General features: G+C 56.3%; 225 protein-coding genes, 3 tRNA genes, 1 other RNA gene and 3 pseudogenes (2 of these 232 only partly in view). 137 read left to right on the forward strand and 95 right to left on the reverse strand.

Going from position 1 to position 226496, the window contains the following annotated elements:
* Both PHA01_RS15230 and PHA01_RS15235 read left to right on the forward strand, forming a co-directional pair.
* Positions 1 to 28, forward strand: partial view of a M24 family metallopeptidase gene (locus PHA01_RS15230; protein WP_271896856.1) — the final stretch only. The gene continues 1151 nt to the left of window position 1, outside the view; the window shows 28 of its 1179 coding nt (coding positions 1152–1179); the start codon falls outside the window, past its left edge; the stop codon is at positions 26 to 28.
* Between the two features lie 19 nt (positions 29 to 47).
* Positions 48 to 971, forward strand: a complete 924-nt coding sequence (locus PHA01_RS15235) for a dihydrodipicolinate synthase family protein (protein ID WP_271896858.1) — start codon at positions 48 to 50, stop codon at positions 969 to 971.
* 75 nt (positions 972 to 1046) lie between these two features.
* On the opposite strand, the gene PHA01_RS15240 is transcribed toward PHA01_RS15235, so the two are convergent.
* Positions 1047 to 2264 carry a pyridoxal phosphate-dependent aminotransferase gene (locus tag PHA01_RS15240; protein ID WP_271896860.1) on the reverse strand — a complete coding sequence of 406 codons (1218 nt, stop codon included), beginning with the start codon at positions 2262 to 2264 and terminating at the stop codon, positions 1047 to 1049.
* Positions 2265 to 2428: 164 nt separating this feature from the next.
* Here PHA01_RS15240 and PHA01_RS15245 point away from each other — a divergent pair, with 164 nt between their 5' ends.
* Both PHA01_RS15245 and PHA01_RS15250 read left to right on the forward strand, forming a co-directional pair.
* Entirely contained in the window at positions 2429 to 3655 is a 1227-nt protein-coding gene (locus tag PHA01_RS15245; protein ID WP_271896862.1) for a glutamine amidotransferase-related protein, read from the forward strand.
* A gap of 18 nt (positions 3656 to 3673) precedes the next feature.
* Entirely contained in the window at positions 3674 to 4456 is a 783-nt protein-coding gene (locus PHA01_RS15250; protein WP_271896864.1) for an SDR family oxidoreductase, read from the forward strand.
* A 133-nt stretch (positions 4457 to 4589) separates the two neighbouring features.
* On the opposite strand, the gene PHA01_RS15255 is transcribed toward PHA01_RS15250, so the two are convergent.
* A complete protein-coding gene (locus PHA01_RS15255) occupies positions 4590 to 4910 on the reverse strand; it encodes a serine hydrolase domain-containing protein (RefSeq protein ID WP_271896866.1) in 321 nt (106 codons plus the stop codon).
* Between the two features lie 111 nt (positions 4911 to 5021).
* On the opposite strand from PHA01_RS15255, the pseudogene PHA01_RS15260 reads away from it, so the two are divergent.
* Positions 5022 to 5735: pseudogene (locus PHA01_RS15260) on the forward strand (FAD-binding oxidoreductase); the annotation flags it as partial.
* Positions 5736 to 5946: 211 nt separating this feature from the next.
* Here the strand turns inward: PHA01_RS15260 and PHA01_RS15265 are convergent.
* Positions 5947 to 6560: pseudogene (locus tag PHA01_RS15265) on the reverse strand (3'-5' exonuclease).
* 128 nt (positions 6561 to 6688) lie between these two features.
* A complete protein-coding gene (locus PHA01_RS15270; RefSeq protein ID WP_271896868.1) occupies positions 6689 to 7771 on the reverse strand; it encodes an ABC transporter ATP-binding protein in 1083 nt (360 codons plus the stop codon).
* Positions 7772 to 7870: 99 nt separating this feature from the next.
* Between PHA01_RS15270 and PHA01_RS15275 the strand changes: the two genes are divergently transcribed.
* From PHA01_RS15275 to PHA01_RS15305, 7 genes are read left to right on the forward strand one after another with little or no spacing between them, the layout of a single operon-like run.
* Positions 7871 to 8566 (forward strand): GntR family transcriptional regulator, encoded by a 696-nt coding sequence (locus PHA01_RS15275; RefSeq protein WP_271896871.1) that lies wholly within the window; start codon positions 7871 to 7873, stop codon positions 8564 to 8566.
* Positions 8563 to 9543, forward strand: a complete 981-nt coding sequence (locus PHA01_RS15280; RefSeq protein ID WP_271896873.1) for an alpha/beta hydrolase — start codon at positions 8563 to 8565, stop codon at positions 9541 to 9543. Before PHA01_RS15275 ends, PHA01_RS15280 begins: the two co-directional genes overlap by 4 nt.
* 27 nt (positions 9544 to 9570) lie before the next feature.
* On the forward strand, positions 9571 to 10773 hold the full coding sequence (locus PHA01_RS15285) for an ABC transporter substrate-binding protein (protein WP_271896875.1): 1203 nt from the start codon (positions 9571 to 9573) through the stop codon (positions 10771 to 10773).
* A gap of 51 nt (positions 10774 to 10824) precedes the next feature.
* Positions 10825 to 11748 (forward strand): carbohydrate ABC transporter permease, encoded by a 924-nt coding sequence (locus tag PHA01_RS15290; protein WP_114429363.1) that lies wholly within the window; start codon positions 10825 to 10827, stop codon positions 11746 to 11748.
* Positions 11745 to 12578: a carbohydrate ABC transporter permease gene (locus PHA01_RS15295; protein WP_271896877.1), complete on the forward strand. Its 834-nt coding sequence runs from the start codon at positions 11745 to 11747 to the stop codon at positions 12576 to 12578. The genes PHA01_RS15290 and PHA01_RS15295 overlap by 4 nt, the downstream gene beginning before the upstream one ends.
* 29 nt (positions 12579 to 12607) lie before the next feature.
* Positions 12608 to 13489 (forward strand): sugar phosphate isomerase/epimerase family protein, encoded by an 882-nt coding sequence (locus PHA01_RS15300; protein ID WP_271896879.1) that lies wholly within the window; start codon positions 12608 to 12610, stop codon positions 13487 to 13489.
* A complete protein-coding gene (locus PHA01_RS15305) occupies positions 13486 to 14481 on the forward strand; it encodes a Gfo/Idh/MocA family protein (RefSeq protein ID WP_271896881.1) in 996 nt (331 codons plus the stop codon). The genes PHA01_RS15300 and PHA01_RS15305 overlap by 4 nt, the downstream gene beginning before the upstream one ends.
* Before the next feature lie 19 nt (positions 14482 to 14500).
* On the opposite strand, the gene PHA01_RS15310 is transcribed toward PHA01_RS15305, so the two are convergent.
* Together PHA01_RS15310 and PHA01_RS15315 are read right to left on the reverse strand one after the other, a co-directional pair.
* On the reverse strand, positions 14501 to 14881 hold the full coding sequence (locus PHA01_RS15310; protein WP_271896884.1) for a hypothetical protein: 381 nt from the start codon (positions 14879 to 14881) through the stop codon (positions 14501 to 14503).
* A 210-nt stretch (positions 14882 to 15091) separates the two neighbouring features.
* On the reverse strand, positions 15092 to 16102 hold the full coding sequence (locus PHA01_RS15315) for a LacI family DNA-binding transcriptional regulator (RefSeq protein WP_271897383.1): 1011 nt from the start codon (positions 16100 to 16102) through the stop codon (positions 15092 to 15094).
* 182 nt (positions 16103 to 16284) lie between these two features.
* Between PHA01_RS15315 and PHA01_RS15320 the strand changes: the two genes are divergently transcribed.
* The 8 genes from PHA01_RS15320 (at position 16285) to PHA01_RS15355 (ending at position 25439) form a co-directional block, all read left to right on the forward strand.
* Positions 16285 to 17313 (forward strand): ABC transporter substrate-binding protein, encoded by a 1029-nt coding sequence (locus PHA01_RS15320; RefSeq protein WP_271896886.1) that lies wholly within the window; start codon positions 16285 to 16287, stop codon positions 17311 to 17313.
* Between the two features lie 92 nt (positions 17314 to 17405).
* The gene (locus PHA01_RS15325) at positions 17406 to 19634 is read left to right on the forward strand and encodes an ABC transporter permease (protein WP_271896888.1); all 2229 of its coding nucleotides are present in this window, start codon (positions 17406 to 17408) and stop codon (positions 19632 to 19634) included.
* Positions 19631 to 20692, forward strand: a complete 1062-nt coding sequence (locus tag PHA01_RS15330) for an ABC transporter ATP-binding protein (RefSeq protein WP_271896890.1) — start codon at positions 19631 to 19633, stop codon at positions 20690 to 20692. Before PHA01_RS15325 ends, PHA01_RS15330 begins: the two co-directional genes overlap by 4 nt.
* A gap of 28 nt (positions 20693 to 20720) precedes the next feature.
* Positions 20721 to 21521 carry an inositol monophosphatase family protein gene (locus PHA01_RS15335; RefSeq protein WP_271896892.1) on the forward strand — a complete coding sequence of 267 codons (801 nt, stop codon included), beginning with the start codon at positions 20721 to 20723 and terminating at the stop codon, positions 21519 to 21521.
* A 187-nt stretch (positions 21522 to 21708) separates the two neighbouring features.
* Positions 21709 to 22629: a polyphosphate kinase 2 gene (gene ppk2, locus PHA01_RS15340; RefSeq protein ID WP_271896895.1), complete on the forward strand. Its 921-nt coding sequence runs from the start codon at positions 21709 to 21711 to the stop codon at positions 22627 to 22629.
* 116 nt (positions 22630 to 22745) lie between these two features.
* Positions 22746 to 23633: an alpha/beta hydrolase gene (locus PHA01_RS15345; RefSeq protein ID WP_271896897.1), complete on the forward strand. Its 888-nt coding sequence runs from the start codon at positions 22746 to 22748 to the stop codon at positions 23631 to 23633.
* Between the two features lie 70 nt (positions 23634 to 23703).
* Positions 23704 to 24678 (forward strand): DMT family transporter, encoded by a 975-nt coding sequence (locus tag PHA01_RS15350; RefSeq protein WP_271896899.1) that lies wholly within the window; start codon positions 23704 to 23706, stop codon positions 24676 to 24678.
* Between the two features lie 86 nt (positions 24679 to 24764).
* A complete protein-coding gene (locus tag PHA01_RS15355; protein WP_271896901.1) occupies positions 24765 to 25439 on the forward strand; it encodes a methyltransferase family protein in 675 nt (224 codons plus the stop codon).
* A gap of 28 nt (positions 25440 to 25467) precedes the next feature.
* On the opposite strand, the gene PHA01_RS15360 is transcribed toward PHA01_RS15355, so the two are convergent.
* The 4 genes from PHA01_RS15360 to PHA01_RS15375 form a co-directional block, all read right to left on the reverse strand.
* The gene (locus PHA01_RS15360; RefSeq protein ID WP_271896903.1) at positions 25468 to 26238 is read right to left on the reverse strand and encodes an SDR family oxidoreductase; all 771 of its coding nucleotides are present in this window, start codon (positions 26236 to 26238) and stop codon (positions 25468 to 25470) included.
* Between the two features lie 18 nt (positions 26239 to 26256).
* Positions 26257 to 27114: an alpha/beta fold hydrolase gene (locus PHA01_RS15365; RefSeq protein WP_271896905.1), complete on the reverse strand. Its 858-nt coding sequence runs from the start codon at positions 27112 to 27114 to the stop codon at positions 26257 to 26259.
* 167 nt (positions 27115 to 27281) lie between these two features.
* Complete coding sequence (locus PHA01_RS15370; protein WP_271896907.1) at positions 27282 to 27860, reverse strand: TMEM175 family protein; 579 nt, start codon at positions 27858 to 27860, stop codon at positions 27282 to 27284.
* 28 nt (positions 27861 to 27888) lie between these two features.
* Positions 27889 to 28578 (reverse strand): alpha/beta fold hydrolase, encoded by a 690-nt coding sequence (locus PHA01_RS15375; protein ID WP_271896910.1) that lies wholly within the window; start codon positions 28576 to 28578, stop codon positions 27889 to 27891.
* A gap of 145 nt (positions 28579 to 28723) precedes the next feature.
* Here PHA01_RS15375 and PHA01_RS15380 point away from each other — a divergent pair, with 145 nt between their 5' ends.
* On the forward strand, positions 28724 to 29347 hold the full coding sequence (locus PHA01_RS15380; protein ID WP_271896912.1) for a CGNR zinc finger domain-containing protein: 624 nt from the start codon (positions 28724 to 28726) through the stop codon (positions 29345 to 29347).
* 24 nt (positions 29348 to 29371) lie between these two features.
* Here PHA01_RS15380 and PHA01_RS15385 read toward each other — a convergent pair whose 3' ends face one another.
* Positions 29372 to 30292 (reverse strand): LysR substrate-binding domain-containing protein, encoded by a 921-nt coding sequence (locus PHA01_RS15385; protein ID WP_271896914.1) that lies wholly within the window; start codon positions 30290 to 30292, stop codon positions 29372 to 29374.
* Positions 30293 to 30427: 135 nt separating this feature from the next.
* Here PHA01_RS15385 and PHA01_RS15390 point away from each other — a divergent pair, with 135 nt between their 5' ends.
* The 3 genes from PHA01_RS15390 to PHA01_RS15400 all read left to right on the forward strand — a co-directional run bounded on the left by PHA01_RS15390 (position 30428) and on the right by PHA01_RS15400 (position 33100).
* Positions 30428 to 31681, forward strand: a complete 1254-nt coding sequence (locus tag PHA01_RS15390) for an aromatic ring-hydroxylating oxygenase subunit alpha (protein WP_271896916.1) — start codon at positions 30428 to 30430, stop codon at positions 31679 to 31681.
* Positions 31671 to 32753 (forward strand): FAD-binding oxidoreductase, encoded by a 1083-nt coding sequence (locus tag PHA01_RS15395; RefSeq protein WP_271896917.1) that lies wholly within the window; start codon positions 31671 to 31673, stop codon positions 32751 to 32753. The genes PHA01_RS15390 and PHA01_RS15395 overlap by 11 nt, the downstream gene beginning before the upstream one ends.
* Before the next feature lie 89 nt (positions 32754 to 32842).
* The gene (locus PHA01_RS15400; protein WP_271896919.1) at positions 32843 to 33100 is read left to right on the forward strand and encodes a DUF982 domain-containing protein; all 258 of its coding nucleotides are present in this window, start codon (positions 32843 to 32845) and stop codon (positions 33098 to 33100) included.
* A 1-nt stretch (position 33101) separates the two neighbouring features.
* Here PHA01_RS15400 and PHA01_RS15405 read toward each other — a convergent pair whose 3' ends face one another.
* On the reverse strand, positions 33102 to 33731 hold the full coding sequence (locus PHA01_RS15405; RefSeq protein WP_271896920.1) for a glutathione S-transferase family protein: 630 nt from the start codon (positions 33729 to 33731) through the stop codon (positions 33102 to 33104).
* Between the two features lie 18 nt (positions 33732 to 33749).
* Positions 33750 to 33998, reverse strand: coding sequence for a DUF2188 domain-containing protein (locus PHA01_RS15410; RefSeq protein WP_112523979.1), 249 nt, complete (start codon positions 33996 to 33998; stop codon positions 33750 to 33752).
* 201 nt (positions 33999 to 34199) lie between these two features.
* Here PHA01_RS15410 and PHA01_RS15415 point away from each other — a divergent pair, with 201 nt between their 5' ends.
* Positions 34200 to 35075, forward strand: a complete 876-nt coding sequence (locus tag PHA01_RS15415; RefSeq protein ID WP_271896924.1) for an aldo/keto reductase — start codon at positions 34200 to 34202, stop codon at positions 35073 to 35075.
* Here PHA01_RS15415 and PHA01_RS15420 read toward each other — a convergent pair.
* Complete coding sequence (locus tag PHA01_RS15420; RefSeq protein WP_271896926.1) at positions 35072 to 35542, reverse strand: NUDIX hydrolase; 471 nt, start codon at positions 35540 to 35542, stop codon at positions 35072 to 35074. The two genes, PHA01_RS15415 and PHA01_RS15420, sit on opposite strands and share 4 nt — an antisense overlap.
* Before the next feature lie 293 nt (positions 35543 to 35835).
* Between PHA01_RS15420 and PHA01_RS15425 the strand changes: the two genes are divergently transcribed.
* From PHA01_RS15425 to PHA01_RS15460, 8 genes are all read left to right on the forward strand, one after another.
* Entirely contained in the window at positions 35836 to 36093 is a 258-nt protein-coding gene (locus tag PHA01_RS15425; RefSeq protein ID WP_112524224.1) for a DUF982 domain-containing protein, read from the forward strand.
* Positions 36094 to 36480: 387 nt separating this feature from the next.
* The gene (locus PHA01_RS15430; protein ID WP_271896928.1) at positions 36481 to 37521 is read left to right on the forward strand and encodes a substrate-binding domain-containing protein; all 1041 of its coding nucleotides are present in this window, start codon (positions 36481 to 36483) and stop codon (positions 37519 to 37521) included.
* 85 nt (positions 37522 to 37606) lie between these two features.
* Positions 37607 to 39073 carry a phosphate ABC transporter permease subunit PstC gene (gene pstC / locus PHA01_RS15435; protein WP_271896930.1) on the forward strand — a complete coding sequence of 489 codons (1467 nt, stop codon included), beginning with the start codon at positions 37607 to 37609 and terminating at the stop codon, positions 39071 to 39073.
* A complete protein-coding gene (pstA, locus tag PHA01_RS15440) occupies positions 39070 to 40389 on the forward strand; it encodes a phosphate ABC transporter permease PstA (RefSeq protein ID WP_271896932.1) in 1320 nt (439 codons plus the stop codon). Before pstC ends, pstA begins: the two co-directional genes overlap by 4 nt.
* Positions 40390 to 40459: 70 nt before the next feature.
* The gene (pstB, locus tag PHA01_RS15445; RefSeq protein WP_245426403.1) at positions 40460 to 41233 is read left to right on the forward strand and encodes a phosphate ABC transporter ATP-binding protein PstB; all 774 of its coding nucleotides are present in this window, start codon (positions 40460 to 40462) and stop codon (positions 41231 to 41233) included.
* A gap of 22 nt (positions 41234 to 41255) precedes the next feature.
* Positions 41256 to 41987, forward strand: a complete 732-nt coding sequence (phoU, locus tag PHA01_RS15450) for a phosphate signaling complex protein PhoU (RefSeq protein WP_112523958.1) — start codon at positions 41256 to 41258, stop codon at positions 41985 to 41987.
* Between the two features lie 16 nt (positions 41988 to 42003).
* The gene (gene phoB / locus PHA01_RS15455) at positions 42004 to 42690 is read left to right on the forward strand and encodes a phosphate regulon transcriptional regulator PhoB (protein WP_162701772.1); all 687 of its coding nucleotides are present in this window, start codon (positions 42004 to 42006) and stop codon (positions 42688 to 42690) included.
* A gap of 140 nt (positions 42691 to 42830) precedes the next feature.
* Complete coding sequence (locus PHA01_RS15460; RefSeq protein ID WP_112523954.1) at positions 42831 to 43322, forward strand: YciE/YciF ferroxidase family protein; 492 nt, start codon at positions 42831 to 42833, stop codon at positions 43320 to 43322.
* 71 nt (positions 43323 to 43393) lie between these two features.
* On the opposite strand, the gene PHA01_RS15465 is transcribed toward PHA01_RS15460, so the two are convergent.
* Positions 43394 to 43804 carry a gamma-glutamylcyclotransferase family protein gene (locus PHA01_RS15465; protein WP_271896935.1) on the reverse strand — a complete coding sequence of 137 codons (411 nt, stop codon included), beginning with the start codon at positions 43802 to 43804 and terminating at the stop codon, positions 43394 to 43396.
* Positions 43801 to 44154 (reverse strand): antibiotic biosynthesis monooxygenase family protein, encoded by a 354-nt coding sequence (locus PHA01_RS15470; RefSeq protein ID WP_271896937.1) that lies wholly within the window; start codon positions 44152 to 44154, stop codon positions 43801 to 43803. Before PHA01_RS15470 ends, PHA01_RS15465 begins: the two co-directional genes overlap by 4 nt.
* A gap of 122 nt (positions 44155 to 44276) precedes the next feature.
* Between PHA01_RS15470 and PHA01_RS15475 the strand changes: the two genes are divergently transcribed.
* Complete coding sequence (locus tag PHA01_RS15475; RefSeq protein WP_271896939.1) at positions 44277 to 45266, forward strand: SDR family oxidoreductase; 990 nt, start codon at positions 44277 to 44279, stop codon at positions 45264 to 45266.
* Positions 45267 to 45689: 423 nt separating this feature from the next.
* Here PHA01_RS15475 and PHA01_RS15480 read toward each other — a convergent pair whose 3' ends face one another.
* Both PHA01_RS15480 and PHA01_RS15485 read right to left on the reverse strand, forming a co-directional pair.
* On the reverse strand, positions 45690 to 45974 hold the full coding sequence (locus PHA01_RS15480) for a DUF3175 domain-containing protein (protein ID WP_271896941.1): 285 nt from the start codon (positions 45972 to 45974) through the stop codon (positions 45690 to 45692).
* A 21-nt stretch (positions 45975 to 45995) separates the two neighbouring features.
* Positions 45996 to 46331 (reverse strand): DUF427 domain-containing protein, encoded by a 336-nt coding sequence (locus PHA01_RS15485; protein WP_112523936.1) that lies wholly within the window; start codon positions 46329 to 46331, stop codon positions 45996 to 45998.
* A gap of 167 nt (positions 46332 to 46498) precedes the next feature.
* On the opposite strand from PHA01_RS15485, the gene PHA01_RS15490 reads away from it, so the two are divergent.
* A complete protein-coding gene (locus tag PHA01_RS15490; protein ID WP_271896944.1) occupies positions 46499 to 46813 on the forward strand; it encodes a hypothetical protein in 315 nt (104 codons plus the stop codon).
* A gap of 15 nt (positions 46814 to 46828) precedes the next feature.
* Positions 46829 to 47455 carry a UdgX family uracil-DNA binding protein gene (locus PHA01_RS15495; protein ID WP_271896946.1) on the forward strand — a complete coding sequence of 209 codons (627 nt, stop codon included), beginning with the start codon at positions 46829 to 46831 and terminating at the stop codon, positions 47453 to 47455.
* 6 nt (positions 47456 to 47461) lie between these two features.
* On the opposite strand, the gene PHA01_RS15500 is transcribed toward PHA01_RS15495, so the two are convergent.
* Both PHA01_RS15500 and PHA01_RS15505 read right to left on the reverse strand, forming a co-directional pair.
* The gene (locus tag PHA01_RS15500) at positions 47462 to 47611 is read right to left on the reverse strand and encodes a hypothetical protein (RefSeq protein WP_271896948.1); all 150 of its coding nucleotides are present in this window, start codon (positions 47609 to 47611) and stop codon (positions 47462 to 47464) included.
* 52 nt (positions 47612 to 47663) lie between these two features.
* Positions 47664 to 48998 (reverse strand): PQQ-dependent sugar dehydrogenase, encoded by a 1335-nt coding sequence (locus PHA01_RS15505; protein ID WP_271896950.1) that lies wholly within the window; start codon positions 48996 to 48998, stop codon positions 47664 to 47666.
* On the opposite strand from PHA01_RS15505, the gene PHA01_RS15510 reads away from it, so the two are divergent.
* The 10 genes from PHA01_RS15510 (at position 48986) to PHA01_RS15555 (ending at position 58960) form a co-directional block, all read left to right on the forward strand.
* Positions 48986 to 49426: a hypothetical protein gene (locus PHA01_RS15510; protein WP_271896952.1), complete on the forward strand. Its 441-nt coding sequence runs from the start codon at positions 48986 to 48988 to the stop codon at positions 49424 to 49426. The two genes, PHA01_RS15505 and PHA01_RS15510, sit on opposite strands and share 13 nt — an antisense overlap.
* A gap of 456 nt (positions 49427 to 49882) precedes the next feature.
* Positions 49883 to 49972, forward strand: coding sequence for a K(+)-transporting ATPase subunit F (locus tag PHA01_RS15515; protein WP_100003438.1), 90 nt, complete (start codon positions 49883 to 49885; stop codon positions 49970 to 49972).
* Positions 49973 to 50150: 178 nt separating this feature from the next.
* On the forward strand, positions 50151 to 51854 hold the full coding sequence (gene kdpA / locus PHA01_RS15520; RefSeq protein WP_271896957.1) for a potassium-transporting ATPase subunit KdpA: 1704 nt from the start codon (positions 50151 to 50153) through the stop codon (positions 51852 to 51854).
* Positions 51855 to 51865: 11 nt separating this feature from the next.
* Positions 51866 to 52039: a hypothetical protein gene (locus PHA01_RS15525; protein WP_271896959.1), complete on the forward strand. Its 174-nt coding sequence runs from the start codon at positions 51866 to 51868 to the stop codon at positions 52037 to 52039.
* Positions 52036 to 54129: a potassium-transporting ATPase subunit KdpB gene (kdpB, locus tag PHA01_RS15530; RefSeq protein ID WP_271896961.1), complete on the forward strand. Its 2094-nt coding sequence runs from the start codon at positions 52036 to 52038 to the stop codon at positions 54127 to 54129. The genes PHA01_RS15525 and kdpB overlap by 4 nt, the downstream gene beginning before the upstream one ends.
* A 12-nt stretch (positions 54130 to 54141) precedes the next feature.
* Entirely contained in the window at positions 54142 to 54711 is a 570-nt protein-coding gene (kdpC, locus tag PHA01_RS15535) for a potassium-transporting ATPase subunit KdpC (protein WP_271896964.1), read from the forward strand.
* Between the two features lie 59 nt (positions 54712 to 54770).
* Positions 54771 to 57476: a sensor histidine kinase gene (locus tag PHA01_RS15540; protein ID WP_271896966.1), complete on the forward strand. Its 2706-nt coding sequence runs from the start codon at positions 54771 to 54773 to the stop codon at positions 57474 to 57476.
* Positions 57473 to 58165: a response regulator transcription factor gene (locus tag PHA01_RS15545; RefSeq protein WP_271896968.1), complete on the forward strand. Its 693-nt coding sequence runs from the start codon at positions 57473 to 57475 to the stop codon at positions 58163 to 58165. The genes PHA01_RS15540 and PHA01_RS15545 overlap by 4 nt, the downstream gene beginning before the upstream one ends.
* Positions 58166 to 58198: 33 nt before the next feature.
* Positions 58199 to 58648, forward strand: coding sequence for a PTS sugar transporter subunit IIA (locus tag PHA01_RS15550; RefSeq protein ID WP_271896970.1), 450 nt, complete (start codon positions 58199 to 58201; stop codon positions 58646 to 58648).
* 15 nt (positions 58649 to 58663) lie between these two features.
* Complete coding sequence (locus tag PHA01_RS15555; RefSeq protein ID WP_271896972.1) at positions 58664 to 58960, forward strand: hypothetical protein; 297 nt, start codon at positions 58664 to 58666, stop codon at positions 58958 to 58960.
* A gap of 32 nt (positions 58961 to 58992) precedes the next feature.
* Here PHA01_RS15555 and dapA read toward each other — a convergent pair whose 3' ends face one another.
* From dapA to PHA01_RS15570, 3 genes are all read right to left on the reverse strand, one after another.
* Positions 58993 to 59973: a 4-hydroxy-tetrahydrodipicolinate synthase gene (gene dapA / locus PHA01_RS15560; RefSeq protein ID WP_271896974.1), complete on the reverse strand. Its 981-nt coding sequence runs from the start codon at positions 59971 to 59973 to the stop codon at positions 58993 to 58995.
* 379 nt (positions 59974 to 60352) lie between these two features.
* A complete protein-coding gene (locus PHA01_RS15565; protein WP_271896976.1) occupies positions 60353 to 61795 on the reverse strand; it encodes a TRAP transporter large permease in 1443 nt (480 codons plus the stop codon).
* Positions 61792 to 62400 (reverse strand): TRAP transporter small permease subunit, encoded by a 609-nt coding sequence (locus tag PHA01_RS15570; protein WP_271896978.1) that lies wholly within the window; start codon positions 62398 to 62400, stop codon positions 61792 to 61794. Before PHA01_RS15570 ends, PHA01_RS15565 begins: the two co-directional genes overlap by 4 nt.
* 216 nt (positions 62401 to 62616) lie before the next feature.
* Here PHA01_RS15570 and PHA01_RS15575 point away from each other — a divergent pair, with 216 nt between their 5' ends.
* Both PHA01_RS15575 and PHA01_RS15580 read left to right on the forward strand, forming a co-directional pair.
* Positions 62617 to 63117 carry a GFA family protein gene (locus PHA01_RS15575; protein ID WP_271896980.1) on the forward strand — a complete coding sequence of 167 codons (501 nt, stop codon included), beginning with the start codon at positions 62617 to 62619 and terminating at the stop codon, positions 63115 to 63117.
* On the forward strand, positions 63114 to 63950 hold the full coding sequence (locus tag PHA01_RS15580) for an aldo/keto reductase (protein ID WP_271896981.1): 837 nt from the start codon (positions 63114 to 63116) through the stop codon (positions 63948 to 63950). The genes PHA01_RS15575 and PHA01_RS15580 overlap by 4 nt, the downstream gene beginning before the upstream one ends.
* Here the strand turns inward: PHA01_RS15580 and PHA01_RS15585 are convergent.
* Positions 63947 to 65740: a chloride channel protein gene (locus tag PHA01_RS15585; RefSeq protein ID WP_271896982.1), complete on the reverse strand. Its 1794-nt coding sequence runs from the start codon at positions 65738 to 65740 to the stop codon at positions 63947 to 63949. The genes PHA01_RS15580 and PHA01_RS15585 overlap by 4 nt on opposite strands.
* Positions 65741 to 65878: 138 nt before the next feature.
* The gene (locus PHA01_RS15590; protein ID WP_271896984.1) at positions 65879 to 66679 is read right to left on the reverse strand and encodes an SDR family NAD(P)-dependent oxidoreductase; all 801 of its coding nucleotides are present in this window, start codon (positions 66677 to 66679) and stop codon (positions 65879 to 65881) included.
* A gap of 103 nt (positions 66680 to 66782) precedes the next feature.
* On the opposite strand from PHA01_RS15590, the gene PHA01_RS15595 reads away from it, so the two are divergent.
* The gene (locus tag PHA01_RS15595; protein WP_271896986.1) at positions 66783 to 67727 is read left to right on the forward strand and encodes a GlxA family transcriptional regulator; all 945 of its coding nucleotides are present in this window, start codon (positions 66783 to 66785) and stop codon (positions 67725 to 67727) included.
* Here the strand turns inward: PHA01_RS15595 and PHA01_RS15600 are convergent.
* The 9 genes from PHA01_RS15600 to PHA01_RS15640 all read right to left on the reverse strand — a co-directional run bounded on the left by PHA01_RS15600 (position 67717) and on the right by PHA01_RS15640 (position 76457).
* Positions 67717 to 68970, reverse strand: a complete 1254-nt coding sequence (locus PHA01_RS15600; protein ID WP_271897386.1) for a Zn-dependent hydrolase — start codon at positions 68968 to 68970, stop codon at positions 67717 to 67719. The two genes, PHA01_RS15595 and PHA01_RS15600, sit on opposite strands and share 11 nt — an antisense overlap.
* Before the next feature lie 11 nt (positions 68971 to 68981).
* Positions 68982 to 69752, reverse strand: coding sequence for a glutamine amidotransferase (locus PHA01_RS15605; protein WP_271896988.1), 771 nt, complete (start codon positions 69750 to 69752; stop codon positions 68982 to 68984).
* 30 nt (positions 69753 to 69782) lie between these two features.
* Positions 69783 to 70874, reverse strand: coding sequence for a phosphotriesterase family protein (locus PHA01_RS15610; protein ID WP_271896990.1), 1092 nt, complete (start codon positions 70872 to 70874; stop codon positions 69783 to 69785).
* Positions 70875 to 71813, reverse strand: coding sequence for an ABC transporter permease (locus tag PHA01_RS15615; RefSeq protein ID WP_271897388.1), 939 nt, complete (start codon positions 71811 to 71813; stop codon positions 70875 to 70877). It abuts the gene before it with no gap.
* Between the two features lie 86 nt (positions 71814 to 71899).
* On the reverse strand, positions 71900 to 72703 hold the full coding sequence (locus PHA01_RS15620) for an ATP-binding cassette domain-containing protein (RefSeq protein ID WP_271896992.1): 804 nt from the start codon (positions 72701 to 72703) through the stop codon (positions 71900 to 71902).
* 73 nt (positions 72704 to 72776) lie between these two features.
* On the reverse strand, positions 72777 to 73715 hold the full coding sequence (locus PHA01_RS15625; RefSeq protein WP_114431105.1) for an ABC transporter substrate-binding protein: 939 nt from the start codon (positions 73713 to 73715) through the stop codon (positions 72777 to 72779).
* A 155-nt stretch (positions 73716 to 73870) separates the two neighbouring features.
* On the reverse strand, positions 73871 to 74479 hold the full coding sequence (locus tag PHA01_RS15630) for a cupin domain-containing protein (protein ID WP_271896995.1): 609 nt from the start codon (positions 74477 to 74479) through the stop codon (positions 73871 to 73873).
* A 113-nt stretch (positions 74480 to 74592) separates the two neighbouring features.
* Entirely contained in the window at positions 74593 to 75483 is an 891-nt protein-coding gene (locus PHA01_RS15635; RefSeq protein ID WP_271896997.1) for an MBL fold metallo-hydrolase, read from the reverse strand.
* An 80-nt stretch (positions 75484 to 75563) separates the two neighbouring features.
* On the reverse strand, positions 75564 to 76457 hold the full coding sequence (locus PHA01_RS15640; RefSeq protein ID WP_271896999.1) for a DMT family transporter: 894 nt from the start codon (positions 76455 to 76457) through the stop codon (positions 75564 to 75566).
* A gap of 302 nt (positions 76458 to 76759) precedes the next feature.
* Here PHA01_RS15640 and PHA01_RS15645 point away from each other — a divergent pair, with 302 nt between their 5' ends.
* From PHA01_RS15645 to PHA01_RS15660, 4 genes are all read left to right on the forward strand, one after another.
* On the forward strand, positions 76760 to 78136 hold the full coding sequence (locus PHA01_RS15645) for a c-type cytochrome (RefSeq protein ID WP_271897002.1): 1377 nt from the start codon (positions 76760 to 76762) through the stop codon (positions 78134 to 78136).
* The gene (locus PHA01_RS15650; RefSeq protein ID WP_271897004.1) at positions 78133 to 78630 is read left to right on the forward strand and encodes a (2Fe-2S)-binding protein; all 498 of its coding nucleotides are present in this window, start codon (positions 78133 to 78135) and stop codon (positions 78628 to 78630) included. The genes PHA01_RS15645 and PHA01_RS15650 overlap by 4 nt, the downstream gene beginning before the upstream one ends.
* Positions 78630 to 80891, forward strand: coding sequence for a xanthine dehydrogenase family protein molybdopterin-binding subunit (locus PHA01_RS15655; RefSeq protein ID WP_271897006.1), 2262 nt, complete (start codon positions 78630 to 78632; stop codon positions 80889 to 80891). The genes PHA01_RS15650 and PHA01_RS15655 overlap by 1 nt, the downstream gene beginning before the upstream one ends.
* A gap of 156 nt (positions 80892 to 81047) precedes the next feature.
* Entirely contained in the window at positions 81048 to 82202 is a 1155-nt protein-coding gene (locus PHA01_RS15660; RefSeq protein ID WP_271897008.1) for a fumarylacetoacetate hydrolase family protein, read from the forward strand.
* Here PHA01_RS15660 and PHA01_RS15665 read toward each other — a convergent pair.
* The 4 genes from PHA01_RS15665 to PHA01_RS15680 all read right to left on the reverse strand — a co-directional run bounded on the left by PHA01_RS15665 (position 82199) and on the right by PHA01_RS15680 (position 85876).
* A complete protein-coding gene (locus PHA01_RS15665) occupies positions 82199 to 83137 on the reverse strand; it encodes a phosphatidate cytidylyltransferase (RefSeq protein WP_271897010.1) in 939 nt (312 codons plus the stop codon). The two genes, PHA01_RS15660 and PHA01_RS15665, sit on opposite strands and share 4 nt — an antisense overlap.
* Complete coding sequence (locus PHA01_RS15670) at positions 83130 to 83789, reverse strand: lysophospholipid acyltransferase family protein (RefSeq protein ID WP_271897013.1); 660 nt, start codon at positions 83787 to 83789, stop codon at positions 83130 to 83132. The genes PHA01_RS15665 and PHA01_RS15670 overlap by 8 nt, the downstream gene beginning before the upstream one ends.
* Positions 83790 to 83808: 19 nt before the next feature.
* Positions 83809 to 84231: a hypothetical protein gene (locus PHA01_RS15675; RefSeq protein ID WP_271897015.1), complete on the reverse strand. Its 423-nt coding sequence runs from the start codon at positions 84229 to 84231 to the stop codon at positions 83809 to 83811.
* Positions 84232 to 84325: 94 nt separating this feature from the next.
* On the reverse strand, positions 84326 to 85876 hold the full coding sequence (locus PHA01_RS15680) for an EAL domain-containing protein (protein WP_271897019.1): 1551 nt from the start codon (positions 85874 to 85876) through the stop codon (positions 84326 to 84328).
* A 356-nt stretch (positions 85877 to 86232) separates the two neighbouring features.
* On the opposite strand from PHA01_RS15680, the gene PHA01_RS15685 reads away from it, so the two are divergent.
* Complete coding sequence (locus PHA01_RS15685; RefSeq protein ID WP_271897020.1) at positions 86233 to 86619, forward strand: hypothetical protein; 387 nt, start codon at positions 86233 to 86235, stop codon at positions 86617 to 86619.
* 118 nt (positions 86620 to 86737) lie between these two features.
* Here PHA01_RS15685 and PHA01_RS15690 read toward each other — a convergent pair whose 3' ends face one another.
* Positions 86738 to 87838 carry a porin gene (locus PHA01_RS15690; RefSeq protein ID WP_271897022.1) on the reverse strand — a complete coding sequence of 367 codons (1101 nt, stop codon included), beginning with the start codon at positions 87836 to 87838 and terminating at the stop codon, positions 86738 to 86740.
* Between the two features lie 589 nt (positions 87839 to 88427).
* Entirely contained in the window at positions 88428 to 89351 is a 924-nt protein-coding gene (locus PHA01_RS15695; protein WP_271897024.1) for a hypothetical protein, read from the reverse strand.
* Positions 89352 to 89786: 435 nt separating this feature from the next.
* On the opposite strand from PHA01_RS15695, the gene PHA01_RS15700 reads away from it, so the two are divergent.
* On the forward strand, positions 89787 to 90851 hold the full coding sequence (locus tag PHA01_RS15700; RefSeq protein WP_271897026.1) for a glycosyltransferase family 2 protein: 1065 nt from the start codon (positions 89787 to 89789) through the stop codon (positions 90849 to 90851).
* 8 nt (positions 90852 to 90859) lie between these two features.
* Here PHA01_RS15700 and PHA01_RS15705 read toward each other — a convergent pair whose 3' ends face one another.
* Complete coding sequence (locus tag PHA01_RS15705) at positions 90860 to 92470, reverse strand: S10 family peptidase (RefSeq protein WP_271897028.1); 1611 nt, start codon at positions 92468 to 92470, stop codon at positions 90860 to 90862.
* A 291-nt stretch (positions 92471 to 92761) separates the two neighbouring features.
* Here PHA01_RS15705 and PHA01_RS15710 point away from each other — a divergent pair, with 291 nt between their 5' ends.
* Both PHA01_RS15710 and PHA01_RS15715 read left to right on the forward strand, forming a co-directional pair.
* Complete coding sequence (locus PHA01_RS15710; protein ID WP_417020978.1) at positions 92762 to 93256, forward strand: (2Fe-2S)-binding protein; 495 nt, start codon at positions 92762 to 92764, stop codon at positions 93254 to 93256.
* 10 nt (positions 93257 to 93266) lie between these two features.
* Positions 93267 to 95531 carry a xanthine dehydrogenase family protein molybdopterin-binding subunit gene (locus PHA01_RS15715; RefSeq protein WP_271897032.1) on the forward strand — a complete coding sequence of 755 codons (2265 nt, stop codon included), beginning with the start codon at positions 93267 to 93269 and terminating at the stop codon, positions 95529 to 95531.
* Positions 95532 to 95589: 58 nt separating this feature from the next.
* On the opposite strand, the gene PHA01_RS15720 is transcribed toward PHA01_RS15715, so the two are convergent.
* Together PHA01_RS15720 and PHA01_RS15725 are read right to left on the reverse strand one after the other, a co-directional pair.
* Positions 95590 to 95886 (reverse strand): hypothetical protein, encoded by a 297-nt coding sequence (locus PHA01_RS15720; protein ID WP_271897034.1) that lies wholly within the window; start codon positions 95884 to 95886, stop codon positions 95590 to 95592.
* Between the two features lie 249 nt (positions 95887 to 96135).
* A complete protein-coding gene (locus PHA01_RS15725) occupies positions 96136 to 97146 on the reverse strand; it encodes a DNA topoisomerase IB (RefSeq protein ID WP_271897036.1) in 1011 nt (336 codons plus the stop codon).
* A gap of 116 nt (positions 97147 to 97262) precedes the next feature.
* On the opposite strand from PHA01_RS15725, the gene PHA01_RS15730 reads away from it, so the two are divergent.
* Together PHA01_RS15730 and ku (PHA01_RS15735) are read left to right on the forward strand one after the other, a co-directional pair.
* Positions 97263 to 97562, forward strand: a complete 300-nt coding sequence (locus PHA01_RS15730) for a putative quinol monooxygenase (RefSeq protein ID WP_271897038.1) — start codon at positions 97263 to 97265, stop codon at positions 97560 to 97562.
* Between the two features lie 75 nt (positions 97563 to 97637).
* Complete coding sequence (ku, locus tag PHA01_RS15735) at positions 97638 to 98444, forward strand: non-homologous end joining protein Ku (RefSeq protein WP_271897040.1); 807 nt, start codon at positions 97638 to 97640, stop codon at positions 98442 to 98444.
* Here the strand turns inward: ku (PHA01_RS15735) and ligD are convergent.
* The 3 genes from ligD to PHA01_RS15750 all read right to left on the reverse strand — a co-directional run bounded on the left by ligD (position 98441) and on the right by PHA01_RS15750 (position 102492).
* A complete protein-coding gene (gene ligD / locus PHA01_RS15740) occupies positions 98441 to 100999 on the reverse strand; it encodes a DNA ligase D (protein WP_271897042.1) in 2559 nt (852 codons plus the stop codon). The genes ku (PHA01_RS15735) and ligD overlap by 4 nt on opposite strands.
* Before the next feature lie 3 nt (positions 101000 to 101002).
* Complete coding sequence (gene ku / locus PHA01_RS15745) at positions 101003 to 101851, reverse strand: non-homologous end joining protein Ku (protein ID WP_271897044.1); 849 nt, start codon at positions 101849 to 101851, stop codon at positions 101003 to 101005.
* 194 nt (positions 101852 to 102045) lie between these two features.
* The gene (locus PHA01_RS15750; RefSeq protein WP_271897046.1) at positions 102046 to 102492 is read right to left on the reverse strand and encodes a GNAT family N-acetyltransferase; all 447 of its coding nucleotides are present in this window, start codon (positions 102490 to 102492) and stop codon (positions 102046 to 102048) included.
* 119 nt (positions 102493 to 102611) lie between these two features.
* Between PHA01_RS15750 and ssrS the strand changes: the two genes are divergently transcribed.
* The 7 genes from ssrS to PHA01_RS15785 all read left to right on the forward strand — a co-directional run bounded on the left by ssrS (position 102612) and on the right by PHA01_RS15785 (position 107076).
* A non-coding RNA gene (ssrS, locus tag PHA01_RS15755) (6S RNA) lies at positions 102612 to 102768 on the forward strand.
* A 63-nt stretch (positions 102769 to 102831) separates the two neighbouring features.
* The gene (locus PHA01_RS15760; protein WP_271897048.1) at positions 102832 to 103419 is read left to right on the forward strand and encodes a 5-formyltetrahydrofolate cyclo-ligase; all 588 of its coding nucleotides are present in this window, start codon (positions 102832 to 102834) and stop codon (positions 103417 to 103419) included.
* A gap of 65 nt (positions 103420 to 103484) precedes the next feature.
* Positions 103485 to 104309, forward strand: coding sequence for a TIGR00282 family metallophosphoesterase (locus PHA01_RS15765; protein ID WP_271897049.1), 825 nt, complete (start codon positions 103485 to 103487; stop codon positions 104307 to 104309).
* 81 nt (positions 104310 to 104390) lie between these two features.
* Positions 104391 to 105128 carry a TerC family protein gene (locus PHA01_RS15770; protein WP_271897051.1) on the forward strand — a complete coding sequence of 246 codons (738 nt, stop codon included), beginning with the start codon at positions 104391 to 104393 and terminating at the stop codon, positions 105126 to 105128.
* Between the two features lie 49 nt (positions 105129 to 105177).
* Positions 105178 to 105753, forward strand: coding sequence for a biotin transporter BioY (locus tag PHA01_RS15775; protein ID WP_271897053.1), 576 nt, complete (start codon positions 105178 to 105180; stop codon positions 105751 to 105753).
* Between the two features lie 32 nt (positions 105754 to 105785).
* Positions 105786 to 106175 (forward strand): DUF1284 domain-containing protein, encoded by a 390-nt coding sequence (locus PHA01_RS15780; protein ID WP_334312029.1) that lies wholly within the window; start codon positions 105786 to 105788, stop codon positions 106173 to 106175.
* Positions 106176 to 106326: 151 nt separating this feature from the next.
* Complete coding sequence (locus PHA01_RS15785) at positions 106327 to 107076, forward strand: YebC/PmpR family DNA-binding transcriptional regulator (protein WP_112523780.1); 750 nt, start codon at positions 106327 to 106329, stop codon at positions 107074 to 107076.
* Between the two features lie 54 nt (positions 107077 to 107130).
* Here the strand turns inward: PHA01_RS15785 and PHA01_RS15790 are convergent, their stop codons facing one another.
* Positions 107131 to 108552: an APC family permease gene (locus tag PHA01_RS15790; protein WP_271897058.1), complete on the reverse strand. Its 1422-nt coding sequence runs from the start codon at positions 108550 to 108552 to the stop codon at positions 107131 to 107133.
* A gap of 143 nt (positions 108553 to 108695) precedes the next feature.
* Positions 108696 to 108917 (reverse strand): 50S ribosomal protein L31, encoded by a 222-nt coding sequence (gene rpmE / locus PHA01_RS15795; protein WP_112523777.1) that lies wholly within the window; start codon positions 108915 to 108917, stop codon positions 108696 to 108698.
* Between the two features lie 203 nt (positions 108918 to 109120).
* Between rpmE and PHA01_RS15800 the strand changes: the two genes are divergently transcribed.
* Complete coding sequence (locus PHA01_RS15800) at positions 109121 to 110935, forward strand: ABC transporter transmembrane domain-containing protein (protein ID WP_271897061.1); 1815 nt, start codon at positions 109121 to 109123, stop codon at positions 110933 to 110935.
* Positions 110936 to 111666: 731 nt separating this feature from the next.
* Here PHA01_RS15800 and PHA01_RS15805 read toward each other — a convergent pair.
* The 7 genes from PHA01_RS15805 to PHA01_RS15835 form a co-directional block, all read right to left on the reverse strand.
* Positions 111667 to 112698: a peptidoglycan -binding protein gene (locus tag PHA01_RS15805; RefSeq protein WP_271897063.1), complete on the reverse strand. Its 1032-nt coding sequence runs from the start codon at positions 112696 to 112698 to the stop codon at positions 111667 to 111669.
* Positions 112698 to 113720: a MotA/TolQ/ExbB proton channel family protein gene (locus PHA01_RS15810; RefSeq protein WP_112523768.1), complete on the reverse strand. Its 1023-nt coding sequence runs from the start codon at positions 113718 to 113720 to the stop codon at positions 112698 to 112700. The genes PHA01_RS15805 and PHA01_RS15810 overlap by 1 nt, the downstream gene beginning before the upstream one ends.
* A gap of 208 nt (positions 113721 to 113928) precedes the next feature.
* Positions 113929 to 114720 carry an inositol monophosphatase family protein gene (locus PHA01_RS15815; RefSeq protein WP_271897067.1) on the reverse strand — a complete coding sequence of 264 codons (792 nt, stop codon included), beginning with the start codon at positions 114718 to 114720 and terminating at the stop codon, positions 113929 to 113931.
* 34 nt (positions 114721 to 114754) lie between these two features.
* The gene (efp, locus tag PHA01_RS15820) at positions 114755 to 115318 is read right to left on the reverse strand and encodes an elongation factor P (RefSeq protein ID WP_106719145.1); all 564 of its coding nucleotides are present in this window, start codon (positions 115316 to 115318) and stop codon (positions 114755 to 114757) included.
* 145 nt (positions 115319 to 115463) lie between these two features.
* The gene (locus tag PHA01_RS15825; RefSeq protein WP_271897071.1) at positions 115464 to 116627 is read right to left on the reverse strand and encodes a M20 aminoacylase family protein; all 1164 of its coding nucleotides are present in this window, start codon (positions 116625 to 116627) and stop codon (positions 115464 to 115466) included.
* Between the two features lie 93 nt (positions 116628 to 116720).
* A complete protein-coding gene (locus PHA01_RS15830) occupies positions 116721 to 117779 on the reverse strand; it encodes a tetratricopeptide repeat protein (protein ID WP_271897073.1) in 1059 nt (352 codons plus the stop codon).
* A gap of 4 nt (positions 117780 to 117783) precedes the next feature.
* Positions 117784 to 118440: a thiamine phosphate synthase gene (locus PHA01_RS15835; RefSeq protein ID WP_271897075.1), complete on the reverse strand. Its 657-nt coding sequence runs from the start codon at positions 118438 to 118440 to the stop codon at positions 117784 to 117786.
* A 219-nt stretch (positions 118441 to 118659) separates the two neighbouring features.
* Here PHA01_RS15835 and PHA01_RS15840 point away from each other — a divergent pair, with 219 nt between their 5' ends.
* From PHA01_RS15840 to ruvB, 6 genes are all read left to right on the forward strand, one after another.
* A complete protein-coding gene (locus tag PHA01_RS15840; protein WP_271897077.1) occupies positions 118660 to 119433 on the forward strand; it encodes a sulfite exporter TauE/SafE family protein in 774 nt (257 codons plus the stop codon).
* 130 nt (positions 119434 to 119563) lie between these two features.
* On the forward strand, positions 119564 to 120760 hold the full coding sequence (locus PHA01_RS15845) for an OpgC family protein (protein WP_271897080.1): 1197 nt from the start codon (positions 119564 to 119566) through the stop codon (positions 120758 to 120760).
* 351 nt (positions 120761 to 121111) lie between these two features.
* A complete protein-coding gene (gene rcdA, locus PHA01_RS15850) occupies positions 121112 to 121645 on the forward strand; it encodes a protease adaptor protein RcdA (RefSeq protein WP_271897082.1) in 534 nt (177 codons plus the stop codon).
* 74 nt (positions 121646 to 121719) lie between these two features.
* On the forward strand, positions 121720 to 122247 hold the full coding sequence (ruvC, locus tag PHA01_RS15855; protein WP_271897084.1) for a crossover junction endodeoxyribonuclease RuvC: 528 nt from the start codon (positions 121720 to 121722) through the stop codon (positions 122245 to 122247).
* The gene (ruvA, locus tag PHA01_RS15860) at positions 122244 to 122861 is read left to right on the forward strand and encodes a Holliday junction branch migration protein RuvA (protein ID WP_271897086.1); all 618 of its coding nucleotides are present in this window, start codon (positions 122244 to 122246) and stop codon (positions 122859 to 122861) included. The genes ruvC and ruvA overlap by 4 nt, the downstream gene beginning before the upstream one ends.
* A gap of 40 nt (positions 122862 to 122901) precedes the next feature.
* On the forward strand, positions 122902 to 123942 hold the full coding sequence (ruvB, locus tag PHA01_RS15865) for a Holliday junction branch migration DNA helicase RuvB (protein WP_224510913.1): 1041 nt from the start codon (positions 122902 to 122904) through the stop codon (positions 123940 to 123942).
* Here the strand turns inward: ruvB and PHA01_RS15870 are convergent, their stop codons facing one another.
* Complete coding sequence (locus tag PHA01_RS15870) at positions 123943 to 125100, reverse strand: glycoside hydrolase family 5 protein (RefSeq protein WP_271897089.1); 1158 nt, start codon at positions 125098 to 125100, stop codon at positions 123943 to 123945. It abuts the gene before it with no gap.
* Between the two features lie 151 nt (positions 125101 to 125251).
* On the opposite strand from PHA01_RS15870, the gene ybgC reads away from it, so the two are divergent.
* The 14 genes from ybgC to PHA01_RS15940 all read left to right on the forward strand — a co-directional run bounded on the left by ybgC (position 125252) and on the right by PHA01_RS15940 (position 141060).
* Positions 125252 to 125725 carry a tol-pal system-associated acyl-CoA thioesterase gene (gene ybgC, locus PHA01_RS15875; RefSeq protein ID WP_271897390.1) on the forward strand — a complete coding sequence of 158 codons (474 nt, stop codon included), beginning with the start codon at positions 125252 to 125254 and terminating at the stop codon, positions 125723 to 125725.
* Positions 125726 to 125960: 235 nt separating this feature from the next.
* Positions 125961 to 126668, forward strand: coding sequence for a protein TolQ (gene tolQ / locus PHA01_RS15880; RefSeq protein ID WP_106719136.1), 708 nt, complete (start codon positions 125961 to 125963; stop codon positions 126666 to 126668).
* A 45-nt stretch (positions 126669 to 126713) separates the two neighbouring features.
* A complete protein-coding gene (tolR, locus tag PHA01_RS15885; protein ID WP_271897092.1) occupies positions 126714 to 127163 on the forward strand; it encodes a protein TolR in 450 nt (149 codons plus the stop codon).
* Between the two features lie 6 nt (positions 127164 to 127169).
* Entirely contained in the window at positions 127170 to 128279 is a 1110-nt protein-coding gene (locus PHA01_RS15890; RefSeq protein WP_271897093.1) for a hypothetical protein, read from the forward strand.
* A 38-nt stretch (positions 128280 to 128317) separates the two neighbouring features.
* Positions 128318 to 129634, forward strand: a complete 1317-nt coding sequence (tolB, locus tag PHA01_RS15895; protein WP_271897094.1) for a Tol-Pal system beta propeller repeat protein TolB — start codon at positions 128318 to 128320, stop codon at positions 129632 to 129634.
* 229 nt (positions 129635 to 129863) lie between these two features.
* Positions 129864 to 130367, forward strand: a complete 504-nt coding sequence (pal, locus tag PHA01_RS15900; protein ID WP_112523733.1) for a peptidoglycan-associated lipoprotein Pal — start codon at positions 129864 to 129866, stop codon at positions 130365 to 130367.
* Positions 130368 to 130527: 160 nt separating this feature from the next.
* Positions 130528 to 131535 (forward strand): tol-pal system protein YbgF, encoded by a 1008-nt coding sequence (ybgF, locus tag PHA01_RS15905; protein ID WP_271897095.1) that lies wholly within the window; start codon positions 130528 to 130530, stop codon positions 131533 to 131535.
* Positions 131510 to 132889 (forward strand): tRNA lysidine(34) synthetase TilS, encoded by a 1380-nt coding sequence (gene tilS, locus PHA01_RS15910; RefSeq protein ID WP_271897096.1) that lies wholly within the window; start codon positions 131510 to 131512, stop codon positions 132887 to 132889. Before ybgF ends, tilS begins: the two co-directional genes overlap by 26 nt.
* A gap of 96 nt (positions 132890 to 132985) precedes the next feature.
* Positions 132986 to 134917: an ATP-dependent zinc metalloprotease FtsH gene (gene ftsH / locus PHA01_RS15915; protein ID WP_271897097.1), complete on the forward strand. Its 1932-nt coding sequence runs from the start codon at positions 132986 to 132988 to the stop codon at positions 134915 to 134917.
* A 207-nt stretch (positions 134918 to 135124) separates the two neighbouring features.
* The gene (glmM, locus tag PHA01_RS15920) at positions 135125 to 136468 is read left to right on the forward strand and encodes a phosphoglucosamine mutase (protein WP_271897126.1); all 1344 of its coding nucleotides are present in this window, start codon (positions 135125 to 135127) and stop codon (positions 136466 to 136468) included.
* 211 nt (positions 136469 to 136679) lie between these two features.
* Positions 136680 to 137462, forward strand: a complete 783-nt coding sequence (locus PHA01_RS15925; RefSeq protein ID WP_271897128.1) for an outer membrane protein — start codon at positions 136680 to 136682, stop codon at positions 137460 to 137462.
* A 206-nt stretch (positions 137463 to 137668) separates the two neighbouring features.
* Positions 137669 to 138847 carry a phosphoserine transaminase gene (locus PHA01_RS15930; protein ID WP_271897130.1) on the forward strand — a complete coding sequence of 393 codons (1179 nt, stop codon included), beginning with the start codon at positions 137669 to 137671 and terminating at the stop codon, positions 138845 to 138847.
* An 86-nt stretch (positions 138848 to 138933) separates the two neighbouring features.
* The gene (serA, locus tag PHA01_RS15935) at positions 138934 to 140529 is read left to right on the forward strand and encodes a phosphoglycerate dehydrogenase (RefSeq protein WP_271897132.1); all 1596 of its coding nucleotides are present in this window, start codon (positions 138934 to 138936) and stop codon (positions 140527 to 140529) included.
* Between the two features lie 18 nt (positions 140530 to 140547).
* Positions 140548 to 141060, forward strand: a complete 513-nt coding sequence (locus tag PHA01_RS15940) for a GNAT family N-acetyltransferase (protein WP_271897134.1) — start codon at positions 140548 to 140550, stop codon at positions 141058 to 141060.
* Here the strand turns inward: PHA01_RS15940 and PHA01_RS15945 are convergent.
* The gene (locus PHA01_RS15945; protein ID WP_271897136.1) at positions 141038 to 141949 is read right to left on the reverse strand and encodes a DMT family transporter; all 912 of its coding nucleotides are present in this window, start codon (positions 141947 to 141949) and stop codon (positions 141038 to 141040) included. The two genes, PHA01_RS15940 and PHA01_RS15945, sit on opposite strands and share 23 nt — an antisense overlap.
* 263 nt (positions 141950 to 142212) lie before the next feature.
* Between PHA01_RS15945 and PHA01_RS15950 the strand changes: the two genes are divergently transcribed.
* Positions 142213 to 143505, forward strand: coding sequence for an adenylosuccinate synthase (locus PHA01_RS15950; RefSeq protein WP_271897138.1), 1293 nt, complete (start codon positions 142213 to 142215; stop codon positions 143503 to 143505).
* A 54-nt stretch (positions 143506 to 143559) separates the two neighbouring features.
* Complete coding sequence (locus PHA01_RS15955) at positions 143560 to 145125, forward strand: transcriptional regulator (RefSeq protein ID WP_271897140.1); 1566 nt, start codon at positions 143560 to 143562, stop codon at positions 145123 to 145125.
* A gap of 56 nt (positions 145126 to 145181) precedes the next feature.
* On the opposite strand, the gene rpoH is transcribed toward PHA01_RS15955, so the two are convergent.
* On the reverse strand, positions 145182 to 146093 hold the full coding sequence (gene rpoH / locus PHA01_RS15960) for an RNA polymerase sigma factor RpoH (RefSeq protein WP_112523703.1): 912 nt from the start codon (positions 146091 to 146093) through the stop codon (positions 145182 to 145184).
* 238 nt (positions 146094 to 146331) lie between these two features.
* A complete protein-coding gene (locus tag PHA01_RS15965) occupies positions 146332 to 147333 on the reverse strand; it encodes an RluA family pseudouridine synthase (protein WP_271897143.1) in 1002 nt (333 codons plus the stop codon).
* A 56-nt stretch (positions 147334 to 147389) separates the two neighbouring features.
* On the opposite strand from PHA01_RS15965, the gene PHA01_RS15970 reads away from it, so the two are divergent.
* The 3 genes from PHA01_RS15970 to PHA01_RS15980 all read left to right on the forward strand — a co-directional run bounded on the left by PHA01_RS15970 (position 147390) and on the right by PHA01_RS15980 (position 148789).
* A complete protein-coding gene (locus PHA01_RS15970; protein ID WP_271897145.1) occupies positions 147390 to 147788 on the forward strand; it encodes a fimbrial protein in 399 nt (132 codons plus the stop codon).
* 88 nt (positions 147789 to 147876) lie between these two features.
* Positions 147877 to 147951 (forward strand) — tRNA-Glu (locus PHA01_RS15975).
* A gap of 235 nt (positions 147952 to 148186) precedes the next feature.
* Positions 148187 to 148789, forward strand: coding sequence for a membrane-anchored protein (locus PHA01_RS15980; RefSeq protein WP_271897148.1), 603 nt, complete (start codon positions 148187 to 148189; stop codon positions 148787 to 148789).
* A gap of 65 nt (positions 148790 to 148854) precedes the next feature.
* Here PHA01_RS15980 and PHA01_RS15985 read toward each other — a convergent pair whose 3' ends face one another.
* Positions 148855 to 149556, reverse strand: coding sequence for a glycosyltransferase (locus PHA01_RS15985; RefSeq protein WP_271897150.1), 702 nt, complete (start codon positions 149554 to 149556; stop codon positions 148855 to 148857).
* A gap of 450 nt (positions 149557 to 150006) precedes the next feature.
* Between PHA01_RS15985 and PHA01_RS15990 the strand changes: the two genes are divergently transcribed.
* On the forward strand, positions 150007 to 150852 hold the full coding sequence (locus tag PHA01_RS15990; protein ID WP_271897152.1) for a glycosyltransferase family 2 protein: 846 nt from the start codon (positions 150007 to 150009) through the stop codon (positions 150850 to 150852).
* A gap of 3 nt (positions 150853 to 150855) precedes the next feature.
* On the opposite strand, the gene PHA01_RS15995 is transcribed toward PHA01_RS15990, so the two are convergent.
* A complete protein-coding gene (locus PHA01_RS15995; protein ID WP_271897153.1) occupies positions 150856 to 152058 on the reverse strand; it encodes an alpha-hydroxy acid oxidase in 1203 nt (400 codons plus the stop codon).
* A 179-nt stretch (positions 152059 to 152237) separates the two neighbouring features.
* Here PHA01_RS15995 and PHA01_RS16000 point away from each other — a divergent pair, with 179 nt between their 5' ends.
* Complete coding sequence (locus tag PHA01_RS16000; RefSeq protein WP_271897155.1) at positions 152238 to 153161, forward strand: 2-hydroxyacid dehydrogenase; 924 nt, start codon at positions 152238 to 152240, stop codon at positions 153159 to 153161.
* Between the two features lie 12 nt (positions 153162 to 153173).
* Here the strand turns inward: PHA01_RS16000 and purU are convergent, their stop codons facing one another.
* From purU to cobG, 5 genes are all read right to left on the reverse strand, one after another.
* Positions 153174 to 154028 (reverse strand): formyltetrahydrofolate deformylase, encoded by an 855-nt coding sequence (purU, locus tag PHA01_RS16005; protein ID WP_209999356.1) that lies wholly within the window; start codon positions 154026 to 154028, stop codon positions 153174 to 153176.
* A 111-nt stretch (positions 154029 to 154139) separates the two neighbouring features.
* A complete protein-coding gene (cobJ, locus tag PHA01_RS16010; protein ID WP_417020974.1) occupies positions 154140 to 155585 on the reverse strand; it encodes a precorrin-3B C(17)-methyltransferase in 1446 nt (481 codons plus the stop codon).
* The gene (locus tag PHA01_RS16015; protein ID WP_271897158.1) at positions 155582 to 156322 is read right to left on the reverse strand and encodes a precorrin-2 C(20)-methyltransferase; all 741 of its coding nucleotides are present in this window, start codon (positions 156320 to 156322) and stop codon (positions 155582 to 155584) included. The genes cobJ and PHA01_RS16015 overlap by 4 nt, the downstream gene beginning before the upstream one ends.
* Complete coding sequence (locus PHA01_RS16020) at positions 156322 to 156948, reverse strand: precorrin-8X methylmutase (protein ID WP_271897160.1); 627 nt, start codon at positions 156946 to 156948, stop codon at positions 156322 to 156324. The genes PHA01_RS16015 and PHA01_RS16020 overlap by 1 nt, the downstream gene beginning before the upstream one ends.
* A complete protein-coding gene (gene cobG, locus PHA01_RS16025) occupies positions 156941 to 158323 on the reverse strand; it encodes a precorrin-3B synthase (protein WP_271897162.1) in 1383 nt (460 codons plus the stop codon). The genes PHA01_RS16020 and cobG overlap by 8 nt, the downstream gene beginning before the upstream one ends.
* A 120-nt stretch (positions 158324 to 158443) precedes the next feature.
* Between cobG and cbiE the strand changes: the two genes are divergently transcribed.
* The gene (gene cbiE, locus PHA01_RS16030) at positions 158444 to 159658 is read left to right on the forward strand and encodes a precorrin-6y C5,15-methyltransferase (decarboxylating) subunit CbiE (RefSeq protein ID WP_271897394.1); all 1215 of its coding nucleotides are present in this window, start codon (positions 158444 to 158446) and stop codon (positions 159656 to 159658) included.
* Positions 159659 to 159767: 109 nt separating this feature from the next.
* On the forward strand, positions 159768 to 160565 hold the full coding sequence (locus PHA01_RS16035; RefSeq protein WP_271897164.1) for a mechanosensitive ion channel family protein: 798 nt from the start codon (positions 159768 to 159770) through the stop codon (positions 160563 to 160565).
* A gap of 223 nt (positions 160566 to 160788) precedes the next feature.
* Here PHA01_RS16035 and PHA01_RS16040 read toward each other — a convergent pair.
* Positions 160789 to 160865, reverse strand: a tRNA-Arg gene (locus PHA01_RS16040).
* Positions 160866 to 160943: 78 nt separating this feature from the next.
* Positions 160944 to 162113: a M20 aminoacylase family protein gene (locus PHA01_RS16045; RefSeq protein WP_271897166.1), complete on the reverse strand. Its 1170-nt coding sequence runs from the start codon at positions 162111 to 162113 to the stop codon at positions 160944 to 160946.
* A gap of 162 nt (positions 162114 to 162275) precedes the next feature.
* Here PHA01_RS16045 and PHA01_RS16050 point away from each other — a divergent pair, with 162 nt between their 5' ends.
* Both PHA01_RS16050 and PHA01_RS16055 read left to right on the forward strand, forming a co-directional pair.
* Complete coding sequence (locus PHA01_RS16050) at positions 162276 to 163388, forward strand: D-alanyl-D-alanine carboxypeptidase family protein (RefSeq protein ID WP_271897168.1); 1113 nt, start codon at positions 162276 to 162278, stop codon at positions 163386 to 163388.
* The gene (locus PHA01_RS16055) at positions 163388 to 164527 is read left to right on the forward strand and encodes a CobW family GTP-binding protein (RefSeq protein ID WP_271897170.1); all 1140 of its coding nucleotides are present in this window, start codon (positions 163388 to 163390) and stop codon (positions 164525 to 164527) included. The genes PHA01_RS16050 and PHA01_RS16055 overlap by 1 nt, the downstream gene beginning before the upstream one ends.
* Here the strand turns inward: PHA01_RS16055 and PHA01_RS16060 are convergent, their stop codons facing one another.
* The 4 genes from PHA01_RS16060 to PHA01_RS16075 form a co-directional block, all read right to left on the reverse strand.
* A complete protein-coding gene (locus PHA01_RS16060; protein ID WP_417020979.1) occupies positions 164528 to 164812 on the reverse strand; it encodes a sulfurtransferase TusA family protein in 285 nt (94 codons plus the stop codon).
* Positions 164788 to 166059 carry a hypothetical protein gene (locus PHA01_RS16065; RefSeq protein ID WP_271897175.1) on the reverse strand — a complete coding sequence of 424 codons (1272 nt, stop codon included), beginning with the start codon at positions 166057 to 166059 and terminating at the stop codon, positions 164788 to 164790. Before PHA01_RS16065 ends, PHA01_RS16060 begins: the two co-directional genes overlap by 25 nt.
* Positions 166060 to 166335: 276 nt before the next feature.
* Entirely contained in the window at positions 166336 to 166611 is a 276-nt protein-coding gene (locus PHA01_RS16070) for an HU family DNA-binding protein (protein WP_099997835.1), read from the reverse strand.
* Between the two features lie 204 nt (positions 166612 to 166815).
* A complete protein-coding gene (locus PHA01_RS16075) occupies positions 166816 to 167757 on the reverse strand; it encodes a LysR family transcriptional regulator (RefSeq protein ID WP_271897180.1) in 942 nt (313 codons plus the stop codon).
* A gap of 167 nt (positions 167758 to 167924) precedes the next feature.
* Between PHA01_RS16075 and PHA01_RS16080 the strand changes: the two genes are divergently transcribed.
* A complete protein-coding gene (locus PHA01_RS16080) occupies positions 167925 to 168878 on the forward strand; it encodes a ring-cleaving dioxygenase (protein ID WP_271897181.1) in 954 nt (317 codons plus the stop codon).
* A gap of 38 nt (positions 168879 to 168916) precedes the next feature.
* Here the strand turns inward: PHA01_RS16080 and PHA01_RS16085 are convergent, their stop codons facing one another.
* From PHA01_RS16085 to PHA01_RS16095, 3 genes are all read right to left on the reverse strand, one after another.
* Positions 168917 to 170464, reverse strand: coding sequence for a VOC family protein (locus PHA01_RS16085; protein WP_271897183.1), 1548 nt, complete (start codon positions 170462 to 170464; stop codon positions 168917 to 168919).
* 198 nt (positions 170465 to 170662) lie between these two features.
* Positions 170663 to 170812, reverse strand: a complete 150-nt coding sequence (locus PHA01_RS16090) for a DUF1127 domain-containing protein (RefSeq protein WP_112524174.1) — start codon at positions 170810 to 170812, stop codon at positions 170663 to 170665.
* A 179-nt stretch (positions 170813 to 170991) separates the two neighbouring features.
* On the reverse strand, positions 170992 to 171432 hold the full coding sequence (locus PHA01_RS16095) for a low affinity iron permease family protein (protein WP_271897185.1): 441 nt from the start codon (positions 171430 to 171432) through the stop codon (positions 170992 to 170994).
* A 436-nt stretch (positions 171433 to 171868) separates the two neighbouring features.
* On the opposite strand from PHA01_RS16095, the gene PHA01_RS16100 reads away from it, so the two are divergent.
* The 10 genes and pseudogenes from PHA01_RS16100 (at position 171869) to PHA01_RS16145 (ending at position 183476) form a co-directional block, all read left to right on the forward strand.
* Positions 171869 to 172897, forward strand: a complete 1029-nt coding sequence (locus PHA01_RS16100; protein ID WP_224510994.1) for a substrate-binding domain-containing protein — start codon at positions 171869 to 171871, stop codon at positions 172895 to 172897.
* A 68-nt stretch (positions 172898 to 172965) separates the two neighbouring features.
* Positions 172966 to 174507, forward strand: coding sequence for a sugar ABC transporter ATP-binding protein (locus PHA01_RS16105; protein WP_271897188.1), 1542 nt, complete (start codon positions 172966 to 172968; stop codon positions 174505 to 174507).
* Positions 174508 to 174529: 22 nt separating this feature from the next.
* A complete protein-coding gene (locus PHA01_RS16110) occupies positions 174530 to 175519 on the forward strand; it encodes an ABC transporter permease (RefSeq protein ID WP_271897190.1) in 990 nt (329 codons plus the stop codon).
* 1 nt (position 175520) lies between these two features.
* The gene (locus PHA01_RS16115; protein WP_271897192.1) at positions 175521 to 176531 is read left to right on the forward strand and encodes a sugar-binding transcriptional regulator; all 1011 of its coding nucleotides are present in this window, start codon (positions 175521 to 175523) and stop codon (positions 176529 to 176531) included.
* Entirely contained in the window at positions 176528 to 177523 is a 996-nt protein-coding gene (locus tag PHA01_RS16120; RefSeq protein ID WP_271897193.1) for an aldo/keto reductase, read from the forward strand. Before PHA01_RS16115 ends, PHA01_RS16120 begins: the two co-directional genes overlap by 4 nt.
* Before the next feature lie 11 nt (positions 177524 to 177534).
* Positions 177535 to 179279 (forward strand): annotated as a pseudogene (locus PHA01_RS16125) (glycerol-3-phosphate dehydrogenase/oxidase).
* The gene (locus PHA01_RS16130) at positions 179252 to 180094 is read left to right on the forward strand and encodes a class I fructose-bisphosphate aldolase (RefSeq protein WP_271897195.1); all 843 of its coding nucleotides are present in this window, start codon (positions 179252 to 179254) and stop codon (positions 180092 to 180094) included. The pseudogene PHA01_RS16125 and the gene PHA01_RS16130 overlap by 28 nt, the downstream one beginning before the upstream one ends.
* A 31-nt stretch (positions 180095 to 180125) precedes the next feature.
* The gene (locus PHA01_RS16135; protein WP_271897196.1) at positions 180126 to 181655 is read left to right on the forward strand and encodes an FGGY-family carbohydrate kinase; all 1530 of its coding nucleotides are present in this window, start codon (positions 180126 to 180128) and stop codon (positions 181653 to 181655) included.
* Positions 181652 to 183277: a GMC family oxidoreductase gene (locus tag PHA01_RS16140; RefSeq protein WP_271897198.1), complete on the forward strand. Its 1626-nt coding sequence runs from the start codon at positions 181652 to 181654 to the stop codon at positions 183275 to 183277. Before PHA01_RS16135 ends, PHA01_RS16140 begins: the two co-directional genes overlap by 4 nt.
* A 22-nt stretch (positions 183278 to 183299) precedes the next feature.
* Complete coding sequence (locus PHA01_RS16145; RefSeq protein ID WP_271897200.1) at positions 183300 to 183476, forward strand: hypothetical protein; 177 nt, start codon at positions 183300 to 183302, stop codon at positions 183474 to 183476.
* Between the two features lie 137 nt (positions 183477 to 183613).
* Here PHA01_RS16145 and PHA01_RS16150 read toward each other — a convergent pair whose 3' ends face one another.
* From PHA01_RS16150 to PHA01_RS16165, 4 genes are all read right to left on the reverse strand, one after another.
* A complete protein-coding gene (locus tag PHA01_RS16150) occupies positions 183614 to 183919 on the reverse strand; it encodes a hypothetical protein (RefSeq protein WP_271897202.1) in 306 nt (101 codons plus the stop codon).
* Between the two features lie 212 nt (positions 183920 to 184131).
* Entirely contained in the window at positions 184132 to 184953 is an 822-nt protein-coding gene (locus PHA01_RS16155; RefSeq protein WP_271897204.1) for an alpha/beta hydrolase, read from the reverse strand.
* A 16-nt stretch (positions 184954 to 184969) separates the two neighbouring features.
* Positions 184970 to 186457, reverse strand: coding sequence for an NAD-dependent succinate-semialdehyde dehydrogenase (locus PHA01_RS16160; protein WP_271897206.1), 1488 nt, complete (start codon positions 186455 to 186457; stop codon positions 184970 to 184972).
* A 15-nt stretch (positions 186458 to 186472) separates the two neighbouring features.
* Positions 186473 to 187699 (reverse strand): iron-containing alcohol dehydrogenase, encoded by a 1227-nt coding sequence (locus PHA01_RS16165; RefSeq protein ID WP_271897208.1) that lies wholly within the window; start codon positions 187697 to 187699, stop codon positions 186473 to 186475.
* 366 nt (positions 187700 to 188065) lie between these two features.
* On the opposite strand from PHA01_RS16165, the gene PHA01_RS16170 reads away from it, so the two are divergent.
* From PHA01_RS16170 to PHA01_RS16195, 6 genes are all read left to right on the forward strand, one after another.
* Positions 188066 to 188749, forward strand: coding sequence for a GntR family transcriptional regulator (locus PHA01_RS16170; protein ID WP_271897210.1), 684 nt, complete (start codon positions 188066 to 188068; stop codon positions 188747 to 188749).
* Positions 188750 to 188759: 10 nt separating this feature from the next.
* Positions 188760 to 190340: a sugar ABC transporter ATP-binding protein gene (locus PHA01_RS16175; protein WP_271897212.1), complete on the forward strand. Its 1581-nt coding sequence runs from the start codon at positions 188760 to 188762 to the stop codon at positions 190338 to 190340.
* Positions 190337 to 191329: an ABC transporter permease gene (locus PHA01_RS16180; RefSeq protein ID WP_271897214.1), complete on the forward strand. Its 993-nt coding sequence runs from the start codon at positions 190337 to 190339 to the stop codon at positions 191327 to 191329. Before PHA01_RS16175 ends, PHA01_RS16180 begins: the two co-directional genes overlap by 4 nt.
* A gap of 57 nt (positions 191330 to 191386) precedes the next feature.
* Positions 191387 to 192337, forward strand: coding sequence for a substrate-binding domain-containing protein (locus PHA01_RS16185; RefSeq protein WP_183664061.1), 951 nt, complete (start codon positions 191387 to 191389; stop codon positions 192335 to 192337).
* A gap of 55 nt (positions 192338 to 192392) precedes the next feature.
* Positions 192393 to 193007: a DJ-1/PfpI family protein gene (locus PHA01_RS16190; RefSeq protein ID WP_271897217.1), complete on the forward strand. Its 615-nt coding sequence runs from the start codon at positions 192393 to 192395 to the stop codon at positions 193005 to 193007.
* Positions 193008 to 193255: 248 nt separating this feature from the next.
* The gene (locus tag PHA01_RS16195; protein WP_271897219.1) at positions 193256 to 193525 is read left to right on the forward strand and encodes a hypothetical protein; all 270 of its coding nucleotides are present in this window, start codon (positions 193256 to 193258) and stop codon (positions 193523 to 193525) included.
* A gap of 130 nt (positions 193526 to 193655) precedes the next feature.
* On the opposite strand, the gene PHA01_RS16200 is transcribed toward PHA01_RS16195, so the two are convergent.
* The 5 genes from PHA01_RS16200 to PHA01_RS16220 form a co-directional block, all read right to left on the reverse strand.
* Positions 193656 to 193732, reverse strand: a tRNA-Arg gene (locus tag PHA01_RS16200).
* A gap of 126 nt (positions 193733 to 193858) precedes the next feature.
* Positions 193859 to 194812: an acetyl-CoA carboxylase carboxyltransferase subunit alpha gene (locus PHA01_RS16205; protein WP_271897221.1), complete on the reverse strand. Its 954-nt coding sequence runs from the start codon at positions 194810 to 194812 to the stop codon at positions 193859 to 193861.
* A gap of 140 nt (positions 194813 to 194952) precedes the next feature.
* On the reverse strand, positions 194953 to 195459 hold the full coding sequence (locus tag PHA01_RS16210) for a hypothetical protein (protein WP_271897223.1): 507 nt from the start codon (positions 195457 to 195459) through the stop codon (positions 194953 to 194955).
* 41 nt (positions 195460 to 195500) lie between these two features.
* Positions 195501 to 196427 (reverse strand): site-specific tyrosine recombinase XerD, encoded by a 927-nt coding sequence (xerD, locus tag PHA01_RS16215; RefSeq protein ID WP_271897225.1) that lies wholly within the window; start codon positions 196425 to 196427, stop codon positions 195501 to 195503.
* A gap of 4 nt (positions 196428 to 196431) precedes the next feature.
* On the reverse strand, positions 196432 to 196593 hold the full coding sequence (locus PHA01_RS16220; protein ID WP_271897227.1) for a histidine kinase: 162 nt from the start codon (positions 196591 to 196593) through the stop codon (positions 196432 to 196434).
* A gap of 143 nt (positions 196594 to 196736) precedes the next feature.
* On the opposite strand from PHA01_RS16220, the gene PHA01_RS16225 reads away from it, so the two are divergent.
* Genes PHA01_RS16225 through PHA01_RS16235 form a run of 3 tightly spaced genes read left to right on the forward strand, consistent with a single transcriptional unit; the run spans position 196737 to position 199761 of the window.
* Positions 196737 to 197360, forward strand: a complete 624-nt coding sequence (locus PHA01_RS16225) for a shikimate kinase (protein ID WP_417020975.1) — start codon at positions 196737 to 196739, stop codon at positions 197358 to 197360.
* Entirely contained in the window at positions 197357 to 198481 is a 1125-nt protein-coding gene (gene aroB / locus PHA01_RS16230) for a 3-dehydroquinate synthase (RefSeq protein WP_271897231.1), read from the forward strand. Before PHA01_RS16225 ends, aroB begins: the two co-directional genes overlap by 4 nt.
* A complete protein-coding gene (locus tag PHA01_RS16235; RefSeq protein ID WP_271897233.1) occupies positions 198478 to 199761 on the forward strand; it encodes an HlyC/CorC family transporter in 1284 nt (427 codons plus the stop codon). The genes aroB and PHA01_RS16235 overlap by 4 nt, the downstream gene beginning before the upstream one ends.
* A 4-nt stretch (positions 199762 to 199765) precedes the next feature.
* On the opposite strand, the gene PHA01_RS16240 is transcribed toward PHA01_RS16235, so the two are convergent.
* Entirely contained in the window at positions 199766 to 200068 is a 303-nt protein-coding gene (locus PHA01_RS16240) for a BolA family protein (protein ID WP_271897235.1), read from the reverse strand.
* A gap of 144 nt (positions 200069 to 200212) precedes the next feature.
* Here PHA01_RS16240 and PHA01_RS16245 point away from each other — a divergent pair, with 144 nt between their 5' ends.
* The 4 genes from PHA01_RS16245 (at position 200213) to PHA01_RS16260 (ending at position 204858) form a co-directional block, all read left to right on the forward strand.
* Positions 200213 to 200866, forward strand: a complete 654-nt coding sequence (locus tag PHA01_RS16245; RefSeq protein WP_112523565.1) for a J domain-containing protein — start codon at positions 200213 to 200215, stop codon at positions 200864 to 200866.
* An 86-nt stretch (positions 200867 to 200952) separates the two neighbouring features.
* Positions 200953 to 201939 carry a cobaltochelatase subunit CobS gene (gene cobS, locus PHA01_RS16250; RefSeq protein WP_112523562.1) on the forward strand — a complete coding sequence of 329 codons (987 nt, stop codon included), beginning with the start codon at positions 200953 to 200955 and terminating at the stop codon, positions 201937 to 201939.
* A gap of 14 nt (positions 201940 to 201953) precedes the next feature.
* The gene (gene cobT / locus PHA01_RS16255) at positions 201954 to 203843 is read left to right on the forward strand and encodes a cobaltochelatase subunit CobT (RefSeq protein ID WP_271897239.1); all 1890 of its coding nucleotides are present in this window, start codon (positions 201954 to 201956) and stop codon (positions 203841 to 203843) included.
* Position 203844: 1 nt separating this feature from the next.
* A complete protein-coding gene (locus PHA01_RS16260; RefSeq protein ID WP_271897241.1) occupies positions 203845 to 204858 on the forward strand; it encodes an esterase-like activity of phytase family protein in 1014 nt (337 codons plus the stop codon).
* Here PHA01_RS16260 and PHA01_RS16265 read toward each other — a convergent pair.
* Complete coding sequence (locus tag PHA01_RS16265; protein ID WP_271897243.1) at positions 204831 to 205481, reverse strand: queuosine precursor transporter; 651 nt, start codon at positions 205479 to 205481, stop codon at positions 204831 to 204833. The genes PHA01_RS16260 and PHA01_RS16265 overlap by 28 nt on opposite strands.
* A gap of 80 nt (positions 205482 to 205561) precedes the next feature.
* The gene (rpmB, locus tag PHA01_RS16270; protein WP_112523551.1) at positions 205562 to 205861 is read right to left on the reverse strand and encodes a 50S ribosomal protein L28; all 300 of its coding nucleotides are present in this window, start codon (positions 205859 to 205861) and stop codon (positions 205562 to 205564) included.
* A gap of 273 nt (positions 205862 to 206134) precedes the next feature.
* Between rpmB and PHA01_RS16275 the strand changes: the two genes are divergently transcribed.
* Both PHA01_RS16275 and yddG read left to right on the forward strand, forming a co-directional pair.
* Positions 206135 to 206941, forward strand: coding sequence for a DUF3108 domain-containing protein (locus PHA01_RS16275; RefSeq protein WP_271897245.1), 807 nt, complete (start codon positions 206135 to 206137; stop codon positions 206939 to 206941).
* Positions 206942 to 206978: 37 nt separating this feature from the next.
* The gene (gene yddG / locus PHA01_RS16280) at positions 206979 to 207872 is read left to right on the forward strand and encodes an aromatic amino acid exporter YddG (protein ID WP_271897247.1); all 894 of its coding nucleotides are present in this window, start codon (positions 206979 to 206981) and stop codon (positions 207870 to 207872) included.
* Here the strand turns inward: yddG and PHA01_RS16285 are convergent.
* Together PHA01_RS16285 and gloB are read right to left on the reverse strand one after the other, a co-directional pair.
* Positions 207836 to 208270: a cupin domain-containing protein gene (locus tag PHA01_RS16285; protein ID WP_417020976.1), complete on the reverse strand. Its 435-nt coding sequence runs from the start codon at positions 208268 to 208270 to the stop codon at positions 207836 to 207838. The two genes, yddG and PHA01_RS16285, sit on opposite strands and share 37 nt — an antisense overlap.
* Positions 208270 to 209040, reverse strand: coding sequence for a hydroxyacylglutathione hydrolase (gene gloB, locus PHA01_RS16290; RefSeq protein WP_271897249.1), 771 nt, complete (start codon positions 209038 to 209040; stop codon positions 208270 to 208272). Before gloB ends, PHA01_RS16285 begins: the two co-directional genes overlap by 1 nt.
* 104 nt (positions 209041 to 209144) lie before the next feature.
* On the opposite strand from gloB, the gene PHA01_RS16295 reads away from it, so the two are divergent.
* Positions 209145 to 209912, forward strand: a complete 768-nt coding sequence (locus PHA01_RS16295; protein ID WP_271897251.1) for a class I SAM-dependent methyltransferase — start codon at positions 209145 to 209147, stop codon at positions 209910 to 209912.
* A 93-nt stretch (positions 209913 to 210005) separates the two neighbouring features.
* Here the strand turns inward: PHA01_RS16295 and metW are convergent, their stop codons facing one another.
* Positions 210006 to 210620, reverse strand: coding sequence for a methionine biosynthesis protein MetW (gene metW / locus PHA01_RS16300; RefSeq protein ID WP_209999420.1), 615 nt, complete (start codon positions 210618 to 210620; stop codon positions 210006 to 210008).
* The gene (metX, locus tag PHA01_RS16305) at positions 210617 to 211804 is read right to left on the reverse strand and encodes a homoserine O-acetyltransferase MetX (RefSeq protein ID WP_271897253.1); all 1188 of its coding nucleotides are present in this window, start codon (positions 211802 to 211804) and stop codon (positions 210617 to 210619) included. The genes metW and metX overlap by 4 nt, the downstream gene beginning before the upstream one ends.
* A gap of 132 nt (positions 211805 to 211936) precedes the next feature.
* Here metX and hisC point away from each other — a divergent pair, with 132 nt between their 5' ends.
* From hisC to PHA01_RS16325, 4 genes are all read left to right on the forward strand, one after another.
* Positions 211937 to 213043: a histidinol-phosphate transaminase gene (hisC, locus tag PHA01_RS16310; protein ID WP_271897255.1), complete on the forward strand. Its 1107-nt coding sequence runs from the start codon at positions 211937 to 211939 to the stop codon at positions 213041 to 213043.
* 145 nt (positions 213044 to 213188) lie between these two features.
* Complete coding sequence (locus PHA01_RS16315) at positions 213189 to 214121, forward strand: prephenate/arogenate dehydrogenase family protein (protein WP_271897257.1); 933 nt, start codon at positions 213189 to 213191, stop codon at positions 214119 to 214121.
* Positions 214122 to 214214: 93 nt separating this feature from the next.
* Complete coding sequence (locus PHA01_RS16320) at positions 214215 to 214475, forward strand: type II toxin-antitoxin system ParD family antitoxin (RefSeq protein ID WP_271897259.1); 261 nt, start codon at positions 214215 to 214217, stop codon at positions 214473 to 214475.
* Positions 214472 to 214771: a type II toxin-antitoxin system RelE/ParE family toxin gene (locus PHA01_RS16325; protein WP_271897261.1), complete on the forward strand. Its 300-nt coding sequence runs from the start codon at positions 214472 to 214474 to the stop codon at positions 214769 to 214771. Before PHA01_RS16320 ends, PHA01_RS16325 begins: the two co-directional genes overlap by 4 nt.
* A 15-nt stretch (positions 214772 to 214786) precedes the next feature.
* Here the strand turns inward: PHA01_RS16325 and PHA01_RS16330 are convergent, their stop codons facing one another.
* Positions 214787 to 215896 carry a DUF2125 domain-containing protein gene (locus PHA01_RS16330; RefSeq protein ID WP_271897262.1) on the reverse strand — a complete coding sequence of 370 codons (1110 nt, stop codon included), beginning with the start codon at positions 215894 to 215896 and terminating at the stop codon, positions 214787 to 214789.
* Positions 215897 to 216010: 114 nt separating this feature from the next.
* On the opposite strand from PHA01_RS16330, the gene PHA01_RS16335 reads away from it, so the two are divergent.
* Positions 216011 to 216529 (forward strand): gamma-glutamylcyclotransferase, encoded by a 519-nt coding sequence (locus PHA01_RS16335; RefSeq protein WP_271897264.1) that lies wholly within the window; start codon positions 216011 to 216013, stop codon positions 216527 to 216529.
* Between the two features lie 21 nt (positions 216530 to 216550).
* On the opposite strand, the gene tlpA is transcribed toward PHA01_RS16335, so the two are convergent.
* The gene (gene tlpA, locus PHA01_RS16340) at positions 216551 to 217231 is read right to left on the reverse strand and encodes a thiol:disulfide interchange protein TlpA (protein WP_271897267.1); all 681 of its coding nucleotides are present in this window, start codon (positions 217229 to 217231) and stop codon (positions 216551 to 216553) included.
* A gap of 35 nt (positions 217232 to 217266) precedes the next feature.
* Between tlpA and argH the strand changes: the two genes are divergently transcribed.
* From argH to PHA01_RS16360, 4 genes are all read left to right on the forward strand, one after another.
* Entirely contained in the window at positions 217267 to 218667 is a 1401-nt protein-coding gene (gene argH / locus PHA01_RS16345; RefSeq protein ID WP_271897268.1) for an argininosuccinate lyase, read from the forward strand.
* 79 nt (positions 218668 to 218746) lie between these two features.
* Positions 218747 to 218932, forward strand: a complete 186-nt coding sequence (gene lptM, locus PHA01_RS16350; RefSeq protein WP_112523509.1) for an LPS translocon maturation chaperone LptM — start codon at positions 218747 to 218749, stop codon at positions 218930 to 218932.
* 9 nt (positions 218933 to 218941) lie between these two features.
* Positions 218942 to 220207 carry a diaminopimelate decarboxylase gene (lysA, locus tag PHA01_RS16355; RefSeq protein WP_271897271.1) on the forward strand — a complete coding sequence of 422 codons (1266 nt, stop codon included), beginning with the start codon at positions 218942 to 218944 and terminating at the stop codon, positions 220205 to 220207.
* Positions 220208 to 220496: 289 nt separating this feature from the next.
* Complete coding sequence (locus PHA01_RS16360) at positions 220497 to 223067, forward strand: TIGR02302 family protein (RefSeq protein ID WP_271897273.1); 2571 nt, start codon at positions 220497 to 220499, stop codon at positions 223065 to 223067.
* A 160-nt stretch (positions 223068 to 223227) separates the two neighbouring features.
* Here PHA01_RS16360 and hpt read toward each other — a convergent pair whose 3' ends face one another.
* Both hpt and PHA01_RS16370 read right to left on the reverse strand, forming a co-directional pair.
* Positions 223228 to 223764, reverse strand: coding sequence for a hypoxanthine phosphoribosyltransferase (hpt, locus tag PHA01_RS16365; RefSeq protein ID WP_271897275.1), 537 nt, complete (start codon positions 223762 to 223764; stop codon positions 223228 to 223230).
* A gap of 58 nt (positions 223765 to 223822) precedes the next feature.
* Positions 223823 to 224176 carry a hypothetical protein gene (locus PHA01_RS16370; RefSeq protein ID WP_271897277.1) on the reverse strand — a complete coding sequence of 118 codons (354 nt, stop codon included), beginning with the start codon at positions 224174 to 224176 and terminating at the stop codon, positions 223823 to 223825.
* Positions 224177 to 224399: 223 nt separating this feature from the next.
* On the opposite strand from PHA01_RS16370, the gene ftsE reads away from it, so the two are divergent.
* The 3 genes from ftsE to PHA01_RS16385 form a co-directional block, all read left to right on the forward strand.
* A complete protein-coding gene (gene ftsE / locus PHA01_RS16375) occupies positions 224400 to 225023 on the forward strand; it encodes a cell division ATP-binding protein FtsE (RefSeq protein WP_245426436.1) in 624 nt (207 codons plus the stop codon).
* Positions 225016 to 226014, forward strand: a complete 999-nt coding sequence (locus tag PHA01_RS16380) for a cell division protein FtsX (protein WP_417020977.1) — start codon at positions 225016 to 225018, stop codon at positions 226012 to 226014. The genes ftsE and PHA01_RS16380 overlap by 8 nt, the downstream gene beginning before the upstream one ends.
* A 105-nt stretch (positions 226015 to 226119) precedes the next feature.
* A protein-coding gene (locus PHA01_RS16385; protein ID WP_271897279.1) for a YdcF family protein crosses the window boundary here: on the forward strand, positions 226120 to 226496 show its 5' portion. Its footprint extends 322 nt past the window's final position; 377 of the gene's 699 nt are visible here — the first part of the coding sequence; the start codon lies at positions 226120 to 226122; its stop codon lies off the right edge, out of view.

The following is a 226496-nucleotide window of genomic DNA, read 5'->3' on the forward strand; positions in this document are numbered from 1 at the left end:
CGAACTGCTTGAAGTTGCAGATCACTGAACACTAAAGGGAAAGAAAAATGAAAGACATCAGCGAAACGCGAGCCCGGCTCAAGGGCATTTTCAACATCACCGTTACGCCCTTCAGCAAGGACGGGGCGATCGACCGCGCGGGGCTTTCCCGCAGCATCGAGCGAGTCATCGGGCTGGGGTTCGACGGCGTTCTCATTGGTGGGACATATGGTGAGTTTCCGGCGATGTCGACGGAGGAACGGGCCGATGTTTTCCGCCACGTCATGGATGTCATTGGCGACCGCGTCCCTGTGATGCTGTGCAGCGCCCACTCCGATGTCCGGGTTGTGCGCGATCTGACGAAACTCGCCGGTGATCTCGGCGGCCTGCCTATGGTGACCCCGCCTTACGTTTCGGAAGTCACGGACGGACAGATCGTCTCATTCTTCCGCGATATGGCACCCCTGTCGAAGACGGGTATTCTCGTCTACAACGCACCAGGCATCGGCATCACCCTGTCGCCAACCCTGCTCGAACAACTCGCCGACATCGACAATGTCGCCGGTATCAAACAGGGGGATCTGAACCCGACCGCGATAGATCAGATTGCCAATCGGCTTGGCGGTCGCCTTCGGCTTTTCTGCGCCTCGGATCTCGCTTTTCTCGGACCGGTCATGGCCGGGTTTGATGGCATCAGCTCCACGAACAGCTGCGCATTGCCGGAACTTATTCTCGCGACGTACCGCGCACTGGAGAAAGGCGACGCTGCCGCGGCTCGCGACCTTCATCAGCTCTGGTATCCGTTCCGTGCGCTCGCACGCAAGCACGGCCAGCCGCAGACAACGAAGGCTGCAATGAACCTTCGCGGGTTCGATGGTGGCTCCGTCAGGCAGCCGCTACGGGACCTCGACGAAGCTGTCCATAATGAGATTTCCGCTGTTCTCGATAGCCTTGCCGGTGATACCCGGACAAAGGTGACGCTCGCCGCCTAAGTTCGTTTTCTTCCAACGCATACGAAAAACGCCCGGCATTCCCATGCGGGGCGCTTTTTATTGCTGCGTGCTGGTTCACGCGACCTTGCGGTCGCGAAGTTTACCGCAGGCCTCCACAATGCGATCGCAGGCAGTGCGCAATGTTTCGGTGTCGATCGCGTAGGCAATGCGAATGTGTCCGGGCGCGCCGAAGGCTGAGCCGTGGACGACACCCACATGAGCTTCCTCGATCAGATAGGCCGCAAAATCCAGGTCACTCGAAATCATCCGGCCATCCGGGCGGTATTTCCCGATGAGGCCCGAACAATCGGCAAAGACATAAAAAGCGCCCTCGGGAACGTCTGCATCAAGGCAAGTCAGGCCTTGAAGCGAATCAAGGACGATGTTGCGGCGTTCCAGCAGCACCTTCATCCATTCGGTCATGAAGCTGGTGCCACCGTCGAGTGCCGCGATGGCCGCCTGCTGGCTGATCGAACTTGGGTTGGACGTACTTTGGGATTGAAGTATCTGCATGGCATCGATCAGCCATTCCGGGCCTCCGGCATAGCCGACACGCCACCCCGTCATCGAGTAACCTTTCGACAATCCGTTGACCGTTAGAACGCGTGGCCTCAGCTGTGGCTCCACGGCTGCCGGAGTCGCGAAATCGCAGTCGTACCGGACGTGTTCGTAAATGTCGTCGGCGAGAATGAGGACGGTATCATGAGGTAGCAGCACATCCGTCAGAGCTTTCATTTCTGCCGGACTGTAGACCGCTCCGGTCGGGTTGTTGGGAGAGTTGAGAACAACCCAGCGGGTTCGCTCCGTGAGAGCGTTCTGCAGCGCCTGTGCTGTCAGTTTCCACCCGTCTTCCCTTGGGCAAGAAACGACTACAGGTTCGCCGCCGGCGAGCCGGATCATGTCGGGATACGAGACCCAATAGGGCGCTGGCACGATGACCTCATCGCCATCAGAGAGCGTGGCGAGAAAAGCGTTGAAGATGAGCTGCTTGGCTCCGGCTCCGGCAATGACTTCCGACGGCCCGTAGGACAGGCCGTTTTCAGTTGCGAACTTTCTACTTATTGCTGCCCGAAGTTCCCTCGTACCGGCTACCGCGGTATATTTCGTTTCACCGTTGCGGATTGCCGCGATGCCTGCCTCGCAGACAGCAGCCGGTGTCGCAAAATCGAGTTCGCCTTCGCCGAGATTGATGACGCTGTGTCCAGCGGCGGCAAGCGCACGTACCTTATTGGAGATCTCCGCGGTTGGAGACGAGCCGACGAGACTCATTCGGGGGGCAAGCAGTGGGTGCATTGACAAATTCCTGTGTTGCGTCGTTCTTTACATTGTATCAATTGATATATATTGTGCAATTATAAATCACCAAATATTGGCGGAATTTGTGGTGCAGTAGGTCATGAAGATCTCGTAATTGCTCACATTGATGAAGCAAAGACGATTCTGGTTTGGAGCGATGAATGGGTCTTCTCCTGGTCGAGCACAATATTGCGGAGCCCGCTCTCTACGGGGCCGCCGCCGCAGCTGTGGCATCGGCGAGGCAGTGCCGAATGATGCATCTGCCCGCACGTTTCGATACCGGTCAGCATGCCGACGCGGTCCAGCACGTTGTCGCAACAGGCGGGCTGGCGGCCAGCGGTCTTTGCTGGTTCGAACGCCTGAACGGGCAACCCGTTTCCTCTGCGGCCACCGTCGACGACATCGTGGCGGCCGCCAAGCAGGCAGAGGTGGTTGTTCCAGTTCATCCGCGATTTGTCCACACTCCAGAGCTTGTCCGTCTGCTCACACGATCGGCTGCCGATTCCGGAATCGGAGTCGAGGCTATCCATATCGAAAGGGACGGGAATGCTCTGCGCGAGCGCGGGACGGGGTTGCCAGTCGCCTGGCGGGATGCGTTCGGGCGCATTACCGCCTTCGATCGCTCCTCCGTCGGCGGCCAGACATCGCTGCAGATAGGACTGATTGGCTCTGAGAGCGATCACCGCAATGTCTATCCCGCTGCCCTGGCCAGTCTTGCAGATGCGGCCGACGCACTCTCGGTGGATCTGGATATCCGGTTCGTCGATCCGATGTCGCTTGCCGTGCCTGACGATTGTGAGGAACTGCAAACCCTTTCCGGCATCCTTTTGCCCGGCGGGGCGGCGATGAAGAACGTTCCCGGTCAGATCGAGGCTGCCACTGCAAGTCTCGCCTCCGGCCTACCTACAGTCGGTCTTTGTCTTGGAATGCAGACCATGGCGACCGCGATTGCATGGCGCGCCTTTGGCAGGGGAACCGCCAACCTCGCTGAGGCTGACCCCGATGCGGCGATCAAGACGTTTGTTCCCCTGGAGGGGCAAAGTGGCCCAGACGGCGAATCCCTGCCGGACCACAGAACTGGGGAGTGGATGACACGGGTTGTTGACGGAACGCAGCTGTCGCTCATTCTGCCGATGACAACTCCGGTTCGTTACAACCACCGCTTCCGGCTCGATCCGCAGTTGCTTCCGGCCCTCCGGCTGGCGGGGATGCAGGTGTCAGCCGAGGGCTTCGGCGGGGCGATCGTCGATGCGATCGAGGATCGCGACCACCCGTTTTTTATCGGTATGCAGGGTCATCCAGAGCTGAGTTCAAGCGATCGCAAGCCCCACCCGCTGTTGACGGCATTTCTTGTGGCAGCGCGAGAACACAAACCACGAACGGAATGAAGACAAGGAAATCTTGACATGGATCTCAATATCAAGGGCCGCACGGCGCTTGTGCTCGGCTCCAGCCAGGGGCTGGGCCTCGCTGTCGCACGCAATCTCGCGGGTGAGGGGGCGTCGGTCATTCTCGTTGGGCGATCTGGCGAGCGCCTTGAGGCAGCTGCCGCAATCGTCCGGGCTCAAACCAGCGAAGAGGTGAGAACCGAGGTTGTCGATCTTTCGAATTCTGATGCTCTCGACACGTGGTTGACGCGGATCACTGATTACAGGGTCGACATCCTTGTCAACAACGGAGGCGGACCACCGCCCGGACCGGTTGCTGGCGTGACAGCCGATGTCTGGCGCAAGCAATTCGATACCATGGTCAATGCCCCGTTTCGCGTCACGACGGCCATCCTGCCGGGCATGCGCGATAGAACGTGGGGGCGTATCATCAACATTGTCTCATCCGGGGTCGTTCAGCCGATCGCGAATCTTGGCATCTCGAACACACTCCGTCTCTCGATTATTGGCTGGGCAAAAACACTAGCTGCCGAGGTTGCGTCGGACGGGGTCACCGTCAATTCCGTCATCCCCGGCCGAATCCATACCTCTCGGGTTGACCAGCTTGACAAGGCGGCGGCGGACAGAACCGGAACGACGCAGGATGCGATCGCCGAGTCGTCCCGCGCAGCGATACCAATCGGGCGGTACGGAAGACCCGAGGAGTTCGCAGATGCCGTTGCGTTTCTTGCCAGCGAGCGAGCCAGTTACATCACCGGCACGACCTTGCGTGTCGACGGCGGCATGATTCGGAGCGTGTGATCCCCGCAGAATCGATCCATGCCGACGTTGCACACGCATGAAGCGGGTATGAATTTGGGCTTCATGCACTTGACAGGACAGTCGGTCGCATATTGCCTTCCCGAGGCATCACGCGGGCTTGTGATTTAGATTTTCACGCTCGTACCACTTCGATGATGGATCTGAGAACTTCATCTCTCGAAGCAGCTTCGATCCAGCGAAGCACGACAACAAGCTCGTGTTCCGGATCTGCCAACAGGAGATTTCCACCGATGCCAGCTGCCCAGAAGGTCCGCGTTGAAAATCCTGAAAACGCTTCGTTCGTATTAAGCCACCACAGAAAGCCGTACTCAGGTTTTAGTGACGACGGCCGCAAGCTGATATCGACCCAACGATCGGGCAGGATCTGCTCGCCGTTCCAAATGCCGCGCCGAAGGTAGAGCTGCCCGATCAAGGCAAGGTCAATCGCGCTCACCTGAATCCCGCCACCCCAATGCGAGCCACCAGGAACAAACTGTATTTTGTGACCGTGCCAATCGATATCGGTTTCGCGGAAGCCGTTCCACGTCCATGTTTGCGAGGCCCAGCCCTATGCTCCTTTCCCGAAGTCTCAAGCGCCGTGAACACCGCGATCGCCATCATTCAGATGGGCATTCCGGTTGCCCGCATGGAATTGATGGACCGCGGTTTGATTGAAGCTGTCAACGCGTATTCGGCACTCGATCTCCCGATTAGGGACACGCTTGCGTTCGAGTTTCATGGTTCACCAGCATCTGTCGAAGAGCAGGTGGCACTCGTGCGGGAAATTGCGACCGAGAACGGCGCGGACAATTTCGAGGCGGCGACGTCGCTCGAAGAACGTAACCGCTTGTGGAAAGCGCGGCATAACGCCTTCTATGCTGTCGTGGCGCAGCGCCCTGGAGCAAAAGGTTGGTCATCCGATGTCTGCGTACCGGTTTCGGAACTGGGAAACTGCATTCTTCACGCCCGCGAGCTTTTGGCTGGTTGCAACATTCCGGCGGCCATACTCGGCCACGTTGGGGACGGTAACTATCATGTCGTTTTTGCTGTCGATCCCGACAACGAACAAGAGATCGAGGAAGTTGCCCACATCAACAAGCTCATGGTCAAGAAAGCAATTTCCGTCGATGGAACCTGCACAGGCGAACACGGTGTCGGCACAGGTAAGATAGCTTATCTTCGCGAAGAGCACGGGGCCGCGCTTGATGTAATGGCACTTCTAAAAGATGCGCTTGATCCACACGGAGTTATGAACCCAGGAAAGATTTTTCTGCGATAGCAATCGGCTTGCGTCATGTTGACTGCGACGACTTCTATTGGTTCCCGACCAATCCACCGTTCACGACGAAGCGCCGCCTGCCGAGTTGCTTGCGGTGTGACCTTAATCTTGATGTCGCACTACAAGCCCGACCCATGCGGTCGGGTCCCTCGGAGCTTGACGTCGTCCCGTCTTCGCGGGGCGAGCATTGGCTTCAAAGCGGTGGAGAAGGTCAAGTGCGGTCGAAGACCTCGGGCTGCATTTTCCGGTCTTCATCAGATGTTGCAGTGTGTACGATATAGACAGGGCGTCGTCCAACGCATCATGTCCCTTCAACGGTGGATGTTCGACGCGATAGTAGTCCGCCAACTTGTTGCTGCGTGTCTTCGCTAGATCCTCGATAGGCATTCCCGCCGCGAGTAGAAGCTTGACTGCGTTATCGAACCGATGAGCCGGGATGGAAGGCTGAATCCCTGCGATATAGCAGCTGATGGCAACCATATTCAGCTCATCCTTACCCCACGACCAGAACCGGGCACCATCCGAGAAGCTGTCAAGGCCAGAAAGGACCTCCTGCAAGGTCAGGCCGTTGGTGGCGATGTTCTCTTCGGTGATGCCGGTGAGATTGGTGAAATAGGGATCGAGCGGATATTGTTCGCCAAACCGATCAATCGGTCGAACATAAGCCTTGTAGCTATCCAGGAGAGGAAACGCGCCCTCGAGGCCCAGTCTAACGGCTCCGATTTGGGCAATGACCGGATCGGGATCAACAGCAGCACACCAAAATCGACGTTGCGACCCCTCGATGCAAAGGAACTCGCAGTCAAATATAATAGCCGTTTTCATAGTCGACCTCCCGCAACAGCATTGCCCCATCGGTGCGACATTAACGATAAGAAAGTCGTTGGCAGCCTGACTCAGATGCACGGTGATTGCCAGTCACCGCAAGCCGTCAGTTAAAACATAAAGATATTTCAATTGATCCGTTGGGCTCCATCGGTTTCGAAGAGGTGAACGTTGGCAATATCACCCTTTACCGAGAGCCGCTCGCCGACCCGGATTTCAGCTGATCTTGGGAATTCGATGGTGACAAGTTTTTCGGCGCCGGCATCGAGATAACCGAAGGTCTGACTGCCAAGCCGTTCGACCACCGCCAATTCGCCGCTGAACCAACCCTGGGCGGCGTCGCAGACGGTCAGGTCTTCTGGACGGATGCCGAAGGTAACCGTCTTGGCTGCCACGGCTGGTCCATCCCCAGCATCTATAACGGCTTTGCCTGCCGGCAATTGCAGGACGAAATTGTTCCGGGTGGATTCAACGACATTCACCTGCAAGGTATTCATGGTCGGACTGCCGATGAAACGTGCCACGAAGAGACTTGCCGGCTTGCGGTAGAGGTCAAGCGGATGCCCGATCTGTTCGACGTTACCCGCGTTCATAACGACAATTCGATCGGCGAGCGTCATAGCCTCAACTTGATCGTGCGTGACGTAGACGGTGGTCGCCTGCATGCGGCGGTGCAGCTTGGCGATTTCAAGCCGCATCTCGACGCGAAGTGCGGCATCGAGATTTGACAGCGGTTCGTCGAACAGGAATGCCTTCGGCCGGCGAACGATGGCGCGGCCCATCGCAACCCGCTGGCGCTGGCCGCCCGAAAGTTGTGCCGGCCGACGCTCAAGATAATCCTGAAGTTTGAGGATATCGGCGGCGCCTGTCACGCGCGTGTCAATTTCATTGGTGGTCTCGCCGCGCATTTTCAGGCCAAACGCCATATTTTCTTCAACGCTCATATGGGGGTAGAGCGCGTAATCCTGGAAGACCATGGCAATATCGCGGTCGGAGGGCGGCAGGGCATTGACGACCTTGTCGCCAATCCTCAGTTCACCCGCGCTGATTTCCTCCAGCCCGGCGATCATTCGGAGCAGGGTGGATTTCCCGCAACCGGACGGACCAACAAGAACGAGAAACTCGCCGCTCGCGACATCGATATTCACCCCATGGATGACGGGAACGGTCCCGTAGAGCTTTCGGATCTGCTTCAGACTGATCGCTGTCATTCGATTGTTCCTCCGCCCGATACGTTATTGACTTTCATTATCGATATCAATATCAATAATGATAATTAGCGTCATCTGCAATCAAGAGGAGAGCTTGCAGTGCCCGACGACTCCATCACCCGCAGATCAAATCGCCCATCCTATAGCCCGCTTCCAGCAAAGGCGGCCGTGGCGTTCGATCAATTGAAGCGGGATATCATGCTTGGAGAGTTGCGCGCCGGCGAGCCATTGACGGAGCTTGATCTGGCGGCGCGGTTCCAATGCAGTCAGGGTACCATTCGCGAGGCCCTGCTGCAGCTGCAGGAAGAAGGGTTGGTGCGACGCCAGGGGCACCGGGGCACCCAGGTATCTGCCTGCACGGTCGATGAAGCCGTTGAAATGTTCCGCGTGCGCCAGCAGATCGAATGCAATGGCATCGTTCGTGCGCTGCGCCACAAGAGCCGGACACTCGTTTCCGATCTTCAAGAACTTGCGGACGATATGGCAGAGTCTGCAAACAACGACGACGAGCTCCAGCTCGCGGCGCTCGACCGGGATTTCCATCGGCGGATTTTTCGCGATGCCGACCTGCCGGCGCTCGATCCGATCCTGCACCGGTGTCTCGTTCACAACCATCGATTCAAGATTTCAAGAAGTATCGGTTCCCGCGATCTCATGGCGACAGCACTACGGCACCGCGTCATAATTGAAGCTATAGAGCAGGGCGATGTGGTCGCTGCAACGCAAGCCTTGCATCATCATATCGCGACGATCGTCGACTTCGGGCCGACTGTGTTTCCGGACGCTGATCAATGAACGGCGCCGAGTTTTCCAATGAACTTTCAGCGGAGATGCGCGCGTTGTTGCTGCGCGTCGAAGAGGAGTTGGGGCCGCTACCTGATCCCACATTGCTGCCGGCGGACGAAGGCAGAGCGCAATCCGAACGTTCAAACCAGCGCAATAATGTAAACCTTCCGGCGCTTGCTCAGACGCGAGACATCGTTGTTGCCGCCAACACAGAACTTGGTTCCCAGGATTGCCGCATGCGGGTGCTTGTGCCGCATGATGCGGGCATTGGCGCGGTGCTTTTCGTTCACGGCGGAGGGTTCGCGTTCTGCAGTCCTGAAACGCATGAGCGTTGTGCCCGGGTTCTCGCCAACGAGATCAGATTGCCCGTGCTCGTTCCCGATTATCGACTAGCCCCGGAAAATCCATTTCCAGCGGGCCTCCACGACGTTGTCGCCTGCCTGCGTGCAGCATTCGCGGCGACTGCAGAAGCAGGCGTATCCACGGGACCGCTCATCATCGCAGGAGATTCGGCTGGGGCCAATCTCGCGCTTGCAGCCGTCATGCACGAAGAGAGAGCTGGACGTTCACTGCCGTCAGGCATGCTTCTGTTCTACGGTGCGTTTGGTGCCGACTTCACCACGGAGTCGTATGGCCAGTTTGCCGAGGGCCCCGGTCTGACGCGCGGCAAGATGCAACGATACTGGAACTGGTATTGCGCGGATGAGGATGCGCGTCGCAATCCGCTGGTGGCGCCGCTTCTCGCCGATGACGATGTGTTGCGCGCATTGCCGCCGCTCTATGTGCTGGCCGCTGGCGTCGATCCCCTCTTGTCCGACACGCTTTTATTCGCTGACAGGCTGAAGGCTGTTGGCCGCAACGATCCCCTCACTGTTGTGCCGGGGGTAACGCATGGATTTCTGCAAAACACGAATGAACTGGCTGCTGCGCGGGAGGCGCTTGTGGCGGCCGGGGAGGCTGCTCGAGGAATGATCCGCGGCAGTTGACGACCCATAACAAAGGTGGAGGAAACAATGAGCATTCTCAAGAAACTGGGTATCAGTTGCGCATTCATGGCCGGCCTGGCGATGAGTGCCGCCAATGCGGCTGAAACGGTGCGGTTCTGGTATCATTTCGACAATCCGGAAAATCCGATGTCGGATCTCGTGGCGAAGTTCGAGGCGAAAAACCCCGATATCAAAATTGAAGCGGAAAACGTTCCGTGGAACAGTTACTACGACAATCTGTATACCTCCCTGGTTGGCGGCAATGCGCCGGACGCCGGGATGGTCAAGCTCTTTGCACAGCCGCGGCTGGCGGAAATGGGTGCGCTGGAGCCGATTGGCGACCGCATCAACGCCTGGCCGGGCAAAGCCGATCTTCTCGATAATCTGCTGGAATTGAACAAGGGGCCGGATGGCCAGCAGTACTACCTGCCGATCCAGTACGTCGTTCTGTATCTTTATTACCGCGCCGATCTCTTCAAGGAGGCGGGCCTCAATCCACCGGTGACATGCGAAGACTTCCGCACGGCGGCACAGAAATTGACCAAAGCGCCCGACACCTATGGTTTTGGCCTGCGCGGTGGCAAGGGCGGCTGGGACCAGTGGGGGACATTCGTCTTTTCGCAAGGCGCGGAACTCAAGCCGGGCGGCCTGACCAACCCTGAAGCCGTCGCGGCCAATCAGTGGGTTATCGATCTGTTCCAAAAAGACAAGGTTATCCCGCCATCGGCTCCAAACGACGGCTTCCAGGAAATTATTGCAGCGTTCAAGGCTGGCAAGACGGCCATGACCATTCATCATATTGGCTCATCCAATGATTTGGTCAAAGCGTTGGGAGATAAGGTTTCCGCCGTTCCTGCCCCCAAATGCGGCGGCAAGCAATGGACCTCCTATGGCGATGAATCCCTGGCGATTTTCTCGTCGTCACAGGTGAAGGATGCTGCCTGGAAGTGGATATCCTTTCTCGCCGAGGGTGAAAACAACGTTGCCTTCAACAAGGCGACGGGCCAGATGACTGTAACCAAGAGCGGCTCCGAGCATTGGACCCTGCATGAACGCCGCTTCGTTGACGCTACGGTCCAGTCTCTGCCGTTCGCTCACGTGCTGCCGCAAAGCACCGCGACAGCGGAGTTCGTCAATACTGCGTGGCAGACGTCGATGCAGCAAGCGCTCACCGGCCAGATCACCTCGCAACAGATGATGCAACAGCTTGAAAGCCTCTTCGCGCAGTAGCGCGAAGGGGTTTCCTATTACTGGTAGACGTCCGCCGAAAGTAGATTGTCCATGTCAACGCTTGCGCCATCAGCACCTCACGATCTCACGCAGGTCCGTCCGCTTCGCAGCCGGTTGATGCCGTATGCCCTGCTGGCGCCGGCAGTGCTCGTGACATTGTTCATCGTTTTCTTCCCGATGGTTCAGGCGGTCGTCACCAGCTTCTACGACCTGGTCCTGTGGAAGCCCAATGCCAGCCGGTTCGTGGGCTTCGGCAACTACATCAAGCTCTTGCATGACCCGGTATTCTGGACTTCGCTCGGCCATACGGCCATATGGATCGGCTTGACGGTGCCCTTGCAGATGGGTCTTGGCCTGGTCGCGGCGCTCCTGCTCAATCGCGAGTTCCCATGGCGCGGCCTTGCACGTGCCCTCGTCATTATTCCGTGGGCCTTGCCGAGCGTCGTCATTGCGCTGATGTGGCGCTGGATTTATGATCCAACCACCGGGGTGCTCAATGACATCCTGCTTTACCTGTCGATAATCCATTCAACCGTGCCCTGGCTCGCCGATCCGCATCTCGCGCTCTATGCGGTGATTGCAACCTTGACCTGGCAGGGCTTTCCGTTTTTCGCGGTGATGATCCTTGCCGGTTTGCAAGGGATACCCCAAAGCCAGTATGAAGCCGCCTCTATCGACGGGGCCAGCACGTGGCGCCAGTTCGTCCATATTACACTTCCGGGCATCGCACCCGTGCTGGCAACGGCGGGCCTGCTGCGTATTATCTGGGTAGCAAATTCCATGGACGTCATCTTCGTTATGACAGGTGGCGGCCCGGGTTATGCCACACACACACTGCCGCTCTATGCATTTATCAAGGCCCGGCAAAATCTCGATTTCGGCTATGGCACCGCCATTGCCGTTACGTTCACGATCCTTCTGGGAGCCATCGTGGCGGTCTATATCGTCCGGACCATGCGCGAGGTGGAACGATGAACAAGCCCTCGACGCTCCGCCGGATTCTCACGACGGATATTCCTGTCGTCTTCATCATAATGCTCGCCATGGGGCCATTCGTCTGGATGATCCTGACGTCCCTGACACCGACCGCGCAATTATCAGCGACTGGCGTATCCCTGTCGCCGGCGGGGTGGAGCATGGACAACTATATTCGCCTGCTGGAACAGACCTCGTTTCTCGGCAATATGCTGGACAGTCTGATCATTGCTGCTGGTACTGTCGTCTTGGGCCTCGCAGTTTCAGTCACTGCCGCCTACGCGCTGTCGCGTTTCCGCTTCCCCGGCCGCCAGCTGGTCATGCTGCAGTTTCTGCTGGTCAACATGTTTCCGATCGTGCTCCTGATCCTGCCGCTCTTTATCCTCATGCGGAAGATCGGCCTTCTCGATACGCATCTTGCGATGATCCTCGCCAATTCAACGGTCGCCATTCCGTTCGCGGTCTGGATGCTCCGGAGTTACATCGGTGCTATTCCCCGCAGCCTCGACGAAGCGGCGATGATCGATGGCTGTTCCCGGCTGCATGCGTTGCGTCGCGTCGTTCTGCCGCTGGCCATGCCCGGCATCATTTCGACAGGCATCTATATCTTCATTACCGCGTGGAACGAATATCTCTACGCCCTGACACTTGGCGGCCGGAACGTCCGCCCCGTTACCGTGGCGATCCAGACGCTGATAGGTGAATACCAGATCGAATGGGGTCTGCTCGCCGCCGGCGGTGTCGTTGGTGCGCTTCCCGCCACTCTGCTTTTCCTGCTCGTTCAACGCCGGCTTATCGGCGGCCTCACCCAAGGCGCAGTGAAGGGATGACTCTTATTAATATCAAAGAAGGACCCAAGATGAATCCCATCGGATTGATCTCCATGCAATATGCAAGGCCATTCACCGCCGAGCATTTCCATCTCTTCAAGAAAATGCGCGAGCTTGGCTTTGACTTCGTCGAACTGCTGGTACCCGAGCCCGGCGAAATCGATCTTGCCGAAGCCCGGCGCGCTTTGGACGACGCGGGACTTGGCGTCGTCCTCGCCGCGCGGGTCAATATGCAACGCAATCTTTCATCGCAGGAGAAAGATGCCCACCGTGCCGGCATCGACTACCTGCGCTATACAGCGGACTGCGCGGCGGAACTCGGTGCGACCGTTGTTGGCGGCCCTCTCACCGGCAATCCACTGGTGTTTGCCGGGCGTGCACCAGTACCGGTAACCGAAGAGGAACGGCTGGCGCGCAAGGACCGCTGCGTCGCGGGACTGAAGGAAGCGGGCGATCACGCTGCGAAGGCCGGTATTCTGCTCGCCGTCGAACCGCTCAATCGCTTCGAAAGCGATGTGTTGTGCACGACACAACAGGCCGTCGAGCTGCTTGATGCAGTGGACCATCCGGCGGTCAAGTTGATGCTGGACACATTTCACATGCACATGGAGGAAGCGTCGATCCCCGAGGCCATCCGGCTTGGCGGGGATCACCTCGTGCATTTCCAGGCCAACGAAAATCATCGCGGCTTCCCCGGTACCGGTTCAACCGACTGGGTTGCAGTTTGTCGTGCGCTGCACGAGGTGAACTACAAAGGGCCGGTATCGCTTGAGCCTTTCCGCCGCAATGATGATCGTTTTGGCGTTCCCTTCGCGCAGTGGCGTCCACCGCACGAGGACGAAAGCGAGCGCCTTACCGCGAGCGCGGCCTTTATCAAATCCCATCTCACACTGACGGAATATCGGCGATGACATTGAAAATCGGCTGGATCGGTTGCGGCATTCACGCAACCCAGATGCTACTTCCCCAATTGGTCCGCCATGACGTCGAAATCGTCGGGCTCTGCGATATCGATGGCAAGCGTCTTGGCGATGCCGGCCGGCAGTTTGGCGTTGCGCGCATGACCAGCGACGCTGAGGAGCTGATCCGTATGCCCGGCATCGACGCCATCGGCATGGCCGTGGGGCCGGATCAGCATCTGCATTTCGGCAAACTTGCGCTCGATCGAGGTTTGCCTGTGTTTATGGAAAAACCGCCGTCGGGAACAGCGGCTGGCGCGCGCGAACTTCGCGCGGCGTCGGAGCGCGCTGGCAAACCGTTGCTCGTCGGTTTCATGAAACGTTATTCGGTCGGTAACAAGATTGCCCACAACATCATCAAGTCCGGGCGGTTCGGGCCGGTGCTTGGCCTTACCGGATACTATATGACTGCGCCGGGCTACTTTACCGGCAATGTCGATTACACCGGCTTCTTCCTGCATCACTGCGTGCACTATATGGACCTGGTGTCATTTTTCGTATCGCCGGTGCGAACCATTTCGGCGCGAAAGGTGGAAAAAACACCGGGCAGGGTTCTTTTCCACGTCGGGTTCGAGTTCGAGTGCGGCGCCATTGGAAATATCGCGATGGGTACGATCCAGTCGCGGGGCACGCCAGTCGAGCGCATCGAGTTGATGAGTGACCACCAGCGTCTCGAGGTGGATGACGTGATTGAAGTGCGTTGGAACCGCAATCCGCCTTTCAAAGTAGACGATCCCGAAGCAACACTCGCCGACGATGTCGACACTCTGACATGGAAGCCGAATTTTACGGCAGCGGCAAATGAAGATCCGAAGGGTTATTATTCACTCTTGGCCGATGTGGTTCCGGCCCTTGGCGGTGCGTCGACTGCTGCCCCGACAATTCATGATGGGGTGATAGCCATGGAACGGCTGGAGACTTTGCGACGGGAGCTTGATTTGTAATTTCCGTGGGCTGCCGCGGTCACTCGACGTTGGAGTCCATGCAGCGATACGTAAATTTGTATTCTCCTTCGGGCTTTCCCGGGTTCCTGTCGTCTCTTGGGTTGTGATAACAGGCACCCCACCTGATCCCGGCACGCCCAGCAACACTCAAAAGCTGTAGTCCCCCTTTTGCGGCGATCACCGTGGCCGGATATAATTGGTCACCTTGGTGTTGTACTACGCGGGCACAATTCAATGGTTCTTCGGATGCCTCCTCAAAGCAGATTTCGATGACCACGTCGCGATCGCAATTGTTGACGAAAAGCCAACCTTTTTCGTTTTCGGTCCCGATGACGCAACTCTTGGCATCGTCGCTAAAAGAAGGAGTAACCTGGCCGGAAAACAGGATGAGGCCGATCACGGCAAGCGTCTTGCATTTCTTCAAAAGCCTCATGTGATTCAAGCTGATGCGTCCCCGATTCGTCAAACTTGATTTTGAAGCAGCCTACGACGACTATTTCATCTTTGCCACTGTCAGCCCGATACAAACTCTTGTCTGCGAAGACAGGTGCGGCGCGCTCGATCGGCAACGCCATGAGGTGGGGTTGCCGGCCGACGCAACCAAACGATCCTATAGTTTGTTCCGGATTGTTTTTCTCCAGATCAGCGGTGCGTGCAGGTTGGCAGGCCGCACCCGACCGGCGGTCGCATCGCTTTGGAGCCAGGCGACACTGCTCTTTACGATTTCATCCACTGGCTGCGAAAACGTCGTCAAGTTATAGGACGTCCACGAGGACTGCTCGATATCGTCGAAGCCGACGATGCAGAGATCTTCCGGAATGTTCAGCCCAAAGTCGTACCGTGCACCGTCCATCAACCCGAATGCCATCAGATCGTTGACGCAGAAGACTGCGTCCGGCTGCACTGCCTCGGTGAACAATGTCTGCGCAATCTTGCGGCCGCTCTCATAGACGGTGTTACCATGGCGTACGACCCTGACCTCAAGTCCGAATTCGGCGGCCGCTGCGATGAAGCCGCGTTCGCGCGCCATCAGGCTTGGTGTTCCAACGTCGGAGTTGGCGAATGCGAGGTGTCGGCAGCCTGCACGCAGGAATGCACTCACGGCCACCCGAGCCGCTTGACCATCGTCGAGATTGATACGGAACGGGCCCTCGATATCATCATCGCGATTGATCAGCACGATGCGCTGGCCGCTGTTGAGGCAAAGCCTGGTAATCGCCTTGTCCGGAAGCCCGGACAACAGGATGGACGCGTCGGCACGATAGTGCAGGGTTTGCCGGAGCGCCGTGTCCACACTGCCATCCGAGCGATCGGTGTTGATGAGCATGGCAATCTTTCCGGCCGTTTGCAATTCGTGGGTGAGCGCGCGTACCAGACGGGCTCGGTAGGGCGTATCCATCTCGGATACGACCAGGCAGACGATACCGCTTTCACTGCGCATCAGGCCGCGTGCAAGCTGATTGACGTGATAGCCAAGCGCTTGCGCAGCCTCCATGACCCGCTGGCGTGTTTCCTCCGAAACACTCGCGCCTGGCGTAAACGTGCGGGATACAGCCGAGCGCGAAACGCCCGCCCGCTTTGCTACATCATCAGCGCTGACGAATGATTTGTTCAACTGCATGAATCCATAGTTGTTCACGGTATCTTGCACGCGCTTGCGCGCCGCTGCAACCACCAGACTGCTAATTTTATTGAAGGAACGCAATAGTCCGCTTGACAGGAAGACATGACGTGTGAAACTTTTGCACGCGCTTGCAAAAAAGCGTGCGGCATGGAGGTGCCGCTTTTTCAGGGAGGAAAATCATGCGTTCTGTATTCGCAATTGTCGCCGCTTTTGCTGTTGGTCTTCAAATGATGCCAACCGAGGCGCGCGCTGCGGACAATCTCAATCTGATCTGTTCGGCCGATGTCGTCATCTGTGAATTGATGAAGGGCATGTTCGAGAAGGAGACGGGTATCCAGGTCAATATGGTCCGTCTGTCGTCTGGCGAGACCTATGCCAAGATCCGCGCCGAGGCACGCAATCCGAAAACCGATATCTGGTGGGCGGGTACTGGTGATCCGCATTTGCAGGCGGCTTCCGAAGGGCTAACCCAGGAATATAAATCGCCCATGCTCGACCAGTTGCAGGATTGGGCGAAGAAGCAGGCCGAGAGCGCAGATTATAAGACCGTTGGCGTTTATGCGGGTGCGCTTGGCTGGGGTTATAACACCGAGATCGTCAAGAAAAAGGGCCTCAAGGAGGCCAAGTGCTGGGCTGACCTCATCGATCCATCCTTCAAGGGCGAAATCCAGATCGCCAACCCGAATTCGTCCGGCACTGCCTATACCGCGCTGGCTTCCCTGGTTCAGATCATGGGTGAGGACAAGGCCTTCGACTACCTGAAACAGCTGAACGCGAATGTATCGCAATATACAAAATCAGGTTCGGCGCCGGTTAAGGCAGCGGCGCGGGGTGAAACCGCGCTGGGCATCGTCTTCATGCATGATGCTGTCGCCCAGATCGCTGAAGGCTTCCCCGTCAAGGCTGTGGCTCCTTGCGAAGGTACCGGCTACGAAATCGGCTCGATGTCAATCATCAAGGGTGCGCGCAATCTCGACGCGGCCAAGAAATGGTATGACTGGGCTCTTTCCGCCGAAGTGCAGTCGCATATGAAGGACGCGAAGTCCTTCCAATTGCCATCGAACAAGTCTGCCACCGTTCCGCCTGAAGCTCCGAAATTCGAGGATATCAAGCTCATCGATTATGACTTCAAGACCTATGGCGACCCTGCCAAACGCAAGGAACTGCTTGATCGCTGGGACAAGGAGATTGGTGCAAGCGCCAACTGAACTTGCTTTTGACTGACGCGATATGTCCGGATCGTCCCGGACATATCTCCAGCGCAAGTAACTTTCTATGATCAGCGAAGGCGGGTGGCGTTATGGAACGTAGCGACCGGAGATTGAATATTGCGCTTGGCATCGGGCTCGCCGGGTTGAGCCTCGTGCCGTGGTACAGGATCGAAAGCGGCTTTTTCGGCCTCGATTGGCTCGGCAATTTTCCGAACGGTTCCAACGAAGCGCCTGCTCTTTTGCAGATATTCGCACACGGCCGCTGGACACTTGCCGTCATCGCGTTGCTCTTCGCCGTGGGCCTATGCGCGCGGGCTTTCAAAGTCTCGTCGCTTCGTTCAAATCTGCTGATCGCGGCCGGCGCCGCTGGAGTTGTTTTCCTTGTGCTGCAGGGGCTCGCTGTCGGGTTTACGGGCTGGACCTGGACGATGACGGAAGCGCTGTTCGGACCGCTTGCCGATGGCCAGCCTTCGATGGGTGCAGGCGCCGGGCTCGTGGCGCTTTCCTTCGTCCTGATGTTTTCCTTCGGACTTGCAGAGCGCGGTGTAATGCGGGGCGATGCGTTCGTGGTGGCTTCAATCGCGCTACTCGTCTTCCTTGTCAGCATCTTTGTGTTCTACCCCGTGGGCAGCATGTTCATCGGTGCTTTCCAGAGCTTTGATGGCTCCTTCGATCCCTCCGGGTTTGTCCGCAATATTCAGGACCCATCGATATGGAGCCTGGATTGTCTTGTTGGGGGCAATCGCTGTGGCGTCGCCTGGCGTACCCTGCTCCTGGCAATCCTTTCTGCTTTTGCCTCCACACTGCTCGGGCTCTGCTTCGCTCTGGTTGCTACCCGTACTCGTTTTCCATTCAAGAAGGGCTTGCGGCTCCTAACGATCCTGCCGATCATCACGCCTCCCTTCGTCATCGGCCTTGCGCTTATCCTTCTTTTTGGCCGTGCCGGGGTCGTGACCCATCAGCTTTCCAACCTCTTCGGGATTGAGCCGGGCCGTTGGCTCTATGGCCTGACCGGCATCTGGATTGCACAGGTTCTGTCTTTCACGCCGATCTCGTTTCTCGTGCTCATCGGCGTTGTCGAGGGTGTCAGCCCGTCGATGGAGGAAGCATCGCAAACCCTGCGGGCGGATCGCTGGCGCACGTTCTGGAGAGTTTCGTTGCCTCTGATGAAGCCCGGTCTCGCCAACGCGTTTCTGATCGGCTTCATCGAGAGCATGGCGGATTTCGGTAACCCTCTGGTGCTGGGCGGTAGCCATGGGGTGCTCTCGACGGAAATCTTCTTTGCCGTTGTCGGTTCGCAGAACGATCCTTCGCGTGCCGCGGTACTTGCGATCATCCTTTTGTTCTTCACGCTCTCGGCCTTCCTTGCGCAGCGACTATGGCTGGCAGGCAAGAGCTTCGCGACGGTGACGGGCAAGGGCGATTCGGGTGCGCATATCGCCTTGCCGCGATCGCTGTCCATTGGCGTCCATGCCATCGTGATTCCCTGGATACTGTTCACGCTGGTCATCTACGGCATGATCCTGTTCGGCGGCTTTGTCCGCACGTGGGGACTCGACAATACGCTGACCTTCGAGCACTACCAGCGCGCGTTCTCTTTCAGCTTCGAGAACGGCGCCATTGCATGGACCGGCGTTGCCTGGAACTCATTCTGGACGACGATCAAGATCGCGTTGATTTCGGCACCACTCACCGCTGCGGTCGGGTTGCTGACGGCTTACCTGATCGTCAGGCAACGATTCGTCGGACGCAACGTATTTGAATTCGCGCTGATGATGAGTTTTGCTATCCCAGGCACTGTCATCGGCATCAGTTACATCATGGCGTTCAATCTCCCGCCGCTGGAAATGACCGGCACGGCACTGATTCTCGTAGCCTGCTTTGTCTTCCGCAACATGCCGGTCGGCGTGCGCGGCGGCGTGGCGGCGATGAGCCAGCTCGACAAGAGTCTGGATGAGGCATCGCTGACCTTGCGGGCAACAAGCTTCCGGACAATCCGCAAGGTCATCCTGCCCTTGCTTCGTCCGGCGATCGTTGCTGCGCTGGTCTACTCGTTCGTCCGCGCCATCACATCGATCAGCGCTGTCATATTCCTTGTCAGCGCCGAGTATAATATGGCGACTTCCTACATTGTCGGGCTCGTCGAGAACGGCGAATACGGCGTTGCCGTCGCCTACTCGTCAATGCTCATCGTTGTCATGATCGTTATCATTACCTGTTTCCAGCTGCTGGTGGGTGAACGGAGATTGCGCCGCGAAAATCGCGTTGCAGCGGCCTTTATCCCGTCTGCTGCACCACAAGAGAAGGCCGCATCATGACCACACATCACACCGGCTCTGTTGTTTTCACCAATGTCAAAAAGCAGTTCGGCACGTTTACGGCCATCCACGATCTGTCTCTGGACATCGAACCGGGCACACTTGTAACGCTGCTGGGCCCATCAGGCTGTGGCAAGACGACGACCCTGCGCATGCTCGCCGGGCTCGAGCATCCAACTGCAGGACGCATTCTCATCGGCGGCAAGGATGTCACCATGCTTCCCGCCAACGAACGCGATGTCTCGATGGTGTTCCAGTCCTACGCACTGTTCCCGCATATGTCAGTGCTGGAAAACGTCGCATATGGACTTGAATCATCGAAGATGAAAAAGAATGAAGCGCGGGAACGGGCGGAAGAGGGCCTGAAGCAGGTCGGTCTTGCCGGGTACGGCCAGAGGCTGCCTGCTGAACTCTCCGGCGGGCAGCAGCAGCGAGTTGCGGTCGCCAGAGCTCTGGTGCTCGAACCGCAGGTGCTCTTGCTGGATGAACCTCTTTCCAATCTCGATGCGCGCCTGCGGCGCCGTGTGCGCACGGAAATCCGTGAACTACAGCAGCGCCTAGGGTTTACTGCAGTCTATGTCACCCATGACCAGGAAGAGGCGCTTGCAGTCTCGGACAGGATCATTGTCATGCAGGATGGCCTGATCGCCCAGCAGGGTTCGCCGCGAGATCTTTACGAAGCTCCGGCCTCGTCGTTCATTGCCGACTTCATCGGCGAAGCGAACGTCCTGCCTTGCGAGGTCCTGCGTAGCGATGGGGGACAGGCGATCATTCGAGTCGGAAAGCTGGAACATTCTGTACCAGGCCGGAGCGCCCGCCCGGGGCCAGCAACGATCGCCGTCAGACCCAATGCGATCGCGCTCGAGGCGGCAGAGAGGGGGGCGTTTCCTGGCAGCATACGGCATGCGGCCTATCTCGGGGATCATGTGGAATATGAAGTCGAGACGGAGGCGGGCACACTATTCGTCGTAGATCCGGCCATCGACAGAACGCTTCCACCGGCGACCAATGTCAGCATCGGTTTTCACCATCGCGGCATCGCCATCATCAACAATTGAAATCTGCATTCATATCTAAGGAAAGAACATGACATCCGATGCCATCGTTGATCTTCAGGATCGCTTTGCCCTGGCCCAGAAGATGGCGATTGAGGCGGGGGCCGTGGCTCTTGCGCATTTCAACGCGCGCGAAAGGCTGGTTATTGAAACCAAGGCCGATCCACACGACGTCGTCTCGATTGCCGACCGCGAAGTTGAGGATCTTATTCGGACCCGGATTGCCGCAGCTTTTCCGGCCGATGCGATCCTTGGCGAGGAGTACGGTGTCAGCTCCGGCACATCCGATTACACCTGGGTCGTCGATCCGATCGACGGCACCAGCCCATTCGTCAATGGCATGCCGACGTGGTGCATTTCAATTGCTGCCATGCATGGGGAGGAAATAGCCATCGGTGTTATCTACGTGCCGTGCAATGACGAACTTTACGCCGCCGCCGATGGCATGGGTGCCACATTGAATGGCAAAACTTTACGGCTCGATGCAAGCCGGACGATTCGCAACGCCGTGACCGGCATCGGTGCGAACAATCATGTGGCGCCAGCTACTGTCGCGTTGATCGTCGAAAAACTGCTTGATGCAGGAGGCAACTTCATTCGTAACGGCTCTGGAGCGCTAATGCTTGCCTATGTCGCCGCGGGGCGCCTTGTTGGCTATTACGAGCCTTATATGCATGCCTGGGACTGTATGGCGGGCTATTGTCTCGTCAAGGAAGCCGGCGGTTGGCATCTTCCCTTTCCGGTCGAAGGCGATGCCCTCACAAAAGGCTCACCTGTGCTTGCAGCCGCCGCAGGTGCCGTTGACGACCTGCGGACAATCGCGGGGCTTTAGGTTTCGCATCGCCTGGGTGTGAAATAGCGTTGACGCGGCATGCCAATTGCAGGTGCTCGCCTGATCGGGAGTCTACGGTCAAAACGCAACTTCAAAATTGGTTCATGGAGTTATGGCATAAGTGCCCGCAGAATTGCATGATACGCGCCGTGGCGGCGCGGCGCGAACGAATATCAGAGGGGCTGAAATGAACGATCCAAAGCATGAGGCGGCAAACCAGGATTGGCTTGAAGCCAAACTCGCCGATACGCTCGATGAGGATTATGAGCTCGAACTTTCCGAGCCGGCACTGTCCGAAGAGATCCGCAAGATCTACCGCAAGACTCATCCGCCAACCATCCCGCGTATGGAGTATTTTCGAGCCTTGCTTTCGCTGCAGGCTGAGTTGATCAAGCTGCAGGACTGGGTCGCCTATCACAAAGAGAAGGTCGTCGTCGTATTTGAGGGACGCGACTCTGCCGGCAAGGGAGGTGTCATCAAGCGCATTACCCAGCGGCTCAACCCGCGCACAGCGCGCGTTGTAGCGCTTCCGGCTCCTTCAGACCGGGAAAAATCCCAATGGTACTTCCAGCGTTACGTGCCGCATTTGCCCGCCGGCGGTGAAATCGTACTGTTCGATCGATCCTGGTACAATCGTTCCGGCGTCGAACGGGTGATGGGATTCGCAAATGAAGACCAGGTTCAGCAATTCTTCCACGATGTGCCGGAATTCGAACGCATGCTTGTCCGATCCGGCATCAGGGTTATCAAGTACTGGTTCTCCATAACCGACGAGGAGCAACAGTTGCGCTTCCTCATGCGCATTCATGACCCGCTAAAGCAGTGGAAACTGTCCCCCATGGATCTGCAATCGCGCGTGCGCTGGGAAAGCTACACCAAAGCCAAGGAAGAAACCTTCGCCCGTACAAACATACCTGAAGCGCCCTGGTATATTGTCGAAGGGAACGACAAGAAGCGCGCGCGCCTCAACTGTATTGCGCACCTTCTTTCACACGTTCCCTATGAGCCTGTGCCGCACGAGGAGATCACGTTGCCTAATCGCGTGTTCAACCCGGACTACGAGCGCAAGGTATTGCCGCCGGAACTTTACGTTCCGTCAAAATACTAGTTTGATGTAATCCCGGCTGCGCGTTGGTCTGTGATATCTTCTCCATTGCCTTCCCAGAGCGATCAGTGAGAGGGCGATCGTTTTGATCATCTTCAAACGCTGGGGGGATAGCCACAATGGATGAACACGAGATCGATGTGGTCAGGGCCTTGCTGCAGTCCCATCCGCGACCCGCGAGCCTTGCCGAGCGTCGCCAGCGCCTTGATCTCGTGGCGGCCGACGATCCAATCGCCCCCGATATCCAGTTCAAGCGTCAGATGGTGGGCAGGCTTGAGGCGGAATGGTCGCTGGCACCAGGAAGCGACACTACAAAGACGCTGCTGTTCTTCCACGGCGGCGGCTATTGCTCCGGATCGATCCAGAGTCATCGCAGGATGGTCGCCGAGACGGGTCGCGCCGCCCGCGTCCGCACACTTGCACTCGGTTACCGGCTCGCGCCCGAGAACCCGTTTCCGGCTGCGCTGGACGATGCACTTGCCGCATTCGAGTTCCTGCTCGCACAAGGCGTTCCCGCGGCGTCGATTGCGATTGGCGGCGACAGCGCTGGCGGCGGGCTGACGCTGGCGACCATGATACGTCTGCGTGACGCTGGCAGACCGCTGCCCGGTTGCGCCTGGTTGGTGTCGCCATGGGTCGATCTCGAAATGACCGGTGCGAGCATGGACGAGAAGGCCACGGTCGATCCGCTGATTCACCGCGACTATCTCGAAGAGCTTGCGCGTGCATATCTTAATGGGGCCGGCGCTCGCGAACCGCTCGTTTCGCCGCTCCATGCCGATCTAGCAGGGCTCCCGCCGGTTCTCGTCCAGGTTGGCTCGGCCGAGACACTCCTCGACGATGCAGTACGGATCGCCCGCAGGCTTGGGGCTACCGACGTAGCGACGAACCTGGAGATCTGGCCGCACATGATTCACGCCTGGCCTCTGTGGGCGGCGCGGCTGACTTCGGGGCGCGAGGCGATCGCCTCGGCGGGCGCGTTCATCAACAGACACCTCGCGACTTAAGCGGCGAAACCGCCAGTCGAGGCGCGCCCGCCACCTGTGCAGGCCTAAGAAATTGTGGCATAGATGAGCGATGGCGATAAGTCTCTTGGCAGTCCACAATAGCGGCGGCGAGACGGAGCAGGCAGCGGGCAATTCGCTGGCCGTTGGCTACACCGTGGCTGTGCTGTGCTGGCTGCTGTCCGCCGGCGTCTATATCTCAGCAAAATGGGTCTCTCCCGAAATGCCGCCGTGGGCCTTGTGCTTCTGGCGCGTCCTCATTGCGTGGGCGATCCTGCTGCCGATCGTGCGCGGTCATTTCGGCTCAATGGCTGCGCTCGTGCGGGCGCGACCGCTGGAGCTGGTTCTCGTCGGCGGCATCGGGCTCGCGATATGTCAGGGCATGGTCTTTATGGGGCTCGAGAAAGCCGACGCCACCACGGCCGGCATCATCATGGCGCTCATCCCGATCATTACCATGATCCTGGCCCGTTTGATCCTGGGTGAGCCGATGGGGAGGTGGCAGGTGATCGGATCGATCATTGCCTTCCTCGGGATCGTGGTCATCATCGTCAAAGGCAGTCCGGCGGTGCTGATGCGTCTCGACGTCAATCCCGGCGAACTGTGGCTCGTTGCCGGCGCTTTCTGTTTCGGCCTCTATGCTGTTCTGCTTCGCCGCGCGAAATTCGACTCAGAGCGTCTTCCGCTTCTGGTCCTTTTGCTCGGGGCTGCAGCACTGACAGCGCTTCCCTTCTATCTTTGGGAGCTTGCTTCCGACGAACGCTCGGCGCTCGACAGCAATGGGCTTCTGGCCTTGGCCTATGTGGCGGTGCCCGGCGGAGCGGTGATGTACTATCTGTTCAATTGGAGTGTCGAAGCGTTGGGGGCAGGTCGGGCGGGCGTGCTTCTCTACATCCAAACGATATTCGTCGCCATACTCGCCTATTTTATCCTCGGCGAGCGCCTGCAAACCTATCATCTCGAAGGCGCGGCACTCATAGTCGTCGGCGTGCTGTTTGTCCTCCTGTTCAAGCCTCGGACCAAGCCGGCGGCGACCAAATCCCTCTAAGTTGAACTGATTGTGAACTACTCCAATCCATTTGGCGTTTATGCTGGATTCGCGATTCCAAATGAAATGGGGCGGAGCCCTGTGTGATGAATCTCATTGTTCGGACTGCGAGAAGTGCCATTCTGGGCCTGCTTGCCCTCGGCGCTATCGTCTTCGGATCGGCCGGGACGCTGGACTACTGGCAGGGCTGGGCCTTCATCGTCGTCTTTACACTCTCGACGAACCTTATTGGCGTCTATCTCGCAATCAAGGATCCTGCTCTGCTGGAGCGCCGCCTGAAGGCCGGGCCTGGCGCTGAAACACGTCCGTTGCAAAAGGCGCTGATAACAGTTGCCTTTGCCGGTGCCATTGCCTTGCCGGCTGTCTCTGCGCTTGACTATCGTTTCGGCTGGTCACACGTGCCGACTTCAGTCTCGGTGCTGGGAAACGCCCTGGTGGCGCTGGGCCTGATGATCGATCTTCGGGTCTTCGGAGAGAACAGCTATGGCGCTTCAACGATCGAAAAGATGGAGGATCAAAAGGTCATCTCCACCGGACCATATGCGTGGGTCAGGCACCCGATGTATGTCGGGGTGTTCGTCCTCGTTGTTGGGACGCCGCTCGCATTGGGTTCGTATTGGGGCCTGTTGTTCCTGCTCCTCAATGTGCCGATCCTGATATTACGCATCCGCGACGAGGAAAAGATGTTGCAACAGGAGTTGGAAGGCTATCCGGACTATATGAATGTCGTGCGATACAGGCTGGTGCCCGGTCTGTGGTGAACGGGCCGGCAACGCCGGCCGCTTGATGCTAGATCGACTTGACCTCGCCGCCGTCCATACGGAGTGTCGAACCAGTCATCCATCGAGCGCCGGGCGAGACAAGAAAAGCCATCAGTTCCGCGATCTCTTCCGGTTCACCATAACGAGCGATGCCTGCATCCTGCGGGAACTTTGTCGTTGCCGCTTCTACACTCATATTATGGATCGATGCCCAATGTTCGAGATAGGATCGACGACGGCCTGTCATCACCGGGCCGGGAAGAACGCTGTTCACCTGAACGCCATCCGTAATTCCCCGGTCTGAAAATGCCTTGGCCAGTGCCACGATCGCCGCGTTGATCGTGCCAACTGCGGCATAGGGTGCTTTTGGAAAAAGCGCGGAGTTGCCCGACATCAGCACGACCGAACCTTTAGCCTCTTTTAGCGCCGGCCAAGCGGCGATCGTTAGTCGGCGCGCCCCATGAAGCTTGAGGGCCAATCCACCCTCCCATTGCGCGTCGGTCATTTCAAAGAGATCGATCTGCGGCACCGCACCGGCAATATTCAGCAGGGCATCGATACGGCCATAGCTCGAAAGGGTCTGGTCGACGACTACTCTTGCCGCGTCAGGACTTGCCAAGTCGAGGTCAAGCACCAGAGCTTCGGCGCCCGCTGCCCGCACAATTTCCGCGGTGGCCTCAAGCTTGGCCCGATTGCGCGACACAAGCACGATCGAGGAGAAATCGCGGGCGAGCCGGATCGCCGTGGAATGACCGATCCCCTGGCTCGCGCCGGTGACGATTGCAACAGACTTTTGCATGCCAAAATCTCCAACGATTCAAGAGCGAGAAAGAAATTCGCGAATGGCTGCGGCGATTTCCCCGGCGTGCGTTTCGAGCGCGAAATGCCCGGTGTCAAAGAACCGTACATCGGCATCGGGGATATCGCGTTTGAACGCCTCGGCGCCCGGTGGCAGGAAGAACGGATCATTCTTGCCCCATACCGCAAGAAATGGCGGCTTGTGCGTGCGGAAATAGCTCTGGAAGGCTGGATAAAGGGCAATGTTGTTTTTGTAATCGCCGAAGAGGTCAAGCTGGATGTCGGCCGCACCAGGACGCGCGAGATAGAAATTATCGAGCGACTGACCGTCTGGCGAAACCATCGCCACATCGCTGACGCCGTGGGTATATTGCCAGTGGGTCGTTTCGGGGGTGAGCATAGCGCGCAACGCGTCCCGATTTTCCTTTGAAGAGTCTTGCCAATAGGCGCGGATCGGGTTCCACCCGTCGCTCAAGCCCTCTTCATAGGCGTTGCCGTTTTGCGAGATGATACCGGTGATACGTTCTGGATGGCGCATGGCAAGTCGAAAGCCGGTTGGTGCACCATAGTCGAATACATAGACGGCAAAACGCTCGAGATGAAGGACCTCGGTGAAGCGTTCGATGACGCCGGCAACATTGTCGAAGCTGTACGTGAATTTATCGCGAGAAGGCATGTCCGATTGACCAAAGCCCGGAAGATCCGGAGCGATGACCCGAAACCGGTCGCTGAGGAGCGGGATCAAATCGCGAAACATATGACCTGCGCTCGGGAAGCCGTGTAGCAACAGCAGGATCGGAGCGTCTGCAGGACCAGCCTCTCGATAGAAGACATTGAAGCCGTCGACATTGGCGGTGAGATATTTGGTGGTGGTCATTGGAGTTCTCCTGTCTCTGTGCCGTAACCGTTATGCCACTTGCACGACCGTTATGGCTTATCGAATAGTAACCTGTCAAGATGCTATGAGTAGGTTACTTCGTATTTGCGACCATCCCTCTTTCGGCTAAACGACAGGGATGTCGCGAAATCAGGACTTCAGGCAATCTACCCGCTGATCGCCTCAGGTCTTACGTAGAGAACCAGGGCGGCGCAGATCAGCCCAAAACCCAGTAGAGGAACGAACGGCGATATCAGGGTTGCCAGCGCAAAGATTCCAAGCGCAGCAAACGTTCGGCGGCGAGCGAGCCGGCGCGCCTTGTCAGGCATCAGGGTGGAATCCGCCTGGGCCAATACTTCCCGTTCGAAGGCCAGATAAGCCAGTTCGACCAGGACGAAAATAGCTGCATAGATGGTCATTGGCGCCGCCGCCAGATGCGAACGCGCCATCCATGCAGTCGCAAACGGGAGCAGCGATACGACAAAAAGATGCGCGAAATTGAGCCAGATCAATCGGGGTGTTGCATGCCGCACAAAGCGCAGGAGGTGATGGTGGTTTACCCAGATGATCGCGATGAAAAGGTAACTTACGGCATACCCTACAACTGTGGGCCAAAGCGGCAGCAATGCTTCAAAGCTTGAATCTTCTGGAGCTTCCAACTCCAGAACCATGATCGTTATGATAACCGCGATCACCGCATCCGAGAAAGCTGCTAACCGATCCGCTGTTGTCCGTTGCTCTTCCATCTTCGATCTCCCCCGATAAAAACCAACATCAGGTTGCGGCGCGGATTGCTTCTTCAATGATGTCCACGACAACAGAAGGCGCTGTGACACTTGGCGTATGATCCACGGAATGCATCCTCACATGGGCCTTCATGCGTTCTGCCATGAAGCGCTGTGTGCCAGCGATGATCATACGATCGTCCTCAGCCAGAAGATACCAGCTTGGCAGGCTGCGCCACGCAGGAACGCCGACGGGGACAGTGATGCAGGCAATCGCAATCGGACGCTGAACAGCCGCCAGCATGCCCTGCGTTTCGGGATCGGCGTTCGGTGCGAAAGCCTTTGCGAAGGCGTCGTCCGGAAGCCAGATCAAGGAGTTTTCGTCCGGTGCAAGCTTTGGCGCTTGCGGATGCGGCTCGGCGCGATAAAAGACGTCGGCCACCGTTTCTCCTGCATCGGGAGCAAGTGCAGCCACATAGACCAGTGACTTGACTTTGTCGGAGTGTGTCTCGCCAACCACCGCACCGGCATAGGCATGACCGACGAGCACCACCGGACCGTCAATCCGCGCAAGCGTTCGGCCAACTGCCGCTACGTCGTCTGCCAGAGAGGTCAAGGGCAATGGTGCAGCCACCACCTTGACACCATGCGACTTGAGAGAAGCAATCACGCTTGCCCAGCTCAATCCGTCAGCCCATGCGCCGTGTACAAGCACGACCGTCGTGTCTTTGAAATCCATCGTCCAACTCTTTGATGTCGGCGTTAAGTAACCGTGTTGTCGTTCGTTTGGAGGTTACCCAAGAAAAACATAACTTGTCAACAGGCCTCAGAGTGGTTACATCACTCACAACCAAATCGCGGATCGCGAAGAGAAGGAACAGCACATGGGGCACGCATACCCGCCTGCAATTTTCGTTGCCGATAGTCCCGGACTTGATTTTTTGAACTCGGTTGCAACGCCCGTGGATTCGGTCGTGGACTGGATTGATGGCGGTGACGGCCTTGTTGATTGGCTTTCACAAGCCAACCTTGTGCCCGAGGCGGTGCTTGCCGAAATCAAGGCCTGCGCGATGCCAGGTGAATTGGACAAGGTCGCCGATCAGGCACGAAGCCTCCGCGAGTGGTTTCGGGGCTTTGTCCATGAGCACAAAGGAAACACTTTGTCGGCTAACCACCTGAAGGAGCTGCAGCCGCTCAACAAACTTCTCCAGAGAGACGAGGCTTTTACCGAGATTGTGGCAGCGGAGGAAGGAGGCATCAAGACAACGATGTCGCGCCGTTGGCGTTCACCTGAGTCACTGCTTTTGCCAATCGGGGAGTCGTTGGCGAAATTCGTCTGCGAGGAAGACTTCTCAGAAGTGAAAGCATGCGAGGGCCAGGCGTGTACTCTCATGTTCGTTGATCACACCCGGCGGAAGTCGCGACGGTGGTGCAGCATGGCGCTCTGCGGAAACAGGGCAAAACAGGCGGCGCATCGAACACGTTCAAAACACATCGCGTTACGGTGAAAGTCCAATAGGACGGGTCATCGTCTAGAGGTGCGCTTCCGGTTCCTGTGCTGCTATCTGCAGCCAATTGACGAAGAGGCTGGCAGCTTCATTGTTATGTTGCCTCGTCGGGACCACGACGAAATAAGCCCCTCTGGGTTTGATCGCGGCATCAGTCAGACGAACCAGTCGTCCCTGCTGCAACAGGTCTTCCACGAGATGTGTCCAGCCCAGCGCGATCCCCTGACCGTTGAGTGCGGCATAGATCGCTTCGGTGTAAAAGCTGCAACGCAATCCCAGAGTTTTCTTCGGAACCACGACGGAAAATGACGAAAGCCACTCATTCCAGCCTGTCCATGTTGGATCGTCGGTTTCATTGGAAATGAGGGAATATGAGGTCAAGTCCGCCGGAGTTTTGATGCGCCCGTCTGCCCCGGTATATCCCGGGCTGCAGACCGGGAAGACTTCGTCCTCGAACAGCAATTCAGCATGACCATCCGGCCACATGCCATTGCCGAATCTGATTGCAACGTCCACCTCGTCCAGTCGGAGATTTGGCATGTTGTCTTGAGAGAGGATGCGGAGGTTGGTGTAAGGATATTGGCGCGAGAACTCTGAAATCCTGGGCATCAACCAGAAATGCGAGAATGCGACCGTCGCAGAGATCGTCAGCTCATCGCTGGAAGCGTCCTTGCGAAGGTCGGTAACAGCTTCCGCGATGAGATTGAAGGCGTCGCTGGTGGCCGCCGAAAGCGCTTTGCCCTTGTCAGTCAAAACCACCTTGCGGTGCAGCCGCGTAAAAAGGGGAAAGCCAAAGTCCTTCTCTAGAAGATGTATCTGGCGGCTGACCGCAGCCTGGGTGACGCCGAGTTCTTCTGCGGCCCTCGTAAAGCTCGACAGCCGTGACGCCGCTTCGAATACGGTCAATGCCGTCAATGGCGGCAGCTGTTTCCTCAAGCTTCTCACAGTTCACCCCCGAATTCGCTGAGCGGCGGTCAGAGTTTCCCATTACTTCAGGTAATGTCAATGGCGCACATTTGTGCAGTTGAAATGTCGCGATTTGCTGCGATTCTGGAGACAATTGATCCATAAGGAAACATCATGCTCAATACGTTCCCATCGCCGATCTCCTCTTTGCTCGACGCGCGTATCGACGGGCACTCTCTTCCTGCTGGACTTTACACCCGTGAGGACGTCTTCCAGGCGGACCTGGACGTGTTCTTTTCCAGGCACTGGATTCACGTTGGTCTCGAGTGCGATGTTCCGGAAGCTGGCGACGCCGTGGTCATCGACATCGGATCGACGAGCCTGATCCTGCTGAGGGATGACGACAACGACATCCGGGTGGTCCGCAACGTTTGCCGCCATCGCGGCGCGCGACTGCTGGACGCTGGGTCAACAGTCATTTCCAAGTTGGTGTGCCCCTACCACCAATGGACTTACGAGCTTTCGGGTGAGCTCAGCTATGCCCCGCATATGGGGAAGAATTTCGACAAGAGTTGCAAGAGCCTCAAGGCGGTCAACTTCAAATCGATAGGCGGCCTGATCTATGTTTGTCTTTCCGACAATCCTCCGGAAGACATCAAGCGGCTGGAGGAAGTCATGGATGGGCGGCTAGCGCCCTATGATATCCGGAACGCCAAGGTGGCACACCAGCTGGATGTCATCGAGAAGGGCAACTGGAAACTCACCATGGAGAATAACCGGGAGTGCTATCACTGCTCGGCCAACCATCCCGAACTGTGTGTCTCGTTTGTCGATCTTGACTTCGGATATGATCCCGACAGCCTGAGCTCGGAGGACCGGGAGGAGGCGGAGGCGCATTTCGCCATGTATAGCGAGCGCACGACAGGCTGGGAGGCAGACGGATTTCCATCATCAACGGTCGAACAGGTGAGAAACTGTGAAACCAATTTTCGCACCCAGCGCCTGATCATCGCCGGGGCCGGCGAATCGCAGACGGAAGATTCGACCGCCGCCTCGTCGAAACTTCTTGGGACAATGACCCGCAAGGATCTCGGCGACACGCATCTGTGGGGACACAGCAGCTGGTGTCATTTCATGGGCGACCATGCCGTGATCTCCATCGCAATCCCGCTCTCTGCCGACTCGACCCTCATCCGAACGAAATGGCTTGTTCACAAGGACGCGATCGAGGGCGTCGACTATGATCTCGCTAAACTTACCCACGTATGGACCGAGACAACCAATCAGGACGCCGAGCTCGTCGCCCGCGCCCAGGCGGGCGTTCAGGACCCGGGCTATGAGCCTGGCCCTTATTCCAGGTTCACCGAAGTCGCTCTCGATGACTTCGCGACCTGGTACATTGAACGAATGCGCGCTCATGGCTACTGATCTCCTCCTCAAGGCCGTGGGTCCGGCAAGCGGCGGATATTGGGACCCGGAGATCGACGACGAACTCGTTTGCATCGACGTTCATGACGAAACGCATGATGTAAAAAGTTTTACGTTCGTGTCGCCCGAGCGGAAACAATTCGAGTTCAGCGCCGGGCAATATTTCAAGTTCGAGCTCGGCCTCGACAACGAGGACGACGGGCGCTGCTACAGTGTCTCGTCTTCTCCACTCCGCAAGAACGCCATTACTGTCACGGTGAAGCGTGTGCCGCGTGGAAAGGTATCGAACTGGCTGCACGACAATCTGATCCCGAACACGACAGTCCGCGTGTCGGGGCCACTCGGCCGTTTCATCCGGCCCTCAGCCAAGAAGTACCTTTTCCTGTCGGGTGGGTCCGGGATCACGCCACTCATGTCGATGGCAAGGGAGCTTGCTGACACGGCGGAGACGACCGATGTCATCTTTTTGCACGCGGGCAGAAGTCCAAGAGATCTTATCTTCCGCGAAGAGATTGCAAACATCGCCCGACGTGTCAAAGGGTTCAGAATTCTGCTGCTTCCCGAAGACGTCGGAACCGAACGAGGTTGGCCGGGCATTTCCGGCCGGATTTCCAGGGAATTCCTTTCTCTCGCAGCACCTGATATCGCCGACCGCGTCGTCATGTGCTGCGGACCCGCACCATTCATGGCAGCTGCGAGAAAGATCAGCGCCGAACTGGGTGTTCCCGAATCCAGCTACCTTGAAGAAAGCTTTGACGCCGTTGTCATCGAGGAAGCGCCTGCGCCGGCTGGCGCGGCCGTCGAAACGAAATCGTTCAGCGTACAGTTTTCGAAGCAAGGCAAGTCTATCGAAGTCCATGCTGATCAGACGGTTCTCTCCTGCGCCAAAAAATCCGGTGTCAGGATTCCATCCTCATGTGCCAGCGGTATTTGCGGGACCTGCAAATCCAAGCTCGTGAGCGGAACCGTCGACATGAAACACGACGGAGGGATCAGGCAAAGGGAGATCGACGCCGGTTTCTTCCTGCCGTGCTGTTCCAGACCGCTAAGCGACCTCGTCATCGAACGCTAGTCGCTCCAAAACAGGACGAGTCTCGGCGAATTTTCAGCGGGCGAAAATCTTCATGGAACAACTGTCATATTGAAACGTTAGGTTGCGCTATGACCACACCGTTTCCCTCTGTGACCATCGAAATCCAGCCGGCCGGGAAGTCCCGGAACATCGCATCTGTCCCAGAAGCGGCCGAAGTCCTGTTGATGAACTGGCCAATCCACGACGGCGTCAAACTGAAGGCGGCAAGGCAGAAATGTCTTGATGCGCTCGATGGTAAGGTAACGATTACGGAGTGCCGCTCGGCGTTCATCGAAGCAGCCAAAGAGGCTCGCATATTTGTAGATTATCCGGTGAAGAGACTTTAGGTCACTTATCAAAGTTGCGCTTGAGAACGCCGGAGAACAGCGGGTTACCTGCTATATTGTCGGCTATTTCGGTCAGCTTCGGAAAAGATTTCGTGAATTCTTTCCTTCCCGGCCGCCAGTTGCGCATGACTGTAATATAGAGGTCGATCGCACTGAAATCGTTGCCGAGGAAACACGGCGTATCGGCGACATCCTCCACGTGGCCCCACAATGTCTTGCGATATTGATCGACGGTCCGTTTGTATTCTTCCTGCCTATCTTTCGGCAATTGCCAGCGAGCCGGATCATCACTGAAGGTCGACGTCGGGTAGATTTCGCTGACGATGTAAATGAGCCATCGCAGGAAGGCCGGCCGTTGCCGGTCGCTGGTTGAAGGCGCGAGTTGTGCATCAGGAAATGTGTCGGCCAGATGAAGAATAATTGCCGCGCTTTCTGTCATGATATCACCGTCCGGCATGATCAGCGTCGGAACCTGCCCGAGTGGATTCAATTCCAGCAAACGGTTACGGTCGGGGCCCGGTTCGAGATAGGGGATCTCCTCGAGTTCGAATTCAGCGCCGGCTTTGAGCAATGCCATTTCGACGATGACCGACCCGCAACCTTCCGATCCGATGAGAACGTATTTGCTCATTGCCGCTTCTTCACTCCATCAAGTCTTGGCGTCATCCTCGACATCGACTTCAGGCCGGTCACTTCCCCTGACCGATTCCTGATGCCATGTGCCATCGGACGTTTCATAGCTGATCTGCGCATCCTCGCCGCCAATCTGCTGGCGTTTGGCTGCCTCCCTGGCAGCTCTCAATGCGGCGTCGTGGGAGGGAAATTTCTCAGACCAGACGTCTCCGAGCTTGTAGGCCCAACCGCCGTCATGGGCATGGACATGATAGGTGAGATGCATGAAAGTTCTCCGTTTGGACCGACTGATCTGATTGCATGGTGCAGCATACCAAGCGAAAAGAAAATGAACCGCCGAAGATTTTGTTCCAGTCAAAATCCCGATCAATGGCCAAAGTAAATCTTCAGTGATTTGTCGAACGAATGGCCGCGGAGTTTAATGTAGCCTATCTCACGATCAATCAACCAAGCGAAAGGATGGGACATGTCCAAATCCAATGCAGCGCTTTCGGGCACATTCAGAATTGGCGGAGACATCGAGATCAATCGCCTAGGCTTCGGCGCCATGCGAATTACGGGTCCAGGGATATGGGGCGAACCGGCCGATCGTGCGGAAGCGATCCGGACATTGAAGCGCCTTCCCGAACTCGGCGTCAATTTCATCGACACTGCCGATTCCTACGGTCCCAATGTCTCCGAGGAGTTGATCAGGGAAGCGTTGCATCCTTATCGCGGTATGTTGATCGCAACGAAAGCCGGGCTTGCGCGTACCGGCCCGAACCTGTGGACCCCGCTCGGGAGACCGGAATATTTGATCCAGCAGGCTTATACGAGTTGCCGCAGGCTTGGTGTGGAACAGATCGGGCTGTGGCAATTGCACCGGATCGATCCGAAGGTGCCGGGAGACGAGCAGTTTTCGGCGGTAAGAAAGCTCCTTGATGATGGCGTCATCCGTCATGCCGGCCTTAGCGAGGTGTCGGTGGCTGATATCAAGGCTGCATCGAAGCATTTTAAAGTGGCGACGGTCCAGAACCGCTATAATCTTGTCGATCGAACCAGCGAGGACGTGCTCGACTACTGCAGCGAAAACAATATCGGTTTCATTCCGTGGTTCCCGCTTGCAGCGGGCGATCTGGCCAAGCCTGGATCTCTCCTCGACAAGATGGCTTCGGCGCACGGGGCCGGTCCGAGCCAGATCGCGCTGGCCTGGGTCCTGAAGCGCAGTCCCGTGATGCTGCCGATCCCGGGTACATCCAGGGCAGCGCATCTGGAGGAAAACATCGCAGCCGCGGCAATCGAACTTTCCAACGAGGAATTCGCCGCGCTCGATGCGGAAGGGAAGGCTTGGAAATCCAGCTAATCAATTCGGGGCGCAAGCATTTCCCGAAGGCGGTCAAGGAGCGGGCGCTGGCCCGTTATGATTTTGCGGTGCGCATCATCGAATGAAAACCACTCCGCGCGGTCGACTTCCGGGAAGATTTCCTTGCGGCCGGTTCGAGGCGGCCATTCGATTTCAAAGGTATTGCTGACGAGCCCGGCCACGTCGAAATCGCCTTCGAGCGCAAATCCGGTCACAACCTTGCCGCCCGCTTGGCGGATGGAGCCCAGAGACTGGAGTTCTCCATCAAGAATCATGCCTGTCTCCTCGGCAAATTCGCGTCGCGCGGTCAGTTCCGGATCATCGCCTTCGCTATACTCGCCTTTCGGAATAGACCAGGCTGAGAGATCCTTGTTGCGCCAGAAGGGGCCGCCGGGATGCACCAGCAATACCTCATGATCGTTGCCGTTCGCGCGATACATGAGAATGCCGGCGCTCTGCTTTGTCATGTGTCTCTCCTCGGGTCACTTGATCTGACCCGTTTTGGCAAGCCGGAACAAGAACAAGGCGAGAATCGGTAATCCGGCGGGACTATGGAACGATTGAAATAGGTGTATCGTCCGAATTGGGGTATTGCAGGGTAAATGCAAATCTGAGATCATCGCTCATCCTAGAAGTCCAAATAAAAAGACCGGGGAACAGGAGGAAACATAGTTCGTAATTCTCGATGGAGTACAACTATGATTTCGAATTCAAGCTACGCGAATATCGCTGTTTCGTACAAAACGGGAGGCAGCGGGTCATGAACGACAAGTCTTTCTCATCTCCAGTACTCATCAGCCTCGGTGCCATGGGGCTTCGCCTCGTCTCTTCGGCGTGGGAGGCATTGGAGTGTTTGAAGAACCAATGGCCACAGCAGGATGGGGTCGAATACCGGCGTGCAACGCGAATGTGCCGGGATGCCCTCGAAGGCTGGATGCCACCAGCAAAGGCGAGGCAAGCATTCGTCATTGCCGCGCAGCGCGCGGGTGTGTTGATAGGCAAGCCCACGTTGAAATGAGCTGAAGTGGCGTGAGGTTGCTGCAGCGGATACGCCTGTCTCGCGCCGTCCGCATGGGCGCGAGAATTAGAGTCCTGACCGCCTTTTGCACTAGCGCAGAGATGACGCAGCTGTGCAAAGCGGCTTTCGTCGCTTGCGGTCGTAAAAGCTGTCGCAATTCTCCCGAAGGATGTTATTGAAATCGTTGAATCTTTGACGGTCATCGCCCTCGGGTGCGATGGGCACAGCCGGCTTACAATTCATTTAATTGAACAATTTCAATTCGTTAAGGCGCGTATTTCCGCGACCCTCCCCTTGTGACCAAACTGTAATATATCTGTCACATGACTGTTATAAACCTTCTGTAGACAGCGCTTACTTCAACAGATTTCTAACGGGAGTAAAACGATGAACAAGCTTCTAACTACAGCCGCAGTGCTTGCGATCGCCGTAGGCGCGTCCACGGTTGCAGCGTCTGCACGCGACCAGGTCCAGGTGTCGGGCTCTTCGACGGTCCTGCCATACGCCAAGATCGTTGCCGAGACCTTTGGTGAAACATATCCTAATTTCAAGACGCCAGTCGTTGAATCCGGTGGCTCCGGCGCAGGCATCAAGGAATTCTGCAAGGGCGTTGGCGAAGACACGGTCGACATTGCCAATTCATCCCGCCCAATCAAGGAAAGTGAATTGAAGTCTTGCGCCGATGCAGGCGTCAAGGACGTCGAGGAAATCCGCATCGGCTACGATGGCATCGTTTTCGCCACCGACATCAAGGGTCCAGATTGGGCTTTGGTACCGAAGGACATTTACACTGCGCTTGCCGCCCAGATCGTTGTTGACGGCAAGCTCGTCGACAATCCAAACACCAAGTGGAACCAGGTGAACCCAGCCCTCCCGGACTGGGATATCGCCGCTTACATTCCTGGCGAAAAGCACGGCACGCGCGAAGTTTTCGAAGAGAAGCTGATGACCGGTGGCTGCAAGGCTACAGGGGCTGCCGATGCGATCAAGAAACTCGGCCTTGACGAAAAGGCCGCTGCCGCTGCCTGCGTCAAGATCCGCAAGGATGGCAAGGCAATCGATATCGATGGCGATTATCCGGAAACGCTGGCTCGTATCGATGCCAACAAGACCGGCGTTGGCGTATTCGGCCTCGCATTCTACGAAAACAATGCCGACAAGCTGAAGGTTGCTACGGTTGAAGGTGTTGTTCCGAGCACGGAAACCATTTCTTCCGGCAAATATCCGGTTTCGCGCCCGCTGTTCTTCTACGTCAAGAAGGCCCATCTCGGTGTCATTCCTGGTCTGAAGGAATATGTCGACTTCTTCCTTAACGATCAGATGATCGGCCCGGACAGCCCGCTCGTCGAGTACGGCCTAGTTGCTGCCCCGGATGCAGAACGCAAAGCCCAGCGCGATGCATTTGCTGCCGGCACAACAATGAAGTAAGCTTCGGCTTACGTAAACGGGCGGCTTCGGCTGCCCGTTTATCTTTTTAATTGACGTGAATTTTGCGGGACGGGGAAGATCCTAGATGTCCACTTTAATGGTGCTTGTGATTGTCATAGCGATTGCCGCGGCAGGATACTTCATCGGTCGCCAGCGCGCTGTCAGCAAAGAGGGCGGAAACGTCAAGCCGCATTCCCTGCCGCATTATCATGGATGGTGGGTTTTCCTGGCTTCTGCGCTCCCGGCTATCCTTTTTGTCGCGGTTTGGGCCGCCGGGACAGGGGTTTACCTGGAGCGGTCAGCCATTGCCGAGCTGCCAACGCGCACAGCCGACACTGTCATTGCCAGCCAAAGCCTTGAGCTAGGCATGGTCAGCGGGATTGCTCGCGGCCTGGACAGGCTTAGCGATGCAGAACGGGCCAATCTTCCGCAAACCTTTGCAGAGTTGCAGCCGCTTCTCGCCAGCAAGGGTGTGGCGCTTGCGACCGAGGGTCAGGACTATATGATTCCCATCGCCACCGAGTGGAACAGGAACACCGCCTGGGCAAGCCGGATTGGAGGAATTGTCGCGATAGTGCTGGCACTTGCCGGCGCGGTCTTCGGCCTCTCCGGCGTCCATGTCCGGGCGCGGGCCCGCAACAATGTGGAACGTGTTATACTTGGAGCGCTCATCGCGGCGTCGGGTATCGCCATTCTCACCACCATCGGCATCATCCTCTCGATGCTGTTCCAGACGATTACCTTCTTCCAATCGGTATCGCCTTCGACGTTCTTCTTCGGCACGGTCTGGGATCCGCGCTTTGCAGCGGCGGGTTCCGGTGGTTCGCAAGGGCAATTCGGCCTGATCCCTCTGCTCGCCGGCACGCTTTATATAGCGTTCGTGGCTATGCTGTTCGCTGTGCCGGTCGGCCTTTTTGCCGCTATCTACATGGCGGAATATGCCAGCCGCAGCGTGCGTTCCGTCGTCAAGCCGCTCCTTGAGGTTCTCGCCGGTATACCGACGATCGTCTATGGCTTCTTCGCGCTCGTTACAGTCGGTCCGTTCCTGCGCGATCTCAGCGCGGCGCTTTCCGGTGGGTATGCCTTTATCCAGGCGCAGAGCGTTTTGACTGCAGGCATCGTCATGGGCGTCATGCTGATCCCCTTCGTCTCGTCGCTTTCCGATGACATCATCACCGCGGTTCCTGGTTCGCTGCGCGATGGATCGCTGGGTCTCGGTTCGACGAAGTCGGAAACAATCCGCCGCGTGGTTCTTCCGGCCGCATTGCCGGGCATCGTTGGCGCGCTGCTTTTGACCGCGTCGCGCGCCATCGGCGAAACCATGATCGTTGTGCTGGCTGCCGGCGTTGCCGCCAACCTCAACATCAACCCTTTCGAAGCGATGACCACGATCACCGTCAAGATTGTCAATCAGCTGACGGGCGATCTGGAATTCAACTCACCGCAAACGCTGGTGGCGTTCGCCTTGGGCCTCACCCTCTTTTTCATCACTCTGGCGATGAACATCTTTGCGCTCTACATCGTGCGTAAGTATCGGGAGCAGTACGAATGACCGACATAGCCCTCAATCCCGCTGCACCAGCATCTGCACGTCCGGCGCGCCGTGACATTGGGCTGAAGCGCCGTTATGCCGCCGAACGCCGTTTCAAGCTCTACGGTATCGCCGCGATTGCCATCGGTCTCTTCTTCCTGGTCGCCTTGATGTATTCGGTGTTTTCCAACGGTTACACGGCCTTCTGGCAGACCGAGGTCAATCTTGCGATCAATCTCGACCCGAAGATCATCGATCCCGACAACAAGCGTGCGACTGATCCGAACGTTTTGCTGACAGCCAATTATCCGATCCTGGCGCGCAATGCACTGGCGGAAAAACTGGGCGTGCCAGCGACGAACAAGCCTGCGATGCGTGAACTCGGCAAGCTGTTTTCAGAAGGCGTGCGCGGACAATTGCGCGACCTCGTCGTCGCCAATCCTTCGCTTATTGGCACCACGCAAAATGTCTGGGTGCTGACCGGTGCGGATATCGATTCTGCCTTCAAGGGCCAGATCGATCTCACTGTCGATCAGACCCGCCGCAAGGTTTCAGACCAGCAGGTCGGGTGGATGAACAAGCTGAAGGGTGAGGGCGCGATGTCCCAGCGCTTCAATACCGGCCTTTTCACCTATGGCGCGTCGAGCCGCCCAGAGACATCCGGTCTCGGCGTTGCTCTCATCGGCTCGCTTTACATGATGCTGATCGTCCTGTGTCTCTCGTTGCCAATTGGTGTCGCAGCGTCCATCTATCTTGAGGAATACGCCAAGAAGAGCCGGCTGACGGACATCATCGAGGTTAACATCAATAATCTCGCGGCTGTTCCGTCGATCGTGTTCGGCCTACTCGGATTGGCCGTCTTCATCAACTTCTTCCACATGCCGCGCTCGGCTTCGCTGGTCGGCGGCATGGTGCTGACGCTGATGACCTTGCCGACGATTATCATCGCGACACGCGCAGCGCTGCGGGCAGTTCCACCGTCGATCCGCGCGGCGGCTCTGGGCGTCGGAGCGTCGAAGACCCAGATGGTTTTCCACCACGTCCTGCCACTGGCCGCCCCCGGCATCCTGACCGGCACGATCATCGGTCTTGCGCATGCGCTCGGTGAAACGGCGCCACTGCTTCTGATCGGCATGGTCGCTTTCGTCGCCAACAGTCCGGTAACGCCGCTCGATCCCTCCACGGCGCTGCCAGTGCAGATCTACATGTGGGCCAACGAGGCGGAGCGCGCCTTTGTCGAGCGTACATCTGGCGCTATCATCGTGTTGTTGATTTTCCTCGCGGTCATGAACATCACAGCTATCATTCTGCGTCGCCGCTTCGAGCGGCGGTGGTAACGGGTCGGGAAAGGCTCTAATTATGAACCTGATGACGGAACGAAATCTCGAAAAAGCGGTAAACGACAAAATGAGCGCCCAGGGAAATGCGATCAAGATGCAGGGCAAGGACGTCACCGTCCACTATGGTGACAAGCAAGCCCTGTTCGGTGTCAGCCTCGATGTGCCGGAGAAGATGGTAACGGCACTGATCGGCCCCTCTGGCTGCGGCAAGTCCACTTTCCTGCGCAGCCTGAACCGCATGAACGACACGATCGAAGGCTGTAAGGTTGGCGGCCTTCTTACGCTCGATGATGAGGACATCTACAATCCGAAGATCGACGTTGTGGAACTCAGAGCCCGGGTCGGCATGGTATTCCAGAAGCCCAACCCCTTCCCGAAGTCGATCTTCGAGAACGTGGCTTATGGCCCGCGTATTCATGGTCTTGCCAAGAACCGCCAGCAACTCGATGAAATCGTCGAGAAGAGCCTGCGCCGAGCCAGCCTGTTCGAAGAGGTGAAGGATCGCCTGCACGAAGCGGGCACAGGTCTTTCCGGCGGCCAGCAGCAGCGCCTGTGCATTGCGCGCGCCATCGCTGTCAGCCCGGAAGTCATCCTGATGGATGAGCCTTGCTCGGCGCTCGATCCCATCGCCACCGCCAAGGTGGAGGAACTGATCGACGAATTGCGCGAGAATTATACGATCGTCATCGTGACGCACTCGATGCAGCAAGCGGCACGCGTATCGCAGCGTACGGCGATGTTCCATCTGGGCAATCTTGTCGAGGTAGGTGATACGGAAATGATGTTCACCAGCCCGACGGAAAAGCGCACGCAAGACTACATCACCGGACGCTTCGGCTGATCATGGGAAAGAGGTTGATATCATGACCGAACAGACAGCACAGCACACCGTCCGTTCCTACGACGAAGAACTGAAATTCCTGACGCACAAGATCGCCGAGATGGGCGGGCATGCGGAGCGCATGGTTGAACAGGCCGTCGCTGCCATGGTCAATTCGGACAATGCGTTGGCACAGCGGGTGATCTCGGATGATTTGATCCTCGATGCCGGGCAGCGCGAGATCGACGAAAAGGCGATTACCATCATCGGCAAGCGCCAGCCCATGGCGATCGACCTGCGTGAAGTCATCGGCACGATCCGCATTTCATCGGATCTGGAACGCATCGGCGATCTCGGCAAGAACATTGCCAAGCGGGTGGTTGCGGTTACCGATACAAGGCAGACACTTTCGGTCTATCGCGGGTTGCAGACGATCGCCGAACTGGCCTTGACACAGCTCAAGGACGTTCTCGACGCCTACGCCACACGTTCGGTCGCGCAGGTCAATATCGTGCGCGAGCGCGACGACGAGATCGATGCGCTCTATACCTCATTGTTCCGCGAACTTCTGACCTACATGATGGAAGATCCGCGCAATATCTCTGCCTGCACGCATCTACTTTTCTGTGCAAAGAATATCGAACGCATCGGCGATCATGCGACGAATATAGCAGAGACAGTTTATTATATTGTGACGGGAACGCAGCTTCCGGCAGAGCGCCCGAAGGAAGACCAATCCCACACCATCGTGGTGGACGAACCTCTCGCATCCTAGTTTTCAAAGGTAGAAAATGGCTATAGCTCCCAAAATCACCGTTGTGGAAGACGAGGAAGCCTTGAGCGTCCTCCTCAGGTACAATCTTGAAGCTGAAGGCTATGCAGTCGAGACGATCGCGCGCGGCGACGAAGCGGAAATAGCTTTGCGGGAGAAAGTGCCGGATCTGTTGATCCTGGACTGGATGCTGCCGGGCCTTTCCGGTATCGAACTCTGCCGGCGGCTGAGAGCCAGGCGCGAAACGGAAATCCTGCCGATCATCATGCTGACAGCACGCGGCGAGGAAAGCGAGCGGGTGCGCGGCCTTGCAACCGGCGCGGACGACTACATGGTCAAGCCGTTCTCGACGCCGGAGCTGCTTGCACGCATCAAATCCATGCTGCGGCGGGTCAATCCGAGCCTTCTGTCGCATGTGTTGAGCTTTGGCGACCTCAAGCTCGACCGCGAGCAACATCGCGTCTACCGCAAGGAACGCGAACTCAAACTCGGTCCGACGGAATTCCGTCTCCTGGAATTCCTGATGCAATCTCCCGGCCGTGTCTTCTCGCGCGGTCAGCTGCTCGACAATGTCTGGGGCGCCGACATCTATGTGGATGACCGCACCGTCGACGTGCATGTCGGGCGCTTGCGCAAGGCCATCAATATTGGCCGCTCCATCGATCCCATTCGCACGGTGCGCGGCGCAGGATATTCATTCGGCTAATTTATTTCAGGCAACAGGGTTATCTTTCCAGTCAGACCAAGGAACCATTGTCCAGCACCTTCGTTACTCCCGCGGTCGATTACTTGCGCAACGTCAGATTGCGTTAATCGCGAAACCGCCAAACGAATGGGAGTCGTACAATGGCCGAGAAGACACTGGACAAACTCTTTCATGAAACCCTGAAGGATATCTACTACGCCGAGCGCAAGATTTTAAAAGCCCTGCCGAAAATGGCCAAGGGCGCGGCATCTCCGCAATTGAAGGCTGCGTTCGAGAAGCATCGGGACGAGACGGAGGTTCATGTCGAGCGTCTGCAACAGGTTTTCGAAATTTTCGGCAAGCGTGCACAGGGCAAGACCTGCGAGGCCATAGAGGGTATTATCGCCGAAGGCGAGGAAATCCTGGACGAATTCAAGGATCAACCCGCTCTGGATGCGGGACTGGCATCCGCAGCTCAAGCCGTTGAACATTATGAGATCGCGCGATACGGAACCTTGGCGCGCTGGGCCGGGGATTTGAATATGCCCGACGCGAAGAAACTGCTGGGAGCAACCTTGCAGGAGGAAATCGCCACCGACGCCGCGCTGTCGAAACTGGCCGAAGGTTCACTCAACCGGGCAGCGGCTGCCTGACTATCTGCAAAACGCTCCGTCCCAAAAGAAAAATGATCCAGAAAGCCCGTCATCCAGTGGCGGGCTTTTCTCTATTTCTGTCGTTCCCATGGAGGGATGAACCTTCCATCCAGATATTCATCCAGGTAGCCGGAATGAACCGGGATGGCGAGATCCGGCGATTTGAGGAATGCAAACGCCCAGCCTGCGAGATTGCCGTCTTCATCGCAGATTTTGATCGACTTGCGAAAATTGCCTGGCAAGCCAATGGATTCGAGTGCGTCGAGCAGAGGTAATTGGCTTTCGGCAATGTCGTAAAGTTCGCCTTTAACGCGAAAACCGGTGCCTGGCAAATCCAGCATCATCGGAGTGAACCAGGATCCGGCAATGAGCATGGGAAACCGCTCGACCGTGCGGCAATTTCCAAGAAACACGGCATCATTCAGGCCGTGGGCATGCAGCGGGAAACCTTTCTTTAAAGTGCCGAAGGCGAAAATTCTCATCGGAAGTCTGCAACGAACTTGCCAAATCCAGTCAGGCCGTGAGCCGAACGGATTTCGAGAACCTGTACGTGGGTAGGCAGCTCGATCAGGAATTCACTATCCCGGGCGAGATGATGGATGCTGTTGGGGTCGCCTCCGGTGAAGTGTGCCATCGACTCCACGTCCTCCCAATAAGAGATCGTCATGAATTCGGTCTCGTCCTCCCGGTCCTCCCGTAAGGTCTGCACCCCGAGCGCCTTTTCGATAAGCGGCTTGATGCCGGCTTCGTAATTATACGCCTCGTATTCATCAGCGTGTTCCGGCCGGGTTCGGCCACGCCAAATGCGGGCAATCGTCGGTTGTTTGGCCATCTGTCGTCCCTCGGTTGTGCTGTTGGTCGAAAACGCCAGATCAAAGCAGATAGTTCCTCCATTGCGGCAGGAACAATTCGGGTGCTTGAGGGTTAGCATCAGATGCGACGAGGGAGACTCAGATGACACAGGCAAATCTTTCACGGCATGAACTGGCAGGAGACAAGACTGCGAAACGGCACCGTGAAATTCAAGCCAAGATTGATAAGATCGATAAACGTGAGGGCAGCTCTGCAAGTAAGAAAGCGCCGCAAACAGGTGCCCGCGCCTATCCGGTTCCGCCATTTCCGAAGCAGCATTTAAGGAAACCCGGCATCGAGGCCAAGCTTGTGCCGGCACCGATGTACGATGCGCCCTATTACGAGGGTTCGAAGAAACTTGATGGCAAAGTCGCATTGATCACGGGTGGCGATTCCGGCATAGGACGAGCGGTGGCGGTTCTCTATGCGCGTGAAGGTGCCAATGTGGTGATCGTGCATCTCGACGAAGAGCGTGATGCGGACAAAACAAAGAAACTGGTCGAGAAGGAAGGAAGACGTTGTCTCGTCATCGCGGGGGACGTCCGCAAGCAAGAGTTTTGCCAGGACGCGGTCGAACAGACGATCAAAGCCTTCGGTAAAATCGACGTCCTCGTTAACAATGCAGCATTCCAGCTGCACACAGACGATTTCGAGGATTTGACCGAGGAGCACTTTGACGAAACGATCAAGACCAATCTTTACGGTTATTTCTTTCTTGCTCAGGCGGCGGCCCGCAAGATGAAACCCGGATCGGCGATCGTTAACACCGGCTCCGTTACCGGATTGAGGGGCAGCAAGAATCTCATCGATTATTCCATGACCAAGGGTGGCATCCATGCCTTTACCCGGGCGCTATCTGGAAACCTGCTCCCTCGTGGTATCCGCGTCAACGCTGTTGCACCCGGTCCCGTCTGGACGCCGCTCAATCCAGCCGACAAAGAGGCCGAAAACGTCTCGAAATTTGGTTCGGATACCCCGATGAAGCGACCCGCCCAGCCTGAGGAGCTGGCTCCCGCCTATGTATTCCTGGCGTCGTCCCACTGTTCAAGCTACATCACTGGGGAGATTCTGCCCGTGGTTGGCGGCTATTGAGGAGGGCGGCACGAAACTCAAGGCGCTCTAGCCTACCTCATCGGGTTTCAGGGGCTTGGGTGCGTTTTCGTTGGCTGCACCGTGAAGAACTTGTGCAGGTTCGTCGAGCCGGGTAATCATCCCTTTTTCCATGCGGAAAACACCGTGTTGCCCACCTTGGCGGGCAAAATCGGTCTCTAGATCGCCCCATGAGCCAAGAAAATTGCCGCAGGAACTACAGTGTATCGGCGAGTTTGAATCTACGTCTGCCGGTATGTCCAGATAGATTGTACCACAGTTTGCGCATTCCAATTTGTGGTCCAGTCGTTGGCCCATCCGAGTACCCTTCTGCTATAGTCAAACAAAACAGTACGCCGTTTGCGGACAAGTGCAATTGTATGTCCGCCAGTAGACATAGAAGCAATAAAGTCTCTGGACGGCCCTTCAGGTGCGGCCGAATTCCTTCCTCAGTTCGTCCTTGGCGCGCTCCAATACATTCTTTTGTTTGTCGGGCAAATTGTGGCCTGCACGGTTGATATAGAACGTCAGCATCGACATCGCGGACCGGTAAGGGCTTGATTTGCGTCGTTCCGACTGCTCTGCCGACCGCTTCAGCGAGATAGCGATCTTGTGCGGGTCGTGCTGTTCGAAAACATGGGCTTCAAGGTCGAGCGCGTCACTATTCTCGGTGACATCCTTTGACCATTTCTCTTTTGGCTTGCCGGCCATTTTGAAACCTCCAATGATCGTTCACTCGAATGTTACTTTCTTTGGATCGAATGCTGCATGATCCCGGATTGCAGCGACGTCCGGTATGGGGTCTTCATAAGCCCACATGGCATCGCTGGCCGACTCGCCCTGACCTGTGACCCGCCAGTAGGAGGCGTTGCCCTTCCAAGGGCATTTCGTGCTGGTTTCGGTCTTTTCGAGATGGGCGAAATAGATATCGTCGAAGGGGATATAGAGAACTGGATTGTGTCCGGGTTCCAGTAATTCCAATGCCCGTTCCGTCGAAGCTATTACGACATTGTGAAATCGTACGGTCACGGGGTGAGAATATGGTTTGATCGTGATGCCGCTATCCATGGTCTATTCCTCTTTGCAATTGACTGACCGGAGCTTCGTTGAGTTTTAAGCCGCAAGGAAGCAAAATGTTCCCGGCGAATGAAAAAGTGAACGAACCATACCGAGTCTATTCTTCACGGAACCCCGGTACTTTTGACGCGTTAAAAAAGCATAGGAGAAATACCCCCATGACAGAGACCAGATTGCTCACGGATCATCAGGAGATACGAGACTGGGCTGCGGCGCGATCTGGCATACCTGCCATTCGCGACGCGGAAGAGCTGATTGGCAGCAATGAGCCTGTAATCTCCATCCAGTTCGGTCAACATGCCTATGAGGATGATGATCACGAGGGCGCGGACCGTCCTGATGATTTCGGCAGACCGCGTCTCGTAGAATGGGATGAATGGTTCGCCCTGTTCGATCAGGAAGGCCTCGGCCTCGTGGTTGCGGAGGATGTGCCAGGCCAACGCGACGAGTTTCATGAAATCATTCGCAGATAGGCCGGATGGATCGTTATGGACAAGATTTTGGAGGGCGAACGCTTCACCGCAAATTCCTTGAGCGAACTCAGATCCGAGGCAGAGCACTGCAAGCGGTGCGATCTTTATAAAAACGCCACCCAGACGGTGTTCGGCGAGGGTTCGAGAGATGCGGAAACCGTCCTCGTCGGCGAACAGCCGGGTGACAAGGAGGATCTTGCCGGCCATCCATTTGTGGGTCCGGCCGGTATTGTGCTCGATAAAGCCCTGGTCGAAGCGGGTATCGAGCGCGACAGCTGTTATGTCACCAATACCGTCAAGCATTTCAAATTCGAGCCGCGCGGCAAACGCCGGCTGCACTCCAAGCCGAATGCCGGCGAAATCCGGATTTGCTCGTGGTGGCTGAGAGGCGAGCTAGAGCTAATCAAGCCGAAAATAGTCGTTGCGTTGGGAGCTACGGCTGCCAACTGTCTGGTCGGCAACGCGGTTCGCATAACGAAGGACCGACGAAGAATATTTCATCCCGACGGACTGCCGCCGGTGCTGGTCACCATACATCCCTCATACATTCTGAGAATACGCGACAGGGATAAAGCAGATATCGAAACGCGCGAATTCGTCCGCGATCTGGCGGAAATAAGGAGGTTTCTCTCGATCCACTAACTGGTACTACTCTTCGCGATAGATGCGGTCTGTGGCCTGATCGCGAGCTTCCCGTTCATAACGGCTCAAACGGCGCTGTCTCATTCCGAGTGCCAGCAACAGGCCCAATATGAAGGGTCCACCAATCAGTATCAGAAGCCATGAATACTCAGCCATGATTGCACTCCCGTTTCGGCTCTAACCGACGAGCGTACAATAGGTTCCGGATTCACGGTGCGGAGGGTGTGACGCGCCATATGGTGTTGCCAACATCGTCCGCCACCAGAAGAGCGCCGGCCTTGTCGACCGCAACGCCCACGGGACGGCCGAGGGCCTTATCGCCATCGACGAAACCCGTCAGTACATCTTGTGGGGGTCCATTCGGCTTGCCGTTACTGAAAGGAACGAAGATGACCTTGTATCCGCTGCGGGGCTGGCGGTTCCACGAGCCATGCTGGCCGACAAACGCGCCGTTTTTGTATTCAGGGCCAAACAGGGAACCGGTATAGAAGGTCAAACCCAGCGAAGCGGTATGTGGACCGAGTGCATAGTCTGGCTTGATGGCCGAGGCGACAAGCTCCGGGTTTTGCGGGCTGACCCGCACATCGACGTTCTGGCCGTAGTAGCTGTATGGCCAGCCATAAAACCCGCCATCCTTGACCGATGTCATATAGTCCGGGACAAGATCGCTGCCGATCTCGTCGCGCTCATTGACCGCGACCCAGAGTGCGCCACTGTTGGGATTCCAGGATAGTCCGTTCGGGTTTCGCAGACCCCAGGCAAATAGCCTAGTTTTTTTCGTGTTCAGATCTATCTCGAGGACGGCGGCCCGGTTGGCTTCCGCGTCGATGCCGTTCTCGCCCACATTGCTGTTCGATCCGACCGTTGCATAGAGCTTTGTCCCGTCGGCGCTGGCGATCACATCTTTCGTCCAGTGGTGATTGATCGGGCCGCCTGGGAGGTTCGCGATCTTTTCGGGCGCCGCGGTTATTTTCGTCTCGCCATCGCCATAGGGATAAGCGACGATCGCATCGGTATTGGCGACGTAGAGCTTGCCGCCAGAAAGGGCCATCCCAAAGGGCGAATTCAGGTTCTCAAGAAACGTCTCCTTTATCTCGGCCACGCCGTCATTGTCGGCGTCGCGCAGCAGCGTGATGCGGTTCGGGCTTGTCACCCCCGCACCGGCCCTGCCCATAACGAGGCCTTCGACCCAACTACGGATGCTGAAGGACTGGTTCTGCCGCGCGGGCGCATTGGTTTCGGCTACCAGCACATCGCCATTGGGCAGGACATGCAGCCAGCGCGGATGGTCAAGGTCCTTGGCGAAGACGTTGACTTTCATCCCCAGAGCAACTGTCGGCGTTTTGCCTTCCGGCCAAGAGGAAGCCTCGGCGATGTTGACCGTGGTGATGGGTTTGGGATTGGGCGGAGGCAAGGTCGGGTCGGGGCCGTATCCCTGTTCAACGGGAATTGTCGCGGACTCCCGCGAATAGAAGTAGACGCCGGCCGCCGCGAGCAGTGCGAGCACCAGCAACGCACCGATGATGAGAAATGCAGTTTTCATGGCTGACCCTTGAATGGAGACCCTGGAGTTGTGCAACGCACGAAAATAAACAAAGTTGCCGCGAGCGCTGCGGCAAACTGGCGTGTTCGTTTCGTCGTTTGCTCACTACGCCGTTTTTATATCTTTGCCCTTGCAGTCCAATCGAAAAAATATTCATCCCCTTCTATCCTCGCGCTGTGGATTTGTCCGACCGTCAAACCACGGCAATCAGAAGGATGAATACGATGCTTCCGCGTTCAGGAATCTATTATGCAGCCCAGCATATGCACCATGCACAGCGGGTCACCTTGCCCCCGCATAAAATCCAAGACTCTGAAATCACCTCCGCAGGCTACCGGGAGGAACTCGGTGTTTTCCTGCGCCTTTGGTTGGTCATCCTTGCGGGCGTGGCCGTCATCCTGCTGAGCAGCTGGCTGGCGGCAAGCTGATGCGCGAAATGTCACGAAATGCGGCTTCAGAACGGTCTGAAGCCGAGGTTAAAGAACAAGGCGGTCCGGCGGAAGATATAAGATCCATCAGATCGCTCATTCCGCTTGCGCTCGGGATGCTTGTCTTTATGGCAGCTCTTGCCTCTCTGATGAAACTCTTGCCCTGACCAGCACGGAACCATCGATTCAGGCCTTAGTAGATTTCAAATCCTTATAGTTTTTTTATTTCTTCTCGCTGTGTCCCGTCTCGAACTTTTATGGTGTTTCGAGCCATATTCTGCCGCGATCAGCGAGCTTGGCAGTGTTGCCCACGCCCCATCTGATTGGACCATTTATGCAATCAATAAGGAGTTCTATCGATGGACATTGTTGTTCTCGCGATAGGTATTTTGTTCTTAGTCCTCTCGCTGGCTTACACCAAAGCCTGCGATAATCTGTGACTGGAGGGAACGGCAAATGACTATCGACTATATTCTCGGCGGCGCTGTGACCTTGTTTCTCCTCGCCTACCTCACCTACGCCCTCGTTCGTCCGGAGCGCTTCTGAGAGGCCGTTGATTATTCCAGCTTGACGGGCATCCGACGCGATTTTCTGCGCTTCCGGTGCTCATGGACGAAAATGTCCACTGCGCTCCGGTTCTCGAAAACCGCACCGGCTCTCTCGACAAGCTGAATTCTCAAACGGTCTCCAGCGCATTACCGGCCAAGGCCCGGAAAGCTACACCATGACTCTCAACGGTTGGATACAGATCCTCGTCTTCTGCGGGATCATCATTTTGCTCGTGAAACCGCTCGGCGGCTACATGACGCGCGTCTTCAACGGCGATCGCACATTCCTTTCGCCCATCTTCGTTCCCGTGGAGCGAGGTCTCTACCGCATAGCCGGAACCAGCGAACAGGAAGAACAGCATTGGACGACGTATACAGCGGCGCTGCTGTTCTTCAGCTTGGCCGGCTTTATCGTTCTCTATTTCCTGCAGCGGTTCCAGGGAGCACTTCCTTATAACCCTGCCGCGATGGGCGCAACGGAGCCCGGGCTCGCGTTCAATACGGCTGTCAGCTTCGTAACCAATACGAACTGGCAGAATTACGGCGGCGAAAGCACCATGTCGTATCTCGTGCAGATGGCGGGCTTTACAGTTCAGAACTTCGTCTCGGCGGCTACGGGTATTGCCATCGCGGTTGCGTTGATCCGGGGTTTCACCAGAGCTTCCGGCCGGTCGATCGGCAATTTCTGGGTCGATCTGACCAGATGCACGCTCTATATTCTCCTGCCGATCTGCATCGTGCTGACGTTGGTCTACGTCTATCTTGGCGTTCCGCAGACGCTCGGAACCTATGTTGATGCGACGACGCTGGAAGGCGCCAAGCAAACGATCGCCGTCGGGCCGGTTGCTTCGCAGCTTGCGATCAAGATGCTCGGCACCAATGGCGGCGGCTTCTTCAACGTGAATTCGGCGCATCCTTTCGAAAATCCCGATGCCATCTCGAACCTCATCCAGATGGTCACGATCTTTGCGATCGGCGCGGCATTGACCAACGTGTTCGGCCGCATGGCTGGTAACCAGCGCCAGGGCTGGGCGATCTTTGCTGCCATGGGCGTCATGTTCCTGGCGGGTGTAATCGTCTGCTACTGGGGTGAGGCTGCCGGTAATCCGCTCGTCCATGCGCTCGGGATCGACGGCGGCAACATGGAAGGCAAGGAGACACGCTTCGGCATAGCCTTGTCCGCATTGTTTGCGGTTGTCACAACGGCCGCCTCCTGCGGTGCGGTCAATGCGATGCATGACAGCTTCATGGCCATCAGTGGCATGATACCCCTCATCAACATGATGCTGGGAGAGGTGATTGTCGGCGGCGTCGGTGCCGGTCTTTATGGCATCCTGCTTTACGTCATCATTGCAGTCTTCGTGGCTGGCCTGATGGTTGGCCGTACGCCGGAATATCTTGGCAAGAAGATCGAGGCCAAGGAAGTCAAGATGGCCATGCTGGCCGTTCTGGTACTGCCGTTAGCAATGCTCGGCTTTACGGCAATAGCCTCGGTACTGCCGTCGGCAGTCGCTTCCATTGCGAACGCCGGTCCGCATGGCTTCTCGGAGATACTGTACGCCTATACCTCCGCAGCGGCGAACAACGGTTCGGCCTTTGGCGGTCTGACGGGCAATACGGCCTGGTACAACATTACGCTCGGTATCGGGATGTGGATGGGGCGGTTCTTCGTCATCATCCCTGCACTAGCGATCGCCGGTTCGCTGGTTGCCAAGAAAACCGTTCCGGAATCCGCAGGCACCTTTCCGACCCACGGCGGCCTGTTCGTTGGTCTGCTCGTCGGTGTCATCCTGATTGTCGGCGGTCTCACCTTCTTCCCGGCGCTGGCCGTTGGACCGATCGTCGAGCACCTCGCCATCGGCCTCGGGCAGACATTCTGATGGGTCCCGTCATGCGTCACAGTTACCTGCAATTCAACCTCAAGCCTCGCGCCGGAAATTTGGCGCGGGGAGCAAAAAAGCGTGCGCGCGCTTCCGACATCATTCTCGGCATGACGCTGATGATGTTGTTCGTCTGGCTCGCCGCATACGGGTTTATTCACCTTCACAACTGGAGTCTCAAATGAGCCAGTCCAAATCAGCGAGTCTTATGGACTCATCCATTTTGATACCTGCCATCGGGGGTGCTTTCAAAAAGCTCAACCCGCGCAGCCTCATCCGGAACCCCGTTATGTTCGTCGTCGCCGTGGTTTCAGCCCTGACGACCGTGCTGTTCGTCAAGGACATTGCAACAGGCGGACAGAGCCTCGGTTTCTCCTTCCAGATCATCATCTGGCTGTGGTTTACCGTGCTCTTTGCCAACTTCGCCGAAGCGGTGGCCGAGGGACGCGGCAAGGCCCAGGCAGATTCGTTGCGCAAGGCCCGGACCGAAACCCAGGCGAAACTCCTTTCGGGCGATGACCGCAGCAATTTCAAGCTGGTGCCTGGTGCAAGCCTGAAGGTTGGCGATATCGTCCTTGTCGATGCCGGTGACATCATCCCGTCTGACGGCGAGGTTGTCGAAGGTATCGCTTCGGTCAATGAATCGGCAATCACTGGCGAGTCCGCCCCGGTCATTCGCGAGTCCGGTGGTGACCGTTCTGCTGTGACCGGCGGAACGCAGGTTCTGTCCGACTGGCTCCGCGTCCGCATCACAGCGGCGGCCGGTTCGACCTTCATCGACCGGATGATCGCACTCGTCGAAGGTGCCGAGCGCCAGAAGACACCAAATGAAATCGCGCTCAACATCCTCCTCGCAGGCATGACGCTGATCTTCGTTCTTGCCACGGCGACAATTCCGAGCTTTGCCTCCTATGCGGGCGGCGCCATTCCGGTCGTCGTCCTGGTTGCCCTGTTCGTGACGCTGATCCCGACAACGATCGGCGCATTGCTTTCGGCGATCGGTATTGCCGGCATGGACCGTCTTATTCAGTTCAACGTGCTGGCAATGTCCGGGCGTGCCGTCGAAGCTGCGGGTGACGTCGATACGCTGCTCCTCGACAAGACCGGCACGATCACCTTCGGTAATCGTCAGGCGACCGAGTTCTTGCCCGTCAAGGGCGTATCGGAACAGGAACTTGCGGATGCCGCACAGCTTGCTTCGCTGGCGGATGAGACTCCCGAGGGCCGCTCGATCGTGGTTCTGGCCAAGGAAAAATACGGCATACGGGCCCGGGATATGCAGACGCTGCATGCGACCTTCGTGCCCTTCACCGCACAGAGCCGCATGAGCGGTGTCGATATCGATGGATCATCGATCCGCAAGGGCGCTGTCGACGCTGTTCTGACCTATGCCAATCAGATGTCACTTGCGACGCCCGGAGCTGGTGGAACGACTGTTGCGACACGGGCCACGGCCGAGACGATTCGTGATCTGCAAGCTATCGCCGACCAGATCGCCAAGGGCGGTGGCACACCGCTTGCAGTTGTCCGCGATGGCAAGCTGCTCGGCATCATATACTTGAAGGATATCGTCAAGGGCGGCATTCGCGAACGTTTCGCTGAACTACGCCGCATGGGCATCCGCACAGTGATGATCACCGGCGACAACCCGCTTACCGCTGCCGCCATTGCGGCGGAAGCCGGCGTCGACGACTTCCTCGCCCAGGCAACCCCCGAGAACAAGCTCACGCTGATCAGAGACGAGCAGTCGAAGGGCAAGCTTGTCGCCATGTGCGGTGACGGTACCAATGATGCTCCGGCACTCGCCCAAGCAGATGTGGGCGTCGCCATGAACACCGGTACTGTTGCAGCCCGCGAGGCCGGCAACATGGTCGATCTGGACAGCGATCCTACCAAGCTGATCGAGATCGTCGGTATCGGCAAGCAGTTGCTGATGACGCGCGGTGCGTTGACGACCTTCTCGATTGCCAATGATATCGCCAAGTACTTCGCCATTATCCCGGCGATGTTCCTGGCGTTCTATCCGCAGCTCGGCGCACTCAATATCATGGGGCTGCAGACACCCCAGAGCGCCATCCTGTCAGCGATCATCTTCAACGCGCTCATCATCGTCGCGCTGATCCCGTTGTCGCTGAAGGGCGTCAAATACCGGGCTGTCGGTGCAGGCGCGCTGTTGAGGCGCAACCTTCTCATCTATGGCCTCGGCGGCGTCATTGTCCCCTTCGTCGGCATCAAAGCTATCGATATGGTCATCACAAGCCTCGGCTTGGCGTAAAGGATTATTCCAATGTTAAAACAACTCAAACCCGCGATTATCATGATAATTGCATTTACGGTCATAACCGGCCTTATCTATCCTTTGGGCATGACCGGCATTGCTCAGGTTCTGTTCCCGCGGCAGGCCAATGGCAGCCTCATCGAGAAGAACGGTACTGTCATAGGTTCCGAGCTGATCGGCCAGGCCTTTGCCGCCGACAAGTACTTCCATGGCAGGCCGTCTGCTGCGGGTGACGGGTACAATGCTGCTGCGTCCAGTGGATCCAATCTTGGACCGACAAATCCGAAATTGATCGATCGTATCAAGACGGATCTGGCCGCCTTACAGGCAACCAATCCGAATACTCCGGTGCCGATGGACCTCGTTACCACCTCGGGCAGCGGCCTGGATCCTCACGTCTCGCCGGAAGGCGCTTACTTCCAGGTGCCGCGCGTCGCCAAGGCGCGTGGTATCGATGAAACCCGCATCCGTCAGTTGGTCGATCAGAACGTCCAGGGCCGCGAGCTCGGTTTCATGGGAGAGCCGGTGGTGAATGTGCTGGCGCTGAACCAGGCACTTGATGGCCTGACGGCACAGTAGTTGAATGGGAGCCGGGGATCTGCAACCGCAAACCCCGGCTCTGGCATGAGAGGCCCACAATGCCCACTGACAGCCGCGACACCGACAGGAGACCATCACCCGATGCACTCCTTGAAAATGCGGAGCGCGAGACGCGGGGACGGCTGAAGATTTTTCTCGGGGCGGCACCCGGTGTGGGCAAAACCTATGAAATGCTGATGGCTGGCCGAGCGGCACTTGCAGATGGCAAGGATGTGGTGATCGGCGTCGTCGAGACGCATGGCCGCAAGGAAACGCAGGCTCTGGTCAACGGTTTCGAAGTGATCGCGCGCACACATGTCAACTACAAGGATCATCATCTCCAGGAGATGGACCTCGATGCGATCCTCGCACGCCGGCCAGGCCTCGTTCTGGTCGATGAACTCGCACATACGAACGCTCCAGGCACGCGACATCCGAAGCGGTACATGGATGTGCAGGAGATCCTGGCACACGACATCGATGTCTATTCGACGATGAACATCCAGCATGTCGAAAGCCTGAATGATGTCGTGGCGCAGATCACCAAGGTGCGGGTGCGCGAAACAGTGCCGGATTCGGTCATCGACCAGGCCGATGAGGTCGAGATCATCGATCTGACGCCCGCTGATCTGATCAAGCGTCTGCTGGAGGGCAAGGTCTACGTTCCCGCCAACGCCAAGCGCGCCATGGAAAACTATTTTTCGCCAGGCAATTTGACTGCCCTGCGCGAGCTTGCACTCCGGCGTACCGCGCAACGTGTCGATGATCAGCTGCTTACCCATATGCAGGCGAATGCGATATCCGGGCCTTGGGCGGCTGGCGACCGGGTTCTCGTCTGTATCGACGAACATCCGGGCGGTGCTTCACTTGTCAGATATGCCCGCCGTCTTGCGGATCGGCTTCGGGCGCCGTGGACAGCTGTTAACGTGGAGACACATCGGTCGACGCGTTTTTCAGAAGCGGACCGGAATCGGATCGCATCTACGCTGCGCCTTGCGGGCCAGCTAGGTGGTGATGCGATCACGCTCCCGGGCCGGGATGCAGCCGAGGAAATTGCACGTCACGCACGGGAAAACAATGTTACACACATTGTCATCGGCAAGCCGCACAAGGCGCAATGGCGCGAACTCTTTGAAGGGTCGGTATCCCATGATCTGATCCGCCGGGCCGGCAATATCAGCGTGCATGTCATCTCGGGAAGCGAAGAGCATGCGGGTGCTACGGTGCGGACCGCCGAGCAGGCGCCAATGGCGAGCGTCCGGATCAGAGCCTATCTCTTGAGCACCGCCTATGTGATCGGTGCACTCGCATTCGGCCTTTTACTCTCTAGCGTGGTTGACGTGCGCAACATCGCGCTTGTCTTCCTCATGGCGGTGCTTGCTTCCGCCGTTTCGGTTGGGCTCTGGCCGGCTTTGTTCGCATCCGTCCTTAGCGCCCTGATGCTCAATTTCTTCTTTCTCCAGCCGCTCTACACGCTCGATATTAGCGATCCTGAAAGCGTCATCGCGCTAGCCTTCTTCTTCGGTGTCGCAGTCATTGCCAGCAATCTGACCGCACGGGTCCAGCGTCAGGCCTCGGCAGCACGTCAGCGCGCCCGAACGACCGAAGATCTCTATCTCTTCAGCAAGAAGCTCGCTGGGACCGGCACGCTTGATGATGTGTTGTGGGCAACGGCGTTCCAGATCGCATCCATGTTGAAGGTGCGTGTGGTTCTGCTTCTGCCAGATCATGGGACCATCGAGGTGAAGGCCGGCTATCCACCTGACGATACGCTGGATGATGCGGACATCGCGGCGGCCCGCTGGGCTTGGGAAAACAACCGTGCAGCAGGTCGAGGAGCTGACACGCTGCCGGGTGCGAAGCGGCTTTATCTGCCATTGCGGACGGGCCGCATGGCGGTCGGTGTCATAGGGCTGGATAGTGACAAGCAGGGGCCGCTGCTCACGCCGGAGCAACAACGTCTGCTCGATGCACTGGCTGATCAGGCGGCTGTCGCCATAGAGCGCACGCAGCTTGTGGCCGACGTCGACCGTGCCAGGCTCGCAGCGGAGGCCGACCGCCTTCGTTCGGCGCTGCTGACGTCGATCTCGCACGATCTGAAGACCCCGCTTGCCGCCATCATGGGTGCTGCAGGTACCTTGAAGGAGTTTGCGCAGGCCTTGCCGATCGAGGCGCGGGTGGAACTGCTTGGGACTGTCATCGACGAGTCCGAGCGACTCAACCGGTTCATCGCCAATCTGCTCGACATGACCAGGATCGAATCCGGCGCAATGGAGCCGAATTTCGCGTTCCACTACGTCGGCGACATTGTCGGCACCGCGCTGAGCCGGGCCAGAAAGATCATTGGGCAGCACAAGACGGAGGTCAATATACCGCCCGACCTGCCGATGCTGAGGGTGGATCCGGTGCTGTTTGAGCAAGTACTGTTCAACCTTCTCGACAATGCCTCCAAATATGCACCGGAAGGTTCCTCGCTGCGAATTCAGGCCTGGACCGATGAGGGCTGGGTAATCCTGCAGGTCATCGATGAAGGGCCAGGCATCCCCGCCGATGATCTGGAGCGAGTTTTCGATACATTCTATCGCGTACGCAAGGGCGATCAGGTCACAGCCGGTACTGGGCTTGGCCTGTCGATATCACGCGGCTTCATAGAAGCCATGGGCGGCACCATTAAAGCGGAAAGGCGTATCGACGGGTCGGGCACGATCTTCACGATCAGGATGCCCGTTCCGAAGGAGACGCCAAACCTGGAAGAACTCATATGACAAATTCAAGCGTAAAGATCCTGGTTGTGGATGACGAGCCACCCATCCGCAAGTTGCTCCGGCTTGGCCTAAGCACGCAGGGCTACAGTGTTGTCGAGGCTATGAACGCCACCGCCGCGATCGAGCAAATAGCTCTGTCTCAGCCGGATCTCGTCGTGCTTGATCTCGGACTGCCGGACCTTTCCGGTTACGAACTGCTGCGTCGCTGGCGCGATGAGGGTTCGGATCTGCCGGTGGTCATTCTTTCAAGCCGGACGGACGAAGGCGGTATCGTGCAGGCGCTGGAGCTCGGCGCAGACGATTATATCACCAAGCCGTTCGGCATGAATGAACTCGTCGCTCGTATACGTGTCGCGTTGCGGCACAGGTTGCAGCAGCAGGGAGAGAGGCCGATTTTCGAGACGGGCGGGCTTTCGGTCGATCTGGTCAAGCGCATCGTCAAGGTCGATGGCAAAGAGGTCAAGCTGTCGCCAAAGGAGTATGAGATCCTGCGTGTCCTCGTACAGCATGCGGGCAAGGCTCTGACGCACCGGTTCCTGCTGGCGCAGGTGTGGGGAGGTTCGACGGATGTGCAATATCTGCGCGTTCACGTGCGGCAACTCCGGCAGAAGATCGAGCGGCTGCCCGACCAACCGCAATATATCACGACCGAGACCGGCGTCGGCTATCGCCTCAGAGAAGTAGAGTGAACACTCGCGACTGAAAATAGAATGAGAATCGTCATGAAATTAGCCGACTATATAAAGCCGGAGAATGTAATCTGGAATCTTGATGTGTCATCCAAGACGCAGGCACTGCAGGCGATGTCTGCCAGTGCAAGTAAACTTGCGGCAATTCCAGCCGACGCGATTCTGGGTTCTCTGCTAAAACGGGAAAAGCTGGGGTCGACCGGCGTCGGACAGGGTGTTGCCCTTCCGCATACGCGCATCGCTGGCATTGGCCGGCCTGTCGCGATGGTTGCTCGATTGAAGCAACCCATCGACTTCGAATCGATCGATGGCCAGCCGGTGGATATTGTCTTCCTGTTACTGACGCCGGACGAGGAGCCCGACAAGCATCTCAATGTGTTGGCTTGTTTTTCCAGAAAGCTGCGCTCACCCGGTGTTCTTGATCAAATGAGAGCGGCGAAAGACGCGGCGTCGCTCTATTCGTGTTTCGTAGAGGAACTTTAGCGCTCAGGCGCGTCTATGATAAGACCGGTCGGACCGATCGGACAGGTCCTGCCAGGGATCGGCGAGCAGGCAATCGTCGTCCTCGGCGCACCAGACCGCACCCGGCTGGTGCTCGCTTTGCGCAGCGGCAAAATGTACGGCCGATTGCTTGTCCGCAAAAAGACCGCCGACCAGACGCTGCCTGTCACAAACGATCCAGCAACCGTCAATGCTGCGACCGACAAGAAAGCGACAGCAATCGTTCGAGTTATCGTGATTTTTTACAGCATGTGCCATGATTTCTCACTTTCAGCTTCAGGCTTGCCGGCCTGAAGCGATAGATGTTGTTGAATTGCGTTTTGGTACTAGACGCGCCAAGCGAGTGGCGCGGTCTGAGCGTCGGAAGTTGTCTCGACTTGCTTGAAGATCGCGTTGGCGCCGTCATCTGTCCCACCCAGATGATCCAGAGCCGATCCAATCTCGCCAGCTGTCTCCACAGAGACGCGTACAAGCGGCAGGCGAACTTCGTCACTCATGCCACGGCGATGCTTGAGTGCATACTTTATCGGGCATGGATTTGTATCGAGGTCAAAAGCCTTGAAAACTGGCTGCATTCTTTGCTGAATGTATCTGGCGGTCGCCCAGTCACCGGCTTTGCACGCATCGCGCAAGGCGACGAAAACGTGCGGCAGCACGTTGGCGACGACCGAGATCATCCCGTCACCACCGAGCAGATTAAATGCATATGCCGTCTCGTCGTGACCGGACAGCAGAATGAAGCGGTCATGGAAGATCGTGCGAATATATTCGACGCGCTTGACCTCTCCAGTCGCGTCCTTGATGCCCACGATCGCAGGAATTTGGGCAAGCCGGTCGAGGGTGTGCATGGTAAGATCAACACCTGTTCGCGACGGCACGTTGTAGATGATGATCGGCAGGTTGGTGCTTTGCGCGATCGCCTCGAAGTGACGCACAATGCCCTCCTGGCTCGGCCTGTTGTAGTAGGGAGTGACAATGAGGGCAGCGTCGGCGCCGCAGGACTGGGCCGCGGACGTATGGGCAATCGTCAGTTCAGTGCTGTTGGTTCCTGTACCGGCAATGACCGGCACGCGTCCGCGTGAAGTTCGTACGCAGATTCTGATGATTTTCAGCCGCTCATCCCACGCAAGGGTAGGAGTTTCGCCAGTGGTGCCGCAAGGGACAAGGGCATCGATGCCGCATTGTATGTGCCACTCCGATAAAGTGGCGAGAGCGTCACAATCGATGACACCGTTCTGGAAGGGCGTGACAAGCGCGGTCATCACGCCCTTCAATCGTGAAGGGTCGTCTTTGCTAGTCGTAGTCATGGATTTCCTCTTATTACGATCTATCTGCAGACCCCGAACGCCGGAGAACTGCCGGCGAGGGGTCCCGTCGTACTCAGAGAGAGACACTGAGTGCGACGGCGAGTCTCAAACCGGCGGCCCCGGCCAATAGAGCAGTGAGCACCAGCAGCATTATTAACCTCTGGCTGTGCTTCGCGGTAAGGTTCGTTTGTTCAGTCTGATTTAATTCTACAGTATTCATCGATATGGTCATTTCCGTGCACTCCAATGGTTTGGGTACACGCAAGAAATACCATGCCCGCCGATATAAATTCCATTGCGGGTTCAGAGTAAAGATATCAAGAATTCATAAAGCGCCATGGCTCAGCCGGCTGATGCCGGCCGCGGTCTTCGCGGCCGGTCACTTGAACGACGGCGGCTGCCCAAGATCGAACGATGGCGGATTGCCAAGGTCGTTGCCCGGAGCGGATGGCAAATTCAGCTGGATATTCTGCAGGTCGACCGCGGGCGTCGAATCAAGGAAGTAGGTAACCATCCCCGGAAAGGCGATGAGCAGACCTACAAGGATCAGCTGCAGAACCAGCCATGGGATTGCACCCATGTAGATATCGCTGGTCTTGATCGATTTTGGTGCGATGCCCCTGAGATAAAACAGTGCAAAGCCGAAGGGCGGGTGCATGAAACTCGTCTGCATATTGGCGCAGATCATGACGCCGAACCAGATGAGATCGATTCCGAGTGCGCTTGCGGCGGGCGCAAGCAGTGGAATGACGATGAAGGCGATTTCGAAGAAATCGAGGAAGAAGGCGAGGATAAATATGAAGATATTGACGAAGATCAGAAATCCGACGACGCCGCCCGGCAGCGCGGTCAGCATGGTTTCGATCCAGTGACCGCCACCGACGCCTTGAAACACCAGACTGAACACGCGTGCGCCGAGCAGAATGAATACGACCATGGCGGTGAGGCGCATCGTCATATCCATCGCCTGATAGACGAGCTTCCAGGTCAGGCGCCGGTTCAGCCAGGCAATGAACATGGCACCGACAACCCCCATCGCTCCGGCTTCCGTGGGTGTGGCAAGGCCCATGAAGATCGTGCCGAGCACGATGAAGATGAGCGCAAGCGACGGGATCATGCCGCGTGCGCAGCGTGCCAGCAGCGGCCAGCCTCGGAGGGTACGCGCTTCAGGCGGAAGCGCAGGAACGTGATCCGGCCTGATGATGCTGAGAACGAACACCCAGCCCGCGAACAGCAGGACCTGAACAATGCTCGCTCCGGTCGCGCCGATATACATATCACCCGGCGACTTGCCGAGCTGATCGGCAAGGACGATGAGCACAAGCGACGGCGGAATAAGTTGGGTGATCGTGCCGGAAGCCGCGATGACGCCGGTGGCGTGCCGGATGTTGTAGCCGTATTTCGCCATCACGGGCAGCGAGATCAGGCCCATCGCGATCACGGATGCGGCAACTGTACCAGTTATCGCGCCGAGAATGGCGCCGACAAGGATGACAGCATAGGAAAGGCCGCCGCGAACGCCACCGAACAGCTGGCCGAACCCTTCAAGCAGGTCCTCGGCGAGGCCGCATCGTTCAAGGATGACGCCCATGAACGTAAAAAACGGGATCGCCAACAGCAGTTCGTTGGAAAGCACCGAAAACATCTGGTAGGTGAGATTACCCAGGAAGTCCGGGCCGATTTCACCCATTTCGATGCCGATGAAGCCGAAGAAGAGGCCGACCGCAGCGAGGGAAAACGCCGCCGGATAGCCGATCACCATAAAGATGATCAGCCCGAAGAACATCAACGGGGCAAGATTGTCAGCAAAAAATGTCATCATTGAACGGGTTTCTCGTAGGCAAATTCGCGAACATAATCAGTAGTGAGGGCGAGATAGCATTTGATGAGTTCTGAAATGCCCTGCAGACCCACTAGTGCGAAGCCCACGGGAAGGCTTAACTTGACGGGCCAGAGCGGAAGGCCACCTGAGTTGGACGATCCTTCATTGGTTACCCATGACAGGACGAACCAGGGCCACGTGAAATAAATCATCAGGCAACATATCGGCAGCAGGAAAAACAGGCCGCCAAGCAAATCGATCCACGTCCTCGTTCTTTCGCTGACGGAGCCGTAAACGAGGTCGACGCGCACATGTTCGTTCAATTTCAACGTCCAGGCGCCGCCGAGCATGACCATGCCGGCGAAGAGATACCACTGCAGTTCGGAAAGGGAATTGGAATTACGGCCATACACAGCCAGAATACTGCGGAACAAGCCACCAAACCCGAGGTTGTGGTCCAGCCAGATCATCGTGCTGATGCTGTAACGCAAAAGGGCGTTAAAGGCGCAAACCAGTGATGCAAACAGGACAAAATAGATCGCGACAATCGCTATGCGACGATTGAATTCATCGATCCAACCCGTGATGGCCAGCCATCGTGACATGCAGTGTCCCCTCCCATTCACACCTTTCTGGCAAGTCGGCACCTCTTGTTCGAGTGTTTTGCCGGTCTTGCGGGCTGACAGAGTTAACCCAAGGAATCGAACGTTGCAATGGCGCAGCTTTCATCAATTTCACCGAATGAAAGCAGGTGCAGGCGATCCGGAGCCTTCACTTCCTGATGCAATTGCGCAATCATCGGGAGGCAAGGAGGAACATCGATGGCGACAGATTCGGATGTCTCGGGCGGCCTGACCGGCGGTTGCGTTTGCGGCCATGTGCGCTACCGCATGGAAACTGCGCCGATCATTGTCCACGGCTGCCACTGCCGTTACTGCCAGCGGATGTCGGGTTCGGCTTTCGCGGTCAACGCCATGATCGAGTCTGACCGCGTCATCCTCACCGGTGAGGGCAAGCCCGATGCGATTCATACGGCGTCAGCATTGCCTGCCGGCCAGATGATCCATCGCTGCCCGCGCTGTTCCGTACCGCTATGGGCCAATCATTCCCAGCTTGGTGAGACTTTCGCGCTCGTCTACGTTGGCACGCTGGACGATGCTTCAAAGCTATCTCCCGATATTCATTGTTTCACGACGACCAAGCATTCATGGGTCGCGCTGCCAGCGGGTGTCCCAGCCTTCGAAGGCAACTACGATGCGGAACAGGTCTGGAGCGCTGAGGCCAAAGCGCGTTTCACAACGGCGATGCAAGGTGAAGCATGATGAAGCAGACGGCTCTTCCCTCAGGTGAGATGGTTCCGGTGCTCGGTCAGGGAACATGGTTCATGGGCGAGGACAGGCGGCAGTTCTATCAGGAAGCGGATGCACTCCGGCTTGGCCTCGATCTCGGCATGAGCCTGATCGATACGGCGGAAATGTATGGCAATGGCGGGGCAGAGGAAGTGGTCGCCGAAGCCATCGAACACAGGCGCGACGAGGTGTTTCTAGTAAGCAAGGTCTTACCATCTAATGCATCACGAAGGGGTACCAGGCTCGCCTGCGAACGCAGCCTCAAGCGGCTGAAATGCGAAACGATCGACCTTTATCTCCTTCACTGGCGCGGTGGCTACGCACTTGAAGAAACGGTGGCTGGATTCGAAGACCTGATCAAGGCCGGGAAGATCCGTCATTGGGGTGTCAGCAATTTCGACACAGACGATATGGAAGAGCTTCAGGCGGTCGACGGCGGCAAGGCTGTCTCGACCAACCAGGTGCTCTATAATCTCAGCCGGCGCGGCGTCGAATTTGAGCTATTGCCTTGGTGCCAGGCGCACAAGATGCCAATAATGGCCTATTCGCCGATCGAGCAGGGTCGTATGCTCAATCATCCGGCACTCGTGCGTATTGCCAAGGAGTGCGGGGCAACTCCCGCCGCGGTGGCATTAGCCTTCGTTCTTAGCCGCGACGGTGTCATCGCCATTCCAAAGTCGAGTACTTCCAAGCACATACGGGAGAATCGCCGCGCGGTCGATGTAAAATTGACGGCCGACCAGCTCGATGCGCTCGATCAAGCCTTTCGGCCGCCGACCGGCAAACGACCACTTGAAATGCTCTAGATTTCTCCAGAAACATCGCGCCGCTGCCTGTCCAGTTCTTCGCTATAGCGGCGGAGTGTATGGCTTTCGGTGAGCAGACCGATGACGCGGCGCTCGACCAGATCATTGACGACAGCCAGTTCTTCGCTTTCCGCCTTGTCAAAAATAGCGGCGGCCTGTTTGGCGTTCATCTGTGGTTGCAGGAAGTCGTTCTTGTACTTGATCAGGCCGACGATCGATTGGCCCTCGTCCGAGCTTTCGGTCACGCCCGAATGCGCTTCGGGTACAAGAACCATGCCGGCATATTTGTGGTTCTCGTCGACAATGATCACCCGCTGGGTCGAGCCAAGCGGGAAATCGCGGCGGAACTCATCGATGCTCAGGTTGGACGGCGCTGTACGGACATCGACACGCATGAGCTTGGCCACGGTCAGATTGCGGATCCAGCCGACGTCATGCGCACTTCTGATACTTTCGCCTCTCAGGTGGAAACGCCAGGTAGCGAAGGAATAGCCGAACAGATTGCGTACAGTAAGCGAGGCGGTAATCACGGCCGCAAGGACCAGCACCGTGATCGGAAAATCACCTGTGATCTCGAGGGCAAGGAACGTCATGGTCATGGGTCCGCCGATGACCGATACGGCCAGCGCACTCATGCCCACAACGGCATATATTACCGGTGTCAACGTGGCATGAGCGAAGACGTAGGGTGCCGAATAAGCAAATAGCTTGCCCAGTAAGGCGCCCATGAACAGCGAGCCGAAAAACAGGCCGCCGCGGAAACCCGAACCGATGGAAATAGCCGAGGCAAATGACTTGAGCAGGAGGACGCCAATCAAAGCCGCAACTGGTGTTGTGTTATCGAGATTGAGGTGCAGCGCGCCATGGCCGCCGGAAAGAACCTGAGGTGAGATAAGCGCCAAAAGGCCGATGAGTGCACCGCCAAACAATGGCCGGATCGGTCCGGGAATAAAGCTCTTTCGCGCAATCTGCTCGATAAACGCTACGCCCTTCATGAGGAGGATCCCGGCCAGCGCGCAGAAGACACCGAGAAGCAGAGCCGGGATATAATCTGCCGGGACCACCGTTCCGAAACTGCCGATATCGATGATGAAATTATTGCCGGCGAGCATCCGCGCGATAATTGTTGCAGCGAGTGCTGAAACGACGACGGGCGCCAGACTAAGGATCGTATAAGAGCCGATGATCAATTCGAACGCGTAGAATGAACCCGTCAGCGGGGCATTGAATGCAGCCGCAATTGCGCCGGCTGCGCCACAACCGACGAGGATGCGCAGGTCCGACCGACGCAATTGCAGGGAGAGGCCAATCTTCGAAGCTAGGCCCGATGCGAGCTGGGTGTAGCCGGCTTCGAGACCAACCGATGCCCCGAACCCGTTGGAGATAAGGTTTTGAGCAGCAATGATGAGACTGTCATTGAGTGAAAGACGTCCGCCATGCAGCGCGTTTGCCTCGATGGGGTCGACCATGGGTCTTTTCCGATAACGGTTGAGAATGAGCAGCACCAATCCCAAAATGGCGCCGCCCGTCACAGGTGCGACGAGCAAGAGGACGTGGTCATTCGCCATGATCGACGAGAGCCGTTCGCCTTCGTTCAACCCGAAAATCAACTCGTGCATCTGCTGCGCGATGAAGCTCATGGCGGTGACGATGAAGCCCGACACGATGCCGACAGCAGCTGCCGCAAGAACGAGACCGAGTTCGGTGCTGCGGGCAAATGCCCGTAGACGACTTGGTGCAAGAAATATGGAGAATACGCCTAATCGGCGCAGTGCCAGTTTGCGAGACATTGTCGGCCCGGAGGGGTTTGATGATCAGAATGGACAGGTCGACAGCCGAATATACGTCTATTGTGTCAATGCGTTGGCACGATTCGTAGCTTTTTTCAGATTGTGGCGCGCGCAAGTCCCGCGCGCGCCATAAGTTCCTTAGTGGCTTAGCAGACGGGCAGCGGGCCTGCTGTGTGACAGGTTCGGCCCGAGTGCCTGACGCGCTGCCTCAAAGGTATTCCAGTCGGCCGCATCCGGAAGAGCAGGGATGGTGACAAGCTCCCCCTGGTCGAGGCCAGCAAGAGAGGCGTCGACCATGTCTTCCGCCGACATGACGATGCTCGCGGGAAGATTGCTGATGGGTACACCTGCGACATCCCAGAACTCCGTGCTGGTAGCGCCCGGAAGAACGGCCTGAACGCGAATGCCTTTGTCAGCAAGTTCATGATGTAGCGATTGACTGAACGCCAGCACGAAAGCTTTGGTACCACCGTACACCCCGTTCAGGAGTTCAGGGGAAATGGCCACGATCGAGGAGATATTGATGATTGTGCCGCCACCGCGCTCGACAAGCTGCTGTGCGACAGCCTTGGTAAGTCGGCTCAGCGACACGACGTTCAGCATGATCATGGCATCCATCTTGGCAGTGTCGGACTCAAGTAGGGGCGCGGCTGCGCCTACGCCGGCATTGTTGACAAGCGTGGTTATGCTTGCGTCGGTAAGCAGAATGTTTTCGATGCGCGCAATGCCTTCTTCGCTGCCCAGATCGGCAGCAACAACTTCAACTGTCCGGCCGGTTTTCGTGGTCAGGCGGGATGCCAGAGCGTCAAGTCTTTCACGGTTGCGCGCAACCAGAATGAGGTCATAGCCGCGCTTGGCAAGCCGGTCCGCATAGACAGCGCCGATGCCAGAGGATGCGCCGGTGATAAGGGCAGTGCCCTTGGATAATGTGCTAGTCATGTATCTGCTCCATGTTCGGGGATAATTCCCGTCGATGGATAGACTTTACATTTCGGGCGTTATGTCTTAAATGTCGTATATACCACCTTTTAGGACATTCGTGATGCATCACGTTGGAATCATCCTGTTCCCTGGGTTTCAGGTTCTCAATCTCGCCGCTACAACAGTGTTCGAGTTTGCCAATCTGGCTCTCGATGAGCCTTACTATGAAATAAGCCTGTTGTCGGAAAGCGGTGGGCTCATCGCTTCGTCTGCAGGATTTTCTATCGGTACTGTGCCTTTCAGCGACACTTCATTCGATACGCTGCTGGTGGTGGGTAACAATGACATCGAGCCGGTGTCATCAGGCCTGATCGATTTCTTGCGCGAAGTCGCGCCGCGATCACGCCGCATCGGCTCGACCTGTACCGGCGCGTTCATCCTTGCCGAGGCTGGGCTTCTGGACCGGCGGCGCGCGACAACGCACTGGTTCCATGCACGTGAATTTCAGCGGACTTTTCCTAACGTCAAGATGGAGGAAGATCGTATCTTCATCATAGACGGGCCGATCTGGACGTCTGCCGGCATGACCTCCTGTATCGATCTGGCTTTGGCCCTGGTGGAAAAGGATCTGGGGACCGATATAGCCAAGTCAGTTGCCCGAAAGCTCGTCGTCTATCATCGCCGTGCGGGTGGGCAATCGCAGTACTCGGCGCTGCTCGAACTCGATCCGAAGTCTGACCGGATTCAAAAAAGTCTCATCTATGCCAGGGAAAATCTGCACAAGGAGCTATCCGTAGAGCAACTCGCAGAAGTCGTGCATCTGAGCCCGCGCCAGTTCAGCAGGGCGTTTCAAGCGGAAACCGGTCAATCACCCGCCAAGGCCATCGAGAACCTACGCGTGGAGGCGGCGCGGTTGATGATTGAAAACGGGCGCATCCCGATCGAAACAATCGCCCGCGATGTTGGCTTCGGCGATCGGGAACGCATGCGCCGCGCATTTCTGCGAGCTTTCGGGCAGCCGCCGCGATACATGCAGCGGAACGCTCGGACAGAGGCTATTTCATAGCCATCTGAAGCGCGGCCAGAGTCGATTCCAGCAAAACCTGTGCGCCCAATATGGAGTGCTCGGGCTCGACGAATTCCGCTTCATTGTGGCTGAGACCATCGCGGCAAGGCACGAAGATCATGGCGGCATCGGTGACCCGTGCGAGAAAAAGCGCATCGTGGAACGCGCCCGATAGCATTGGCTTCGAGGCGACACCGAGACGCGTTGCCGCCCGATCGACAGCTTGTAACAGCAGCGGAGAAAATTGCGCCGGCGGCATGTCGAATGTTCGGCGGATGGTTACTGCACAGCCGAACGCCGCCGCCTTTTCTTCGCAGGTGACGCGAACATGGTCCTCCAGCCGCGCCAGTTCGGCAGCGTCCGGATGGCGCAGGTCGACGCTGAAGGACACCTTGCCGGGAATGGCGTTGATGGACGCCGGCTCTAACGATATGCGGCCGATGGTCAACCGGGCTCGCTCGTCATTGGGCATGACGGAATTGTAAAGCTCCTGTAGCGCTTCGGTGACTGCTACCAGCGGATCGCGGCGGAACGAGAGTTGTGTCGTTCCGGCATGGGCGGTCTGGCCCGTAACCACGACCTCAAGCCAGCGTGTACCTTGAATCGCATGGACAATACCGATCGGGATGTTCTCGCGCTCAAGCGACGGTCCCTGTTCGATATGCAATTCAAGGTAGCCCGAAAGCGGGTTTCCCAGCGGGCGCATGATTGCTTGCGGAAGAGCGTCGAGGGTCGCCGCAAGTTCCTGACCCAATACCTTGCCGTCAGGAGAATGGGCGGAATACCATTCGGTCGGAATTGCACCCGAGGCAAACGCCATCGAACCCATACAGCCCGGCGCGTATTGGCTGCCTTCCTCGTTGGTCCAGGCGACCACCTCCACGGCTCTAGGTGTCTGGATACTGGCATCCTCCAGGGATTCGAGTACTTCGAAGGCTGACAACGTACCGAGCGCGCCGTCAAATCGTCCGCCCATAGGCTGGCTGTCGAGATGACTGCCGATCAGGAAGGGCGGAAGGTCGTTGGAAAGCCCAGGCCGGTGGATGAACAAATTGGCCATCGGATCCTGGAAAACGCTAAAACCGCGCTCCAAAGCCAGATTTGCAAGTTTAGCCCGAGCGCTGCGATCTTCGGGAGACAGCGCCTGGCGATTGACGCCGCCAGCCGGGGTTGCGCCAATAGCGGCGAAGTCATCCAGTCTCTGAAGGAGACGCTCTCCGTTGATCTTGCCCCCCGTGTTCATTGCGGTTTGGGTCAATCTTTTGCAATCGCCCAGGCGAGCATCTGCTCGAACAAGGTCTTATATCCTTTCCAGGCGATGAAATCCGACGGCAGCCAGTGCGGCCCGACATCGGAGGTCCAGGCGAGCGTGCGGCCTTTGCCGTAGGTGCCGATGACCAGAAGGGGCTGTGATCCATACCCGGTCGATACCGTTGCAAGAACTTCTGCTCCGTCCTTGACCGTGACCTCGTTATAGCCGAGCAGGATCGGCCAGTCCTTGCCCAGTCCCTGCAAAATGGGATGGTCGCCGGAACCGGTGACGACAGGGGTGAACCCTTCGGGCACCTCAACGCGATCATCGACAGAAAGGCAAGTGACCGGCAGGACCTCTTCAACTGCCGTTTTGTGATAGCGCGCACCGCCATTGATGCCCTGGAAACTGTAGTAACCTCCAAACATCAGCAGCGCACCACCATTGCGAACATAGTCGCGCAACAGGCGAAGGCGATTCGGCGTAGTCTTCGAATGAATCCATGTATCGGGATGCAGGAGCAACGTATTGGCGCCGATATCGGAGAGAATGATCGCCTCATATTCGGACAGCGCTTCAATCGTCTGAGGGAAATCGCGCTGCGCTTCGTGCGCCGGCATGAATTTCACATCGAAGTCGCTGGTCTTCAGCGCCTTCAGCAATTCATCGGCGCCGGTGTGGTAAGTAACAGTCGGGAACTGGTCGAAACCCTTGATATGGGTTGCGGTGGAAACCCACGATTCGCCCGCGAGAAGAACTTTGTGTTTGGACATGAAAACTCCTTGAATACCAAAACGCAGCGATCATGCCGCCGCAGAAAATACGGATTTGGGGTTGTCTGTGAGCATGCGCTCGATGGTTCCGGCGTCGATGCCGTGGCGCTTGAGGCGTGGCACAAAGTGCTTGAGAATATAGCCGTATCCGAAGCCGCCAAAACGGGTCAGCATCATCTTCAGGAATACGTCCTGAGAAAGCAGAACGCGGTCGCCAAAACCCATATCGACGAGTGAGCGAATGGCACGGGCGTTCTGTTCGTCGGATGGTGATTGAGCATCTTGATCGGCGTAGTAATAATCCATGCCGATCATATCGTATTCGAGGAACGCCCCGCGCTTGGCGAGCCCGACCTGGTAGGGCAGATCCTCGTGACTGGGGTTCATATGGCAGAGTATCGTGTGGCAAAGGTCGGCGCCTTCTCCTTCGACGATGTCCAGCACTTCATTGGCGAGACGCTCCCAACCCGGCAGATGGATCGATAGAGGTACGCCGGTGAGACGGGACGCACGCGCTGAGGCGCGCAACGACTTGCGCTCTTCGGATGTGAAGTCCTTGCTGACACCAACTTCACCGATGATACCCGCCATGATCTCGGGTTGCGTATCGCCGCCACCCACATCGTTGACGAGAAATTCGGTGACCGCATCGACATCCATGTCCTTCAACCATTCAGGATGAGTGTGTTGCAGATAAAAGCCGGAGCCCATGACAATCTTCAGACTGGCCATGCGGGAGATGCGCCGCAACTTCACCGGATCGCGGCCGATGCCGATGTTGGTGGGATCGACGACGGTGTGGCCACCGAGCGCCTGAAAGCGCTTGAGTTCGGAAAGGGCGAGATCCGTATCGTCCAAAGAAACGTTGTCGCGATTCATGTATGGATTCATGCGCAATTCGCCGATGATCTCGATCGATACCGGTTGATCTGCGATTGCCAATTCGTCGGGATGGCACGGGCATTTCCACGTTGTCGCTCCATCCAGCAGAATATGCTCATGCATCAGGGTAACGCCCATTTCACCAACAGCCAGAGGCCCCTGAACGGTCATCACCGTTCCAGACTTGATCCCGATCGGTGCCCGTTCACGTTCATTACTCTGAAAGTCGAGACCAGTCATTCATCTGCTCCGGATCGCGCCGCGAAACAGCCGGAAGTTAAGCCAGATCGCAACCAAAATGATCGTGCCGGTAACGATGGGCGTGAGAAATGGTGACATATGCGCAAGGATAAGGCCGTTGCCGATGACAGCGACGGTCAAGGCTCCAAGCACGGTGCCAATCAGCGTGCCCCGGCCACCGAAGAGACTGGTGCCGCCAAGCACGACGGCGGCAATCACTTCCAGCTCAAAGCCTTGTCCGGCATTGGACGAACCAGAACCGAGGCGGGCGGCGAGGATGATACCAGCCGCTGCCGCTGCCGTGCTCGAGAGCAAATAAACCATCAATGTTGTCAGCCGCGTATCGACACCGGCGCGGCGTACTGCTTCGGCGTTGGCACCGATGCCGGTAACGTAGCGGCCGAAGCGGGTTTCATTGAAGACGAGGTACGCGACGACAAGCACGACGAGGGCAATCAGCGCGGGGACCGGCACACCGAGAAACCAGGCGCGGCCGATGACCGTGAACGGGCTTGTTGCTTCGACCGGGATGGAATAACCGCCAGTGATAAGCAGGGCTATGCCGCGGATGACGGACAGCCCGGCCAGCGTAACGATGAAGGCGGGTATACGCTCATAGGCGATGAAAAACCCCTGAATTGCACCAATGGCAGCACCGAGCAGCAGCATGGCGATGACAACCAGTGGCCAAGGAAGGCCGGCCTGCAATGTTACCGCCGACAGGGTGGCGACGAGTGCGAGTACGGAACCGACCGAAAGGTCGATACCCCCTGTGGTGATCACGAATGTCATGGCGGCAGCCACGATTAGTAGCGGCGCCGACTGCCTGACGATGTTGAGTAGGTTGGGCGCAGTCAGAAAGGCTTCGGTGATGCCGGAGAACAAAAGACACACGACCAAGAAGAAAATGGCGATGGAAACGACGCTGCCGTTGGCCATGAAACGATCGTACAGCGTGCTTTTCCGGACGCGCGTTTGAGCGGCGGCCGGATGCAGGGCATCGTTGCTTGAAGTCGATGGATTGCTCACGGCCGTGCTCCATTTTCTTCGCTGCGGCGTGCCGAACGTGCCTGGAATTTGCGGCCAACGATGAGGTTCACGACGTCTTCGATGCTTGTGTCTTCAATGCGCCTTTCGGCGACATTACGGCCCTCATACATGACCTGGATGCGGTCGCAGACCAGGAACAGATCCTGCAGCCGGTGGGTGATCAGGATCACGCTGACGCCGCGGGCGCTGACTGCACGAATAAGATCAAGAACTGCCTCAACCTCCGCCACAGCGAGGGCTGCGGTTGGTTCGTCCATGATGAGAACGGAAGGTTCGAAGGAAGCCGCGCGGCCAATGGCGATGGATTGACGCTGGCCACCGGAGAGATTTTCAACCTTCAAACCCGTATCCGCAATGACGATGCCAAGCCGGTCGAGCATGGTGCGGGCCTCATCGTGCATCCGCCTTTTATCGAGAAAAGGCACACCCAAGATCCGGCGTCTCGGTTCCCTTCCAAGGAATATGTTGCCCGCCACGTCAACGGTATCGCACAGGGAAAGGTCCTGATAAACCATCTCCACATGTTCCGATCTTGCGTCGGCGGGCGAGGAAAAAGATACGGTCTTGCCGTCGATCTCGATAGTTCCTGCGTCCGGTATGACTGCTCCGGACAAGACCTTGCTCAGGGTCGATTTGCCTGCACCATTGTCACCGACGAGACCGAGCACTTCACCGGGCTTTAGGCTCAACGATACATTGTCGAGTGTCTGGATCGTATTGTACCGCTTGGATATGCCGGTCATGCGGACCCGGTAGGTTTCATTGCCAATATCGTTCATCGCAATACCATTGGGTTAAAATGACGATAGGATTGGGCGCGGCATGTGCGGCCGCGCCCTTGCAGCACTTGTTCTACTTGAACATGCCACGGAACTGATCGACGTTATCCTTCGTAACAATTGTTACCGGCACATTGATGATGGGCTCGATTTTTTCGCCCTTCTTCAGCTTGGTCAATGCCTCGATGGCAGCCTTGCCCTCACCGGCAGGATCCTGCTGAACAACAGCTGTAACCCAGCCGGCGTCGATGCCTTCAACGGCCTGCTTGGTCAGGTCCCAACCGAATACCTTGACGTCTCCCGTGCGGCCCTGGCTCGTGACGGCCGAAACGGCACCGACCAGCGCAGGCTCACCCGTCGCATAAAGCGTCGTCATGTCAGGATTGGCGGTCATCAGGTTTTCGGCGGCGGTCAGAGCCACGTCCTGTACGTTCTGGCCATCGACGGTATCGAGGAAAGTGATCTTCTGGCCACTGTCCGCAACAGCCTTCTTGAAACCGTCCAGACGCTGGTTCTGAATGAACGAATTGAGCGCGCCAATCACGCCGATCTTGGCAGTTCCCGACAAGTTGGACTTGACGTAGTCAGCATAGAACTTGCCGATGTCTTCGCCCGCCTTGGTGTTGTCGACACCGACAAAGGCGATGTTGTCACCGTCGGGAATCTGCGCATCGATGGCAATGACCGGGATGCCGGCAGCTTTGGCAGCAGTGATTGCGGGTTTGACGCCGTTCACATCGATCGCAACCAGGATGATGCCGTCGACCTTCTGGGTGATGTAATTCTCCATGGCGTCATTCTGGGCGCTTGGAACATTGTTGGCGTTGAAGATAACCAGTTTGGCGCCGGCCGCGTCGGCGGCTTTCTGTGCACCTTCGTTGATCTGGTTGAAGAAAAGCGCCTGCTGGTTGATCGTGACCAGCGCAAAGGTATCGGCCCAGGCGGACGAGCCAACAACAAGAGACATGGCAATGGCCGCAGCGCAGCCCGAAAGTATTTTGGTAAGACGCATCCCGATTCCCCTTTTATTTGATGGAACGCCCATGTGAGGGCTTGCTTAAAAACTGAACGCGAGGGCATAATTCAAGAGACTTGAATGCATGTCAAGTAGTTTGAACCGACATTGGAACAAGTTCAAATCTAATGCCAAACGGACGGCCGCCGCGCTTAGAACGTCGGTGGTGTATTGACCCAGAAGATACTTGCACGCTTGTTGCCCGTGTTCCGGTAGGAATGGGGCAGATCGGAGTTGAAGACGAATGCGTCGCCTTCCGTCAGCTGAAAGTGTTTTTCGCCGACGGTGAGTTCGACTTCGCCCGCCAGGATATAGCCCACTTCTTCGCCTGCGTGCTGGATCGGCCCGGCGCTGGCTCCGTCCTTTTCGATATGATGGATGTTGCACTGGAGAAGGTGTCCAGGTGAATAGGGTATGATGCGCTCCAGCGAGATGCCTTCACCGCGCCGCAAAGGATCGAGTGCAATCAGGGGCCTGGCGCCGGCGCGAAAGACGATGCCTTCCTCGCCGTCCGACTCTTCGAACATCCAGCCAATATTGGTTTCGAGGACCTGGACCAATCGGTGTAGCATAGGCAGGGAAGGCGATGCCTTGCCGTTCTCGATCTTGGACAGGAGGCTTTCTGAACAGTTGGCGGCTTCGGAGAGGGCCTTCAGTGTGAGGCCGCGTGTCTGCCGTGCCAGTTTCAGCCGGATGCCAAGCCGGGCCGGATTGGTCTCAGTGATACCGTTGGGCTGTTTTTCGAGTTCAATCTTGTTCATGCCTTGCCTGACCTGTCATGCTGGTCATTGGGTTGTGAATTCGTAAATCTGGTCAGCAGATTTAGAGTAGACGACCTCGCATACCTTGGCGCTCATGACCTGACAATGCAAGGTCAATCCCATTTCGTGTCGCCGAGTGCATTCAGGGGTATTTTCAGAAAGCGTTCGCCGTTCGCTTCTGGTTCAGGCAGCCGTCCACCATTGATGTTGACCTGCAGGGCTGCCAGAATAAGTCTGGGCATGGGCAGGGTCTTGTCGCGGGCTTGTCTCATTGCCACGAACTCTGCTTGAGAATTGCATTGGGAGATGTGGATATTCTGGCGCTTCTGGTCGCCTACAGTGCTTTCCCATCGAGGTTCGCGCCCCCCGGGCTGATAGTCGTGGCCGACAAAGACCTTGGTCTCGTCCGGGAGCGCTAGAATGGATTCAATGGATTGCCATAGCTGACCGGCGCTCCCCCCGGGAAAGTCACAGCGGGCGGTCCCGCCATCCGGCATAAACATTGTATCGTGAATGAAGGCGGAATCGCCAATGACATAGGTGATCGACGCAAGCGTATGGCCTGGAGAGAACATCACTGTGCCGGTCAGCTGCCCGATATTGAAGCGGTCTCCGGCGTTAAACAGGTGGTCCCATTGCGATCCGTTTGCGGGAAAATCCGGCCAGTTGTAAAATTGCTTCCATAAGGCCTGAACCTCGATGACATGGCCGCCGATTGCGGTCGTTGCGCCCGTTCTAGTTCGCAGGTAATCGGCTGCTGAAAAATGGTCGGCGTGCGGATGGGTCTCCAGTATCCACTCGACCTTCAAGCTATTGGCGTCAACGAACTCCAATATTCGGTCGGCGTTGACGGTTGCAGTCGCGCCTGACTTTTCGTCGAAATCCAGAACCGAATCGATGATTGCACAATGCCGGGTCACGGGATCAGCAACGACGTATTGGACGGAATTCGTTCGTTTGTCGAAGAATGCTTGAACATCCGGTTTTATGGCGGCTTCCAACATTTTCGCGCGTCCCCCGAACTCGAACCAGACATGATTCTCGCCGCTTTCGGTTCCGCTTGTCAATCAGCGTAAAGATTGGGTCACGATACATTATTCTGCTGAACCAGGCGCCGCGCTTTGGCTTTTCGCGATGCACCGGAAATGACATGCACGATCACCGCCGCGAAAACGATCGATCCACCAAACACTGTACTCATGCTTGGCACCTCGTTGAACACGAGCCAGACCCAGAATGGCGCCAAGGGGGCATCGAGGGAACCGATCAGCGCAGTTTCGATCGGCGGAAGGAGCTTGGCTCCAAGGGTGAAGAGGGCAAGGCCCACGGCTGAAACCAATATGCCGAAAAGCGCGATCAGCATCAGATCATTGGCGGTCACGCCAAGCGGATTGCCAAGCGGCCAGCAGACGAGAGAACTGAAGAGAGCCGACAGGCAGGCCGCCGGCATGACAGAAACATCCGGCGAACGGCGGACAATGATCATCAGCACCGCCATGCACAGTGTCATGCCAAAAGCGAGAACATCACCAAAGACAGTGCCTTCGACGCTGAAACCAACCATGAGTGACACCCCGATCGCAGCAGCGATGCTGGCGAGAACGGCGCTCCACGTCGATCTTTCACCCAGAACGAACCAGCCAAGAATTGCGGCCACAAAAGGGATCGTGGCATAGATGACAGCAACATGGGCCACCGTGGTCTCCTTCAAGGCACTGATGAAAAACACCATGCCGAGCGCGGAAATTCCAACGAAAAGCCAGCCAGCCCGACCCATGTCGCGGAAGCTTGCCCAGAACCGACCATGCTCGGTAAAGGCCATCACCGTTGCAATGCCGAGCGAACCGAAAATCCCGCGCCATGCTAGAATGGTCCAATTGTCCTGCGGGATGACGCGCGTGAACAAACCCGCAAGGCTCCATGCAATTGCCGAGCCGGTCACGAAAATCAGTCCCAGTTGATAAGCCGATGGCCGCATGATCGCCTTGACGGTTCGAGGATCGGATGCACGCGTGATCTAGCGCCGCTGTTGCGCGAGATGGCAAGGCTACGAAGGCCAAAATTGAGATGCTACTGACATGGTGATGTCAGTTGTTGCGTAAGAAACGGCTTATGTAGTTTGTATAACGATCACACAAACTTGATTGCATTGCGCTCCGGCTTAATTGACCCAAGTTGTTGATATATCTAACATTGGATTCGTTCTAAGTTCTCGCCAACTTTTGCACGCGCCAAGTATGCCGGCCCCGATGGTTGGACGTTTGATTCCAAGGATTGCCTGTGAAATTCGGACGTTTTCTTACCGGTCTTGGAGCCCTGATCGTTGTCGGTGTAGCGGGCGCTTTTGTTTACGCGTGGAAGCCGGAAATTGCTCCAATCAAACCACCAGAACGTGCATCCTTCGATCAGACCTTGATTGAGCATGGGGCGAAACTGGCCGCCGTCGGCAATTGCACGGCTTGCCATACCAATCCCGGCGGAAAATCCTTTGCCGGCGGGCTGACCATTCCAACACCGTTTGGGACGATCTATTCCAGCAACATCACGCCCGACGCTGAGACGGGTATAGGAACATGGTCGGAAGCGGCTTTTCAGCGGGCCATGCGCGACGGCGTCGGACGCAAGGGCGTGCATCTCTACCCTGCGTTTCCCTATGACCATTTCACCAATGTCTCGGATGACGACAACCGTGCCTTGTATGCCTTCCTGATGACACGTCAGCCGGTGACAGCCACGCCACCGCCGAACGAGCTGCCTTTCCCCTTGAACGTGCGTCTGGTTCTGGCTGGCTGGAAGATGCTGTTCTTCAGGGATGGCGCCTATCAGGCCGATGCAGGCCAAAACGAGGAATGGAACCGTGGTGCCTATCTCGTCAATGGCCTGGGCCATTGTGGTGCGTGCCACACACCGCGCAACTCACTCGGTGCCGAAAAAGCTTCACTGCACCTTGCCGGCGGCGAAGCCGAGGGTTGGAGTGCTTTCGCGCTCGATGGCTCGTCATCCGCACCCGTTGTTTGGGACAAGGATAGCCTCTACACCTATCTACGGCAGGGCTGGCATCCGGATCACGGCGTCGCTAACGGCCCTATGGGTGAAGTTACCGGAAATCTCGGACTGCTGCCGGACAGCGATATTCGTGCGATGGCGACTTACATCGCATCGATCATGGGCGAACCTTCGGCGGAACGTCGCGCTAACTCAGACAAACTCCTAGAAGAGATAAAATCGGGCCCGATCACATCTGCGATAAGCAACGATCAATCGGCATCAGGCGGAAAAGGGGCTGCGATCTATCAAGCTGCTTGCGCAGTTTGCCATGAAAACGGTCGGCCGCAACCGTTTGGCGGGCTTGATCTGCGGCTCAGCTCGACGGTGAATGCACCAGACGCGCAGAACGCCATCAACATGGTGCTCTATGGCCTTCCGGCTGCAAGTGGCCGGACGAGCGCTATCATGCCGGGTTTCGCCGATGTGCTGACCAATAATCAACTGAACGATCTGCTTGGCTATCTGCGCCAGCATTTTACTGACCAGGCCGCGTGGACCGATGTAGTCCAGCGTGCGGCCGATACCAGAACCGGTAAATACCATGTCAGCGTCCGGCCCTCCGACGGGATCGAGCGCGGCCCCAGCAATATAGGAGCGGAGGATCAGTGATGAAACTCAACGTCAATGGCAGCACGCACGAAGTGGATGCCGATCCCGCGACGCCGCTGCTCTATGTCTTGCGCAACGACCTCGAACTCAACGCTGCCAAGTTCGGTTGTGGACTGGGGCAGTGCGGCGCCTGCACGGTGATGGTGGACGGGAAGGCAATTTTTTCCTGCCTGACACCGATCCTCTTGCTTGAGGGGCGCGAGATCAAGACTGTGGAGGGTCTTGGAACCATCGATAGTCCTGGCCCGATGCAACAGGCATTCATCGAAGAGCAGGCTGCGCAATGCGGCTATTGCATTCCCGGGATGATGATGCGGGCCCAGGCATTGTTGCAATCCAAGCCGGACGCGAGCGATGCGGAAATCCAAGTGACGCTTGAACCCAATCTGTGCCGTTGCGGAACGCATATGCGTATTCTCAAAGCCGTGAAACGCGCTCGCGAGCTGATGAAAACAGCGGCCATGGCACCTGCAAGCGGCGAAAGGAAAGTCTGATGACCGCTCCTCGCTTCCCGAATGTTACGCGCCGCAATCTGTTGCTGGGTACCGGGGCGCTGGTCGTCAGTTTTTCGCTGAAAGACCATGCCTTCGCCCAGGAGGGCGAACTCAATGTACCGGCGAAACCACCAGAACCGGTAGCGGCCGGTCCCAAACTGCCCGGTAGTCTGGCCGATACGCCTTCACTGGACGCATGGATCCGGATCGATGCGGATAGCTCGGTCACGGTCTACACCGGCAAGGCAGAACTCGGGCAGGGAACCAAGACGTCGCTGCGTCAGATCGCGGCGGAAGAACTCGAAGTTCCCCCTGCGTCGATCAATCTGATTACTGCTGATACGGCAATTACCCCGGACGAGGGTTTTACTGCGGGGAGCCAGACAGTCCAGAACAGTGGCACGGCAATCCGCAATGCCGCGGCGCAGGTACGCGAGATTCTGATCCAGCAGGCGAGCGGCAAGCTGCAAGTTCCTGCCGATCGGCTCAAAGCGCAAAATGGTCGCATTGTCGGACCTGACGGCAATTCGATCGGATATGGCGAAGTGGTCATGACCGATATGCTGCATGTGGACGCGCAGCCGAAGTCGAAGCTCAAGTCCCCGGACGCCTATGAATATATTGGCAAGCCTTTCGCGCGTGTGGATATCCCGGCTAAGGTTACCGGCGGTGCCGCATATGTACAGGATATGCGGCTGCCGGGGATGTTGCATGCTCGCGTTGTCCGCCCGCCAAGTTGGTTCGCGACGCTGAAGGATATCGATACAGCCACCATCAAGGCGATGCCGGGTGTGGTTGCTGTTATTCGTGATGGCAACTTTCTCGCAGTGGCTGCGGAGAAGGAGTTTCAGGCCGTACAGGCCATGCGGGCTCTGACGGGCCTTGCCGAGTGGGAGGAAAAACCCCGCCTGCCGAACGAGCAGGATCTTCCCGCCGTTCTGCAAAAGAGTGAAAGCGAGCAGGGCGTCGTCGCTGAGGCCGGCGGCGATTTTACTGGTGGCGTAAAGACATTCAGTGCTCAATTCATGCGACCATACCAGATGCACGCATCGATCGGACCCTCGTGCTCCGTGGCTCATCTCGACAACGGCACGATGACGGTGTGGACCCATACCCAGGGTGTTTATCCGGACCGCAAGGCTATCGCGCAAATGCTCGGCATGCCGCTGGACAAGGTACGCTGCATCCATACGGAGGGATCAGGCTGCTATGGACACAATGGCGCCGACGATGCAGCCGGCGACGCGGCATTGATTGCGCGAGCGCTTCCAGGCCGTCCTATCAAAGTACAGTGGATGCGCGACCAGGAGCATCTATGGGAGCCCTATGGTCCGGCAATGCTGACCAAGGTCAGCGCATCGCTGGATGCATCAGGCAAGGTCGTCAATTGGAAATATGACCTTTGGAGCAACACCCACTCGGCAAGGCCGGGCAGTGCGGGCGCACTGTTACCCGGGCAACTGATGGCATCGGGGTATCCACCAGACAAACCCGTCATGAGCATCACGCCGCTTGGCAATGGCGATCGCAACGCCATACCGCTTTATTCCATCCCCAATATGCGGGTGCTTTGGCACTTCGTTGCCGATATGCCAGTGCGGGTTTCTTCGCTACGCGGGCTGGGCGCCTATGCAAACGTCTTTTCGATTGAAAGTTTCATGGATCAACTGGCGAAGGAAGCAGGAGCCGATCCGGTTGAGTTCCGCCTCAGGCACATGGAGGATCCAAGGGCACGCAAGGTGATCACGACGGCGGCCGAGGCTTCTAACTGGTCGAACGAGCCCATGCCGGAGGGACGTGGCCGGGGATTTGCTTTTGCCAAATACAAGAACCATGCAGCCTATCTGGCACTGGCGATGGAGATCGATGTCGACAAGGAAACGGGCAAGATTCGCATACCGCGCATTGTTTCTGCTGTCGATTGCGGCGAGGCCGTGGCCCCCGACAGCATCCGCAACCAGACGGAGGGCGGCATCATCCAGTCCTTGAGCTGGACAATGTACGAAGAGGTCAACTTCGACAATACCCGGATCACGAGTTCGGATTGGTCAACCTATCCGATCCTGCGTTTTAGTGCGGTACCGGGTAGTCTCGACGTTCACATCGTTGACAATCCCGGTTCGCCCTATCTCGGCGTCGCCGAAGCTGCGCAGGGACCAACCTCCGCTGCACTTGCCAATGCGATCGCCAATGCGACAGGCAAGCGTCTCTACAATCTGCCTTTTTCGCCGGCGCGGGTGAAAGCAACGCTCGGAGTTTGACACGACTTCAGCGTAAGGTGATTTGGCTGGAGCCTTTGCAGCATGCGGTCTTGATTGGTGGGGTGCCCTGTCGCATAACTGCGGCGCATTCATCCGCAGTCGGCATTCGCAGCTGGGCTGGAAGCGCGCCATGCCACAGATATCAGGAATCAGACTATGCCAAATACAATCGTGCCCAGCTCCGGTGTTCTTCTCGGCCGCGCCAAAATTCCCGGTCATACCACCCCGCGGATTGTTGCGGTTCGTGATGGTGCGGTTTTCGATATCACTGCCAAAGCCGCGCCAACCGTGCGTGATATTGCCGAACTCGACAATCCAGCCAGTTATGTTTCCGGAACTGCGGGGACCAAGCTTTGTGATGCAGACGCCATCATTGAGAACAGCTGGACGGAGAAATACGACCCGGCACTTCCTGCGCTGCTTTCCCCGATCGATCTGCAGGCTGTAAAAGCGTCAGGCGTGACCTTCGTCGCTTCCCTGCTCGAGCGGGTTATCGAGGAACAGGCGAAGGGCGACAAGGCCAAGGCCGACTCGCTGCGCGACGACGTTCTCAAGCTTATCGGCGCGGACCTCTCAAAGATCGTGCCCGGTTCCCCGGCGGCGATGCAGGTCAAGGAGGCGCTGATCGCCCGTGGCGTCTGGAGTCAGTACCTCGAAGTCGGGATCGGTCCCGATGCGGAGATCTTCACCAAGGGTCAGCCCATGTCGACCGTTGGTTTCGGAGCCGATGTCGGGCTGCACCCGATTTCGAGCTGGAACAATCCGGAACCGGAAATTGTGCTGGTCGTATCCTCGGCCGGGCGCATCGTCGGTGCAACACTCGGTAACGACGTCAATCTGCGCGATGTTGAAGGACGCTCGGCGTTGCTGCTGGGCAAGGCGAAAGACAACAATGCCTCGGGCTCCGTCGGGCCGTTTATTCGCCTGTTCGATGGCGATTTCACAATCGAGACCGTCAAGGCGGCGGAACTCAGCATGCGCGTCGAGGGAGAGGACGGGTTTGTGCTTGATGGCCATTCCAGCATGGCGAAAATATCACGCACGCCGGAATCGCTCGTTGAAGCTACGATCGGAAAGCACCATCAGTATCCGGACGGTCTTGTGCTCTACCTCGGCACCATGTTCGCGCCGGTCAAGGATCGCGATGGGCCGGGCAAGGGCTTCACCCACAAGATGAACGATGTCGTTTCGATCTCGACACCATCATTGGGAACATTGTCAAACCGTGTACGGCTTTCAACCGAATGCGCCCCATGGACCTATGGTGCGAGCCATCTGCTGCGTGATCTCGCGCGGGCGGATTTGCTCTAAGTCCAGAAATAACGGACGATGTGAAAGAAGATCGGGGCGGCAAAGACCAGACTGTCGGCCCGGTCAAGCATGCCGCCATGGCCCTCGATCATGTGGCCCCAATCCTTGACGCCGCGATCGCGTTTTATCGCCGAGGCGACCAATCCGCCGAAGAACCCCATGATGCAGGCGAGCGCGGCCATCAGGCCGGCTTGTGCCGGTGTGAAAGGCGTCAGCCAATAAAGCGCGGCTCCGAGGAGTGATGCGCTGATGACACCGCCTATCAGACCTTCCCAGGTTTTCGAGGGAGATATTTTTGGCGCTACCTTGTTTCTGCCAAAGAGCTTGCCGAACACGTACTGCAACACATCGCTGCCCTGCACCGTGGCGATCAGAAATGCGATAAGCAGGAGGCCTTTGCCCTCGAAACCAGGTATCGGAAGCGTCAGCAGCGCCGGTACGTGGCTGAGGCAATAGACCGAGAGCATGATACCCCATTGCTGCTCGCTGACGCGCTCGAGGAACCGCTCCGTGTCGCCGGAGATCGCTGTCAAAGCGGGCATCGCAAGGAAGCAATAGACCGGCACGAAGATCGAGAACATACCGTACCATTCGATCCAGAGCAGATAGTACTGAACCGGAATAATGACCAAAAACATACCGAGCAGTATCCAGTGGTCACCGCGGCGGGTGTGTGTCAACGTCACGTATTCGCGCAAGGCCGCAAAAGAAACAAAGGCGAACAGTAGGATGACGCCTCCCTTGCCGAAAAGGAATGCAATGGAGATGGTGGCGATCATGATCCACCACGCCTTGATCCGTGAGTTCAAATTGGCGAGTGTTGAAGGCAGAACATCGCCTTTGCGTGTGCTCTTCCAGCTCAGTGCGGTCGCGACGGCGCTAGCGGTCGTCAAAGTGCCAAGGAGGCCAAGGAACAGCCAGATCGTTTCAGCCATGGTTGAGTGACCTCTGGTACTCAGGATTTAGCTCAAGCAGAGCCTGCCGTGCCCTATCGAGAAAAGCATGACGATCTTCGGCGGGCGTAAGCTCGACAGGCGCGCCGAAGATGACGCGGCAAAGCAACGGCACCGGTAGAAACGCACCCTTGGGGAGAACGCGCGACATGTTTTCGATCCAGCACGGGACAAGTTCGACATCGGGCCGGGCGAAGGCCAGGTTGTACAGGCCTGAGCGGAAACGTAGCAGTGGCTCGTCGGTCATGTTGCGCGTGCCTTCGGGGAAGATGATTAGCGAGTGACCATCTTCGAGTGCGTCCAGCATGATGACCATCGGATCTTGCTCGCGCTGCACCCAGTTGCGTTCGACAAGCACCGTATTGAGCAAGTCACGGGCCAAGACGTGCCGGATCCTGTTTTTCCTCCAGTAGTCAGCTCCGGCGACTGCCCGGGTGCGTTCGCGCTCTTCCGGGAGCAGGCATGTGGAAAGCAGAATGAAATCGCCGTGACTGGCGTGATTGGCGAAATAGATTCGCTGGCGCCTCGATGGCGCACAGCCCTGCCAAATCGGCCGCACGCCGGTTATTGCGCGCGCGACGCCGGCAAGCACCATGGCAGCCGCTCGCCGCAATATCGGTTTGTTTTCGATCATATGCCCCCTCCGGTTGTTTTTAACCGGTCCACAACCCATAGGCTGTTATCGCAGCGAATAAAGCAAGAAAAGCTGCAAAAGCAAGATGCAGTTTCATCAAGAGGCTGTTGGTTCGTGTCATGCGCGCTTGCAAGGGTCGGGTCCTGTCCGGCCGCTTTCGCAAATGCATGCGCGCGAGAATGTCGTCCACCGCGCGGCAGCCTTCGGTCTCGTCCTCATGGGAGGCTATAAAGCGAAACAGTGCGGCATCGAAACGAAGATAGACGGCCAAAAAAAGGGTCAACAACCCGCCGATGATCAATAGCGGCCACAGCCAGCTGAAAAGCGGACCTCCCGCGTCGCCAATGATCGACGATACGACCAGAAGGACACATGTAAAAAATCCATAAGTATGCGCCCGGTGCTTCAATCGGGCGGCGAAAGTTGCGGCGTCTTCCTCCATGGAAATCACCCTATTTGATTGTGCCGTATGGCTAGTTGTTACATATGATCCAGGACGGAACGGATTTCAAATCAGTTCGGAACGCACGAGACGCTCACGTGAGCGAATTCAGGCGTTCCCTGATTGTTGCTGCACTCGTAGGGCGGCCAAAGAGCCACCCCTGTCCGTCAACCTTGGGAACAAGAGCCGCAAAATAGTCCCGCTGGGCGGGCGTCTCGATGCCTTCGACGACGATATCCAGATGGTGGACATGGGCCATGCCGATGATCTGCGGTACGATTGAGACCGAGACGGAACCGGTTCCGATCGTCTGGGTAAAAGACCGGTCGATCTTTATCCCGTCGACATTGAGTTCACCGAGATAGGCTAGGCTCGAATATCCCGTACCGAAATCATCGATGAATATCCGGTGTCCGCGGGATCGCAGGCGCTTGATCGCTTCTATGGCATCGGCAGCGTTGGCGGTGGAACGTTCTGTGATCTCAAGCACGATCTGGCTGCTGGTGACGTTCGCCTCCTCGAGACGTGACGCGAGCTGGGCACTGAAATCGCGGTTGAAAAGATCCGCAGCGGTTATGTTGATGCTGATGTGAAAATCGGGATTGGCATCGAGAACCGGCGCCATATCCTTAAGCACATTTTCGATTACACAGATAGTAAGCCGGTTAATTAACCCGGCTTTTTCAGCAACAGGGATAAATACGTCCGGGGGTATCGTCTCTCCATTTTCCTTCCAGCGCACAAGCGCCTCGGCTGCTACCGTGCGACCTGTCGCTATGTCGACGATAGGTTGATACTCCATCGTCAGCCTGTTATGCCCAAGCGCCTGTTGCAACCTCGTTTTCATGCTCAGATTGTTACGCCGAAGCAGGATGATAATCGTGGCAAGAGCACCACCGAGCGTAGCACCAAAAATGGAAATTATCGTCGTGATCGGTTGCGCTGATGCTTCAAGTTGACTGACCTCGGCGTGAACTGTCACGCATGCCATGTCCCGGCAAATATTACGATAGACAGTATCCCCGATCCTGCCAACGCCATCGGGCGGCTTCACGTCGAGCTTGCCGATATTCAATGACCCGAACATCCCGACAGTGGAGGACGTCCCTTGCGGATTGTACATGACGACGTAGGCATAGGCGGAATTCTTGAGCGTTTCGAAAGAAGCTGGATCCAATACAACGTTTGCCTTGCCAATACCTATTATTGGGGCGCTGGAATTCGATATGGCCAAGCGCGAATTCGCATAGATCAGTTTCCCCGCGGGCGTTTCGAGATCATGCGCGACCAGGGGCATCGGCTTTTTTCCGTTACCGAACACGGCGGAGCAATGAAAAAAGCCGTCGCTCACTCTGCCCATGTCCTTGAGATATCTGGTGCCGAACAGCACGTCTCGTAAATACGATATTTCCTTGTCCGAACAAAAAGGATAGGGCGACGTATTGATGACCGTCAGCATCAGGTCGGCTTCGGTAAAGACATCGACCGCGCGATCAAGAAGTCGGTCAGAGAAGATTCGCATCTGCCCGCGGTCACTTGAGATGACTACAAGCCTGCTGAGCCACATGCCGCACAGGGCGCCGGCGGCAATCAACACAGCAATTAATATTGCCCTGTACCACAGCCGATCAAAATAGCGCGACATTCGGAGAATCCACCAAGCCTTCCACCACGGATCGACACGCCAGTATGTTGACTCAAGCGCAGGCTTATCAATGACACTACGACCGTTAATATTTCTCTGATTTTTCCGGAGTTCTACAGAGAAACTAAGTAGTTTGATTTAATTCCGGCCGTCGGAACGAACGCGATGACTTCGACTATTGCGACAATATAGTTTTGGTTCCCGCAGGCGTGACAAAAATATGAGCGATATCACGGGCGCTATCTATACTGACATGAATGCGTCGACCCTCGTGCTACGATGGCACGCAGCCGGTCAGTGTTTACTACACCGATCTGGCTGACTGCGATGAAGTGAATAAGAGAGGAGAATTCACCATGTCCAGGATTGATCGTCGAGCCTTGCTTCTCAGTTGCGGCAGTGCCGTAATCGCTGCGCCCGTTGCGGCAGCGGCTTTTGCTGTAGAGCCGCTACACCGGGACAGGGATCCATCCTTCGATCTGCTGGCGCTAATCAAGGCGCACGAGACAACGTACGAAGCGTTTGGCAAGGCAATCCAGGCAATGGATGGTAATAATCGCGATCATGACAAAGCCAGCCGGGCCGAGGAAAAAGCCCTTCTGGCGGTATGCGCCTATTCTGCGATCAGTGAAGGGGATCGCCGGACCAAGGCCCAATATCTTTTGAAGATTGCGGCGCGAGGCGAGCTCGACCTGGCCGAACAGATGCAGGCGCTTCTCCACTCGGCGTTGCCGATAGAATAGGATCGATCGGTTGTCGCGAAAAGCAGGGTACGAGCGGAGCCGATCGTTCAGCCTGCAAATAGAAACAGTCAAGGCGGCGAGTTAGAACCCGCCGCCCCGATTTCATCTGGAAGCCTGATTAGAAGTTGCGCTGGAAGCGAACGATGCCGCCGAAAGCATCATCGTCACCACCATTGGCGATCGAGTCATCCTTACGTGCGCCATCGAACTTGGTGTAGTTGATTTCAGGCGTGATGGTGAAGCCCGGCACCAGCTCATAGGCTACATTGAGAGCGAGAGCGTATGTGCCTTCGTCTTCGTATGCAGCCTGTGCATTGATGGTCGCCTTATCTGTAACCTTTGCAGCAACACCACCCCACGCAGCCCAGTCACCCTGGAACTGGGCGAACCAGTTGGTTTCACCGGTGTAGAAGGAATTCGCGTCGAAGTCGGACTGGTACGCGCCCAAAACCCAAACCGAGACCTTGTCGGTGACGTTAAAGTCAACACGCAGATTGGCGGCCATGTCTTCCTGCTTTGCATCGTAAGCGACGGTACCGGCAATCTTGCCCCAGGCCTGTTCCCATTTCGCGCCGGCCAGGACGTGCGGCATATAATCGTCGATTACGTTATCGCCGAAATCATCGGAGCCCTGTTCGGCAGCGACGATAGCCGAAAAACCGTTGCCGCCTACAAAGGTATAACTGATCTGGTTCGACTGGCCGGACTGGTAGTTGATCACATCGTCCTGAATGATGTCACCGGCATACCCGACCCAAGCACCGAAGATTTCGTCGTCCGTACCAATCTTGAAGCCGCCAAGCTCGATGTAGGCTGTTGGGACGGACCCGCCGCTGTCTTCACCGTCATCATACTGGAAACGGCCGACGATGTAGGAACGCAATGTGCCAAGTTCGGTCTCCGAACGGGCATCCATACGGATTTCCGCACGTGTGCGCTTGTGGTAGGTCTCGTCACGGGTGCCATCTGCCTTGAGACGGCCGAGGTTTGAACCATCATACGGATCGTCACCAGCCTGTGCATCGTAACGGACCATGCCCCCGACCCTGAGACAGGTTTCGGTGCCTGGAATGTAGAAAAAGCCTGCGCCGTATGCGTCGCAAACGCGAACGTATTCGACGGGCTCCGGTTCAGCAACAACGACTGCATCCGCAGCGCGGGCTCCCGTTACTGCAACAAGTGCAGCAGCGGAGCCGAAGAGAAGACTTTTGATATTCATGCCGATCTCCAGTTATGGACGATGAGTTAAGTGAGAGCATACGAATGAATCCGGATGCCTGGGGCCTATGTCTTCCTGCAGGGTGGGCTAGGTCAAAGGACATATCCAATGGCATTTTGCGGCCCGTTGTGGTGTTGCTAGAATGTAACATTTGGATTTGTGGACACGAGCTTCGCAGAGGCTTTCTAGCCTGTTATCGAACCGCCGCAACCGACGGCAACGCCGGCGCTCCGAGCAACTTCACGCAGTGCTAGGTGGTATGACGTGCATGTGATTGATCTTGCGGCAGAACACTATCTTTGCGGTTGGCTTTTGGCGAAACCAGTTAGAGGCTGGCCTTCACAGCCAAATTTCGAGCGGAATCTGATGCCGGAAAGCACCTGATTATGTCCTTTGACTGCCGAGGAGATCGGATGCAACCTCAATATGCGCCAACCCGTCGATGCGAAATTGGCATCGAAAGGAGGGTGTGTTGATCTCCAGTCAATAGCCAAGACCCTGCCCCTCGGGGCGGGGTTATGGCTTGAGGTCAGAGAGCTTGAGGGCGCAACGCTGATTTTCACCGCCCTGCAAACAAACGCAGAATTGCCTATGCACAACGCCCCATGGGAAGGAGATCATAATCCTTGTTTGCAAGATGCATTCCGAATTGCGTTTTCGCCACATGGGCTGCGACCATATTCTCAAAGACATCAACAAGAGGAGGAAGGATCTTGACCTTTCGACCGCCCGCCTCTAGCAGGCGTACCAGCCCTTCAGCCTCCGCTCTTCTCATGAGCCGGCGAATATGTGTTCGAGATACGCCGTAGAGGCTTCCAATCTCATCAAACGGAAAGCTCACAACGGTGTCTCCCGGCGAATTCTTTAACGACATCAGTTTGCAAAGAAGTATCTCGCCGCTGCCGCTAGAAGCAAACAACCGCGAACCCGGCTGATCGGATATCCACGCGCTGATATCAAGCAGCGACTGCAGGCTGGAGGCAAAGTATCGCTCCATGAAACCACCGGTATCGTCCAACAAATCCCGGTAATGCCTTAGCGGAAACAATCTATCGGCAGCCGCCACCGCCACTGCCACGATTTTCTTCGCACAGCCCAACAAGTGATCGGTTGGCTGAATGAGATGAATTCTATGATCAGTTTGATCCTGTACACGTTTGACAAGGCCAATCTTCTCGAGGAGATCGATGCTCGCCGCCGTGGCACTGAGGCTGCACAATTTCGCGTCAGTGGTAATGCGTTGGATGCCCGATATGGTTGCTCCATTGCTGCCGTTGGTGCTGTCGAAATGCAACGCAAGAACCGCCATGCAAATCACCTGTCTGGCCATGGTCGCCATCACTTTGTTGGCCATGTAATGACCCTCGAACAAGTTGACGACGCCTTGCGAAAATATCATCGCGGCGGGGGCAAAATGCGGATTGTTTCGAAGAATTGCTACCCGCTGTACCAACCATCGCGACCTGGTCTCATCGGCAATGCAAGGAAGAAAATCAACTACGTTGCCGTCCATGTGCATGATTCCTGTCGAACAAATATGCGGTCAGCGGCCGTGCAAAAAAGCCGGCCATGTGCTGCCGCCCACCCGTACTAGTCCGCCTGATTGACAACTTCGGTGATTCTGGCGCTGACATTTTATATGGTGGTTATAATGAATAAACAAGTAATAATGATGGTCATTATATATGACGGTACTACGAATCTTTGGAAAACGATGGCTTCAGTTCGTTCTTTGTCTGCAACGAGCTGCGTAAAATCCGAAACGGACATTCCTTCAAGAAAGCAGTCCGATTCGACGCATCGCCAAGGGCTATTCAGCCCTCGTCACAACTAGGACACAACCAGATGCAGACTAGCGGTAAGGGCCGTCTGCGCCTTATCAGCTTGATTCAGTGAACCCGAATCGCAGTTCGCCGCAAACCGAAACAGAACGCTGAGGCTCAATTCCATGTATTCCGACGTTGACCGCACTCCGGTATCGATCATTATTTCAAACTACAACTATGCACGCTTTCTGCGGCCGTGCATCGATAGCGCACTGGAGCAGGATTACAAAGACGTCGAGGTCATCATTGTCGACGACGAATCGACCGACAACTCCGTGGAGATCATCGAATCATATGGCGGCAAGGTGCGCCCGTGCCTCAGAGCACGAAATGGTGGGCATGCGGCGGCATTCAACACGGGGTTCGCGGCGTCCTCGGGAGAAATCGTTCTTTTTCTGGACGCTGACGATTACCTTTACCCAAATGCGGTATCGGAGGCGGTCAGCGCCTGGGAGGCGACAATCGCCCAGATGCAATTCAGACTCCACATCGTTGATGAAGACGAACAAATCAAGGATATCTTTCCTCCGCCCGAACTACCGTTCGATTCCGGTGATGTTGTTCCGAAACTCTTGCGCAAGGGCCGCTACCAAACCACGGTGACAAGCGGTCTTGCCTTTGACCGGTCGACGCTGGAAACGATCATGCCGATTCCTGAACCGGACTTCAGGCAAGGGGCTGACGGATATCTGGTTACGCTGGCACCCCTCTATGGGAAAGTGACTTCGATAGAGAGGTGTCTCGGAGCTTACCGGATCCATGGGAGCAACCACTCGGTCTTTGCAGAGAAATTTGGCCAGCGAGCACGCTGGCGGGTAGAGCATGATTTCCGTCGCCTGGAGGCCCTGTCGGATCAAGCGGCGGAGATCGGTTTGACAGTGCCACCGGATGCCAATCTGCACGATCCGGTTCATTTGGAAGAGCGCTTGGCATCCTTGTGCGTGGACGAACACCAGCACCCTGTGGCCGATGATTCCAAGCTGGCTTTGGCCGTCGCAGGTGTAACGGCCAGTCTGGAAATGAATGCATCCTTGCGCCGTCGGGCGGTCCTTGCGGCGTGGTTTTTATCCATTGGAGTGCTGCCGCGGCAGATGGCAAAGACGGTCTTGTCATGGAAGCTTGTTGCATCGTCCAGGCCGGCATTCCTTTCACGGATGTCAAAGATTATCCGGCATACGATGGAATAAATCCTCCACTATTCCCCTTGGGGTTTTCCAGTCTGTCCAGAAAAGAAGGTTCTTGCATCTGCGGTCAGGTCACGCCGGGAGCTTGACCGCGTGTAGAACATATGGCCACCACGATAAAGCTTGAGGTCGACCCGGCCCGCTGCAAGCGACGACGGCAGATGGTCAATGACATATTTGCTGATCCCGTAGGGCGTTATGGCATCGCTGTAGCCCTGCGCGACCAACAAACGGAAAGACGGTATGACCGAGAGCAGATCGCGAATATCGCCGGTCGCGCTAGCCTGGGCTCGCAAACCGCCGTTTTTTCCGCGACGGCCCCATTCCCATCGCTCGTTAACGTCGTTCGCGAGCAGTCTGTAGGTCAATTCAGTGCGAAAACCCAGTTCATTGCGGGCGTAGCTGGCAAAGGCCGCCCCATATGAGCGCGTGAACCCATCAAGGATAGGGTCATTGCTTCGGTCAGCGTCGGACTCAGGATAGGGGTCTGAGACGGCAAAGGACGCATCGTAAGGACTGACAACCTCGAATTCATTGCCCTTCGAATGCTTGACATAGGTGTCGTCGAGAAAACCGCGCGTCCGACCCACAACTGCTTCGGGTATGCCCGTCAATTGTGAAATCCGCGCGTAGAAAGCTTCTGCCTTGTTCCCTGACGGTTCAGGTCCCGCAAGCGTCACAAGATAATCGGTCATGGCAAATTGCTCTGCGTCGCGGACCGCGATCGGATCGAAGGCGTCTCGGCGCTCCAACTCTGCAGCAGCAAGCGAAGGAAGTTGAAGGGCCGCTCCCAACGGATACTGCCTCTCCCCAAACAAAAGCTGTCCGTCGATGAGTGGAGACAGCATGATGATTCCCGAAACAAGAATGCCTTGATCATCCTTGAGTGCAGAGGCAACTTTTGCAGCACGAAAACCACCGTAGCTCTCGCCAAGCAGATATTTCGGCGAAGCCATGCGCTCATTGTGATTGACGTAGAGCGCGATCGCCTTGGCAATGCTCTCCGCATCTTGGCCAACCCCATAGAAATTCGAAGCAACGCTGTCGCTCGCCGCACGACTCCAACCGGTACCGACAGGATCGATTAGCACAAGGTCAGTGAACTCCAGCCAACTATCCGGATTGTCCACAAGCGTCGGGCTGGTGCCATCCTGGCCGTTCGGGCCGAAATCGAGAATGCGTGGCCCGACCAGTCCAAGGTGGAGATAAGCCGACGCGGCTCCCGGTCCGCCGTTGAAAGCAAAGGTGAGCGGTCGGCCCGGTTGACGGTTGCGGGCGACATAGGCGGTATAGAAAACCTTGGCGGTACGCTCTCCATTTTGCCCAAAGAGGCTGAGTGTGCCCGCAGTTGCGGTATAGGCGAGGTCCTGCGTTCTGGTTTTCAAGACGTGATCGGTAACTGAATCCGCGGCCAAAAGGCCCAGAATGCCGGTCGAAGTGTCGCCCTCCGTCTTCGAAGAGTCGGCCTTATCTTCACCACTCGACGGTGGCCGCGATTGCGTGACGTTCCCACTATGATCATCTGTGCCAACGTCTTGCTGCGCATTGTCTTGCGGAAACGCTGGCGAAGTTAGCAGTGCAAAGGCGACGGCGAGACGCAGAATGGTGCGATGGAAATACAAACTCTCTTCCTCCTTCGATGCGGTGGCGTCCGCACAGAGTGTATCCCTTCGCCCGGGAGAGGGAACTCAACACATATTGATATGCACCCAGATGGCGACGATTGGCCGGTAAATGGCATTGCGACGCCGTAAAAATTGCAAGCCTCGCTCCAAAGTATTTCCGGAGATCAACTTCACGCGACAAGCACATGTTCGTGATCGTGCATCTATACGAGCGTATCACACAGTTTCCACAAGCATTCAACCTTGCCCGGTCTGCCTGTCCTGCCTATCGTAAAGAATAGGGCAATGATGTTTACCGATTCACGGGAGGAAGATGTGGCTACAAAAGAAATCCAGCTTAATGTTGATGGTAACAATCATGTAATTACAGCGGATCCAGAGATGCCGCTGCTCTACGCTCTGCGTGACGATCTCGGCCTGCGGAACCCTCGTTTTGGTTGTGGCTTGGCACAATGCGGTGCATGCACGGTGCAAATTGACGGACAAGCCGTCCGTTCATGCGTGACTCCGGTCGACTCAGTCGGCGTCGGTAAGGTTGTTACTTTGGCCAATCTCGGCGGGGGAAATGGCAAGGCTCACAAGATCCAGACGGCATTTATCGAAGAGCAGGTTCCGCAGTGCGGCTATTGCCTCAACGGTTGGCTGATGACGGCGGCCGCATTCCTTGAGACAAATCCCAATCCCAGCGATGGTGAAATTCGTGATGCGTTGAGCGGACTGAAATGCCGCTGCGGCACACATTACAGTATCATGCGTGCCGTCAAGCGCGCTGCACAGGCGTGAGGAGGCAATCATGACGACCAATGTCAACCGGCGCACGGTTCTCGGGGCCTTCGGCGCACTCACCATTTCCGTCGTGCTGCCTGGCCACAAGGCGCGCGCGGACGTCTTCGGCGCTACGACACAGCCTCCGCTGAAACCCGAAAATCTGTCCTCCTATATCCAGGTTAATGCAGACGGTACCGTTGTCGCCTTCTGGGGCAAGATGGACATGGGCCAGGGCACTGATCTTGGTGTTGCCCAGATGGTGGCTGAGGAGCTCGACCTCCCAATATCCAAAGTCTTCGTTCAGCAAGGCGATACGGCGACCAGCATCAACCAGGGCGGAGCTTCGGGCTCCACGGGCATTCAGCAGGGCGGCACAGCGCTGCAGAGCGCCGCTGCGGAAGCGCGCTATCAGCTTGTCGACATGGCATCGAAACAACTCGGTGTACCCGTCTCGGGCTTAAAAGTGGACGATGGTGTCATCAGCTCCCTTGCTGATCCGGCTAAGACAGTGACCTATGCCGAACTGATTGGCGGCCGCTTCTTCGATACGCAGCTTGAGTGGAATCAAAAAATTGGCAACAGCCTTTTCGTCAAAGGCAAAGGCACGATAAAGCCTGTTGCCGACCACAAGGTTATCGGCAGTTCGCCGATGCGCCGTGACGTGCCATGGAAGGTCATGGGAACCGGCGACTATGTCGTGGACATCAAGGTGCCGGGCATGTTGCACGCACGAGTGATCCGGCCCGAAGTGGCAGGTGCCGTGCCTGTCGAGGTCGATGCAAATTCGGTCAAGGACATACCGGATGTGCAGATTATACGCGATAAAGGCTTCCTGGCTATCGTGGCGCCGCGGGAGTGGGATGCGATCAGGGCTGCCGATCAGCTCAAGGTGACATGGTCAGATTCGACACCCAATTTCCCGACACAGACCGGCATTTTCGATCACCTTCGGAATGCAAAATCGGTTCATCGTGAACCGGGCGAAGATGTCGGCGATGTTGATGCTGCTTTCGCAGGCGCCGCCAAAGTTATCGAGGCGGCCTATGAGTGGCCGTTCCAGAGCCATGCGAGCATGGGCCCGGCCTGCGCCGTGGTCGAGATCAAAGGTGACAGCGCAACGTTGTGGACTGGGTCGCAGAAGCCGCATTTTGCCGCCGCGGGCGTTGCGGATATTCTGGGTATGCCATCGGAGAAAGTGCACGGCATCTGGGTTCCCGGCCCCGGCAGCTACGGCCGCAACGATGCCGGCGATGCTGCTGCCGATGCAGCGCTGATCGCCAAGCTGACTGGCAAACCGATCAGGGTTCAGGGTATGCGGAAGGACGGCACAGGGTGGGACCCCAAGGGCCCAGCCTCTATCCACACGGCACGAGCCGCGCTCGACAAGGATAACAATATCCTTGCCTGGCACTTCGAGTCCAAGGGCTTCTCCCGGGTTGACGTCAACTCCAATGAGAGCGCGACGCGCGATACACTGGCTGGTCAGCTTATCGATACACCGTTAAAGCCCGGCGTCGGCTTTGGCGTGCCGGAGGAGTCTTACGGTTTTCCGGCGAAGCGAAAGGCATGGGAAACAGTCGCCCCGCTGCTGGACCGGGCATCGCCGCTTCGGACGACGCATCTGCGCGATCCCGTCGGGCCGCAAATCCACTTCGCCTCTGAATCATTCATGGATGAGGTGGCCTATGCCATCCTCGTGGACCCGTTAGAATTCCGCCTCAAATACATTACCGACCCTCGTGACATCGCCGTCGTCAAGGCCGCAACGGAAAAGGCCGGCTGGCAAGCCCGCACTGCCGCGCGCCGGCAAAGCGCAGGTGACGGCAAGTTCAAGGGGCAGGGGATGTCCTATGCGCAGCGCAGTGGCACAAGGGTCGCGGTGGTCTGCGAGGTCGAAATCGAGAGCAAGACAGGCCGTATATGGGCGCGGAAATTCACTGTGGCCCACGACTGTGGCATGATCGTCAATCCACGGCAGCTGACGCATACAATCGAAGGCAATATCGTCCAGGCAATCAGCCGTTCAGTGCATGAGGAAGTGCAGTTCGACGACAAGAACGTCACCAGTATCGATTGGGAGACCTATCCGATCCTCGACATTACGGAGACGCCGGAAACAATCGACGTGGTTCTGATCGATCACAAGGAACTACCGCCGAGCGGTGCTGGCGAACCTTCTATGCGACCGGTTGCGGCGGCTATTGCCAATGCGATCTTCGATGCGACCGGCGTACGCATCCGCCAGGCACCATTCACGCCGGATAAGCTCAAAGCCGCCGGCCTGGCCTGAAATTGATCGCCTTGCTCACGAGAAGCCGTATTGCGGTTCGGCTTCTCACTTAGTTGCGCTAGTGTTCGGTCATCGATTCATGCGTCGAAGTCGCATTTTTGAACGGAAACGGTTTTTGGAAATGCCCGCGCCCCGCCATAAAGTTGAGCTCACGATTTGCTGCCATTGCCGCCAGCTCGTCCTCATCACGAACGCCGCTCTCATAGATAGCCATGATGACACGAGCCAGATCGTTGCAGCGCTCATGGGTCCTGGGACACCGATCCAATAGCTGCGATGCTCTATTGTGAGCCCGCTGCATGATTTCCCAATCCGTAGTCGCAAATATCCGTCGGTCTCTATCTGTGAATGTCATGACACGCTCCCATCTGTTCAGCGAGAACACATCTCAATTTGCGGGCCGCCATTCCGCGAGATAATTGTGGCGGCGATATGGAAAAAGCTAAGCGCATTTTCTGTCCTGCAGCAAATCGAATTGGATTCGCTTGTCGAATGCACCACTTACCGCACTGCAAAAAGACAGTCCCGATGGGCAAATTTAGCAAGGGGGACATGCGCCAATCACGCCAATTGAGCACGGCCTTAAATGGGCTCTCTTGTGCGATCATTCTATTGCCTGTTCGAGGAGCCTCATCAGCCCTGTTTCGGGGCCGGTTAGACCTTTCCGATGGGGTGCACGCAGAAGCGAACTATTGAGTTGGCCAGCATTGAAACATTCGGTCACAAGGGGATGAACATAACTCGATCGTGTAACCGCGGGTGTGTTCCGCAGGAACTCGCTAACATTGCGCATGGCCGCAGCAAGAGCCCGCTTCCGGGCGGAATCGGTGTTGGCATCGTTCTGCGCCAGGAATTCGAGTGCGCGGGCAGATCCATGAAAAGTCCTGAAATCCTTGGCGCTGACTTTTGAGCCAGAGATTTCTTGCAGATATTGGTTCAGTTCTCCCGCGTGCAGGCTGCGCCAGCGCTGCTTGTCTTTGTATTGGAATAGCCTTCCCCGCCGTTTCAGGGCCTTTAAGCGCCGGACGGCGGCGCGATCGCTGATCGCTATTTCGTTCTTCTTTTTCGATTTGCCGGCAAAGACGAAGTTCGCGATATTGCCGTTGATCTTGAGATCGCTGTTTTTGAGTGAGGCGATGCCTCGACCACCATCCTTGGCATATTTTTCATGCCCGGCCCGGAAAGCCTTCTGATCGATCAGTTTCACTGCGAGCGCGACAAGCGGGCGACTTGACGTCGGGGGGCGCTTCATATCACGCAGAATGCGCTTGCGGATATGTGGAAGCGCCTTGCCAAAGGCAAGCAGCCTGTGCGTTTTGATACTGTTGCGCACGTCCTCCCATTTCGAGTGGTAGATATATTGTCGCCGTCCAAGCGTGTCCAAGCCTACGGCCTGAATATGGCCGTCGCATTCATCGCAGCAACAAACCTCGGTCCACGCAGGAGGAATTACCAGAGCAGTGATGCGCTCGATGTGCTTTTTTGAGACTGGACGTCCATTGGTGCGGACGTAATGGAATGTGTCTCCAAGTGGTTCACGCTTTAAAGTGAATGTTTCCGGATCGACCAGCTTAAGCCCAAGTATCCCAGCATAATACGCATGGTCCGGTTGCATTTCTTCACCCTGTTGTTGCGGTTGAAGAACGTTTGTTGCGACGGGACAGTTCCCTGAGACGCAAAAAAGGTGCAAGCTCGTGAAGCAATCCTGTTCCAGTTCGATAAGGAACCACCATGACCAAATTTGCTCTTTACGTGCCCCTCGAAGCAAAAGCCGGAAAAGAGGAAGACGTCGCGGCGTTTCTCCAGTCGGCTTTACCGCTGGTAAATGAGGAATCCGGAACCGTCGCATGGTTCGCGATACGTCTCGGCAAAAGTTCCTTTGCAATCTTTGACGCATTTGCTGACGAGGGTGGTCGCAACGCGCATCTTTCGGGGAAAGTTGCCGCCGCTCTGATGGCACGAGCAGATGAGCTTTTCGCCAGCCCGCCGCAGATCAACAAGGCCGATGTCCTTGCCTCCAAACTACCGTGACGCTACATGATTGATTCTATGGAACGAATTCTCTATCGGACCGTTTTTGCCGGACATATTGGGGGAGCATGAGTCATGGCGCCGCGTTCATTCTGGAAAGGCTATTTGAAGCTCTCGCTCGTTACCTGCCCGGTGGCGATGGTCCCTGCAACGACTGACAACGAGAAAGTCAAGTTCCATACGCTTAACCGGAAAACCGGAAATCGCGTCGTCAGCCAGTATGTCGATTCCGTAAGCGGCAAGGCGGTGGACGAAGACGACGAGGTCAAAGGCTATCAGCGTAGCGAAGACGAATATGTCATGCTCGAGGATGACGAGATTGAGGCGGTCGGGCTTGAAAGCACGCGAACGATCGATATTTCGATGTTTGTGCCCCGCGATAGTATTGATTGGGTCTGGTACGACAAGCCACACTATCTGACGCCGGACGATCCGGTCGGTGAGGAAGCTTTTTCGGTCATCCGCGATGCGATGGAGGCAACCGGGCAGGTCGGGATTTCGCGGCTGGTTATGTACAGGCGGGAGCGCGCGGTGATGCTGGAGCCGCGAGGTCGTGGCATTGTCTTGTGGACATTGCGCTATGGCGATGAGGTGCGTGATCGCGATGCGTACTTCGGGGATATCAAAAATGACAAGGTTGACAGCAACCTCATGCCGTTAGTGAAGACGCTGATCGATGAGCGGATGAAGCCGTGGGATCCCAAAATGGTCGATGATCCGGTTCAAGATCGCCTGCTGGAGATTATCGCGGCGAAGAAGAAGGGCAAGAAGCGTCCGGCAAAGGCAAAGGAAAGCACCTCGGAGCCTCCGAGCAATGTCGTCAATATCATGGACGCTTTGAAGAAGAGTATCGCCAGCGAAAGCAAATCGAAAAAACGCTAACTGCTCCTTTTTGTCTTGGGCTTTTCAATGGGAGCGGCTGCTGCGCGAAAATCGGTCCAGGGATCGCGTTTTATAGCGGCAAGACGCGTCGCCGTGTTCAAAACCGTGAAATAGGCCGGACCGATACCGGGAGTAAGTTCATCCCATTCGAGAGGCATCGAGACGGCGGCGCCTGGACGCGCCCGGGTAGAGTAGGGCGCCACTGCTGTCATACCGCGCTGGTTGCGCAGATAGTCGATGAGAATCTTGCCCGTGCGTTTCGACTTGGTGATGGTCGAGACATAGGAGTCAGGACTGTCGGACGCCATGGAATCAGCAAGGGCTTTGGTGAAAGCCTTGACTTCCGGCCAGGTAGCTTTGGGTTTGACCGGGGCCACCACGTGGAGACCCTTGCCCCCGGACGTCTTGACGAAGGCGGCTAGACCCGCCTGTTCAAGTCGGTCCCGGGTTTCAAATGCGCCTGTTATGACCTGTTCCCAAGGAACATTCTCACCCGGATCGAGATCCATGATGATGATGTCCGGGCGCTCCCAATCTGCAATTGTCGAGCCCCAAGGATGAATTTCCAGCACCGCCGACTGCACCAGACCAATCAGCCCATCCAAATCGTTGATACTGATCAACGGTTCGTCGTCTTTGTCTTTTGGATCGGTGACCAAGGCGATATTGGAATTGAGGCCCTTCCAAGCATGTTTCTGAAAGAAAGTTTGGCCGGTAATGCCTTCCGGACCCCGCAGCAAGGCCAAGGGTCGCGCAACGACGAAGGGAGCAATATACTTCCAGACCTCGGTATAGTAGTCCGCCAGACCTTGCTTGGTGACGCCTTCTTCGGGCCAATAGATGCGGTCAGGATGGGTAAGTTTCACTGTGGGCCTCTCCTGTTGTGGCGATGCCTTTGCCTTTGGCGTCTCGCGCACGACTTCGCTTGGATGTTTGTCCTCGCGTAGGCCGCGGAACGCTGCATGACGCAGATTGTTATCTGCCGTCCAGGCGCGGAATTCCACCTCAGCGACAAGTTGTGGTTTCACATAGCGCACCTGCCGTGCTGCATCGGCGCTCAGCTTTTCGGCAAAGGGACTTTCCGGCGAGCGAATGCGTTCGAGCCTGCGAAACAAATCTTCCGCCACCGACGCGCTGTATCCTGTTCCGACGCGGCCAACGTGTTCAAGTTTCTTGCCGTTGTAAACGCCCATGACCAGCGAGCCGATCGCCCTGCGCGATGTGGTGGATGGTACGTAGCCTCCTATGACGAATTCCTGTCGTTGTGAGCATTTGGCCTTGATCCAATCCTTGACGCGGCCGGAGCGGTATGGCGCGTCGCGAAGCTTCGACACGATACCTTCGAGGCTGAGCCTGCAGGCGTGATCGAGAATAAGCGGCCCGTTTTCTTCGAAATGTCCACTATAGCGGATCAATCCGGGCGCATCGGCGGTCAGTTTTTCAAGCATGGTCTTGCGCTCGACCAAGGGCAAGTCTTGCAGGTTGAAGCCGTCAAGATAGAGGAGGTCGAAAACGTAGAAGACGAAACGATCCGTGCGGTTGTCGCTGAGATCAGCTTGCAGGGCGGAAAAGTTGGAGGCGCCTCCAACTGTTTCGACCACCAACTCGCCATCGATCAGAGCGGTGCCGATGGGCAAACTTTGAAATGCACCAACGATTTCTTTGCCGAACCTCTTCGTCCAGTCGAGGCCGTTGCGCGTGAAAAGCTTGACCCGGCCCGCCTCGATGCGCACCTGCAGTCGATAGCCGTCAAACTTTATCTCGTGAATCCAGCGCTCGCCCGAAGGCGGCTTTGGCGCAAGTGTCGCCAGCGTTGGCTCGACAAAAGAGGGAAGGGGTGCCTTCCTGGCTCCGTCCATTTTCGAGGAATCAGGGACATTCGCCGCTTGGGTGTCAGAAGATCGTGCTTTGACAGCTTTGGCGGCGGCTTTGCCATTGGCTGCCTTCTTTTTATCGATCTTGCCGGTTTTTGAAGACCAGCCGGGGTCTTCGCCAGCGACATCGGCGATTTCCCGTCCGGTCTTTACGGATTCAGGGCGCTCTTCAAGGATATCAGGATCGCTTTCAGTACGTGCGGCGTCATCTTCCGCTTTTATGAGCAACCAGTTCTCACGCTTTTCGCGCGGCTTGCCATGCATGCGAACCAGATGCCAACGCCCTGAAAGCTTTTCGCCGTGAAGTTCGAACTCCAGATGGCCCTTGGCATAGCCGTACTTCTGGTCAAAGACCGGGGTCCAGGTGCCGCGGTCCCAGACAATGACGGTACCACCACCATATTCGCCCTTGGGTATCGTGCCCTCGAAACCGCCATACTCCAAAGGATGGTCTTCCACGTGGACCGCGAGCCGCTTCTCACTCGGTACCAGGCTTGGGCCGCGCGTAACGGCCCAACTCTTCAAAACGCCATCCATTTCAAGGCGCAGATCGTAATGAAGTCGCGTCGCATCGTGTTTCTGGATGACGAAACTATTACCGGCCTTGCGCGACTTGCGTCCCTTTGGCTCTGACGTTGTCTTGAAATCGCGTTTTTTGCGGTATGTTTCAAGCGCAACCATAAATCAGCTCGCCTTCCTCCGTGCGGGTTCCGCCTTGGGTTTGCGGGCTTGCGTCTTTTTGGGTTTCGCTTCTTTCTTGCCCGCACCCGCGCTTTGCCGCAGCGCCTCCATAAGATCGACGACCTTCTCGGACTTGGCGGGTTGCTTCTTGGAGATCGGCTTGCCTTCGAGTTTAGCCCGGACCAGTTCGGCAAGAGCGGCCTCGTATCGATCCTTGTACTCGGAAGGGTCGAAGCTGCCGCGTTTCGTTCCGATAATATGCTTCGCTAGGTCCAGCATCTCGCCCGTGATCTTCACCTCAGGGATGTCGCTGAATGCATCCTTGGCTGAGCGTATCTCGTAATCGAAGTGCAACGTGTTGGCGACCAGTCCACCGCCTACGGCACGGATTAGAAGCGTGCGAGCACGGCGGAAAAGCACCGTTTGGGCAAGCGCCGCCACCTTCTTGTCTTTCATGCCCTCACAGATGAGGGCAAAGGCTTCCTGGCCGTGCTTGTCACTGGGTGCGAGATAATATGGTTTGTCGAAATATATATCGTCCACATCGTCCGTCGCGACGAATGCTTCGACTGATAGCGTCTCGTCGCTGTCGGGAACCGCAGCAGCAACCTCTTCGGGCTCGAGTACGATGTAATCGTTGTCGCCAACCTCGTAGCCCTTGACCTGATCTTCCTTCTCGACTGGCTTGCCGCTGTCGGAATCAATGAACTGCCGCTGAACCCTATGGCCGGTCGCACGGTTCAACGTGTGAAAGGCGATGCGGTCGGTGGTCGAGGCTGCGGTGTAAAGCGCTACAGGGCACGAAAGCTCTGCAACCTTCAGAAAGCCTTTCCAGTTTGCTCTTGGCGCCAACGCTCAACTCCCATGGCTCGTATTGCGAAATGCACTTGAGGTGGATTAGTTCCGAAACCCTTGTTGGTCCGTATGTTCGACGGCTTGATGAATGGACGGGACGGTAACAATCTTGGCAGAAGAATACAACTTGAACGGGAATTAGCAGGGTTGGCAAACAACGGCGGCCCGTATGATTAGAGCGCGCCGGAGGCTCAAACCATTTTCACATACTTGATGAAAGGTGTTACTTTCGCGATCCTGTCATAGAGTTGGCGTGCCGTCCTGTTGTCCTGGTTGGTTGTCCAATAGACCGAGTGGGCGCCAGCCTTGGCGGCCTCGGCATGGACGGCTTCGATCAATGCGCGACCGATACCTTTGCCGCGCACGTCGGGGTCGGCATAGAGATCCTGAAGATAGCAAACATCCTCTATGCTCCAGTTGTGCCGATGAAACAGGTAGTGCGTTAGCCCGACAGATTGGCCTTCAAACTCGGCGATGAAGCCGCGATACTCGTGACTGGCACCGGAAGTCAGCCTTGCGAATGTTGTTTGGTAGACTTCTTCAGGCACTGTGGTCTCGTAAAAGGCTAGATAAGCAGTCCAAAGCCGACGCCACTGGGCCTCGTCGGATTTTTGCAAGGGGCGGATTTGAACGCTCATCTATATTTTTCTCCTGATCTGCCAGGCGAGATTAGGGTTGCGAATTAATGAGCGCAAGAGGTTGAAATTAGCCGACAACCCTACTGGTGCAATCCAACCAACCGTCCTATATTTGGGTTGGCGTTCTGCGCTTCTCGACAGGAGAGACATATTCCCCGGGGCCTTAATGATCCCTTAGGGAGCTGTCCCTGAGGAGGCCCGTGGGCTTCTTCACACGGCACCCACCTACTTTGTAGGTTCCCGGGATCGACTTCTCCATCGGTTGTGTGGACGCCGCTTTGAATTTTTGTGCTCATCCGAGCTGGACTCCAGCTTCCAGCCCCTCATGAAGTCACCCGCTTGAAGCACCTTTCCTCCATCAAAGACCTGAAGAAGAATTTGAGGCTCGAAGCTCTGGGCCGCCGCGATGCGCTTTCCACGGAGTATCGGATCGAAGCATCAATGCGCATCGCCGACGCCGGCGTCGCGACCCTTGTTGTAGATCCGGGGACCAACGTCTCCGGTTTCTGGCCGATCCGGTCGGAAGTGGATTTGCGCCCTCTGCTTTTCCATATGCGCGAAAAAGGTGCGCGGTTGTGCCTTCCGGTTATCATCGACAAGCAGACGATTCTTTTTCGCGAACTCGTGCGCGGTACGCCGATGGTCGAGACGGGCTTCGGCACGGTAGGGCCGCCCGAGGATGCGGCGGTTCTCGATCCTTCGTTCATGCTGGTCCCCCTTGCCGCTTTCGATGAGCGCGGTCATCGTATCGGCTATGGTGCTGGCTACTATGACCGGGCAATCGCGCGACTGAAGGAGATTGGCGTCAATCCACGGTTGATCGGCGTGGCTTTTGACTGTCAGCAGGTAGAAATCGTGCCTGATGAACCGCATGATGTGCCGCTGGAGGCCGTCCTGACGGAAAGCGGGTTGCGCAGCTTTGGCTAGATCGATAAAGCCAATCAACAATTACGAGCCCCGAAGGAACGGGCGCTCTCACTCAGGATGTGCGCGTGAGATTACTTTTTCTTGGTGATATGGTGGGCCGCTCTGGCCGTACAGCCGTCTATGAACAATTGCCGGGCCTTATCTCCGATCTGAAACTCGACTTTACAATCGTCAACGGTGAAAATGCGGCCGGAGGCTTTGGCATCACCGAAGAGATTTTCCACGACACGATCAATGCTGGTGCGGACGTCGTCACCACCGGCAATCATGTTTGGGATCAGCGTGAGGCGCTGGTCTTCGCCGCGCGCGAGCAGCGCTTCCTGCGGCCTGCCAATTTCCCGCTGGGGACGGCGGGAAAAGGTTCAGGCATATTCCTTGCCAAAAATGGTGCCCGCGTACTCGTCGCCAACATCATGGGACGGGTTTTCATGCATCCGGATTTGCATGATCCCTTCACGATAGCCGAAGAAATCCTGGCGGCATGTCCGCTCGGTGAACAGGCGGATGCGGTGGTCTTTGATTTTCACGCGGAAGCGACGAGCGAGAAACAGTGTTTCGGCCATTTTGTCGATGGTCGTGCCAGTTTCGTGGTGGGCACTCATACACATGTGCCGACGGCAGACGCGCAGATACTCAATGGGGGAACCGCCTATATGTCCGATGCCGGAATGTGCGGAGACTATGATTCCTCGCTCGGAATGGACAAGGAAGAACCGCTCAACAGGTTCCTCTCTAAAGTGCCGAAAGGCCGGTTCGAGGCTGCAAATGGGAAAGCCACCATCTGCGGCGTCGGGGTCGAGATTTCCGACCGCACCGGCCTCGCCGAAAAGATCGCTCCCTTGCGTCTCGGTCCAAGGCTTGAAGAAACTATCCCCTCTTTCTGGAAATGAGTTGACCGAACGGCGCACGCTCACCTAAGTCGTGTCATCAATTTGCACCATCCGGGCCACAGCAACACAGGAACGACCCCCATGGAAGCGCTACTCTCCTATTTCGATTTCATCTACACGCCGTCAGGCTTTATAGCCCTCGTCACGCTTGTCGTGATGGAGGTTGTGCTCGGTATCGACAATCTCATCTTCATTTCAATTCTCACCAACAAGCTGCCGAAGGAACAGCAGGCGCGCGCCCGCCGACTCGGTATCAGCGCGGCGCTGATCCTCAGGCTCGTTTTGCTGTTCACAATTTCGATCATCGTACAGCTGACAGAACCAGTCTTCGAGGCTTTCGGGCACGGTTTCTCTTGGCGCGACCTTATCCTTATCGCAGGTGGTCTGTTTCTGGTGTGGAAGGCCACGAAGGAAATCCATCACACGGTCGACCACGAGGATGCCAAGGAAGATGTCATCGGCAAAACAGTCACGCTGTCCATGGGTGCCGCCATCGTCCAGATACTCGTGCTCGATTTGGTATTTTCTGTCGATTCCATCATTACCGCTGTCGGCATGACTGATGAAATCGCCATCATGGTTATCGCCGTGCTCGCTGCCGTGACTGTTATGATGCTGGCAGCCGAGCCCTTGTCGAAATTTATCGCCGACAATCCGACTATAGTCATGCTTGCGCTTGGCTTCCTTTTGATGATTGGTATGACGCTGATCGCCGACGGGTTTGGTTACCATGTTCCCAAAGGCTACATCTATGCGGCCATGGGCTTTTCCGCTCTTGTCGAGGCGCTGAACATGCTGGCGCGTCGCAGAAAAAAGTAATGTTGACTACAGTTCGACTACCTTAACGCGTGCTAGAGGATTTGCATCAATGACCCAGACCACTTTTGCCGAGGCTTTCGTTCCACTTAAACTCGCTAACCGATCGCTCGCATACAAAGCGCTAGCAGTGGTGATCGGCACTGCTTTTCTTGCGGTGAGTTCGTGGATTTCGGTTCCGATGATTCCAGTGCCAGTCACCATGCAGACCTTCGCGGTCACCATGGTAGGCGCTCTCTATGGCTGGCGGCTCGGTGGCATCACCGTCATCGCATGGCTTCTCCAATCTTTCGTCGGATTGCCTGTTTTGGCCGAGGGCATGCCGGGCCAGATTGCCTTTGCAGGCCCAACAGCTGGATATCTGTTTTCCTTTCCCGTTGTTGCGGTATTCGTTGGTCTTCTCGCGGAACGTGGGCTGACGCGTAATCCATTCGCGGCTTTCGGTGTCATGCTTCTCGGCAATGCGCTATGCCTTGTGCTCGGTGGGGCGTGGCTGGCAAATCTGATCGGCCTCGAGAAGGCATGGATTTTCGGTGTTGCACCATTCATCATCGGCGGCGTCCTCAAATCGGCGCTGGCTGCCGCAACGATCGAAATGTTCCGCCGCTCAGGTATCCGCATCTCTTGACGGTCAAGCTTCGCGCACACCATCTCCTTTGTATGCTGACCTATATCGGTAGAGGCTACAGCCCGGCCTTTACCGCAAACTACGACAGGGTTATTGCTAGATTGGTGGCGGGCGAAGATATCCTGATTGAGGAGGGGCCGGACGATATCTGTCAGCCCCTTCTTGCGACGACCGAACCGCATTGCTTGCGCGACAGCGTTGTTGAGCGCGATACCAAGGCGATGCATGACGTTGCTGATCTGCTTGGCAGGCCGCTTCAGGTCGGCGCTACTATAAATCTTGAGGCTATGACGGTCCGAAAATTCCGCGATGCCTTCGCGAAGGGCCAAACCCGTCGCGCTTGTATCGGTTGTGAATGGTTTGAACTGTGTTCCGCGATATCGAAAGCCAACTACCAAGGCACCAAACTGAAGTTTGAGTGAACGGCGAAGCGACTGGCGCTGGACGAAGCGCCGCTTTTTACCTATAAGAGCGCCATTCCAGAAGCATGTTTCCGCTCGGTGCAGCCCGCAACTTCATTGCAGGGCCCTGAAGTGAAACATCAACAACCGCAAGAAAGCACGCAGGGGTGCCATGGCAGGCCATTCACAATTCAAGAACATCATGCACCGCAAAGGGCGCCAGGATGCCGTTCGGTCAAAGATCTTTTCCAAGCTCGGGCGCGAAATCACGGTTGCTGCCAAGCAGGGTCTCCCTGACCCGTTGATGAACCCGCGCTTGCGCCTGGCCGTACAGAACGCCAGGGCGCAGTCGATGCCAAAGGACAATATCGAGCGCGCCATCAAGAAGGCGTCCGGTGGCGACGCCGACAACTACGAGGAAGTCCGCTATGAGGGCTATGGCCCAGGCGGCGTTGCCGTCATCGTCGAGGCATTGACGGACAATCGAAACCGCACGGCCTCTAACGTGCGTGCGGCCTTCACCAAGGCTGGTGGCGCCTTGGGCGAAACCGGCTCCGTCGGCTTCATGTTCAATCGCGTTGGTGAAATCACCTACAAGCCCGAGGCAGGCAGCGCTGACAAGGTTATGGAAGCTGCGATCGAGGCTGGAGCCGACGATGTAGCGAGTGACGAAGAGGGCCATGTGATCCTGTGCGCTTTCGAAGACATCGGCGACGTTTCAAAGGCGCTGGAGGCCGCACTCGGTGAAGCGGAATCAATCAAGGCGATCTGGAAACCGGCGACGACCGCTCCGGTTGATGAAGAAAAGGCGCAGTCGGTTCTTCGTTTGATTTCAACGTTGGACGATGATGACGACGTGCAGAACGTTTACGCGAACTTTGAAGTGAGCGACGAAGTTCTGGCCAAGCTCAGCGCAGCTTAGTCCCATTTGAAAATAATGACCCGCCAGGAATGTCCTGGCGGGTTTTGTTTGAGCTTAGTTGACCGGCCCGTCACCGCCAAGAGCTTCCATGTGCACGTCAGCCGGCTTCACGCCGGTGGCGCGATTGACCAGAATGGTAACAACCCATAGCACCACACCGATCCCGATGAGTATCCCGGCGATCTTGTATTGCACTGGGTCGCGGCCCGTCCAGGGGCCCGCGAAGAAGGCGCAGCAGATTGCACCGACGATTGGCAGAAACGTCGGAGTGCGGAAGTGATCGTGATCGACACTTTCTTTTCGCAAGACCAGAACGGCAATGTTCACGATCGTGAAAACGAAAAGAAGCAATAGCGCTGTCGTGCCACCAAGTGCCGGAACCTCACCAACAAACAGGATGAGGGCAAATGCCAGCAATGTCGTAAAGGCGATCGCCAGATATGGCGTGCGGCGTCTGGCGTGTACCTTGCCGAAAATCGGCGGCAACACGTGTTCGCGGCTCATGCCGTAGACGAGGCGGCTCGCCATCAACATGTTGATCAGGGCGCTGTTGGCAACGGCGAACATGGTGATAAAGCCGAAAATCCATAGCGGGAAATTCGGCGCTCCAGCCTGGACGACCTTGAGCAGCGGGGTTTCGCCCTCGCCGAGATCGGCAGGCGTAACGAGGGTGATGGCGGAAATAGAGACCAGCACATAGATGATGCCGGTAATGAAGAGACCCGCCAGCAGCACTTTTGGAAAAATTCCCGACGGATTCTTGCATTCCTCAGCCATGTTGACCGAGTCCTCGAAGCCGACCATGGCGAAAAAGGCGAGGGTGGTCGCGGCCATAACCGACCAGAAGACGCTGGTATCCGGAGATGTCGCAAATTGCGTGATGCGGGAGACGTCGCCCTGACCGGCGGCAATGGCCCATAAGCCGATGAAGATGATGATCAGAAGGCCTGTCAGCTCGACCATGGTCAGAACCACATTGGCCTTGACGCTCTCACCAACACCCCGGAAATTCACGGCCGCGACGATGGCCATGAAGGCAAGTGCGACGAGCGAGATACCGATCCCGGTTTCCAGATTGAGCTGAAACGCCCCCGAAAGGTTAGCGGCGAATGCACGCGATGCAGTCGACGCGGAGGTGATGCCTGAACACATGACAGTGAAAGCGACGATGAAAGTTATGAAGTGGATGCCGAAGGCCTTGTGCGTATAAAGCGCGGCACCCGCTGCTTTCGGATATTTCGTCACGAGCTCAAGATAGCTGAAGGCGGTAACGACGGCGACGATGAAAGCCACGAGGAACGGCAGCCAGACGACACCGCCAACCTGCTTGGCAACTTGTCCAGTCAGCGCGTAGATGCCGGTGCCTAGAATATCGCCGACGATGAAGAGGAGCAGGAGCCAGGGGCCCATGACCCGATGAAGACTTGGCTCGATCGCCGCTCCTGAAGCGTTGCTACCTGAAGTCATGTCCGTCATCGGGTACTCCCTCCCTTGTACATGCAGATACGCGTTTGAAAAAACTATTGGCGAAACAGTAGCTTGTCAAACGAGAGGGGCGAACAACAAAAACGGCCCCGAAAATTCGGGGCCGTTTTCAAAATCCGGTGTGCTGGAAAAACTTATATGCCGAGATTGGCGAAACGGCTCTTGAACTTCGATACGCGGCCGCCACGGTCTGTCAGCTGCTGCGAACCACCGGTCCATGCCGGATGCGTGGAGGGGTCGATATCGAGGTTCATCGTATCGCCTTCCTTGCCCCAGGTGGAGCGGGTCAGGTATTCTGTGCCATCGGTCATGACGACCTTGATGGTGTGGTAATCTGGATGAATCTTGGCTTGCATCTGTATCGTCCTAAACTAGAGGGCACAAAACCAGCGCCACTGCCTAAGTGGGGTTCCGGTCGGAGCCGATTGGTAGAGATGAAGCCAAACGTCACAGGGGCGTGGGCTTCCAAAACTGTTGGCGAGCCTATACATCAGCCTTTAAGCAATAACAAGGCCGTCTGGCCGCAAAGTCGCAAAGCGATGTGAGGAAGACCTGAGACATGGCCGATAGGGATCCATCTCACCTTCAAGAGACGGAAAGAAAGCGTCGCTCCTTGAAACCGCTGCGGCGCATCTACCCATATATGTCTCGCTATCGGGGCATGATAGCTGGCGCGCTTGTCTCCCTGGTGCTGGCGGCGGTAACGACGTTGACACTTCCGCTGGCTGTCCGGCGCATGATCGATCATGGCTTTACCGGCGCAAATGGTGCTTTTATCAATAACTATTTTGGTATGCTGGTGGTGCTTGCAGCGCTTCTGGCACTCGCTTCGGGGGGGCGATACTATTTCGTTATAACACTTGGTGAGCGCATCGTTTCGGATTTGCGTCGTGATGTATTCGATCACCTGACGCGGCTTTCTCCGGCTTTCTTCGATGGTACGCAATCGGGAGAAATTGTCTCGCGCCTTACCGCAGACACGACACAGATCAAATCGGCGGTCGGTGCGACGGCGTCGGTCGCGCTTCGCAATCTCATCCTTGCCTTAGGCGCAATCGTGATGATGGTCATTACGAGCGCCAAGCTGTCGGGACTTGTTATTGCGGCAATTCCGTTGATCATCATTCCGTTGGTTGCTTTCGGGCGATCCGTGCGTCGCCGTTCACGCGCCGCCCAGGATACTCTGGCCAATGCCACGGCCTATGCCAGCGAATCCATTGTCTCGGTGCGCACGCTGCAGGCATTCACCAACGAGAAACTAGCAACAACGCGCTTTGGCGCATCCGTAGAAGATGCGTTTTCGGCAGCGCGTTCATCGGTCAAGGCTAGGGCTATCTTGACTGCCTTTGCCATCTTCATGATCTTTTCCAGTGTCGTCGCCGTGCTTTGGTTTGGCTCGCGTGATGTACTTTCCGGTGCGATGACTCCTGGAACACTTGGCCAGTTTCTGCTCTATGCGGTGTTTGCCGCAGGGGCGCTGGGAGCGCTTTCCGAGGTTTGGGGCGAGCTGTCACAGGCATCGGGTGCAGCCGAGCGGCTGATGGAAATCCTGGCAGAGAAACCGGCAATAGAAGCACCGGCCAATCCTGTCCCTCTGCCGCACCCGGCCATAGGTTCGGTGAACTTCGACGATGTCTACTTCAACTACCCGTCGCGCCCGGATGCTCCGGCCCTGAAAGGTCTCGAATTCAACATCCAACCAGGCGAGACGGTCGCTATTGTAGGCCCGTCGGGCGCCGGCAAGAGTACCGTGTTTTCACTCTTGCTTCGCTACTACGATCCGGTTTCGGGGAGTGTCCGCGTCGATGGGCTCGATCTGCGCGAAGTCGATCCTTCGGATCTGCGTTCACGCATCGCGATTGTTCCACAGGATACAACAATTTTTGCCGCGACCGCCCGCGAGAACATTGGCTTTGGTCGACCTGGAGCTACAAACGCGGAGATAGAAGCCGCGGCCAAGGCGGCGTTGGCGCACGACTTCATCAAAGCATTCGGCGACGGTTATGATACGCAGGTCGGCGAGCGCGGCATCACACTGTCCGGCGGTCAACGCCAGCGCATGGCCATCGCGCGCGCCATCTTGCGCGACGCGCCTATCCTATTGCTCGACGAAGCAACGTCCGCGCTCGATGCGGAGAGCGAAATGCTGGTGCAGAGGGCTCTCGACCATTTGATGCAAGGCCGCACAACGCTGGTTATCGCGCATCGGCTCGCGACCGTGCTGAAGGCCGACCGTATTCTCGTCATGGAGAACGGACGCATTGTCGAGGAAGGCACGCATCAGACTTTGGTCAAGAAGAACGGCATCTATGCCAGCCTTGCCAAGCTGCAATTCGAAGCGGGCGCCGATGCCTTCAGGGGCGCCGCGGAATAACGGCGTGCTTGCCGTTTCGTGGATAGAGTAAAAATTAGAACGTTTTGACGGGTACTGTAAGTGCTCGGAATCGGCACAGGCAAGGTGCGTGGTTCGTTCTTCGACAAGCTCAGAATGAGGCGCACCATGAGGGAGGTGGGTTGATTGCAGGGAGCCAGGAACGGCAACGTTGATGCCTATCGCGGCGTCGCCGGTTATCGTGCAGCCACCCAACTCCCTCATGGTGAGCTTGTCGAACCACGCACAGCAGTTTTGCCCATCCGGCTGATCAGCACTCTTGAAGCGTCCAATCTCAAAATAATCGTGGCTGTTTATCCACGCCCCCAAAACCTCGCTTATTCTATTCCCGTCCTCTTCACGGGAACTGCTTCCGGAGCCGTTCGAAGTGGGGAGAGGATCGGCGCCTCCGATGGCGGGTAACGGACCCGCTGTCCGGGGAAGTTCTGTCCAAGGGTTCCCCTGCCGGTACTACGACTGGCGTGTGCTGGACGAGCACTTCGAAAGGGGCTTTCGGCAGCGGGTGACGCAATTCAGCCAACGCGGAAGGCCTCCCAAGCGGAACGGACGGGATCAAAAGTCGCCGGACGGGCGGTCTTCGGATCGCATTATTATTCTACAAAGACGCGCTTCGACGACCGCCCGTCTTCCCACAATGAAAGCAATGGCCAGACTCAGGATGAGGGCGTGGCAAGGGGGAAGCACACCCTGTTCTTTGACAAGATGGGAGCGCTCTAGCGTTCAGTCAATTTCAGCTCAATACGACGGTTACGGGCTCGTACTTCCGGTGTGCCACCAGGCTCCAGCGGTTGGAACTCGCCGAAGCCCGCGGCGACGAGACGGTTTGCTGGAACACCGTTGGCAATCAGGAACTTCACGACGGAAATGGCGCGTGCGGAGGAAAGCTCCCAATTGTCCTTGAACTGGCCAGTTCCGGAAAGAGCGACGTCGTCTGTATGGCCATCGACGCGCAGAACCCAATTGATATCATCGGGGATTTCCTTCTGCAGATCGATCAAGGCAGTCGCAAGCTTCTTCATCTCTTCCGAACCGGCCGGATTAAGGATCGCAGTTCCTGATGGAAACAGCACTTCCGACTGGAAGACGAAACGGTCGCCGACAATGCGGATGTTCTCCCTGTCGGAAAGAATTTCCCGCAGACGGCCGAAAAAGTCTGAGCGGTAGCGATTGAGCTCCTGCACGCGTTGCGCGAGAGCGACGTTAAGCCGCTTGCCGAGGTCGGCAATCTTGGCGTTCGATTCCTTGTCACGCGACTCCGATGCGTTGAGCGCCTCCTCGAGGGCACCGATCTGTTTGCGTAACGCCATGATCTGTTGATTAAGAATCTCGACCTGCGAAAGTGCGCGAGCGCTGATTTGTTTTTCGTTCTCAAGCCCGGTCGAAAGCTCGGTGATCTTGCCTTCGGCCGCCGCTCCGGCGCCGGCACCTTGAGAGAGCAGAGACTGAAGCCGCGATTGCTCGTTCTGCGCACTGGTGAGCGATGCCTGCAAGTTGGCGATCGTATCCTCCAGGTCCTGCTTGTTGCCCTGTTCCAGCGACAATAGCTGTGTGAGCTCGTTGATCTGCGAATTAAGGCGATTGAGAACCGCGTCCTTGCCGGTGATTTCCTGGCTCAAGAGAAACTGCGCAAGAACGAATACCGAGAGCAGAAACATGATCGACAGGAGTAGCGTCGACAGCGCGTCGACAAAACCCGGCCAATAGTCAATATGGCGAACGGCTTTGCGGTTACGACCGAGGGCCATCAGTTTGCCTTGTCACGAGCGATAGCATCGCCCAATTTGGCAAGGGTCTGACGAATGGCCTTTTGTTCGTCCGACTGTTTCTCCACCCAATCGCGCATCATCTGCTGCTCGGACCGCATGTTCTTCACAAGCCCCTGAATACCTTCGGCAAGGCTTGCCAGAGCGGCCGTTGTGCGCTGGCTCGATCCGCCGGTCTCCTGAATGTTTTGCAGGCGTTCCGACAATGCGCGCAGTTCATCGGAGGCACCACTACTCGCGGCATCGAGCGCGTGCAGGTCGGAGCCAAGATCCGTGACGCTTGATAGCCAGTTTTCCAACTCTGTGTAGAAGCGGTTTTGAGCACGACCCGCCTGCAAATCGAGAAAACCAAGTATGAGTGATCCGGAAAGGCCAAAGAGCGAGGAGGAGAACGCCGTGCCCATACCACGGAGCGGAGACTGAAGACCGGCCTTCAGCGAGTCGAGGACGCTATTTGCATCGCCCGCTCGCGGGTCGAGCGACTGAATGGTCTGGCCGATGGAGCCGATCGTTTCGAGAAGTCCCCAAAAGGTTCCCAGAAGACCGAGAAATACCAGGAGACCGATGAGATAACGGGAGATATCACGGGTTTCATCAAGCCGTGCAGCGATGGAATCAAGCATGGAACGCATCGCGCTGGTTGAAAGCGCCATGGATTGGCGTCGTCCGATGAGGGCGCGCATCGGCGCGAGCATGATTGGCTTGGCGTTCGGATCATTGTTGCCCTTCCGGAAAGAATTGACCCAGCGAACCTCAGGAAACAACCGAATTACCTGGCCAAACCCAAGGAGGATACCCACGACAAGAACGCCGACGATCAAGCCATTGAGACCGGGATTGGTGGTAAAGAAGACCGATATCTGGCGAAACAGAATGGCGGCAAGAAAGGCAACGATTGCCAGAAAGATCGCCATCGATAAAAGCACGAACCGCGGGCTGGAGAGCCGGTAAGGATCAAAATCATCGCCGTCCATACCCTGGCGGGTCGAACTGAAATCAGCCATCGTGTCGTCTCCGCATCGCAATCCGGTGCACCTAACCGATGCACAATGAACATAAAATCACTTTGCCTGCATGCTTTTCGCGCAAGTCAAATCGATTTCTGCGACCCTAACCGAAATTATGGTGAAATTGAAAGGTGCCCGAAAGGCTGAATTGCTCTTGTTTGAGCAAAACTTCGTTGTTGTTCCGGACATGCAACAAATGCAGCGATTAGATTGGTTTTTTCAAGGTCTTTAGAAGCGCGCGTTGAATTGCCTCATTACCCGCAATGATAGCTTTACTTTCGATCACATCTTGCTCGCCATCGAAATTTGTGACGAAGCCTCCAGCCTCACGGATCATGATGATACCGGCGCCAATATCCCACGGTGAAAGACCTTCTTCCCAGAAACCGTCGAGGCGGCCTGCTGCTACATAGGCCAGATCGAGCGCCGCCGCGCCCATGCGGCGGATACCGGATACTTCGGCCATGACATTGCGCATCTGCAAAAGATAGTTGCCGTGATCGCCGCGACCGAGGTGGGGAACGCCGGTACCTATGACGGAGTCGACCAGCTTGCTGCGACCTGAAACGCGTAGCCGGCGGTCGTTGAGAAATGCCCCACCGCCGCGCTCCGCTGTGTAGAGCTCGTCCATGGCCGGATTGAAAATGACGCCGGCCACGATCTGGCCTTGACGCTCAAGTGCAATCGAAACGGCAAAAATCGGAATGCCATGCAGGAAATTGGTGGTGCCGTCGAGCGGATCGACCAGCCATCTGTGTTGGCCGTCAGTGCCCTCGACAACGCCCGATTCTTCCATCAGGAAGCTGTAGTCGGGACGGGCCCGGCGCAGTTCGGTGTAGACGATTTCCTCGGCCTTCTTGTCGGCTTGGCTGACATAGTCACCAGGTCCTTTCAACGAGACCTGCAGGTTTTGTACTTCGCCAAAATCGCGAGCGAGCGAGCGGCCGGCTTTCATAGCAGCCTGCACCATTACATTGAGAATCGCTGAGCGCGCCATTTCGGGTTATTTCTCCGTCAAAATCAAAATTAGCTTAATCGGCGCGGCGAACATAAGTCAGTTCGTTTGTATCAACGACGATACGTTCGCCCGACGAGATAAAGGGGGGCACAAGAACGCGAATGCCGTTTTCCAGGACTGCCGGTTTATAGGAAGACGCCGCTGTCTGACCCTTGACGACCGGATCGGCCTCGGTGATTGCCAGCGTTACATAGTCCGGAAGCGAAATGCCGATCGGGCGCTCATCATAGAGCTCGACCGTCACCATCATACCGTCCTGAAGGAAGGCGGCGCGGTCACCAACAAAATCTTTTTGCAGTTCGAGCTGTTCGTAACTATCGGTGTCCATGAAAATCAACGCTTCGCCCTGCTCATAGAGGAAGGAGAAATCCTTCTGCTCAAGACGAACCTTCTCAACGGTCTCCGCAGAGCGGAAACGCTCATTCAGCTTCGTACCATTGATGAGGTTTTTCAGTTCCACTTGATTATAAGCACCACCCTTGCCGGGTTTGACATGATTGGTCCTGACAGCAACCCAAAGGCCGCCATCATGTTCAATCACGTTGCCGGTGCGGATTTCATTGCCGTTGATTTTCATTTGTCTACTCGGATTTGTGTTGGATATCCGCGCCAGTCCTGCGGCGGCGGTCAAGAATGGCGCTCCAAGACCACAAATTCGTCAAATAGGCAAGAGTGGGCACGAAAACAGCCACAAGGCGTTCTTCCGATTTTTACCCACGAGCTCAGGCGGCCAACGCCGTTTCCGCCAATGAGACCCAGTAACTGATGCCATAAGGAATCGCATCATCATTAAAGTCATACGCTGAATTGTGCAGGCTCGCAGTATCGCCATTGCCGATAAAAACAAAGGCGCCGGGCCGTTTCTCCAGCATATAGGAGAAATCCTCGGCGCCCATCACGGGCGGCATGTCCGTCGTCACTGCTGCGCTGCCAACAATCGTCTGGGCGACGCTGACAGCGAACTCGGTTTCCCGCGCATGGTTGAACGTTACGGGATAACCTTGATGATATTTGACCTCTGCCTTGCCGCCAAAGACCGCAGCAGTCAATTCAGCGACTTGGGTCAGCCGTTGTTGCGCGAACGCTCGAACGGCCGGCGAAAGTGTCCTTACTGTACCGCCAAGCTTGATGATATCCGGGATGACATTGGATGCGTCACCACCGTTGAGCTGCGTTACGGATATGACCAGTGAATTCAGAGGATCAGTCTCACGTGAGATGATTGACTGCAAGGCAAGAATGATATGGGCGGAAATCACCACGGGGTCGATCGCCGATTGAGGCTTTGCCGCATGACCGCCCCGCCCTGTTACCGTTATCTCGAACTCGTTGGTCGCCGCCATGATCGAACCCTTGCGAGTAGCGAATTGACCAATTGGCAGGCCGGGTGCGTTATGCATGCCATAAACTTCGCTGATCCCGAAACGCTCCATCAAACCATCGTCGATCATGGCAAGCGCGCCGGCACCGCCTTCTTCGGCAGGCTGAAAAATGACAGCGATCGTACCTTTGAAGTTACGGGTTTCGGCAAGATACTGTGCTGCACCAAGTAGCATTGCGGTGTGGCCATCATGGCCGCACGCGTGCATCTTTCCGGGTATATTGGACGTCCAGGATTTCCCGCTCGCTTCGGTTATCGGCAAAGCGTCCATGTCCGCGCGAAACCCGATCACTGGCCCATCGCCATGCCGCCCTCGAATAATGCCGACCAGGCCGGTCTTGCCAATGCCGGTCTCGACGCTGTCGCAGCCAAAGTCGCGCAGTTTCTCGGCGGCAAACCGCGACGTTTCATGCACGTCGTACATGAGCTCCGGATTTTCGTGCAGGTGCCTGCGCCATTCGGCGACGTGTTGCTGCATCTCGTGAGCGCGGTTGATCAACGGCATTTTTGGATTCCCATCGACTGGTTGCGGTATCGGTACGTTCCGAAATCTATTGCGCCGATAATCAGCGCGTCAACGTTTTGGATCAAGACGAGTTCACTGCAATTTATTTGCTTCCGTGATTGCGGCTTGGGTCTGGCTATCATCAAGGCCGGCCATGAATGATTCAAGCTCGGGATCATTCAGCCCTGCACGTTTGGCCACGATGTACCATGCAGCAGCCTTGATGAAATCGCCCTCGACGCCAATACCGTCGCGGTAAAGTTTGGCGAGACGCGCTTGCGCTGCGACATTGCCGCCCGTTGCCGCACGCAACATCCAGCCGAACCCAGCTTTATAGTTTTTTGCTCCGCCACGGCCCGTAACGAGCCAGCTCCCCAGATCGAGTTGAGCCGTGTCGTATCCCTTCACAGCGGCTTTCGCCAAATACTGCCGCGCCTTTGCGTCATCGCGCGGAATAGTCAGTGTGCCGTTCGCGAGAATCTGGCTCAGCGCATATTCCCCATCGGGAAGACCCTTGTCTGCAGCTTTCTGGAACCAGGGATAAGCATTTTCGACACCTGTGGCGCCCGGTCGTTCTTGCAGCAGGATTTGACCAAAATTGAACTCTGCCGGAGCATTTCCAGCGTCTGCGGCGGCTTTCATCAATTCCTTGGCCCTCTTGGGGTCCTTTGGAGCATATTTCCCCTGGAGCAGAATCACAGCGTAGCGGAATTGTGCTTCCGGTAATCCCTGATCGGCAGCTTTGCCGTACCAGTTTGCGGATTCCTGCATATTAATCGGGACGCCAAGACCACGCGCCAAAATTTCTGCAAGCAAGACCTGGGCATTTGGATCGCCGGCCTCCGCCCGCGGCAAAGCCAGGTTGTAAGCCGTTTTGTAGAGACCGCGTTGGTAGGCGCCAAAGGCGTCATCTTCCGGACCTTTGCCAAACCGCGTCGGGTTGATGGTATCGAGAGCCGGATCATTGGGTGATTTAGGCTTGGCTTGCTTGGGAGTCGTTTCGGGCGAGGCCGGCATGGCGGGTGCAGGAGTCGTCGTCGGTTCCGCCGCAGGTGTTTGAGCGGTTTGGGCAAGGCCTTCCGCGACAAAAACCGGCATGGCCATCAGTGCGGCCGCAATAGAACAGACGAGCTTTCCTGATCTTGCTCCCATAGAATTATTCCTCAAATTTAGGCGCGTGCTCGTCAAGAAGCCGGTTGGCCTCCCGGACAGCCCCTGCAGGATCTGTTCCATCAAAAACAGCCGAACCAAGAGCGATGAATTCCGCACCCGTTGCTACGGCCTCGGGGATGCTGTCGAGGGTGTTGCCCGCCTGAATGATGCAAGGAATTTCAACCATGGAAGCCCACCAGTCGGCAAGATCGATGTTGCGCGGGTGCGCTCCCGGCTTGTTGTCAGCGCCAATTTTGCCGAACAGAACATAATCCGGTTGAGCTTCACCAATTTCCAGCGCGGTGTGACGATTCTTGATATTGCCGGTCCCGACGATCATTTTGGGCGAAAAGCGCGTCACATTGGCTGCAATATCAGCTGCCGGACCCTCGATATGCAGACCATCTGCCTTGACCCGGCCAGCGATCTGGGTGTTGCCGACGATAATTGCTGCTACACCGGCGTGCTGGATGATCGGAACGGCAATTTCAGCCAGGGTCTGGAACAGAGCCTCATCCGCTTCATAGGCGGGCAATAATACCGAAGCAACATCTCCGCCGGAAAGCGCATCGCTAAGCAGCTTGGCAAGTTCATCTCGGTTTGCAGTCGGAGGGGCGATCAAAACGATACGGCAGCGTTGAGGCGTCGGTTCGATGTTCATGGGTTGCGACCTTACAATCGTTCTTCATAGACCGGGCAATCGTGATGGAATTCGGGCATAGAGGATGGCGGATGGTTTGAACAGACCCAAAGGTTTCGATTTGCCTTGTTGAAAATTCAACATCTTATGTACCAAATCGGAGCATATTTCCAAAAAAGCATTTTTCAATCGTAATGAGCAGGGTTAAAGGGAGAAGTACTTCCTGCCGGATTCCCCGCCATGCCCGATCTTCTGATGAACCCATGGTTCTATGCCGCAGCTGTCCCGGCCACGATTCTGATTGGGCTTTCCAAGGGCGGGCTTGGTGGTGCTATGGGACAGGTCGGTGTCCCGCTCATGGCGCTGGTTATGCCGCCGGTTCAGGCGGCGGCGATCATGCTGCCCATTCTGATCATTATGGACGTCGCAAGCCTTTGGTCGTGGCGTGGCTATCGTGATATGACGACCCTGAAGCTGATGTTGCCCGGCGGTTTGCTCGGCGTCGGCATTGGCTGGCTCACCGCCTCCGTCGTAACTGATGACATGGTGAAACTGATCGTTGGACTTGTTGCGATCATTTTTTTTGCGCGATACGTCTTCGCAAGCGCAGCGAAGCGTACGACCGCACAATCCCATAACGGTGCTTCGGCCACGCTTTGGTCTACGATTGCCGGTTTCACGAGTTTCGTCGCCCATGCTGGTGGCCCGCCCTACCAGGTTTACACCCTTCCGCTGCGGCAGGATCCGAAGATTTATAATGGCACGAGTGTTATTTTCTTTGCCGTTATCAATGCGATCAAGGTCATTCCCTACTTTGCTCTCGGACAATTCGATGCGACGAATTTAAAAGCGTCCGCTGTGCTCGTACCCCTTGCGCCCCTTGCGACATTCGCCGGCGCCTGGATCGTCAAGCGGATGCGACCGGAAGTATTTTATCCATTCATGTATGCAATGATTTTGCTGATGGGCCTGAAGCTCACCTACGACGGAATTGCCAACTTGTCATATTTTTGAACGAAAGTTGATCGGCGCAACCGCAACTTTTGCCCTATGTCAACATTATCAATCACAGCCTCCCAGGCGAGTCGCTTCCATCGAGGCCGGAAGCGGAATGACCGTGCATGACAGGATATTGGTGAACGCTATGACACAGAACCAGCTCAAACAGCGGGACACCCGTATCGACGTTTTCAGGGCTTTGGCTCTTCTGACGATCTTCATCAATCATATTCCGGGGACGGTCTATGAGAACCTCACTCACAAGAATTTTGGATTTTCCGACTCCGCCGAGGCGTTCGTATTGATCTCCGGTATAGCGGTCGGTCTCGCCTATGGTTCCAAGTTCGAATCGGGCAGTCGTCTTTTGACAACGCTCAAGGCCTGGCGGCGGGCTACGACCCTCTACTGCGCTCACATTCTCACTACAATCGCTACACTGGCGATTTTCTGTGCCGCAGGCATTTACCTGAAACGTCCCGACTTCATGTCGTTCATCAACATCGGTCCGCTGATGGATCAGCCGGCAAAGGCACTCATCGGCATTGCGACGATGGGCCATCAGATTGGCTACAACAATATCCTGTCAATGTATGGCGTATTGTTGTTGATGCTCCCAATATTCCTGATGATCGCAAGAATCAGCATTTCTGCCATGGTTGTTCTCTCAGGTATGCTGTGGCTGGTTTCGGGCGTATACCAAATCGCCCCGCCAAACTATCCAACCAATGGCGTGTGGTTTCTCAATCCGCTGTCTTGGCAGTTCCTGTTCGTTATCGGGATAGCCGGAATCATGCATGTGCGCCGAGGCGGTACCATTGGGTTCAACAAGTATTTATTCGGGCTTTCAGTGGCCTATATCCTGATTGCACTGGTTTGGGTGCGTTGGCCATTATGGGGTGTCGATACGTCCCTGGGCCTGCCGGCGGTCTTAACGGGCTTCGACAAAACGTTCCTGTCGTTGACCCGATTGGCCCATGTCCTATCACTCGCCTATGTGATTGTCTCTGTGCCGGCGATCTCCAATCTGGCCCGTCGTGCCCCAGATCATCCGCTGGCCATTCTAGGTAAACATTCGCTGCCGGTTTTTGTTGCCGGTACGATCCTTGCTATGGTGGCGCAGGTCGTCAAAGTCTTGAATCCAGGTGGTTTGCTCGACGATACGCTATTGATCGCGAGCGGGATCATGGCGCAATTTGCCTTGGCCTATTATCTCGAATGGCTGCCGCGCATCGGTTGGGGCGGGCGTCCGGTGCAAAAGCCGGTCAAGCCTCAAATAGCGGTTGCCGGCAAGGTGAGGGATGGGACAATGAAGCCGGCGACGAGAGCAGTTGCCTCGCGATAAACTCAACTTTCTTGTTGTTGTTAACCAGTCGTTAAGCATTACAATCTATAAATTGATCATCCAGTTTTCTGGATTCTTACCAAGTGGTTTGGCCACTTTGTTTGACGCCTCCCTGTTAGACTCCTGAGAGCCGCCTCGTTTTTGCGGCTCTTTTTTTATGTTCATATCTAAAGTTTAACCCTGCCGTTAACCCTTTATTAAGGATAAACTTGCGCTCCTGTGAGGATGCAGGCAGGTTGCTGGGGACTACCGCTAGCCGACCGTTGTGATACCTCGCTTGCTGTTCCAGTAAGGGAGCACTGCTTTGGAAAAATCGCGGATCGTGGCAGCGCATTTTAGGTAACAGGGCATATGATGACCGAACAGGAATTCCACGTAGACAACACGATAAGGCTTGCAGAGCGCATGGTCCGCTCGGAGAGTTTCAATCATCTCTACGATGAAGGCATGAGCCTTGTGGAAGAAGCCGCTTTCTACCTTGATGGCGAGGGCCGCGAGGAGGCCAAACGCCTGTCGCGCATAGCGGCGACGCTTTATGCAGCTGAATCAATGCGATTGACGACACGTCTGATGCAGGTGGCATCGTGGCTGCTTTTGCAACGCGCATCGCGTAGCGGTGAGATGACACTAGAACAAGTGCTTTCAGAAAAAGCCAAAGTTCGGCTTGATACGGACTCGGCGCCTGAAACGGTTGTTGGCTGGGACGAAATCCCACTGTCCTATTGCGATATCGTGCACCGCTCATTGCGCCTGCAGGCGCGCGTTCGCCAGATGGACGATGAAATTTACAATGATGGTGCCGGTACCGAGCAAAAGCGGGTCCTCTCAATCAATCCTGTATCCGATCAGATCAGTTTGTTGGCGACCGCGTTCGGCCATCGCTAACAACGCACAGATTTGTTTCTCTTTTGTTCACCTTTCTGCTGTCAAGATGTGTGACACGTGGATAAGGTTCGAGCATGAAAGAAGCGATTCGTATTCTAGGAATTGACCCAGGTCTTCGGCGGACAGGCTGGGGTATCATCGAGACGCTGGGAAATTCGCTGCGTTTTGTTGCAGCAGGCACCGTTCTTTCAGACGCCAAACTCGACCTTGCCTCCCGGCTCTGTCAACTACACGATGGACTTGCCGGTGTTATTCACGAGATGGTGCCGCATGAATCGGCTGTCGAACATACCTTCGTCAACAAGGACGCCACAGCGACGCTCAAGCTCGGTCAAGCTCGCGGGATCGCATTGCTGGTACCCGCGCTGGCCGGGCTCCATGTTGCCGAGTATGCACCTAATGCAGTCAAGAAAGCTGTTATCGGTGTCGGGCACGGGGAGAAAAAACAGATTCATATGATGGTGAAAGTGCTGATGCCGAAGGCTATATTCGACACCGACGATGCCGCAGATGCACTGGCAGTTGCCATTTGCCACGCACATCATAGGCAAAGCGCAATCGGGCGTATTGCCATCGAACAGAAACTGGCGGCACTCGGATGATCGGAAAGCTCAAAGGTACTGTCGACGAAATCGGCGAGGATCATGTGATCGTCGATGTGCACGGCGTCGGCTACGTCGCCTTCTGCTCGGCTCGGACACTTTCCAACATGCCGGGGCAAGGCGAGGCGGTTGTCTTGCTCATTGAAACGTATGTGCGCGAAGATTTGATCCGTCTGTTCGGGTTTGGCACTGCGCTTGAGCGTGAGTGGTTCCGCTTGCTGCAAAGCGTCCAGGGTATTGGTGCGAAGGTTGCGTTGAGCGTTCTCGGAACATTGACACCGTCTGATCTGGGCAATGCCATTGCGCTGCGCGATATCGCCATGGTCAGCCGGGCGCCAGGGGTTGGCAAGCGGGTCGCGGAACGCATCGTAACGGAATTGAAGAACAAGGCGCCAGCCTTTGCCGGTGAGGCGATGGGGACGATCGGGCTCAAACAGGAATTGGGCGAGGGCGTTGCTCCGGCTCCAGTGACGGATGCAGTCTCGGCTTTGACCAATCTCGGTTATTCGCGCGATCAGGCGGCCAATGCCATTGCCGCTGCCATGAAGGATGCCGGAGAGGGGGCCGATTCCACCAAGTTGATCCGACTTGGCCTGAAGGAGTTGTCACGCTAATGCGGTTGTTTGAACAAGCTGCTTATGCCAAGACACGCAAATGAGTGATGCCAGCCGCCTGATTTCGCCGGATAAGCGTGGCGAGGATCTCGACACCTCTCTGCGGCCGCAGACCCTTGCCGATTTTGTTGGCCAGGCGGCGGCACGCGCCAATCTGAAGGTCTTCATTGAAGCGGCAAAGTCGCGTGGGGAAGCACTCGACCATGTCTTGTTCGTCGGGCCGCCTGGACTTGGCAAAACCACCTTGGCGCAGATCATGGCTAAGGAACTAGGCGTCAACTTTCGCTCGACCTCGGGACCGGTTATTGCAAAGGCTGGGGATCTCGCCGCGCTTTTGACCAATCTCGAAGAGAACGATGTTCTCTTTATCGATGAAATCCACCGTCTCAATCCGGCAATCGAAGAGATTCTCTATCCGGCAATGGAAGACTACCAGCTCGATCTGATCATCGGTGAGGGACCTGCTGCTCGTTCGGTAAAAATTGATCTCGCCAAATTTACGCTGGTCGCAGCGACAACAAGGCTGGGGCTTTTGACCACGCCGTTGCGGGATCGCTTCGGTATCCCTATCCGGCTCAATTTCTATACGGTCGAAGAACTGGAACATATCGTGCGGCGCGGGGCGCGGATCATGGGTATTGGCGTCACCGATGACGGAGCGCTGGAAGTCGCTCGCCGTGCACGCGGCACACCGCGTATCGCTGGACGTCTTCTACGCCGGGTGCGGGATTTCGCTATTGTCGACGGCAAGGACAAGATCGACCGCGAAACGGCGGACTCCGCGCTGTTGCGCCTTGAGGTCGATTCGCTCGGGCTGGACCAGCTCGACCGGCGTTATCTTGCGATGATAGCGCACAATTTCGGCGGCGGGCCGGTTGGCATCGAAACGATTGCCGCCGGGCTTTCGGAACCTCGTGATGCGATCGAAGACATCATCGAGCCGTATCTGATCCAGCAGGGATTTATTCAGCGTACTCCACGCGGGCGGGTTCTGACCGCCAATGCCTGGAAACACCTCGGTCTCAACGCTCCGGCGGATATTATCCAGCAGCAGATCAACCTTTTCCAGGAAGACAGCTGATTACTGGGCCTTTAGCCCGAGACCTTTCAGAATGACTGGATCGAGCACTCGCTGCTTGTCATCGAGTGTAATGCCGAAAGCACCGCCCCATGACCACACTGACCAGGGGAAGCCGCGTTTGTGCGCAGCTTCGGTCATATCTTTCATATAAGAAGCGCGCCAGTCTGACGGCATGCGAAACTTTTTTTGATACTCCCTGCGTATCATGCCGAACTCACCCAGGAAAATGCGCTCGGGGGGGATGTTGTTGTTCTTTCCCCACGCTGCCGCCTTTTCGAATGGTTCATCCAAGGCGGCGAGAACTTCTTTATAGGTAGTCACGCCGCCAGCCATTTCATTGAACCCGACGAGCAGTTCCTCCCGACGCTCCTTGGGAGCTTTGGTCTCGATTGTTTTCCGAATCGCCGCAAGTCGCTCCTCAAATGCTTTTTCGCCCATCAGATCCGGCGGATAGGGCAGGCCTTCGACATAGCTCATGGAATCGCCTGTCCAGTCGGCACCCTGATGTGTCAAGACATAAGGTTCATAGGAATGAAAGGTCCAGATGACATTGTCGTCGCCGATGGGGGCGGGATCAACCTTTTCCAGCCCGTAAGCACTCGACCAGCAGCCGCCAGACAAAATCAATGTATGGTTTGGCGCCGCGCTACGAGCAGCCGCATGCAATTGCATCAACATCGCGGGCCATTTAGGGAAAAGTGTCGGGTCGCAGTCGATCACCGGCTCATTGAACGGTTCAAACGCAGTGGTTGCCGCATCCGTTTCGGAAAGCGCTCTGCCCAGCCGGCCGACCATCTTCAGGTATCGCGTGAAGAGTGTTTCGTCGGCCTGGATGTGGTTTGTATCGACCTTGCGATCGTCGCTTGGAATTGAATGGAAATCGACGATCACCTTCAGTCCTGCCTTGTGCAGCATGTCGACTGTTTTGAGCGTTTCCGCGATCAGTTTTTTAACGCGATCCTCCGACGCGTCCTCCAGAAAGATTGCAGGATCGACTGGCATGCGAACGAAATCAAAACCCGCGGTTCTGATGTGCTCTAGATCGCTGACGGTGGTTCCCTGTCGCCATTCGGGAAAATTGTCGAGGACAGCCGGTTCGTCCCAGCGATCAGGCTTGGGCCATGTGGTCCAGAGCTCGAGATTGAGACCGCGTTCCATGGTGAAAGTTGTGGCTGACCCCGCCGTTGAACTCGCAACCAAACAGAAGAGACAGAGAAGGACGCGCAAAAATGTGAAAATCAATTCTTCGCATCCTATTTCGTGGGGGCTATGGACAAAATGCCTACCAAGCCTGCAAAAAGGAAGGGCCATGGTCGAAAACAATTCTTCATCATTAATAGCCACTGGACTCGCCGGGGAAATTACGGATACCGGCCACCGCTTGCTCGCGCGCGTTTACTACGCTGACACGGATTTTTCCGGCGTTGTGTATCACGCACGTTATCTTGAATTTCTGGAACGGGGCCGTACCGATTACCTGCGCCTTCTTGGCGTTCACCACTCAGAGCTTGTTGACGGGAAACTCGGCGAAAGCATCGTTTGGGTAGTCCGGCGCATGGAAATAGACTTCAAATCTGCGGCAAGGATCGATGATGTGTTGACGATCGAGACGCGAACAGCGGAAATATCTGGCGCAAGGGTGCGAATGGCGCAGGCCATAAAACGGGGAGACGATCTCCTTATTTCGGCAATGGTAGAGGCGGCGATGATTAACGGTGCCGGCCGGCCACGACGATTCCCGCCGGAGTGGATCAAACTTTTTCAGCCAGCTTCGAAGAAATAAGCGCTGATAATTGCCCGCTGCCCTTAAAACATAAACTCATCCTTAACCATAACAAATCATGAATAAGACGTGCAGACGACAGGTTTCACGTTAACGCCTTCGTTTTACCAAAATTAACGTAAAGAAGCCGCGTTATGGTTACTGGAAAATTCCGGTTTTAAGCGTGGCTCATCTGGATTGAGACGATTGCGCCCCCGGTCGACACGCCGGGTTTTCGGATTCGAGGATTGTAGATATGGAAAATTTAGCGGTTGCCGTTCAGACATCGGACATGTCCTTGTGGGGGTTGTTCTGGCAAGCTGGGTTTGTCGTCAAGCTTGTGATGGTGGGTCTGCTCGGTGCATCGATCTGGACCTGGGCGATCATCATCGACAAGATTCTTGGGTTTGGCCGGGCAAAGCGCGCCTTCGACCGTTTTGAGCAGATATTCTGGTCAGGGCAATCCCTTGAAGAGCTCTACCGAAACCTCGGTGATAAACGCACCACGGGCATGGGTTCAATTTTCATTGCTGCGATGCGGGAATGGAAGAAATCGTTCGAAAAGGGTGCGCGTTCGCCAATCGCACTGCAAATGCGCATCGACAAGGCGATGGATGTGGCGCTGGCCCGAGAAAGCGACTACCTCGCAGCGCGACTGACGTTCCTCGCAACCATCGGCTCGGCTGGACCATTTATCGGCCTGTTCGGCACGGTCATCGGTATCATGACCTCATTCATGGGCATTGCTGGTTCCAAGTCCACAAGCCTTGCCGTAGTCGCGCCGGGTATCGCCGAGGCACTGCTGGCAACGGCTATCGGCCTGGTCGCCGCCATTCCGGCGGTTATCGCCTATAACAAGCTTTCGAGCGACGCGGGAAAACTGACCGCGCGCATGGAAGGCTTTGCCGACGAGTTCTCCGCCATACTCTCGCGGCAAATCGATGAGAAGCTGCCGCGGGCTTGAGGATGCATTTGAGAAACCGATACGTTAATTGCAGGATTTAATGCCATGGGCATGTCGATAGGTAACAACGGTTCTTCGGGTGGACGGCGGCGACGCGGACGTTCCAGCAAGGGCGTGATGAGCGAGATCAACGTCACGCCTCTCGTCGATGTGATGCTCGTGCTTCTGATCATCTTCATGGTAACAGCGCCTATGATGACGGTCGGCGTTCCAATCGATATGCCGGAAACATCGGCGCAGACCCTGAACAGCGAAGCTGACCCGATCTACGTCACGATCAATCAGCAGGGGCAGATCTACCTGCAGGAAACCGAGATTCCGCTGGAGGAGATCGTTCCGAAACTTCAGGCAATCGCCAAGACAGGCTATAACGAGCGCATTTTCGTGAAGGGTGACAAATCAGCCGACTACGGCACGATCATGAAGGTCATGGCACAGATTTCTGGTTCGGGTTTCAAGAATATCGGTCTCGTCAGTCTGCCGGAGGTTAACTGATCAACCATGCGGGCTAGCGTCACATCCTCCGCAATTATCCACGCTGTGGTCATCGGCTGGGGGCTTTTGTCGTTCTCCTCGCCGACGCCAATGGATATGGCGAATTCGGAGTCGATGCCGATCGATATCGTTTCAGATATAAGCCAACTGCAGAAGGGCGATAAAAAGGCACCCAAGGCCGAAAAGCCTGCACCCAAGCCCACTCAAGAACCACAGACAATTCCGGACGCTCAGAACGTCGGCGACAGTGAAGTCGACGCAGACATCAAACCTGCCCCAGAGACGAAACCAAAACCGATCGAAGCTGCCCAAGCGCCGAGGCCTTCGGATGCACCAGTCGCTAAGCCAGATCCGCTGCCGGAACCGAAGCCCGAAGTCAAGCCAGAGCCCAAACCAATCCCCGTACCGGCAACGGAGGTAAAGACCGAGCCCGCTCCGAAGGAAGAGGTAAAGCCGGATCCAGTGGCCGAGGCGATCAATGAGACCAAATCCGAGCCAGCGCCGAAAGAGGAAGCGAAGCCTACGCCGACACCTCCGGTAGACAAGCCCGCGGAAGAGGCATTCAAGCTACCCGATACGGTCGCCAAGCCTGAAGCCAAACCCACGCCACCAGCACAGACAGCCAAGACGCCGGATCGCAAGGAAGTACAGGAGAAGCCCAAGCCGACGCAGACGGCCGCGGCACCCTCAAAGGACAAAGACGGTATCGCTGATCAAGTCGCAGAACTGCTGAACAAACAGAAGCCATCAGCTGGCGGGGCCAAACGATCGAGTGATCAAGCTTCTCTTGGAGCGAACAAGGCTACAGGCGGGTCAAAGCTCAGCCAAAGCGAGATGGATGCCTTGAAGGGGCTCATTGAAGGAAATTGGAACAAGCCAGTGGGAGCCGAAGAGACCCCTGAAATGATCATCGTTGTGAAATTCAGGCTAACACAGAATGGCGAGATCGACGGCCGCCCCGAGGTCAGCGGCAGCGGTGGTGACTCCGGATTGTTGAATGCCGTAAAGAGCAGCGCCTTACGGGCGGTGATGAAATCGGCACCGTTTAACCTGCCTCAAGATAAATACGACACCTGGTCGAGCGTTGAACTGACGTTCCATCCTGGTGCTACCTGATGTTGATTATAGGCCAGCCAAAAGAGGGCCCTGAACTAATGCTAAAAATACTCCGGACTTTATGTGCAGCTTTCGCGATGGTCATGGCGACCTTGATCGTGGCGACGCTACCTGCGAAAGCCCAGCTGAAACTCGATATCACCAAGGGTGTTGTCGAGCCTATGCCAATTGCAATTACGGATTTTCTTTCCGGTGATCAATTGGGTACGAATATTTCTAATGTGATTGCTGCAGATCTGGAGCGATCCGGATTGTTCGCACCTGTCGATAAAGGGGCTTTCATCGAGAAGATCTCGAATCCCGATGCAGCACCCCGCTTTGAGGACTGGAAGGTTATCAATGCTCAGGCCCTTGTAACGGGTCGTGTTACCAAGCAAGGCGATGGCCGTCTGAAGGCCGAATTCCGCCTTTGGGATACATTCGCCGGCCAACAGCTTGATGGCCAACAGTTCTTTACTTCACCCGAAAGCTGGCGCCGTGTCGCCCATATTATTGCAGATGCAATCTATGAGAAGCTTACCGGTGAAAAAGGCTATTTCGACACACGCGTTGTCTTTGTCGATGAATCCGGTACCAAGGAAAAGCGCATCAAGCGCCTCGCGATCATGGACCAGGACGGCGCCAATGTGCGCTATCTGACCAATGGCAAGGACCTTGTCCTGACGCCTCGGTTTTCGCCAAGCCGTCAGGAAATCACTTACATGTCGTTCGAGGGTGGCAAGCCGCAGATCTACCTTTTGCAACTTGAAACCGGTCAGCGCGAGCTTGTTGGCAACTTCCCTGGTATGACCATTGCGCCTCGCTTCTCACCAGACGGTCAGAAGGTCGTCATGAGCCTGTTGCAGGAAGATGGAAGCGCGAACGTCTACACGATGGATTTGCGTAGCAGGACCACGACGCGCCTCACGAGCACATCAGCTATCGACACGGGCGCATCCTATTCTCCCGATGGGAGCCAGGTTGTGTTCGAGTCGGATCGCGGCGGCCGTCCGCAGATCTACAAGATGGGTGCCGACGGCTCAAACCCGCAACGCATTTCTTTCGGAGATGGCTCTTACTCGACGCCGGTATGGTCTCCCCGCGGGGATCTTATCGCCTTCACCAAACAATCTGGTGGGGAGTTCTCCATCGGTGTGATGAAGACCGATGGATCGGGTGAGCGAATTCTGACTAGCGGCTACCATGACGAGGGTCCGACCTGGGCTCCGAACGGCCGTGTGCTGATGTTCTTCCGCCTGCCGCCCGGCTCCAACAGCCCCAAGCTGTCGACCGTCGATCTGACTGGTCGAAATCTGCGCCAGATTCAAACGCCAAACCTCGCGTCGGATCCTGCCTGGTCGCCGCTGCTTGAATAATCGGTGGATAAACCAGCAACAACTGACAATCGCGTCCGTGTTTCAAGACATTGCCGCGAATGTCGTCTTTCCGCCTCAATTTGTGCCTTTAGGGTGCAGAACACATTCTGAAATTCGCCGTTAATCCTGGTGTTAAGAGTGGATTAACCCTGTTTCTGAACCGGCCCTTAACCTCGATATGGTTACTGCTTGTTCACCGAAACAATTCAATTCTTAAGGAGTCCAGGCTATGCGCCGCTTCGAAATGATCGCCCGCAGTCCAGTTTTCGTTGCACTCTTCCTGTCTCTCGCCATTGCGGGTTGTGCTTCGAAGAAAAACATGCCCAACAGTGCCGGTGATCTCGGTCTTGCCGGCAGCGCAAAACCTGGTTCCACTCAAGATTTCACAGTCAACGTTGGCGATCGTATCTTCTTCGACGTTGACTCCTCCGTCATTCGCGCCGATGCGCAGCAGACTTTGGCTAAGCAGGCACAGTGGCTCCAGCGCTATCCAAACTATGCGATCACGGTCGAAGGTCATGCGGACGAACGCGGCACGCGTGAATATAATCTGGCCCTTGGCCAACGGCGTGCAGCTGCGACGCGCAACTACCTCGCATCGCAGGGTGTACCCGCAGCGCGTATCAAGACACTTTCTTACGGCAATGAGCGTCCGGTCGCCGTTTGCGATAGCGAATCGTGCTGGTCGCAGAATCGTCGCGCCATCACAGTTCTTGGCGGCGCTGGTAGCTAAAAGCCGGTTGGCTCTATCAGGGAAAAGCGGCTTTCGGGCCGCTTTTTTTGTTTGGTCTCCGGTCAAAACAAAATTTGGCCGAAGTCACGTTGCTCGTGTTAGATAAGCTGCCGCAAATCCCAGCGGTGTTTCTATTTCCCACATCAGGGCGGTAAAAGGAATGAATAAACGACTGAAGAGAATGGTGCTGGCAATGACGGTGCTGCCATTTCTGGCGACCGGCGTGGGCCATGCTTCAAGCGTTGAGGATGGTTTCCCCTCGCTGACGCCAAAGGCAGCCATTGTGACAAACGATGCGCCCGTGCTCATGGCGCAGGCAGGCGACCCACGTGTCAGCCAGCTGGAGGAGCAGATCAGGCAGCTTACCGGCAAGATCGAGGAACTGAACTTCCAGATTCTGCAAATGCAAGAGCAGATGCGGAAGGTACAGGAGGACAATGAATTCCGGTTCCAGGAATTGGAAAAGGGCAAGCGGTCGGATGCTGGGGGCAAGAGCGACCGCAGCGTTGCCTCTGTAACGCCCTCGCGGAAAGCCGGGGAGGCATCGAGCGATGCCTCCACCAACTCAGCAGCGCCCACTATAAGCTCGTTGCCCGACACCACTGATTCCGCTGCCATTGACCCACAAACCGATGCTTCCGGCTCACCACAGCTTGGCGAGCCGCCACGTCCGCTTGGACAAATCGAGTTTGATGCCAATGGCAACGTAATTGGTGGTTCCAGAAATGATACCCCAGCTGGTCCGTCTTCAGATAACACGACGGTAGCAGCTCTACCGGACACCGATGATCCAAAGGTGCTCTACAGCCAAGCCTATCAGTTGTTCCTGTCTGGAGACTACAAAAGCGCTGAAGCGGCGTTTCGCAGCCACGTGGATCGTTTCCCGAAAGATCCGGCGGATCCTGATGCGCGATATTGGCTCGGTGAATCGCTTTACAGCCAAGGGCGTTTCCAGGACGCCGCCTCGGTCTTCCTCGATAATCACAAGCAATTTCCTGACGCCAAGAAAAGCCCCGAAAATCTTCTGAAGCTTGGCATGACTCTGGCAAAAATGCAGGATCATGAGGTTGCGTGCGCAACGTTTGCCTCGGTCAATTCCCGTTACCCAAATATTTCTGCAGCGATCAAAGAGCGCGTGAAGAATGAACGTGCCGCCAACAAATGCTGACCAGGATATTGATCCTGCCAGCGTTTTCGATGCGATTGATTTCGGGGAGCTGAGATCTGTCATAGTTGCTGTGTCGGGCGGAAGTGACTCCTTGGCCTTGTTGTGCCTTCTGATCAGCTATCGCGCGGCACAAAGCACCTTTCCAAAAATCATCGCCGTTACGATTGACCATGGACTTCGACCTGAATCTGCTGATGAAGCGCATTTTGTCGCAGGACTCTGTAAAACAGCAGGAATTGAACACCGGATCTTGAACTGGGACGGACCCAAACCGGATACGGGCCTGTCCGCCAAGGCGCGCGATGTCCGCTATAAGCTCCTGTGTCGCGCAGCGCGCGATGCAGGTACCGACGTGATCCTTGCAGGCCATACACTTGACGATCAGATCGAGACCTTCGTCATGCGCTCAGCACGAACGGGAGAGGGAGGGAGCGATCGGGGATTGGCCGGTATGGCATTGGCGACCTTACTTGATCGCGAGGTTTGGCTCGTGCGCCCTTTGCTCGATGCCTCGCGAGAAAAGTTGCGCGACTATCTCCGCGCCAGAGGGATTGCCTGGCGAGACGACCCTTCCAATGAAAATCCAAAATACGAGCGCGTTCGAATTCGCAAGGCTCTCCGGCTCGTGGATTCCCGGGAAATGGTCTGCGAGATCGTTGAAAAAGCAAACAAAAGACGCGCGCTGAACGATAAGGTTGCGGAGTTTCTACCGGATTGCGTGACTATTCACCATGGAATCCGCGCTGAGGTGAGCCGCGCAGACTTGGTTTTGCAAGAGGAGGGCGTCCAACAACTTGTCGTGGCCATACTAATGGCAACGATGGGCGGGCAATCATATCTGCCGCCGGTCGAAAATTGCGAGAAGGCCCTCGAGCATATCTGTTCGCAACGGTTGTCGGGGCGTATCACAATGAACCGTTGTGTTCTTCAACTCAGCAAGAATAAAGCCGTCATCTATCGTGAAATGCGCTCTTTGCCGAACATTGCTGTTGAACCGGGCGAAATTGCCATCTGGGATGGTCGATACCGGATCGGCAATCATACCAACAAATCAATCAAGATCAGAGCGACTGGTATATTAGGGCTGGAATTTTTGGGCGATGTCCGCCCATCCAATTTTCACCGACCATCGACTTTGTCGAGCCCCGCTGTGCTTCTCGACGGCGACATTGTCGACGTTCCGGCTTTCGGTAATCACGGGAAATTGGCTGAAGGAATTTCTGTGACGCGGCACCTTGCCCTGTTCGACCATATTCTTTCGGGCTATGATGAAATGCTTGCTCAATCCGTTGCAGAAACCTTTCAACTACAGGGGTACAAGCGGTCTCCTGTAAACCAGATTAATAAGAATTGACGTGAGTTTGAACGCCAGCCTTGGCAATGGCATGCTTCGAACCTATGTTACGTATAAATTCCGCGTCCTTGCGGTTATGTTTTGATGGGACCCGATATGAATCCTAACTACAGGAACTTCGCGCTGTGGGCGATTATCGCCTTGCTTCTAATTGCGTTGTTCAACCTTTTCCAAAGTCCAAGCTCTCGTTCGGCGTCGAGCGATGTACCTTACTCGCAGTTCATCAGCGACGTGAACAGCGGCCGAGTAAAATCGGTGACGATCGCGGGCAACCGTATCACGGGTACCTATTCCGACAATGGCGCAAGCTTCCAGACCTATTCACCCGGGGATGCTGGTCTTGTCGGCCGCCTCGAAAGCAAGAGTGTTCAGATTGCCGCGCGGCCTGAATCCGATGGTTCTACATCGCTCGTTGGCATGCTGATTTCCTGGCTGCCGATGATCCTGATTCTCGGTGTGTGGATATTCTTCATGCGTCAGATGCAAGGGGGGTCACGCGGTGCCATGGGCTTTGGCAAGTCCAAAGCCAAGCTTCTCACCGAGGCGCATGGACGTGTGACGTTCCAGGACGTTGCCGGCGTCGATGAAGCCAAGGAAGATCTTGAGGAAATCGTCGAGTTCCTGCGCGATGCACAGAAATTCCAGCGGCTCGGCGGACGTATCCCGCGCGGGGTGCTGTTGGTTGGACCTCCCGGTACCGGTAAGACGCTGCTCGCACGTGCTATTGCTGGCGAAGCAAATGTGCCTTTTTTCACCATCTCCGGTTCGGACTTCGTCGAAATGTTCGTTGGCGTCGGCGCATCGCGTGTTCGCGACATGTTCGAACAGGCGAAGAAGAATGCGCCATGCATAATCTTCATCGATGAAATCGATGCGGTTGGCCGTCATCGTGGCGCCGGCCTTGGCGGTGGTAATGATGAACGCGAACAGACCCTCAACCAGTTGCTGGTGGAGATGGATGGTTTTGAGGCCAACGAGGGCGTGATCCTCATTGCTGCCACCAACCGGCCTGACGTGCTTGATCCTGCGCTCCTGCGCCCGGGCCGCTTCGACCGTCAGGTCGTCGTACCAAACCCGGATGTTACCGGTCGCGAAAAAATCCTAAAGGTGCATGCACGCAATGTACCGCTGGCACCGAATGTCGATCTGAAGGTTCTGGCTCGTGGTACCCCGGGCTTCTCCGGAGCCGACCTTATGAATCTTGTCAACGAGGCTGCCTTGATGGCGGCGCGCCGAAACAAGCGCCTTGTCACCATGCTCGAATTTGAAGACGCCAAAGACAAGATCATGATGGGTGCAGAGCGTCGCTCGACCGCCATGACCCAGGCGGAAAAGGAACTGACTGCCTATCATGAAGCGGGCCACGCCATTGTCGCGCTCAATGTCGAGGTGGCCGACCCGTTGCACAAGGCGACCATTATCCCGCGCGGCCGTGCCCTCGGCATGGTCATGCAATTGCCTGAAGGTGATCGCTACTCGATGAGCTACAAGTGGATGGTTTCCCGGCTGGCTATCATGATGGGTGGCCGTATTGCCGAGGAGCTGAAGTTCGGTAAGGAAAACATCACATCAGGTGCTTCCTCAGATATCGAGCAGGCAACCAAGCTTGCGCGCGCCATGGTTACGCGTTGGGGCTTCTCGGACAAGCTTGGCCAAGTCGCCTATGGCGAGAACCAGGAAGAAGTCTTCCTAGGGCATTCTGTTGCGCGCACGCAGAATGTTTCGGAAGAGACGGCACAATTGATCGATGCAGAAGTGCGTAAACTGATCGATGATGCCTATACCCATGCCCGCACGATCCTGACCAAGAAGAAGAAGGAATGGATCGCCATCGCAGAAGGGCTGCTTGAATATGAGACGCTCACAGGCGAAGAGATCAAGGCGCTGATGGCTGGCAAAAAGCCTGCTCGTGATCTCGGCGATGACACACCACCGTCACGCGGCTCGGCTGTCCCGAAGGCGGGTGCCAAGAAATCACGCAAGGGCGATGAACCAGACAAGGGCTTAGAGCCTCAGCCACAGTCCTGAATGGGGTACCCAACATATACAAACGGCCGGTGAAAACCGGCCGTTTGTACGAATTGTTCATTCATTTGCGTCAAGTATAATCCCCACACAAATTGTGAGATGCGAAATCGACGGTCTTCTGCAATAAGCGGAGATCGAGCACGAGCAAACGAGGGCTACTCTTGGCTATACGATAGAGCCAGAGTCCCCAAGCGTTGGATAATAAAAATGGTTCGCAAATATTTTGGGACAGATGGTATTCGCGGGCAGGCAAACGCCTATCCGATGACGCCCGATATCGCGATGAAGGTAGGCATGGCTGTAGGCCTTGCGTTCAAGCGCGGCCAACATCGCAACCGCGTCGTGATCGGAAAGGACACACGGCTTTCCGGCTATATGATCGAGACGGCGCTTGTGGCCGGGTTTACCTCGACAGGCATGGATGTATTTCTCCTTGGTCCGATTCCAACGCCGGCTGTCGCCATGCTCTGCAGGTCCTTGCGTGCCGACATTGGCGTCATGATTTCAGCGTCGCACAATCCTTACCATGACAATGGTATCAAACTGTTCGGCCCGGATGGCTTCAAACTCTCCGATGAGATCGAGCTCGAAATTGAGCGATTGATGGAAGAGAATTTGACAGATCGGCTGTCCAGTTTCGATGCGCTTGGTCGGGCGAAGCGTGTTGACGGCGATATCTATCGCTATATCGAATTCGCCAAGCGGACGATGCCAAAGAACATCTCGCTGGCGGGGTTGCGGATTGTTGTCGATTGCGCCAACGGAGCGGCATACAAGGTTGCGCCCGCAGCATTGTGGGAGCTTGGGGCTGACGTCGTTACCATCAATAACGAGCCCAATGGTACGAACATCAACGAAGATTGCGGCTCAACTCATCCGTTAGGCTTGATTAAGAAAGTGCATGAAGTCAGAGCCGATATCGGCATTGCGCTCGATGGCGATGCGGACCGCGTGCTGATAGTAGATGAGAATGGCGCCATCATCGACGGGGACCAGCTCATGGCCGTCATCGCCCAATCCTGGCAGGAGTCAAATCGCCTCGTCGGCGGCGGTGTCGTTGCGACAATCATGTCCAATCTCGGCTTTGAGCGCTTCCTGGTCGATCGTGGATTGACACTAGCACGCACGCAGGTTGGTGACCGATATGTAGTTGAGCACATGCGCAGCCATGGTTTCAATATTGGCGGCGAGCAGTCCGGCCATATCGTGCTGTCCGATTTTTCCACAACTGGCGATGGCCTGGTGTCGGCCCTACAGATTCTTGCGGTAGTCCAAGAACAGAACAGGCCGGTGAGCGAGGTTTGCCGTAAATTTGATCCTGTGCCGCAATTGTTGAAAAACGTTCGTACATCTGGCACGAAGCCGCTGGAAAACAAGAAGGTAAAGAGCGCCATTGATGAGGCTCGTGATCGCCTGGGCAATGCCGGTCGTCTTGTAATTCGGCCGTCCGGAACGGAACCTTTAATACGCGTCATGGCAGAAGGCGACGACCGCAAACTTGTCGAGACCGTCGTCAACGATATCATTTCGGTGATTTCTTCGGCCGCATAGAACAATACTACTACGTATTAATGCAAATGGGCCCGCTGGGCCCATTTTGTATTTTGCCAGCAAACAGCGTTGTTTCCGATTCATTAACGTTAATGGATATGGTGAAGAAACACGGTTAAGCGAGATTTAACTTTTCCCCCTCATATTGGTTTCTAACACCTTAGTAGCATTCGCTGCACTTCAATCATTGGGCTTCGTGAGGGAAACGAAAATGAGCACTTTCACCAAACATGCTGCTATGAGCGCAGCACTTCTGTGCCTGGGTGCTGTCCCGGCATATTCGGCCGACATACAGGATCCGCAGGTAGTGGAAGTCCAACAGTTTGGAGGATGGTACCTGCGCGGCGACATCGGGATGAGCAACCAGCAATTCGACGGCCTGGATTATATAGGCTTCGCGGATCCCGCTGTTCACGGTTGGCACGATGAGGGAGACTTTGACGCCGGCATAACCGGCCAGATAGGTGTTGGATATCAGTTTAACGATTGGTTTCGCGCAGATGTCACGGGCCAGTATCGTGGTAAGACCGAATTTAGCGCCTTGGACTTTTATGACACGGATGGCATTCCGGACAATGGCGATGAGGCAACGAACGAATACCACGCGAAGAAGTCAGAATGGTTGTTTTTGGCCAACGCCTATACCGATCTTGGTACTTACGCCGGCCTCACGCCTTACGTCGGTGCGGGTATTGGTGCATCGCGAAATACAATATCGAATTTTACCGATAACAACGCAATTACAGGGGGCGGCGGGTTTGCAGGTTCGGACTCCCAGTGGGAATTTGCATGGGCGCTGCACGCCGGTGTGGGCATCAAGGCGACTGACCGCATGACAATCGATCTCGGTTACAGCTACTTGGATCTTGGAGACGGACAGACAGCTAATGCATCCAACTTCATCCCCTCGCAAACGCGGCCCAACCCGGAACCGTTCAAATTCAAGGACATTACGTCGCATGACTTCAAGGTTGGTGTGCGCTACGCATTCTGATTGATTTTCCAATGGAAATTCGAGCGGCAGGAGGTTTCTCCTGCCGTCGCCCTTTTGTGTTTTCTTTAATGCCTATCCTTGCTCCGCACAATTTTGATGTCGCGCACAAACATATTTCTTGACTGCCAACGACATTTCTCCTAGTTCCCGGAGTGGGCCACCTCTCCCCAACGAGAGGCGAGCTATCTGTAAGGATAGGAGAAAACATGACGACGACGCTATCAAAGCCGGCGCAGCGCCCGGCCAATCCTAATTTTTCATCAGGTCCCTGTGCAAAACGTCCCGGATGGTCGCTCGACGCGCTTTCCGGTGCCTCGCTTGGTCGCTCCCATCGCGCCAAGGTCGGCAAGACCAAGCTGAAACAGGCGATCGATCTCACTCGCGAAATTCTGGAGGTTCCTGCCGGTTATCGCATCGGTATCGTGCCGGCTTCCGATACTGGCGCTGTCGAAATGGCACTCTGGTCGCTGCTCGGCGAGCGTGGCGTCGATATGGTCGCGTGGGAGAGCTTCGGCTCCGGCTGGGTAACGGATGTTGTTAAGCAGCTTAAACTTGGCGACGCCCGCACCATCGAAGCGAGCTACGGCGAATTACCTGACCTTTCCAAAGTCGATTTCGACCGCGACGTGGTCTTCACGTGGAACGGCACGACCTCCGGCGTCCGGGTGCCGAATGGTGATTTCATTCCCGCTGATCGCAAAGGACTCACCATTTGCGATGCGACGTCCGCGGCTTTTGCGCAGCGACTAAATTTTGACAAGCTCGACGTTGTGACGTTCTCCTGGCAAAAAGTGCTTGGTGGCGAAGGTGCGCATGGCATGTTGATCCTTAGCCCCCGCGCGGTTGAACGGCTGCTCACTTACAAGCCCGCGTGGCCTTTGCCTAAGATCTTCCGGCTCACCTCGGGCGGCAAGCTGATCGAAGGCATCTTCGCTGGCGAGACAATCAATACGCCCTCGATGCTATGCGTTGAAGATTACCTCGATGCATTGACCTGGGCGAACTCCATCGGTGGGCTTGACGGACTGGTGGGCCGTGCGGACCAAAATTTTGCTGTTCTAGATGCTTTTGTCGAGCGGACGCCATGGATTGCCAATCTCGCGAGGGTTCCGGCAACGCGATCCAACACCTCCGTCTGCCTAACGATCGTCGATCCGGATATTATCGCGCTTGATGCAGAGGCCCAGGCAAATTTCGCCAAGAACCTTGTTGCGCTCCTGGAGAAGGAGGGCGTCGCCTATGACGTCGGCGCTTATCGCGATGCGCCGTCGGGCCTACGCATCTGGGCGGGCGCCACTGTCGAGGCAGCTGATCTAGAAGCGTTAACGCTTTGGCTCGACTGGGCTTTTCAGTCGCAAAAAGCCGCTCTGAAACAGGCAGCCTAGGTCCGGGCTACGGCGGCTGCAGCATCGCGGCCGCTGTCAATCGCATCATTCCGATTCACGCTACTCATTGAAAGATGGAGGCCATCATGGCACCACGTGTACTCGTATCCGATAAACTGTCCCCGACAGCAGTCCAAATCTTCAAGGACCGCGGTATCGAAGTCGACTATCTTCCAGACCTCGGTCCGGATAAGGAAAAACTGCTCGAAGTGATCGGCCAGTACGATGGCCTTGCTATCCGCTCTGCGACCAAGGTCACCGAGAAGTTGATTGCTGCTGCAAAAAATCTGAAGGTTGTCGGACGCGCAGGCATTGGTGTTGACAATGTCGATATTCCAGCCGCCTCACGGCGCGGCATTATCGTAATGAACACACCGTTCGGTAACTCCATAACGACGGCCGAGCATGCCGTTGCCTTGATGTTTGCAGTCGCGCGCGAATTGCCCGAGGCCGATGCGTCCACGCGCGCAGGCAAATGGGAGAAGAACCGCTTTATGGGTATCGAGATCACGGGCAAGACGCTTGGGATCATCGGTTGCGGTAATATAGGGTCCATCGTCGCCACACGTGGTGTCGGCCTCAAAATGCATGTGATTGCCTTCGATCCCTTCCTTTCGGAAGGCCGTGCCGAAGAGCTGGGCGTTGAGAAAGTCGAACTAGATGAGTTGCTGGCGCGCGCCGATTTCATAACCTTGCATACGCCGATGACCGACAAGACACGTGGCATCATCAATGCAGAGAATATCGCAAAGATGAAGGATGGCGTGCGCATCATCAATTGCGCCCGCGGCGGCCTCATCGTCGAGAAGGACCTCATTGCCGCATTGAAGTCCGGCAAGGTGGCCGGCGCTGGCATTGATGTATTTGAGGTGGAACCCGCTACCGAGAATGAGTTGTTCCATCTGCCTAACGTTGTCTGCACGCCGCATCTTGGCGCGTCTACCAGCGAAGCACAGGAAAATGTCGCGTTACAAGTGGCGGAGCAGATGTCGGACTATCTGATCAAGGGCGCCGTCTCGAACGCGATCAATATGCCATCCATCACTGCAGAGGAAGCCCCGCGATTGAAGCCATTCGTCAAGCTTGCAGAGGTGCTCGGCGCGTTTGTTGGCCAGGTCACGGAAGATCCCATTCAGGAAGTGGAGGTTCTGTTCGATGGCTCCACGGCTGCAATGAATACGCGTGCGCTGGTAAGCGCTGCTCTGGCCGGCCTTATCCGTCCTCAGGTGGCTGATGTGAACATGGTTTCGGCGCCGGTCATGGTGAAGGAGCGTGGTATCGTTCTTTCCGAGGTAAGGCGCGATAAATCCGGCGTATTTGATGGTTATATAAAGCTCACCGTGAAGACTGCATCGTTGACGCGATCAATTGCCGGCACCTGTTTCTCGGATGGCAAGCCACGTTTCATCCAGATCAAGGGTATCAATCTCGATGCCGAGGTCGGTCAGCATATGCTCTACACAACCAATAATGATACGCCGGGAATGATTGGCTTGCTCGGTACTATCTGCGGCAACAACAATGTCAATATTGCGAACTTCTCGCTTGGTCGTGACAATCCCGGTGGAAACGCAATCGCCATGCTCTATCTTGACGAACGGATTCCGGACCATGTTCTGGAGGAATTGCGCGTTAACAAGGCGATCGTTTCAGCAAAACCGTTGGAATTCGACATCGGTTGATCATACGGACGCCCGGCTATGAAGTCCGTCGAAAATGTACCGTACTGGCGTTTGATGGAAGCAAGCGATCTTGCTTCTGTCAGCGCGGTTGCGGCTGAGGTCCATCCCCATTTTCCGGAAGATGACGCGGTTTTTTTCAATCGTTTTTCATTGCATGGGCAAGGTGCATATGTTTTTGAGAACGGGGCAACCACTCTTGGTTATGCGATCACTCACCCGTGGAAAAGCTTTGACATTCCGCCTCTGAATACGGTGCTCATGGCTTTGCCGGATTGGGCAGACAATTATTATATCCACGATATAGCGTTGGTGAATGCGGCGCGCGGCATTGGCGCTGCAAGTGAAATCGTACAAAAGGTGATCGACCATGCCAGACGGCTCGGCTGCCAAACGATCTCGCTCGTTGCAGTCAATGGATCATCGATTTTCTGGCATAGACATGGATTTGAGGCGATTGATCGACCGGAACTAGTTGAAAAGCTTGCAACCTATTCTGATGACGCCTGTTTCATGCTGCGCCAGCTTCGCTAGTACCGGCATGCTTGCGTCCGCTGAGTTCGGCTATCCAGATTCCGCCCAGCACGAGGACCAGCGCTACGCCGTGATAGATTTGGAAGTCCTCGCCCAGCAATGCAACTGCGAGCAATGTTCCAAAAATCGGAACTGCATTGATGAATAAGCCCGCGCGGTTTGCGCCGATATATTCGACGCCTTTGATGAAAAGTACCTGTGCCGCGAGCGAAGGAAAAACGGCTGTATAAAGGACAACCATTGTTCCTGTTGGGTCGGGCGGGGTCATCGTCCCATTCTGCCATTCCCAAATCGTGAACGGAATGGCCGTAACAAAAGCAAAAAAGGTCATTACCGTCATGAGGCTTTGCCAATTGATGCTTGGTCTAAAGCGTAGCGCGACGGTGTAGCCACTATAGAGAAGTACCGCGAGAAGCATCAGCGCGTCGCCAAAATTGACGTCGAGGCTAGCCAAACGCGCGAAACTTCCATGGCCGGCTGTCAAGGCGACTCCAATAAGTGAAAGGCTAAACCCAAGAATCTGTCCTGGTTGTACACGTGTGCCAAACAGCATTAAATTTGCCACGAATATTACCATCGGTATGCCGGCTTGCTCGATCGTGACGTTGATTGCCGAGGTGAAATTTAGTGCGCTGTAGAGAGCCATGTTGAAAAATGTGAAGCCGAAAGTGCCTAGTGCGGCTAGCATGGGTAGATTTGGTCGCAACTGTTCCCAGTCTCGCCGAACCTGCTTCAAACTGAAAGCGCTAATAAAAACGAAGGCAAGCAGCCAACGCAACAGCGTCAGAAGCATTGGAGAAATATGACCAACAGCGAATTTGCCCGCAACAGCATTACCGCCCCATAACAGGGCGGTCGTCAAAAGAAAAACGTAAGCCGTGCGGTTCATAGATCTGTCGCCTACAATTGATCATCCCGCATGAATCACCGAGACGACAGGTTTAATCGCGCGATAAAGCCAAATTGGTCGGTTGGCAATCGAAAGAATTGTCGCGCTTTTATGAACCAGCCTGTATAGAAGCACCGCATTTAGCGCATAACCCCAAACGAGAATCGGTTTTTCGAAGAATTGTGCGCCATTAAGGTGTTGTTGCTGCATCCGAGAGGTAGTCGAGCATAAGCACTACGAGATTGTGACTTGAGGAGTTTTGGATGGCAAATGTTGTTGTGATCGGTTCCCAGTGGGGTGATGAGGGCAAGGGTAAGATTGTCGATTGGCTTTCAGAACGTGCTGATGTCATTGTTCGCTTTCAGGGCGGTCACAATGCAGGGCATACGCTGGTGGTTGATGGCGTGACCTATAAATTGTCGCTCCTGCCATCGGGCGTCGTGCGCCAGGGCAAGCTTTCAGTTATTGGTAATGGCGTTGTATTCGATCCACACGCATTCATCGCGGAAAAGAAGAAACTTGAAGCGCAGGGCGTTGTTATTACACCCGAAACGCTGAAGATTGCCGAAAACACGACGCTAATTCTTTCGATTCACGGCGAGCTCGATCGCAGACGCGAAGCTTCCAATTCGGGTACGAAGATCGGAACGACAGGCCGCGGCATCGGACCGGCCTATGAAGACAAGGTGGGCCGCCGCGCGATCCACGTCCTCGATCTTGCTGATCCGGACACGCTGCCTGCCAAGATTGAACGTTTGCTTGCGCATCACAATCCTCTAAGACGCGGTCTCGGCATAGAGGAAGTCGACGGCGCAAGATTGCTTGCTGAACTCAATGAAGCCGCACCACATATCTTGCCATTTATGGATAGGGTTTGGTACGTGCTTGACCAGAAGAAACGAGCCGGTGAACGTATCCTCTTTGAAGGCGCGCAGGGGACCCTCCTTGATATCGACCACGGCACCTACCCATTCGTGACCTCATCGAACACGGTTGCGGGACAGGCGTCAGCCGGGTCCGGGATTGGGCCAGGATCACTGCACTATGTTCTTGGTATCACCAAGGCTTATACGACGCGCGTTGGCGAGGGTCCTTTCCCGACGGAACAACAGAATGAAGTCGGACAATTTCTTGGCGAACGCGGCCATGAATTTGGGACTGTTACGGGGCGCAAGCGCCGCTGCGGTTGGTTCGATGCTGTTCTGGTCCGCCAAGCTGTTGCCAATAACGGCATCAGCGGTATCGCTTTGACCAAGCTTGACGTGTTGGATGGGCTCGATGAGATCAAGGTCTGTACCGGGTACGAGCTCGATGGTGAAGTCATTGATTATCTTCCGGCTGGTCAAGGCCAGCAGGCGAGGGTTACGCCGATCTACGAGACTCTGGAAGGTTGGAAAGGGACCACGGCCGGCGCCCGCAGTTGGAGCGAACTTCCGGCGCAGGCGATCAAGTATGTGCGTTATGTAGAAGAGTTGATCGGTGCGCCCATCGCGCTTCTGTCCACCAGCCCTGAACGCGACGATACGATACTTGTTACTGACCCGTTTCATGATTAGAGTCAGGAGCGCGTCCTGGAGATAATCTCACAACAAAACCATGGGTTTGGGTGAATGGCAGATTTCGTTGCGGTATTGAGAAAGACAATTGACGGGCTGGCGGACCCAACGCCGGCGCTACGGCAACGTGTATATGCGAAAGCTCGGGCAACGATTGAGCAGAAGCTTGTAACACTGAATGCGCCGGAGGCCGTGGCCACACGTCAGATAAAGGCACTTGAAGACGCCATTGTCGAGGTCGAGTCCGATTTTGCACCTGCAGTTGAGGATATCATACCCGAACCCGCTCCGGTTTCGCCGCCTCCACCCATTCCAACACCAGTATCAGTACCGGCATCCGCACCTTCGGCGCCCGCTGCTTCGACCAAATCTGCGGCGCCTTCCTTTGCCAAGGTCGAGACTCAGCCGGATGCACTAGAAGACTTTCTGTCAAGCCACGATGCGGGCGGGTCAGCACGTGACAAGAAAGACAATCATGATGGCTTTACCCTAACCAGGCCTGTGGATTCAGGACGCGGTCCTGAGGAACAGGATGACGATCTGAGCACAGCCACCGAGGATCGCTCTTCAGGTGATTATGGTGTCTATACGCGGGGCCCCCTTAAACGGCCGTCGCAACGACGTTCGTTGGTGCCTCTGCTTGGTATAGCAGCTTTGCTACTCATCATTGCTGGCGCCGGTTATGCGGGCTGGAACTATCGCGACCGAATTGCTCAGGAGGCGACTGCCTTAAAAACCTACCTGGCCAACCTGACTAACAGGGAAACGACGCCGGCCAAGACCGCGACGAACGAGCCAACGACTCCAGCATCGCCCGCCAAGCCGGCTCAGACCACGCCTGGCCCATCACCCAAGCCCGAGACCGCGGAGCCAAAGGCTGAACCAAAGCTTACTCAACGTCTCCTCCCGGACGGTCAGGAGATTAATCCTGGCCCTGCGAATGACACTCCTTCACTGGGAGAGGGCACTTCTGTGGCCGCGTCGACGCCGGATCAGCCGGCACAGCCGCCTCAAGCGCAAGGTCAGCAGCAAGCCGCTGGCCAAACACAGCCACCTGCGGCTCTGCCTATCGGCCAGAAAGCCTTCTTCTATGAAGAGCGCTCCGGGCAGGATGCAGGAACTGCCGATGCTGGCGGTGTAGTCTGGTCCGTTGTTCAAGAATCGCCAGGTAATGACCTTCCACCCGAGCCTGCCATCAAGGCCGATGTAACTATTCCCGACCGGGGCATTAATTTGCGCATGATCATACGGCGCAATGGGGATAAGTCACTTCCGGCCAGCCATTTGGTCGAGATGATCTTTACTGTGCCGGAGGGCTTTCCAGGGGGATCGATAGATAACGTCTCACGCATGACCTTCAAGGACACTGAACAAGCTCCGGGAAGCCCGCTTGTCGCCATTCCGGCCAAGATCGCCGATAATTTTTTCATCATTGCCATGAACGACGCAAAGACAGCTGTCGACACCAACATGTCACTGATACGGCGCCAGTCGTGGATCGACATACCCATCGCTTATAAGACGGGTAGGCGGGCCCTGATCACACTTGAGAAGGGTTTACCTGGCGAGAAAGCGTTTGATGAGGTTTTAAAGTCCTGGGCCGCGAAGGCGGGAGGCTAGGCAGACAATAAAAAGGCCGCTGATGCGGCCTTTTTTGGATCCAGAAAACCGATGGTTCAGCGCGCGTCAGAGCCCGTCGAAACGAGTGCCTTTTGCTGTCTGACAGCTGCTGCCTTAACGGCGTCCTGCACTTTTTCAAATGCGCGAACTTCGATCTGGCGAACACGTTCGCGGCTGATGCCGAACTCCGTTGAAAGATCCTCCAGGGTTACAGGATCATCGGCAAGGCGCCGTGCCTGAAAGATGCGACGTTCGCGGTCATTGAGTGACGACATCGCCCCCGTGAGCATCTCACGGCGATTTTCCAACTCGTCCTGCTCGATCAGCATCGTTTCAGCGCTATCATGGTCATCGACAAGCCAATCCTGCCAATCACCACCGGCTTCACCATCGGAAGAACGAATTGGCGCATTCAACGACGCGTCGCCAGACAGGCGGCGGTTCATCGAAACCACCTCTTCTTCAGAAACACTGAGACGTGTCGCAATCTCCTTGACCTGTTCAGGATTGAGATCGCCATCATCGAGCGCCTGAATTTTGCTCTTCACCTTACGAAGGTTGAAGAAAAGACGCTTCTGGTTTGCGGTCGTGCCCATTTTGACAAGGCTCCACGAACGCAGGACATATTCCTGTATCGAAGCTTTGATCCACCACATTGCATATGTCGCAAGACGGAAGCCGCGCTCCGGTTCGAAGCGTTTTACGGCCTGCATCAAACCTACGTTTCCTTCGGATATAACTTCGCCGATCGGCAGACCATAGCCACGATAACCCATCGCAATTTTGGCAACGAGACGTAAATGGCTTGTGACAAGCTTGTGCGCCGCTTTCGGATCGGCATGCTCTAGATACCGCTTGGCGAGCATATACTCTTCCTGCGGTTCGAGCATTGGAAAGCGACGAATTTCTTCTAGGTAACGGGTTAATCCACCGTCACCACCTAAGATACTTGGAAGATTTTGGGCCACTGAGCACCCCTCCTCATTTTGGAATAGACCCCCATTATCGGCAGGTCCGCATTGACCGCCCACCCAATAGCTTGGCGCGGACAGATTAGCGCTATCAATATATAGGTATCATTTTGTCAAAAACACGGTGCATTAAGCAGCGAAACAATCCGTCACATAAATGTGAACAATAAGGTCAGGTTTTGTCCTCGTTTAGTGAACTCCGAACCTCGCCAAAGGTTCCGCCGTGCTGACTATATCACGTCCTTTCCCGAAAAGCCTTGATCAATTCGGCCATGTCCTGTGGTACCGGTGCTTCAAACCGCAGGAGTTCGCAGGTCGACGGGTGTTCGAAAGCAAGGAGCCTGGCATGCAGTGCCTGCCGGGTGAACCCCTTAACGATGCTTTGCAAGGGTTCGTCGAGCTTGTTGGCCTTGGTTTTGTAAGAACTGCCATACTCCAGATCGCCTACTAGCGGATGGCCCGTATGAGCCATGTGGACACGGATCTGATGCGTTCTGCCTGTCTCCAGGCGGCACTCCACGAGCGATGCAAGCGCAGTTGCATCCTCCTTGGCGGCATAACGCTCCTTAACCTCGAAATGCGTAACCGCATGGCGGGCGTCCTCGCGTTCTGCATGGACAACAGCTTGCTTGGTGCGATCTCGATGTGATCTGCCAAGCGGCGCATCGATCGTGCCAGTTGTTCGATCAGGTGTTCCCCATACGATGGCGAGATATGCGCGTTCCAGATCATTTGTACGTCCGTGATCAGCGAATTGAGCGCTGAGATGACGATGAGCGAGATCGTTCTTGGCGACGACCATGATGCCGCTGGTTTCCTTGTCGAGGCGATGTACGATGCCGGGCCGCCTGACGCCGCCGATGCCAGACAGTGTATCGCCGCAATGGTGGATCAACGCATTGACCAAGGTACCTGTCCAATTGCCATTTCCGGGATGGACCACAAGGCCGGCAGGTTTGTTGATAACGATGAGGTCTGCGTCCTCGTAGAGGATGTCGAGTGCGATATCTTCGCCCTTGGGAGCCGCATCTTCAGGCGCGGGAATCTCGATTGTAATGCGAAGGCCCTCGCGCAACTTGTGTTTGGTCTCGCGGATTGGTTTACCGTCAATGCTCACCTGGCCTCCGCTGATGAGCGATTGGATGCGATTGCGCGAAAGATCTGGCGTCAGCTGCGCCGAAAGCCAGGCGTCCAGTCTCTTGCCGCTTGAATCAGTATCAGTAATTAGCTCTTTCAAAACCTCGGTCCCTTCGTTACAGGAGGCTTGGTTTGAAACCTCGGAGAACACTATATATGGCCAACATCAACCCGGACCTTGATGGGGACGAACAGCCCCTTGATCCGGCAATGGAACGGGTCCGGCGCAAGATGATCCGGCTATTGGCTGTTTCCATCGGTATTATGGTGATCGGTCTTATGGCGGTGCTGGCGGCCATTGTCTACAAGATTAGCCAGCCGGTTCCTGAAGTGGTTACGGCGGTTCGTTCCGAGGTTCCTGGACAACCACTCGGTGCGGCGCTGAGCGGTGAGGCTATAACGCTCGATCCAGGGACGCGGATACTTTCCCACAATCTCGCGAACAATACTCTTTCTTTGGAAACGAGATTGGCCGACGGAACCCGGCAAATCCTTCTCTATGATATTGCAACCAAACGCGTGGTGGCACGAATTTCGGAAGCCGCTGGCAATTGATTGGGCGAGGGGTGAGTTGAAAGTCGATGAGAAATCATTATTGCACTTTGCCGTACGCTTGATTATACCCCTCACAGCTACCTGCGACGCGCCCATCGTCTAGCGGTCAGGACGGCGCCCTCTCACGGCGCAAACAGGGGTTCGATTCCCCTTGGGCGTACCAGTATATCCGCATATCATCACGTTTATGCGCGAGGATGTTCAAACCGCATTGTGAAAGGCTGCGCTTTATGAGGTTGCCTCGGTTTGAAATCCTGACCAAGGTCCGGCGGTCTGTGATTTACAGGATTTTGCGACCCCGTGCCCCCACGCATCCGGTTGAATTCACGGGACCAGTCGTGGTTGTAGGGTCGGCACCGGTTTCGACGATCCCCGCCGGCTTCGGCACACAGTTTCATGTGATCACGGTCAACGGTTCGCAAAGCATTTTGTACAAGTGGGGAGTTGACGTCCCCGACGCGACTTTCATGCAGTTCAATCAGGTTGAGGGGCAAACGACCAACGCTTTGCACGTTCGCAAGGTGCTTGATGGAAAACGTACGCGGCTCCTTTACGTCGTACGCTGGCCTAAAAGCTTGGACCTGCTTAAACAAGGGCTCGCGGCGTTCAACTATTCTTATGACCATGTAAAGATGATCAACCGCTTCAAGCGCATGGCGATGTATGAGGCTGTCATGGGGGGCCTCAATGTCGAAATCGACGATAACATGAAGTTCTCAAATGGGATTACGGCCGTCTTTTATGCCATTCTGAGCGGAGCCAAGGTTGTAATCATCAGTGGGATCAATCCCGATTCGTCGGGACACGTTTACAACGATGCCAATCTGAAACGTTTGCACGCAGGTGCCGACAAGCAGATATTACGGGTGCTTATTGATCGAGGATATTCACTTTACACTGCTGATCACGAAGTTGCTAAGAACTCCGGCCTCCCACTATGGACAGATGAGGCTTTCGGCAAATTCAATGCGTTAAATGCAGACGCATCGCTTGGTGCTTAGCGGTATAAACCGCGTGTCATGAAAGTCAGCGCGGTTTATTACTGCAAATCCGGACTATCGGAGATTCAAATAGTTTTCCAATTCGGATCGACCGCGCTGGCGGCCGCGCGCCACTCGTCGGCGTAGTCCACATTTTGCCAATCCTTGAACCAAGGTCCGCCGTTGGTGAAGTGGACGGCGTTTGGATAACCGTTCGCCGGCTTTTCGTTCCAGCCTTCCAGCCAGTTCCATTCAACCGGAACCTCGCCAATTTCGTCGTCTTGCGCCCATTGCATCCGGTGCAGATAAGCACCACTCTCCCGATTGATAAGTTCCGGTGTGAGTTGGCGCGTCGACGGGTGATCGCAATTGAATAGCATGAACGATGACCAGTTTTTGCGCGGATAGCTGGTTTGGACTTTGCCGTCCATCTTCGTGCCTTCCTTCGGCGTGTAGTCATGCTTGACGCACACTACCGCTTTCGTTTCATCCCGGTATTCGAGCAGCTTTGCCACATCGCCGAAAAACAGAAAGTCACAATCGCAGAATAGTGCCCAACCCTTATAGTTGGCGAGCCAAGGCGTGAAGAAACGTGAATAGGTGAACTCGGTCGAGGCAAGAGGGTCGATGTCACGCGTATACGCGCCTTTTTCCACAAGCTCTTCCAACTTGATCGGAATTACGCGAACGGGGATGGTCGCATGTTTCAATACAGTGCTCTTGGCGACCTCATAGGCAATCGGTTCGCGTGAGTCCCATCCCACGTATATATCAAGTTCATTCTGCATAATGCCTCGCTTTATATTCTGAAAGTCAGGGTAGGGTTTTAAACCAAATGCAAAAAAGGAAAACCCCTCATTGCCGCCAAATTGCGGCGCACATTTCGACTTTCGCGTCAGTAATGCCGGGCGCCGGCGCTCACCGGACTGCACTTGACCTTCCACACGCGCAAGTTTAATCGGTCGGCCTCCTAGGGTCACACTCACCAAAGAACTGACTCTCGTTCAAGGCGGAACCACCTGTTGAAACGACACCAATCTTTCTTGTTTCCAAGACCGGAAATTCCCTTTCCATACCGTCCTGACAGTCCAGCCTCGTTCCCGAGCAGCCGAAGCCAGTCATTGCTCACGCGTTGGCGCAACTTCAATGTAAAGAAGCGTCATGACCCGGTTCAAATATTGTCTCTAAGGAAAGAAGACACTCGGCCACTTGGGCCGAAAGATATACCACTCATCTTTTTGACGCATAACAGCATTCAGTTTCTACCGTCGTTCCTCGCCCACTACCGCAAATTGGGAATAACGCGATTTTTGTGCGTGGATGACCAGTCGACTGATGGCACGCGAGAAAAACTGCTCGACGAAAATGATGTTGATCTCTTTGGTTCGAATATCCGGTATCGCCAGGCAAACGGCGGCAATCTTTGGCGTGAGGCTCTGGTCCGGATTTATGGGACCAAGCGCTGGTACATGAATGTCGATTGCGACGAGTATTTTATTTATGACGAGTGTGAGACGAGAAAGCTGCCGGAGCTGATTGCAGGGTTGCAAGCAAGGGGAGTGCTGCATTGCCCGGCACCGATGATCGATTGCTATCCGTCGGCCTCGCTCAAGTCGGCGGTGTTCGATGGCTCCTCGAATGCCATGCCTTGGGAGATCGCCAACACCTTCGACCGGCAAGGGTATCGACTGTTCCGCACCAGCTCAGCCATGTCGATGATGGGAGGCCCCAGAGACAGGTTGCTGCATGATCCCGAGAACTACGATGAATTGATGAAATACCCGTTGCTCTACGTGGAATATGATATCGCGTTTACCATCAGCATCCACAAGCCATGGCCATTTCATCGCAACTTTTCTCCCATCTACGGCTCACTCCTGCATTTCAAATTCTTCAGTGAAACGGAAGATTTCGTCAAAAAGGCGATAGAAGGCGGACAATACTTCAAGGGTTCTCGCGCTTACAAGACGATGCTGGAGGCTATCACGGCTGGCCGACTCGACAACCTTACTTCGGATGTCTCCGTAAAGTTCGAAAATTCGAAGCAGCTCTCCGGTCTTGGCTTCTTTAAGAGCGTTTTTTAGACTTCACGCGCTGGCTGTTCGGGTTTTCTTCTTCTTCACTTGAGCCATTCGAGGTTTTGTTTCGAGCCCACTCTTGTAGAGATTGTTTCGGTCGAGAACCTTGACGTCGCGCTCGCCGCATAGGGCCATCGTAATATCGAGCTCCTTGCGGATGATCTCCAATGCCTCGGTGACACCTTTTTTTCCGCCGGCACCCAGACCATAAAGAAAGGCTCGACCGATATATGTGCCCTTGGCTCCGATGGCGAGCGCCTTCAACACATCCTGTCCAGATCGGATACCGCCGTCGAAGTGCACTTCAATCTTGTCGCCAACGGCGTCTACGATATCTGCAAGAACCGATATGGACGACGGCGCTCCATCAAGCTGGCGGCCACCATGATTGGATACGATGATCGCATCGGCACCAGTCGCCGCCGCCATCTTCGCATCTTCGACATCGAGAATGCCTTTGATGATAAGTCTGCCGCCCCACCGTTCTTTTATCCAGGTGACATCGCTCCAGGAAAGGCGCGGATCGAACTGTTCGGCAGTCCAGACTGACAGGGATGACAAATCGCCCACGCCTTTCGCGTGGCCGACAATATTGCCGAATGTACGGCGATTGGTCCTAAGCATCTCCATACACCATTGTGGACGAGTGGCCATTTGCCAGATGTGTTTCGGTGTAAATTTCGGGGGCGCAGAAAGACCGTTACGCAAATCCTTGTGGCGCTGACCCAGAATCTGCAAATCAAGTGTCAGAACCAGGGCCGAACACTTGGCAGCTTTGGCGCGGTCGATCAAATTATAGATGAAGTCGCGGTCGCGCATTACATAGAGCTGGAACCAGAAAGGCTTGGTTGTAACCGATGCGACGTCCTCGATTGAACAGATACTCATTGTTGAGAGCGTGAACGGAACGCCGAATTCTTCGGCCGCCTGGGCCGCTAGCATCTCGCCATTTGCATGCTGCATACCAGTCAAGCCGGTTGGTGCGAGAGCGACAGGCATGGAAACTTTCTGGCCGACCATGGTGCTTTCCAGGGTACGGTCCGTCATGTCGACCGCAACACGCTGGCGCAACTGGATCTTGCGGAAATCCTCTTCGTTCGCGCGATAGGTGCTTTCCGTCCATGCACCGGAATCGGCGTAGTCGAAGAACATTTTTGGTACGCGCCGCTTGGCGATTTCTTTCAGATCGGCAATTTCAACTGTCTTTATCATGTTCCGTCCCGCAGCAATGGTGCGATGGTTTTCACACCAATGCATCCAAAAAGGCAAGCGCCAACTCAAGAAATGACCACAGATAAAGGCATGCTTCATAAGCAAATTGTTTGTCTTTGCATCTGGAGTGTAGCTATTGTCTTAATTCGGTCTGGAAGCACTCGACAGGATGCAATTTGATGGAAAAACAACCTCTCCTCTTGCTTGGCCCTCTCATGCCCTACCTAACGGAGGAGTTGGAGAAGCGATACGCAGTTGAAAAGCTCTATGAAGAAAAAGACGCTCTGGGCTTTCTGCAGCAAAATGCAGAACGCTTTCGCGCGGCGGTCACGAGTACGTTTACTGGCCTGAAGGCGGATATGATCGATTTGCTGCCTGCACTCGAGATCGTTTCTTCGTTCGGTGTCGGCACGGATTCGCTCGATATTGCGTATGCGGAGACCAAGGGGATAAAGATCACCAACACGCCGGACGTTTTAAACGAAGACACCGCAAATATGGCGATCACGCTTCTGTTGGCGGCTACCCGCGACATCATTGCAAATGATCGTTTCGTTCGGGAAGGACGTTGGGCAAAAGGGGAAACACCACCCTTGGCGATGGGGATCGAAGGCAAAAAGATCGGACTGGTTGGGCTGGGCCGGATTGGCAGTGTCATCGCAAGAAAATTGACTGCTTTTGGTTGCGATGTCGTCTACCACACGCGCAACAAAAGACACGACGTCTCATACCAGCATTACAGCGATTTGATCGAAATGGCGCGCAGGTGTTCTGCCTTGATCGCAATTTTGCCAGGCGGGAATGCAACGAAAGGCGTCATTTCGCGCGAGGTCCTGCAGGCTCTTGGCTCCGAGGGGACCTTTGTCAATATCGCACGCGGCACCGTCGTCGACGAAACCGCCCTGGTCGAGCTTTTGCAGTCGGGAGAACTTGGACGCGCCGGCCTCGACGTGTTCGTGGACGAACCGAACGTTCCCGAAGCCCTGTTTGCACTGAATAATGTGGTGCTGCAGCCGCATATGGGCAGTGCCACGGTCGAAACGCGCAAGGCGATGGCCGACCGTGTCGTTTCCAATCTGGATAACTACTTTTCAGTCAGGTGAAGCCGCAGGCAACTATCCGAATACAACCGTCTTGTGACCGTTGAGCATGACGCGCGATTCGAGATGTTTCTTGACTGCCCGCGCCAGCACGCGGCTTTCGATGTCGCGGCCAGTGGCAACGAAATCTTCCGCACTCATAGCGTGGGTAACGCGTTCGGTCTCCTGTTCGATGATGGGACCCTCATCGAGGTCAGGCGTTACATAATGGGCTGTCGCGCCAATAAGCTTCACGCCGCGTTCGAAAGCTTGGTGATAGGGTTTGGCACCCTTGAAGCTAGGCAGGAACGAATGGTGGATATTGATGACTTTGCCGAACAACCGTTTCGACAAATTGTCTGACAGGACCTGCATGTAGCGGGCCAGGACTACAAGGTCAGCGCCGGTGTCCTTGACGATCTTGAGCAGGGCCTCTTCCTGCTCGATCTTGTTGTCCTTGGAGACCGGCAGGACGTGGTAGGGAATACTTTCATGTTCGGCAAAGCGGCGGCTGTCCTCATGGTTGGAGACGATCGCAGCAACATCAGCGTCCAGCCAGCCAACCTTGATCTGGTAGAACAGATGCAGTAGCGCATGGTCGAACTTGGATACCATGATGATGATCTTCGGCTTTTTCGATTGGTCAACAAGGGTGGTCTTCATGTCGAAGCGCTGAATGGCGGGTTTCAAAGCCCGTTCGACATCATCTTTGGTTGTGCCTTCGGCCGCCGTGAAAGCGATACGCATGAAGAAGCGATTTGTCTGTCTGTCCCAGAACTGATTGCTCTCGGCAATATTCGCGTCCATGCCGGCAAGCTCCGTCGTTACCGACGCAACGATACCCGGTCGATCTTCACAGGAAAGGGTAAGGACATAATTTTTGTCTGGCATGATAACTCCGGGTGCAGGCGATCTGATCTTGGAAGATCATAGTGAGCAGCGTCGAAAGGCGTCGATACAAAAGCGAAGCGCTCAGTCCTTTTTCCGGCATGGACTTTCTGTTCAACCTTCGGGTTTGGTTCCATACCAGCGGGGCGTATAGACCCATTTGCCGCCGTCCCTGCGTTCAAAACTGCGCGTGAGCGACGATCCAACAATGATCACCGTTCGCATGTCCACCTGATCGGGGGTTAGCTCGGCAAGCGTGATCACACGCAAGGTTTCCGCAGGACGGCCGATATCTCGACCAAGGACGATAGGGGTATCAACATTCCGGTACTTGCGCAGAATATCGATGGCGCGTGGCAATTGCCAGGGACGATGCTTTGAGATTGGATTGTAGAATGCCATTGCAAGGTCTGCTTCGGCCGCCAATGAGATGCGTTTTTCGATGATCTCCCAGGGCTTCAGATTGTCGGAAAGCGAAAGAACACAGAAATCATGACCGAGTGGTGCTCCACTGCGACTGGCTGCTGCCAGTGCGGCGGAAACTCCAGGCAGGATTTCCAGCTTCACAAGGTGCCAGGAGACGTCCTCAGATTCATGCAATGCCTCGACCACTGCAGCAGCCATGGCGAAAACACCGGGATCACCGGAAGAAACCATCACGACGGACCGGCCCTTTGCGGCAAGCTCGAAAGCGTGCCGCGCGCGCTGCATTTCCTCGCGATTGTCGGTCATATGCAGGGTCTGGTCTGAGCGGAAAGGTCCCGCCATGCGGACGTAGGTCTCATAGCCAAGCACATCGTCGGCGTCGTTCAATTCCCGTTTGACCGCCGCAATCATGAAATCGGGGTTCCCTGGTCCGAGACCGACCACTGCAAGCCGCCCGCGCTTATGGCCGGCAAGGGTAGATTCCGAGGAAGACAAGCTCGCGAAATCCGTAGGCTTGCGTTGAAAGACCAGATCGCCTTTCTGGGGAGCAACATCCGAAGACGTAACCAGAATGCGCAGTTCCGCATCGTCATCCAGCGGAAGCCTAGCGTCTTGCAGCCAAGGCGCGTCCCCCTCGATTCTCACAGTTTTGCCCCCAAGCAAATCGGCAATGAATGTCTTGGAATCCTCGGGATTTTTTAATTCGAAGCCCGGCGGAGGATTGAGCAGACAAGTGCCGAAGCGGAGCTCGCCTGATGTCGTTATTGCGGGTGAGACCTCGAGAATGGCTGCAATCTGCCGGGCAAGAACGTTCACGCCTGTAGTGCCACCTAAGAGGGGAACAACGGAACTGCCATCATCGGCTGCCGCCAGAACGGGCGGTTCGGCTCCCTTGTCACCAAGAACCGGGGCGAGGGAGCGGATAGTAATGCCGGCGGCGCAGAGAGCGATGACTGCATGACCGTTCTGATAGAGCTGTCGGACTGTTTCGCCGAAGTTCGTGTAGGAAATATCGGCGCCTTCGACGCGGACTTCCAACCCATAGATAGTCACTCCCGGCATGCTCGCTTTGATTCGCGATGCCGTTTCCATGCCGAGCGCCGACAGGGCCACTATGGCTATTGGATATATCATTCGGCGCTACCCGCCCATTTCTCTCCCGGAACGAGAATCAATGAGAAATAGGGTGAGGATTCGGGATCGACTTCCGCCAATGGAATGATGCGTTGTGCCTCCATCGTTGCCCGTTCGACATAAAGCGCCCGATCGAGCAGGCCAAGATCGTCGATTACACCACGTACTTTCGCGAGGTTTTTACCAAGCTTCATGATCGCCGCGGCTTCGGTGGCGGCGAGCCGGGTCTTCAAATCTTGTGCAGAAAGGACACCGGAGAGAACGGTAAGCGTCTGATTCCGATAGACCAGAGGTGCACCAAGCACGGCGGCTCCGCCCAGGACGGAACAGACACCTGGCACGACTTCGGTTTCGTAGTCTTCAGCCAGTCTGTCGTGGATATACATGAAGGAGCCGTAGAAGAATGGATCCCCCTCGGCGATCACCGCGACATCAGTTCCCGCGTCGAGATGCGTACGCAAAAGCGTCGTTATCTCGCCGTAGAAATCACTGACGATAGCGTCGTAGTTCATATGCGCGGGTAGTATTTCCGTTGTGACTGGATAAATCAGCGGGACGAGGAGTTGCCTCTCAGCAAGATAGCGCTCGACGATGGTTAAAGCGTTACCCTTCTTGCCTTTGGCTGCATGATAAGCGACCACTGGGGCAGCTTGAAGCAGACGTAACGCCTTCAATGTAATGAGTTCAGGATCGCCGGGACCAACGCCCAGTCCAAAAAGCCGCCCGGGCTTCGGCATTATTCTTTCTCCGACGCGAGAGCATTGATCGCTGCGGCAGCCATGGCACTGCCGCCGCGGCGGCCATGTACGACGACATAGGGAATTCCGCGGCTGTCCTCGGCAAGCGCCGCCTTGGATTCCATCGCGCCGACAAAGCCGACCGGAAAGCCGAGAATCAGCGCCGGTTTTGCAGCGCCTTCGTCGATCATTTCAAGTAATCGGAAGAGGGCGGTGGGCGCATTACCGAAGGCAACAACCGCACCTGCCAAGTAGGGGTGCCATAATTCCAACGCTGCGGCGGATCGGGTGTTGCCCATGTCGAGTGCCAATTTGGCGACCGAGGGGTCTCCTAGCATGCACATTACCTGATTTCCGGCTGGCAGACGTGACCGCGTGACACCCTCCGCAACCATACGTGCGTCGCACAAGATAGGCGCGCCGCTCAGCAATGCGTTGCGGCCAGCCGTTGCAGCACCCTCGGAAAACGCCAGATCCTGTATCACGTCGACCATGCCGCAAGCATGGGCGACGCGCACGGCCAGCTTTTCCAGATCGGCCGGAATGCCCTTCAAATCGGCTTCGGAACGAATGATGGCGAACGAGCGATCATAGATCGCCTGACCATCGCGGATATAGTCAAGCATATATTGGCCCCCCAGAGCCGGAATTCTCACCGATCAATTCGGCAGCTTCGTCGATAGTGACATTGGCAGCCAATAGCTTGCCAAAACGCGACGGTCCATTGGTCGCGCACAGAAAGATGTCGTAACGTCCAGCCGCAGTTGCCACGAGAGTTATGGGTTTTGCCGAGGGCGACGCACAGGATTTGCTGCAGCCGCTCATATGGATTTGCGGAACTGCCGGACTACCCCGCAAAAGTGACGCGAGCTTCAGCCCGTCTGACTGGGTGGCTGCCAGTGCCGAACCGCATCCCGCCGACCCCGAACAGCTGATCATCGTCGCTAGAGTCATTTTAGGATTGGTGCCAAGTCGGAGTGCTTCGAGCGCAGCGAGCGTAGCTTTTGCATCGCCAACTGAAATTTGCGGCAAGAGAACGCTTTGCCACGGTGTCATGCGCAATTTTCCGTTGCCATACTTGTCAGCAAGTTCCGCAAGCGATTGCAAAAGGTCAGGATCAAGGCGGCCAAGTGGAGGCATGGCGCCCACGAAACAGCGTGAGCTGTCCACATCGAGCGAGAGCCCAAGATGACCATTTTCACGGGCAGGGGATCTGCGCCAATTTGCAATCTGCTCACTTCGCAGCGGAACCCCGATGCGCGGTTCGAGCTGTTCTACGAGGTATTCCGTACCCATCTGGCTTATCATATGTCGAAGGCGCGAAGCTTCCGGGTGTGCACGGCACCATTCGATGAAGATATCGAGAATGCCAGTGATGAGCGTAAATGCTTGCCCGGTTGCGACGCTACCAAGAGCAGGCTGAGCATCGGTTTGTGTGGGTGGCACACCTGCAACGCCGAAGGCGAACCGCGGCGCAGTACTTTCCAGATCGATAGGACTGAGCCAAAGATCATGGGGGTGATCCACCATTGCAACGCTTTCGCCTCCATCGATGAAAATGGAAAACTTGGGCGAAAGAGTCTGGTAGAGCAGATTCGTCTGCACGATTGTCAGCACGCGCAACGCGAGAGGCCGCACGTCCGGCATCGTCTGGTTAAATCCTGCAAACGGGCTGATCATGACATTGCGAACGTCATCGCCTCGATCGCTCAATGGTCCGAGCCCTGATTCCAGCAAAGCCGAGATTAACGATTCTTCCATTTCCGGCCGCACACCGCGAATTTGCAGATTGGCACGATTGGTGATTTCGATCGTACCGTTGCCGCACCGCTGTGCCGCATCCGCGACCGAGCGCGCCTGAACTGCGCTCAGATCGCCAAAGGTCAGTTTTAAACGGCAGATACCGCCGTCAAGGGCCTTTGCCATGCGGAACAAACCCGGGCAGGCAGAGCGTCGCGCCTCGACGGTTGATCGCTGGATAGTGGTTGTCAGATGGCTCATGGCGTTGTCGGTTTTACAGGATGCCTCGGGGCATGCCAACCTTTCTCGCAACGCCCCGCTTCGTTGACCCATCAAGCGGTTTGGGGCATGCATGGTAGGCACAAAAGGATGGAATGTATGATAGCGCGGTGGCTGACGATTATCGGGATCGGTGAGGATGGATACAGTGGTCTCGGTCAGAATGCCCGTGATGCACTGGCACGGGCCGGAACGATTTTCGGCGGTAAGCGCCATCTGGATTTGCTGCCCAAAGGGCTGACCGGTGAACGCATTGCATGGCCCAGCCCATTCTCGGATGCGTACCCCATGCTCCTTGCCTCGCGCGGCCAGCCTGTCGCTGTGTTGGCCAGCGGCGATCCGATGCATTTCGGCATGGGCGCCACTCTGACGCGCTATGTCGCGGCTGATGAGATGCGAATAATTCCGGCTCCTTCATCATTCTCGCTGGCGGCCGCTGCAATGGGCTGGCCGATACAGGAAACACAACTGCTGAGTGTTCATGGCAGGCCAATCGAGACGCTGTTCAAGGCGTTCGCCCCTGGAGCAAAGTTGCTCATTCTCAGCAATGACGGCGGCACACCTTTACAGGTCGCGCAGATGCTGAGCGACGCTGGGTTCGGGTCAGCGCGATTGACTGTGCTGGAGCATCTGGCGGGTGCGGCGGAGCGGAGAATTGACGGGACTGCAACTACCTGGAACCATCCTCGCTGTGCTGATCTCAATGTGCTTGCTGTGGATTGCGGCAAAGCGATGCCACCAGCCCGGCTTTATCCTATGCTTGCCGGTTTGCCCGACGAAGCGTTCGAACATGACGGGCAATTGACCAAACGGGATGTCCGTGCCGTTACTCTGGCACATCTTGCGCCACTGCCGGGCGAGCTCTTGTGGGATGTCGGGGCGGGCTGCGGCTCGATCGGCATTGAGTGGATGCGCGCACACAACTCGTGCCGGACCTTGGCTATTGAAGCCAATGACAAGCGGCAAGATTTGATCCTGCGCAACACCCGGGCGCTAGGTGTGCCTGATCTGCAGATTGTTCGCGGTGAGGCACCGGCGGCTTTGCAAGGACTCGCAGAACCAGACGCAGTCTTCATCGGTGGCGGCGTGACCGATGAGGGGGTAATGCAGGCGTGCTGGGAAGGCCTCAAGCCAGGTGGGCGCCTGGTTGCCAATGCTGTGACAATTCAGAGTGAAATGGCAATCGTTGGCTGGCGCTCCGCCCATGGCGGCGAACTCACGAAGCTTGCTGTTTCGTACGCGCAACCTTTGGGCGGTTTCGATACGTGGCGTTCTGCTCTACCGGTCACCATTTACGCGGTTCGCAAGCCGATGTGATTGTCCGTTTAACGCAGAAAATATTGTGAATACTGGCCTTTTGCCTTCAATAGCGGAACCAACATCACAGTTTGAAGGTTGGTATTTTCTTGCCGGAAAGGAATCTCTCATGGAACTTGATCCTCAGAACGCGTTTTCCGCGATTCAAACTGGCATTCGCGAAGCAAGCGCCCTTGTAGTTGCTTACGCGTTCTCAGTGATCGGCGCGGTTCTGTTGCTGATTATCGGATTCGTCGTCGCAGGTCTCGTGGAGCGTTGGGTCTATGCCGGGCTTGGGCAAGTCGGCGGCTTCGACCTGACACTACGCCGCTTTTTTTCCAAGATCGCACGCTATGTGGTGCTCGGCCTTGTCGTGGTTATGGTGCTCGGTCAATTCGGCATCCAGACGGCCTCGGTTATTGCCGCCATCGGTGCAGTTGGCTTGGCAATCGGGCTGGCTTTACAAGGAACGCTGCAGAATATCGCAGCAGGCATCATGCTGTTGGCGCTCCGTCCCCTTCGCATTGGCGAATATGTGGAGGTGGGCAGCATAAGCGGGACAGTCGAAGAAATCGGACTCTTTGCGACGCGATTACGTGCGGCAGACGGCGTGTACATCCTTGCGCCAAATTCGACGCTTTGGACCTTACCCGTGAAAAACTTTACCCGAAACGGTATTCGTCGCAATGACATCACGGTTACTGTTTCCAATGAGGATGATTTGGACCAGGTCCAGAAATCCTTGATTGAACTGACTGAAACCGACAAGCGGGTAAAGAAAGACCCGGCTCCTTCAGCCTTTGTGGCCGAGTTGGGTGATGCGACCGCAGCAATAACATTGCGCTATTGGACTTCAGTCAACGAATATCAATCTGCCAAAGCCGATCTCAACAAAAGCGTGCGGGCTGCAATGGTAGCCAAAGCATAGTCGAATCGCAGTTTGCCAACAAACTAGACAATAACGCCTCATGACCCGGACATCAAAAAAGGGCCGCTTCGACTACAGATCGAAGCGGCCAAAACTTAGTATAGGGCATATCACAGTACGATATTGCATTTGCTTTGCAACTGCAAGTACCGCTTTCGAATGAGCACAACATGCACGCTTTCTGGACCGTTCTTTGATCGAAAAAATGCAGTGGAAAGCAGTATGGTGATCCCGACTGGATTCGAACCAGTGGCCTACAGATTAGGAATCTGTCGCTCTATCCTACTGAGCTACGGGACCAACTGACCTGACATACTGTTTTTCGCGGCGGTCGCCAAGTCTCAAGATGAGTGGAAATTTCCAGCAGTCCGGTGCCAATCAGGATGACGGGGGGAGAGCACTCTCAGCCAATTGCACCCAGTAACTGATGCCGTGCGGGATTGCGTCGTCGTTGAAATCATAGGACGGATTGTGCAGCGAGGCGCTTTCACCATTGCCTATGAAAATAAAGGCGCCTGGACGTGCTTCCAGCATGTAAGAGAAATCCTCGCCGGCCATCATGGGCGCGACTTCCTCGTTGACCGCGTCATTTCCAGCGACCTTGCGAGCCGTTTTGGCAGCGAAGTCCGTCTCGCGAGCATGGTTGAACGTTACTGGATAGTTGCGGGCATAATTGACAGTTGCGCTTGCACCCAAAGCTCCGGCAACGCCTTCAGCGACCTCCATCAGGCGCTTTTCGGCAAAATCGCGCATTTCTGGGCGCAAGGTGCGAACGGTGCCGGCGAGTTCAGCCCGTTGAGGAATGATGTTATGGGCATCACCGGCATGAAACTTAGTGACGGAGAGAACGACAGAATCAAGTGGGTCGGTACCGCGCGAGACGATGGTTTGCAGGGCATTGACCAATTGAGCGCCGATGACGACGGGGTCGATGGTCCGGTGCGGCTGCGCTGCATGGCCGCCGCGACCTTCGACAATGATGGTGAACTCGTCCGTTGCTGCCATGATCGGGCCCTTGCGAATGGCAAACTGACCAATGGGAAGTCCGGGAATATTGTGCATGCCATAGACTTCCGATACGGAGAAGCGCTCCATCAAGCCGTCCTTGACCATTTCACGGCCTCCGCCACCGCCTTCTTCCGCAGGCTGGAAGATAACCGCGATTGAACCACCAAAGTTGCGAGTTTCGGCCAGATATTGCGCGGCACCCAAGAGCATTGCGGTGTGGCCGTCATGTCCGCAGGCGTGCATTTTGCCGTCCGTACGGGATGCCCAGGGCTTGCCGGTAACTTCAGTGAGCGGCAGCGCATCCATATCAGAGCGCAAGCCCACAGTCGGCCCTTCGCCATGACGCCCGCGAATGATTCCCACGACACCGGTACGCCCAATGCCGGTCTCCACCTCGTCGCATCCGAATTCGCGCAGCTTTTCTGCAACGAACCGCGCTGTCTCGTGCACGTCGAACATTATTTCTGGATTCTGGTGCAGATGGTGCCTCCACGCGGAAACCTCGTCCTGCATTTCGATCGCGCGATTGAGCAAAGGCATTCGAGGGTAACTCCAAATCCAAATCTGACATTTCAGTGAACAGAATAAAGGTGTTTTGCCTTTTGCCCGCCACATAAGATAGATAAGGGCATTGCTGCCCGGTGTGAAGCGCGGCTTAATGCCTTTCCAGGTTGTTTACATAGACAGGTCGGATTTTCAGGAATGCGGAAAACTGTAGCACTCTTTCTTTCGGGTTGCGTGATATCGATGACCGCTGCATCGGCGGCCCTTGCCGGTGCGAACATTACAGTCGACGCCGGCAGCGGCGAAATCCTCTCGCAAGAGGACGCTTTCCAGCGCTGGTATCCCGCTTCTTTGACCAAATTGATGACCGTTTACGTGGTGTTCCGGATGATTGAGTCGGGTCAGATTACGTTGGATACGCCAATCAAGATCACTGCGCTTGCCGCCAAACAGCCTCCAAGCAAGATGGGCTACAAGGTCGGCTCCGAGCTGACGTTAGACAATGCGCTCAAGATCATGATGGTCAAGTCGGCCAATGATATCGCCATGGCAGTGGGCGAGACGCTGGGCGGTTCTTCCGACAAGTTTGCTGTGCTTATGAATGCCGAAGCCAAACGTCTCGGCATGACGGGTTCGCATTTCGTTAATCCAAACGGTCTTCACTCGGATGACCATTATACGACTGCGCGAGATCTCGCGATTCTGACACTGCAGCTGCGCCGTGAATTTCCGCAGTACGCGCATTATTTTGATATTGAAGCCATCGACTATGGCGGCAAGAAGCTTCAGCCCAATCTGAATGCGCTTATCGGCCGGTTTCAGGGTGCCGATGGCATGAAGACCGGATTTGTTTGCCCCTCGGGCTACAATCTGATCGGCTCTGCAACTCGCAATGGCAGGACGATCATCACTGTGGTTTTGGGCGAATTGAAGCTGACGACGCGGGCGACGAAGGCAGCGGAGCTTCTTGCCAAGGGCTTCGAGACCCAAGGCAGTGGCACAACAATCGATACATTGCAGCCCTATGGTGCACCCACACGCGACGTGGCTGTTAACATGCGGCCAAGTGTTTGTTCGAAGGAGGCATCGGGGTCCGATACCTGGGACGGCAAGGACCTCGAAGGGCACATCGTTCAGGGGTCACCTTATATGAAAAGGATGGAACATGAACCGGCAGTGGAAAAAGTTGCGCTGCTGCCGGCGAAGATCAATTCATTGGGGATGGAGTTGAACCGGGTTCCTGTTCCGATGCCGCGGCCAGATCGCTCGTCGCTGACGGATGCAAGCGAGGCCTTGAAGGCAGTGAACTGATGGCCGACGCTCCCATACCGGTCTCGGTACTAACCGGCTTTCTAGGGTCGGGAAAGACGACGTTGCTCAACCGGCTGCTGAAGGATCCGGCTCTCGCCGATACGGCAGTGATTATCAATGAATTCGGTGATGTGGGCATTGATCATCTGCTGGTCGAGAAAGCCAGCGACGGCATTATCGAGCTTTCCGATGGTTGCCTCTGCTGCACCGTGCGCGGAGAGCTGATTGATACGCTCTCGGATCTCATCGACCGATTGCAGACGGGCAAATTGCAACGATTGAAACGCGTTATCATCGAGACGACCGGGCTTGCCGATCCCGCACCGGTTCTGCATGCCGTCATGGGACATCCGGTGTTGTTGCAGGCCTTTCGCGTTGATGGCGTGATCACCACCGTCGACGCGATCAATGGCATGGCAACGCTCGACGCGCACGAGGAAGCGATAAAGCAGGCTGCTGTTGCTGATCGCATTGTTATAACCAAGACAGATTTGCGAGAAGCTCAAAATGAACTCCCGGCGCTGCGAGCAAGGCTTGCTGCGTTAAATCCAGGGGCCGACCTGATCGATGTCGCTAACCCGCGCACAGGATACGCGGCATTGTTCGAATGCGGTGTCTATAATCCAGAAACCAAGACCGTTGATGTTCAGCGCTGGCTAAAGGCGGAAGCCTACCGTGATCGCGGGCATGAACACGATCAGATCGATCATGGGCACCACCATGAGCATGGAGAACACCATCATCACGACATCAACAGGCACGACGCCAAGATCCGGTCATTCTCGCTGAAACACGATGCCCCGGTATCCCTGCACAGTTTCGACATGTTCCTCGACCTGTTGCGTTCGGCCCACGGTGAAAAATTGCTGCGCGTGAAGGGTATCGTGCAGTTGGAGGACGATCCGGAGCGGCCTCTCGTCATACACGGCGTACAGCAGATTTTTCATCCACCAGCGCGGCTGGCGGCGTGGCCAGATGGCGTTCGCGAAACGCGCCTGGTGTTGATCGTCAAGGATTTGCCGGAGAGCTATGTCAGCCAGCTCTTCAACGCATTTCTTGATCGGCCACAGGTCGATATGCCGGACCGTGCTGCGCTCTTTGACAACCCGTTGGCAATTTCCGGTGTGAAACTAGGCTAGTCAGCCGCATTCGATGTGGAATCGGTGGCCACCGTCGACGCTGAGCGTTTCGATCAGCCTATGACCCTCGGTCAGACAAAAATTAGGCATGTCGATGACAGCCAGCGGGTCGCTTGTTTCGACCCATAGGCGGCTGCCGGCGACCATATCGCCAAGCTTCCTGCGGGTCTTGAGCACCGGCAAGGGGCAATTCAAGCCGCGAAGATCATATATCTCGGCATTCATGATTGCTTTTTCCGGCATGATCACTTTTCTGGTCGCTAGTTGCCGATAATCTTCCACCAGGCCTTCTTCGCCGGCGCCGGCTGCTCGACGGCAGCAACAGGGGCTTCCGGTGCGATAGCGGCGGTGGTTTGAGGGGCAGGTGCGGATTGTTGCGGGGCTGCCGGAGGTGACGAAGCTGTCGGCGGGGCAAGGGTTATGGGTGCTGGCGCAGCCGAGGCCATGCTCTTTCCCATACGCGTTCTTTTAGAAGCGTCACGCTCCTCACGTGCCTTGTCCGCTGCGACGGCGGAAGCAAGCCGAACCATGACCTGTGGCTTGGTTGCAGAGTCCTTGTCCTGCGGCGAAAGAGACGGCGGTTCTTGCGTCACGCGCTCACCCCGAGCACGGCGAGCGCTCCAGTCAGCAATGATCTTGGCTTCTGCAATGCCCTGGATGGAGCGGCTGGGTGGTGTGATCTTGCCTTTGCCGACCATTGTAGAGAACGCCGTCTCGTAGCTGGTTTGATACGACTGATACGCCATTTTTAGCGATTCTGGCTGATCGGAAGGCGGGCAGGTTGCTGTCGCCGCAATCGGCGCATTGGGATCAGACGTGTGGTTGAAGACATATTTCTTTTCGCAGACATCCACCTTCGGCGGCACCTTGGTGATTTCGAAGTGGTCGTAACCTTCTTTCAGGTTCTTCCAGAAGGCGTAATTCGGATCATCCTTGTAGCGCGCCATATTGGCTGCGGTCATGCGGAAAGGATAGGCCTGAAGCTGGATAGATTCCTGACCGCCCTTAAACGCATCCCGGGCGAAAGCATAAATCTGTGCGACCTGTGCATCGGTCATTGAATAACAACCCGACGACGAGCACGCGCCATGGACCATCAAATTGGCACCGGTACGGCCGAGGGCGCGGTCCAATGCATTGGGAAAGCCAGTGTTGAATGAGAGGTAATAGCTTGATTTCGGATTCATCTGCGCCGGGCGAACTGCGTAGAATCCCTCGGGTGCCTGACGATCACCCTCGATGAACTTGGGGCCAAGCTTTCCGGACCATTTGCAAATCTGGTAGTTCGTGACCATGTCGTAACGGCCATTGTCCTTGCGTTTCCACACTTCAAGGACGTTTTCTTCCTTAAATATGCGAAACATGACGGGCGATGTAAGGCTCATGCCCTTCGCCTTCATGCTGCGGACGAGTTTCTCCGGCAACTGCGTTCCGGCACCATTAGGAGACAGGTCGTCGATCGACGAGTTTTGGCAACCCGCAATAAGCAGGGTTAGCATGAATGCCGCAAGGATATGTGCCAATGTCTTCATTATTGCAGCTGTTACCAGTTACTAATTGTGTCGCGAGGGCCCCTGAAACGTGCGGATCTCTGGGTCCGCCACATCATAAATGCATCTGGTATAGTTGATAAAGCCTTACTTCACTTCCGCAAAATTGCTCTATTGCACAATGTCACCTGCAACGAATGCAGGGCGGATTTATGGCAAAGCCCACTGCTCCCAATTTCCGTTACGAAGCCTTGGCCGGATTCGAACAAAAAAGGCGGCGCACCTGCACCGCCTTTTTTGAAATTTGCGACGAACGAATTAGCCGTTCAACGCGTCCTTCAGGGCCTTTGCAGGCTGGAAAGCAACTTTCTTCGACGCTGCGATTTTGATCGTTGCGCCCGTAGCAGGGTTACGGCCTTCGCGAGCGGCGCGCGACTGGACCTTGAACTTGCCAAAGCCTGGCAGCGAAACTTCATCGCCGGCTACGACGGAATCAGTGATACCCTTAAGAACGCTATCAACAATCGCCTTGGACTGAACTTTTGTAAGACCCTGATCAGCGACGAGCTTTTCAATGAGATCGGACGTATTCATTTTGGCGGTTTCCTCAGTATATTCGTTGATCGGAGGCGTCTGTATGGCACGCGATTCCCGCTCTGTCATCAGTAAGAACGCCCAAAAAGCGGGTTTATACCCAGTGTTTACAGGGTTTTTTTCAAAACCGGCTATGAAATTCAAGATTACGCTCTGGAGAGGCTCGCAAACCGCACCAAGTGATTCGCAGAGTGTGGGCTTCAATTAGGGCCGTTCAGCATGGAAAGGATCCATCATTTGCCAGATGGGTGGGTCGCCGATATGGCGCACAAGGTGGTCTACAAACGCTCTAACCTTGGCCGAGACATGCCGTGTAGGCGGATACACCGCATATATTTTGTAGGGAACTGGCGTCACATCAGGCAGCGCCGGAATGAGAGTACCCGCTCGCAGGGCGTCGGCGGCAATGAACATTGGAAGTAGGACCAGCCCCAGACCGGCAATTGCCATGTCGCGCATGGCTTCGCCATTATTGGCGACGATGCGGCCATGCATGGCCACCGAGATCGGGTCATTGGGAGAAGCCGGGTTTTCGAATTGCCATAGCTGGCTGGTATTGACGTTTGAGTAGTCGATGCAGGCGAAAGAGCTCAGTTCTTCGAGTCGCTTTGGCAAGCCATTGGCTGCGGCGAAAGCCGGGCTGCAGCAAATAACCCGGGCGTCCGTGCAAAGCTTGCGTGCAATAAGGCTTGAATCCTTGAGGATGCCGATACGGATGCCAACGTCATAACCACCACGCACCAGATCGACCATGCGGTCTTCAAATTCCACCGCGACTTCCAGATCAGGATATTGCCTGGCGAAGTCGGCAATCATCCGTCCAAGATAAAGAGTGCCGAATGACATCGGAGCGGCAATCCTCAAATTGCCCCTGATGGCGCTGTGTCGCTCACCAACGGTATCGGTGGCTTCAACGATCTCCCGAACCAAGGGCGTGATCCGCTCGACAAAGTCGCGGGCGTGGTCAGATGCGAGCAACTTACGTGGCGAGCGCTGAAACAGCTCTATACCCAGTGCACCTTCAAGATCGGAAATGCGCTTGCTTACCACCGATTTTGAAAGGTTGAGACGTGCAGCGGTCACCGTGATGCTGCGGGTTTCCATTACGTCAAGAAAAGTGAGAAGATCATCGAAGCGCCATTTCATTGTTTGGTTATAGTGGACTTTAGGCCGATTTAGAACGCCTGTGTCCTGCATTAGTTCGTTTTTGCCGAACACGGGTTGCAGAGATCCGCTCTTTATCGGCCGCTACACAACGCAGATATTTACACCAACGGCGATTATGCCCGAACGAACCAATTCAGGAGGCTTCGATGACCTTACAACTGACAGGTATTCATCATTTGACTGCCGTAACGGCGAATGCGCCGGAAAATCTGCGGTTCTATACGCAAACGCTTGGCCTGCGACTGGTCAAGAAAACCGTCAATCAAGACGACACCAGCGCCTATCACCTCTTCTATGCAGATGGAGAGGCAACGCCCGGCACCGATCTCACCTTCTTCGACTGGCCGGTTGGACCCGAAAGCCGCGGTACGCACAGCATTTCGCGTACGGGTTTGCGTGTGGGCAGCAAAGCAAGTCTGGTATGGTGGAAAGCTCGCTTTACCGAACTCGGCGTAAAGTCCGGTGATATTGCTGAAATCGGTGGCTATGACTCGCTTGATTTTGAAGATGGCGAAGGACAACGGTTCCGGCTCATCAATGATGGCGGCGCAGGAGCATCGCATCCGTGGGACAGGAGCCCTGTCCCGGCTGAGCATCAGATCCGCGGGCTCGGTCCAATCACCCTCAGCGTGCCCGATATTACCAACACCGAAGCGATCCTTCTTCATGTGATGAATATGCGCAAGGTCAACACTTACCCCTCTCCAGACGGTGCCGGGCATGTTCATGTGTTTGCTATGGGCGAGGGCGGTCCTGCTGCTGAATTGCACGTGGCCGTTCAACCGGATCTTCCGGCTGCAAGGCAGGGTGCCGGTGCTGTGCATCACGTCGCATTTCGCGCCCCGGACGTGCAGCAATTGCATGAATGGACCGAACGTTTGAACGAATTCCGGATGCCGTCAAGCGGTGAGGTAGAGCGCTACTACTTCCGCTCGCTGTACTTCCGCGAACCGAACGGCATTTTGTTCGAAATCGCCACAGATGGTCCGGGCTTCACGGTCGATGAGCCCTTGGAGACTCTCGGGGAGGGCTTGTCGTTGCCGCCATTCCTTGAAGGCAAGCGCGCTTCGATCGAAGCCGGGCTCAAGCCTCTGTCGTAACGAAATTGAACAGACCGGAGAAACTCCGGCCTGTTCCTTTATGGGGTCAACCATTGCTTAACCGCGTCAATGTCGTGCGGTCCGATTTCATGATCGGCGGATACTGCCTTGACGGTGATATCAGCTCCGGCGCCGCACAGTTCCGCCTCAAGCGCGGGCGCATGTGCTCCAAACAGATCGTGGTCGCCGGTGATTGCAAGAACTTTCGTCTCAAGAAGATCAGCCTTGGGCGTCTCTTCCAGCACTTTTGTTGCGCGCAACAAAACTGCATTGCGGACAATGCCCGGATGAAGTTGCATCATTGCCGCGATAATGTTCGCGCCATTGGAATAGCCGAGTAAAGTAGTCCGTTGGAGATTTAGGTCGTAGGCTTCAACCGCGCCCTCTATAAACGCGGCAAGTGCTTCGGCCTCCGAACGAATGTCCTTTTGATCAAAGCTCAGTGGTCCAAAGCGCCGGAACCAGCGGGCCGAACCCTCTTCCGTGCTGCGTCCGCGCAAACCAATCAAGGTGGCGTGCGGGGCAACCTTCGAGGCAAACGGCATAAGACTGGTCTCATTGCCTCCCGATCCATGCAGGAGGATCAGTGTTTGTCCAAAGGTGATCTCCGGCATGTAGACCCGGTGGATGAACGGCAGCTCGCGATAGATGAAACGCTCCTCTTTCGGCAAGCCAAATTGCGGCAGTATTACTTTCAGGTTTTCAGTTTCCTCGGCGAAATGCGGCGGGATGAACAGGCGGGTGCCAAGCTTCTCAGGCGTTTCGTCAATCAGCATGCCGGGGCCGTCGGTAGCCATTTCGAGCAGGGTGCCGCTAGGCTCGCGCACGTAGATCGAATGGAAATATTTCCGGTCATGCATTGCCGTTGCGGTCATTCCGCGTGCTACCAAGCGATCATACGTTGCCGTTACAGTGGGAATGTCCGCAGCGCGAAAAGCAATATGGTCTATGGTGCCGGTTCCGGGTGCCGAGCCCCAGAAGCCTGTTGCGTCGCGAACGTCGATGCAATCGCCGGACGCCGAAACCATTCTTGTAATCGTTTCGGTTTGCTCGCCTGAAATGTAAGAAAAATAATCTGCAAGGAATGTGCACGTTTCCTGCGGCTTTTCGGTCAGTATTGTCGCGCCGCGGATGCGTTTGATCGCATGAGATGCAGGAATGTCGCCACCGACCCAAAGATCGCCGCCCTCTACGGCATGAGTTCCCACGAGCTTCACGATCACGCCATCGGGATCATGTAAACGCAGCACCGGTTCGCCGAATTCCTGTGCTGGTCCTGAGGTAGCAATGTTGAATTGCAGGGCACGTGTCAGCCAGAAGCCGATGCTATCAGGGGCAATAGCGAGTGAGATTTCGCTTGGCTGCCCGTAGCCAACGCGACCCGGCGAACCATCTTCCCATACGAGAAAGGTAATCAGAGAACCTGGATTGCCTGATGCGTCTCCATAGAGGAGGTGGAGCTGGGTTGCGTCTTCATAACCGCCCGTGCGCTTGACGAGGCGCAGACCGAGGAAGCCGGCATAAAAATCGACATTTGCCTGAACCTTCCGTGTGATCAGGGTGATGTGGTGGATGCCGCCTGTCATGAGTATCTCCCGGCCTATCAATATTCGACTGTTACGGGGTAGCAAGCAGGGACGCAACGCTCGGAAAAGTATTTCCAAAAAACAACACCCACCGCGGGAGGAGCGGTGGGTGCTACTTGTAAAGATCAGCTGGGAGGAGACCGATCTTTAGACCATCCGTGACTTGGGAGGAACGTCCCGGAGGTTAATCGAATTCTACTACTGAGCAGAAGCAGCTTTCCTGGCGACGAAGGAGATATCGCCGCGGGAGATGCCAAGGTCATTCAGTTCACGTGCGGACAGGCGGTTCAGTTCCGTGACGGTATCACGATAGCGGCGCCAGTTATTGTAAGAGCGGATCAGGTTCATTTCACTCACCTTGTAGGTTCTTGTTTGTTTGATCATTTTTCGATCATGCTGCTCATATAGTAGACAGCCTGCCGAACTTGCAGTGACAAGTTTGCATAGCTGCTTTGCAACGAAATGATGGATCACCTCCGTGCGAAACGTCAGGCGCTGAAGGTCGATTTGACATTCTTGCCTGCTGATCAGGCTCGGACTTTCGCTTTGGACGTTCTCGCAGGCGAGCGACGTTGAGCGGAATGGTTTGCAGTTTTTTCCGCCAACACCTTGTCAGCCTTTTTGGCAGCGACTTCACATTGCTTGCGGAACTTCTCAACCTCTTCTTCTGTCAGATGCTCAATGCCGATAAAGGCGTTCTTAGCCTCGCTGACGCGTACCAACTCGTCGAGTTTTGCCTGAATCGCAACGCCATCGCGGTTTTGGGTATTCTGGATAAGGAAGACCATGAGAAATGTAATGATGGTCGTGCCCGTATTGATGATCAATTGCCATGTATCGGAAAAGCCAAAAATTGGGCCGGTCACCCCCCAAACGACAACGATCAAGCAACAGAGTATGAAGGTAAGCGGCTTGCCAGCAGCCAGTGCAACGTCGTTGGCGATCCGCGTAAACAATTTGCCAAACATGGTGTCGTCCTCCTGACAAGCAGCGAGGAGATAACTTGGTGCGGCGCGAAATGTTCCACGAGGCGCTGCAGGCTACCCAGGGTGGTTGGATCGGGAGACTGTGGGGAAATGGCGCGCCCGAAAGGATTCGAACCTCGGCGATTCGTAGTCTGGGAACTCTATCGTGCAGCAGTGCGCGCCACCATGCGAAGCACCCATCATTTGTTTGGCTCCCTCGACCATGGTGGATCGTAGACAACTTAGCTTCAATAGAAACCCGGAGACACAATGCGTGAATTATAATTCACGTATTGAATTATATTGACAAGGATTTTCTTTTAGGCTTGATTGCTCCCGACAGCATTTCGAGGAGGATTGCTGGACTTCACAACGAATAGTGGTGGCTTGCGAGGCACCACGAAACCAATGGGAGGGGCTTCGGCCTCGAGGAGGACACTTGCGCACTTTTTTAAGCACAACTGCCATGGCAGTCCTGGTCATGGCGTATTCCGCAGCCCCTGCCAAAGCTGCCGAAGAATCGCCGTTTCGCTGCGAGCCAGGCGAAAAATACGTCATGAACGTCATGGTTTCTGGCGTTGAATACTGGTTCCCTGTCTATGAAATGTTCAAGCAGGCGGGAAAGCAGCTCGGTTGCGAAACTGCCTATACCGGAACACCGGAATATGACGTCAACAAGCAGATCGCCAGCTTCGACCAGGCACTTGCGCAGAATCCTGCCGGCATTCTCGTTCACCCGATGAACTCGGATCCATTCATAGAGCCGATCAACCGGGCGATCGGTCAAGGCACGGCAGTTGTTACATTCGCGGCCGATTCGCCGCTTTCCAAGCGAATTTCCTTCATCACGTCCGACAATATACGCGAGGGCACCTATGCTGCCGACGCCATCGCCACGAAGCTCGGAGGCAAGGGCGAATATGCCGTCCTCGAGAATCCCGGGCAGGATAACCACGACAAGCGCGTCACGGCTTTTATCGACCGTATGAAGGCAAAGTGGCCCGACATGAAGCTCGTTGGCAGAGCAGCCTCAAACCAGGATCCGACGAAGGCCTATCAGGGCTTGATGAGTATCGTTCAGGCCAATCCTAATCTCGCGGCCGTCTTCATGCCGGAGGCGAACTCGGCCATCGGCGCCGCCCAGGCCAACAAGGAAAGCGGTGGCAAGATTCTCGTCATGTGTGCGGACGTCAACGCCAACATCCTTGACATGATCAAGGCCGGTGAAGTCTTCGGCTCGATCAACCCCAATCAGGGCATGCAGGGCTACATGGGCTTCATGCTGCTCTGGCTGGCCAAGCATCCGGAACTGATCGATCCCATGAACGACGCCAAGCGTGCAGGATTCAACCCGATGAGCATTCCCTTCGTGGACAACGGGCTTTCCATTGTCACCGCCGAGAATGCGGACGATTTCTTCTGGGACAAATACCTTAAGCGCCGTGGCACCAAAGGCATTGAGGAATAAGCCATTGCCGGCTATCCGGACGGCACGTCCGGGTAGCCACCTTGCGAAGCCAGTTGGAAGAGTGCGTCATGCGAAATCCGGTTCTGAATATCCGCAACGTCACAAAACATTTCGGTGCAGTGAAGGCGCTGACGAACGTGAGCTTCTCCCTTAGCCGTGGTGAGATTCATGCGCTTTGCGGTGAGAACGGCGCCGGCAAGTCAACGCTGATGAATATCATCGCAGGTGTTCTGCAACCGGATGAGGGAGAGATTGTGTTGGAAGGCAAGACGGTGAAGATCGGATCGCCTGCCGCTGCACAATCTTTAGGTCTGGGACTAGTCCACCAGGAAATCGCGCTTTGCCCGGACGCTAGCGTTGCGGAAAACATCTTCATGGCAACCACCAGCCGGCAGCGCTCGCTGCTGATGAACTACCGCAAGCTGGAACGCGAGGCACAAGACGTAATGAACCGGCTAGCGCCAATCGACGTTCGCCGCAAGGTGGGTGATCTGCCAATCTCCAGCCAACAGCTCGTGGAGATCGCCAAGGCGCTGACGCTCGACTGCCGTGTCCTCATTTTCGATGAGCCGACCGCCGCACTGACTGAAGCGGAAACGCGCATACTTTTTGAGATCATCCGCGGTTTGAAGACCAACGGGATATCGATCATTTATATCAGCCACCGCATGGCCGAGATATTCGACCTTTGCGACCGGGTGACTGTTCTGCGTGACGGCCACCATGTGTCGACAGAGCCCGTTGCCGATCTTAAGCCTGACGACGTTGTACGCCTTATGGTCGGGCGCGAGATTACGCAACTCTATCCCCCCAAGCAACCCGCCGGGGAGCGATCGCATGAGGTGGTTCTTTCGGTTCGCGCCCTTGGCGACGATCACCGTTTTGATTGTGTAAACATCGAGCTTATGAAGGGCGAAATCCTTGGCATCGGTGGTCTCATTGGCTCCGGCCGCACGGAAATCGCGGAAGGGATCTGCGGCTTGCGACCCATTACGAGCGGCGAAATCCTGATCCATGGCGAGCCGCAGGCGATAAGAAACTATGCGGACGCGGTGAACGCAGGTCTCGTTTATCTGTCGGAAGACCGCAAGGGCTCCGGCGTATTCCTGGACCTTTCGATCGCCCAGAATATCTCGGTTCTCAACCTGGACGCGCTTACCGGGCGCCTTGGGTTGATCGACGCCGGGGCAGAAGCAACGCTGGCCAGCGACTTCGCCAGGAAACTGAATATTCGCATGGGCAGTGTCGATGCACCGGTGTCCTCGCTCAGCGGCGGTAACCAGCAGAAGGTTGCGATTGCCAAACAGCTCGCTGTCCAGCCCAAGGTGATAGTGATGGACGAACCGACGCGTGGCATAGATGTTGGGGCGAAGTCCGAAATCCACACGCTGCTGCGCGAACTTGCCAGCTCCGGAATTGGCATCATCGTCATTTCTTCCGAACTCCCCGAACTGCTAGGGCTGTGTGACCGGGTGATTGTCATCCGCGAAGGCACGGTGGCTGGTGAACTGGATGCGGAAGCCATGAGCGAGGAAGCGGTTATCCGGCTCGCGTCCGGCGTCAATGCGCAAAATTTACAAAACCGGCTGGCATCAGAAGATGCCGCCTGAGAAAAGTTTGGGAGACGACAAAATGCTGGCTGAGACGATGGGGACAACGGCCGTGCGAGCCCCTTCCTGGAAAAGACTGGGCTCGATGCGGGAGGCAGGGCTGGTCGCAATCATTCTAGCACTTTGCATAGCCATGAGCTTTGCATCACCGCATTTTCTGACACTCGGAAACTTCCGCGCGATGCTGATGAGCTTTTCCGTGGAAGGCATCGTTGTCGTCGGGATGACGATCCTGCTTATTGTCGGCGGCATTGACCTTGCCGTCGGCTCCGTCGTCTGTTTCGCGATGGTCCTGTCGGGCTCGCTGTTCCTCGCGGGGCTCGATCCATGGAGCGCTTCGCTCATCGGCATTCTCGCAAGCGCGCTTATTGGCGCCGTCATGGGTTTTTTCGTCACCGTAGTCGGGCTCAATCACTTTATCACGTCGCTCGCCGGCATGGTCATCGTGCGCGGCCTGTGCCTTATCATCACCAAGGGAACGCCGCTCTCCCTCTTTACCCTGCCTCCCGCGTTCAAGGCCGTTGGGCAGGGCAGTTTCCACGGTCTGCCCTATGTCATCATCATCTTCGTCGCCGTTGTCGTGCTGTTCGACTTCCTGCTCAGGCGTGCAACGGCGCTGCGCAAGGTTTTCTATACGGGCAGTAACGAGAAAGCCGCGCTCTATTCCGGCATCAGGACAAACTATGTGAAATTCTGGGTGACCGTGCTCTGCTCGACGCTCGCGGGTTTTGCCGGTGTCATCTACATGTCGCGTTTTGGCGCTGCTACGCCGACGTTCGGTGTCGGGATGGAGCTCAACATTATCGCCGCTGCGGTCATTGGTGGCGCATCACTCAATGGCGGGTCGGGGACGATACTTGGTGCCATTCTTGGGATAGCATTGCTGTCGGTAGTGACCAGTTCTCTGGTCCTGCTTAATGTATCGGTCTACTGGCAGGACATGATAAAGGGGTGCATTCTGCTTGGTGCCGTCTCAATCGATCATTTTCTGCACAAGCGGAAGGCTTCCTGACATGACGATCGTCAGACTAAACACAAAACCGTCCTCGGCGCCCCGCGAAGAAATCGTTATTGCGCGGCAAATGCATCAGGCCTTGGTGCTGCATTTCCTGGAGGGTCTCACGCAGGCCCAGATCGCCGACCAGCTCGGAGTTTCGCAACCGACTGTGAACCGCCTGATCAAGCGTGGCCGGCAGCTTGGTCTCGTGGAGATCAAGATCAAATCCCCGGTCGAGCCATTGATTGATCTGGAGGAGCGGTTGCTGGCGCTCGGCGGGATTAATCGGGCTGTTGTCGTACCAACGGTTTCCGACAATCCGCAGACCGCGCTTCAGGCCGTTGGCGAGGCTGCGGCGCGCCTGCTTCTCGATGAAATCGCCGATGGTGACACGATCTGCATCACCGGCGGCAAGGGCGTCAGTGCCGTGGTTGCGGGACTGCATGCACAACGTTCATTCAATGTCGAAGTTGTTCCAGCCACGGGATGCGTTCAGGGCAAGCATTACACCGACGTGAACCATGTTTCGACATCCATGGCGGACAAACTCGGCGGACGCGCCTATCAAATTCATGCGCCGCTCTTTGCCGACAGCGCTGCAGAACGTGCGATGCTGATCAACATGCGCTCGGTAGCAGATGTATTCAAACGGGCACGGGAGGCGAAGGTGGCACTTGTTGGCATCGGGTCGATCCTGACCGACGATTCAAGCTATTATGATTTGCATCCATCCTCCAGTACCGACAGGCTCTCGATAGAGCAGTCCGGCGCGAGCTGCGAGCTCCTAGCGCATCTGCTTGACGATCGAGGCCAGGTTTGCGGCTACAGCCTCAATGATTCTCTTGTGTCGCTGACGTTGCGGGAATTCGCCTTGATCCCAAGCAAGATCGGTGTTGCGAGCGGACCCAACAAGGCACGGCCAATCCTCAGCATCATGCGTGGCAACCATCTGGATACGCTGGTTACAGATGAAGCGACTGGACAGCGTATTCTGGATATTGCGGCGGCTGAAGGAGCCTTGGCATGAGTGGTGATCAATTGGCGCGTTCGATAGGCAGGTCAGGCGTGCAAGCCTCTGCGGTCGGGCTTGGGACGTGGGCCATCGGTGGCTGGATGTGGGGCGGGACCGACGAAAAGCAGTCAATCGCGGCAATTCACGCATCTCTCGACGCGGGGGTCACTCTGATCGATACGGCACCCGCTTACGGGCTGGGACGGTCTGAGGAGATCGTGGGTAAAGCCCTTCAAGGGCGGCGGGACAAAGCGGTCATTGCCACAAAATGCGGTCTCGTTTGGCACACAGGAAAAGGCAGGCACTTCTTTGACCAGGATGGAAAGCCCGTCCACCGCTACCTTGGACGCGACGCTATTTTCCACGAGGTCGAAGCAAGCCTGACCCGGCTGGGTACGGATTACATCGATCTTTACATCACCCATTGGCAGGACCCCACGAACCCGATCGAGGAAACCGTCCGGGCGCTGGAGGATCTACGCAGTTCAGGCAAGATCCGGGCAATTGGAGCAAGCAATCTCAGTCCGGCCGAACTGGACGCCTACATCGCAACCGGCTCGCTTGATGCTATCCAGGAAAAGTTCAGCATGATTGACCGGGAGATCGGGAAGGACCTCCTGCCTATGGCCCGGCAGAACGACGTTTCGACCTTGAGCTATTCGTCCCTGGCGCTGGGACTGCTCTCGGGAACGATCGATCCGGACCGCACATTTTCCGGCGATGATCAGCGCAAAGACAATCCGCGTTTTTCGGTCAACAACAGGTCAAAGGCCCGCGAGTTCGCTGAAGCAATTCAGCCGGTAGCCAGCAGGCATGATGCCAGCATTGCACAGACGGTGATCGCCTGGACGCTGGCGCAGGAAGGCGTGACGTTTGCGTTGTGCGGTGCGCGCAATCCGGAACAGGCGCTGGAGAATGCAAAAGCCGGAGCGATCCGGCTCGGCAAAGAAGACCTTTCGGCCATTGACGCGGCCATCGCAGTGAAACTTGCAGATATGGACAGGTAACGGGCTGCATCATGAATCGTGAAGAGATATTCGACGGGCTTCGCCGGAGTCCGAAGGTGGACGTGTGTGTCATGGGCGGCGGCGTCAACGGGATCAGTGTATTCCGTGAGCTTGCCCTTCAGGGTCTCAACGTACTGCTTGTGGAGAAGAGCGATTATTGTTCCGGTGCCAGTTCCGCCTTGTCTCGGATGGTGCATGGCGGCCTGCGTTATCTTGAAAACGGCGAGTTCAATCTGGTGAGGGAATCGCTTGTCGAGCGCGATCGGCTATTGAGAAATGCGCCGCATCTTATCGCGCCTCTGCCAACCATGGTTCCTGTTTTCGACGTCTTCTCAGGTCTTGCAAATGGCGTAGTTCGCTTCCTTGGCCTCGGCCGCAAACCCAGCCGCCGTGGCGCTATCGCCATCAAGGCAGGGCTGAGCATCTATGATTTTCTGACACGCAAGCGTGCCCTGATGCCTCGGCATCGATTTCGCGGACGGCGGGGAACACTTGCCAAATGGCCCAAACTCAATCCGGCGATAAAGAGTTCGGCAACCTACTACGATGCATGGGTCAGGCAGCCGGAACGCATCGGAATCGAATTGCTGCAGGATGGGCTGTCCGCGGGACCGGGCGCACGTGCCCTCAACTATGCTGAGCTCCGAAGCAACGGGATCGGTGGTTTTATTGTGCAGGACTTTGTTGGCGGCACGACGACGGCTATCGAACCGGCACTCATCATCAATGCGACGGGTGGCTGGATCGATATCGCGAATGCCCGCCTGTTCTCGCCGGAAACTCTGCCGGCTCCGCTGATGGGCGGAACCAAAGGCTCGCACCTGATTATCGACAATGCCGAACTCTCCAAAGCTCTCGATGGCCATATGATCTACTACGAGAATGAGGATGGCCGTGTCTGCATTCTGTTTCCTTATCTCGGCAAGGTTCTGGTTGGTTCCACCGATATTCGGATCGATGACCCGGCAACTGTTGTCTGCACCCCGGATGAACGGGACTATATCCTACAATCGCTCGCCTTCGTGTTGCCTGATATTCAAATCCGGCCGGAGGAAATCGTCTATCAGTTCTCCGGTGTCAGGCCGCTTCCCGCCAGCAAGGACAAGTTCACCGGGCGTATCCCGCGCGATCATTTTTGCACGTTCATCGAATCTGATGGCGTTCCTGCGGTGCTATGCATGATTGGCGGCAAATGGACGACGTTTCGCTCCTTTGGAGAACTCGCTGCGGACATGGCATTAGGTCGCCTGCAGAGAACCCGTCATCTGACGACGGCGGACCGTCCCATTGGCGGCGGGCGCGCTTTCCCGGCGGATACCGGAGACTGGATAGCGCGCACGTCTTCCGCAACGGGCCTTGCGCCAGCACGCATAATCGAGCTTTTCGAACGATATGGAACAGCCGCCGCCCCGATTGCCGGCTTCATAGCCAGTGGAGCGGACGAACCCGTGCCGGTCGCCGGTTACTCCACTCGCGAGATGCTGTTCCTCATACGCCATGAATGCGTCGAACATCTCGATGATCTCCTGCTGAGACGAACAACGCTCGCTATCAGCGGACAGTTGTCGCTCGATATGACGAATGTGGCCCTTGAGCTCATCGCAGATGAAAAGCACTGGTCACCGGCACTCAAGGCTGCCGAACGGTCTCGGTTCCTCGATCTTCTCGCCGTCCGCCATGGAGTCGGCCTGGAAACACTTACAGCACGCAATGAACAAGGAGTACGATATGCGAAACAACCGAAAGGTCCGGATGAACCGACTGTTCGGCAACGGGCGCTGCCTCGACGTGGCGATCGATCACGGCGTGTGCAATGAACCAACTTTCCTGGATGGTCTTGAGGATATGGAAGGTGTGGTCGGGACGCTGGTTGCCGCGGCTCCGGATGCGATCCAGATGAACTATGGTCAGGCCGATCTTCTCCAGAACGTGGCAGGCAAGGAAAAGCCGGCTCTCGTCATGCGCATCGACATGGGCAACCCCTATAATCCCGTCCGCCATCGCGACATGTGGGCTGTTCTGCAAAATCAGGCCGATCCGCTGGTCGGTTCTATCGAACTCGACGCTGCCTGCGTGGTGGTCAACCTGTTTATGCTGCCGGACGAGCCTGACCTGTTTCGTCAGTGCGTCGAAAACATTTCGCGTGTGCGTGCCGATTGCGAAAAATATGGCATGCCGTTGATGATTGAACCCCTCGTCATGCAGCCGGTTACCGAACGCGGGGGCTATATGGTAGATGGCGACGCGGACAAGATCGTCACGCTGACCCGGCTTGCCCGCGAGATGGGCGCGGATATCGTCAAGGCGGATCCCACGACCAACGCAGAGGATTTTCACCGGGTAGTCGAGGCAGCGCGGTGCCCGGTACTGGTGCGGGGCGGCGGAAAGGAAGATTTGCGGGCCGTCTTCGATAAATCGGCAGCCTTGATGCGGCAGGGCGCGATGGGCATGGTTTACGGCCGCAACATCTACCAGCACTCCAACCCGGGTGCCGTGGTGCGCGGACTCATGGCAATCATCCATGACGATGCCAGTGGCGAGGACGCCTACGCGCGCTATCAGCAAGGCTGAGAATGAATAAGGACCTGAGGAGGGGTTCGGAATGGGAAAATATCTTCTGGGGCTGGATGCCGGCAATACAATCATCAAAGCGGTGATCTTCGACCGGCAGGGCAACGAGATTGCCTCCGTTGCCGAGGAGGGACATAGCAGCATGCCGTGTCCAGGACATGTCGAGCGTGGGCTTGGTGAACTCTGGACAAATGCAAAGCTGGTAATTCGGACATGTATCGAGCAGGCGGGCATCGAGCCGGCGGAAATCGCAGCAATCGGGTGCGCGGGCCATGGCAACGGGCTCTATGCGCTTGACCGGCAGGGGGAGCCGCTGCTCGCCATCCAGTCGCTCGATACAAGGGCAGCCGGACTTGTCGAGGAATGGCAGGCCGAAGGCGTCGGCGATCGTACATATCCCATCGGCCTGCAACGCCCGTGGCCCTCCCAGACACCAACATTGCTTGCCTGGATCAAACGCCATCGGCCGGAAACATTCGGCAAGATCGGTACGGTCTTCCTCTGCAAGGACTTTATCGTCAATCGGCTCACCGGCCAGCGCGTCAGCGAAGTTTCCGACATGGCGGGTTGCGGGCTGCTGAACGTCACTGAGCGCCGCTATGATCGTGACCTGATGGCCGCCTTCGGGCTCGGTGACTGCATGGATATGCTGCCGCCACTGATCGAAAGTGCTGACATAGCCGGAAGGGTGACGGAAGCGGCGGCGGCGGAAACAGGTCTCTCCGTGGGTACACCGGTCATAGGCGGGTTCTTCGACGTGGTCGCTTCGGCTATCGGCTCGGGCGTCACACGCACGGGCGCGGCGTCGATCATCGCCGGAACCTGGAGCATCAATCAGGTGATTATCGACCAGCCCCGATTGGAGGGGCCGGTCTTCATGTCATCGACCTTTGATCGCGATCGCTACATGGCGATCGAGTCCAGCGCTACATCTGCCGCCAATCTCGAATGGTTCGTGCGCGAATTCTTTCCGGGAAAACAGCCGGATGGACGCTCACCGTTCGACGTGTGCTGCGAACTTGCCTCCTCGATGCAGCCAGCGATCAATGATCCAATCTATCATCCGTTTCTCTATGGTGCGCAGCAGGACGGCAACGCGCGAGCCGCATTCTATGGAATTGCCGGCTGGCACACCAAGGGCCATTTAATCCACGCTCTGCTGGAAGGGGTCGCGTTCGGCCATCGCCAGCACATAGAAACCCTGCGGACCGCAGGCGCCGGGTTCGACGAAGCGGTGCTATCAGGAGGTGGTTCGCGCAGCCTGCTCTGGCCGCAGATTTTCGCGGATGTGCTGGGAGTACCCGTCACGGTCGCCCGCTCGAGCCAGACTGGCGCCCTTGGCGCGGCGATCGCCGCAGGAACCGCCGTCGGCATGTTTGCCGGTTTCGAGGCTGGCGCCACGGCAATGGTTTCAACTGACCGCCACTACAGGCCGGACTCAGCGCGCTCGGCCCATTATGACTACCGCTACCGGCTCTACCTGGATATCGCCGATGCAATGGCGCCGATCTGGCGGCGCATGGCAGGAAGCGGAGCATCCGCAACGGAGGTGGCAGCGTGAACCCGCATGCCCATGAAGCCGCGCACGACGAGGGCGTCTACGACTTCATTATCATAGGAGCGGGATCGGCGGGCTGCGTCCTTGCTAACCGGCTGTCGGCGAACCCGAAAAATCGCGTTCTCCTGCTCGAGGCTGGAGGCAGCGATCGCTACCACTGGATTCATGTGCCGATCGGCTATCTCTTCTGCATGGGTAACCCCCGCACCGACTGGATGATGAAGACGGCGGTGGAACCTGGCCTCAACGACCGCTCCTTGCCCTATCCCCGCGGCAAGGTCCTCGGCGGATGTTCGTCGATCAACGGAATGATTTACATGCGTGGGCAAGCCGCCGATTACGACAATTGGCGGCAGGCAGGTAATACCGGCTGGGGCTGGGATGATGTCCTGCCGTATTTTCTGAAATCCGAAGACAATTATCGCGGGCGCACTTCCATGCATGGTGCGGGCGGGGAGTGGCGCGTGGAACGGCAGCGACTTTCGTGGCCCATCCTCGATGCTTTTCGGGATGCCGCGGAAGAACTAGGCATTCCCAAGACCGATGATTTTAATGCGGGTGATAATGAGGGCTCGGGCTATTTCGAGGTGAATCAACGCGGCGGGTTCCGCTGGAATACGACCAAAGCGTTTCTGCGCCCGGCTCTCAAGCGGCGCAACCTTCGCGTTGTCACCGAAGCCGAGGTTGAACGCCTAGAGTTCGATGGCAAGCGCGCGGCACGTGTCCGCTATGGCCTTCGGGGCAAGGCCCGCGTTGCAGCTGCCGCGGGAGAAATTATCCTTTCGGCAGGAGCAATCAACTCGCCCAAAATCCTCGAACTTTCGGGGATTGGCGACCCCGCAATCCTCTCTCGCGCAGAAATCGAGCCCCTTCACCAACTTCGAGGCGTCGGTGGCAACCTTCAGGACCATCTACAAATTCGCACGGTGTTCCGCGTCGAAGGTGCGAAGACGCTGAACCAGCTCTACCACAATCTTATTTCGCGCGCCGGGATGGGATTGGAGTATCTTTTCCGCCAATCCGGACCACTTTCGATGGCACCGAGCCAGCTCGGCATTTTTGCGAAGAGCGATCCGGCATTGATGACACCAGATCTTGAATATCACGTCCAGCCGCTCAGCACCGATCGCCTTGGCGAGCCCTTGCACCACTACCCGGCCGTCACTGTTTCGGTTTGCAATCTCCGTCCGGAAAGCCGGGGGACCGTGCATATTTCCGGACCGGAGACGAGAGTTGCGCCGGACATCCGACCGAATTACCTCTCTACGGTCGGCGACAGACTGCTTGCCGCCAGGTCCATCCGTCACGCCCGCAATCTCATGGCGGCAAAGGCCGTCATGAAGTACCGGCCGGAAGAGATGCTTCCCGGCCGCAGATATCAGAGCGATGAGGAACTGATCCAGCGTGCAGGCGACATCGCAACAACGATCTTTCATCCGGTCGGAACCTGCAGAATGGGCAGCGACGATCTAGCTGTGGTCGATAGTAGGCTTAAGGTCCGCGGGCTGGAAAAACTACGTGTAGTGGATGGTTCAATAATGCCAGCCATAGTCTCAGGGAATACAAACTCCCCCGTCATCATGATCGCGGAAAAAGCTGCCGATCTCATTCTTCAGGGTAACTGACAACATTACCTGGTCGCAGTAAATGACTTCGGGTGGACGGACACGGTGGTTTCTCCAATATCGAGCCGAGTTCGATCTTCCGCTCGGGAAATGGCCGATCCGCGCCGACAACGTGAAACTCAAGCGCGCCTATACAGCGGCCGCCGCTGATCGCTGGAACGAGATTCGCAAACGCTACGCAAGTTCGCTTCTTGCGTAAGATATTGAGAAACAGTCGGACAGCGGCCTCTTCTCGGCTGAAGATTCTAGCACTTCATAGTTTGTCGCCCGAGCGGTTCATTGCGCTGGCCGTTTCACACAACACGGCATCGGCCGTTTTTGCTACGACGCGAGTCCTTAAATCCCTGAACCGTCCAGCTGCTCGGCGTCTTCGCCTTCCCAGGGTGAGGGCAGAGAAGTGCGCTTAAGATCGGCCGAGGGCATCGGCATCCAGCACTTCAATTCTGGCTCAGCATATTCGACGACCCGACCCGGTGAGGAATCAGAGGCGCGCCAGCCTTCGGCACCGAATTGGTCACCATTCGACCAATAGGCGAGGTCGACTTCTGCCTGCCCCTGTTCGGACGAACGAATCGTTACGAGGATTCGACTACCGTCTTTCGGCGCGCTCGCCATGTGGCGCCAGCGGTCTGGCTCATCCATCGTTTTTTTCCTCTTGACTTGCTGCGGGTTGCAAGTGTCGCCTCGCCATTGAAAACGGTCAACTCAAACTTTTTCACAAGGCGATGCCAGATCCTGAGCGAGCTGGCATCAACACTTGCCTGTCCAACATCGTTAAAAGACAATGAGTTTGGCTTTCCACTGCGTGTACTTGAGCTCAACCGTCTTCGAGCCGCCTGATCACAATATATATCTCACGAATGTCTTTCGATGAGTTCGCTCAAAAGCCGGGCAGTTACGGACTCGTGGCGACCGAGATCGCGGACGCTGCTCATGTGATTGGAATTTTCGATTGTTTCCCTGGCAACGTTCAATCCCTGTCGTTGTAACGACGCCGTGAAGGCATCCGCCTGCTGATGAAACGGTGGTGTTTCATCGCTGCCCGCGGCAACGACCACGTTTGTGTGTACGTTATGAGAATGCGACAAAGGCGAGAAGGCGGCGACTTCCTGGTCGGTAAGACCGATTTCCGCCTGAAGAAATGACGTTTGTAGTGGTTTTAGATCGTAGATACCGCCAAGCAGCAGGGCCGCCGCAATACCAGAACTCTCGGCCTGCTTTTGGAACAGAAAGCTTGCGAGATGTGCGCCAGCGGAATGGCCACTTATAGTCAACCGCGACGCATCGCCCCCATATCGCGAGATATGGTCATGCACCCACTGTCTGGCTCGCCGAACCTGATCGACCAGCACGTCCAACCTGACATGCGGCATCAATGCGTAGTCCAGGATGACGGCAACGGCACCCACGCGGGTGATGGTATCGGCGACGTAGGAATAGTCTCGCTTGGAAAACATCCGCCAGTAGCCACCGTGGATGAACATATGTACCGGCCGAGCTTTCCGAGGTCCTTCCGGAAAGAAGATGTCCAGGGTTTCGCTCGCGTCCCTTCCGTAGGGAACATCTGCCAGCATCGGCAATGTATGGCGGGTGGCATAGCTTGCGGCGACGATCTCAGCGACGATCGTGTCGAAGTCCTCCACATGGGCGCGGATGCGAAACGGGTCGGTTTCCAATGATCGTTCCACCGCTCTAAAAACTCGCTGCAATATATTTGGCTTCCATGAATTCAGCAATGCCGTGGTGCTGACCGCCCTCGCGGCCAAGCCCACTTTGCTTGACGCCGCCGAACGGTGCGGCTGGGTCAGATACCAGCCCCCGGTTCAAGGCGATCATGCCAGCTTCAAGGCCGGACGAAACACGTAAACCCCGGGCAATGTCTCGGGTGTAAACGTATGCTGCAAGTCCGTATTCGGTATCGTTAGCCTGAATTATTGCCTCTTTCTCCGTTTCAAAACGGTAGAGAGGCGCGACGGGGCCGAAGATCTCTTCGTGGGCCATTTCCGCGTCGGCCGCAACGTCCGCGAGCACCGTTGGCGGGTAGAAGAAACCGGTGCGTATGGGCGTCTCCCCGCCGCAGAGGACGCGCGCCCCTCTGCCCTTTGCATCATTGACCAGTCGGTCGATCTTCTCCACCGCCTTTTGCGTAATCATTGGACCACATTCGGTCAGCGGATCGATCCCTGCCCCGACATTGAGCGCTTCCATCCGCTTTGTGAGCGCCTCTGCAAATGCGTTGTAGATGCCGGACTGGACATAAAGTCGGTTCGCTGCGGTACATGCCTCGCCGGCATTGCGCATCTTCGCGACCATCGCGCCATCGATTGCAGCGTCCAGGTCGGCGTCGTCGAACACAATGAACGGTGCGTTGCCACCGAGTTCCATCGAGCAAGAGACGACGTGCTTGGCCGCTTCTGCAAGGAGGAGACGACCGACACCAGTCGACCCTGTAAATGAGAGCTTCCTTACACGCGGATCCGCAAGAACCGCAGCACCAAATGAGGACGGCTCGCTAGTCGTCAGGACGTTGATGACACCTGGCGGAACGCCGGCTTCCTCGTAAATAGAAGCGAGCGCGTAGGCCGTCAGGGGCGTCTCGCTGGCGGGCTTCAGGATCACAGTGCAACCAGCCGCCAATGCAGGCGCGATCTTGCGTGTTGCCATCGCTGCGGGAAAATTCCATGGAGTGATTAACAGGCATATGCCTATTGGTTGATAATCCACGATGATCCGGTTCGCACCGGATGGTGCGATACCGAACTCGCCAGTAATGCGCACGGCCTCCTCGGCATTCCAGCGAAAGAATTCGGCCGCGTAGGAAACTTCACTGCGCGCATCACGTAGAGCCTTGCCATTCTCCATGGAAATCAGGGTCGCCAGTTCCTCGGCGCGCTCTGTCATCAGTTCAAAACAGCGACGCAGGATCTCGGATCGTTTTCGGGGCGAAGTCGCGCTCCACGCCGGGGCGGCCGCGGACGCCGCATCGATGCTTGCGCGAGCATCCTCGACGGTGGCGTCGGGAACCGTTGCAAGGACGGTTCCGGTGGAAGGATCGATAACGTCGATCTCATGTCCATTCTGCGCAGGTCGCCAAGCTCCATCGATATAAAGGCCGCGAGCGGCAGCCTGAATGTTTGGCAGTTGGCGATCGGGCTGAGGCATCTGTTGTGCAAGGTTCATTTCAATCCTCGGGGTTTAGACTGCGGAAGCGGCTAGGTCGCCGTCGTAGGCTGCTTGAATGAGACGCTTCATCGCATCGAGATCAAACGATCTCGGGTTGTTTTTGATCAATCTATCGATGCCTAGCGCCTGCTCTGCGGTCCACCCAATCTTGTCGGCGGACAGCCCGAGTTCCGCGAGCGTTCCAGTAATGCCGATAGCGGCAAAGAGCCTGCGGATCTCTTCAATTGCGGCCTTTGCCATTCTTTCGGTAGCCTCCTCCCATGGCCCGAGGCCAAGGGCAGAACCGATCTGCGCCATTTCAGCCGCTGAGACGGATCGGTTGTAGTTCATCACATAGGGCATCATAGTCGCGACACCGAGCCCATGTGCGGTATGGGTCAAGGCGCCCGCCGGGTATTGAATGGCGTGGGCAGCTGCGGTCCCTGCGGTGCCAAATGCACAGCCTGCCGCTAATGCTCCCATCATCACATCGGCCCTGGCATTTTCGTCAGAGCCGTCCCTGTAAGCCGCTTCCAGACTGCGGCCGAGAAGGGTGATGGCGAGCAAAGCGAAATGATCCGTCAGTGCGCTCTTGCCGATGAAGACGTGGTTTTGCGCCAAGTCAGGATCGGCACCGCGTCGTTTAGCAGTGAAGGCCTCGATCGCATGTGTGAGGGCATCGGCGCCAGCGATAGCGGTCAGTCCTGGAGGACACGACATTGTAAGCTCCGGATCGCAGATGGCCGCTGCTGCAATCAGATAGGGACTGGATATGCCGACCTTCAGCGTCCTGTCGGGGTCGGAGATCACCGCGACCGGTGTGACTTCAGAGCCGGTTCCCGCCGTCGTCGGAACGGCGATGACTGGTAGCGTCGAGCCCGGAACCTTGAACTCCCCGTAATAGTCCTGAAGGCTGCCGCCGTGGCTTAAAAGAAGCGCGGCACATTTTGCCATGTCCAGGCAACTCCCACCGCCGATGCCGATCACCATATCTGGCGCGAAAGATTGCGCTTCCTCCACGCAAACGGCGACAGAATCGCGCGGAACGTCCGGAAGGACCCGGTCGTGCACCATGATTTCAATTGACGCATTCCTTAGGGCGGCCAAGATATCGCTGAACACCGGGGTTCCTGCGAACCGCTCATCCGTGCATATCAGCGCCCGCCTGCCTAGTCGCGCAGCGATGATGGGCAAAGCGTGGCGCTGTCCCTTGCCGAACAGGATTTCTTTTGGAAGCCGGATGGCGGCAAAGAGGGTCATCGTCAATGTCCTTTGGCAGAGAATTTATCGAAAGATTAGGCGCGAAATTGTCTCCCACGCGGGTCTGAACAGCATCGACCTTCTCGCGTTGTGCGACGGCTTGGTCTCCAGCATTGGGCGATTTGAACCAGCGGTGAATCCCAGCTCCGCAACACGCAGATACGTTGGATCCGATCTCGCTCAACACAGAATGAGCTGTTGCTTACAAAGGCGTGTCCTCCCGAAACTTTGAGAGGCAATAAACCCATATTTTCCACCGCAAAGGCTCCCGATATAAAATCCTATAGGATATAGTATTGCATATCACCGAGCATCGTGTTAGCGATTGGTGATGTCAAGAGGCAAAAAATGCAAAACCGAAATTCAATGAATCTCACCGATGCGCCGGATACGAGTGGGTTTATCCAACGTTCCAACAGCTTGTCAGGCAGCGTTTACGACGCGATCTTCGCCCAGTTGATGTCGTTGAAAATAGCGCCTGGATCACGCATTACAGTCGACAATCTGGTTAGAGAGTTGAATGTTTCGCAAACACCGATCCGGGAAGCGCTTGGCCGCCTCGAAGGTGAGGGATTGGTCGTAAAGACCCATTTGATTGGATACAGCGCGGCGCCACAAATCGCCAGGCGGCGGTTTGACGAGCTTTACCAACTCCGCCTTCTCCTGGAACCGGACAGTGCTGCGCGGGCCGCCGCCGCGATGGATAAGGAAAAGCTTGCCGCTCTTCAGACGGCCGCGGGTATGATGGGACGTCGCGAAGACACCGACGAGCGGCTTCGCTACTCCACGTTCGCAAGGCAAGACGCTTTATTCCATGACAAGATTATGGAAATTGCCGGAAACGAGCTCATCCGGGAGACGCTCAACCACCAGCACACGCACTTCCATATCTTCCGCTTGATGTTTCATTCTCGCGTGACAGAGGAAGCGCTGGACGAACACGAAGCCTTGCTCGCCGCATTCGCGGCAGGTGACGCCGCCGGTGCCGAGAGGGCGATGCGGATCCACCTCGAGCGTTCGCGGGACCGGCTGCTACCGGCATTCGAGTAGGGACCGGAAGATGTCCAGTGTCTTAAGCATCGAAAGAGAGGGGGAGAGGGTTGTGGCGCAAAAAGCCGATCCCCTTCGCCACTCTCTCCTGCGCGCCGAGGGTGTCTCCAAACAATACGGACCGGTCACGGTGTTGTCCGACGTTACGCTCGATATCTTGCCGGGCGAGATCCATGCAATCATCGGCGAAAACGGAGCGGGCAAATCGACGTTCATGCGGCTTTTGTCAGGCTATATCGAGCCGACCGCCGGAACACTGGCGCTTAGTGGCCAGCATGTTCGGTTTGCCAAGCCGGAGCAGGCTCAAGATGCCGGCATTGCCCTTGTCCACCAAGAAATTTTGCTGGCCGAAGCGCTAACTGTTGCGGAAAATCTGTTTCTTGGCCGCGAGTTGACGCGAAATGGCGTCGTAGATGACCGGACGATGCGGCGTCTTGCGACGGAAAAACTTACCGAACTCGGTTGTCTGGTGTCACCGAACGCTCTTGTGCGAAACATCGCGCTGGCGGATCGACAACTTGTCCAGATTGCACGCGCGCTTCTGGACGACTACAGGATCGTCATCTTCGACGAGCCGACCGCTGTCCTCACGGGGGAAGAGGTCGAAAGACTGCTTGCCATTATTCTGCAGCTGAAGGAACAGGGCGCAGCAGTCCTATACATCAGCCATCGTCTCGATGAGGTGCAGCGGCTGGCCGACAAAGTGACAGTTCTGCGTGACGGCAAAAAGATTGGGACCTATCCCGGCCGAACTCTCAGCCAGATGGATATGGCGCGCCTTATGGTCGGCCGAGATCTCGCTGCCCTCTATCCAGAAAAGCGCACCAAAGCCGCTGGCGAGGCGATGTTAACGGTGCGTGACCTTTCTGTTCCAGGGTTCGCCAAAAACATCTCGTTCCAGGCTCACAAATCAGAGATTCTCGGTTTCGCCGGAATGATCGGCGCTGGCCGCACCGAGCTCTTCGAGGGCATCATGGGGCTGCGTCCGGCAACCGGCACCGTCGAACTTGAAGGCAAGCCGATCAATATCCGTTCGCCTCGCGCGGTGCTCGATGCCGGTATTGGTTACCTTACGGAGGACCGCAAGGGGAAAGGTCTTTTGCTTCACGAACGGCTGGCGCCCAATCTGACGCTTTCGGCACTAACCCGCTTTCACCCGGGCATTTTCCTGCGGCGATCGCGTGAGCAGGATGCCTTGAGGGCCGCGGTCGAACAGTATGACATCCGGCTTAAGAGCTTCGGGGTGAAGGCCGGACAACTTTCCGGCGGCAACCAGCAGAAACTGCTGCTTGCCAAGGTCCTGCTCATCACTCCATCCGTCGTTGTCGTCGACGAACCGACGCGGGGTATTGATATCGCCAACAAGGCCCAGATCTACGCCTTCATTCAAAGCCTAGTGGCTGAAGGGAAGGCGTGCATCGTCATCTCCTCGGAAATGCAGGAGTTGATCGGTATCTGCGATCGGATCCTGGTGATGCGGGAAGGACGCCTAAGAGGAGAGGTCTCGGGCGACGCTATGACGGAACATAATGTAGCGCTTCTGGCGACAAGCGACGCCGCGGTCGACGGCAACGTGGGAGGAAGAAAATGACAATTATAGCGAGTTCGACGGCGATCCGGCCTGAGCGGGAATGGAATATCGGCTGGACAGATGTGGGCCCCTTTGTCGCTCTCGTCGTGCTGATGCTGATCGGGTTTCTGATCAATCCGGATTTTCTTTCGGCAACAAACCTCGGCAACGTTGTCACGCGAAGCGCTTTCATTGCTATTATCGCTGTTGGGGCGACATTCGTGATCTCATCTGGAGGATTGGATCTTTCGGTCGGATCGATGGCCGCCTTCATTACCGGGATAACCATCATGTTCATGAACAGGATGGCACCGGAATGGGGCGTATTAGCAATTCCGGCCGGAATGACGGTGGCAATTGTCGTCGGCCTTCTTTGTGGCCTGATGAACGGCCTGATAGTTACAATCGGCAAGATCGAGCCATTCATTGCTACGCTCGGCACGATGGGCATCTTCAGGGCGCTGATCACCTACATGTCCGACGGGGGCTCAATCCCTATCGATCGCAGCCTTCGCGACGCCTATCGCCCCGTTTACTTTGGCACGTTTGTAGGGATACCGCTGCCGATCATCATCTCGGTGGCAGTCGCCGCAGTCGCCTCCTTCATTCTTTACAAGATGAAGTACGGAAGAAAATGCGCGGCTGTAGGGGCTAACGAGGATGTCGCGCGCTACTCAGGCATTTCGATAATCAAGACACGCACTATCGCATACGCCATTCAGGGCACATGCGTCGCTGTCGCCGCAATATGCTATGTGCCTCGCCTCGGCGCGGCAACGCCGACCACGGGGGTACTTTGGGAGCTGCAGGTTATCACCGCGGTTGTTATTGGCGGAACGGCTCTCCGTGGAGGCAAGGGCCATGTTTGGGGGACGGTCGCTGGCGCCGTCATCCTTGAACTCATTGCCAACTTGATGGTGTTGTCCGACTTCGTCTCGGAATATCTCGTGGCGGGTGTCCAAGGGGTCATCATCATCATCGCCATGCTTATCCAACGGTTTTCGAAATAATCCGCGTCTGGACCGCGCGGGTTCCTAATTGTTGAGTCCAAATTCTGGGAGGAAAGAATGTCTACTACGAAATGGATTGCGGCTGCCGCCGTGGGTGCACTATTGATCGCCGGCCAGGCGCTGGCTGCCGACAAGAAGGTTGTTGCGGTATCGATACCAGCAGCCGACCACGGCTGGACGGCCGGCATCGTCTATCATGCACAGGCTGCTGCCAAGGAAATCAACGCCGCCTTTCCGAATGTTGAAGTCATCGTGAAGACTTCACCATCAGCGTCGGCTCAGGTGAGCGCCTTGGAGGATCTCTCGGCAGGGCGTAAGCTCGACGCGCTGGTGATTTTGCCATATACCTCTGAGGAACTGACGACGCCGGTCAAGGCTGTCAAGGACGCGGGCACTTTCATCACCGTCGTCGACCGAGGTCTGAATGACTCGTCGATCCAGGACCTGTACCTTGCCGGTGACAACATCGCCGTGGGACGAAACACCGCAAAGTTCCTGATCGACAGACTTGAAGGTAAGGGCAATCTCGTCGTCCTGCGTGGCATCCCTACCGTCATCGATGACGAACGCATCAAGGGATTCCAGGATGCGATCCAAGGCACCGATCTGAAGGTGTTGGATATCCAGTATGCAAACTGGAACAGTGATGAAGCCTTCAAATTAATGCAGGACTATCTCGCAAAGTATCCACAGATTGATGCGGTGTGGGCCAATGACGACGATATGCTTCTTGGCGTGCTGGAAGCCGTGAAACAATCGGGGCGCAAGGATATCAAACTGGCGCTCGGTGGTAATGGCATGAAGGACATCGTCAAGAAGGTCATCGACGGCGATGCAATGACACCCGTAGAGACACCTTATCCACCTGCCATGATCAAGACGGCAATCTATATGACTGTCGCCAACATCGTCGGCCAAGCGCCTGTGCGCGGCACAGTAAAACTCGATGCGCCGCTGATCACCCAGGAGAACGCGAAGGAGTATTACTTTCCGGATTCACCGTTCTGAACATTCACTAACGAGGCCGCGCGCGCCGCCTCAACCTATCCAAGAGGAGCAAATCATGCCAGGCAAGAAGATACTGATGCTGACCGGTGAGTTCACCGAGGAATATGAAATTTTCGTCTACCAACAGGCGATGGAGGCCGTTGGACACACGGTGCATGTAATCTGCCCCGACAAGAAAGCCGGCGACCTGATCAAGACATCACTCCACGACTTCGAAGGAGATCAGACTTATACCGAAAAGCTCGGTCACTTCTTTACAATCAACAAGACTTTCTCGGAGGCCGAGGCACAGCTTGATCAATATCATGCCGTCTACGCTGCAGGCGGCCGCGGCCCTGAATATATCCGTACCGACAAGCGCGTGCAGGCGATCGTCCGGCACTTTCATGACAAGCAGAAACCAATCTTTACGATTTGCCACGGCGTGCAGATTCTTATTGCGGTGGATGGCGTCGTACGCGGCAAAAAAGTAGGCGCGTTGGGCGCTTGCGAGCCGGAGGTAACGCTTGCAGGCGGCACTTACGTCGATCTATCGCCGACAGAAGCCTATGTTGATGGCACGATGGTGTCCGCCAAGGGTTGGACTGCACTGGCAGCCTTTATCAGGGAATGCCTCAAAGTGCTGGGAACGGAAATCCACCACAGCGAAGACGTTGCGAAAGCTGCGTGACAGCTTGCTGGAAATTCACAAGGAACAGCGGATGGCCATCCAAAATGGGAGGCCATCCGGCTCCCTGTTTGACACTGTCTTGAACAGTTAGGTTCCATTAGTATTCGACAAGGCTTACTGCCTCACTCGGTGGCAACGTTTTAGGCGCTAATACGCGTTGAGGCCAGCACGCACGAGAATGCCGCTGACGACCATGGGAACCCGCCTATTTTGGTATTCTCGACAGGACACATCGCCCCGAAGACGTTATGACCGCGGCAAGGCGGCTCGGAGCAACCAGCTTGGGGATAGAAATGCTCGTTTCGCTCTTTATTGTCTGCTACTTCGCGTATGCGGTCTACGTCTTCGTTCCGATGTTAACGAAAGCGTGGCATTCAGAAATTTGGTTTGGCCGGGGCGCTGAATACAGCAGGGTAAACAATCCGAAAATGTATTGGTTCGGCATGGCCTTTGGAGCATTCAACATCCTGTTTCCGATGTTTATTCTGTGGATGCTGATTGTTTACGGAGCGCGTTGACGGCGCGCCTTGGATTCATGATTCCCGCTCTTCGGACAGCCAAATGTTACCCGAGAGGTTACCTCGAAGGCAAAATGCTCCAGCGGTGATTTTCCGTTGATTCAAATCGCTTGGTGATTTCGTGAGTTGATGGCGCGCCCGAAAGGATTCGAACCTCTGACCCCCAGATTCGTAGTCTGGTGCTCTATCCAGCTGAGCTACGGGCGCGTGCCACAATGCGCGTTAGTCTGCGCAGCGCGGTTGGTAATCGGTTGAGCTATGAATTGCAAGCAGCTTCGCTTAAAAAACCTCAACTATTTTCAGATGGATTGCAGGTTGCGGTTTCTTTGGAGGCTAAAGACTACGGCCGATGGCCAGATATTTATCGCGCCGATCCTGTCTAAGCATGTCGCGATCCATATTGCCCATGGATTTGAGAGCTACGTTGATAATGTTGCCCGTTGCCTCGATCGCTGCATCCTTGCCGCGGTGCGCGCCGCCCATCGGTTCGGGAATTATGCCATCGATGATCTTCAATTCGTAAAGATCCTGAGCGGTAATGCGCATGGAGGTCGCCGCATCCTTGGCCCGCGTGGAATCGTGCCAGAGAATGGATGCTGCACCCTCCGGTGAAATCACCGAGTAGATGGAATGTTCGAGCATGTAGACACGGTTGGCCGTGGCGATCGCTATGGCTCCGCCGGACCCGCCTTCTCCGATGATAACCGAGACGATCGGCACTTTCAGATTGAGGCAAGCGGCGGTCGAGCGGGCAATGGCCTCCGCCTGTCCGCGCTCTTCCGCCGCGATCCCCGGAAAGGCACCCGCTGTATCGACGAGCGTAATCACCGGCAAGTTGAAACGGTCAGCCAGATCCATGATGCGCACGGCCTTGCGATAGCCTTCGGGCATGGCCATGCCGAAATTGTGTTTGAGGCGTGTCTTGGTGTCGTTGCCTTTTTCCTGCCCGATAACGGCGACGGCTTGACCATTGAAGCGGGCGAGACCGGCCTGGACAGCATCATCGTCCGCGTAGTTGCGGTCACCTGCAAGCGGCGTGAAATCGGTGAAGAGCTTGGAGATATAGTCCACACAGTGAGGGCGGTCCGGGTGACGCGCAATCTGCGCCTTCTGCCAGGGGGTGAGCTTGCGGTAAAGATCGCGCAACGCCTCGGCGGACCTTTTTTCCAACCGCATGATCTCTTCGTTGGTGTCGAGAGCGTCGCCTTCCTCGGCGAGCTTCTTCAACTCGAGAATTTTGCCGTCGAGATCAGCAACCGGCTTTTCAAAGTCAAGGTAGTTGTACATGGACGAGGGGTCTGCCTGCAAAACGGTGGATTTTTCACGACCTAACTGGCTGTTGCCGAGGCGCATGTCAAGGAAGCAAGGCTGAGATCATGCATTGGCGGCGCACGTTATAGAGGGAATTGCGGCAAAGGGATGGTGGTTTATTTGGCGGGACTCTTGCGTTTCACCGGCTTGGCGGCATTTGAGCGCCTCGCGCGCTTTGGGGTCTTGCTGCGCTGCCAGCCAATCCATCTGCCTTCACCTGCATAGTTGTGAAAGCCGCCAGCTGCTGCGATCAGTCCCTGCCGCACTTCGTCTAGATCAAGCCCCGACAGATTTTGCAGGAGAACTGGTGGCAGGTGATCGATGTCGAGCCAAGTCTGGTCAAAATAGATGTGTTCCGGTCCGCTTTCGCTGGTTACAGCAAAGAACCAGCGGCCTTCCATGACATCGCCGAACCACGGATCAGGAAACATGGAGGGCGAGAAGTCAAATCCAAACGCTGTTATTTCATCCCAGCGCCAGCTTTGCCGCCAATTCATTGTGCGGGCCAAATGGCTGGAGCGGCTAAATCCCGTTTCGTCAAAGTGGATCACTTCGCTGTCGGGTTCGACAGACGATGACTCTGATCTGTAAAACAATCTCTTCAACAGCTGCCACATGGCCATTCCGCCAGTTTGCTGGGTCCACTCCATCGGTGAGCCAGCATTTAGTCTGCCAGAGGGTGATGCTCCGTGACAAGCTGATGCAGCCGCTCTTCCATCACATGTGTGTAAATTTGCGTGGTCGAAATATCCGAATGGCCGAGTAGTTGTTGCACAGCGCGCAGGTCCGCGCCGTTTTGCAAGAGATGGCTGGCAAAGGCATGACGCAAAACATGGGGCGATATCGCCGATGTTTTAAGGCCCGCTCGCGCAGCAAGCCCTTTCAGTTCCCGTGCGAACACCTGTCGTGCGAGAAAGCCGCTTTCGGATATGGCCGGGAACAACCAGACACTGGCGGAGAGATTGGGCAATGCGTCACGCACCGCCAAATACTTTGCCATCGCGTCGCGCGCCTTGCCAGATAAGGGGACGACACGATCTTTCGAACCTTTGCCGCGAACCATGAGGAAGCGACTGTCCGAGCGTGCGACCGTCACCGGGAGACCAACAAGTTCAGAGACACGCAGGCCCGTTGCATAAAGAATTTCGAGCAACGCATGTAGTCGCAGCGCCTGGAGATGAACGGCACCAGATGATTGTGCGTCAAGGGTCTCTTCCTCAGCACGGGAAAGCAGTTTTTCCACATCAGACTCGCTAAGAATTTTTGGCAAGGAGCGGTCCTTTTTCGGCGTGTCCAGCGTGCTGGTCGGATCGTCGGTACGAATATTCTCCATATAAAGAAAGCGAAAGAACTGGCGCAGGGCCGAAAGCCGCCGCGCTTGAGACGTGGCTGCGTAACCCCGTCCGGCGATGTCGTCGAGATAGGATCGTATTGTTCCGGGCTCCGCAAAGGTCAACTGGATACCTGTTGCAACGCTGAACCCTGCAGCATCTTCCAGATCCCGCCGATACGAATCCAACGTGTTTTGGGCGGCACCACGTTCGGCGCTCATCATTTCGAGGAAAGTCTCTATAGCTGCTGCTGCTCGCATTGGCTTATTTCGGGGTATCCGGCTTCGGATTAAGTTTTTCAGAGGGAATACGAATGGTCATTTCCGTCTGCGTGGGGTGCACGAAAGTCACCAGCGCAACCATGCCGGCATAGACGAGCCCCGCGAGAATCGCGAGGATGAAAATCAATCGTGTAAGCGTTGGCATTTTCTGTTTGAATCGTTCTTTGTCGGCTTTGGCACTGGGTTCCATAATCCTGCAGCGGAAACCCTTATGATTTGATGAAGCTTGCGTCTTCTAATGCCATAGTTTGCTTGACGACAGCACGGTTTTCCTGTCGAAACGCAATTATGAATATGACTGAAGACATAGTTGGGGCAGCCGAGATCGCGGAGCTTGCCAAGTCCATCAGAGAGCGCCTCGGACATAGGTCCATCGTGCTTATCGGACTGATGGGCGCGGGCAAATCCACAGTCGGCAAAAAACTGGCGGCACTGGTCGAACTGCCATTCTTCGACGCTGACAACGAAATCGAAAAAGTCTCGACCATGACTATTCCAGAACTTTTCGAAGCCTATGGAGAAGCCGAATTTCGGGACCTCGAGCGGCGTGTTATTGCCCGCATGCTGGAAAATGGACCGATCGTGCTGGCGACCGGCGGCGGTGCTTATATGAATGAGCTTACGCGCAAAGCTATCGCTTCGGAGGGTATTTCGCTCTGGCTGAAAGCTGAACTTGATGTGCTGATGGCGCGTGTTGCGCGCAAACAGAACCGGCCGCTTTTGAAAAACGATAATCCCCGAGGTGTGATGGAACGGCTTATGACCGAGCGCCACCCGATTTATTCGATCGCCGATCTGGTGGTGAACTCCCGCGAAGAAAACAAGGAAATTATTGCCTTCGAAGCAATGCAGGCAATTGCCGGCCATCTTGACGGCATCGCACCCCGCAGCAATGAGGAATCCGGTTCATGACCGAAGCGGTTACCATTACCACTGTACCCGTGAAGCTCGGGGATCGTTCCTATGATATTCTCATCGGGGCCGGATTGATCGATCGGGCCGGATACGAGATTGCAAAGCGGGCAAAATCGGTGCGTGTCGCCATTGTCAGCGACGAGACTGTCGCAGGTCTGCATCTCGATAGGCTCGCGCGAAGCCTGACGGCTGCAGGTATAGATTCTACGCCCATCTTGGTCGCACCCGGGGAGAAATCCAAAGGTTTTGCAACACTCGAAACCGTAACCAATGCAATTCTTTCCGCGCGTCTTGAGCGCGGCGATATCGTGGTTGCTTTCGGCGGCGGTGTCATTGGCGACCTTGCCGGTTTTGCGGCAGGCATTGCCCGTCGCGGTATGGGATTCATCCAGATACCAACATCTTTGTTGGCGCAAGTCGATTCGTCCGTTGGCGGCAAGACGGGTATCAACACTGCACATGGCAAGAACCTCGTTGGCGTCTTTTATCAGCCACAACTCGTTCTGGCCGATACGGATGTGCTCGACACATTAACTCCGCGTGAGTTCCGTGCCGGTTACGCTGAAGTTGCAAAATACGGGCTGATCGACCGGCCGGATTTTTTTGTCTGGCTGGAAAAGAATTGGCGCGGGATTTTCGCTGGTGGACCCGAACGCACTGAGGCCATTGCCATATCATGCCAATCCAAAGCCGATGTCGTCGCCAGAGATGAACGCGAAACAGGAGATCGCGCGCTGCTCAATCTTGGCCATACGTTTGGCCATGCATTGGAAACCGCGACGAATTACGATTCCGGGCGGTTGGTGCATGGCGAAGGGGTCTCCATCGGAATGGTTCTCGCCCACCAGTTTTCAGCAAAGATGAATCTGGCGAGCCCGGACGATGCGGTTCGTGTCGAAACGCATCTGCGCCACGTCGGGCTCCCGGTTTCCATAGACGATATCCCCGGGGAACTACCCTCCGCGGAAAAACTGATGGACTATATTGCCCAAGATAAAAAGGTAGCGCGCGGGGCGCTCACTTTCATTTTGACTCGCGGCATTGGCCAATCGTTTATCGCAAAAGACGTGCCGCCATCCGCTGTGCTAAGCTTTTTGCAGGAGAAACATCCGACATGACCCTGGAAATCTGGATCTTTTGCGGAATCATATTCCTTTTGATCCTGATGTCCGCCTTGTTTTCAGGGTCTGAGACCGCTCTGACAGCCGTATCTCGTGCACGTATGCATCGCTTGTCCAAGCGCGGCGACGAACGCGCGGCCGTAGTGGAAAATCTGATAGAGAAGCGGGACCGGCTTATTGGTGTCATGCTCATCGGCAACAACCTCATCAATATTCTAGCCTCATCGTTGACGACGAGTATGCTGCTAACATTGTTTGGCCAAGCTGGCGTTGCCTACGCCACGGCGATAATGACAGTCTTGCTAGTCATCTTCGCGGAGGTGTTGCCCAAGTCCTGGGCTATTTCGAGTCCCGATAGAAATTCGCTCGCCCTTGTCCGGTTCGCCCAGATAGTCGTCTTTCTGTTCGGCCCCCTTTCTGATCTCATCAATTGGATCGTTCGCCAGATTCTTGCAGTGTTCGGCATCAATCTTGCGGCAGGCACGTCAATGTTGTCAGCCCAGGAAGAACTGCGGGGCACTGTCGATCTATTACACAAGGAAGGCTCTGTCGTTAAAGGTGATCGGGACCAGATCGGCGGTCTTCTCGACCTGCGTGAACTTGAAGTCTACGACGTTATGATCCACCGGACCGATATGGATTCGGTCAACGCAGACGATCCCATCGAAACCATCATTACAGAAATCCTGGCGAGTCATCATACCCGGATTCCTGTCTGGAAGGACGCGAACGACAATATTGTCGGCGTTGTTCATGCCAAGGATCTGGTGCGGGCGATCCGCGACGCCAATCGGGACTTTTCCAAGATCAACATCATGAAGGTGGCGACGAAGCCATGGTTCGTTCCGGATACGACAAGCCTTCAGGATCAGCTTAATGCCTTTCTGAGACGCAAAGCGCATATCGCCATCGTGGTCGATGAATATGGCGACGTGCAAGGATTGATCACTCTTGAAGACATTCTCGAAGAGATTGTTGGCGATATCGCCGATGAGCATGACATCGATGTGCAGGGTTGCCGTCCTCAACCGGATGGTTCAGTGCTGGTCGACGGCTCAGTCCCCATTCGCGATCTCAATCGGGCCTTGGATTGGCATTTGCCCGACGCCGAAGCGACGACCATTGCCGGTCTCGTAATCCACGAAACACAGAGCATTCCTAAAGAAAAACAGGCTTTCACCTTCCACGGCAAGCGTTTCACAATCCTGAAGCGGGAAAAAAACCGCATCACGCGCCTGCGCATTCGACCAATCGAGGATGACGACAAGCTGGGTTGAGCCTTTAAGAGCGTGTTGTCTCTCCGGGCGCTGCGGGTTCGAGTGCCAATGCGTGGACGCTGCCATTCAGTTCGTCCTGTAGCACATCATTGATGGCGCGATGGCGAGCAACGCGCGACATACCGGCGAATGCCTCCGCGACAATCCGCACACGAAAATGCGTTTCGCCTGAACCGTCAAATGTGCCATGATGCTCGCTGTCAGAATGTTGGTGGCCGGCGTGCAGATGGCTTTCATTGATGACTGCCAACGAAACAGGATGAAAAGCCTGCGTCAGTTTGTTTTCGATCACCGACTGAGTGGACATTTCGTTCTCCTGCGCCCATATGGTAGTTTCACTTGGCAAATCCATTCATGATCACAAATTTACCGCCATTTCAGGCGTTAGGTCTATCCATGGGTAAATGTCAATTCCTGTTCCGCCAACCGATCCGTTGATGATTCTGATTCGATGACCTCAAGTTCGAAATATTTTGACAGCATCCGCATCCGCCCGAAAAAGGTGGACGAGGAGAAATCGCGCACACCTGTCTGCCAATGGGACGGTTGCGATAAGCCTGGACCACATCGTGCTCCTGTGGGGCGTGAGAAGGAAGGCGAGTTCTTCCATTTCTGCATCGACCATGTGCGTGAGTACAACAAGGGTTATAATTATTTCTCTGGCCTCTCGGATGCCGAGGTAGCCAGATACCAGAAGGAAGCTTTGACGGGCGACCGCCCGACCTGGACCGTTGCGGGGTTACCTGGAAGCGGAGCCGGCGCAAGCGCCAGTACGCGTGCTCAAGCGAGCGCCAGCGCCAAGACGTCACCGGATTTTTCGAAGTTGCGTTCGGGTCGCGCGGCATATCAGAACAGATTCCGGGACCCCAACAGCGTTTTCAATGAGGCGCGGGTCCATATCCGCAAGCTCAAGCCATTGGAGTCGAAAGCACTGGATACGCTCGGGCTTGGCGCAAAAGCCACTGGCGAAGACATAAAGTCGCGCTATAAAGAGCTTGTGAAGATCCATCACCCCGATGCTAATGGCGGTGACAGGGCTTCCGAGGATCGTTTCCGTGACGTAATCCAGGCCTATCAATTGCTCAAAGCGGCTGGTTTCTGCTAACCCACGATTGAGCCGAATTCGGAACCTCACAGCGAGGTTCCAAACTATCTTTATGCGTCTGCGCGTGCAGTCGCGCTGGAGGCATGATGAATAAGGTTGATCGCGATATTGCGAATTTGCCGGATACAACGGTTTCTGCTGCAAAATTGTTTGGTTTTGAAACCGATATGATGGTTCCTGCCTATAAGGCGGGTGACGCTTATGTGCCGGAAATCGACACGGACTATCTCTTCGACAAACAGACCACGCTGGCCATTCTCGCGGGTTTTGCCTTCAATCGCCGTGTCATGGTCTCCGGCTATCACGGTACGGGCAAATCGACCCATATCGAGCAGGTCGCCGCACGGCTTAACTGGCCATGCGTGCGTGTCAATCTGGACAGCCACGTCAGCCGTATCGACCTTGTTGGCAAGGATGCGATCGTCGTCAAGGAAGGTATGCAGATCACCGAATTCCGCGACGGCATCCTGCCTTGGGCTTATCAGCATAATGTCGCGCTTGTATTCGACGAGTATGATGCGGGACGTCCGGACGTAATGTTCGTCATCCAGCGCGTGCTCGAATCGTCGGGTCGTCTGACGCTACTCGATCAAAGTCGCGTTATCCGCCCGCATCCCGCTTTTCGTCTGTTTGCGACCGCCAATACGGTTGGCCTTGGTGATACGACGGGCCTTTATCATGGTACGCAGCAGATCAATCAGGCGCAGATGGACCGCTGGTCCATTGTGACGACCCTCAACTATCTGCCGCACGATAATGAGGCGGCTATCGTTGCCGCCAAGGCCAAGCATTATCAGAACAAGGAAGGCAAGGAGATCGTCTCCAAGATGGTGCGCGTCGCTGATATGACGCGCGCAGCGTTCATCAATGGCGACCTGTCGACTGTCATGAGCCCACGTACCGTGATCACATGGGCGGAAAATGCCGATATCTTCAAGGACGTAGGTTTTGCTTTCCGTCTGACCTTCCTCAACAAGTGCGACGAACTCGAACGTCCGCTGGTTGCCGAGTTCTATCAGCGGGCATTTGGCAAGGAACTGCCTGAATCGACCGCCAATGTGGTCATTGGCTGAGCGTCACGATAAAGATGGCTGGTTCCGGAGATAATTCACGTGCGAATCCCAAAGGTCCGGTTGATTCCGAGCCTTTCAAGCGCGCGCTTACGGGATGCATGCGTGCGATTGCCGGCGACCATGAAATGGAAGTCGGGTTCGGTAACGACAAGCCGGCCCTGACCGGTCATCGTGCCCGGCTTCCCGATCTACCCAAGCGCCCAACTGCCAATGATGTAGCGGTCACGCGCGGCCTCGGCGACTCGATGGCGCTGCGCAAAGCTTGTCACAATGACCGTATTCACGCGACACTGGCGCCTGAAGGCAAGCAGGCGAGGGCGATCTTTGACGCGGTCGAGCAGGCGCGCGTCGAGGCCATCGGTGCGCTGCGTATGGATGGCGTCGCCGACAACTTGACTTCGATGCTTTCGGACAAATATGCCCGGGCCAATTTCCCGGCAATAACCGATAAAGCTGAGGCGCCGCTGGAAGAAGCCGTGGCGCTATTGGTCCGTGAAAAGCTTACGGGCCGCAAAGCGCCGGAATCAGCTGGCAATGTGCTTGACCTGTGGCGTGACTGGATCGAGGAGAAAGCCGCGGCAGACCTCGACCATCTCGGCGCCAAGATCAATGATCAGAACGCTTTCGCTCGCGTCGTACGCGAGATGCTGGCTTCCATGGAGATGGCGGAAGAGCTGGCGCAGGAGAGCCAGGAAGACGACAGCCAGGACAATAACGAAGACTCGCCCGAACCGGAAGAAAACAACGAAGGCGGTTCGGATGAGAACGAGGGCAGCGATTCGTCCGAGAATGATGAGTCCGATACATCCAGCGACGACAGCCAGTCCGGCGAGACCGAAGCCGCCGACGCTTCGTCTGACGATATGGACGAGGATTCGGACGCGGATGCCGAGATCCCCGGTGAGGCGCGGCGCCCCAACCAGCCGTTCTCCAACCTCGGAAGTGAGAGCGGCTACAAGATTTTCACGCAGGAATTCGACGAAACGACCGATGCGGAAGAGCTTTGCGACGAGGCCGAGCTGGAGCGTCTGCGGGCCTTCCTCGATAAGCAACTCGCCAATCTCTCTGCCGTCGTTGGACGCTTGGCAAACAAGTTGCAACGCCGCTTGATGGCGCAACAAAACCGCTCATGGGACTTCGATCTGGAGGAGGGTTACCTCGATAGCGCCCGTCTTGTACGTATTGTAATCGATCCAACGCAACCACTTTCCTATAAGCAGGAACGCGACACGGATTTCCGCGATACGATCGTGACGTTGCTCATCGACAATTCCGGTTCCATGCGCGGGCGGCCTATAACCGTTGCCGCTACGTGCGCGGACATTCTGGCGAGGACGCTGGAGCGTTGCGGTGTGAAGGTGGAAATCCTCGGGTTCACCACCAAGGCCTGGAAAGGCGGTCAGGCGCGTGAAGCCTGGCTGGAACGTGGCAAGCCTGCCAATCCCGGGCGTCTCAATGACCTGCGCCACATCGTTTATAAGCGTGCTGACGCCCCATGGCGTCGCTCACGGCGCAACTTGGGGCTGATGATGCGTGAAGGCCTCCTGAAAGAGAACATCGACGGCGAAGCCCTGATATGGGCGCACCAACGCTTGCTGGGCCGTCCTGAGCAGCGCCGTATCCTGATGATGATCTCGGATGGCGCTCCGGTTGATGATTCTACTCTTTCGGTCAATCCGGGCAACTATCTTGAGCGGCACTTGCGCGCTGTGATCGAGGAGATCGAAACACGTTCGCCAGTTGAGCTGATCGCTATTGGTATCGGTCATGATGTGACCCGGTACTATCGCCGAGCTGTTACTATCGTCGATGCGGAGGAACTGGCCGGCGCCATGACTGAACAACTGGCTTCACTGTTTGAAGAGCCGGAACGACAGAGCGCAAAAAAGTCAGTGCGGCGATAACATGAACCGAACTGCGCTGGCTTTTCGGCGCGCATCGCTTTGCCTCGTGTTCCTCGTTGCAATGCCGGTTTCAGCGGAGGAAAACGCGGTCGTTTCCCCAGCTACCATCGAGTCCCATGTGGTCTCCAATTTTCGCATCGGCTCGTCCGAGAGACGGTTCGGGGAGCTTGAATTTGTTGGCGGCCTGGAAATGACCTCTGCAAGTTCCGACTTTGGCGGCCTTTCCGCGTTTCGCTATCTGGATTCAGGAAAGAAATTTCTCGGCATCACCGATACTGGCTTCTGGTATGCGGGTACGATGCAGCGCGATGAAGAGGGCAGACCCGCATCGATCAGCAGTTTTCGCTTGGCACCGATTCAAAGCGAGGAGGGTGTTCCCGTCGAGGGCAAATGGAACTCCGACGCCGAAGGTATGAGCGTTTACGGCAATACCGTCACCGTCTCATTCGAGCGTATTCACCGGATTGCAGAATATGTGCTGGACCTAGAAAACTTTGCGTCGACACCAAAGAATGTCCCTCTGCCGATCCCACGCGACGAACTGCGCAACAACCGCGGCATAGAGACGATAGCCTATTCACCAGCCTCCAGCCCATTGCACGGGGGACGGATTGCCGTAACCGAGAAAAGCATCAACAAAGCCGGCGATATGTTTGCCGCAGTTCTTGAAGGACCGGAGAAAGGTATTTTCTTTGTCAAACGCCGCGATGATTTCGACGTCAGCGATGGCGATTTCCTGCCCGATGGTGATTTGTTGCTGCTCGAGCGCCGCTTCAGCATAGCCAGCGGCGTGGTCCTTAGAATACGAAGGATACCCGCGGCAAGCATCAAACCTGGTGCTACGGTCGACGGCGAATTCATCCTGCAGGCGGACATGCGAAACCAGATAGACAATATGGAAGGGCTGGATGTCTGGCAGACGGCAGACGGTTCTACCCGACTATCACTCGTATCAGATGATAATCATTCCATCCTGCAACGGAATCTCTATCTGGAATTCCGGTTTGCCGAGTAAATAGCGGGGGCGAATATTGCAAGGATCGCTCCGTAGGGCACCAGCATCACGACAGCCATGAACATTTTTACCATCAGATCGCCAAAACCCAACGACATCCACAATGGAATTTCCCGGCCAAGGAACGGCACCAGCATGGCGAGTGACGAATCGGCGTGGCCTGTCGCGGTGTCTATCCAGGAAAAGTTTGCAGCAAAGGCGATCGAGAAAAACAACAAAGTGTCTAGCAGCGAACCGAAGATGGCAGAAGCAAAAGGCGCCTTCCACCAGGTCAACTGCCGCAATCTGTTGAATACGGTGATGTCCAGCAGCTGGGCTGTCAGGAATGCCGTGCCCGATGCGATAGCGATGCGCGGTGTTGCCAGCCAGACAGAAAGGACGACGGCAATCGCAAACCCCACATAGACGACCTTCCGGGCAAAGGCCGGGCCGAATGTGCGATTTGCAAGATCGTTGACCAGAAAGGCTATCGGGTAGGTAAAGGCGCCATAGGTCAGGATTTCCCCCAATCCAAAATGATCAAAAGGATACTGAACAAGGATATTGGACGCGGCAACGACCGCGCACATGGCTATAACGGGGAGAATAAAGTCCGAAAAGGTATAGGCGCGTTGCAGCGGCATTTTTTTATCCTGGGTAATGGAACCAGCAATAAGGCCAGCATTTGCTGGCCTCGACGACTAGAAATAGAAGCGATTGCTGATTAAGCAGCGACCGGAGCTTCGAGAAGCTTCTTGGCAATCTGGCGCTTCAGGAGACGAGCGCGCTGCGACAGCTCCTTCTCGTCAGCCTTGACCAGGAATGCATCCAGACCACCGCGATGCTCGACGCTGCGTAGGGCGTGAGCCGAAACGCGCAGGCGATAGCTCTGACCGAGGGCTTCGGAGATCAGCGTTACGTGGCAAAGATTCGGCAAGAAGCGGCGGCGCGTTCTGTTGTTCGCGTGGCTCACGTTGTTACCATACTGCACCGACTTAGCGGTCAATTCACATGTGCGGGACATCTGGTCTCACCTTCAAATTTTTCATTCGCCTTTGTCCGAATATTTCCTGCTACCATCGCACGTTGCCGTGCAGCGGCTCGCTTATCGGATGGGCGGCCTATTGGGAAGTCGCGTTTCTATAGTGATATGGGCCGCGCGCGTCAAGTGCACTTATGCCAAGTTTGGCGCTACTTATATCTAATACAGGCCAGCGTTGTAAGGTTTATCACAACTTTGCCTGCTTTATACGCTCGAACAATCACTGCAGGGATGCGTTGGACAAGAATGACGAGAATGAATGCCCATAGGCAGTATGCCAGCCGAACGCGAATGCTGGTGCCGCTCGCTGCACTAGCGCTGATGGGCGCGCATCCAGCGCACGGTGCCCAGTCGTATCAGACAGATTACCGCGTTTCACTCTTTGGATTGTCGATAGCCAAGGCAAGTTTTTCAACCAGCGTCACAGATGATCACGCTTACAAAGTTGTCGGGTCTCTTGCCAGCTCGGGGCTGGGTAGCCTGTTCGACGACACCAACGGCAAGCTGGACGTTACTGGCCAGTTCGCCGAGACCGGGCCCGTGCCGAATTCCTATGTTGTCAAATACCGGCATGGTAACCGAAACAAGAGCACATCGATCGCCTTTACCAACGGCAATGTCACGAATACCACCAATGATCCTCCGATCAACAGGAAGAAGAACTGGGTGGATCTGAAGCCTGCCGACCTCCAATCTGTTGCCGATCCGATTTCCGGCGTGATGGTCGCAGCAAGCAGCCTTGATCAGGTCTGCAAGCAGACATTGCATCTCTATGATGGCCAGACGCGCGTGGACTTGAAACTTTCTCCATCGGGCAGGGCGCAGCCCTTTGCGACCGAGGGTTTCAAGGGTGATGCCATCACTTGTCTGGCCAAATTCGTCCCGATCGCCGGCTATCAATCAGGGCGAAAAGCTATCGAATATCTGAAGAACTCGAGCAAGATCAGTCTCACCTTTGCATCGCTCGGCAAGTCCGCTATCTATTCACCGGTGCAGGCGAAAATCGGCACACAGATCGGTACGGTGACTGTTTACGCAACCCGTTTCGAAAAGACGCAATAGACACGGCGGGTAGCCGTCTTCGAATCCGGGGTACTTTTTGGCTACGTTTGTTGGTTTCCTTGCGATCATCATGTGGGCGATGCTCGCACTTTTCACTGATGTGTCGGGTAAGGTTCCGCCATTTCAGTTGACGGCGATGACGTTCGCTATCGGTGCGAGCCTTGGGTTGATCTCTTGGCTGTGGCGGCCGGGTGCTGCAAGGCATCTGCGCCAGCCCGCAAAGGTCTGGTTACTCGGTGTTGTCGGGCTCTTTGGCTACCACTTCCTCTATTTTACGGCACTACGTAACGCTCCAGCTGTCGACGCCAGCCTTATCGCCTATCTCTGGCCGCTTTTCATCGTTGTGGGATCCGCTCTGATGCCGGGTGAAAAGCTACGCTGGTTTCACATTCTAGGCACGTTGCTGGGCTTGGCTGGAACAGTGCTGATCATAACCAAAGGTGGCGGCCTCGGCTTCGATCTGCAATTCGCCTTTGGGTACTCGATGGCGGGTCTCTGTGCACTGACATGGGCCGCCTATTCGCTGTTGTCGCGACGCTTTTCCAACGTGCCAACGGATGCTGTGACAGGCTTTTGCATAGCAACTTCATTACTTTCGCTGATTTCGCACTTGCTGCTCGAGCAGACGGTGTGGCCGGGCGGACTCATCCAGTGGCTCGCCGTCCTTGGGCTTGGGCTATTTCCGGTTGGTGCGGCGTTCTATGTCTGGGACTATGGCGTAAAGCATGGGAATATCCAGGTGCTCGGTGCGTCGAGCTATGCCGCACCACTGCTTTCAACGCTTGTGCTGATCATCGCGGGGGTGACGGAGCCAACGGGGCGGGTGATGCTCGCATGCCTCTTGATCACGCTGGGCGCGGTTATCGCAGCAAAGGACATGCTCTTCAAGCGCCGTCAGGGCTCCCAGCCGGGCTCCGCCATTTCGAACTGAGCGAAATCAAATCCCGGTGCTACCGTGCACCCGACAAGTGTCCAGGCGCCGAGGCTCTTGGCCATTTGCCATTGTCCTGCCGGAACAATGGCTTGCGGGCGCTGCCCATTGGCAAGATCAAGTCCAAGCGTATGGGTTTCGTGTGGTGAGCCCTCAGTCGCCAGGGTCAAAAGCAGTGGTGCGCCACCATACCAGTGCCAGACTTCGGCAGCATCCTTGACGCGGTGCCAGGCCGAGATTTGGCCTTCCTCGAGCAGGAAGTAGATGGCCGTCGAGTGCCCGCGCCCGCCTTCCGGCCACTCACCCTCGTTGTCGCGGAAAGTCTGGACATAGAAGCCACCTTCCGGATGCGGTTGAAGCCCAAGGTGTTCGCGAATCTCGGTTGCTGTCAGCACCATCAAAAGCTGTCCTTGCGCTTGCGGATTTCAGCGAAAACCGCCTCATCGGTCGCGCTTTCCATCCCGAGGTTTTTGCGGATTGCCGGATCATGCCAGCGAAGAAACGGATTGGTTGCCATCTCGCGCATGAGCGTGGTTGGCAGTGTCGGCAAGTCTGCCTCCCGCAAAGTCTTGATTTCCTTGGCCCGCTCCTTGAGCGCCGAGTTTTCCGGGTCGATGGTCAGGGCAAAACGCGCATTGCTCTCGCTATATTCGTGGCCGCAATAGATTTGAGTTTCACCCGGCAGTCCTATCAACCGCTGCAAAGACTTAAACATGGTTGCGGGCGTTCCTTCGAAAAGCCGCCCGCAACCGAGCGAAAACAGGGTGTCGCCGGTAAATGCAACCTTGGCGGCAGGGATATGAAAGGAGATTTCGCCCGCGGTGTGCCCCGGCGTGGAAATGACCTCCACCTCGAAATTGCCGAACTTGAAGCGGTCGCCGTGCCGGACGCCCCGGTCAATACCCGGTATCTTCGCCTTTTCGTCCTGCGGTCCGATGATTTCCATGCCAAATCGTTTCTTCAGCGCCAGATTGGCCTCGACGTGATCGGTGTGGTGATGCGTGGTGAAAATATGGGTCAGTTTCCAGCCGCGGCGCTTGAGCGCGTCAAGAATCGGCTGCTCTTCGGGCGCATCGATCGACGCGGTCAGGCCGGTTTCAGGATCATGGATCAGCACGCCGAAATTATCGCTGCGGGCGTTGAATTGTTCTATCTGCAATTGGGACATGGTCGTTCTCTTCATTCTTTGCTGGGCAAGATAATCCCGGTTCAGCCAAGCCTGCAACCCATGTCATTTCTTGATGTTCTCTTCTTCCATGTTACGTTGCGGCCATGCATCTCGACATCATCGATCTTCGCTCATTTTACGCTTCAACGCTCGGCCATCTGACCGAGCGCTCCATTACGATGGCCTTGGTGCCCCTCTGGCCGAAGCTGCCGGGCGAGCGGCTCGTTGGTCTCGGCTACGCCGTACCTTACCTCGACCGGTTCCGCGGCGATACGGAACGCACATTCGCCTTCATGCCGGCCGGGCAGGGCGCCGCCAGCTGGCCGCCTGTCGAGCCATCCGCTACAGCATTGATATTTGAGGAGGATTTGCCTCTGCCCGACTCCGCAGTGGACAGAGTATTGATGGTACATGCGCTGGAACATGCGGAAGATCCACGCGAAACACTGAAGGAAATGTGGCGTGTTCTCGCGCCCAACGGCCGGCTGGTCATCGTCGTTCCGAACCGGCGCGGGCTATGGGCAAGGTTCGAACATACGCCTTTCGGCAGCGGCCGCCCCTATAGCCGAGGTCAGCTGACGCGTCTCCTGAGGGAGGCAAACTTCACGCCCGGACCGTGGGGCGAAGCTCTGTTCTTCCCGCCGTCATCGCGAAAAGCGATGATGCGGCCCTCCTCATTGTTCGAACGGGTGGGCCGCCGGTTTTGGCCAATGTTTTCGGGCGTATTGATCGTTGAGGCGCAAAAACGCATCTATCAGGGGCTGCCCGTTGCCAAGCGTTCGTCGCGGCGTGTGTTCGTGCCCGTGCTCTCGCCACAAGGAACGGCGAGCGCCAGTTCGCGTCGGCACAATCAAATTACCCGCATTGATTGAAATTCTTGCGGCGGAATCGATGATTCTTGCATCGGAATCGCAACTCTTCATGTGAGATTCGAGGATTCCTGCGCAAATCCCAAACAGGGTTCACTAGCGCTTGAGCAGAAACACGGCCTGCTGGCCGAAGAGGTTCCAGAATCCCCATGGCATGTTGAATCCGAGGCGCTCTCCCAAGGCATTCAGCGCGACGGCGGACTCGACCTCGGCGCCGACTTCCTTGGTCATGTCGACAAAATCATTGATGGTGCAGAAGTGGATATTCGGCGTGTCGTACCAGCTATAGGGCAGGTCCTTGGTGACCGGCATGCGACCGTTGATCGCGAGCGAGGTACGAACCCGCCAATGCCCGAAATTGGGGAATGACACGATGGCCTTTTCGCCGATGCGCAGAAGTTCGGTGAGGACATTTTTCGGGTTGCGGGTCGCCTGCAAGGTCTGCGACAGGATCACATAGTCGAAACCGCCATCCGGATAATATTTGAGATCGCTGTCGGCATCGCCCTGGATGACCGACAGGCCGCGTGCCACCGATTCATTGACGCCCTTTTGCGAGAGCTCGACGCCGCGTCCATCCACATCCTTGGTGTTCTGCAAAAGCTCCAGCAGTTCGCCATCGCCACAGCCGACGTCGAGTACGCGCGAGCCGGGCTTGACCAGCGAGGCGATGACGGCAAAATCGACGCGGGGATGGACGTTCACACTCATGACGGCAAAAGCCCCTTGGCCCGCGCAGCCGACCGGATGAATCCGGTGATCGTGGAAAACATCTCGGGCTCATCGAGCAGGAATGAGTCGTGGCCCCGATCCGACTCGATCTCGACGAAGGACACGGACGCGCCCGCCGCATTCAGCGCATGGGCGACCATCCGGCTTTCGCTGGTCGGGAACAGCCAGTCGCTGGTGAATGAGACAATGCAGAACCGGGTCTTCGATCCAGCGAAGGCATCGGCAAGCCGGCCGCCATGTTCGGCGGCGAGGTCGAAATAATCCATCGCCCGGGTCATGTAGAGATAGGAATTCGGGTCGAAGCGCTCGACGAACGTCGTGCCCTGATGGCGCAGATAACTTTCAATCTGGAAATCCGCGTCGAATCCGAAGGTCAGTTTCTGCCGATCCTGAAGATTGCGTCCGAACTTGTTGTGCAAGGCGGTCTCGGACAGATAGGTGATATGCGCTGCCATGCGGGCGACCGAGAGACCTTTGCGCGGGACAGTGCCGGCTTCGAGATAACGGCCTTCCTTCCAGTCGGGATCAGCCATGACCGCCTGCCGGCCCACTTCATGGAAGGCGATATTCTGCGACGAGTGGCGGGCACCGGTCGCGATCGCCACGGCCGCAAAGACCTTGTCGGAATGGCTCGACGCCCATTCCAGCACCTGCATGCCGCCCATGGATCCGCCGATCACGGCAAAAAGCTGTTTGATGCCCAAATGCTCGATGAGCATCGCCTGCGCACGCACCATGTCCGCTATCGTGATGATCGGAAGATCCAGCGCGTAAGCCTTGCCGGTTTCGGGATTGATCGAGGCCGGGCCCGTCGAGCCAAGACAACCACCCAGAACATTGGAACAGAGCACGAAGTAGCGATCCGTATCGATCGGCTTGCCCGGACCGATGAGCAACTCCCACCAGCCCGGCTTGCCGGTTACGGGATGGACATTGGCGACATGCTGATCGCCTGTCAGCGCATGGCAGACGAGGATTGCGTTGGACTTGTCGGCGTTGAGTTCGCCATAGGACTGATAGGCGATGCGAAATGGCGAAAGCGATACACCGCTATCCAGGTGCAACGGCTTGTCAGCGCCAAAATCCACCACCGGACTGTGGGGATTTGTCGCTTCCTGGCTTTGCTGAGCTTTTTTAGCGGATGGTCGGCTGATTTTCGTCATGTCTGCGCAATTGAGGGCGTGATCGCGCGTAGGTATGGTCGCAGTTCGCGCAAAGTCAAGTTGTTCTCGACATTGGCCCCATTGGCAGTTATGTCCGCACGGTGCTTTTGCCCGTTACGGACTCGAACAATTATGACAACGACACGACAAGACATGCGCCCCACTCCGAAAGCCGGTGTGCTCGACATCGCCGCCTATGTGCCTGGCAAGCACAGCGCTCCCGGTGTGGAGAATGTGCATAAGCTGTCGTCGAACGAGACGCCGCTCGGTGCCAGCAAGCATGCGATGGAGGCCTATCGCGCTGCGGTGGGGCAACTGGAGATGTATCCCGATGGTCAGGCGACCCTGCTGAAGCGGGCGATCGCCGATATCCACGGTTTGAACGTCGATAATATCATGTGCGGCAATGGTTCGGACGAATTGCTCGGCCTGTTGTGCCAGGCCTATCTCGCTGCAGGCGATGAGGCTGTCTATACCGAGCATGGTTTCGGCATTTACAAGATCGCCACCATGGCTGCGGGTGGCGTACCGGTCGTTGCCAGCGAAAAGAACGAGCAAGCCGATGTCGATGCGATTTTGCGCGTCGTCACGCCGCGCACCAAGATCGTATTCTTGGCAAATCCAAACAATCCGACAGGCACCTATCTGCCTTTCGAAGAGGTTCGCCGACTGCATGCCGGGCTGCCGAAGAACGTCATGCTGGTGCTTGACGCCGCCTATGCGGAATATGTTCGCCGCAATGACTATGAGTCAGGTGTCGAACTGGTATCATCGTCCGAAAATGTCGTGATGACCCGCACGTTTTCGAAGATATACGGCCTTGCCGCTTTGCGCGTCGGCTGGATGTTTGCGCCCGCCCATATCATCGATGCGACGAACCGCATCCGCGGCCCGTTCAATCTGAACTCCGCGGCCATCGTCGCCGGCGCTGCGGCGATACGCGACCGCGCGCATCTCAACGATGCTGTGGCTTTCAACGAGAAGTGGCTGCCCTGGCTCACCGAACAATTGACCGGGCTTGGGCTCCGGGTCACGCCGTCGGTAGGAAATTTCCTTCTCGTGCACTTTCCCGAAGATCCGGCGAAATCGGCGGAGAAGGCAGACGCTTACCTGACGAGCAAGGGCTATATTTTGCGCCGCGTCACGGGATACGGATTTCCGAACGCGTTGCGCCTTTCCATTGGATCCGAAGAAGCCAATCTGGGCGTGGTCGCAGCACTCTCCGAATTCTTAAAGTAGATTCATACCATGACGGGCTGCAAATGGCGTTTTCCTGTGCTCCGGTGCTCACGTACCTTAAAGTACGCTGCGCTCCGGTGCTCGAAAACCACCATTTTCGCCGCGTCATAGCGCGAATCTCAGCGCAGTTACAGGTCATAGAAACATGTCCGACGTTCATTTTGATACAATCGCACTGATCGGCATCGGCCTCATCGGTTCGTCGCTGGCGCGCGTCATCAAGCGCGAGGGCCTTGCCGACAAGATCGTCATTTCCACCCGCAGCCAAGCCACACTGGCTCGGGCAAAAGAGCTCGGCCTCGGCGATAACTACACCCTCGACAGCGCCGAGGCGGTAAAGAACGCCGATCTCGTCATCGTTTCGGTACCTGTGGGTTCGTCAGGCGAGGTGGCCCGGCATATCGCCGGTTCGCTGAAGCCCGGTGCCATCGTCACCGATGTCGGCTCGACCAAGGGTTCGGTGATTGCGCAGATGCAACCGGAACTACCCGCCAATGTGCATTTCATTCCAGGGCATCCGCTGGCAGGAACGGAGTATTCCGGCCCCGATGCCGGGTTTGCCGATCTGTTCATCAACCGCTGGTGCATTCTCACGCCGTTGGAGGGTACGGACCCGGACGCTATCGCGAAGCTGACGAAGTTCTGGGAAGCCTGCGGTTCGCGGCTCGACACGATGGACCCTTTGCATCACGACCGTGTGCTGGCCATCGTGTCTCACCTGCCGCACCTCATTGCCTACAATATCGTTGGCACGGCGAGCGATCTGGAAGAGGTGACGAACTCCGAAGTCATCAAATATTCGGCTTCAGGTTTTCGCGATTTCACGCGTCTGGCCGCATCTGATCCCACCATGTGGCGCGATGTATGCCTGCACAATAAGGACGCCATCCTTGAAATGCTGTCGCGGTTTTCCGAGGACCTCGCCTCGTTGCAGCGATCGGTTCGCTGGGGCGATGGCGATGCGCTGTTCGATCTGTTCACGCGGACTCGCGCCGTCCGCCGCGGCATCATCGATGCGGGTCAGGAAGTGGATGCTCCGGACTTTGGTCGGCAGAAGGCAGGACAGCCGTCAACGTGACGGCGAAAGGGCAGTTCATTGGCAGTGCCACACCAAATTTTACTTGATAACTATTATTGAAGCTTCATATAGTGGTTATTGGAGGTGCGACAAATGGCTCAAAGCGTCGAACTTGGCAATCTGGAATCCGTTCTCAATCGGCTGGTTGAAAGCGGTCGGTACAACTCGAAGAGCGAAGTCCTGCGGGAAGGTATCCGGCTCGTTGACGAGAGGGAAAAGCGTTTGGCGGCACTCGATGCTGCGTTGGCGCGGGGTTTGGCCGATGTCGAGGCGGGCCGAGTCCGGCCACTACAGGATGTCTTTGACGAGTTGAAAGCGCGTTACGCCAAGATGGCGGAAGAACGCGGCCTTTGAAGGTTATTTTCACGGAGGAAGCGCGCCAGGACTTGTTCGTGATCGGCGATTACATTGCGGACGACAATCCTCGAAGAGCATGGACCTTTATGAACGAACTCCACACCCGTTGCGTGTCTATCGGGGATTTTCCCGGAGCCTGTCCATTGCTGTCACGCCACGAGGGGACAAGCATCAGACGGGCGGTTCATGGCAACTACGCGATATTTTATATTGTAGGTCGCGACACAGTTAGTGTTTTGCGTGTCCTCAATAGTGCGATGAACTATGAAAGGTTCCTGTTTGAAGACGACTGATGCCCTATTCTTCAATCACAGCGCGGGCAGCCGTCCGATACCGATAAAGCCAACCGACATTTTGCCGTTCTTCACCGTGATAGGCAGTGTCGGCGCGCCGCTCGCGTCTTTCGGAACGAACGCCATCGCTTGAACAACGGTCGAAATCGTATTGCCTGCCTCAGGGAAAATGCCCTGCATGACCTTGGCGACACCTTCCGGATTGCGCATCGTCACCTTGAAATCACCGCTGATGCGTCCGTCATCGGCGACGGAAAACGGACCGGAAATAGCAATCCCGCTACCATCCTCGAAGGACAGTTCGACTTTTCGCAACGTTCCCGTCTGGCCGCGCAGAACCGACAGGTCACGCTCGGGTTTCGCCAGAAGCGCGAAACCATTGGCAAGCTGGACATCGGCAGCTGCCGTCAACTCCGGCAATGGCCTGTCGAGGACGATATTGTCGGCGATCTTCAGCTTGTCGAAGGATAGTGCGATATCCATCTGCGGTTGGGCGGTGTTGAACTCAAGTTTCCCGGTCTGCATCACGGCGAGCGGAACAGGGTTGCTCACATTCCCGCGCTCATTCACCATGACATTGCTGCCTTCAATCGACAGTTGTTTCGGAAGCGGCTTGTCGAGCCGCACGCTCGTCGCGAGATTTTCCCACTTCACATCGAGGGGTGGAGCGCCGGGCACATCGACTGCGGCAGGGCCTTCGACGCTGCTGACAATTTGCAGCGGGTCATAGACTTGGGCGGCGGAACGAAAGCCGCCAGCGGTGATGGATATGTTTTTGGCCTGGTCGACCCAGCCGACTTTCGAGCAGTCGAGACCAACCCGTAAGGGATAGCCACTCGCCCTGGCGTTTTCGCAGGTGGCGTCGATGCCCTGTTGCTTGAACGCCGCGATGTTCGTTGCGACCCGGCTTTCCAGCTGATTGGCCAGATAGTACCAGCCGCCGGTGTAGATCACGCCGGCAAGGACAATCAGTGCGCCGATGATGATCGGAAGTCTCGAAGGCTTGCGGCTCTTTTCGGCAGTGCTTGACGGCATGGGGCGGGTCTCGCTATCGGTCAGGGAGAGACCGTTGACAATCCACCCCGACGGCCATTTGATGCGATTTTCTGCGCTTCCGGTGCTCATGGACCAAATGTCCACTGCGCTCCGGGTCTCGAAAACCACATCAACTGACTCGCCAGGCTGAATTCTCAAACAGTCTCTCAGGCAAATCTATCAGGCAAATCTATCAGGACGGATATGGGCGATTTTTGGGTCTTTGGCTATGGCTCTCTGATGTGGAAGCCAGGCTTTGCACATGTGGAGACCTTGCACGCCCGACTGCACGGCTATCGAAGGGCACTGTGCGTGCGTTCCTATGTGCATCGCGGAACGCCTGAGCGACCGGGCCTGGTCCTCGGCCTTGATCGCGGCGGATCCTGTCTTGGAATGGCGTTTCGCGTCCCTGGCGATCTTGAGGACGAGGTTGTCGCCTATTTGCGAGAGCGCGAGCTGGTCACCAACGTCTATCTGGAGAGACGGCTCGGAATAAGGCTCGAAGACGGGCGCAAGGTCGAGGCGCTGACCTATATCGTTGACCGCAACCATGTTCAGTATGCGGGCAGGCTTTCCGTTAGCGAAGCCGCGACGGCTGTGCGCGGCTCAGTGGGTCAATCGGGCCGCAACGAAGACTATGTGCACAGTACGCTCGAGCACATGCACAAGATGAAGATCCGCGATCACTGGATGGAGGCGGTCGTCGCGGCTGTAGACAGATAGAGCCAAGACGGCTGGCCGTTTTTACAACCCGGTCGCCGTATCGACAAAACGAGCGGCGTCATCGCTGGACCAATCGGCCGGACCATTCATCGCGGCAATCTGGCAGCCTTCCTTGTCGACAAGCATCGTCACCGGGAGGCCGAAAGCGAGGTTCTTCCGCTTCAGATCGTTGAATACGCCCATCGATGGATCACGATAGAGCTGCAACGACTTGACGCCGATCTCGCTCAAGAACGCCTTCGGTTTCTCGTCGTCGCCCGTATCGATGTTGATGGTCACGACCTCGAAGTTGTCGCCTCCTTTTTTTGTTTCGAGCGCATCGAGGGCCGGCATTTCCTCGCGGCATGGCACGCACCATGTTGCCCACAGATTGACGAGAAGCGTCTTGCCCTTGAAATCGCCGAGGCGGGCAGGCTTTCCATCGGGAGCAGTGAAAGTCAAAGCCGACATGGATTGAGGTGAGTCCGCGCCGCGCATGGCCGCAACGGCGCCGACGGCGGCGCCGTCTATCTTCTTGGCATCCGCGGTTTTCAAAGCGCATTGATCGGCGGACGGGTTTGTGCCGGCGACAATATTGCCAGAAGGCCGTTCCATCACGTATACCGCAACCGCACCGGCAAGAATGCCTGCGAGTGCTGCAGACAGGATGATCTTCCTGCTGTTGTCGCGTGGCGTTTTCTGCGTTTCGTTGCCGTCCGTCATTTTACTCTTTTCGCTTCTCACCCAAGGCGCTACCCATGTCCGACAAGAAGAACAGCAATGAAATGTGGGGAGGCCGTTTTGCCTCGGGTCCCGCCGCGATCATGGAAGAAATCAACGCTTCCATCGGCTTCGACCAGAAACTCTACGCCCAGGACATTCAAGGTTCGCTTGCCCATGCTGCCATGCTTGCGAAAACCGGCATAATAGCGGCGGACGATCACGACAAGATCGCAAAGGGCCTGAACACGATATTGTCAGAGATAGAAACGGGAAAATTCACGTTTTCGCGCAAGCTCGAAGACATCCACATGAATATCGAGTCGAGACTGGCTGAATTGATCGGCGCACCAGCGGGGCGGTTGCATACGGCGCGCTCGCGCAATGATCAGGTCGCTGTCGATTTCCGCCTGTGGGTGAAGGTGGAGTTCGAGAGAACGGCGGTTGCGCTGAAGAAGCTGATCGAAGCGTTTCTGAAGCGTGCCGAGGAGCATGCAGCGACGTTGATGCCAGGCTTTACGCATCTGCAGACGGCGCAGCCCGTCACCTTCGGTCACCACTGCATGGCCTATGTCGAGATGTTCGGCCGCGATTTGAGCCGGGTCCGGGATGCCACCCTCCGCATGAACGAGTCGCCGCTGGGTGCTGCGGCGCTGGCCGGGACTGGTTTTCCGATCGACCGGCATATGACAGCCAAGGCGCTCGGCTTCCGTGAGCCGACCCGCAACTCCCTCGACAGTGTTTCGGATCGCGATTATGCGCTGGAGTTCCTCTCGACCGCCGCGATCACCGCGACGCACCTGTCGCGGCTGGCCGAAGAGATCGTCATCTGGTCGACGCCGCAGTTCGGGTTCGTGCGCCTGTCCGACAGTTTCTCCACCGGCTCATCGATCATGCCGCAGAAGAAGAACCCCGACGCTGCCGAACTTGTGCGCGCCAAGACAGGGCGTATCACAGGCTCGCTGGTCGGTCTCCTGACGGTGATGAAAGGCCTGCCGCTGACCTATTCCAAGGATATGCAGGAAGACAAGGAAGCTGTCTTCGATGCAGCCGAGACGCTGGAATTATGCATTGCCGCGATGACCGGCATGGTTGGCGACATGACCATCAACACCGCCGCAATGAAAAAAGCGGCCGGTTCCGGTTATTCCACTGCGACCGATCTTGCCGATTGGCTCGTGCGCGAACTCGGCCTGCCTTTCCGCGAGGCCCATCACGTCACCGGACGCGCAGTCGCACTGGCGGAACAGAAGAAAGCCGAGCTCGGCAAGCTGTCGCTGGAGGATCTGCAGGCGATACACCCCGGCATCACCGATGCGGTGTTCGGTTATCTGACCGTCGACAAATCGGTGCGCAGCCGCAAATCCTATGGCGGTACGGCACCGGGTGAGGTACGCCGCCAGATCAAATTCTGGCAAAAGCGTATCGCAAAGCTCTAAAACAATATTGGCTGGTGATGGGGGTGCAAAGCGCGCCCTCATACGCTAGACAGAGTAAACGCCATTCGGGATCAAACTTATGACGAGCCGTTCTTTTTTGACGACAATACTGATGTCGATTGCAATTTTAAGCGCTGTTTCGGCTTGCGGCCGAAAGGGCGATCCTGAACTGCCGCCGGCTTCCGTAACGACGATGCCCGGCGAGCCGAAGACGGAAAAACCGCCGGTTCAGGACAAGCGTTTCATCCTCGACCCGTTGATCTAGGCGTTTTGCGTGAATCATTTCGACTATAAAGACGGCGTTCTCCATGCCGAGGGCGTCAGCATTCCCGATATCGCCAAGGCGGTCGGAACGCCTTTCTATTGCTATTCCACCGCGACAATCGAGCGGCATTTCAAGGTCTTCTCGGCGGCATTCGCCGATATGGATACGCTCGTCGCCTACGCGCTCAAGGCCAATTCCAATCAGGCCGTCCTGAAGACGCTGGCTCGCCTCGGTTCAGGCGCCGACGTGGTCTCCGAGGGCGAGATGCGCCGCGCTCTCGCTGCAGGCATCCCGGCCAACAAGATCGTTTTTTCCGGCGTCGGCAAGAAGCCTAGCGAAATGGATTATGCGCTGGCTGCCGGAATCCATTGTTTCAACGTCGAATCCGAACCGGAGCTGGAAATACTCTCCGGGCGCGCGGTTGCTGCCGGCAAGATTGCGCCGGTGTCGCTGCGCATAAACCCGGATGTGGACGCCAAGACGCACAAGAAGATTTCCACGGGCAAATCCGAAAACAAGTTCGGCATTCCGCTTGCAAAGGCCAGCACGATCTATGCGCATGCCGCCAAGCTGCCCGGCCTCAGGGTCACCGGCATCGACATGCATATCGGCAGCCAGATCACCGATCTCGAGCCGTTCGACAATGCCTTCAGGCTACTGGCGCAGCTGGTGGCGCAGCTCCAGGCAGACGGTCACGATATCAAGCATGTCGATCTCGGCGGGGGCTTGGGCATTCCCTATCATTTCGACAACAATCCACCACCGCTGCCCGATGCCTATGCGCAAATCGTGCAAAAACATATCAAGCCTCTGGGCCTGAAGACCATTTTCGAGCCGGGCCGTCTCATCGTCGGCAATGCCGGTATTTTGGTCAGCGAGGTGATTTATCTCAAGGAAGGCGATGCGCGGAATTTCATCATCGTCGATGCGGCCATGAACGATCTTATCCGTCCGACGCTTTACGACGCCTTTCATATCATCCGTCCGGTCAAGGAACCTGCGGCCAACGATCCGCGTATTCGCGGCGATGTCGTCGGTCCCGTTTGCGAAACCGGCGATTATCTTGGCCTCGATCGTGATCTGCCGCGTCCCGCTCCGGGCGATCTCATCGCCATTGGAACGGCAGGCGCTTACGGCGCCGTACAGGCCGGCACCTACAACACGCGTCTGCTGGTTCCAGAGGTTCTGGTCAACGGCGACCGGTTCCATGTGGTGCGGCCCAGGACGAGCTATGACGAGCTAATCGGCTTGGATTCGGTGCCAGACTGGCTATAGCAGTCCTAAGAAAGACCCCTCCCTGCTGCTACGCAGCCTCCCTCCCCACAAGGGGGAGGGTAGGACCGTCGCACCCTTGATGTACGTACATGCAAATCTCCGGGATGTATGAGCTAGCGCCTGACCCTCCCCCTTGTGGGGAGGGACGGAGCGAAGCGACGGGGAGGGGCATCTTGCTCCTCTACACAAAACTATGATCGCATTTTTACCCCAAGGCCTCGCCTTTGCCACGATGAATGGTATTGTTCTATGATGCCAGCACCGTCGATGCCGGCAAGATGGAGTGTGTATGACCGATCAACACCCCGACAAACGGGACGCTGAAAGGTTCACGTTCGATATTTTCAAAAGTATCGATCGCCTCCGTTTGTCTACATGGTTGACTGTTGTGTTCGAACGCCTGTGGCCGCTGGTACTGCCGCTGCTGCTTTCGGTTGCCGTTTTCCTGTGCCTGTCCTGGTTCGGTATTTTCCGGATAGTTCCGGATCCGTTGCGACTGGCACTGCTCGGGCTTTTTGTTCTCTCTCTGCCTCTCTGCCTCTATCTCCTGCTGAGATTCCGCCTCCCCAATCACTCGGAAATCAGCCAGCGGCTGGAAAGCGTCAACACGCTCGATCACCAGCCGATCACCATCCAGTCGGAAGAGCTCGTCAACAAGAGCATCGATCCGTTTGCTCAGGCGCTGTGGGACGAACATCGCAAGCGCATGGCCGAGCGCATCCAGCATTTGAAGAGCGGCCTGCCGCAAACCCGTATTCCGGAACGCGATCCCTGGGCGTTACGCGGCATTGTCGGCCTACTTCTCGTCGTCGCCTTTGCCTTTTCCGGTGGGCCGCTCGGCGGCCGCATCAACGATGCATTCCGCAGTCATAGCAAGAGCGAAGCCATTCCCCCCCGTATCGACGCCTGGGTAACGCCTCCACGCTATACCGGACGTGCGCCGCTCTTCCTGACAGCGGCAGCCAATACGGAAGAAAAACAGTTCACCATTCCGCAGGACAGCACGCTTATCGTTCGCATCATCGGCGGCAGCGGATCGGAGAAGGTTACCCAGACGTCGATGGACGGCGAGGCAACAGACATTGCGGCGAAAGACCAAGGCAAGCCCGAAGACAATCCAGCGACCGCCAAAGCCCGGCCGCGTAATTTCGAACTACCGATCGGTGCCAACAGCACGGTTAGCCTGTCAGATGATGGTAACCCGCTTGCCGAATGGGCGTTTTCAATAACGCCCGACCAGCCGCCGTCCATCCGTTTCACCAAGGATCCTTCCAGTGCCGCGAATGGCACGATGGAGGTTTCCTACGAAATCAAGGATGATTACGGCGCATCGAGCGCGGTAGCGCAAATCGAGCAGGCATTGCCTGCCGACAAGGATGCGCGACCGCTCTTCAAGGCGCCCGACCTGCCTCTGGCTCTGCCGCGGCGCGGCGATCAGCCCAAGGAAACCACGACCACCAAGGATCTCACCGAGCATCCATGGGCTGGTTCCGAAATTCGGATGACCCTGGTCGCAACCGACGATGCGAAACAGGAAGCCAGAAGCGAGACCAAGACGTTCGTCATGCCCGAACGCCCCTTCGCCAACCCGCTGGCCAAGGCTGTCGTGGAACAGCGTCGCATGCTGGCGCTCAACGCCAATGCCAAGCCGCAAGTGCTCGATATGCTGGATGCAATCACCATCTGGCCGGAAGAGACCATCAAAAACGCATCTCATTACCTCGCTTTGCGCAGCGTACGCTCGCGGCTCAATCTGGCGCGCAGCGACGACCAGTTGCGCGACGTCGTCGCCTATATGTGGCAAGTCGCGCGCGGCATCGAAGACGGCGCCCTTTCGGACGCCGAGCGACGCCTGCGTCAGGCACAGGAGGCCTTGAAGCAAGCGATCGAACAGGGTGCAAGCCAGGAAGAAATCGAAAAGCGCATGAAAGAATTGCGCAGCGCCATGAACGAATATCTGCGTGAATTTGCCCAGAAAGCCCAGAAAAACCCGAATATGGCTCAAATGCCTAATCCTAACGCGATGGAACTGCGGCAGGAGGATATAAACCGCATGCTCGACCGCATCGAGGATCTGGCCAAGCAGGGATCGAAGGATCAGGCGCAGCAACTGCTTTCCGAACTCGAAAACATGATGAACAATCTGCAGATGGGCCAGCAGCAGCAAAACCAGCAGGGCCAGCAAGGCCAGATGCGACAGCAGATGGATAAGCTGGGCGAATTGATGCGGCGCCAGCAGGAGATGATGAACCAGACCAACCGGCTTGAGCAGCAGCGTCAGAATGGCATGCAGCAGGACCAGGGCCAGAGCCAGCAGGGTCAAAATGGCCAGGAAGGGCAGCAAGGCCAGATGTCCGAAGAGGATATCGCCAAGGCGCTGCGCGGCCTGCAGGAAGGCCAGGGCAAGCTGCAGTCTGATCTCGAGCAAATGATGAAGGATTTGAAGGGGCTCGGCATCAATCCCGGTGAAGGGTTCGGCGATGCCAACAAGTCCATGGGCCAGGCAGGAAAGGCGCTGGGCGATGCGGATGGCGGCCAGGCGGTTGACCGGCAGAGCAATGCGCTCGATGCCTTGCGCCGCGGCGGGCAGGACATGATGAAACAGATGCAACAGGCCATGGGTCAGGAAGGCCAGACCGGCGGGCCCAATGGACAGCAGCAACAAAATGGCAGGCTCGATCCCTTGGGACGGCAACGGTCCAGGGGAGATTTCTTCGACGACTCCAAGAATATCGTCCCCAAAGACCTGGATATTCAGCGGGCACGCGAAATCCTGGACGAAATCCGCAAGCGCCTCGGCAATGCGCTGAGCCCTCAGATGGAAAAAGACTATCTGGAGAGATTGCTGAAGTTTGATTGAATTTAGCGCAGTTGCATAAGGTTTGGCGCCATACCCTCCCCCTTGTGGGGAGGGAAGCTGCGAAGCAGCAGGGAGGGGCTTTTTTTATAGCAGCAAGCAAGACCCCTCCCCGAACCTGCGGTTCGTCCCTCCCCACAAGGGGGAGGGTAGGGACGTCGAGCTAATCCGCGACCACACCCACATAGGGCAGTTGCCGGAACGAATGGCCAACGTCCATGCCGTATCCCACAACGAAATAATCCGGGCATTCGAAACCTTTGAAATCGGCTTCGATATCGGTCTTGCGCTTGACGCTCTTGTCGAGCAGCACCGCGATGGAAACGCTGCGCGCGCCGCGTTCCAGCATGAGTTCCCGGGTGAATTTCAGCGTTTTTCCGGATTCGAGAATATCGTCGATCAAAAGCACGTCGCGGCCATGCACATCGCTGTCGATATCGCGAAGCAAGCGCACTTCGGTGCTTTCCGTGCCCTTGCCATAGCTCGATACCGTTATGAACTCCACGTCCGGTTCCGCTCCCGCATCGTGCATGGCGCGGATGAGGTCTGCGGCGAAGATGAAAGATCCCTTGAGGATCGAGATCACCAGCAAGTTTTCGAAATTGCGGGCGACGATCGCCTTGGCAAGTTCGAGGTTCCGCTCCGCGATCGTCTCGGCGCTGAAAAGGACCTCGATAGTTTTTCCACCGACCTTTGGCATGCAGTTTTTTTCCGGTTAACGATATGCAACTGCTATAGCCCGATCGCCGCCTGGAAATCTAGCGCGCCTGTTCGTTCTTGTGCCCGACTGAACCCGTGGTCAGCATCGGATCGTCGGCGGGCGATGTTCCGGACAATAAGGTATGGCCGCCGGTTATCCAGAAGACCGAGACGGCAACCAACGCGACGACAAGCCAATAGCCGAAGCCCGGCCCCTTCAGTTCCGCGCTTTCGCGCGCATGCAATATCGTCATCGCTTCATCGCTGGGCAACAGGCGTTGCCATGTCTCAGCCCCAGCCCCGGCCTCCTTGGTCATAGGGCGGCGGGCCAGTGTCTCGAAACCAACATCCTCCGCACCACCTTTGTCGATGGAAGGGACAGCATTCAAACTCAGATTATCTTTAGGTTCCATTGTATCGATCTTTGCAAAATACGGTTTTGGCATCGTCTGCCCTCATGCAGACAATTTTTTCCGAATCATGGGGCAGCCTATCCCACAAAAATTAATGTTTTGGCCGATGCCTGGCTGCGTTTGATGGGTGGCCAAATCCGTCCGCACAAAATAGAACACGCATGGACACGAGATTGGAAATGTACGCTTGATTCGCTTTGAGAATGTCGGTTTGCGATATGGAATGGGCCCGGAGGTTCTGCGTGATGTCAGCCTCCATATTTCACCGCGGTCGTTCCAGTTCCTGACCGGCCCGTCGGGTGCTGGAAAGACGTCACTGCTGCGGCTGTTGTTCATGACGCTGAAACCGACGCGCGGCCTGATCAACGTCTTTGGCAAGGATATAGCCACGATCTCGTCGAAGGAAATGCCGTTGTTGCGACGCCGCATTGGCGTGGTTTTCCAGGATTTCCGTCTGCTCGACCACATGACGACCTATCAGAATGTGGCGCTGCCGCTGCGTGTGCGCGGCAAGGAGGAGGCGACGTATCGCGCCGAAGTCGAAGAGCTTCTGGACTGGGTTGGCCTCGGTGAGCGTATGCATGTGCTGCCGCCCGTCCTTTCCGGCGGCGAGAAGCAGCGTGCGGCAATCGCGCGGGCCTTGATCGATCAGCCGGAAATTCTGCTCGCCGATGAGCCGACCGGCAATGTCGATCCGCCCTTGGCGAGGCGCCTGCTGCGGCTTTTCGGCGAGCTGAACCGCTCGGGCACGGCGGTTGTCATCGCGACGCATGATCTGACGCTGATGGACCAGATCAATGCGCGGCGCATGATCCTCGATCAGGGGAGGCTCGACATTTATGATTGACGCCGCCCGCATCAAATATCTGGCGCTCGACCTGTTTGGCCGTGCCATGGAGCGCTTTCGAGCGAAGAGCGGGCAGGCGCCGATTGTGCCAGCCGGCAATGTCGTTGGCCACGCCCTGATGATCGTCATCGCCATCATGACCTTCCTCGCCTGCCTTACCATTGGCGCCGTCAGTCTCGTCCAGTCGACGGCCGCAACGTGGCAGAGCCAGATTTCGACCGAGGCCACTATCCAGATACGTCCGGTCGAGGGCCAAGACATGGAAGCGCTGCTCAATCAGGCGAGCGCCATTGCGCAGGGTTTTGCCGGAGTGAAATCGACGCGTATCATCGACCGTGCCGCGACCGAGCGCCTGCTGGAGCCATGGCTTGGAACCGGTCTCGATATCGACGAGCTGCCGGTTCCGAGACTGGTGATCGTCACGCTCGACGAAGCTTCGCCGCCGGATTTCGCTGCAATTCGCGCGGCGCTGGTCAAGGAGGTTCCGGGCGCCAGTTTCGACGATCATCGCAACTGGGTAGACCGGCTCGTTTCCATGGCGCGTTCGACGGTCCTGATCGGCATGGCGGTGCTTGCGCTCGTTGTGGCAGCGACTGTGCTGACGGTTATTTTCGCAACGCGTGGCGCGATGGCCGGCAACGGACACATCATCGAGGTTCTGCATTTTATCGGTGCGGACCAGAATTTCGTTGCGCGTCAGTTCGAGCGGCATTTTTTCTGGACGGCGCTCAAGGGCGCCGCTTGCGGTGGCGCGCTTGCCATCATCATTTTCCTGTGTATCGGCTGGTGGTCGTCGCATAATCTGGCGACGCCCGAGGCAGACCAGGCGACGGCGCTCTTTGGCAATTTTTCCATTGGATCAGGCGGCTATACGGGCGTCGTCCTCATCATATTGGCGGTCAGCATCCTGACCATGATTACAACGAGAATGACGGTCATAGCGCATTTAAGACGGGTTGACGGTCGCAGCGGCGAAAGTCACGAAACCTGATGCCATTTCATTCATTTTAATATCCGGATTGTAAAAAGGCTGAGGCCCAGCGCTCTTTTTGACCAGAACAAGAACAAACCTCGAACAAGGCATTTTTAATCCATCATGGACGGCGCAAACGACAGCAACCAGCAAGATCAGATCGCTACTACGCGCGGCGGACGGCTGCTCGCCTTCATCCGCAGACGGATCGTGCTGCCGCTATTCATCGCCTGCGTTCTCGGTCTTGTCCTGTTCATCGGCGGGTTCATTCTTTTCGCCGATCGCGTCACGACCCTAGAGGCACCGGACCTTACCCGGCCTGCCGATGGGATAATCGTGTTGACCGGCGGTTATTCCCGCATCGAAGGGGCGCTCGATCTCCTCAAGAACAAGCGCGGCGAGCGCCTGTTCATCAGTGGCGTGCATCCAACGACCAATCGCAATGAATTGCAGCGCGTGACCGGCGGTGACGCCACCCTGTTCGAATGCTGCGTCGATAT

Source organism: Candidatus Phyllobacterium onerii, from assembly GCF_028331445.1.
GTDB classification, from domain to species: Bacteria; Pseudomonadota; Alphaproteobacteria; order Rhizobiales; family Rhizobiaceae; genus Phyllobacterium; species Phyllobacterium onerii.

Coding starts and splice junctions, on each gene's coding strand:
- dapA (WP_271896974.1), bottom strand. CDS start 59,973: ATGACTACGACTAGCAAAGACGACCCTTCACGATTGAAGGGCGTGATG.
- phoU (WP_112523958.1), top strand. CDS start 41,256: ATGACCGAACAGACAGCACAGCACACCGTCCGTTCCTACGACGAAGAA.
- PHA01_RS15305 (WP_271896881.1), top strand. CDS start 13,486: ATGACATTGAAAATCGGCTGGATCGGTTGCGGCATTCACGCAACCCAG.
- PHA01_RS15355 (WP_271896901.1), top strand. CDS start 24,765: ATGAATCTCATTGTTCGGACTGCGAGAAGTGCCATTCTGGGCCTGCTT.
- PHA01_RS16295 (WP_271897251.1), top strand. CDS start 209,145: ATGCATCTCGACATCATCGATCTTCGCTCATTTTACGCTTCAACGCTC.
- PHA01_RS15660 (WP_271897008.1), top strand. CDS start 81,048: ATGCCAAATACAATCGTGCCCAGCTCCGGTGTTCTTCTCGGCCGCGCC.
- PHA01_RS15630 (WP_271896995.1), bottom strand. CDS start 74,479: ATGAACAAGATTGAACTCGAAAAACAGCCCAACGGTATCACTGAGACC.
- ftsH (WP_271897097.1), top strand. CDS start 132,986: ATGAATCCTAACTACAGGAACTTCGCGCTGTGGGCGATTATCGCCTTG.
- pstA (WP_271896932.1), top strand. CDS start 39,070: ATGACCGACATAGCCCTCAATCCCGCTGCACCAGCATCTGCACGTCCG.
- efp (WP_106719145.1), bottom strand. CDS start 115,318: ATGAAAATCAACGGCAATGAAATCCGCACCGGCAACGTGATTGAACAT.
- cobT (WP_271897239.1), top strand. CDS start 201,954: ATGGCTGGTTCCGGAGATAATTCACGTGCGAATCCCAAAGGTCCGGTT.
- PHA01_RS15370 (WP_271896907.1), bottom strand. CDS start 27,860: ATGGAAGAGCAACGGACAACAGCGGATCGGTTAGCAGCTTTCTCGGAT.
- xerD (WP_271897225.1), bottom strand. CDS start 196,427: ATGCGAGCAGCAGCAGCTATAGAGACTTTCCTCGAAATGATGAGCGCC.
- PHA01_RS15235 (WP_271896858.1), top strand. CDS start 48: ATGAAAGACATCAGCGAAACGCGAGCCCGGCTCAAGGGCATTTTCAAC.
- PHA01_RS15985 (WP_271897150.1), bottom strand. CDS start 149,556: ATGCAGAATGAACTTGATATATACGTGGGATGGGACTCACGCGAACCG.
- PHA01_RS15580 (WP_271896981.1), top strand. CDS start 63,114: ATGATGAAGCAGACGGCTCTTCCCTCAGGTGAGATGGTTCCGGTGCTC.
- PHA01_RS16205 (WP_271897221.1), bottom strand. CDS start 194,812: ATGTACAACTACCTTGACTTTGAAAAGCCGGTTGCTGATCTCGACGGC.
- PHA01_RS15510 (WP_271896952.1), top strand. CDS start 48,986: ATGCAGTTTTCATGGCTGACCCTTGAATGGAGACCCTGGAGTTGTGCA.
- PHA01_RS15320 (WP_271896886.1), top strand. CDS start 16,285: ATGCGTTCTGTATTCGCAATTGTCGCCGCTTTTGCTGTTGGTCTTCAA.
- PHA01_RS15685 (WP_271897020.1), top strand. CDS start 86,233: ATGTCCAGGATTGATCGTCGAGCCTTGCTTCTCAGTTGCGGCAGTGCC.
- PHA01_RS15565 (WP_271896976.1), bottom strand. CDS start 61,795: ATGATGACATTTTTTGCTGACAATCTTGCCCCGTTGATGTTCTTCGGG.
- ligD (WP_271897042.1), bottom strand. CDS start 100,999: ATGGTTGCGCTTGAAACATACCGCAAAAAACGCGATTTCAAGACAACG.
- PHA01_RS15500 (WP_271896948.1), bottom strand. CDS start 47,611: ATGGCTGAGTATTCATGGCTTCTGATACTGATTGGTGGACCCTTCATA.
- PHA01_RS16330 (WP_271897262.1), bottom strand. CDS start 215,896: ATGAGCACCGGAAGCGCAGAAAATCGCATCAAATGGCCGTCGGGGTGG.
- ruvC (WP_271897084.1), top strand. CDS start 121,720: ATGAAAGAAGCGATTCGTATTCTAGGAATTGACCCAGGTCTTCGGCGG.
- PHA01_RS15845 (WP_271897080.1), top strand. CDS start 119,564: ATGACACAGAACCAGCTCAAACAGCGGGACACCCGTATCGACGTTTTC.
- PHA01_RS15545 (WP_271896968.1), top strand. CDS start 57,473: ATGACAAATTCAAGCGTAAAGATCCTGGTTGTGGATGACGAGCCACCC.
- PHA01_RS15780 (WP_334312029.1), top strand. CDS start 105,786: ATGCTGACCTATATCGGTAGAGGCTACAGCCCGGCCTTTACCGCAAAC.
- PHA01_RS15950 (WP_271897138.1), top strand. CDS start 142,213: ATGGCAAATGTTGTTGTGATCGGTTCCCAGTGGGGTGATGAGGGCAAG.
- PHA01_RS15640 (WP_271896999.1), bottom strand. CDS start 76,457: ATGCGGCCATCGGCTTATCAACTGGGACTGATTTTCGTGACCGGCTCG.
- argH (WP_271897268.1), top strand. CDS start 217,267: ATGTCCGACAAGAAGAACAGCAATGAAATGTGGGGAGGCCGTTTTGCC.
- PHA01_RS15695 (WP_271897024.1), bottom strand. CDS start 89,351: ATGGACGGCAACGTAGTTGATTTTCTTCCTTGCATTGCCGATGAGACC.
- PHA01_RS15470 (WP_271896937.1), bottom strand. CDS start 44,154: ATGGCCAAACAACCGACGATTGCCCGCATTTGGCGTGGCCGAACCCGG.
- PHA01_RS15245 (WP_271896862.1), top strand. CDS start 2,429: ATGGGTCTTCTCCTGGTCGAGCACAATATTGCGGAGCCCGCTCTCTAC.
- PHA01_RS15360 (WP_271896903.1), bottom strand. CDS start 26,238: ATGCAAAAGTCTGTTGCAATCGTCACCGGCGCGAGCCAGGGGATCGGT.
- PHA01_RS16120 (WP_271897193.1), top strand. CDS start 176,528: ATGAGTGGTGATCAATTGGCGCGTTCGATAGGCAGGTCAGGCGTGCAA.
- tolB (WP_271897094.1), top strand. CDS start 128,318: ATGCTAAAAATACTCCGGACTTTATGTGCAGCTTTCGCGATGGTCATG.
- ybgF (WP_271897095.1), top strand. CDS start 130,528: ATGAATAAACGACTGAAGAGAATGGTGCTGGCAATGACGGTGCTGCCA.
- PHA01_RS15750 (WP_271897046.1), bottom strand. CDS start 102,492: ATGAGCGTTCAAATCCGCCCCTTGCAAAAATCCGACGAGGCCCAGTGG.
- ruvB (WP_224510913.1), top strand. CDS start 122,902: ATGAGTGATGCCAGCCGCCTGATTTCGCCGGATAAGCGTGGCGAGGAT.
- PHA01_RS15585 (WP_271896982.1), bottom strand. CDS start 65,740: ATGTCTCGCAAACTGGCACTGCGCCGATTAGGCGTATTCTCCATATTT.
- PHA01_RS16285 (WP_417020976.1), bottom strand. CDS start 208,270: ATGGTGCTGACAGCAACCGAGATTCGCGAACACCTTGGGCTTCAACCG.
- PHA01_RS16260 (WP_271897241.1), top strand. CDS start 203,845: ATGAACCGAACTGCGCTGGCTTTTCGGCGCGCATCGCTTTGCCTCGTG.
- PHA01_RS15775 (WP_271897053.1), top strand. CDS start 105,178: ATGACCCAGACCACTTTTGCCGAGGCTTTCGTTCCACTTAAACTCGCT.
- rcdA (WP_271897082.1), top strand. CDS start 121,112: ATGATGACCGAACAGGAATTCCACGTAGACAACACGATAAGGCTTGCA.
- PHA01_RS15690 (WP_271897022.1), bottom strand. CDS start 87,838: ATGAATATCAAAAGTCTTCTCTTCGGCTCCGCTGCTGCACTTGTTGCA.
- cobG (WP_271897162.1), bottom strand. CDS start 158,323: ATGAGCCATCTGACAACCACTATCCAGCGATCAACCGTCGAGGCGCGA.
- PHA01_RS15830 (WP_271897073.1), bottom strand. CDS start 117,779: ATGGGAGCAAGATCAGGAAAGCTCGTCTGTTCTATTGCGGCCGCACTG.
- PHA01_RS15540 (WP_271896966.1), top strand. CDS start 54,771: ATGCCCACTGACAGCCGCGACACCGACAGGAGACCATCACCCGATGCA.
- PHA01_RS15715 (WP_271897032.1), top strand. CDS start 93,267: ATGACGACCAATGTCAACCGGCGCACGGTTCTCGGGGCCTTCGGCGCA.
- PHA01_RS16195 (WP_271897219.1), top strand. CDS start 193,256: ATGACCGCGGCAAGGCGGCTCGGAGCAACCAGCTTGGGGATAGAAATG.
- PHA01_RS15805 (WP_271897063.1), bottom strand. CDS start 112,698: ATGGCCCTCGGTCGTAACCGCAAAGCCGTTCGCCATATTGACTATTGG.
- PHA01_RS15665 (WP_271897010.1), bottom strand. CDS start 83,137: ATGGCTGAAACGATCTGGCTGTTCCTTGGCCTCCTTGGCACTTTGACG.
- PHA01_RS16070 (WP_099997835.1), bottom strand. CDS start 166,611: ATGAATACGTCCGATCTCATTGAAAAGCTCGTCGCTGATCAGGGTCTT.
- PHA01_RS15720 (WP_271897034.1), bottom strand. CDS start 95,886: ATGACATTCACAGATAGAGACCGACGGATATTTGCGACTACGGATTGG.
- PHA01_RS16020 (WP_271897160.1), bottom strand. CDS start 156,948: ATGCTTGACTATATCCGCGATGGTCAGGCGATCTATGATCGCTCGTTC.
- PHA01_RS15505 (WP_271896950.1), bottom strand. CDS start 48,998: ATGAAAACTGCATTTCTCATCATCGGTGCGTTGCTGGTGCTCGCACTG.
- PHA01_RS15835 (WP_271897075.1), bottom strand. CDS start 118,440: ATGAACATCGAACCGACGCCTCAACGCTGCCGTATCGTTTTGATCGCC.
- PHA01_RS16015 (WP_271897158.1), bottom strand. CDS start 156,322: ATGCCGAAGCCCGGGCGGCTTTTTGGACTGGGCGTTGGTCCCGGCGAT.
- PHA01_RS16130 (WP_271897195.1), top strand. CDS start 179,252: ATGCGAAACAACCGAAAGGTCCGGATGAACCGACTGTTCGGCAACGGG.
- PHA01_RS15925 (WP_271897128.1), top strand. CDS start 136,680: ATGAGCACTTTCACCAAACATGCTGCTATGAGCGCAGCACTTCTGTGC.
- PHA01_RS16240 (WP_271897235.1), bottom strand. CDS start 200,068: ATGTCCACTCAGTCGGTGATCGAAAACAAACTGACGCAGGCTTTTCAT.
- PHA01_RS16135 (WP_271897196.1), top strand. CDS start 180,126: ATGGGAAAATATCTTCTGGGGCTGGATGCCGGCAATACAATCATCAAA.
- PHA01_RS15400 (WP_271896919.1), top strand. CDS start 32,843: ATGACCACACCGTTTCCCTCTGTGACCATCGAAATCCAGCCGGCCGGG.
- glmM (WP_271897126.1), top strand. CDS start 135,125: ATGGTTCGCAAATATTTTGGGACAGATGGTATTCGCGGGCAGGCAAAC.
- PHA01_RS15700 (WP_271897026.1), top strand. CDS start 89,787: ATGTATTCCGACGTTGACCGCACTCCGGTATCGATCATTATTTCAAAC.
- PHA01_RS15525 (WP_271896959.1), top strand. CDS start 51,866: ATGCGTCACAGTTACCTGCAATTCAACCTCAAGCCTCGCGCCGGAAAT.
- PHA01_RS15410 (WP_112523979.1), bottom strand. CDS start 33,998: ATGCATCTCACCTATCATGTCCATGCCCATGACGGCGGTTGGGCCTAC.
- PHA01_RS16370 (WP_271897277.1), bottom strand. CDS start 224,176: ATGGAACCTAAAGATAATCTGAGTTTGAATGCTGTCCCTTCCATCGAC.
- PHA01_RS16085 (WP_271897183.1), bottom strand. CDS start 170,464: ATGACAGGCGGCATCCACCACATCACCCTGATCACACGGAAGGTTCAG.
- PHA01_RS15315 (WP_271897383.1), bottom strand. CDS start 16,102: ATGCAGTTGAACAAATCATTCGTCAGCGCTGATGATGTAGCAAAGCGG.
- PHA01_RS15680 (WP_271897019.1), bottom strand. CDS start 85,876: ATGTCGCGCTATTTTGATCGGCTGTGGTACAGGGCAATATTAATTGCT.
- metW (WP_209999420.1), bottom strand. CDS start 210,620: ATGAGTGTGAACGTCCATCCCCGCGTCGATTTTGCCGTCATCGCCTCG.
- phoB (WP_162701772.1), top strand. CDS start 42,004: ATGGCTATAGCTCCCAAAATCACCGTTGTGGAAGACGAGGAAGCCTTG.
- PHA01_RS16380 (WP_417020977.1), top strand. CDS start 225,016: ATGATTGACGCCGCCCGCATCAAATATCTGGCGCTCGACCTGTTTGGC.
- PHA01_RS15790 (WP_271897058.1), bottom strand. CDS start 108,552: ATGACGGACATGACTTCAGGTAGCAACGCTTCAGGAGCGGCGATCGAG.
- PHA01_RS15515 (WP_100003438.1), top strand. CDS start 49,883: ATGACTATCGACTATATTCTCGGCGGCGCTGTGACCTTGTTTCTCCTC.
- PHA01_RS15335 (WP_271896892.1), top strand. CDS start 20,721: ATGACATCCGATGCCATCGTTGATCTTCAGGATCGCTTTGCCCTGGCC.
- cobJ (WP_417020974.1), bottom strand. CDS start 155,585: ATGATATATCCAATAGCCATAGTGGCCCTGTCGGCGCTCGGCATGGAA.
- pal (WP_112523733.1), top strand. CDS start 129,864: ATGCGCCGCTTCGAAATGATCGCCCGCAGTCCAGTTTTCGTTGCACTC.
- kdpA (WP_271896957.1), top strand. CDS start 50,151: ATGACTCTCAACGGTTGGATACAGATCCTCGTCTTCTGCGGGATCATC.
- metX (WP_271897253.1), bottom strand. CDS start 211,804: ATGACGAAAATCAGCCGACCATCCGCTAAAAAAGCTCAGCAAAGCCAG.
- PHA01_RS16265 (WP_271897243.1), bottom strand. CDS start 205,481: ATGCCGCTGCAACGCGCCTATACCTTTTCGGACTTTATTCTCCCCGTT.
- PHA01_RS15325 (WP_271896888.1), top strand. CDS start 17,406: ATGGAACGTAGCGACCGGAGATTGAATATTGCGCTTGGCATCGGGCTC.
- PHA01_RS16225 (WP_417020975.1), top strand. CDS start 196,737: ATGAATATGACTGAAGACATAGTTGGGGCAGCCGAGATCGCGGAGCTT.
- PHA01_RS15730 (WP_271897038.1), top strand. CDS start 97,263: ATGACCAAATTTGCTCTTTACGTGCCCCTCGAAGCAAAAGCCGGAAAA.
- PHA01_RS16335 (WP_271897264.1), top strand. CDS start 216,011: ATGGGCGATTTTTGGGTCTTTGGCTATGGCTCTCTGATGTGGAAGCCA.
- PHA01_RS15800 (WP_271897061.1), top strand. CDS start 109,121: ATGGCCGATAGGGATCCATCTCACCTTCAAGAGACGGAAAGAAAGCGT.
- hpt (WP_271897275.1), bottom strand. CDS start 223,764: ATGCCAAAGGTCGGTGGAAAAACTATCGAGGTCCTTTTCAGCGCCGAG.
- PHA01_RS16105 (WP_271897188.1), top strand. CDS start 172,966: ATGCGAAATCCGGTTCTGAATATCCGCAACGTCACAAAACATTTCGGT.
- PHA01_RS15280 (WP_271896873.1), top strand. CDS start 8,563: ATGAACGGCGCCGAGTTTTCCAATGAACTTTCAGCGGAGATGCGCGCG.
- PHA01_RS16185 (WP_183664061.1), top strand. CDS start 191,387: ATGTCTACTACGAAATGGATTGCGGCTGCCGCCGTGGGTGCACTATTG.
- PHA01_RS15840 (WP_271897077.1), top strand. CDS start 118,660: ATGCCCGATCTTCTGATGAACCCATGGTTCTATGCCGCAGCTGTCCCG.
- PHA01_RS16115 (WP_271897192.1), top strand. CDS start 175,521: ATGACGATCGTCAGACTAAACACAAAACCGTCCTCGGCGCCCCGCGAA.
- PHA01_RS15350 (WP_271896899.1), top strand. CDS start 23,704: ATGGCGATAAGTCTCTTGGCAGTCCACAATAGCGGCGGCGAGACGGAG.
- PHA01_RS16210 (WP_271897223.1), bottom strand. CDS start 195,459: ATGGCCATGTGGCAGCTGTTGAAGAGATTGTTTTACAGATCAGAGTCA.
- PHA01_RS16080 (WP_271897181.1), top strand. CDS start 167,925: ATGACCTTACAACTGACAGGTATTCATCATTTGACTGCCGTAACGGCG.
- ruvA (WP_271897086.1), top strand. CDS start 122,244: ATGATCGGAAAGCTCAAAGGTACTGTCGACGAAATCGGCGAGGATCAT.
- PHA01_RS15390 (WP_271896916.1), top strand. CDS start 30,428: ATGCTCAATACGTTCCCATCGCCGATCTCCTCTTTGCTCGACGCGCGT.
- PHA01_RS15430 (WP_271896928.1), top strand. CDS start 36,481: ATGAACAAGCTTCTAACTACAGCCGCAGTGCTTGCGATCGCCGTAGGC.
- ybgC (WP_271897390.1), top strand. CDS start 125,252: ATGGTCGAAAACAATTCTTCATCATTAATAGCCACTGGACTCGCCGGG.
- PHA01_RS15970 (WP_271897145.1), top strand. CDS start 147,390: ATGGCCAACATCAACCCGGACCTTGATGGGGACGAACAGCCCCTTGAT.
- PHA01_RS15480 (WP_271896941.1), bottom strand. CDS start 45,974: ATGGCCGGCAAGCCAAAAGAGAAATGGTCAAAGGATGTCACCGAGAAT.
- PHA01_RS15345 (WP_271896897.1), top strand. CDS start 22,746: ATGGATGAACACGAGATCGATGTGGTCAGGGCCTTGCTGCAGTCCCAT.
- ku (WP_271897040.1), top strand. CDS start 97,638: ATGGCGCCGCGTTCATTCTGGAAAGGCTATTTGAAGCTCTCGCTCGTT.
- PHA01_RS15490 (WP_271896944.1), top strand. CDS start 46,499: ATGACAGAGACCAGATTGCTCACGGATCATCAGGAGATACGAGACTGG.
- PHA01_RS15240 (WP_271896860.1), bottom strand. CDS start 2,264: ATGCACCCACTGCTTGCCCCCCGAATGAGTCTCGTCGGCTCGTCTCCA.
- PHA01_RS15380 (WP_271896912.1), top strand. CDS start 28,724: ATGGGGCACGCATACCCGCCTGCAATTTTCGTTGCCGATAGTCCCGGA.
- PHA01_RS15395 (WP_271896917.1), top strand. CDS start 31,671: ATGGCTACTGATCTCCTCCTCAAGGCCGTGGGTCCGGCAAGCGGCGGA.
- PHA01_RS15785 (WP_112523780.1), top strand. CDS start 106,327: ATGGCAGGCCATTCACAATTCAAGAACATCATGCACCGCAAAGGGCGC.
- PHA01_RS15815 (WP_271897067.1), bottom strand. CDS start 114,720: ATGGCGCGCTCAGCGATTCTCAATGTAATGGTGCAGGCTGCTATGAAA.
- PHA01_RS15625 (WP_114431105.1), bottom strand. CDS start 73,715: ATGCGTCTTACCAAAATACTTTCGGGCTGCGCTGCGGCCATTGCCATG.
- pstC (WP_271896930.1), top strand. CDS start 37,607: ATGTCCACTTTAATGGTGCTTGTGATTGTCATAGCGATTGCCGCGGCA.
- PHA01_RS16035 (WP_271897164.1), top strand. CDS start 159,768: ATGGAACTTGATCCTCAGAACGCGTTTTCCGCGATTCAAACTGGCATT.
- PHA01_RS16095 (WP_271897185.1), bottom strand. CDS start 171,432: ATGTTTGGCAAATTGTTTACGCGGATCGCCAACGACGTTGCACTGGCT.
- aroB (WP_271897231.1), top strand. CDS start 197,357: ATGACCGAAGCGGTTACCATTACCACTGTACCCGTGAAGCTCGGGGAT.
- ppk2 (WP_271896895.1), top strand. CDS start 21,709: ATGAACGATCCAAAGCATGAGGCGGCAAACCAGGATTGGCTTGAAGCC.
- PHA01_RS15250 (WP_271896864.1), top strand. CDS start 3,674: ATGGATCTCAATATCAAGGGCCGCACGGCGCTTGTGCTCGGCTCCAGC.
- PHA01_RS15710 (WP_417020978.1), top strand. CDS start 92,762: ATGTTTACCGATTCACGGGAGGAAGATGTGGCTACAAAAGAAATCCAG.
- PHA01_RS15425 (WP_112524224.1), top strand. CDS start 35,836: ATGAACGACAAGTCTTTCTCATCTCCAGTACTCATCAGCCTCGGTGCC.
- PHA01_RS16320 (WP_271897259.1), top strand. CDS start 214,215: ATGGCTCAAAGCGTCGAACTTGGCAATCTGGAATCCGTTCTCAATCGG.
- PHA01_RS15365 (WP_271896905.1), bottom strand. CDS start 27,114: ATGACCACCACCAAATATCTCACCGCCAATGTCGACGGCTTCAATGTC.
- rpmE (WP_112523777.1), bottom strand. CDS start 108,917: ATGCAAGCCAAGATTCATCCAGATTACCACACCATCAAGGTCGTCATG.
- PHA01_RS15605 (WP_271896988.1), bottom strand. CDS start 69,752: ATGTCCAAACACAAAGTTCTTCTCGCGGGCGAATCGTGGGTTTCCACC.
- PHA01_RS16170 (WP_271897210.1), top strand. CDS start 188,066: ATGAATCTCACCGATGCGCCGGATACGAGTGGGTTTATCCAACGTTCC.
- PHA01_RS15300 (WP_271896879.1), top strand. CDS start 12,608: ATGAATCCCATCGGATTGATCTCCATGCAATATGCAAGGCCATTCACC.
- PHA01_RS15675 (WP_271897015.1), bottom strand. CDS start 84,231: ATGGAGGAAGACGCCGCAACTTTCGCCGCCCGATTGAAGCACCGGGCG.
- PHA01_RS16175 (WP_271897212.1), top strand. CDS start 188,760: ATGTCCAGTGTCTTAAGCATCGAAAGAGAGGGGGAGAGGGTTGTGGCG.
- PHA01_RS15465 (WP_271896935.1), bottom strand. CDS start 43,804: ATGAGAATTTTCGCCTTCGGCACTTTAAAGAAAGGTTTCCCGCTGCAT.
- PHA01_RS16150 (WP_271897202.1), bottom strand. CDS start 183,919: ATGGATGAGCCAGACCGCTGGCGCCACATGGCGAGCGCGCCGAAAGAC.
- rpmB (WP_112523551.1), bottom strand. CDS start 205,861: ATGTCCCGCACATGTGAATTGACCGCTAAGTCGGTGCAGTATGGTAAC.
- PHA01_RS15475 (WP_271896939.1), top strand. CDS start 44,277: ATGACACAGGCAAATCTTTCACGGCATGAACTGGCAGGAGACAAGACT.
- PHA01_RS15635 (WP_271896997.1), bottom strand. CDS start 75,483: ATGTTGGAAGCCGCCATAAAACCGGATGTTCAAGCATTCTTCGACAAA.
- PHA01_RS15330 (WP_271896890.1), top strand. CDS start 19,631: ATGACCACACATCACACCGGCTCTGTTGTTTTCACCAATGTCAAAAAG.
- tlpA (WP_271897267.1), bottom strand. CDS start 217,231: ATGACGGACGGCAACGAAACGCAGAAAACGCCACGCGACAACAGCAGG.
- PHA01_RS16235 (WP_271897233.1), top strand. CDS start 198,478: ATGACCCTGGAAATCTGGATCTTTTGCGGAATCATATTCCTTTTGATC.
- PHA01_RS15725 (WP_271897036.1), bottom strand. CDS start 97,146: ATGCAACCGGACCATGCGTATTATGCTGGGATACTTGGGCTTAAGCTG.
- purU (WP_209999356.1), bottom strand. CDS start 154,028: ATGCCAGACAAAAATTATGTCCTTACCCTTTCCTGTGAAGATCGACCG.
- PHA01_RS16145 (WP_271897200.1), top strand. CDS start 183,300: ATGACTTCGGGTGGACGGACACGGTGGTTTCTCCAATATCGAGCCGAG.
- PHA01_RS15670 (WP_271897013.1), bottom strand. CDS start 83,789: ATGATCGAAAACAAACCGATATTGCGGCGAGCGGCTGCCATGGTGCTT.
- tilS (WP_271897096.1), top strand. CDS start 131,510: ATGAACGTGCCGCCAACAAATGCTGACCAGGATATTGATCCTGCCAGC.
- PHA01_RS15575 (WP_271896980.1), top strand. CDS start 62,617: ATGGCGACAGATTCGGATGTCTCGGGCGGCCTGACCGGCGGTTGCGTT.
- PHA01_RS15995 (WP_271897153.1), bottom strand. CDS start 152,058: ATGATAAAGACAGTTGAAATTGCCGATCTGAAAGAAATCGCCAAGCGG.
- kdpC (WP_271896964.1), top strand. CDS start 54,142: ATGTTAAAACAACTCAAACCCGCGATTATCATGATAATTGCATTTACG.
- PHA01_RS16360 (WP_271897273.1), top strand. CDS start 220,497: ATGACCGATCAACACCCCGACAAACGGGACGCTGAAAGGTTCACGTTC.
- PHA01_RS16190 (WP_271897217.1), top strand. CDS start 192,393: ATGCCAGGCAAGAAGATACTGATGCTGACCGGTGAGTTCACCGAGGAA.
- cobS (WP_112523562.1), top strand. CDS start 200,953: ATGAATAAGGTTGATCGCGATATTGCGAATTTGCCGGATACAACGGTT.
- PHA01_RS15620 (WP_271896992.1), bottom strand. CDS start 72,703: ATGAACGATATTGGCAATGAAACCTACCGGGTCCGCATGACCGGCATA.
- tolR (WP_271897092.1), top strand. CDS start 126,714: ATGGGCATGTCGATAGGTAACAACGGTTCTTCGGGTGGACGGCGGCGA.
- tolQ (WP_106719136.1), top strand. CDS start 125,961: ATGGAAAATTTAGCGGTTGCCGTTCAGACATCGGACATGTCCTTGTGG.
- PHA01_RS15615 (WP_271897388.1), bottom strand. CDS start 71,813: ATGGCCAACGGCAGCGTCGTTTCCATCGCCATTTTCTTCTTGGTCGTG.
- PHA01_RS16220 (WP_271897227.1), bottom strand. CDS start 196,593: ATGCCAACGCTTACACGATTGATTTTCATCCTCGCGATTCTCGCGGGG.
- PHA01_RS15955 (WP_271897140.1), top strand. CDS start 143,560: ATGGCAGATTTCGTTGCGGTATTGAGAAAGACAATTGACGGGCTGGCG.
- pstB (WP_245426403.1), top strand. CDS start 40,460: ATGAGCGCCCAGGGAAATGCGATCAAGATGCAGGGCAAGGACGTCACC.
- PHA01_RS16055 (WP_271897170.1), top strand. CDS start 163,388: ATGGCCGACGCTCCCATACCGGTCTCGGTACTAACCGGCTTTCTAGGG.
- PHA01_RS16050 (WP_271897168.1), top strand. CDS start 162,276: ATGCGGAAAACTGTAGCACTCTTTCTTTCGGGTTGCGTGATATCGATG.
- lptM (WP_112523509.1), top strand. CDS start 218,747: ATGACGAGCCGTTCTTTTTTGACGACAATACTGATGTCGATTGCAATT.
- PHA01_RS15295 (WP_271896877.1), top strand. CDS start 11,745: ATGAACAAGCCCTCGACGCTCCGCCGGATTCTCACGACGGATATTCCT.
- PHA01_RS15550 (WP_271896970.1), top strand. CDS start 58,199: ATGAAATTAGCCGACTATATAAAGCCGGAGAATGTAATCTGGAATCTT.
- PHA01_RS15945 (WP_271897136.1), bottom strand. CDS start 141,949: ATGAACCGCACGGCTTACGTTTTTCTTTTGACGACCGCCCTGTTATGG.
- gloB (WP_271897249.1), bottom strand. CDS start 209,040: ATGTCCCAATTGCAGATAGAACAATTCAACGCCCGCAGCGATAATTTC.
- PHA01_RS16315 (WP_271897257.1), top strand. CDS start 213,189: ATGTCCGACGTTCATTTTGATACAATCGCACTGATCGGCATCGGCCTC.
- PHA01_RS15930 (WP_271897130.1), top strand. CDS start 137,669: ATGACGACGACGCTATCAAAGCCGGCGCAGCGCCCGGCCAATCCTAAT.
- PHA01_RS15595 (WP_271896986.1), top strand. CDS start 66,783: ATGCATCACGTTGGAATCATCCTGTTCCCTGGGTTTCAGGTTCTCAAT.
- PHA01_RS16090 (WP_112524174.1), bottom strand. CDS start 170,812: ATGAACCTGATCCGCTCTTACAATAACTGGCGCCGCTATCGTGATACC.
- PHA01_RS16000 (WP_271897155.1), top strand. CDS start 152,238: ATGGAAAAACAACCTCTCCTCTTGCTTGGCCCTCTCATGCCCTACCTA.
- PHA01_RS15600 (WP_271897386.1), bottom strand. CDS start 68,970: ATGAACACGGGGGGCAAGATCAACGGAGAGCGTCTCCTTCAGAGACTG.
- PHA01_RS15375 (WP_271896910.1), bottom strand. CDS start 28,578: ATGGATTTCAAAGACACGACGGTCGTGCTTGTACACGGCGCATGGGCT.
- PHA01_RS15870 (WP_271897089.1), bottom strand. CDS start 125,100: ATGGAACGCGGTCTCAATCTCGAGCTCTGGACCACATGGCCCAAGCCT.
- PHA01_RS15590 (WP_271896984.1), bottom strand. CDS start 66,679: ATGACTAGCACATTATCCAAGGGCACTGCCCTTATCACCGGCGCATCC.
- PHA01_RS16160 (WP_271897206.1), bottom strand. CDS start 186,457: ATGAACCTTGCACAACAGATGCCTCAGCCCGATCGCCAACTGCCAAAC.
- PHA01_RS15460 (WP_112523954.1), top strand. CDS start 42,831: ATGGCCGAGAAGACACTGGACAAACTCTTTCATGAAACCCTGAAGGAT.
- PHA01_RS15825 (WP_271897071.1), bottom strand. CDS start 116,627: ATGCCGTTGATCAACCGCGCTCACGAGATGCAGCAACACGTCGCCGAA.
- hisC (WP_271897255.1), top strand. CDS start 211,937: ATGACAACGACACGACAAGACATGCGCCCCACTCCGAAAGCCGGTGTG.
- PHA01_RS15285 (WP_271896875.1), top strand. CDS start 9,571: ATGAGCATTCTCAAGAAACTGGGTATCAGTTGCGCATTCATGGCCGGC.
- PHA01_RS15655 (WP_271897006.1), top strand. CDS start 78,630: ATGACCGCTCCTCGCTTCCCGAATGTTACGCGCCGCAATCTGTTGCTG.
- PHA01_RS15485 (WP_112523936.1), bottom strand. CDS start 46,331: ATGGATAGCGGCATCACGATCAAACCATATTCTCACCCCGTGACCGTA.
- ftsE (WP_245426436.1), top strand. CDS start 224,400: ATGGGCCCGGAGGTTCTGCGTGATGTCAGCCTCCATATTTCACCGCGG.
- PHA01_RS15890 (WP_271897093.1), top strand. CDS start 127,170: ATGCGGGCTAGCGTCACATCCTCCGCAATTATCCACGCTGTGGTCATC.
- PHA01_RS15405 (WP_271896920.1), bottom strand. CDS start 33,731: ATGAGCAAATACGTTCTCATCGGATCGGAAGGTTGCGGGTCGGTCATC.
- PHA01_RS15290 (WP_114429363.1), top strand. CDS start 10,825: ATGTCAACGCTTGCGCCATCAGCACCTCACGATCTCACGCAGGTCCGT.
- PHA01_RS15770 (WP_271897051.1), top strand. CDS start 104,391: ATGGAAGCGCTACTCTCCTATTTCGATTTCATCTACACGCCGTCAGGC.
- kdpB (WP_271896961.1), top strand. CDS start 52,036: ATGAGCCAGTCCAAATCAGCGAGTCTTATGGACTCATCCATTTTGATA.
- PHA01_RS16165 (WP_271897208.1), bottom strand. CDS start 187,699: ATGACCCTCTTTGCCGCCATCCGGCTTCCAAAAGAAATCCTGTTCGGC.
- PHA01_RS16180 (WP_271897214.1), top strand. CDS start 190,337: ATGACAATTATAGCGAGTTCGACGGCGATCCGGCCTGAGCGGGAATGG.
- PHA01_RS15940 (WP_271897134.1), top strand. CDS start 140,548: ATGAAGTCCGTCGAAAATGTACCGTACTGGCGTTTGATGGAAGCAAGC.
- PHA01_RS16065 (WP_271897175.1), bottom strand. CDS start 166,059: ATGAAGACATTGGCACATATCCTTGCGGCATTCATGCTAACCCTGCTT.
- PHA01_RS16075 (WP_271897180.1), bottom strand. CDS start 167,757: ATGAAATGGCGCTTCGATGATCTTCTCACTTTTCTTGACGTAATGGAA.
- serA (WP_271897132.1), top strand. CDS start 138,934: ATGGCACCACGTGTACTCGTATCCGATAAACTGTCCCCGACAGCAGTC.
- PHA01_RS16245 (WP_112523565.1), top strand. CDS start 200,213: ATGACCTCAAGTTCGAAATATTTTGACAGCATCCGCATCCGCCCGAAA.
- PHA01_RS15420 (WP_271896926.1), bottom strand. CDS start 35,542: ATGACAAAGCAGAGCGCCGGCATTCTCATGTATCGCGCGAACGGCAAC.
- PHA01_RS15495 (WP_271896946.1), top strand. CDS start 46,829: ATGGACAAGATTTTGGAGGGCGAACGCTTCACCGCAAATTCCTTGAGC.
- PHA01_RS16045 (WP_271897166.1), bottom strand. CDS start 162,113: ATGCCTTTGCTCAATCGCGCGATCGAAATGCAGGACGAGGTTTCCGCG.
- PHA01_RS15610 (WP_271896990.1), bottom strand. CDS start 70,874: ATGACTGGTCTCGACTTTCAGAGTAATGAACGTGAACGGGCACCGATC.
- PHA01_RS16110 (WP_271897190.1), top strand. CDS start 174,530: ATGCTGGCTGAGACGATGGGGACAACGGCCGTGCGAGCCCCTTCCTGG.
- PHA01_RS16275 (WP_271897245.1), top strand. CDS start 206,135: ATGAATGCCCATAGGCAGTATGCCAGCCGAACGCGAATGCTGGTGCCG.
- PHA01_RS15555 (WP_271896972.1), top strand. CDS start 58,664: ATGATAAGACCGGTCGGACCGATCGGACAGGTCCTGCCAGGGATCGGC.
- PHA01_RS15570 (WP_271896978.1), bottom strand. CDS start 62,400: ATGTCACGATGGCTGGCCATCACGGGTTGGATCGATGAATTCAATCGT.
- PHA01_RS15810 (WP_112523768.1), bottom strand. CDS start 113,720: ATGGCTGATTTCAGTTCGACCCGCCAGGGTATGGACGGCGATGATTTT.
- PHA01_RS15415 (WP_271896924.1), top strand. CDS start 34,200: ATGTCCAAATCCAATGCAGCGCTTTCGGGCACATTCAGAATTGGCGGA.
- PHA01_RS15270 (WP_271896868.1), bottom strand. CDS start 7,771: ATGACAGCGATCAGTCTGAAGCAGATCCGAAAGCTCTACGGGACCGTT.